This is a genomic window from Devosia sp. CAU 1758, from assembly GCF_054482695.1.
Window position 1 is genome coordinate 568,698 of sequence record NZ_JBTLRJ010000002.1, and the last position, 226,880, is coordinate 795,577.

The 226,880-nt window shown below is 61.0% G+C and carries 214 protein-coding genes, 3 tRNA genes, 1 other RNA gene, 2 pseudogenes and 1 riboswitch (1 of these 221 only partly in view); of the genes and pseudogenes, 93 read left to right on the plus strand and 127 right to left on the minus strand.

From position 1 onward, the window contains the following. Positions 1–163 precede the first annotated feature (163 nt). On the minus strand, positions 164–1,585 hold the full coding sequence (gene uxaC, locus ACXYMS_RS08795; protein ID WP_458905497.1) for a glucuronate isomerase: 1,422 nt from the start codon (positions 1,583–1,585) through the stop codon (positions 164–166). A gap of 223 nt (positions 1,586–1,808) precedes the next feature. Between uxaC and ACXYMS_RS08800 the strand changes: the two genes are divergently transcribed. Next, positions 1,809–1,976: a hypothetical protein gene (locus ACXYMS_RS08800; protein WP_458905499.1), complete on the plus strand. Its 168-nt coding sequence runs from the start codon at positions 1,809–1,811 to the stop codon at positions 1,974–1,976. A 216-nt stretch (positions 1,977–2,192) separates the two neighbouring features. Here the strand turns inward: ACXYMS_RS08800 and ACXYMS_RS08805 are convergent, their stop codons facing one another. Then, a complete protein-coding gene (locus tag ACXYMS_RS08805) occupies positions 2,193–4,004 on the minus strand; it encodes a bifunctional diguanylate cyclase/phosphodiesterase (RefSeq protein ID WP_458905500.1) in 1,812 nt (603 codons plus the stop codon). A gap of 382 nt (positions 4,005–4,386) precedes the next feature. On the opposite strand from ACXYMS_RS08805, the gene ACXYMS_RS08810 reads away from it, so the two are divergent. Beyond that, positions 4,387–4,599, plus strand: coding sequence for a cold-shock protein (locus ACXYMS_RS08810; RefSeq protein WP_458905501.1), 213 nt, complete (start codon positions 4,387–4,389; stop codon positions 4,597–4,599). A gap of 100 nt (positions 4,600–4,699) precedes the next feature. Beyond that, positions 4,700–4,867, plus strand: coding sequence for a hypothetical protein (locus ACXYMS_RS08815; protein WP_458905502.1), 168 nt, complete (start codon positions 4,700–4,702; stop codon positions 4,865–4,867). Positions 4,868–4,916: 49 nt separating this feature from the next. Here ACXYMS_RS08815 and ACXYMS_RS08820 read toward each other — a convergent pair whose 3' ends face one another. The 11 genes from ACXYMS_RS08820 to murA form a co-directional block, all read right to left on the minus strand. Beyond that, positions 4,917–6,368 carry a UdgX family uracil-DNA binding protein gene (locus ACXYMS_RS08820; RefSeq protein ID WP_458905504.1) on the minus strand — a complete coding sequence of 484 codons (1,452 nt, stop codon included), beginning with the start codon at positions 6,366–6,368 and terminating at the stop codon, positions 4,917–4,919. Beyond that, positions 6,368–7,603: a putative DNA modification/repair radical SAM protein gene (locus ACXYMS_RS08825; RefSeq protein WP_458905506.1), complete on the minus strand. Its 1,236-nt coding sequence runs from the start codon at positions 7,601–7,603 to the stop codon at positions 6,368–6,370. Before ACXYMS_RS08825 ends, ACXYMS_RS08820 begins: the two co-directional genes overlap by 1 nt. Before the next feature lie 129 nt (positions 7,604–7,732). Continuing rightward, a tRNA-Phe gene (locus ACXYMS_RS08830) sits at positions 7,733–7,808 on the minus strand. A 342-nt stretch (positions 7,809–8,150) separates the two neighbouring features. Continuing rightward, positions 8,151–8,333: a DNA gyrase inhibitor YacG gene (gene yacG / locus ACXYMS_RS08835; RefSeq protein WP_458905508.1), complete on the minus strand. Its 183-nt coding sequence runs from the start codon at positions 8,331–8,333 to the stop codon at positions 8,151–8,153. Continuing rightward, positions 8,333–8,971 (minus strand): Maf-like protein, encoded by a 639-nt coding sequence (locus ACXYMS_RS08840; protein ID WP_458905510.1) that lies wholly within the window; start codon positions 8,969–8,971, stop codon positions 8,333–8,335. The genes yacG and ACXYMS_RS08840 overlap by 1 nt, the downstream gene beginning before the upstream one ends. Before the next feature lie 107 nt (positions 8,972–9,078). Then, entirely contained in the window at positions 9,079–9,297 is a 219-nt protein-coding gene (infA, locus tag ACXYMS_RS08845; protein WP_035082742.1) for a translation initiation factor IF-1, read from the minus strand. 194 nt (positions 9,298–9,491) lie between these two features. After that, positions 9,492–10,433 (minus strand): UPF0262 family protein, encoded by a 942-nt coding sequence (locus ACXYMS_RS08850; RefSeq protein WP_458905513.1) that lies wholly within the window; start codon positions 10,431–10,433, stop codon positions 9,492–9,494. Between the two features lie 8 nt (positions 10,434–10,441). Further along, the gene (gene hisD / locus ACXYMS_RS08855) at positions 10,442–11,734 is read right to left on the minus strand and encodes a histidinol dehydrogenase (RefSeq protein WP_458905515.1); all 1,293 of its coding nucleotides are present in this window, start codon (positions 11,732–11,734) and stop codon (positions 10,442–10,444) included. 9 nt (positions 11,735–11,743) lie between these two features. Further along, positions 11,744–12,175, minus strand: coding sequence for a DUF2948 family protein (locus tag ACXYMS_RS08860; RefSeq protein WP_458905517.1), 432 nt, complete (start codon positions 12,173–12,175; stop codon positions 11,744–11,746). Positions 12,176–12,281: 106 nt separating this feature from the next. Further along, positions 12,282–12,656, minus strand: coding sequence for a VOC family protein (locus ACXYMS_RS08865; RefSeq protein ID WP_458905518.1), 375 nt, complete (start codon positions 12,654–12,656; stop codon positions 12,282–12,284). Between the two features lie 239 nt (positions 12,657–12,895). Continuing rightward, positions 12,896–14,188 carry a UDP-N-acetylglucosamine 1-carboxyvinyltransferase gene (gene murA, locus ACXYMS_RS08870; protein WP_458905520.1) on the minus strand — a complete coding sequence of 431 codons (1,293 nt, stop codon included), beginning with the start codon at positions 14,186–14,188 and terminating at the stop codon, positions 12,896–12,898. A 543-nt stretch (positions 14,189–14,731) separates the two neighbouring features. Between murA and ACXYMS_RS08875 the strand changes: the two genes are divergently transcribed. After that, positions 14,732–14,806: transfer RNA gene (locus ACXYMS_RS08875), tRNA-Thr, on the plus strand. Positions 14,807–14,992: 186 nt separating this feature from the next. Continuing rightward, positions 14,993–16,264 (plus strand): tyrosine-type recombinase/integrase, encoded by a 1,272-nt coding sequence (locus ACXYMS_RS08880; protein ID WP_458905522.1) that lies wholly within the window; start codon positions 14,993–14,995, stop codon positions 16,262–16,264. A 61-nt stretch (positions 16,265–16,325) separates the two neighbouring features. Here ACXYMS_RS08880 and ACXYMS_RS08885 read toward each other — a convergent pair whose 3' ends face one another. From ACXYMS_RS08885 to ACXYMS_RS08895, 3 genes are read right to left on the minus strand one after another with little or no spacing between them, the layout of a single operon-like run. Further along, on the minus strand, positions 16,326–19,640 hold the full coding sequence (locus ACXYMS_RS08885) for a DEAD/DEAH box helicase family protein (protein WP_458905524.1): 3,315 nt from the start codon (positions 19,638–19,640) through the stop codon (positions 16,326–16,328). Beyond that, positions 19,640–22,939: a site-specific DNA-methyltransferase gene (locus tag ACXYMS_RS08890; protein ID WP_458905525.1), complete on the minus strand. Its 3,300-nt coding sequence runs from the start codon at positions 22,937–22,939 to the stop codon at positions 19,640–19,642. The genes ACXYMS_RS08885 and ACXYMS_RS08890 overlap by 1 nt, the downstream gene beginning before the upstream one ends. Before the next feature lie 33 nt (positions 22,940–22,972). Next, on the minus strand, positions 22,973–25,846 hold the full coding sequence (locus ACXYMS_RS08895; protein WP_458905527.1) for an SNF2-related protein: 2,874 nt from the start codon (positions 25,844–25,846) through the stop codon (positions 22,973–22,975). A gap of 120 nt (positions 25,847–25,966) precedes the next feature. Here ACXYMS_RS08895 and ACXYMS_RS08900 point away from each other — a divergent pair, with 120 nt between their 5' ends. Next, the gene (locus ACXYMS_RS08900) at positions 25,967–26,626 is read left to right on the plus strand and encodes a hypothetical protein (RefSeq protein WP_458905529.1); all 660 of its coding nucleotides are present in this window, start codon (positions 25,967–25,969) and stop codon (positions 26,624–26,626) included. Positions 26,627–26,813: 187 nt separating this feature from the next. Next, complete coding sequence (locus ACXYMS_RS08905) at positions 26,814–27,359, plus strand: recombinase family protein (protein WP_458905530.1); 546 nt, start codon at positions 26,814–26,816, stop codon at positions 27,357–27,359. A 62-nt stretch (positions 27,360–27,421) separates the two neighbouring features. On the opposite strand, the gene ACXYMS_RS08910 is transcribed toward ACXYMS_RS08905, so the two are convergent. From ACXYMS_RS08910 to ACXYMS_RS08920, 3 genes are all read right to left on the minus strand, one after another. Then, positions 27,422–28,660: a hypothetical protein gene (locus ACXYMS_RS08910; protein WP_458905532.1), complete on the minus strand. Its 1,239-nt coding sequence runs from the start codon at positions 28,658–28,660 to the stop codon at positions 27,422–27,424. Between the two features lie 61 nt (positions 28,661–28,721). Continuing rightward, on the minus strand, positions 28,722–30,491 hold the full coding sequence (locus ACXYMS_RS08915; protein WP_458905534.1) for a hypothetical protein: 1,770 nt from the start codon (positions 30,489–30,491) through the stop codon (positions 28,722–28,724). A gap of 672 nt (positions 30,492–31,163) precedes the next feature. Then, on the minus strand, positions 31,164–31,652 hold the full coding sequence (locus ACXYMS_RS08920; protein WP_458905536.1) for a hypothetical protein: 489 nt from the start codon (positions 31,650–31,652) through the stop codon (positions 31,164–31,166). A gap of 99 nt (positions 31,653–31,751) precedes the next feature. Between ACXYMS_RS08920 and ACXYMS_RS08925 the strand changes: the two genes are divergently transcribed. Beyond that, positions 31,752–32,147, plus strand: coding sequence for a DUF6626 family protein (locus ACXYMS_RS08925; protein ID WP_458905538.1), 396 nt, complete (start codon positions 31,752–31,754; stop codon positions 32,145–32,147). Positions 32,148–32,429: 282 nt separating this feature from the next. Here the strand turns inward: ACXYMS_RS08925 and ACXYMS_RS08930 are convergent, their stop codons facing one another. Further along, entirely contained in the window at positions 32,430–33,305 is an 876-nt protein-coding gene (locus tag ACXYMS_RS08930; RefSeq protein WP_458905540.1) for a hypothetical protein, read from the minus strand. Between the two features lie 144 nt (positions 33,306–33,449). Between ACXYMS_RS08930 and ACXYMS_RS08935 the strand changes: the two genes are divergently transcribed. Next, positions 33,450–35,228 (plus strand): GmrSD restriction endonuclease domain-containing protein, encoded by a 1,779-nt coding sequence (locus ACXYMS_RS08935; RefSeq protein ID WP_458905541.1) that lies wholly within the window; start codon positions 33,450–33,452, stop codon positions 35,226–35,228. Between the two features lie 12 nt (positions 35,229–35,240). Here ACXYMS_RS08935 and ACXYMS_RS08940 read toward each other — a convergent pair whose 3' ends face one another. From ACXYMS_RS08940 to ACXYMS_RS08965, 6 genes are all read right to left on the minus strand, one after another. Beyond that, a complete protein-coding gene (locus tag ACXYMS_RS08940; protein ID WP_458905543.1) occupies positions 35,241–35,840 on the minus strand; it encodes a hypothetical protein in 600 nt (199 codons plus the stop codon). Next, on the minus strand, positions 35,840–36,193 hold the full coding sequence (locus ACXYMS_RS08945; RefSeq protein ID WP_458905545.1) for a Rap1a family protein: 354 nt from the start codon (positions 36,191–36,193) through the stop codon (positions 35,840–35,842). The genes ACXYMS_RS08940 and ACXYMS_RS08945 overlap by 1 nt, the downstream gene beginning before the upstream one ends. 20 nt (positions 36,194–36,213) lie before the next feature. After that, entirely contained in the window at positions 36,214–37,044 is an 831-nt protein-coding gene (locus ACXYMS_RS08950) for a GIY-YIG nuclease family protein (RefSeq protein WP_458905547.1), read from the minus strand. After that, positions 37,045–37,551 carry a hypothetical protein gene (locus tag ACXYMS_RS08955; RefSeq protein WP_458905548.1) on the minus strand — a complete coding sequence of 169 codons (507 nt, stop codon included), beginning with the start codon at positions 37,549–37,551 and terminating at the stop codon, positions 37,045–37,047. A gap of 642 nt (positions 37,552–38,193) precedes the next feature. Then, positions 38,194–38,424: a helix-turn-helix domain-containing protein gene (locus ACXYMS_RS08960; RefSeq protein ID WP_458905550.1), complete on the minus strand. Its 231-nt coding sequence runs from the start codon at positions 38,422–38,424 to the stop codon at positions 38,194–38,196. 11 nt (positions 38,425–38,435) lie between these two features. Continuing rightward, positions 38,436–38,672 (minus strand): hypothetical protein, encoded by a 237-nt coding sequence (locus tag ACXYMS_RS08965; RefSeq protein ID WP_458905551.1) that lies wholly within the window; start codon positions 38,670–38,672, stop codon positions 38,436–38,438. Positions 38,673–38,964: 292 nt separating this feature from the next. Between ACXYMS_RS08965 and ACXYMS_RS08970 the strand changes: the two genes are divergently transcribed. Further along, positions 38,965–39,675: an NYN domain-containing protein gene (locus ACXYMS_RS08970; protein WP_458905553.1), complete on the plus strand. Its 711-nt coding sequence runs from the start codon at positions 38,965–38,967 to the stop codon at positions 39,673–39,675. Between the two features lie 86 nt (positions 39,676–39,761). On the opposite strand, the gene ACXYMS_RS08975 is transcribed toward ACXYMS_RS08970, so the two are convergent. Beyond that, positions 39,762–40,133: a hypothetical protein gene (locus tag ACXYMS_RS08975; RefSeq protein ID WP_458905555.1), complete on the minus strand. Its 372-nt coding sequence runs from the start codon at positions 40,131–40,133 to the stop codon at positions 39,762–39,764. 35 nt (positions 40,134–40,168) lie between these two features. Next, entirely contained in the window at positions 40,169–40,615 is a 447-nt protein-coding gene (locus tag ACXYMS_RS08980) for a DUF6641 family protein (protein WP_458905557.1), read from the minus strand. 114 nt (positions 40,616–40,729) lie between these two features. Here ACXYMS_RS08980 and ACXYMS_RS08985 point away from each other — a divergent pair, with 114 nt between their 5' ends. From ACXYMS_RS08985 to ACXYMS_RS09000, 4 genes are all read left to right on the plus strand, one after another. Next, complete coding sequence (locus tag ACXYMS_RS08985; RefSeq protein ID WP_458905558.1) at positions 40,730–41,995, plus strand: hypothetical protein; 1,266 nt, start codon at positions 40,730–40,732, stop codon at positions 41,993–41,995. Between the two features lie 86 nt (positions 41,996–42,081). Continuing rightward, positions 42,082–42,831 carry a hypothetical protein gene (locus tag ACXYMS_RS08990; protein WP_458905560.1) on the plus strand — a complete coding sequence of 250 codons (750 nt, stop codon included), beginning with the start codon at positions 42,082–42,084 and terminating at the stop codon, positions 42,829–42,831. Then, positions 42,828–43,742: a hypothetical protein gene (locus ACXYMS_RS08995; protein WP_458905562.1), complete on the plus strand. Its 915-nt coding sequence runs from the start codon at positions 42,828–42,830 to the stop codon at positions 43,740–43,742. Before ACXYMS_RS08990 ends, ACXYMS_RS08995 begins: the two co-directional genes overlap by 4 nt. 3 nt (positions 43,743–43,745) lie before the next feature. Next, positions 43,746–44,858: a hypothetical protein gene (locus ACXYMS_RS09000; protein WP_458905563.1), complete on the plus strand. Its 1,113-nt coding sequence runs from the start codon at positions 43,746–43,748 to the stop codon at positions 44,856–44,858. On the opposite strand, the gene ACXYMS_RS09005 is transcribed toward ACXYMS_RS09000, so the two are convergent. Further along, positions 44,855–45,514, minus strand: a complete 660-nt coding sequence (locus ACXYMS_RS09005) for a hypothetical protein (RefSeq protein ID WP_458905565.1) — start codon at positions 45,512–45,514, stop codon at positions 44,855–44,857. The genes ACXYMS_RS09000 and ACXYMS_RS09005 overlap by 4 nt on opposite strands. Positions 45,515–45,854: 340 nt before the next feature. Between ACXYMS_RS09005 and ACXYMS_RS09010 the strand changes: the two genes are divergently transcribed. Further along, complete coding sequence (locus tag ACXYMS_RS09010; protein ID WP_458905567.1) at positions 45,855–46,466, plus strand: hypothetical protein; 612 nt, start codon at positions 45,855–45,857, stop codon at positions 46,464–46,466. Further along, on the plus strand, positions 46,400–47,485 hold the full coding sequence (locus ACXYMS_RS09015; protein WP_458905569.1) for a tyrosine-type recombinase/integrase: 1,086 nt from the start codon (positions 46,400–46,402) through the stop codon (positions 47,483–47,485). Before ACXYMS_RS09010 ends, ACXYMS_RS09015 begins: the two co-directional genes overlap by 67 nt. A 631-nt stretch (positions 47,486–48,116) precedes the next feature. On the opposite strand, the gene ACXYMS_RS09020 is transcribed toward ACXYMS_RS09015, so the two are convergent. Then, on the minus strand, positions 48,117–49,625 hold the full coding sequence (locus ACXYMS_RS09020) for a winged helix-turn-helix domain-containing protein (protein WP_458905571.1): 1,509 nt from the start codon (positions 49,623–49,625) through the stop codon (positions 48,117–48,119). Between the two features lie 101 nt (positions 49,626–49,726). Between ACXYMS_RS09020 and ACXYMS_RS09025 the strand changes: the two genes are divergently transcribed. The 10 genes and pseudogenes from ACXYMS_RS09025 (at position 49,727) to ACXYMS_RS09070 (ending at position 58,779) form a co-directional block, all read left to right on the plus strand. Then, positions 49,727–50,266, plus strand: a complete 540-nt coding sequence (locus ACXYMS_RS09025; protein WP_458905573.1) for a carboxymuconolactone decarboxylase family protein — start codon at positions 49,727–49,729, stop codon at positions 50,264–50,266. Between the two features lie 267 nt (positions 50,267–50,533). After that, positions 50,534–52,114 (plus strand): ABC transporter substrate-binding protein, encoded by a 1,581-nt coding sequence (locus ACXYMS_RS09030; RefSeq protein WP_458905574.1) that lies wholly within the window; start codon positions 50,534–50,536, stop codon positions 52,112–52,114. A gap of 20 nt (positions 52,115–52,134) precedes the next feature. Continuing rightward, positions 52,135–53,151, plus strand: coding sequence for an ABC transporter ATP-binding protein (locus tag ACXYMS_RS09035; protein ID WP_458905575.1), 1,017 nt, complete (start codon positions 52,135–52,137; stop codon positions 53,149–53,151). Then, a pseudogene (locus ACXYMS_RS09040) lies at positions 53,148–53,687 on the plus strand (ATP-binding cassette domain-containing protein); the annotation flags it as partial. The gene ACXYMS_RS09035 and the pseudogene ACXYMS_RS09040, both read left to right, overlap by 4 nt. Before the next feature lie 147 nt (positions 53,688–53,834). Further along, positions 53,835–54,014, plus strand: a complete 180-nt coding sequence (locus ACXYMS_RS09045) for an ABC transporter ATP-binding protein (protein ID WP_458905945.1) — start codon at positions 53,835–53,837, stop codon at positions 54,012–54,014. Then, on the plus strand, positions 54,011–54,733 hold the full coding sequence (locus ACXYMS_RS09050) for a glycerophosphodiester phosphodiesterase (RefSeq protein WP_458905576.1): 723 nt from the start codon (positions 54,011–54,013) through the stop codon (positions 54,731–54,733). The genes ACXYMS_RS09045 and ACXYMS_RS09050 overlap by 4 nt, the downstream gene beginning before the upstream one ends. Continuing rightward, positions 54,730–56,166: an alkaline phosphatase family protein gene (locus tag ACXYMS_RS09055; RefSeq protein WP_458905577.1), complete on the plus strand. Its 1,437-nt coding sequence runs from the start codon at positions 54,730–54,732 to the stop codon at positions 56,164–56,166. Before ACXYMS_RS09050 ends, ACXYMS_RS09055 begins: the two co-directional genes overlap by 4 nt. Beyond that, positions 56,163–57,101 carry an ABC transporter permease gene (locus tag ACXYMS_RS09060; protein ID WP_458905579.1) on the plus strand — a complete coding sequence of 313 codons (939 nt, stop codon included), beginning with the start codon at positions 56,163–56,165 and terminating at the stop codon, positions 57,099–57,101. Before ACXYMS_RS09055 ends, ACXYMS_RS09060 begins: the two co-directional genes overlap by 4 nt. Further along, positions 57,098–58,003 (plus strand): ABC transporter permease, encoded by a 906-nt coding sequence (locus ACXYMS_RS09065; protein ID WP_458905580.1) that lies wholly within the window; start codon positions 57,098–57,100, stop codon positions 58,001–58,003. Before ACXYMS_RS09060 ends, ACXYMS_RS09065 begins: the two co-directional genes overlap by 4 nt. After that, entirely contained in the window at positions 58,000–58,779 is a 780-nt protein-coding gene (locus ACXYMS_RS09070) for an HAD-IIA family hydrolase (RefSeq protein ID WP_458905582.1), read from the plus strand. The genes ACXYMS_RS09065 and ACXYMS_RS09070 overlap by 4 nt, the downstream gene beginning before the upstream one ends. Positions 58,780–58,901: 122 nt before the next feature. Here the strand turns inward: ACXYMS_RS09070 and ACXYMS_RS09075 are convergent, their stop codons facing one another. Together ACXYMS_RS09075 and ACXYMS_RS09080 are read right to left on the minus strand one after the other, a co-directional pair. Beyond that, complete coding sequence (locus tag ACXYMS_RS09075) at positions 58,902–59,309, minus strand: substrate-binding domain-containing protein (protein ID WP_458905584.1); 408 nt, start codon at positions 59,307–59,309, stop codon at positions 58,902–58,904. An 85-nt stretch (positions 59,310–59,394) separates the two neighbouring features. Then, positions 59,395–59,802, minus strand: coding sequence for a LacI family DNA-binding transcriptional regulator (locus ACXYMS_RS09080; protein ID WP_458905586.1), 408 nt, complete (start codon positions 59,800–59,802; stop codon positions 59,395–59,397). A 55-nt stretch (positions 59,803–59,857) separates the two neighbouring features. Here ACXYMS_RS09080 and ACXYMS_RS09085 point away from each other — a divergent pair, with 55 nt between their 5' ends. After that, a complete protein-coding gene (locus tag ACXYMS_RS09085; protein ID WP_458905588.1) occupies positions 59,858–60,247 on the plus strand; it encodes a TolB family protein in 390 nt (129 codons plus the stop codon). A 46-nt stretch (positions 60,248–60,293) separates the two neighbouring features. Here the strand turns inward: ACXYMS_RS09085 and ACXYMS_RS09090 are convergent, their stop codons facing one another. Genes ACXYMS_RS09090 through ACXYMS_RS09105 form a run of 4 tightly spaced genes read right to left on the minus strand, consistent with a single transcriptional unit; the run spans position 60,294 to position 63,926 of the window. After that, positions 60,294–61,223: an aldo/keto reductase gene (locus ACXYMS_RS09090; RefSeq protein WP_458905590.1), complete on the minus strand. Its 930-nt coding sequence runs from the start codon at positions 61,221–61,223 to the stop codon at positions 60,294–60,296. 9 nt (positions 61,224–61,232) lie between these two features. Next, positions 61,233–62,144: an NAD-dependent epimerase/dehydratase family protein gene (locus tag ACXYMS_RS09095; protein WP_458905591.1), complete on the minus strand. Its 912-nt coding sequence runs from the start codon at positions 62,142–62,144 to the stop codon at positions 61,233–61,235. An 11-nt stretch (positions 62,145–62,155) separates the two neighbouring features. Continuing rightward, on the minus strand, positions 62,156–62,932 hold the full coding sequence (locus ACXYMS_RS09100; RefSeq protein ID WP_458905593.1) for an SDR family NAD(P)-dependent oxidoreductase: 777 nt from the start codon (positions 62,930–62,932) through the stop codon (positions 62,156–62,158). Positions 62,933–62,951: 19 nt separating this feature from the next. Then, the gene (locus tag ACXYMS_RS09105) at positions 62,952–63,926 is read right to left on the minus strand and encodes an aldo/keto reductase (protein ID WP_458905595.1); all 975 of its coding nucleotides are present in this window, start codon (positions 63,924–63,926) and stop codon (positions 62,952–62,954) included. A 146-nt stretch (positions 63,927–64,072) separates the two neighbouring features. Here ACXYMS_RS09105 and ACXYMS_RS09110 point away from each other — a divergent pair, with 146 nt between their 5' ends. Beyond that, a complete protein-coding gene (locus tag ACXYMS_RS09110) occupies positions 64,073–64,951 on the plus strand; it encodes a LysR family transcriptional regulator (protein WP_183310435.1) in 879 nt (292 codons plus the stop codon). 953 nt (positions 64,952–65,904) lie between these two features. Here ACXYMS_RS09110 and ACXYMS_RS09115 read toward each other — a convergent pair. Continuing rightward, positions 65,905–66,852, minus strand: coding sequence for a LysR family transcriptional regulator (locus ACXYMS_RS09115; RefSeq protein ID WP_458905597.1), 948 nt, complete (start codon positions 66,850–66,852; stop codon positions 65,905–65,907). 155 nt (positions 66,853–67,007) lie between these two features. Here ACXYMS_RS09115 and ACXYMS_RS09120 point away from each other — a divergent pair, with 155 nt between their 5' ends. The 7 genes from ACXYMS_RS09120 to ACXYMS_RS09150 all read left to right on the plus strand — a co-directional run bounded on the left by ACXYMS_RS09120 (position 67,008) and on the right by ACXYMS_RS09150 (position 74,316). Then, entirely contained in the window at positions 67,008–67,520 is a 513-nt protein-coding gene (locus ACXYMS_RS09120; RefSeq protein WP_458905599.1) for a TRAP transporter small permease, read from the plus strand. Further along, positions 67,517–68,794, plus strand: coding sequence for a TRAP transporter large permease (locus tag ACXYMS_RS09125; protein WP_458905601.1), 1,278 nt, complete (start codon positions 67,517–67,519; stop codon positions 68,792–68,794). The genes ACXYMS_RS09120 and ACXYMS_RS09125 overlap by 4 nt, the downstream gene beginning before the upstream one ends. Before the next feature lie 25 nt (positions 68,795–68,819). Next, on the plus strand, positions 68,820–69,809 hold the full coding sequence (locus ACXYMS_RS09130) for a TRAP transporter substrate-binding protein (protein ID WP_458905602.1): 990 nt from the start codon (positions 68,820–68,822) through the stop codon (positions 69,807–69,809). An 88-nt stretch (positions 69,810–69,897) separates the two neighbouring features. Next, positions 69,898–70,893, plus strand: coding sequence for an AraD1 family protein (araD1, locus tag ACXYMS_RS09135; protein ID WP_458905604.1), 996 nt, complete (start codon positions 69,898–69,900; stop codon positions 70,891–70,893). A 180-nt stretch (positions 70,894–71,073) separates the two neighbouring features. Continuing rightward, positions 71,074–72,204, plus strand: coding sequence for an iron-containing alcohol dehydrogenase (locus tag ACXYMS_RS09140; protein WP_458905606.1), 1,131 nt, complete (start codon positions 71,074–71,076; stop codon positions 72,202–72,204). Between the two features lie 286 nt (positions 72,205–72,490). Beyond that, on the plus strand, positions 72,491–73,447 hold the full coding sequence (locus ACXYMS_RS09145) for a zinc-dependent alcohol dehydrogenase (RefSeq protein WP_458905947.1): 957 nt from the start codon (positions 72,491–72,493) through the stop codon (positions 73,445–73,447). Then, positions 73,444–74,316 (plus strand): sugar phosphate isomerase/epimerase family protein, encoded by an 873-nt coding sequence (locus ACXYMS_RS09150; protein ID WP_458905607.1) that lies wholly within the window; start codon positions 73,444–73,446, stop codon positions 74,314–74,316. The genes ACXYMS_RS09145 and ACXYMS_RS09150 overlap by 4 nt, the downstream gene beginning before the upstream one ends. Here the strand turns inward: ACXYMS_RS09150 and asnB are convergent. The 4 genes from asnB to ACXYMS_RS09170 are packed head-to-tail and all read right to left on the minus strand — an operon-like array spanning position 74,259 to position 78,619. Then, positions 74,259–75,635 carry an asparagine synthase B gene (asnB, locus tag ACXYMS_RS09155; RefSeq protein ID WP_458905608.1) on the minus strand — a complete coding sequence of 459 codons (1,377 nt, stop codon included), beginning with the start codon at positions 75,633–75,635 and terminating at the stop codon, positions 74,259–74,261. The two genes, ACXYMS_RS09150 and asnB, sit on opposite strands and share 58 nt — an antisense overlap. A gap of 7 nt (positions 75,636–75,642) precedes the next feature. Beyond that, positions 75,643–76,920: an MFS transporter gene (locus ACXYMS_RS09160; RefSeq protein WP_458905610.1), complete on the minus strand. Its 1,278-nt coding sequence runs from the start codon at positions 76,918–76,920 to the stop codon at positions 75,643–75,645. Beyond that, positions 76,917–77,606: a class I SAM-dependent methyltransferase gene (locus tag ACXYMS_RS09165; protein WP_458905612.1), complete on the minus strand. Its 690-nt coding sequence runs from the start codon at positions 77,604–77,606 to the stop codon at positions 76,917–76,919. The genes ACXYMS_RS09160 and ACXYMS_RS09165 overlap by 4 nt, the downstream gene beginning before the upstream one ends. Then, positions 77,603–78,619 (minus strand): diiron oxygenase, encoded by a 1,017-nt coding sequence (locus ACXYMS_RS09170; protein ID WP_458905613.1) that lies wholly within the window; start codon positions 78,617–78,619, stop codon positions 77,603–77,605. Before ACXYMS_RS09170 ends, ACXYMS_RS09165 begins: the two co-directional genes overlap by 4 nt. A 187-nt stretch (positions 78,620–78,806) precedes the next feature. Here ACXYMS_RS09170 and ACXYMS_RS09175 point away from each other — a divergent pair, with 187 nt between their 5' ends. Genes ACXYMS_RS09175 through ACXYMS_RS09190 form a run of 4 tightly spaced genes read left to right on the plus strand, consistent with a single transcriptional unit; the run spans position 78,807 to position 82,740 of the window. Next, positions 78,807–79,493 carry a 2OG-Fe dioxygenase family protein gene (locus tag ACXYMS_RS09175; RefSeq protein ID WP_458905615.1) on the plus strand — a complete coding sequence of 229 codons (687 nt, stop codon included), beginning with the start codon at positions 78,807–78,809 and terminating at the stop codon, positions 79,491–79,493. A gap of 2 nt (positions 79,494–79,495) precedes the next feature. Beyond that, positions 79,496–80,251 (plus strand): sulfotransferase-like domain-containing protein, encoded by a 756-nt coding sequence (locus ACXYMS_RS09180; protein ID WP_458905617.1) that lies wholly within the window; start codon positions 79,496–79,498, stop codon positions 80,249–80,251. Then, the gene (locus ACXYMS_RS09185) at positions 80,232–81,473 is read left to right on the plus strand and encodes an MFS transporter (protein ID WP_458905618.1); all 1,242 of its coding nucleotides are present in this window, start codon (positions 80,232–80,234) and stop codon (positions 81,471–81,473) included. The genes ACXYMS_RS09180 and ACXYMS_RS09185 overlap by 20 nt, the downstream gene beginning before the upstream one ends. A gap of 4 nt (positions 81,474–81,477) precedes the next feature. Further along, the gene (locus ACXYMS_RS09190) at positions 81,478–82,740 is read left to right on the plus strand and encodes an ATP-grasp domain-containing protein (protein WP_458905620.1); all 1,263 of its coding nucleotides are present in this window, start codon (positions 81,478–81,480) and stop codon (positions 82,738–82,740) included. Positions 82,741–82,933: 193 nt separating this feature from the next. Here the strand turns inward: ACXYMS_RS09190 and ACXYMS_RS09195 are convergent, their stop codons facing one another. The 4 genes from ACXYMS_RS09195 to ACXYMS_RS09210 all read right to left on the minus strand — a co-directional run bounded on the left by ACXYMS_RS09195 (position 82,934) and on the right by ACXYMS_RS09210 (position 87,766). Further along, positions 82,934–83,893: an ABC transporter permease gene (locus ACXYMS_RS09195; protein WP_458905622.1), complete on the minus strand. Its 960-nt coding sequence runs from the start codon at positions 83,891–83,893 to the stop codon at positions 82,934–82,936. Positions 83,894–83,901: 8 nt separating this feature from the next. After that, entirely contained in the window at positions 83,902–84,951 is a 1,050-nt protein-coding gene (locus tag ACXYMS_RS09200; protein ID WP_458905624.1) for an ABC transporter permease, read from the minus strand. After that, entirely contained in the window at positions 84,948–86,480 is a 1,533-nt protein-coding gene (locus tag ACXYMS_RS09205) for a sugar ABC transporter ATP-binding protein (RefSeq protein ID WP_458905626.1), read from the minus strand. The genes ACXYMS_RS09200 and ACXYMS_RS09205 overlap by 4 nt, the downstream gene beginning before the upstream one ends. Before the next feature lie 149 nt (positions 86,481–86,629). Beyond that, a complete protein-coding gene (locus ACXYMS_RS09210) occupies positions 86,630–87,766 on the minus strand; it encodes a sugar ABC transporter substrate-binding protein (protein ID WP_458905627.1) in 1,137 nt (378 codons plus the stop codon). Between the two features lie 507 nt (positions 87,767–88,273). On the opposite strand from ACXYMS_RS09210, the gene ACXYMS_RS09215 reads away from it, so the two are divergent. Further along, a complete protein-coding gene (locus ACXYMS_RS09215; protein ID WP_458905629.1) occupies positions 88,274–89,194 on the plus strand; it encodes an SMP-30/gluconolactonase/LRE family protein in 921 nt (306 codons plus the stop codon). On the opposite strand, the gene ACXYMS_RS09220 is transcribed toward ACXYMS_RS09215, so the two are convergent. From ACXYMS_RS09220 to ACXYMS_RS09245, 6 genes are all read right to left on the minus strand, one after another. Further along, positions 89,166–89,669, minus strand: a complete 504-nt coding sequence (locus tag ACXYMS_RS09220) for a DoxX family protein (protein WP_458905631.1) — start codon at positions 89,667–89,669, stop codon at positions 89,166–89,168. The genes ACXYMS_RS09215 and ACXYMS_RS09220 overlap by 29 nt on opposite strands. Then, positions 89,659–90,426, minus strand: a complete 768-nt coding sequence (locus ACXYMS_RS09225) for an HvfC/BufC family peptide modification chaperone (RefSeq protein WP_458905633.1) — start codon at positions 90,424–90,426, stop codon at positions 89,659–89,661. Before ACXYMS_RS09225 ends, ACXYMS_RS09220 begins: the two co-directional genes overlap by 11 nt. Continuing rightward, the gene (gene bufB, locus ACXYMS_RS09230; RefSeq protein WP_458905635.1) at positions 90,423–91,280 is read right to left on the minus strand and encodes an MNIO family bufferin maturase; all 858 of its coding nucleotides are present in this window, start codon (positions 91,278–91,280) and stop codon (positions 90,423–90,425) included. Before bufB ends, ACXYMS_RS09225 begins: the two co-directional genes overlap by 4 nt. A 56-nt stretch (positions 91,281–91,336) precedes the next feature. Continuing rightward, positions 91,337–91,630 carry a BufA1 family periplasmic bufferin-type metallophore gene (locus tag ACXYMS_RS09235; RefSeq protein ID WP_458905636.1) on the minus strand — a complete coding sequence of 98 codons (294 nt, stop codon included), beginning with the start codon at positions 91,628–91,630 and terminating at the stop codon, positions 91,337–91,339. Between the two features lie 180 nt (positions 91,631–91,810). Beyond that, positions 91,811–92,200, minus strand: coding sequence for a PRC-barrel domain-containing protein (locus tag ACXYMS_RS09240; protein ID WP_458905637.1), 390 nt, complete (start codon positions 92,198–92,200; stop codon positions 91,811–91,813). 75 nt (positions 92,201–92,275) lie between these two features. After that, a complete protein-coding gene (locus ACXYMS_RS09245; RefSeq protein ID WP_458905639.1) occupies positions 92,276–93,886 on the minus strand; it encodes an EAL domain-containing protein in 1,611 nt (536 codons plus the stop codon). 147 nt (positions 93,887–94,033) lie between these two features. Between ACXYMS_RS09245 and ACXYMS_RS09250 the strand changes: the two genes are divergently transcribed. Then, positions 94,034–94,291, plus strand: a complete 258-nt coding sequence (locus ACXYMS_RS09250; protein ID WP_458905641.1) for a hypothetical protein — start codon at positions 94,034–94,036, stop codon at positions 94,289–94,291. After that, the gene (locus ACXYMS_RS09255; protein WP_458905643.1) at positions 94,291–94,584 is read left to right on the plus strand and encodes a hypothetical protein; all 294 of its coding nucleotides are present in this window, start codon (positions 94,291–94,293) and stop codon (positions 94,582–94,584) included. Before ACXYMS_RS09250 ends, ACXYMS_RS09255 begins: the two co-directional genes overlap by 1 nt. 72 nt (positions 94,585–94,656) lie before the next feature. Here the strand turns inward: ACXYMS_RS09255 and ACXYMS_RS09260 are convergent, their stop codons facing one another. The 3 genes from ACXYMS_RS09260 to ACXYMS_RS09270 form a co-directional block, all read right to left on the minus strand. Beyond that, a complete protein-coding gene (locus ACXYMS_RS09260; RefSeq protein ID WP_458905645.1) occupies positions 94,657–95,322 on the minus strand; it encodes an OmpA family protein in 666 nt (221 codons plus the stop codon). A gap of 101 nt (positions 95,323–95,423) precedes the next feature. Further along, positions 95,424–96,194: an SDR family NAD(P)-dependent oxidoreductase gene (locus tag ACXYMS_RS09265; protein ID WP_458905647.1), complete on the minus strand. Its 771-nt coding sequence runs from the start codon at positions 96,192–96,194 to the stop codon at positions 95,424–95,426. Between the two features lie 147 nt (positions 96,195–96,341). Next, a complete protein-coding gene (locus ACXYMS_RS09270; RefSeq protein WP_458905649.1) occupies positions 96,342–97,667 on the minus strand; it encodes a hypothetical protein in 1,326 nt (441 codons plus the stop codon). Positions 97,668–98,012: 345 nt separating this feature from the next. On the opposite strand from ACXYMS_RS09270, the gene hemA reads away from it, so the two are divergent. Beyond that, on the plus strand, positions 98,013–99,293 hold the full coding sequence (gene hemA, locus ACXYMS_RS09275; RefSeq protein ID WP_458905650.1) for a 5-aminolevulinate synthase: 1,281 nt from the start codon (positions 98,013–98,015) through the stop codon (positions 99,291–99,293). A 17-nt stretch (positions 99,294–99,310) separates the two neighbouring features. On the opposite strand, the gene ACXYMS_RS09280 is transcribed toward hemA, so the two are convergent. The 4 genes from ACXYMS_RS09280 to ACXYMS_RS09295 all read right to left on the minus strand — a co-directional run bounded on the left by ACXYMS_RS09280 (position 99,311) and on the right by ACXYMS_RS09295 (position 103,432). Further along, on the minus strand, positions 99,311–100,342 hold the full coding sequence (locus ACXYMS_RS09280) for a LacI family DNA-binding transcriptional regulator (protein WP_458905652.1): 1,032 nt from the start codon (positions 100,340–100,342) through the stop codon (positions 99,311–99,313). Positions 100,343–100,381: 39 nt separating this feature from the next. After that, entirely contained in the window at positions 100,382–101,884 is a 1,503-nt protein-coding gene (locus tag ACXYMS_RS09285; protein ID WP_458905654.1) for a tripartite tricarboxylate transporter permease, read from the minus strand. A gap of 18 nt (positions 101,885–101,902) precedes the next feature. After that, on the minus strand, positions 101,903–102,322 hold the full coding sequence (locus ACXYMS_RS09290; protein ID WP_458905656.1) for a tripartite tricarboxylate transporter TctB family protein: 420 nt from the start codon (positions 102,320–102,322) through the stop codon (positions 101,903–101,905). A gap of 69 nt (positions 102,323–102,391) precedes the next feature. Further along, positions 102,392–103,432, minus strand: a complete 1,041-nt coding sequence (locus tag ACXYMS_RS09295; RefSeq protein WP_458905657.1) for a type 2 periplasmic-binding domain-containing protein — start codon at positions 103,430–103,432, stop codon at positions 102,392–102,394. Positions 103,433–103,659: 227 nt separating this feature from the next. Between ACXYMS_RS09295 and araD the strand changes: the two genes are divergently transcribed. Genes araD through ACXYMS_RS09310 form a run of 3 tightly spaced genes read left to right on the plus strand, consistent with a single transcriptional unit; the run spans position 103,660 to position 107,043 of the window. Beyond that, positions 103,660–105,402: an L-arabinonate dehydratase gene (gene araD / locus ACXYMS_RS09300; RefSeq protein ID WP_458905659.1), complete on the plus strand. Its 1,743-nt coding sequence runs from the start codon at positions 103,660–103,662 to the stop codon at positions 105,400–105,402. A 15-nt stretch (positions 105,403–105,417) separates the two neighbouring features. Then, positions 105,418–106,317: a dihydrodipicolinate synthase family protein gene (locus ACXYMS_RS09305; RefSeq protein ID WP_458905661.1), complete on the plus strand. Its 900-nt coding sequence runs from the start codon at positions 105,418–105,420 to the stop codon at positions 106,315–106,317. 15 nt (positions 106,318–106,332) lie between these two features. Then, positions 106,333–107,043 (plus strand): ribonuclease activity regulator RraA, encoded by a 711-nt coding sequence (locus ACXYMS_RS09310; protein WP_458905663.1) that lies wholly within the window; start codon positions 106,333–106,335, stop codon positions 107,041–107,043. A 258-nt stretch (positions 107,044–107,301) separates the two neighbouring features. Here ACXYMS_RS09310 and ACXYMS_RS09315 read toward each other — a convergent pair whose 3' ends face one another. Together ACXYMS_RS09315 and mscL are read right to left on the minus strand one after the other, a co-directional pair. After that, entirely contained in the window at positions 107,302–107,937 is a 636-nt protein-coding gene (locus ACXYMS_RS09315; protein WP_458905664.1) for a response regulator transcription factor, read from the minus strand. A gap of 282 nt (positions 107,938–108,219) precedes the next feature. Further along, positions 108,220–108,663, minus strand: coding sequence for a large conductance mechanosensitive channel protein MscL (gene mscL, locus ACXYMS_RS09320; RefSeq protein WP_458905666.1), 444 nt, complete (start codon positions 108,661–108,663; stop codon positions 108,220–108,222). Between the two features lie 176 nt (positions 108,664–108,839). Here mscL and ACXYMS_RS09325 point away from each other — a divergent pair, with 176 nt between their 5' ends. Further along, positions 108,840–110,459: an ATP-binding response regulator gene (locus ACXYMS_RS09325; protein ID WP_458905667.1), complete on the plus strand. Its 1,620-nt coding sequence runs from the start codon at positions 108,840–108,842 to the stop codon at positions 110,457–110,459. A gap of 5 nt (positions 110,460–110,464) precedes the next feature. Here ACXYMS_RS09325 and ACXYMS_RS09330 read toward each other — a convergent pair whose 3' ends face one another. Further along, complete coding sequence (locus ACXYMS_RS09330; RefSeq protein WP_458905669.1) at positions 110,465–111,343, minus strand: LOG family protein; 879 nt, start codon at positions 111,341–111,343, stop codon at positions 110,465–110,467. Positions 111,344–111,428: 85 nt separating this feature from the next. Here ACXYMS_RS09330 and ACXYMS_RS09335 point away from each other — a divergent pair, with 85 nt between their 5' ends. The 5 genes from ACXYMS_RS09335 to ffs all read left to right on the plus strand — a co-directional run bounded on the left by ACXYMS_RS09335 (position 111,429) and on the right by ffs (position 115,985). Beyond that, complete coding sequence (locus tag ACXYMS_RS09335; protein ID WP_458905671.1) at positions 111,429–112,313, plus strand: DUF817 domain-containing protein; 885 nt, start codon at positions 111,429–111,431, stop codon at positions 112,311–112,313. Positions 112,314–112,372: 59 nt separating this feature from the next. Continuing rightward, the gene (locus tag ACXYMS_RS09340; protein ID WP_458905673.1) at positions 112,373–113,944 is read left to right on the plus strand and encodes an EAL domain-containing protein; all 1,572 of its coding nucleotides are present in this window, start codon (positions 112,373–112,375) and stop codon (positions 113,942–113,944) included. A 131-nt stretch (positions 113,945–114,075) separates the two neighbouring features. Continuing rightward, on the plus strand, positions 114,076–115,002 hold the full coding sequence (locus ACXYMS_RS09345) for a diacylglycerol/lipid kinase family protein (RefSeq protein ID WP_458905674.1): 927 nt from the start codon (positions 114,076–114,078) through the stop codon (positions 115,000–115,002). Further along, a complete protein-coding gene (locus ACXYMS_RS09350) occupies positions 114,999–115,820 on the plus strand; it encodes a metallophosphoesterase family protein (protein ID WP_458905676.1) in 822 nt (273 codons plus the stop codon). Before ACXYMS_RS09345 ends, ACXYMS_RS09350 begins: the two co-directional genes overlap by 4 nt. A gap of 69 nt (positions 115,821–115,889) precedes the next feature. Beyond that, positions 115,890–115,985: signal recognition particle sRNA small type (gene ffs, locus ACXYMS_RS09355), an RNA gene on the plus strand. Positions 115,986–116,106: 121 nt separating this feature from the next. Here the strand turns inward: ffs and ACXYMS_RS09360 are convergent. Next, on the minus strand, positions 116,107–117,519 hold the full coding sequence (locus ACXYMS_RS09360; RefSeq protein WP_458905678.1) for an FAD-binding oxidoreductase: 1,413 nt from the start codon (positions 117,517–117,519) through the stop codon (positions 116,107–116,109). Positions 117,520–117,879: 360 nt separating this feature from the next. Here ACXYMS_RS09360 and ACXYMS_RS09365 point away from each other — a divergent pair, with 360 nt between their 5' ends. The 6 genes from ACXYMS_RS09365 (at position 117,880) to recR (ending at position 122,940) form a co-directional block, all read left to right on the plus strand. Then, entirely contained in the window at positions 117,880–118,431 is a 552-nt protein-coding gene (locus ACXYMS_RS09365) for a hypothetical protein (protein ID WP_458905680.1), read from the plus strand. Further along, entirely contained in the window at positions 118,428–119,756 is a 1,329-nt protein-coding gene (locus tag ACXYMS_RS09370; RefSeq protein ID WP_458905682.1) for a GAF domain-containing protein, read from the plus strand. Before ACXYMS_RS09365 ends, ACXYMS_RS09370 begins: the two co-directional genes overlap by 4 nt. 145 nt (positions 119,757–119,901) lie before the next feature. Then, the gene (locus ACXYMS_RS09375; RefSeq protein WP_458905684.1) at positions 119,902–121,659 is read left to right on the plus strand and encodes a DNA polymerase III subunit gamma/tau; all 1,758 of its coding nucleotides are present in this window, start codon (positions 119,902–119,904) and stop codon (positions 121,657–121,659) included. Continuing rightward, positions 121,656–121,979, plus strand: a complete 324-nt coding sequence (locus ACXYMS_RS09380) for a YbaB/EbfC family nucleoid-associated protein (protein WP_458905686.1) — start codon at positions 121,656–121,658, stop codon at positions 121,977–121,979. Before ACXYMS_RS09375 ends, ACXYMS_RS09380 begins: the two co-directional genes overlap by 4 nt. 1 nt (position 121,980) lies before the next feature. After that, on the plus strand, positions 121,981–122,340 hold the full coding sequence (locus tag ACXYMS_RS09385; protein WP_458905688.1) for a hypothetical protein: 360 nt from the start codon (positions 121,981–121,983) through the stop codon (positions 122,338–122,340). Between the two features lie 3 nt (positions 122,341–122,343). Further along, positions 122,344–122,940: a recombination mediator RecR gene (gene recR, locus ACXYMS_RS09390; RefSeq protein WP_458905689.1), complete on the plus strand. Its 597-nt coding sequence runs from the start codon at positions 122,344–122,346 to the stop codon at positions 122,938–122,940. 18 nt (positions 122,941–122,958) lie between these two features. On the opposite strand, the gene ACXYMS_RS09395 is transcribed toward recR, so the two are convergent. Then, positions 122,959–123,420, minus strand: coding sequence for a hypothetical protein (locus tag ACXYMS_RS09395; protein WP_458905691.1), 462 nt, complete (start codon positions 123,418–123,420; stop codon positions 122,959–122,961). A 98-nt stretch (positions 123,421–123,518) separates the two neighbouring features. Between ACXYMS_RS09395 and ACXYMS_RS09400 the strand changes: the two genes are divergently transcribed. After that, positions 123,519–123,737: a hypervirulence associated TUDOR domain-containing protein gene (locus ACXYMS_RS09400; protein WP_458905692.1), complete on the plus strand. Its 219-nt coding sequence runs from the start codon at positions 123,519–123,521 to the stop codon at positions 123,735–123,737. Here ACXYMS_RS09400 and ACXYMS_RS09405 read toward each other — a convergent pair. After that, positions 123,734–125,158 carry a DNA recombination protein RmuC gene (locus ACXYMS_RS09405; protein WP_458905693.1) on the minus strand — a complete coding sequence of 475 codons (1,425 nt, stop codon included), beginning with the start codon at positions 125,156–125,158 and terminating at the stop codon, positions 123,734–123,736. The genes ACXYMS_RS09400 and ACXYMS_RS09405 overlap by 4 nt on opposite strands. Before the next feature lie 133 nt (positions 125,159–125,291). On the opposite strand from ACXYMS_RS09405, the gene def reads away from it, so the two are divergent. The 3 genes from def to truA all read left to right on the plus strand — a co-directional run bounded on the left by def (position 125,292) and on the right by truA (position 127,581). Next, the gene (gene def / locus ACXYMS_RS09410; protein ID WP_458905949.1) at positions 125,292–125,807 is read left to right on the plus strand and encodes a peptide deformylase; all 516 of its coding nucleotides are present in this window, start codon (positions 125,292–125,294) and stop codon (positions 125,805–125,807) included. 110 nt (positions 125,808–125,917) lie between these two features. Further along, a complete protein-coding gene (gene fmt / locus ACXYMS_RS09415; protein WP_458905695.1) occupies positions 125,918–126,841 on the plus strand; it encodes a methionyl-tRNA formyltransferase in 924 nt (307 codons plus the stop codon). Next, complete coding sequence (truA, locus tag ACXYMS_RS09420) at positions 126,841–127,581, plus strand: tRNA pseudouridine(38-40) synthase TruA (RefSeq protein ID WP_458905697.1); 741 nt, start codon at positions 126,841–126,843, stop codon at positions 127,579–127,581. Before fmt ends, truA begins: the two co-directional genes overlap by 1 nt. 6 nt (positions 127,582–127,587) lie before the next feature. Here the strand turns inward: truA and ACXYMS_RS09425 are convergent, their stop codons facing one another. The 7 genes from ACXYMS_RS09425 to ACXYMS_RS09455 all read right to left on the minus strand — a co-directional run bounded on the left by ACXYMS_RS09425 (position 127,588) and on the right by ACXYMS_RS09455 (position 133,263). Then, a complete protein-coding gene (locus ACXYMS_RS09425; RefSeq protein WP_458905699.1) occupies positions 127,588–128,157 on the minus strand; it encodes a hypothetical protein in 570 nt (189 codons plus the stop codon). A 14-nt stretch (positions 128,158–128,171) separates the two neighbouring features. Further along, on the minus strand, positions 128,172–128,711 hold the full coding sequence (locus ACXYMS_RS09430) for a hypothetical protein (protein ID WP_458905700.1): 540 nt from the start codon (positions 128,709–128,711) through the stop codon (positions 128,172–128,174). After that, entirely contained in the window at positions 128,708–129,862 is a 1,155-nt protein-coding gene (gene dapE / locus ACXYMS_RS09435; protein ID WP_458905701.1) for a succinyl-diaminopimelate desuccinylase, read from the minus strand. The genes ACXYMS_RS09430 and dapE overlap by 4 nt, the downstream gene beginning before the upstream one ends. Positions 129,863–129,879: 17 nt before the next feature. After that, entirely contained in the window at positions 129,880–130,368 is a 489-nt protein-coding gene (locus ACXYMS_RS09440) for a DUF805 domain-containing protein (RefSeq protein WP_458905703.1), read from the minus strand. Positions 130,369–130,469: 101 nt separating this feature from the next. Then, a complete protein-coding gene (dapD, locus tag ACXYMS_RS09445; RefSeq protein WP_458905705.1) occupies positions 130,470–131,312 on the minus strand; it encodes a 2,3,4,5-tetrahydropyridine-2,6-dicarboxylate N-succinyltransferase in 843 nt (280 codons plus the stop codon). Positions 131,313–131,723: 411 nt separating this feature from the next. After that, positions 131,724–132,101: a septal ring lytic transglycosylase RlpA family protein gene (locus ACXYMS_RS09450; RefSeq protein ID WP_458905707.1), complete on the minus strand. Its 378-nt coding sequence runs from the start codon at positions 132,099–132,101 to the stop codon at positions 131,724–131,726. Positions 132,102–132,441: 340 nt separating this feature from the next. Beyond that, positions 132,442–133,263 carry a prephenate dehydratase gene (locus ACXYMS_RS09455; protein ID WP_458905708.1) on the minus strand — a complete coding sequence of 274 codons (822 nt, stop codon included), beginning with the start codon at positions 133,261–133,263 and terminating at the stop codon, positions 132,442–132,444. A gap of 284 nt (positions 133,264–133,547) precedes the next feature. On the opposite strand from ACXYMS_RS09455, the gene ACXYMS_RS09460 reads away from it, so the two are divergent. The 3 genes from ACXYMS_RS09460 to ACXYMS_RS09470 all read left to right on the plus strand — a co-directional run bounded on the left by ACXYMS_RS09460 (position 133,548) and on the right by ACXYMS_RS09470 (position 136,110). After that, a complete protein-coding gene (locus ACXYMS_RS09460) occupies positions 133,548–134,348 on the plus strand; it encodes a c-type cytochrome (RefSeq protein WP_458905710.1) in 801 nt (266 codons plus the stop codon). Positions 134,349–134,419: 71 nt separating this feature from the next. Beyond that, positions 134,420–135,358: a 2-hydroxyacid dehydrogenase gene (locus ACXYMS_RS09465; protein WP_458905712.1), complete on the plus strand. Its 939-nt coding sequence runs from the start codon at positions 134,420–134,422 to the stop codon at positions 135,356–135,358. Between the two features lie 74 nt (positions 135,359–135,432). Continuing rightward, positions 135,433–136,110, plus strand: coding sequence for a YqaA family protein (locus ACXYMS_RS09470; RefSeq protein WP_458905714.1), 678 nt, complete (start codon positions 135,433–135,435; stop codon positions 136,108–136,110). Positions 136,111–136,123: 13 nt separating this feature from the next. On the opposite strand, the gene ACXYMS_RS09475 is transcribed toward ACXYMS_RS09470, so the two are convergent. Then, positions 136,124–137,473: a leucyl aminopeptidase family protein gene (locus ACXYMS_RS09475; RefSeq protein WP_458905715.1), complete on the minus strand. Its 1,350-nt coding sequence runs from the start codon at positions 137,471–137,473 to the stop codon at positions 136,124–136,126. Positions 137,474–137,622: 149 nt separating this feature from the next. Between ACXYMS_RS09475 and ACXYMS_RS09480 the strand changes: the two genes are divergently transcribed. The 3 genes from ACXYMS_RS09480 to ACXYMS_RS09490 all read left to right on the plus strand — a co-directional run bounded on the left by ACXYMS_RS09480 (position 137,623) and on the right by ACXYMS_RS09490 (position 140,688). Further along, entirely contained in the window at positions 137,623–138,393 is a 771-nt protein-coding gene (locus ACXYMS_RS09480; protein ID WP_458905717.1) for a tetratricopeptide repeat protein, read from the plus strand. 610 nt (positions 138,394–139,003) lie between these two features. Continuing rightward, positions 139,004–139,870, plus strand: a complete 867-nt coding sequence (locus tag ACXYMS_RS09485) for a hypothetical protein (protein ID WP_458905719.1) — start codon at positions 139,004–139,006, stop codon at positions 139,868–139,870. Between the two features lie 92 nt (positions 139,871–139,962). Further along, on the plus strand, positions 139,963–140,688 hold the full coding sequence (locus ACXYMS_RS09490; protein WP_458905721.1) for a hypothetical protein: 726 nt from the start codon (positions 139,963–139,965) through the stop codon (positions 140,686–140,688). Between the two features lie 248 nt (positions 140,689–140,936). On the opposite strand, the gene ACXYMS_RS09495 is transcribed toward ACXYMS_RS09490, so the two are convergent. The 8 genes from ACXYMS_RS09495 to ACXYMS_RS09530 form a co-directional block, all read right to left on the minus strand. Then, the gene (locus tag ACXYMS_RS09495) at positions 140,937–141,950 is read right to left on the minus strand and encodes a type II secretion system F family protein (protein ID WP_458905722.1); all 1,014 of its coding nucleotides are present in this window, start codon (positions 141,948–141,950) and stop codon (positions 140,937–140,939) included. A 14-nt stretch (positions 141,951–141,964) separates the two neighbouring features. Beyond that, positions 141,965–142,939, minus strand: a complete 975-nt coding sequence (locus tag ACXYMS_RS09500) for a type II secretion system F family protein (RefSeq protein WP_458905723.1) — start codon at positions 142,937–142,939, stop codon at positions 141,965–141,967. 2 nt (positions 142,940–142,941) lie between these two features. Then, positions 142,942–144,294 carry a CpaF family protein gene (locus ACXYMS_RS09505; protein ID WP_458905724.1) on the minus strand — a complete coding sequence of 451 codons (1,353 nt, stop codon included), beginning with the start codon at positions 144,292–144,294 and terminating at the stop codon, positions 142,942–142,944. Positions 144,295–144,478: 184 nt separating this feature from the next. Then, positions 144,479–145,753, minus strand: a complete 1,275-nt coding sequence (locus tag ACXYMS_RS09510; protein ID WP_458905726.1) for an AAA family ATPase — start codon at positions 145,751–145,753, stop codon at positions 144,479–144,481. A gap of 25 nt (positions 145,754–145,778) precedes the next feature. Next, positions 145,779–147,194, minus strand: coding sequence for a type II and III secretion system protein family protein (locus ACXYMS_RS09515; protein ID WP_458905728.1), 1,416 nt, complete (start codon positions 147,192–147,194; stop codon positions 145,779–145,781). A gap of 19 nt (positions 147,195–147,213) precedes the next feature. Continuing rightward, positions 147,214–148,125 (minus strand): Flp pilus assembly protein CpaB, encoded by a 912-nt coding sequence (gene cpaB / locus ACXYMS_RS09520; protein ID WP_458905730.1) that lies wholly within the window; start codon positions 148,123–148,125, stop codon positions 147,214–147,216. A 304-nt stretch (positions 148,126–148,429) separates the two neighbouring features. Continuing rightward, positions 148,430–148,930, minus strand: coding sequence for an A24 family peptidase (locus ACXYMS_RS09525; protein ID WP_458905732.1), 501 nt, complete (start codon positions 148,928–148,930; stop codon positions 148,430–148,432). 149 nt (positions 148,931–149,079) lie between these two features. Next, positions 149,080–149,256 carry a Flp family type IVb pilin gene (locus tag ACXYMS_RS09530; protein WP_458905734.1) on the minus strand — a complete coding sequence of 59 codons (177 nt, stop codon included), beginning with the start codon at positions 149,254–149,256 and terminating at the stop codon, positions 149,080–149,082. Between the two features lie 381 nt (positions 149,257–149,637). Here ACXYMS_RS09530 and ACXYMS_RS09535 point away from each other — a divergent pair, with 381 nt between their 5' ends. The 4 genes from ACXYMS_RS09535 to ACXYMS_RS09550 all read left to right on the plus strand — a co-directional run bounded on the left by ACXYMS_RS09535 (position 149,638) and on the right by ACXYMS_RS09550 (position 152,059). Continuing rightward, entirely contained in the window at positions 149,638–150,084 is a 447-nt protein-coding gene (locus ACXYMS_RS09535; protein ID WP_458905736.1) for a pilus assembly protein N-terminal domain-containing protein, read from the plus strand. 129 nt (positions 150,085–150,213) lie between these two features. Next, positions 150,214–150,789 (plus strand): TadE/TadG family type IV pilus assembly protein, encoded by a 576-nt coding sequence (locus ACXYMS_RS09540; RefSeq protein WP_458905738.1) that lies wholly within the window; start codon positions 150,214–150,216, stop codon positions 150,787–150,789. Next, positions 150,786–151,361 carry a TadE/TadG family type IV pilus assembly protein gene (locus ACXYMS_RS09545; protein WP_458905740.1) on the plus strand — a complete coding sequence of 192 codons (576 nt, stop codon included), beginning with the start codon at positions 150,786–150,788 and terminating at the stop codon, positions 151,359–151,361. The genes ACXYMS_RS09540 and ACXYMS_RS09545 overlap by 4 nt, the downstream gene beginning before the upstream one ends. A gap of 71 nt (positions 151,362–151,432) precedes the next feature. Then, positions 151,433–152,059: an HAD family hydrolase gene (locus ACXYMS_RS09550; protein WP_458905742.1), complete on the plus strand. Its 627-nt coding sequence runs from the start codon at positions 151,433–151,435 to the stop codon at positions 152,057–152,059. Positions 152,060–152,162: 103 nt separating this feature from the next. On the opposite strand, the gene upp is transcribed toward ACXYMS_RS09550, so the two are convergent. From upp to ACXYMS_RS09620, 14 genes and pseudogenes are all read right to left on the minus strand, one after another. Next, the gene (gene upp, locus ACXYMS_RS09555; RefSeq protein WP_458905743.1) at positions 152,163–152,804 is read right to left on the minus strand and encodes a uracil phosphoribosyltransferase; all 642 of its coding nucleotides are present in this window, start codon (positions 152,802–152,804) and stop codon (positions 152,163–152,165) included. Positions 152,805–152,827: 23 nt separating this feature from the next. After that, complete coding sequence (locus ACXYMS_RS09560) at positions 152,828–154,045, minus strand: phosphopentomutase (protein ID WP_458905744.1); 1,218 nt, start codon at positions 154,043–154,045, stop codon at positions 152,828–152,830. Between the two features lie 5 nt (positions 154,046–154,050). After that, positions 154,051–155,373 (minus strand): thymidine phosphorylase, encoded by a 1,323-nt coding sequence (deoA, locus tag ACXYMS_RS09565; RefSeq protein ID WP_458905745.1) that lies wholly within the window; start codon positions 155,371–155,373, stop codon positions 154,051–154,053. 8 nt (positions 155,374–155,381) lie between these two features. After that, positions 155,382–155,672, minus strand: a complete 291-nt coding sequence (locus ACXYMS_RS09570; RefSeq protein ID WP_458905747.1) for a DUF6958 family protein — start codon at positions 155,670–155,672, stop codon at positions 155,382–155,384. A gap of 4 nt (positions 155,673–155,676) precedes the next feature. Continuing rightward, the gene (locus ACXYMS_RS09575) at positions 155,677–158,037 is read right to left on the minus strand and encodes an aldehyde dehydrogenase family protein (protein ID WP_458905749.1); all 2,361 of its coding nucleotides are present in this window, start codon (positions 158,035–158,037) and stop codon (positions 155,677–155,679) included. Between the two features lie 143 nt (positions 158,038–158,180). Beyond that, positions 158,181–159,170, minus strand: coding sequence for a deoxyribose-phosphate aldolase (deoC, locus tag ACXYMS_RS09580; protein ID WP_458905751.1), 990 nt, complete (start codon positions 159,168–159,170; stop codon positions 158,181–158,183). Then, positions 159,167–159,961 carry a purine-nucleoside phosphorylase gene (locus ACXYMS_RS09585; protein ID WP_458905752.1) on the minus strand — a complete coding sequence of 265 codons (795 nt, stop codon included), beginning with the start codon at positions 159,959–159,961 and terminating at the stop codon, positions 159,167–159,169. The genes deoC and ACXYMS_RS09585 overlap by 4 nt, the downstream gene beginning before the upstream one ends. After that, complete coding sequence (locus ACXYMS_RS09590) at positions 159,958–160,368, minus strand: cytidine deaminase (protein ID WP_458905754.1); 411 nt, start codon at positions 160,366–160,368, stop codon at positions 159,958–159,960. Before ACXYMS_RS09590 ends, ACXYMS_RS09585 begins: the two co-directional genes overlap by 4 nt. A 27-nt stretch (positions 160,369–160,395) precedes the next feature. Continuing rightward, positions 160,396–161,370: an ABC transporter permease gene (locus tag ACXYMS_RS09595; RefSeq protein ID WP_458905756.1), complete on the minus strand. Its 975-nt coding sequence runs from the start codon at positions 161,368–161,370 to the stop codon at positions 160,396–160,398. Beyond that, the gene (locus ACXYMS_RS09600; RefSeq protein WP_458905757.1) at positions 161,370–162,458 is read right to left on the minus strand and encodes an ABC transporter permease; all 1,089 of its coding nucleotides are present in this window, start codon (positions 162,456–162,458) and stop codon (positions 161,370–161,372) included. Before ACXYMS_RS09600 ends, ACXYMS_RS09595 begins: the two co-directional genes overlap by 1 nt. 116 nt (positions 162,459–162,574) lie before the next feature. Then, a pseudogene (locus ACXYMS_RS09605) lies at positions 162,575–164,125 on the minus strand (ABC transporter ATP-binding protein); the annotation flags it as partial. A gap of 25 nt (positions 164,126–164,150) precedes the next feature. Then, positions 164,151–165,152 carry a BMP family lipoprotein gene (locus ACXYMS_RS09610; protein ID WP_458905759.1) on the minus strand — a complete coding sequence of 334 codons (1,002 nt, stop codon included), beginning with the start codon at positions 165,150–165,152 and terminating at the stop codon, positions 164,151–164,153. A 197-nt stretch (positions 165,153–165,349) separates the two neighbouring features. Further along, positions 165,350–165,472: a hypothetical protein gene (locus tag ACXYMS_RS09615; protein ID WP_458905761.1), complete on the minus strand. Its 123-nt coding sequence runs from the start codon at positions 165,470–165,472 to the stop codon at positions 165,350–165,352. A gap of 118 nt (positions 165,473–165,590) precedes the next feature. Further along, the gene (locus tag ACXYMS_RS09620) at positions 165,591–166,055 is read right to left on the minus strand and encodes a CoxG family protein (RefSeq protein WP_458905763.1); all 465 of its coding nucleotides are present in this window, start codon (positions 166,053–166,055) and stop codon (positions 165,591–165,593) included. A 214-nt stretch (positions 166,056–166,269) separates the two neighbouring features. Between ACXYMS_RS09620 and ACXYMS_RS09625 the strand changes: the two genes are divergently transcribed. The 3 genes from ACXYMS_RS09625 to ACXYMS_RS09635 are packed head-to-tail and all read left to right on the plus strand — an operon-like array spanning position 166,270 to position 170,007. Further along, positions 166,270–167,490: a cell surface protein gene (locus ACXYMS_RS09625; RefSeq protein ID WP_458905765.1), complete on the plus strand. Its 1,221-nt coding sequence runs from the start codon at positions 166,270–166,272 to the stop codon at positions 167,488–167,490. A 29-nt stretch (positions 167,491–167,519) separates the two neighbouring features. Then, on the plus strand, positions 167,520–168,458 hold the full coding sequence (locus tag ACXYMS_RS09630) for a DUF6384 family protein (RefSeq protein WP_458905767.1): 939 nt from the start codon (positions 167,520–167,522) through the stop codon (positions 168,456–168,458). Positions 168,459–168,462: 4 nt separating this feature from the next. Next, positions 168,463–170,007 (plus strand): AAA family ATPase, encoded by a 1,545-nt coding sequence (locus ACXYMS_RS09635; protein WP_458905769.1) that lies wholly within the window; start codon positions 168,463–168,465, stop codon positions 170,005–170,007. Between the two features lie 75 nt (positions 170,008–170,082). Here the strand turns inward: ACXYMS_RS09635 and ACXYMS_RS09640 are convergent, their stop codons facing one another. The 3 genes from ACXYMS_RS09640 to ACXYMS_RS09650 all read right to left on the minus strand — a co-directional run bounded on the left by ACXYMS_RS09640 (position 170,083) and on the right by ACXYMS_RS09650 (position 172,423). Then, positions 170,083–171,216, minus strand: coding sequence for a GGDEF domain-containing protein (locus ACXYMS_RS09640; protein ID WP_458905770.1), 1,134 nt, complete (start codon positions 171,214–171,216; stop codon positions 170,083–170,085). A gap of 133 nt (positions 171,217–171,349) precedes the next feature. Beyond that, complete coding sequence (locus ACXYMS_RS09645; RefSeq protein WP_458905772.1) at positions 171,350–171,748, minus strand: VOC family protein; 399 nt, start codon at positions 171,746–171,748, stop codon at positions 171,350–171,352. Between the two features lie 3 nt (positions 171,749–171,751). After that, positions 171,752–172,423 carry a response regulator gene (locus ACXYMS_RS09650; RefSeq protein ID WP_458905774.1) on the minus strand — a complete coding sequence of 224 codons (672 nt, stop codon included), beginning with the start codon at positions 172,421–172,423 and terminating at the stop codon, positions 171,752–171,754. A gap of 176 nt (positions 172,424–172,599) precedes the next feature. On the opposite strand from ACXYMS_RS09650, the gene ACXYMS_RS09655 reads away from it, so the two are divergent. The 3 genes from ACXYMS_RS09655 (at position 172,600) to ACXYMS_RS09665 (ending at position 178,014) form a co-directional block, all read left to right on the plus strand. Beyond that, positions 172,600–176,190, plus strand: a complete 3,591-nt coding sequence (locus tag ACXYMS_RS09655; protein WP_458905776.1) for a peptidoglycan-binding protein — start codon at positions 172,600–172,602, stop codon at positions 176,188–176,190. Positions 176,191–176,329: 139 nt separating this feature from the next. Next, a complete protein-coding gene (locus ACXYMS_RS09660; RefSeq protein ID WP_458905778.1) occupies positions 176,330–177,256 on the plus strand; it encodes a sulfite exporter TauE/SafE family protein in 927 nt (308 codons plus the stop codon). Next, positions 177,253–178,014, plus strand: coding sequence for a TIGR02186 family protein (locus ACXYMS_RS09665; RefSeq protein WP_458905780.1), 762 nt, complete (start codon positions 177,253–177,255; stop codon positions 178,012–178,014). Before ACXYMS_RS09660 ends, ACXYMS_RS09665 begins: the two co-directional genes overlap by 4 nt. A gap of 102 nt (positions 178,015–178,116) precedes the next feature. Here ACXYMS_RS09665 and pdeM read toward each other — a convergent pair whose 3' ends face one another. Together pdeM and ACXYMS_RS09675 are read right to left on the minus strand one after the other, a co-directional pair. Continuing rightward, positions 178,117–178,824, minus strand: a complete 708-nt coding sequence (pdeM, locus tag ACXYMS_RS09670) for a ligase-associated DNA damage response endonuclease PdeM (RefSeq protein WP_458905781.1) — start codon at positions 178,822–178,824, stop codon at positions 178,117–178,119. A gap of 85 nt (positions 178,825–178,909) precedes the next feature. Next, complete coding sequence (locus ACXYMS_RS09675; RefSeq protein ID WP_458905783.1) at positions 178,910–181,396, minus strand: ligase-associated DNA damage response DEXH box helicase; 2,487 nt, start codon at positions 181,394–181,396, stop codon at positions 178,910–178,912. 91 nt (positions 181,397–181,487) lie between these two features. On the opposite strand from ACXYMS_RS09675, the gene ACXYMS_RS09680 reads away from it, so the two are divergent. From ACXYMS_RS09680 to ACXYMS_RS09690, 3 genes are read left to right on the plus strand one after another with little or no spacing between them, the layout of a single operon-like run. After that, entirely contained in the window at positions 181,488–181,775 is a 288-nt protein-coding gene (locus tag ACXYMS_RS09680) for a DUF6460 domain-containing protein (protein ID WP_458905785.1), read from the plus strand. A gap of 3 nt (positions 181,776–181,778) precedes the next feature. Continuing rightward, the gene (locus ACXYMS_RS09685; RefSeq protein ID WP_458905787.1) at positions 181,779–182,450 is read left to right on the plus strand and encodes a nucleoside/nucleotide kinase family protein; all 672 of its coding nucleotides are present in this window, start codon (positions 181,779–181,781) and stop codon (positions 182,448–182,450) included. Between the two features lie 44 nt (positions 182,451–182,494). After that, positions 182,495–182,647 (plus strand): hypothetical protein, encoded by a 153-nt coding sequence (locus ACXYMS_RS09690; protein WP_458905789.1) that lies wholly within the window; start codon positions 182,495–182,497, stop codon positions 182,645–182,647. A 14-nt stretch (positions 182,648–182,661) separates the two neighbouring features. On the opposite strand, the gene ACXYMS_RS09695 is transcribed toward ACXYMS_RS09690, so the two are convergent. Together ACXYMS_RS09695 and ACXYMS_RS09700 are read right to left on the minus strand one after the other, a co-directional pair. Next, a complete protein-coding gene (locus tag ACXYMS_RS09695) occupies positions 182,662–183,768 on the minus strand; it encodes a quinone-dependent dihydroorotate dehydrogenase (RefSeq protein ID WP_458905791.1) in 1,107 nt (368 codons plus the stop codon). After that, positions 183,765–184,115, minus strand: a complete 351-nt coding sequence (locus tag ACXYMS_RS09700) for a DUF952 domain-containing protein (protein ID WP_458905793.1) — start codon at positions 184,113–184,115, stop codon at positions 183,765–183,767. Before ACXYMS_RS09700 ends, ACXYMS_RS09695 begins: the two co-directional genes overlap by 4 nt. Before the next feature lie 134 nt (positions 184,116–184,249). Here ACXYMS_RS09700 and ACXYMS_RS09705 point away from each other — a divergent pair, with 134 nt between their 5' ends. From ACXYMS_RS09705 to ACXYMS_RS09725, 5 genes are all read left to right on the plus strand, one after another. Beyond that, positions 184,250–184,900: a S24 family peptidase gene (locus ACXYMS_RS09705; protein WP_458905795.1), complete on the plus strand. Its 651-nt coding sequence runs from the start codon at positions 184,250–184,252 to the stop codon at positions 184,898–184,900. Continuing rightward, positions 184,897–185,343: an aminoglycoside 6'-N-acetyltransferase gene (aac(6'), locus tag ACXYMS_RS09710; protein ID WP_458905797.1), complete on the plus strand. Its 447-nt coding sequence runs from the start codon at positions 184,897–184,899 to the stop codon at positions 185,341–185,343. Before ACXYMS_RS09705 ends, aac(6') begins: the two co-directional genes overlap by 4 nt. Positions 185,344–185,530: 187 nt before the next feature. Then, entirely contained in the window at positions 185,531–186,106 is a 576-nt protein-coding gene (locus ACXYMS_RS09715; protein ID WP_458905799.1) for a hypothetical protein, read from the plus strand. A 1-nt stretch (position 186,107) separates the two neighbouring features. Next, entirely contained in the window at positions 186,108–186,332 is a 225-nt protein-coding gene (locus ACXYMS_RS09720) for a helix-turn-helix domain-containing protein (protein WP_458905951.1), read from the plus strand. A 25-nt stretch (positions 186,333–186,357) separates the two neighbouring features. Next, a complete protein-coding gene (locus ACXYMS_RS09725; protein WP_458905801.1) occupies positions 186,358–187,257 on the plus strand; it encodes an alpha/beta hydrolase family protein in 900 nt (299 codons plus the stop codon). Between the two features lie 3 nt (positions 187,258–187,260). On the opposite strand, the gene ACXYMS_RS09730 is transcribed toward ACXYMS_RS09725, so the two are convergent. Next, positions 187,261–188,904 carry a lysine--tRNA ligase gene (locus ACXYMS_RS09730; protein ID WP_458905803.1) on the minus strand — a complete coding sequence of 548 codons (1,644 nt, stop codon included), beginning with the start codon at positions 188,902–188,904 and terminating at the stop codon, positions 187,261–187,263. Between the two features lie 143 nt (positions 188,905–189,047). On the opposite strand from ACXYMS_RS09730, the gene ACXYMS_RS09735 reads away from it, so the two are divergent. After that, complete coding sequence (locus tag ACXYMS_RS09735) at positions 189,048–189,458, plus strand: tellurite resistance TerB family protein (protein ID WP_458905805.1); 411 nt, start codon at positions 189,048–189,050, stop codon at positions 189,456–189,458. On the opposite strand, the gene ACXYMS_RS09740 is transcribed toward ACXYMS_RS09735, so the two are convergent. Then, positions 189,455–190,054, minus strand: a complete 600-nt coding sequence (locus ACXYMS_RS09740) for a TetR/AcrR family transcriptional regulator (RefSeq protein ID WP_458905807.1) — start codon at positions 190,052–190,054, stop codon at positions 189,455–189,457. The two genes, ACXYMS_RS09735 and ACXYMS_RS09740, sit on opposite strands and share 4 nt — an antisense overlap. A 78-nt stretch (positions 190,055–190,132) precedes the next feature. Between ACXYMS_RS09740 and ACXYMS_RS09745 the strand changes: the two genes are divergently transcribed. Beyond that, positions 190,133–190,756 (plus strand): DUF2306 domain-containing protein, encoded by a 624-nt coding sequence (locus tag ACXYMS_RS09745; RefSeq protein ID WP_458905809.1) that lies wholly within the window; start codon positions 190,133–190,135, stop codon positions 190,754–190,756. Here ACXYMS_RS09745 and ACXYMS_RS09750 read toward each other — a convergent pair. Then, a complete protein-coding gene (locus ACXYMS_RS09750; RefSeq protein ID WP_458905811.1) occupies positions 190,753–191,571 on the minus strand; it encodes a transporter substrate-binding domain-containing protein in 819 nt (272 codons plus the stop codon). The two genes, ACXYMS_RS09745 and ACXYMS_RS09750, sit on opposite strands and share 4 nt — an antisense overlap. Before the next feature lie 64 nt (positions 191,572–191,635). Beyond that, on the minus strand, positions 191,636–192,844 hold the full coding sequence (locus ACXYMS_RS09755) for an aminotransferase class I/II-fold pyridoxal phosphate-dependent enzyme (protein WP_458905813.1): 1,209 nt from the start codon (positions 192,842–192,844) through the stop codon (positions 191,636–191,638). A 40-nt stretch (positions 192,845–192,884) separates the two neighbouring features. Then, positions 192,885–192,960, minus strand: a riboswitch (SAM riboswitch). A gap of 77 nt (positions 192,961–193,037) precedes the next feature. Here ACXYMS_RS09755 and ACXYMS_RS09760 point away from each other — a divergent pair. Further along, the gene (locus ACXYMS_RS09760) at positions 193,038–194,144 is read left to right on the plus strand and encodes a 2'-deoxycytidine 5'-triphosphate deaminase (protein WP_458905815.1); all 1,107 of its coding nucleotides are present in this window, start codon (positions 193,038–193,040) and stop codon (positions 194,142–194,144) included. A 68-nt stretch (positions 194,145–194,212) separates the two neighbouring features. Here ACXYMS_RS09760 and ACXYMS_RS09765 read toward each other — a convergent pair whose 3' ends face one another. From ACXYMS_RS09765 to ACXYMS_RS09775, 3 genes are all read right to left on the minus strand, one after another. Beyond that, entirely contained in the window at positions 194,213–194,992 is a 780-nt protein-coding gene (locus ACXYMS_RS09765) for an ATP-binding cassette domain-containing protein (protein WP_458905817.1), read from the minus strand. Continuing rightward, entirely contained in the window at positions 194,992–196,050 is a 1,059-nt protein-coding gene (locus ACXYMS_RS09770) for an ABC transporter permease (RefSeq protein ID WP_458905819.1), read from the minus strand. Before ACXYMS_RS09770 ends, ACXYMS_RS09765 begins: the two co-directional genes overlap by 1 nt. Positions 196,051–196,124: 74 nt before the next feature. Continuing rightward, on the minus strand, positions 196,125–197,150 hold the full coding sequence (locus tag ACXYMS_RS09775; protein WP_458905820.1) for a substrate-binding domain-containing protein: 1,026 nt from the start codon (positions 197,148–197,150) through the stop codon (positions 196,125–196,127). 186 nt (positions 197,151–197,336) lie between these two features. Between ACXYMS_RS09775 and ACXYMS_RS09780 the strand changes: the two genes are divergently transcribed. Continuing rightward, entirely contained in the window at positions 197,337–198,533 is a 1,197-nt protein-coding gene (locus ACXYMS_RS09780) for an ROK family protein (RefSeq protein WP_458905821.1), read from the plus strand. Between the two features lie 81 nt (positions 198,534–198,614). Here ACXYMS_RS09780 and ACXYMS_RS09785 read toward each other — a convergent pair whose 3' ends face one another. The 7 genes from ACXYMS_RS09785 to ACXYMS_RS09815 form a co-directional block, all read right to left on the minus strand. After that, positions 198,615–199,673 carry an ABC transporter ATP-binding protein gene (locus tag ACXYMS_RS09785; protein WP_458905823.1) on the minus strand — a complete coding sequence of 353 codons (1,059 nt, stop codon included), beginning with the start codon at positions 199,671–199,673 and terminating at the stop codon, positions 198,615–198,617. Positions 199,674–199,684: 11 nt separating this feature from the next. Next, positions 199,685–201,886, minus strand: a complete 2,202-nt coding sequence (locus ACXYMS_RS09790) for a glycoside hydrolase family 2 protein (protein ID WP_458905825.1) — start codon at positions 201,884–201,886, stop codon at positions 199,685–199,687. 8 nt (positions 201,887–201,894) lie between these two features. After that, positions 201,895–202,713, minus strand: coding sequence for a carbohydrate ABC transporter permease (locus tag ACXYMS_RS09795; RefSeq protein WP_458905827.1), 819 nt, complete (start codon positions 202,711–202,713; stop codon positions 201,895–201,897). Continuing rightward, positions 202,710–203,540, minus strand: a complete 831-nt coding sequence (locus ACXYMS_RS09800) for a carbohydrate ABC transporter permease (RefSeq protein WP_458905953.1) — start codon at positions 203,538–203,540, stop codon at positions 202,710–202,712. Before ACXYMS_RS09800 ends, ACXYMS_RS09795 begins: the two co-directional genes overlap by 4 nt. A gap of 181 nt (positions 203,541–203,721) precedes the next feature. Further along, positions 203,722–204,996: an ABC transporter substrate-binding protein gene (locus tag ACXYMS_RS09805; protein WP_458905829.1), complete on the minus strand. Its 1,275-nt coding sequence runs from the start codon at positions 204,994–204,996 to the stop codon at positions 203,722–203,724. A gap of 103 nt (positions 204,997–205,099) precedes the next feature. Beyond that, positions 205,100–206,092 carry a LacI family DNA-binding transcriptional regulator gene (locus tag ACXYMS_RS09810; protein WP_458905831.1) on the minus strand — a complete coding sequence of 331 codons (993 nt, stop codon included), beginning with the start codon at positions 206,090–206,092 and terminating at the stop codon, positions 205,100–205,102. A gap of 56 nt (positions 206,093–206,148) precedes the next feature. Then, positions 206,149–208,584: a putative bifunctional diguanylate cyclase/phosphodiesterase gene (locus ACXYMS_RS09815; RefSeq protein WP_458905833.1), complete on the minus strand. Its 2,436-nt coding sequence runs from the start codon at positions 208,582–208,584 to the stop codon at positions 206,149–206,151. 159 nt (positions 208,585–208,743) lie between these two features. Here ACXYMS_RS09815 and ACXYMS_RS09820 point away from each other — a divergent pair, with 159 nt between their 5' ends. After that, positions 208,744–209,460, plus strand: a complete 717-nt coding sequence (locus ACXYMS_RS09820) for a class I SAM-dependent methyltransferase (protein ID WP_458905835.1) — start codon at positions 208,744–208,746, stop codon at positions 209,458–209,460. On the opposite strand, the gene ACXYMS_RS09825 is transcribed toward ACXYMS_RS09820, so the two are convergent. From ACXYMS_RS09825 to ACXYMS_RS09870, 10 genes are all read right to left on the minus strand, one after another. Then, positions 209,461–210,108: a ThuA domain-containing protein gene (locus ACXYMS_RS09825; RefSeq protein ID WP_458905837.1), complete on the minus strand. Its 648-nt coding sequence runs from the start codon at positions 210,106–210,108 to the stop codon at positions 209,461–209,463. A gap of 42 nt (positions 210,109–210,150) precedes the next feature. Next, a complete protein-coding gene (locus tag ACXYMS_RS09830; protein WP_458905838.1) occupies positions 210,151–211,914 on the minus strand; it encodes an acyltransferase in 1,764 nt (587 codons plus the stop codon). Continuing rightward, positions 211,914–212,924, minus strand: a complete 1,011-nt coding sequence (locus ACXYMS_RS09835) for a hydroxyacid dehydrogenase (RefSeq protein WP_458905955.1) — start codon at positions 212,922–212,924, stop codon at positions 211,914–211,916. The genes ACXYMS_RS09830 and ACXYMS_RS09835 overlap by 1 nt, the downstream gene beginning before the upstream one ends. Then, positions 212,921–214,774, minus strand: coding sequence for a DUF2264 domain-containing protein (locus tag ACXYMS_RS09840; RefSeq protein WP_458905840.1), 1,854 nt, complete (start codon positions 214,772–214,774; stop codon positions 212,921–212,923). Before ACXYMS_RS09840 ends, ACXYMS_RS09835 begins: the two co-directional genes overlap by 4 nt. After that, positions 214,774–215,805 carry an ABC transporter ATP-binding protein gene (locus ACXYMS_RS09845; RefSeq protein ID WP_458905841.1) on the minus strand — a complete coding sequence of 344 codons (1,032 nt, stop codon included), beginning with the start codon at positions 215,803–215,805 and terminating at the stop codon, positions 214,774–214,776. Before ACXYMS_RS09845 ends, ACXYMS_RS09840 begins: the two co-directional genes overlap by 1 nt. Beyond that, positions 215,802–216,827: an ABC transporter ATP-binding protein gene (locus tag ACXYMS_RS09850; protein ID WP_458905957.1), complete on the minus strand. Its 1,026-nt coding sequence runs from the start codon at positions 216,825–216,827 to the stop codon at positions 215,802–215,804. The genes ACXYMS_RS09845 and ACXYMS_RS09850 overlap by 4 nt, the downstream gene beginning before the upstream one ends. Continuing rightward, complete coding sequence (locus ACXYMS_RS09855; protein ID WP_458905842.1) at positions 216,811–217,947, minus strand: ABC transporter permease; 1,137 nt, start codon at positions 217,945–217,947, stop codon at positions 216,811–216,813. The genes ACXYMS_RS09850 and ACXYMS_RS09855 overlap by 17 nt, the downstream gene beginning before the upstream one ends. Before the next feature lies 1 nt (position 217,948). Beyond that, positions 217,949–218,941, minus strand: a complete 993-nt coding sequence (locus ACXYMS_RS09860; protein WP_458905844.1) for an ABC transporter permease — start codon at positions 218,939–218,941, stop codon at positions 217,949–217,951. A 128-nt stretch (positions 218,942–219,069) separates the two neighbouring features. Then, positions 219,070–220,977, minus strand: coding sequence for an ABC transporter substrate-binding protein (locus ACXYMS_RS09865; RefSeq protein WP_458905846.1), 1,908 nt, complete (start codon positions 220,975–220,977; stop codon positions 219,070–219,072). Between the two features lie 411 nt (positions 220,978–221,388). Continuing rightward, the gene (locus tag ACXYMS_RS09870; protein WP_458905848.1) at positions 221,389–222,396 is read right to left on the minus strand and encodes a LacI family DNA-binding transcriptional regulator; all 1,008 of its coding nucleotides are present in this window, start codon (positions 222,394–222,396) and stop codon (positions 221,389–221,391) included. Between the two features lie 161 nt (positions 222,397–222,557). On the opposite strand from ACXYMS_RS09870, the gene ACXYMS_RS09875 reads away from it, so the two are divergent. Then, positions 222,558–222,631 (plus strand) — tRNA-Gly (locus ACXYMS_RS09875). Positions 222,632–222,795: 164 nt separating this feature from the next. Next, positions 222,796–223,989 carry a tyrosine-type recombinase/integrase gene (locus ACXYMS_RS09880; RefSeq protein ID WP_458905850.1) on the plus strand — a complete coding sequence of 398 codons (1,194 nt, stop codon included), beginning with the start codon at positions 222,796–222,798 and terminating at the stop codon, positions 223,987–223,989. 445 nt (positions 223,990–224,434) lie between these two features. On the opposite strand, the gene ACXYMS_RS09885 is transcribed toward ACXYMS_RS09880, so the two are convergent. Both ACXYMS_RS09885 and ACXYMS_RS09890 read right to left on the minus strand, forming a co-directional pair. Next, complete coding sequence (locus tag ACXYMS_RS09885; protein ID WP_458905852.1) at positions 224,435–225,535, minus strand: FlgO family outer membrane protein; 1,101 nt, start codon at positions 225,533–225,535, stop codon at positions 224,435–224,437. Then, positions 225,532–226,880, minus strand: the 3' portion of a protein-coding gene (locus ACXYMS_RS09890; RefSeq protein WP_458905853.1) for a hypothetical protein. The gene runs 79 nt beyond the window's last position; only the last 1,349 of its 1,428 coding nucleotides appear in the window; the start codon falls outside the window, past its right edge; it ends in the stop codon at positions 225,532–225,534. Before ACXYMS_RS09890 ends, ACXYMS_RS09885 begins: the two co-directional genes overlap by 4 nt.

Sequence of the window (226,880 nt, forward strand, 5' to 3'; positions counted from 1 at the left end):
TCGTCCAGATGCGAACCCGGGTTCAACGGCACCCCCACCTAGCTGCGCTACGGCCTGACGGCCGAGCTTCGCTACCTCCCCCGTCAAGGGGAGGTGTCTGTGCGATTGGCCTAGCGGGGTGTTCGCCCACACTTTCAGCAGGAGGGTGTCTAGATAAGCAGGGCTACGACCTGATCCGATAAGCGTCCTTGGCGGCCTGGTAGCTCAGGTGGATGGCGATTTCCTGAGCGCTGGACTTGCTGAGGCGGTGCTCGGCAACCCAGTTGGCAAGGAAGCCGCAGATTTCGCGGCGCCAGACATCGTGGCGGGCTGGGATGGAAAGCAGGGCACGGGTGTCGTCGTTGAAACCGGCAAGGTTATAGAAGCCGGCGGTTTCCACCACCTGGTCGAGATAGCGGCGGATGCCCTGCGGGCTGTCGTGGAACCACCAGGGCGGGCCGATCATCAGGCTGGGCCAGTAACCGGCCATGGGCGCCAGTTCGCGCGCATAGGTGGTTTCGTCGAGGACGAACATGATGAGCCTAAGGTTCGGCTCATTGCCACAGCGGCTGAGCAGGGTCTTGAGGCCGCCCACATAGTCGGTGGGGCCGGGGATGTCGGCGCCAAGGTCGGTGCCGCGCTCGTCAAACAACAGCGGATCGGTATTGCGGCGCGAGCCGGCATGGATCTGCATGACCATGCCGTCCTCGACCGAGAGCAACGCCATTTCGGTCAGCATCTGGGCGCGGAACAGCTCGGCATCATGGGCGTCGTGACGGCCAGCCAGCACCTTGTCGAGCAGCGCCTGCTTTTCGGCGAGCGGCAAATCCGCAGTGTTAGCGGTGGGGACGCCGTGATCGGTGGCGACGGCACCGAAGCGGCGGAAATATTCGCGGCGCTTGCGATGAGCATTGATCAACCCATCCCATTTGCTGATGTCCTCGCCGGTGAGTTCGCCGAATTTTTGCAGGTTTTCGACAATGGCGGCGCGGCTGGGGTCGGTGACGTCATCGGGGCGATAGGTGGTGCGCACCTGACCGATGAGACCCTCATCGAGCATGGATTGGTGATGGGTCAGCGGGTCGAGGGCGAATTCGGTGGTGGCGATGACCTCAACCTTGAAGCGCCCAAGGATGGCGCGGGGCAAGAGGTCGGGCGTCGCCAGTTTTGCGTCGATGGCGTCATAGATGCTGTCGGCGGTGGCGGCGGAGAGTTCCTCGGTGATGCCGAAGACCGCATGCAGGGAGTGATCGACCCAGGTTTTCGACGGCGTGCCCATAAAGAGATGGTAGTTTTCGGCAAAGAGGCGCCAGGCCGTGCGGCCATCGGTTTCGACCGGCTTGCCGTCCCGGCGCGGGATGCCGAGCGCATCATAGGATATGCCGCGGCTCTTGAGCATGCGCAGCACATAATGGTCGGGTGTGAGAAAGAGCGCCGGGGGACTGGCAAAGCGGCCGTTTTGGGCGAACCAGGACGGGTCGGTGTGGCCATGCGGGCTGACGATAGGGAGATCGCGCACCGCAGGATAGAGATCGCGCGCGGTGGAACGGACCGGCTCGGACGCGGGAAAAAGACGATCGGGATGGAGATGGGATGGCTGGGTCATGGCAGCGGTTTTGCCATGTTCGCCCGCCGGATTCAATATCTTCCATACAAGATGCAAATAGGTGGCGTTTGAAACAAATTAACCGCGTTGCAAGGCTGTGGTTCGGCGCGGAGAAGAGGAGGCGTATTCTTTCTCCATCAGGGCGAGAAACAGTCCAGCAAGGCGGCTGCCCCGGCAAGGCAACAGGTGTTCAGGTGAACGCCATATGTAGCAGGGCGGACCCATGGCAAATCTCGATGCAGAGCAGTTTGGCACAGATCTGGCGGCAGTGCGGCGAGCGGTGCGCCGCAGCGCCCATAGCGAGCACCTGCGCACCATGCTGTTGGCGGCCACGCTGAGCGCCTTTGGCGTCATCGCGGTGGCGGCCACGCTGCTCACCAATCTCATCTGAGGGCGGTCCCCTTGAATGGGGACCAATTCCACCTATTTCGATAGCAAGGACGCAGCGTGCCCTCCAGCGCGCGTCTCATGTGCTCGGCGGTAGCATGTGCGTGGCGGAACCCCTTCCCCGGCTCGTTGCGCCGCTTATTCGCCAGAGCCAATAAGGGTCCGGACACTTCCCTCCGGTGTCCGGGCCCTCCTTATTTTCTGGCAAGCGTGGATTGCGTCAGGCGGAGGCGCGCAGGCGTTTGGACGCCGGCTGCTTCTGGCCGAAGAGGCGCAGCAGCCTTGTGACGTCGCTGGCCGGAACCGGACGGGAAAACAGGTAGCCCTGCCCCATCAGGCACCCGAACTGGCGCAGGACACCAACCTGCTGGGTGGTTTCGATGCCTTCTGCAATGACGCGCATATCCAGCCGGCGGGCGATATCGAGAATGGCGCGCACCACGACCTCGCTGGGCTGGTCGCCGCCCAGCTTTTCCACGAAGGAGCGATCGATCTTGATGATATCGACCGGAAAGCTGAGCAGGTGGGTGAGCGAGGCAAAGCCGGTGCCGAAATCATCGAGGGCCACCAGAATGCCCTGGGCGCGCAGAGCCTCGACAGCATGGGGCACGGCCTGATCGCTGCCGCCCATGAAGACCGCCTCATTGACCTCCAGCACGATGTGGCTGAGCGGAACATTGTGGGCCGCAAAAAGCTGTCCGACGCGCTCGGCGAGATCGCCGCGCTGGAAATCGCCGGTGGTGACATTGACGCCCACATGCTGGAACGGAATGCCCTCGTCGAGCCAGATGCGGATGTCGCGGGCAACCTGATCGAGCATCTTGCCGGTCAACTGGTAGGCGATGCGCGGATCATCGAGCCCGGCATGGAAGGCGCCGGCCGAGACGATGGTGCCATCGGGCATGACCAGGCGGGCCAGGGCTTCGAGGCCGACGATCTCGGCGGTTTCGAGCCGGACAATGGGCTGGTAATGCGGGATCAGCCGCCCTTCGGCCATGGCGGCGTCGAGCTGGCGCACCATGGCGATGCGATCGACAATGGCGGTGCGCAGATCGGGCCTGAACCCGACATAGCCGCCGCGGTGGGTCTGCTTGGCCTGATAAAGCGCGAAATCGGCATTCTGGCAGATGGTATCGGCGTCGGTGCCGTCCACGCCATAAAGCGCGCCGCCCAGGGTCACATGGGCGTCCACGCTCTGACCACCGACCGTGACCATGCCGGAAACGGCCGCCAAAACCCGGCTGGCTGCAGTCGCCAGGGTCGCGTGATCGGCGCAGTTCTCGACCAGCATGGCCATCTCGTCGCCACCCAGGCGGCAGGGCAGGATGTCCGGGCGGCACAGGGCGAGGCGCGCGGCAATGGCGCGGATGAGCGCGTCGCCCGCGGCATGGCCGATGCTGTCATTGACCAGCTTCAAATGATCGATGTCGAGCAGCAGCAGGCCGAAAGGCTCGGCGTCCAGCGTTTTCTCGGCCAGCGTGGCGTTGAAATGGGCACGATTGGGCAGGTCGGTCAGGGCGTCGAAATAGGCGAGGTGATGGTTCTTGGCATGCACCCGGTCATGCTCGATGGCCAGGGCGCACAGATGCAGGCAGGTGTCGACGATCTGGCGCTCGAAATCAGACGGGCCGCGCTTCGTGCCATAGTAGAAGGCGAAGGTGGCGACCACCTTGCCGTCAGCATTGCAGATGGGGCTGGACCAGCTGGCGCGCAGGCCCAGGGGCAGCGCCAGGCCCTTATAGTCCGTCCAGAGCGGGTCGGTTTCGATGTCGGTGACGATCACCGGCTCATTGCGCCAGGCGGCGGTCCCGCAGGATCCGGCTCTCGGACCAATGCCGGCGCCATCGATAGATTCGGAGAAAGCGGCCGGCAGGCTGGGGCCGGCCAGCGGACGCACCTTGCCATCGCCATCGATCAACAGGATCGAGCAGATGGCACCGGGCACGAAGCTCTCGACGCGGCGGCACAGGATGGCGCCGACTTCGCTCAGTTCCTCGCCGCGCGCGACGGCTTCCAAGACTTCCGTCTGCACGCGAAGCAATAGTTCCGTATCGCCCGCCAACATGGTCCGCCCTCAAGGTCAGGGGGACAATCTAGACTTGCCGGTGTAAAGGGAGCGTTTGCGGATAGATAAAAATTTGGGCAATCTGGCAGTAAACCCGTCGAAAAGTGGGTAGCTGGTATGCAAGAGGCGGCTTTTTGCATCAAATCTGGTCCGGCAACGCAACAACGCCTTGCTCTCGTCACGATCTGGAGTCATAAGGGCATCATACGTTTTCGGCCTCAGTCGGCTGCCTTTTGTCGGATCACTCCGACCTCTGGCTCTCGAGATCTGCAATGTGAACGTTGGAAGCACCAGCACCCCGTTGGGCTAACGCTCGTTCGCATCACGTCCGAGCCAAAGGAAAAGTAAAATGGCTATCAAAGGCACCGTCAAGTTCTTCAACACCACCAAGGGCTTTGGCTTCATCACCCCGGAAACCGGCGGCAAGGACCACTTCGTCCATATCTCCGCTGTCCAGCAGGCCGGCATCGACGGTCTCTACGAAAACGACAAGGTCACCTATGACGTCGAAAGCGGCCGCGATGGTCGTGAATCGGCCGTCAACCTGACGCTCGTTCAGTAGTCTTCGGTTTCAAACCGACGAAATTCGAAAGGTCGCCCTTTGTGGCGGCCTTTTTTGTTTTCGCGCGACGCCTCTGGTATGGTGGGGCATGATAGCCAATATGACAGCCCTCGAACGTGCCTTTGCTCTCGCCAATTCCGGGCGGTTCCACTCGGTCACGGACATCCGGAGCGCCCTCAAGGCAGAAGGCTACAGCCTGGAACAGATCACCGGCGGCGCGCTGCTCAAGCAATTGCGCCAGGCGATGGAAAGATCTGCCCAGCAGTAAGGTTACGCGGCCCGCTGGGCAAATCAGCATGACTGCGCTCGCGATCGCCTCAGTCCAAACCGGCCATCGCTTCCCGCACCAGCGTCAGATCAGCCTCGAACTTTTCGCGCTCGCGGCGTTTGCCCTCGGCGTCAGGAATGCGCAGGAGGTAGGAGGGGTGATTGGTGACAAAGAGCATGATGCCATCATCGAGCGGGATCGGTTCGCCCCGTAACTTGCCGATGGTTACGCTAGCCCGACCCAAGAGACTTTGTGCCGCCGTAGCGCCAAGGGCAACAATGACCTTGGGCTTGACGAAACCCATTTCCAGATTGAGCCAGAATTTGCAGGCCTGAACTTCCCCAGCATCCGGCCGCTGGTGAATGCGGCGCTTGCCGCGCGGTTCAAACTTGAAGTGCTTGACGGCATTGGTGACATAGACCCGGCTGCGGTCGATCCCCACCTTTTCGATCACCTCATCAAGCACCTTTCCGGCAGGACCGACAAAAGGCCTTCCCTGCAAGTCCTCCTGATCGCCGGGCTGCTCGCCAACGAACATAATGTCTGCCGAGGATGGACCTTCGCCGAAGACGGCCTGGGTGGCGTGTTCGTATAATGGGCAGCGCTGGCACCCCTCGACTGCCGCGCGGGCATCGACGAGGCTGCGTATGTCTTCGTGGTCCTGCGCGACCGGCGTGGGCCGACGCGCCTCCTGGCGCATGTGGCGGGCCGGCGGTTGGGTGGCAGCACGCTCGATCATCTCCTGCTCCATCGCCTTGGCATTGCGGATCAGCGGGGCAATGCGCTCCGCCTCGGGCAGGTTGCGCCAATATTTAACCGGCATCTCCGATTTCATCATCGCCACCTTCAACCGCGCCGGGTTGAAAATGGCGCCGTAATAGGTCTTCCAGTCGTCCTCCACAGCGTCTTCGGCAGGCACATCAGTGCGACTGCCGCCGGGCCCGAAACTCAAGACCTCACCATCCCACCAGGCGCTGGTATAAGGGGTGACGATTCCCCAGTTCATGCCCGCAAAGCGTCGCGCGAAAAATGGCGCGGTGGCCTCAAGGGTGAAATGCTCGGGCTCGAACCAGGCAATGAACCGCTCTTGGCTATTGGCATCGCGGACCGAGCGAAACCGTACGAAGGCTTTCATCTTGTGGCTATCGCGGTGGACCGCCGACGCCATGCGGGTCAGCAGGGCCACATCGCGATCTCCGGCATTGGCCAGCAGGTGCCGATCCGTCTGCAACCGCCAGAGCAGACTGAAGAGGATGGCAAAGCGCCCGGTATCACTGTGCTGGATTGCCGAGGCGGCAAGCTCCATGAACCCTGCCGGTACCGAGCCGACTGGCCCGTCGGGCCTGGGCAGCATGCCGTCGCCGGCCTCGAACAGGCCGTTCTCTTCCGCGCCGGTGCGCCAGACCACCTGCGAGGGCGCCATGCCGGCCATCAGCAGGCGCCGTGCCTTGCCCCGCCATTCATCGAGATCGTTGGGTGATTGCAACCTGACCGCGAGCATCAGAACAGGGCCAATTGTTCAGGCGGCGGCGCCAGCCGCTCGCGCAGGCGATGGTGGTCAAGGGACTGGCCGGGCGTCCAGTCGGCAGCGATGATGAAGGGGCGCACCTTGTCGATCGAGGCGGTCATGCGCGCCACATCCTCAAGCCTCAACCGATGATGCCGGCGCGCGGCGATGATGCGGTCCACGCTGCGCACACCCATCCCGGGCACGCGCAACAGCATTTCCCGGTCCGCCCGGTTGACGTCGACCGGGAAGCTCTGCCGCTGTTTGAGTGCCCAGGCCAGCTTGGGATCGATGGCCAGATCCAGGTCGCCCGCCTCGCCGCCGGAGACAATTTCTGGCACCTCGAAACCATAGAAGCGGATCAGCCAATCGGCCTGATAGAGCCGGTGCTCGCGCATCAAGGGCGGCGGCTTGAGCGGCAGTTTGGCGCTTGAATCGGGAATGGGCGAGAAGGCCGAATAATAGACGCGGCGCAATTGGTAGCCGGAGTAAAGCCCGGCCGCCCGCGTCAGTATCGCGGAATCATTGGCGGCGTCGGCGCCGATGATCATCTGCGTCGATTGCCCGGCAGGCGCAAATTTGGCTGGTTTCAGCGTGTCCTTGGCGTCGGGTTTCGACTCGTCAAGTTTTCCACGCAACCGAGCCATGGCCGTGCGAATTTCGGCCGGGCGCTTTTCCGGGGCGAATTGCTCAAGTGCGATATCGGTGGGCAGTTCGATATTGGTGGACAGGCGATCGGCCCAGCGGCCGGCTTCGAGAAGGAGTTCGGGCGCCGCGTTGGGAATGATTTTGAGATGGATATAGCCGGCGAAGAGATGGTCCTCGCGCAGGCTGCGCGCCACAAGGATCATCTGCTCCATGGTGTGGTCGGGCGATTTGATGATGCCCGAGGAAAGGAACAGACCCTCAATGTAGTTGCGGCGATAGAAGTTGAGCGTCAGTTGCACCACTTCGTCGACATCGAACCGCGCCCGCTGGACGTTGGAGGACGAGCGGTTGATGCAATAGGAGCAGTCGTAGATGCAGAAATTGGTCAGCAGCAGTTTGAGCAGGCTGATGCAGCGCCCGTCGGGCGCGTAGGAATGACAGATTCCGCTGCCTTCGGTCGATCCAATGCCTTTGGTGCCGGCGCTATTGCGTTTTTCGCTGCCGCTTGAAGCGCAGGAGGCGTCATATTTTGCAGCGTCGGCGAGGATTGCCAGTTTGCGGCTGAGAGTGAGTGCGGCCATTGTTCATCCTTTGTTCCATGCTTAGCGACTTTTTGGGTCATGCGCACTTCACAAAGACATGTGTGATCGCTTGATCAGGGACAGCGCAGGCGTTGCTGCTGCAGAGGACGTGCATCGGTTTTGAGGAAGTGGTGCCCAGAGCCGGAATCGAACCAGCGACACGCGGATTTTCAATCCGCTGCTCTACCAACTGAGCTATCTGGGCATCAGGGATTTTGCGACGTTGGCCGCAAGCCACGGGCCTTATAGGGGAACGGTTTTTGCCGCGCAAGCGTGAAAACGTGGTGTGGAAAAAGGGATTTGTGCCGTCGTGACGTGAGCGGGACGGACGCCTGGGCGCTTCCTGCGTGCGGAGGCCGTCCTTAGGGGTTACGCGGGGAGCATTGGTGATCTGAACCAGATCAGCGCCGTTTCGAGTGGCCCTCGGGTCAGGCCCGAGGGCGGCGCGGTGGCGATGAATGCCCCAGGCATTCCGTGCCCGTGGGCACCCCCACCCGGCCCCCGTCAAGGGGGAGGAGGCGCGGCGGTGTTTGCCGGGCTATTGTGGCTAGTTCTGGTCGTCGCCGTCCATGTCCGGAAGCGGTTCGTCGTCCCGGGCCGGGATGACGTAATTGCCGGTGAGCCAGCGGTTGAGATCGACATCGGCGCAGCGTTTCGAGCAGAAGGGCTTGAACTCTTCCACCATGGGCTTGCCGCAGATGGGGCATTTTTTCTGGCTCGACGCGGCCATCAGACCCCCGACAGGCTGGACTGGTTGAGCCAGTTGAAGTGCACCGGATAGCCCTCGCCGGCGAGGAGCTGGCTGGTTTCGTGCAGGGGCAGGCCGACGACGGCGGAATAGGAGCCGGAGAGCTTGACCACGAAGGCGCCGGCAATGCCCTGGATGGCGTAGCCACCCGCCTTGTCGCGCCATTCGGCGCTGGCGAGATAGGCTTCCATTTCCTTGGAGGACAGACGCTTGAAGCGGATGCGGGTCTCAACCAGGCGATGGCGGCGGGCACCCGAGGGGGTGATCAGGGTCATGCCGGTATAGACGCGATGGGCGCGGCCCGAGAGCAAGCGAAGGCAATCGGACGCCTCCTCCATGGTCTCGGCCTTGGGCAGGATGCGGCGCCCAACGGCGACCACCGTATCGGCCGCCAGCACCAGCGAATTGGCGCCAAAGCCGGCGACGCGCGCCTTGTGCTGGGCTGTGAGGGCCTTCAGGTCAGCCAGGCGCTGGGCCAGCTTGCGCGGCAATTCACCCTTTTCGGGGGTTTCATCGACATGGGCCGGCACCAGATGCTCCGGCTCGATGCCGATCTGGTTCAACAGGGCAAGCCGGCGCGGCGAGGCGGAGGCCAGGATAAGGTCCGGACGGCTGGCCATTCGTCAATCGAGCTCCGTGGATAGGCCGGGCCCTTCGCATGGCTCAGGGCGTTCGGTGCTCAAAACGATCCACCGGATCGTCTTGCCCGCCAAAGGGCGGTCGCGCCTCACTTAAAGCGATAAGTGATGCGACCCTTGGTGAGGTCGTAGGGGGTCATTTCGCACAGCACCTTATCGCCGGCGAGAACGCGGATGCGGTTCTTGCGCATGCGGCCGGCAGTGTGGGCGATGATCTCGTGTTCGTTTTCCAGCTTGACCCGAAAGGTCGCGTTGGGAAGCAATTCGGTGACCACGCCCGGGAATTCGAGCACTTCTTCCTTGGCCATACTTTCTCCTGAGAAGGTCCCGCGCGCCATCATGGCTAGCCGAGACCGCAAAATCGGGCGGAACCTACTTCAATTCATCGGTTTTGTGAACCACTTGCCCCCATCGGCGTTTCCGCCCGCCGATGAACAGGAGCAAATGGCGGATTTATCGTCCTTTCGGGCCGCAAAACAGCCGTCCGAACGGCGCCAAAGGGTCATGACACCAGGGGTTCGAGGCGGGTACGGACCCGCTTGCGGAGACTGTCACGCAGATTGCGATAGGCGTTGAGGACCAGTTCGCGGTTGCCCTCGACCAGGGAAGGATCTTCCACCTCCCACTCTTCCAGGGCACCCATTTCCAGCCCCTTGCGGCGCACCGCCCCAGGTGCATCATCGGACAGGGTGATGACGAGGTCGAAATGGTTGGCGACCAGTTCATCCAGGATATGGGGCGTGTGCACGCTCATATCAATGCCGACTTCTTCCATGACCTCATGCACGAACTGATCGGCCTTGCCGCCATTGACGCCCACCGAACGGGCAATGACGCGGCCAGGAAAGGACTGGCGAGCAAGCGCGGCGGCAATGGGGGAGCGCACCGAATTCATCGAGCAGACGAAAAGCACAGAGGGCAGTTCGCTGGTCGCCTCATCGATGCGGCTGGCATAGGGCTGAACGGCGCAGATGAGGGTGAAGAGGCGCCGCGCAGTATTGAGATCGATGATGATCTTGTTGGTGAGGCGGGAGCGCAGAAGCTCGGCAGCCTCGTTGTGCATGCCGCGCCGCGCCATGTCGACGGTTTCGATCTGGAAGGGTTGGGCGGAGCGGATGGCCTCGTAATAGGCGTCGCGGATGCGGAAATAGTCGCGGATCAGCCGACGGAACGGAGTCAGCGAGAGATAGTGTGCGGCGATGGGCTGGAAGGTTTCGGGGTGGCGCACATCGAGCAGGATGTAATTGCCGATGATCGAGATATGGAGCGCATAGGGCCCGATGGCGCTGACGCGGGCGGGACGGAACTCATTGTCCTCGAGCAGATCATAGATGGCGATGCGCCATTCATGCACCTCGTCGGGATTGATCGAGGTGATGGTATTGGGATCGAGGGTGACGGTGACCAGCCTGTCCTTTTCGGTCGCCGCCGGCTCTTTGCCCATGGATATGCTCACCGATTGAGCCGGATGGAGATGGACCGGCCATGGCCATCAAGATCCTCGACCCCGGCGATCGTGATGGCCGGCTGGGCCAGCGCCGACAGCGAGGACGGAGTGCACCCCAGCAGCGAGGTGCGTTTCATGAAATCGAGCACGCCAAGGCCCGAGGCGAATCGCGCCGAGCGGGCCGTGGGCAGCACATGGTTGGAGCCGCCGACATAGTCGCCAATGGCCTCGGGGGTGTGGTGGCCGAGAAAGATTGCGCCGGCGTGGCGGATGGCGGGCAGCAGGGATTGCGGATCGTCGATTGCCAGTTCGACATGTTCGGAGGCGATGCGATTGGCCAGGGTCGCCGCCTCATCGAGGGAGGCCACAGTGATGATGGCGCCCAGTTCGTCCCAGCCCTCGCGGGCAAGCGCCTGTTTGGGCAGAAGGGAGAGCTGGCGATCGATTTCGGCCTCGACCGCGTCGGCCAGCCTTGCGTCGGTGGTGACGAGGATGGACTGGGCCCCTGCCCCATGCTCGGCCTGGGCGATGAGATCGGCGGCGACCCAGGCGGGATTGGCGGAGCTATCGGCGATGACAAGAATTTCGGAGGGGCCGGCAATCATGTCGATGCCGACCTGGCCGAAGACCTGACGCTTGGCGGTGGCGACATAGGCATTGCCGGGGCCGGTGACCTTATCGACGCGGGGAACCGTCTCAGTGCCATAGGCAAGCGCCGCCACGGCCTGGGCGCCGCCAATGCGGTAAATCTCGGTGATGCCGGCAATCTGCGCGGCGGCAAGAACGGTGGGATTGATCTCGCCATCGGGCGTCGGCACGGCCATGGCAATGCGGGAAACGCCGGCAACGCGGGCGGGCACGGCGTTCATCAGCACCGAGGACGGATAGGAGGCAAGGCCCCCGGGGACATAGATGCCGACGGCATCAACGGGCGTCCAGCGCGAGCCGAGCGTGACGCCCAGCGCATCGGTGTAGACGTGGTCCTCGGGCTTCTGCTTTTCGTGATGAGACTTGATGCGATCATGCGCGGTCTGCAGCGCCGCCCGGACTTCGGGCGACACCTGCGCCGCCGCAGCGGCGATTTCGTCGGCGGTGAAGGCGATATCGGCGATAGTGAAGCTGGTACGATCAAATTTGTTGGTCAGTTCCACCACAGCCGCGTCGCCGCGGGCGCGCACATCGGCAATGATCCCGGCGACGGTATCGTTGACGTCCTGGCTGGACTCCCGCTTGGTGCCGAGCAGATCGGAGAAGCGCTGTTCGAAATCGGCTTCGGCGCTATCGAGGCGGATGGACATGGAAAGCTTTCAGTCGAGGTTGTGTACGGGCTTGGCCGAAGCTGCCCAAGCGGCACCAAGATCGGAGAGGCGGGCTTCGAGGTAATCGACGGCGAGGCGGACAGTGCCGCCACCGGCAAAGCGCAGTTCGACAACGCCGGAAGGGGCTTCGCCGGGCTCAAAGACGATGGCAAGCAGTTCCACCACGCCCTCGGGCGCGGCCGGATCGAAACCGGCAAAGGCCGCATGGGTGACGCCGCTGAAATGAAGGGCTGAGCGCTTGCGAATTCCCCTCGATCGCGGCTTGTCGCTTTCCCAGTCGAAGCGGTTCATCAAGAGCGCGAAACGCTGGTCGCGACGGGCATAACCCATGTCGTTGACGCGGATGATCGCATCCTGCGCATGGGCTGAAACAATTTCGAGGTCTTCGGTATCAAGCGCTATCAGCTTGAGATCGGTCATGAGCGAGGCCCTTTGGGATGGCGTTGACCCTATCTGGTCACGACGCTTCCGATCTACAAGTTTGCAGAGCAAGGGGCAATGCGCGTGTGGATAAGCGGGAGGCCGCCTATAGCGACTGCATCCAGCCGATGGCCGCGCCGGTGGGGTCCCGCAAGACACAGACCCGGCCGATATCGGGAATATCGTGCGGCGGCCTGATGGCGGTGGCGCCGGCTTCGAGGGCCAGCGCAAAACGCTCGTCGATATCGGACACTTCGATGAAGGCCAGCCAGTAGGAAAGAGTGGTTTCGACATCGCCCTGCTCGATGGCGCCCAGACCACCGACCATGGCTTCGCCCGAGCGGATGACGAAATAGGGAAGGCCCTCAAGGGAAAAGTCCTCATAGGTCCAGCCCAGAGTGCGAGCGAAGAAGACCCTGGCCTTCTCCACATCGGTGGTGAGCAGGTCGTTCCAGACAAAGGTGCCGTGGGGTCGCGTCATCTCATGCTCCCGCTAGTCAATCCATCGCTCGTGGCTTCGTGCCTTTTGCCGCTGCCACTTGGGCGTAGCCCCCATGGCTCGCGCACTCAAATCGACCCGGCGGATTGATTTGCCCTGCGGAACCTGCACAAGCCGGAGCGATTGGCCAGCGACATGGCTGCCCGCCATTCGAGCATAGCTCTCATGGCCTGATCCCCTAAAATCTCCCCACTGGGGAGATTTTGCCTGCGGCACGGCTCTCAGCCAGCAACTCGCTCGATCTCGGCGCCACACCGGCTGAGCTTGTCTTCCAACCGCTCGAAGCCGCGATCGAGGTGATAGATGCGGTTGACGACGGTTTCGCCCTTGGCGGCGAGCCCGGCGATGACCAGCGATACGGAGGCGCGCAGGTCGGTTGCCATGACCTGGGCGCCCCTCAGTTGAGGCTTGCCGGTGATGGTTGCGTGCTGGCCATTGACGGCGATGTCGGCGCCGAAACGCGCCAGTTCCGCCACATGCATGTAGCGGTTCTCGAAAATGGTCTCGCGAATTTGGCTGATGCCGCCGCTCATGGTCATGAGCGCCATGAACTGGGCCTGCAGATCGGTGGGGAAGCCGGGGAACGGGTCGGTCTCGACATCCACCGGCCTGATGCCATTGCCATTGCGGCGCACGCGCAGGCCATTGGCCTCGCTCGATATCTCGGTTCCTGTCTGGGCCAAGATGTCGAGCGCGGACTGCAGATGCTCGGGCCGGGCGCCCTTCAAGAGCACGTCGCCCCCGGTCATTGCCGCGGCCATGGCGAAGGTGCCGGTCTCGATACGGTCGGGGATCACTTCCACCGTGGCGCCATGGAGCTTTTCGACCCCCTCGATGGTCAGCGTCCGGGTGCCGATGCCGGAAATCCTGGCGCCCATGGCGACCAGGCATTCGGCGACATTGGTGATTTCGGGTTCCTGGGCGGCATTTTCGATCACCGTGGTGCCGCGCGCGAGCGTGGCCGCCATTAGGATCGTATGAGTCGCGCCCACCGAGACCTTGGGGAAATTCACCGTGGCACCGATGAGACCACCCTTGGGGGCGCGGGCAATGACATAGCCCTCGTCGATATCGATCTCGGCCCCCAATGCCTTCAAGCCATAAAGGAACAGATCAACAGGCCTCGTGCCGATGGCGCAACCGCCGGGCAGCGACACGCGGGCCTCGTGGCAGCGGGCCAGCAAAGGACCGATGACCCAGAAGCTGGCGCGCATCTTGGAGACCAGATCATAGGGAGCGGTGGTGTCGACGATATCGGCTGCATGGAAGGTCATACGCTGTCCCACGCCTTCTTCCTCGCCGCGCCGGCGGCCATGCACGGCGATATCGACGCCGTGATTTTCGAGAATGCGCTCGAGCTGCTTGACGTCGGCCAGACGCGGCACATTGTGCAGCACCAGCGGCTCATCGGTGAGCAGCGCGGCAATCATCAGCGGCAGAGCGGCGTTCTTGGCGCCCGAAATCGGGATCTCGCCAATGAGCTCATTGCCACCGACCAAACGAATACGATCCATAAAGAAGTCCTCAGAATTGACCCATGACGGGCCTGCTACCTGGTGGGAGGTAGGCGAGGTCTTCGTTGCCGCTTGGGCCAGACCAGCCACACTCTGGAAAGGGTGACGGGAACCTTGCGGCTCCCTTGCGCATCAGCCACAGGCAAAGCCGGGAGACGGCTTCCTGCACGATACCAATAGAATCTCCCGAAAAAGGTTTACGGTTTCTTGTCCGTGTCCGTTTCGGGAACCGAGGGATCAGATTGAGCGTCGCTCACTGTAGAGCGCGCCCTGGCCTGATCTTTCCGACGCCTGAGATTTTCCCGCAGCTTTGCGGCCAATCTTTGCTCACGCGCGGCACTCTGCTCCGCTTTGCCCATCGCCTTGCCGGCCCATCGATTCCATCCGGGCGCTTGATAGGCTGTTTTTGGCCTTGCGTCGAGGGAGGCACTATGGCAAAGGAGCCCCCGTCGCCGCGTCGGTTCCGACCGAGTGCAGCGGCCAGAGTGGTCGCGCCCTGTCACTGGAAAGTGGAACCTGCTTTTCCCTGGTGCGCCCCCAGATGCTGCCGTAGCTCAGTGGTAGAGCACTCCCTTGGTAAGGGAGAGGCCGACAGTTCAATCCTGTCCGGCAGCACCAGTTTTCCCAAAGATTTCAGTTAGTTAGCCCTTCGGTTGAAAGTGCAACCCATCGGCTTTACCGCTAGCACACGGGTAGCACGTCATTTGCCCGTTCATAAATTTCAAGGACTTAGCGGGTAGTTTGTGCCCGTGTTAGCACGGCCCTAGCACATCGACACACCGCATAAAGTCGAAGGGTGCCAGCATGAATGCCATCGACAAACGCCCCTATGAGCTGTTCCAGCGAAAGGACAGCCCAAACTGGTGGATGCGGTTTTCAATCACGGGCCACGGCCAAAAGCGGATCGGGTTGAAGACGCCCGACTTCGAGCTAGCGCGCGTGCTAGCCGAGCGAGAGTACCAGAAGGCGGTTTGGTCAGCTGAGGCAGGCGTTTTACAGGGGAAAACTTCCTTCAGCAAACTCGCCCAGCAATACCTTGATCGGCTCGATAGGCTCAGGGCTACCGACCCGAAGCAGGACACCAAGTACTTTCACGACAAGGGCATCATCGATCGATATCTAGTCCCATATTTCGGGAAGAAGACGATAACGTCGATCGGCCACGCCAAAGTGCAAGAGTACCTGGAATGGCGTCGTCAGTACTGGACCACCGGGCCGGGTAAGGACGAATACGCGATCAAATACGAGCGAGATGGAAAGCAGTTTTCTCGGCCGGTTCAGCATATCGAGCCGGCACTATCCACACTCCGGCGCGAGGCCGTAACTCTACGGAATGTGTTCAAACAGGCGGTCACGCTTGGCCACATTAAAGCGGCTGATATCCCTGCACCGGAATTGGCCATGGCTCCCAAGAACAAGCGTCCTTCGTTCACTGAGGCGGAAGTCGCCACTCTGCTGACCGAAGCGATGAACCGTATCGCGTTTGTCGGGAAACCCGACGAGCCCCAGCGGATGGTGGACGCAAAAACCCGTTTCGAGCGCGTGATGCTTTGGGGGTTTGTGCAGATAGCCATACATACAGGAATGCGACCGACGGAGTTGCACAATCTGTCCTGGGCCAATGTCGAGGGCCTTGAGGTTGCCCGAAAGACGGCGATCAAGGATGGTCGTATCCGTATTGTGGCCTACGGGAAGGGCAAAGCACCTCAACGGCTCGTTCCGAACGTCGAGGCGCTGGGAGGGTTCATTGCGCTCTGGGATGCATTCAAGTCCCAGTTTGGCCGCGATCCGGGCCCCACTGACGCCGTTTTTGTGAACCTCGATGGCGAGCGCGCCCAAAGTTACAAGAAGAGCCTCAACAGCCTTCTGGAGGCTACCGGCTTAAAGGCAGACGCCTTTGGTCGTGTGCGGACGGCATACAGCTTCCGGCACACCTATGCGACGAACCAGCTTCGCAAGGGCACGGACATCTACACGCTGGCCATCAACATGCGAACCTCGGTCAAAATGATCGAGATGTACTATTCGGATGTGGTGCCTGATGATGTAGCGAGCAGGCTGGAAGGCAGCTTCTAGCCTGGGCTTTGGATCTCAGGCGCAGACGTCAAGTCACGCACTTCATTTTGAGAGGTAAGTATCAAGCGAGTGCCTTGGCAATCAGCTTGTCAATGTACGTTGGCCCACCATCCTGCATGAAAAGGACATTCCGTCCCTCTAAATCTGATTTGGTTATGCCCATCGCGTTTACCAGGTCGCTCAACGGTGTAACCGAAAGAATGAAGGAATTGAGGACGATCATCCCATCGCCCAGTTGCTTCTCGATCTGCTTGATTTCTTTATACAAGCCGAACTTTGGGTCGGACAGGTTCAGGTTGCGGATGCCCTTTGGATCGATGAATGACAGCCATTGTTTGCCGCTCTTATCATCCACCAGCCACAGTAGGAAGTCAGGATAAAAATTCCCCGCCAAAGCAAAGCCAAGCCCCTTGGCACGATTGTCAGCATTACGCAGCAGGTAGAGGCTAAAGCCTTGCAGCTTCTCCTTCCCTGAAGGCGAGTCATAGAACGCCATTACGTCATCGACGAACTGCACCTCGCTGGGTTCACCGAGCGCTAGTGGTCGCATCTTGAGTGGAACGACTGCATCTTTAATGGGTGAAAGCAGAGGATAATACAGGTGCTGGCCGAAGCTGATGGCTACCATATGAGGAGCGTTCCACTTGCTGGCTTCGCCAAGGTTTCCCGACGCGACGAGGGCGGAGAGAGCGTCAAGTTTTGCCTTGTACTCAAGGCCGACATCAGTGTTTTCGATCTCGAACTGGTAGAGCTTGATGATTGAACCAGAGTCCTCTGTCACTGGTGCGACATCGTAGAACTCTCCCTCATAAGCCGCCTTCAGTCCTTGATAGAACCGATCAGTGTAGTCGATGAGCAACTGAAGCATGATGTCCTGCTGGCGCAGCACATCTGCAAAGGTGTCAACGCCAAGTTCTGCTTGGGGGATCAGCAGGGTGTACCAGCTGTCCGAGCCAAGGCAGAATTGCGAGAGTCGCTCATGGTCAACCTTCAGATTACTCCAGCTCTTCAGGAGCTTGTATTCTTGAATGGCGGTGAATAGCGTTTCCCAATCGAAGCAAGCGATTGCCGCTTTGCTAAGTTTGCCGCGATTTCGCTTATCCGGTGCGCTCGTTGCTGCATTTGCCGTGGTCGTAATCGCTTCGACCCGAGGATAGAGGTCGAGCACGACGTGCGGAGGCTTGATCTTGCCAGAGAACTCGATTGGAACATCGTACAGCGTCGGAAAGTGGACGCGCTTGAAGCCCCTGACCTGGTTGTCTTTATAGCCGTCTTTCAGCTTGAGCGTCTTGAGCCGAGTCCCGGACGGCAGGTTCGTCCTGGTCGGGAAGTCGAGCTGAATGATCTCGTCACTCGGCGTGATGCCCTCCTCCTTCAGGTAGTCCTTGAAGGTGGCCATATAGTTCGCGCGGACGCCGAAGATGTTCAGGGTCTCAAGGCGTTCCATGTGCGTGCCTTTGGGACGTTCGGCGGGAAGGGAGCGCTTCAGTGACATGCCGCGTCCTTTAAGGCGGACGCCGCGGCCGAACAACTGAATGATCTGCGACCCCTCGCCTTGCCCCATGTTGAGCAGGCCCATCGTCGACACCCTCCAGCTCGACCACCCTTCAGTGAATTTCCGCGACCCGATCAGGACATTCAGCTTGCTGTCCTTCTGGTTGATCGTTCCAAAAAGGCCGGTTCCGAAGTCGTCTGCTTCCGTGTCGAAATCGCCGTTGTCCTCAGCATTCTTGAAGAACCCAGAGTCGTCGCCAATGTTGATCAGGCCGAAGGGATCGAACGATCCTATCCTCAGTGCCAGCTCGCCTTTGCTGTTGCGCAGGTTCACCAGCTTTAGACGCTGACGGGCATCGGCATTGAAAAGCCGTTTCAGAATGTCGTCATAGATCGTCGTGGCATCCCGCTGCATCAGGGGCAGGAAACGTCCAGCGAAGATGTCGTTACCCTTCGGGTCCAGCAGCCGCGCCTTGTCAGCGACGAGGTCTGAGATCCACGTCGTAGCCTCGCTGGGATGGTTCAGGAACCATGCGAGGAATTTGATGACCTCAAGGATGTCGCTGTCCTCCCCGGCCACTGTGTTGCCTACGAAGACCCACAGGGGCTTTTCAATGTTGAAATCCCTAATCTTGTCGCGTTGCGTGTCCCAAAGCCAAATCTGCTGGTAGAAGCTGAGCAGGCAGGCCGTGAAATACAGGTCGCCGTGCTTGTCGTAACCCTTGTCGTCCAGGTTCAGGATCAGGGATTCCTTCCCGTACCCGTCGGCATAGAAGTACTTGTAGCTGTAGTCGATCAGCACGGCTTTGGCGTAGGCCTCGCGGATGCCTTCAATCCGGGCCCGGGCCCGATCTTCAGCCGTCAGCTGCAACTGCGCGCGTTCCGTGTCGTCCAACTGCTTCAGCGTCTTGTCGAACAGCCGCTTAGCCTTTGCCTTAAGGATGTCGTCCTCGGCCCTTGTGACGGTCGATCCTTTGGCGACCGACTGGCTGAAGGTCGCACTGTATTCGAATGCAAACCCGCCCTTCACCAGCGCCGCGCGCCGCGCCATCCAGACGCCGCCCGCGCTGCCGGTGCCGCGGTGGCCTTCGTCAACTAGAACCAGGTTGTTGCCCTCGAACGCGCCAGTGGCGACCGTCTTGTCGCCCATCTCGTCGGCCAGCTTCGTGACCTCGATCACGTCCACCCAGCCCTTGAACAGTGAACCGGTTTGGTTCTTGTCGAAGGCATGGGCGTTCATGCCGGACTCGTGGAATTCCTCCAAATGCTGGCGCGACAATCCTTCGTTTGGAGTTAGCAGAATGACCCGGTCAGGAAATACGTTGGCGTTGCCCGCCTGGAAGTAGTGGAGGTATTGAAGGATGTTGACATGCAGGATCAGCGTCTTGCCACTGCCGGTCGCGTTCCAGAAGGCGAGCTTGTTCAGATCGTCGGCGGTGTAGTCCTTGAAATCCTCCGCCCCATCTTCTGCCCGATACTCAGCCATCTGGGCATTCAGGCCGTCCAGCAGGTCCTGCCGCCGGCTGAAATACCAGTCGAGGTAGATCTCAGTGAACAAGAGCGACAGGTACTGGAAGTACTTCATCGTCAGCACTTCGCCGGTGGCGGCGTTGCGACGATGGGTGATCTTCTGCCAGTGGGCGACGATGTTCAGGTCATAGCGGCGCAACTCGACCCCGCTCACCTGGTCCATGTTGAACAGGTTGCGCGTCAGCTCGTGGAAGAACTTGGTCTGGCCGTCGTCGTCGATGCCCTGGTGCCGGTCCTCGCCCAACCGTGCCTTCAGCGTCATCAGGCCGTCGCCGTGGAAATGGCTGAGCATCCAGCGGTTCAGCACCAGCTCCTGATGGAACGTGCGCCTCTTCTTTGGTGTCCGCGCCATCAGACGTCATCCACGTTGAACATGGCGTCCAGGAAGGCGGGTTCGATCTGGCGCAGCATCAGCTTCTTGATGACGCTGCCCTCTTCCTCGGTCGTTTCCACCACCGAGGGGATGTTGTGATCGCCGTTGATGTAGACCACATCGTATTCGCTGTCGGCCGGGTTGATCGCTAGCTTGTCGCAGAGGCGCGTCAGCTCCTCGTAGCCGATCTTCTCGCAGTCTCGCCACAGGATCAGGGTCTTTTCACCCGTGGGCAGCCAGCCCTCGACCGTGACGAAGCCTTGGCGAAGCTGGATGTCGATGCTGCGGACGGTCAGGCCGATCAGGTAGTTGAAGGTCTCGACCAGATCGACCTCGCGTTCCTCCCAGGCCCCAGCGCTGTCGACAGCGACCTTGAGCGTGTAGTCGAAGGGATTGCGGAAATCCTGGACGGATAGGAGCGATCCCTTCGCCTCGACATCCAGCATGTAGTGCATCAGGTAATCGTCGCGCTTGTCGGCGCTGAAGCCTTCCAAAAGGCTGGCCTGCGCGGCCGACCGCTTCAGGTCAAGGTTGTTCAGCGTGTCCTCATAGCCCTCGATCTTGAGCACTTTCAAAGCATGGCTGATGCCGGTTTCGGGGGCGCTAGGTTTGCCGCCACGCCAGACGGACGAATATACAGTCTTCTTGAGCCGCGGGACTATCGTTGTTTCCAAATATGCATTTGTTTCGCATAGAAGGTAGCGTCGACTGCCGCCATCAAGCCGGTTTGAAGTAATTACCGCGCCACCCGTACTTCCCGAGCCGCCGAACGCGTCAACGATTAAGTCGCGCTTACTTGTTGTCATATTGACGAAGCGTGCTACGAAGTTTGTGTGCTTCGGGGCTAAGAAAACGCCCTTTGCTCCAAAGAGATTTGTGGTTTCCTTCTCTCCATCGGAGTAGTCTACGAAAATTGTCTTTGCAACATTCGTCTCAACTTCGTGCAGAAACCTCTTCTGTTGCGGAACCTTAGTCTCGTCTTCTCCAAATGCAATTCGGTGATCGGCAGTTAGCGACTCCCAGGAATTGCGCCCTGGATACTCTGGATCCACTTTGAATGTACCCTTCCATCCACGCGAAGGCATGGCAACCGGCTTTTCGGTGACCGGATGAATCGGCTGGTAATACCGATAGTTCGGGTGACTAGAGTCTTTAGTTGTGGAGGATTGCTTCTGGTCTGACTCCATGATGGTCCAATCGCTCTCACGATAGACCCAAAGTTTGGCCGCTATCTTCTCTGCCAGACTGTAATCGCAGTAATCTCCATCCGCGTCTCGATACTCACAAAATTTGTACTGGTACACTCCCTTCCAGGGGTCGTTGCGTTTTTCTTCCTCCCAATCGAGGCCATCAGCTTCGATCTCAGCTTTAAGCTTTTTTTGATGATCCCGATAAAGCTCCCGGATCTTTGCCTGGGCTTCGGCAGGGGAGGCGTATTCCGCGTTTAGCTGCTGAACCAATTCCATAACTTCAGTGAAGCCTGGCTTTGGTTCACGGAACATATTGAAATCAGACTCAGTGATTTGAAGTGATTTCGCATATACCTCAACATACTCGTGGTTGGTGGAGAAAGTCTTTGCCCTTCCATCATTTGTATTCTGAATCCAGATTAATTCAGAAACCCGATTCTCATCGCCAAAGACCGCATCCATAGCCGCAAGAAGGGTGTCTCTCTCTGTTTTGTCGATGCTGACAAAGCAGGCAGAGTTCTCTTTCATCAGATTACGAATTTTTCTTAGGCGGTTCTCCATCATGGATGCCCAAGATGAGTGCCTATAGTTGTTCTTGTAGGGAATTGCACTCACGTTTGTATTGTAAGGCGGGTCAAGATAAACGCATTTGACACTTTCGGCATATCGCCGCTCTAGCAAGGTTAGCGCCTGAAAATTGTCCCCATGCACCAGCAGCCCGTCTAGGCTGGCATCCAGATCGGGAATCGCTTTCAGCAGATCGGCCCGGAACTCCGCATCGAACAGCGCGGTGTCCACCATAAGGAAGGGCGCGGCCTTCAGATCCTCCACCGTCCCCGGCGCCGCAGAGCTCCGCATCCCCAGATCATGCCACTGCGCCCATTGCGCGGGGTTCGCCGCGATGGAAGGGTAAAGCTCCGCCGCCACCCGGTCGAGCGTCACGCAATACTGCGCCGCCACGACGAATTTCTTCTTCAGCCACAGCTTCTTCTGGAAAGACTCGATGCTGGCCAGAAAGGTGATCAGGTCCAGCGCGATGGCCCGCAGGCACTGGATCATCCGCAGGTTTTTCTCGATGGCGGCAAAGGCCTCGGCCCCCTGCACATCGTCGAGGTTCATCACCTCGTTCTTGATGAAGAAATCCAGTTCCCGCCGAAGGAAGCCGCCCAGATCCTTGTGGATGAAGTAATCGGCGGTGTTCTTCTGGGTGTAGGTCGTCAGGTGCTTTTCCAGCAGCGTGCGCTTGGGGTTCTTTTCCGTTGGTGCGCGGGTGGTTAGCGCCAACCAGCGCGCCTTGACCGCTTCATCGTCCAGGACCGCCGCCACGGCCTGATCGACCAAGACCTCTTGCTTGGTGCCCTTCGGCTGCGGGGTATAGTCGAAGCGGATCACCAGTGTGCCGTCTTCTTCGGCTACCGGCTGGATGGTTTCCTCGACCGTCTCGCCATCCTCATCCGTGCGGGTGACGGTGCGGGCAGTGGCCAGCACGAAGCGGCGTTCCTTGTCGTTTTCCTTGCGGTTGTCCTTGGCCGTGTCGGCAGCGACAAGTCGGAAGTGAACGGCGCGGCCATCATCCAGCTTGAAGCTGAAGTTCGAAAAGGACTCGCCAGACTTGGTGTAATACTGGTCGCGGTTAGCCCAGTGCAGCACGACCTCCTCCCCGGAATAGGGGATGGCATAGGTGTCGCCCTTGTAGCGGCGCTGGCTGATGAAATCGCCTTTATCATAATAGCGCGAGAAGAAGGTCAGCAGGTGCGAGAATACCTGGTTTTCATGCTCGGACGCGCCTGCGCTGGCGGCGGCGAGCTGGGCTCGGAGTTGTTGGACCTTAGGCGACTGGTCGGAGCTGATACCCGCTTCCACGGCTGCCTTTTCGGCCTTTGCGATGTCGGTGATGAGTGTTTCGATATTTGCCGCGGCCCCGGCGGCAAGCGCCTCGGCCACCCGTGCCTTCAGGCGCTGGGACAGGTAATCCTCAATCTCGCCCGCGCGGGCGTTGAGGATGCGATAGACGCCGAAATCAAGGTCAGGGCGGTCGATCTGGAAGATTTCGCGCAGCTTGGCAACGAGGGCGTCGAAATTGCTCATTGTTCTTATTTTCCTTGATGTTGCCGGGCTGGATTACACGACTGCCCATCTGATCGTAAACAGGGTCTCGACCGAATGACCGCGGCTAAGGCGCTTTTGCAGGTTGGCTATCAGCTCATCCCGCTTATCGGCCACCTCGTCCTCCTGGTTGAAGATTTCCTGCCGCTGCTTGCGCTGGCGGCGTTCCAGTTCCTGTAGCTTGGCCTGGATTGCGGCCTCTTCTTCAAGGGTGGTAGCCGCTCGCGCCTCGCGCCGCACCGCCTTGATCTGAGCCTTGGTGTCCTTCAGCGCCTTCTCGGCCGCGTAAATCTTGTCCTCGGCCCATCGCTCCAACCGCTCCCGAGCGGCGGCGAAATGTTTGTTGTTGGCATCGAGCGACCGGTTTAGCGCGGCCTTGGCATGCTGATCGGCCTCGGCCTGAAGCCGGTCGGCGATGGTGGAGGCGGGCATGCCGATGGAATGAACGCCAGCGCAGACCGAGAACAGCTTGGCGCAGGCTTCGTGATCGATGGAGCGACCATTGTCGTCGACGCCCGAAAACAGCAGGTATTCCTCGGTCTCGAATGTCGTCACCGCAAGCTTGCGCAGTGTCAGCCAGCCGCGACGCCCCTTCAGCGCCTCGACGATGGCCAAGCGTGTGGGGTGATTGGTCACATCGAACCGCAATTCGGCCACCGGCGTATCTGCGGCCTTGGCTGTAGCGATGACATGCTCGCCAAGGGGGTGTGACAGTCGATAGAGGAAGTAGCCGTGTTCGTTCGTCACCTGATCCGCCGCCGAGTTCCGCGAGATAAGGTGGTAACGCCCCGGCCGAAGGTCGTGGGTTGGTGGAGCCATAAGGTCGAAGGCCAGATTGGGCTCGTCAAACTGCGCCTGGTCCGTGAGGATGGCTGTCGTCAGATCCCAGAACCGTCGGCCAACACGGTCCAACTGCTCCCGTGCGTCAGCGAGGCGGAGCTTCAACCGTGCGTGGACATCCTCATCAAAATTTTCGAGGAGCGCGCGCCTGGTATCTTCCATCCGGCTTTGGATCTGTTCTTCCAGCTGGGTCTGCAGCTCGTCAAATGCGGCCGCGATGGCCTCTGGGGTGCGGCAGTCCTGATAGATCGCGAGAATGCGCTTCTCGAAGTCTACACCGGACTCGATGGTTCCCAAGACCTCGTCCGAAGCCCCAAAGACGCCGTCAAACAAGTTGAACTTCTCGGTGAGGAGCGCATGAACCCTCTTATCGGCAGCGTTGCGTTCGTTGAGGAAGTTCACGACGATCACGTCGTGGGTCTGGCCATAGCGATGGCAACGACCAATGCGCTGTTCGATCCTTTGTGGGTTCCAGGGGAGGTCGTAGTTGATGACCTGAGAGCAGAACTGAAGGTTTACCCCTTCGGCAGCCGCTTCCGTCGCGATCATGATCGAGGCATGGTCACGAAATTCCTCGATCAGTGCAGCGCGCACATCGATGGCGCGCGACCCGGTCCTCTGCTCAGCGCTCTTTGGATCGGCCAGCCAGCGCTCGTAGATATCCTGTGCCCTGCGGTCAGAATTGGTACCACTGAAAGTCACAACCTCATTGGCGTAACCGTTACGTTCAAGGAAGTCGCGGAGGTAGTCTTGGGTTCGCCGTGACTCAGTAAAAATCAAGGCTTTGCGCCGTGCGCCCGTGCGCCCCAGCTCCGAAAAGCCGATCTCAAGGGCCTTCAACAGTGCCTTCGATTTGGTGTCAGTTTGGATCGAGTGTGCAAGATATATCAGGGTGGAAATGTCGTCGATTTCTCGGCGGAGCTTCGCGAAGTCGATTTGCTCGGACCTGGTGGTGGCAGGCGAGTCCTCGTCACCCCACTCGTCGAGAATTTCTTCCTCGAGTTCGTTCTCGAAAGAAATCACCCCCGCCAGATCATCCTTTACCGGTTCCCCCTTCTGAAGTGCCATCAATCGGGCGCGGAGGGTCTCCAGCGTTCCTGCAATGGCCTGTGATGATGATGCGAGAAGTTTCCGAAGGATCAGGACGGTTAGATGGCGTTGTTGAGAGGGTATGGCATAGGTATCCTCTCTCTGAAGAAAACGGGTGATGCCGTCATAGAGAGCTTGCTCGTTCTCCGTAGGGAAAAAGGGCTGCGTGATAGCACGACGCTGGGTGTACCTGACATATTCGAGAACCTGCTTACGCAGAGTTCGCTTGCAAAAATCCGCCAATCTCGATCGGAGTTCGGGCAGGTCGCCGCCCGCATTGACGTATTTGGACCGAAAACTGTTAGCATCGCCGAAGATGTTTGGATCGATGAAGTTCGTGAGGCCGAAGATCTCCATCAGACTGTTCTGGAGAGGCGTGGCCGTTAGCATGAGCTTCTTCCGACCTTCTACGGACCATTGCAGCGCTTGCCCGATGCGGTTGCTTGGACGGTATGCGTTCCGGAGCTTGTGGGCTTCGTCGATGACAACCAGATCCCATTCGATCTGTCTCAGTTCGTCCTGCAGCTTGGCAGCATAATGATAGGACAGCACGACAATCCGCTTTTGTGAGAGCGGGAAGGGAATGCCGTCCGCCTTCATTTGGCGATAGGTGCGAGCATCAATGACAACCGCCGGCAGGTTGAACTTGTTGGTAAGTTCTGCGGCCCACTGCTGCCGAATTGCCGCCGGGCAGATAATGATAAGCTTCCGCTTTCGCTCGGCCCATTTCTGGCAAAGGACGATGCCCGCCTCGATTGTTTTTCCGAGGCCGACTTCATCTGCGAGGATAACACCTTCCGAAAGCGGAGATTGCAGCGCAAACATTGCTGCCTCAATCTGATGAGGATTGAGGTCGACCGAAGCGTCGAACAATGACATCGACAACTGATCATCTGACCCCGGTGGTGCCAGCTTCGTCAGATCATGCGCGATAAATTTTTGGTGGTACGGCGTCAACATGCCGTAGGAGTAACCGCTCTTGGCTGCAGCTTCGAGGAAATTTCTGCTTGTCTGAGAGGTTGGTGATTACCCAATCAACAGAAGCAACGTACAATCGATCACCTGCTCAGGGCAGAAACAATGCAAAATTTAGACGTGCTCGTTCGAAGGGCAGAGGTCGTACGCATCCACTTTGATAACCTCGAAGAACTCGTGAACACTCCTAAGCCGGGAGTGCGTGAGGCACTGCATGCCAGCCTTGCGCTACGTTTTCTATTTGACGGGGCGCTTGCAGCATTGGCTCGTCAACTAGACCATTCGATTTCCGTGCACGCACCCACATTGGAAAATGTTCCATTCGAAGAAGCAATCCTCTTTGCTTGTGGCGGCTACCGGTTGGGAGCTTCGATGGTCAAGCCGCACTTTACCTACCGGGAGCCAGGGCTGACCAGTCCCCACAGATCGCAGTTTGACAGACAAATCGCGAGCTCTCCAAGCACATATGTCTTTTCCAACTTGAAGCTTTCCAAATTCATGATGCAGCCCTGCCTGGCATTTGTTGGAAAAGCAGTCTCGCGCGAAGCGACTATCCGGTACGTAGCGAACAAATGTGGCGGGGCACACCACCATGACGACCTCGCCGGATTCGACGAACTGGATATGCGCCTTACCACTCTCGGGCACATTTTGCGCTTTAACGGTGATGAGCTCTCTGCTGTGTTTCTTGAAACCCTCGGGACTGCTTCGCTCTTGTTAGCCTCGGACGACATTGTTGCTCTGCGGAGAGACTTGGCAAAATAATTGCCAGTGACGGGGCAATAGATGGTTTGGTTGTCGGCTAATACTCACACGCCCTAAAGCTGCGCGTCTCCCGGCGGTGACCATCTCGTACGCTTCGCGTTGCGAAAGTTACAACTTGTGCAACGAACTTGCGAGCGCCAGAAATCAATGGCTTGCGCGTTGCACAAGTCCGTTGCAGAGCGATGGCATGATTTATGGTTATGCCCGCGTATCTACTGATGGACAAACGCTCGATGCCCAGCGCGAGGCGCTGACTTCCGCCGGTGCCGAAAAGATCTTCGCGGAAACCGCGAGCGGCGCAAAATCCGATCGCGCCGAACTGGCAAAGGTGCTGGCCCTTGTCAGCCAAGGGGACACCCTACTGGTTACAAGGCTCGACCGATTGGCACGGTCCACCATCAACCTGCTGACCACCTTAGACGGCCTCTCCCACAAGGGTGCCATGTTCCGTTCGCTCAGCGAGGGATGGGCCGATACCACTACCCCGCACGGTCGCCTGACCGTGACCATTGTTGGCGGGGTTGCCGAGTTCGAGCGTGAACTGATACGCGCCCGTACGGGTGAAGGCCGCGCCCGTGCCAAAGCGCGTGGACAGAGCTTGGGCAGACGCCCCACCCTCACCCGGCACCAACAGGACGAAGTCCGAACTCGCAAACTGGCAGGTGAATCCGTGCGGGAGATCGCCCGTAGCTACAACGTGAGCGCCAGCACCATTTCTCGCGTACCCGGATAGATTAGGCGAAGGCAGGGGTCGAATTGCTCTGGCCGCTGCCTCCATTTCTTCTTAGAAGAACATCAACGGTCGTCGTCGGCGCCGTTGAGTGGTCTGGCATAGTGGGTCAGGAACTGCCGATACTTTTTAAGGTGGACGTCTGGCTGGCTCGTGCCCCAGATCAAGTCAAATGCCTCCCACGACCGTTGAATATGCCATGGCGTACCCCCACCGACCGTGACCTCGGCCTCTGCCAGGCGGTTGGCCTCGGCAATGGCTTGCACCTCCTTGTAGACCTCATGGTTCGACAGCATATTTAGTCCGGTAGCGTCCCAGCCCCCGACGCTATTAGGATTGCCGGGGTTGAAATCCCCATAGGTGCAAAGATCGCCCAGCGGGCTAGGAAAGGGAAAACGCCTGGTCCTATCGAAGGCGCTAGCGCTCTTGGGAAATTGATACGTCCACAGCGAAATATCTCGGTCGGTCTCACGTAGTCCCCGCGTGATGATGTGGTTGGCCTGCACGTTCCGAAACCCCCGCGCGCTATCGTAGCTAATGCGAATTGGCCGCTTGAGGTGCTTGCTCATAGCCTTCTGCAAACCCGTGAGCATCACGCCGAACCCCGGCTGAGCGGTACCGAGGACGTGTATCCACTGGAGCTGATCCAACAGCCCGGCGTCGCGCATTTGGATAAAACCCTTGTTCCAGAACCACATGTCCTGCTTGGTATCGCCAGCCAGCGCGATACCCTCAAGATGCCGCTGATAGGGTGACATGCGCTGGAACCAGGCCTCGGCTTCGGCATGGTCGCGCCCCTGCATGACATTGCAGAGGATCAGGTCAGCGCGACTTCGGTTGTCGATGGCGTATCGGGTATTCTCCTCGGTTTGATCCAAACATTGGTCGAACCGTACGTAGCCGCTGCCCCGCACATTGAGGCTGCGGGTCGGTATGTCTACCACGATCCCGACATCCCCATATTGCTCCTGCCACTGCAGCACCTGCACCCGATAGGTTGGCAAGGGTGTAGTGATGCCCCCGTTAATGAGGGAATAGCCCCCACTGTCGATCACCACGGTTGTCATTAGTCTATCGCGGGTCGTTATCATGGTGGGGCTCAGCTGCCCCACGCCGAATGCCGCGCTGTATAGCACCGCCTCATAAGTGAATAGTTTGCTGGTCGGCTGCAGAAAGTTGAGGTCTGCCATAGTCAACCCGCCGGGCAGTGGCCTGGGTGCGGACTTTACAACGGCGTTCACGAAGTTCGGGTTCGGAGCAGGCAAAAAGAGAGCGTGCTCGGGACTTGCCGAGATGTTGAGCATGATCGTTTTTCTTAGAAAGAGAAAAGGGGAGGTGGTGGGCCGCGAAGGCCCACCAGTGGCGTCATCCCACCTTGATTGGTGTGAAATAGCGGTTCGAGAGCGTTTCATCGCCCTTCACCGCTGGGATGAAGACCGCATATGTGGCCCGCTTGGTGGCAAAGCTGATCCGAACAGCGCCCTCACGGTCGGCAGCAAAGGTAACGGGGTTCTTCGGGTCCTTGACCAAAGGCAGGTCAGCAATGGTGGTTAGCGCCGACCGCAAATGCCTTGCCATGACGCTCACCTTCCCCCTGGTTGGGGTGGCTGCGTCCAAGGTCTGAGAAGTCTTGCCGAAAACGAACTCGGCCTCCGACCCATCCATATTGATAGTGATGGTCTTGTGGCCGGGCGACCTGATGGCTGAAACGAAGCCCACAAGAAGCTGTCGGTCAGCCCCGCCCAATGGAAATTCCCAATCCGGCTTGAAATCCTCATGGCGCACGTCCAGCGGGTAATTTTCCTGCTTGGAACGCAGCGGCTCGACCAGAACCCCCACCTCGGCCTTGCCGTTCTTTGGCTCCACAGCAACCGCCGTAGCAAACACGAGGCGGCAATGCCCCAGGGTCTTGCCGGGCTCCTCCACATGCATCTTGAACAGTTTGCGGCGATGCGGGCTGGCAATATTCGCTTCCACCCGGCGACGGCTCTGCGCCTGCAAATGGCATGGCATCGTAGGCCAAACCGCAAGTACCGGCTGCGCTGTCTGCACCAGAACAACCGGACTATGAGGGTTCAAGATCGTAGAAACCCGCATAGTCCCATCGGGCATGAACACAATATGCCGGGATGCGAGCCGCTTGTCCGTGTTCTTGTCCGTCGGGTCCTCCAGCAGGTCCTTAGGAAGATCGGTTTCCACCTCCTCAATCATCGTACCGACCTGCAGGATTTCGCCCACGGCGTCCACGATGGGATCAACCGGCGCCTGCGCCTTTAGGGCCTGCTCAAGCACGGCATCTGCCAAACCGGCATCGGCTTCCATAACGACGGTCTGACCGTCCATCTTTGCCGCCAGAGCCAGCGTGACGGTGGCGCCTTTGTCAGTTACACCCTCAGCGTGGTCGAGCAACGCCCGCCGTCCGGCCTCAACCAAATATTCGCTGGCCTTAGCGGTATCGAGAGCGATCTGGTGATCGCGTTCCGCCGGGGTCTTGTTGTTCTCGGCCCTTGTGGACGCGGCGATCGCGTTGATGCCCCCGTGTTCGTCGATGAAATTGGCAACGTGATCAAAGCCACGATCATCCAGCGTGAACTTGCGCTGCTCATCCGGCAAAAGCGCCTTGATCCTGTTCTCCGCCCCCTCCACGGCCAGGCACCAACGTTCAGCGTTTCGACCAAGGTTCCGGCGATCCTCCGGCGTGCCCTTGTCGATGTCGACCACAAAGGTCGCATAAACGGACGGAGCAGCCTTGTGCTTGCTCTTGAACTTGGTGGTATCCACGCCGCGCTTCTTGGCTTCGTCTGCCCAATCTTTGTCGGGGAACACCAGCCGTTCCAGCACTAAGGCTGAGATAGCGCGCTTTAGGCTGGCATCTGTGCGGGACATCCCATTGAGCGCAGTGGCTCCGGCATCCGTGCGCACTTTGGAGAGGAACTCGCCGAGCTCAGCCTTCTTGGCGTCATCGAGACTGCCAAGGGCATCCACGCTGATTGCCTCGATAGTGACAGGCGTGGGCTCTGCGGAGTTGGAAGGCTCGAACTTCACCTGCTCGGTGACGGACACCATGCCTTCGTTGGCAACGACGGCGTTCGTGATTGCGGCGGTGGCTTCTGGGGTAGTGGTTTTGACAGTCATTTGGCGCTCCAAAAAAGGAGGGCCGGCAGGGCAATGTTCAACAAATAGCAGCCTACCGGCCCGAGGTTAGTCGGGTTGGTTAGGCTGCTCTTCCTGCCAAGAAGCAGCATCGTCGTTCGCGTTTTTTACCGAAGACAACAGGAGACCAGCGCGCTAGTGGCTCCCGGCGCTCGAAGCGCCAATGTCATCCCCGTCAGCTCCACTCAATCCGGATTGAGCGGCTGACGCCGAACTTGAGAGGCCTGCATTTCTACTGGCCTTCCTCTATTTCCAAGAGGGGTGCTGGATACAAGGGTATCACATACTCTCAAGGGATTTTGTCCCAAGCAAGCTTCCAATAAGCCCGGGCAGGAACGCTTTTTGCCTATCAAACGCGAATATAGAGGTCAACAAGAAATTAACGCGGAAGCAATTATGGTTAATTCGGTTTCTTCTTAGAAGAACGGAATGGGATGTAACTCAGTGCCTGCGGCTCTTGGTCTTTGTCGTTGTGTTGATGTCTGAGTGTCTTGGTGTGTCAGGCTGTGTGAGTGGGAGTGTTGTTCGTCTCTGTCATAACAATTCTATTGCGCGGCTCTGAAAGATCAAAGGCGCGCTCTTGGAACTGCTATGCCGGTCCCCGCAATGTCAGCCGCGCGTGGCACAGGCTGACCGCATCGGGACGGGATCGGCTCAACTGCCGATAAGGTCTCGAAACAGAATGGCTTGCCGGAGGTCGTCATACCCCCACAGCTTCATCTCCTTGGTGATGTAACCGGAGAGATTGCCGTCATACTGCTCTTGAAGATCGATGGTGCCACCGGGACAGAGCTTGGGCCATATCGTGGCGCAGAGTTCGCGAAGCGTGGCCGTCGTTTCATTGCCCGCAAACCGCACCATGGCGTGTCCGTGAATATGGGTGGTGATTTGCTCAAGGAACATGATGCCATCGGTGCGCTGCTCCAACGGCTTGAGATGTGGCGGGCGGCGCAACAGCTTGCGGTCGAGGTGATGATGGAACTCTCTCACGAGCCGAACGAACTCCGAGGACGGCATATTGCGCTTGCTGGCGAGGGTCAGGAAGTGGTCGGAGAACTGGTTCGCATAGGCCTCATATAGATCGCGTATTTTGGCCTCCCGCATGTAGCGATACATCTCCGCCTTCTCCTGTTCCTTGATCACCCCGAAATCCTCCATTGCGGCACTTGCCGCTAAATACGATTGCAGCAGCCGTTTACGGCCTGCTGCTCAATTGTATTTATGGCGGGAGGGTCAGCGGCGATGACGCAGGGGATCGAGTTTCTGGAAATTATCTACGGGCAGCTTCACGACGCCGGAATTGTCCGCTCGAAGGGCGAATTCTCGGAGCGGCTGCTCGACAAATCGCCGAGCTATCTGACCTCAATGCGCGCAAGGCAGCGGGTTGTTTCCAGTGCGGTGGTCATGGGTCTGGGTGACAACCTGATGGTTGAAATACGCAGGCTCGGCGTCGCAAACCATGATGCCGAACTGCAATCGAAATTGCGCCGCGCCATGGCCCAGGTGAATTTGTACCTTGCCGACAGCCACATGCCAGCGGGATTTGTAATGACCGATACTGCGGTGCCGTCACCCGCTCGGAAATTCAGCACGACCGTCATGAACTGGATCGGCGCAGTGCTCGCTGGCGTTATATAGCCGTTATTTCCCCGGCTTGCGCCCTGCCCGGAAAACGGTCTGGCGGGCCAGTAGGCTCCACCTCGCAGCGGCAAATCAGGGGTGGATTACTGCCCGACCGCTTCTCGCGCGCAAAAATGATTGGAACGTGGCCCTACCATATCGGGCGGTCGCCACAGGATCCGCTCATGCCTGACAACCGCTCCCCACGTGTCGCCGTCCTGATTGATGCCGACAACGCCTCGGCCCGGATTTGCCTGACTTGGATCTTCGGCGAAGGCGCAGAATTGAGGTGCCGTGGCGTTAAAAGGGGAGGTCGTCGACCGCTTTTCTCGCGCCTTTCTCGGCATTTTGGACGACGCTGTCTAAGGCCATAAAGACGTCAAGAATATAAGAAACAGGGAAGCGGTTGACGTTGTCGTCCTTGTCTCTGCCGTTGCGATGGACGCAATCGTGTCTTTGCATCACCGCAGTAGCAATTTTGTCTTTGACTGCATCATCAGGGAAAATGTCGACCTTCAACGCGATCTGATAAAGCCGCTTCACCTCATCTAGTTTGTGGTAAAGCTGGGACTGCAGGCGGCCCTTCATTGCCTTCATTCCGGCTTCGGGGTCATTGATTGCTTCGGACAGCGCAAGCTTCATCTCCTTAAACGCTCCAGCATTGTCCAGAAGGCGATCTCTGATTGTCTTCTCATCGATCACCAAGCGAACGAGCCGGTCCGCCAGATACGCTTCGAAGATTGCGATGAACTGGGAGAATATCATGCGGTACAGAATTCCGTCGTCCGACTCATCCGGATTTCGATGCAGCAGCATTTTCAGCTCTGCTACGGCTCTCTCGTAAAGGTCCTGAGCATTTGATGGCGGATCGTATTCGCTGAGATAAGCCAGGTAATCTTCGTATTCGACATCGCTATACGGTGTGCGTTTGATTTTAATATCAACATCCACATCATCATGGTCTTCAACAGAAGCTGTCACGTGGCCCATGCTGTTGACGATGGACACCATGAACTCTGCCTCGCATTCGGGGCACGTCAGGTATTCGTCCGACTTGTAATCGCCGTCGCTATGCACCTCCGCACTGTAGTCAGGCTCGCCGGCGTCGATCCATTCTTCCAAAACGCCGTCACAGCCCGGGGTTGGACAGGCGAAACTCAATTTGGCTTCAGGCATGAAGGTTGCTCATCCCATTGGATCTTCGCGTACACTGGGTCGACCGTTCGACGGTCAATGCGGAAATCAGCTTAGACCATCGGATGACGCACAATATTTCGTACTGTAATACGGATAAATTCTTTGCGTCGATCCGGAGTTACGATGACAGTCTCACCACAAGGCATGAGCATTCAGGCACTCTATCGGCTATATCGTGACGAGAGTTTGGTCGTAAACCGGCAGTATCAGCGGAAGCTTGTATGGACGGTTGCGGAGAAGCAAAGGCTGATCGACAGCCTGCTCAAGGATTATCCGCTGCCCTTGTTCCTGCTAGCAGAAATCACGAATTCCGACGGTAGGACCGTGATGGAAATCATCGACGGCATGCAGCGCCTGAACGCGATTTTCAGTTACATCGAGCACGGCTTCACTTGGGAAGACCAAGCATTCGATATTGATGAATTTGCCCGGGCCCGGCAGGCGGCAGAGGCAGGGCTTTTTGTGCCGCTGGGTGAAGACGTAAAGCGCCTCGACGCCAAGTCATGCGCCAATTTGCTCGACTATCAGCTCGCGGTGACAGTGTTCCCAGGCGAACAACCCGAGCGCATCACACAGGTTTTCGGCCGCATCAATTCAGGCGGCAAGCAGCTTAGTGACCAAGAGCGGCGCCAGGCAGGCGTCCTTACTCCGTTTGCCGAGACCATCAGAACTCTTGCCGCTGAGATTCGCGGTGACGTCTCGCGAGAGACTCTACTTCTCAGCCAAATGCCCGAAATCAGCATCGAGACCAGCCGAAACCCCCACGGCTACAAGTTGAAAGCTGAAGACATTTTCTGGTGCTATCAGGGCATCCTTCGTACCGGCGACCTTCGTGACAGCGACGATGAACAGGTGCTCGCTGACATCTGCGCCTCGATCCTTTTCGATGAACCTGTAGAGGCGTCCGGTGACTTTATGGACAAGCTCTATACCTCCGGAACCACAGAACACACCGACGTCAACACCCGGCTCAATGCGCACGGTCGCGAAACCCTGATCCTCCAGGTCAAGACGGTGTTCTCCATCATCCGCAAGACGTTGGAAGACGCGTCGACAGACCGGTTTTTCTTCCGGACGACCGTTTATCCTAAACCGACCTCCAACGCACAGAAGAGCCCATTCTTTGCGGTCTTCATGGCGTTCTACGATCTCATCTTCAAAGAGGGGATGACCCCGTCAAATAGCGAAGCGATCATAAAATCGCTCAATGACCTGACTGATCGAATCAAGGTCGGGCAGAAGCACATCAAGTCTGAGGATCGGAAAGAGAATGTGGCCGTCGTAAACGGCCTGATCCGAGGTTCGTTTGTGAAAGCCGATGTGGCTGCCCTCACGCACGGTCCTGGAATGCTGTTCGACTTCGAAAACTCAATTCGTCGGTCGAAGACCGAAACGCCTCGCTATGAGTTCAAGCAGGGAATTCTACGGCTGGATGACAAGCGCGAGGTGGACGAAGCGCTGCTTGTGTCGCTGGTTGAGACAATGTGTGCCATCGCGAATGTCGGGCCCGGTGCTGACGGATTCCTGTTTGTTGGAATAGCCGACAAGCCAAAGGACGCGGCAAGAGTGAAAGAACTAGATGGCATCGAGCCTGCCAATTTCGAGCACGTCCAGATCGTCGGTATTGACCGAGAGGCGAAAGTATTGGGACTTCAGCTCGATCGCTACATCCGCAAACTGGAGGACGCCGTGTCCAACTCGGGGATGCAAGATCCTCTTAAGACGCAGATCATGAGTTCAATGGATGTCGTGACGTTCAAGGGGCAGTCAGTGCTTCGGGTTCGAATACCCAAGCAAACTGGCGTTTCGTTTATTGGGGACGCCTGCTTTATCCGAAATGGCACCGGCACCCACACTGCGACTGGCCCGCAGATCGCGGCAGTGACGAAACTTTTTCTGTAACACTCCGATCGCTCAGTCCGCGGTGACGTCGATGACCTCGCCGCGGCTGCCCACTAGTGCCAATTCAATGCCGGCTAGGGCGCAACGTGGCGCCATTCGCTTGGCTAGGCGCAGGGTGCTCTCAGTGTATGGCACCACCGCCACCTGCCGCCCTGGACTTTCCGACGCCATCAGCAGCCCTACGGTTTCGCACAGCCCCTTGTAGAGGCGCGAGACCTGACCAGAGTGCCGGGTGTTGATAATGCCGCCCTTGCACTCGGCCGAGATGACGTGGTTGCCGATATCAGCAACGACATCGCCCTTGCCGGATGACGGATTGATAGTGATGTGCCAACCGTTCTCATGCCGGTATTCCCCGCCATAGGTGGTGGTGCCGGTTGAAGTGATTTTCTCAAAACCGCGACGGGACAACCAGCCGACGAAATCGAACCGTTTGCCGTGCTCGCCATCTGGATGGATTCGGACATGGCCGGCTTCCGTGGTGCGCAACAGGTGCATGGCATATGCGACCATCACTGCACCCTCATGCAGTTTGTGCTCGATGCCACCGACGACCTTGCCGGCTCGCTTTTCTGGCGCAGCGACTTCTTCTACGAGATCATCGAAGTCCATCAGTTCTCGCTCTGGCACTTGTACGCCAAACCCAGCCCGAATAGCAGGCCCTGGGCTTCTGGCATGCCTCCGAAGTCTGGTACTGCATCGAGGATTTCGAATGGATCCAAGGCAAGGTCATCGATACGGACATTGTCAGGAGGGCAAAGGGTTCCTGGTTTGAGCATCTCCAGCATCGTCATCGCGCCCACGACGACGCCCACGCAATACTGCTTGATCGGATCGTAGGGGGAACGGCACTGCTCGCGCAGCTCGCCGAATGTGTTGATTGAAAGTGTTGGTCGCCCATTGCCTTGAGCGTTCGCTGAAACGACCGTAAAGACCACGACTGCCGCCGCCAAAGCTATTGTCACTGAGCGTGTCCTATCTTTGTTCAATTTCGATTCAGTCCCATCTCACGGCTTTGCAGCTTGTGTTTCCAACGAATCTCAGCAGCGATCAGATCGGCGATTGTGGCGCCCGAACCTACAGTTTCTAGTATTGAGACTTGGTAGTCGCTGGGCTCCCGTGATTTCAGTCCAACGTTACCGCCATGACCCGATGCGAAATACTCCCGCCAACGCCCGAGAAAACCTTCAGCACCAGATGCCATGCCAATGTATTGCTCCCTCGTGCGTGGGCACGTGAGCAGGTATATGCCCCTCGTTGAAGCCAGGGCAGCAGCCCATGTTGATGGTATCGTCCCGACTTCCGAGAGCTGCATGATCAGTGCTTGGAAGCCTGGGAATGGCGGCTCGCCGAGATCACGGCGAAGCTCGACGATCGGCTTGGACTTCCGGTCACCTCGCTGAATCCATGCTCGATAGCCGTCGCCCCATTGTATCAACAGCCGGCCAGCGTATTCCTGCAGGGCCGGCAGGATTTGGGTACTATAGAGATTGCAGGAGTTGGCTTGCATGATGCCGCCGGTAACTGGATGAACATCGTCTGCAGGCAGCGGCCCGATCAGCTCGGATGAATACATACCAACGAACAAGGTTTCCCGACCGGGCACACCCACAAACGAGGCCCAATAAGGCGCTCGCAAATGTGCTTCATCGGCGAAGGCTTGTGTAGATTGATATGCCTCGAACCGATCTCGGTTGTCGCGCCACAATGTGTAAGGCGAGTGAAATCCGGTGTGACGATTATCTTGATGTCGAAGGAGCCTGACCGAGCTGCGGTCGATGCCCGCGAGGTCAAGCAGATTTGCGAACTCAAGCATCTACGTCGGCTGCCCTTGGCGCACCCAGCGCAATGCCCATGCAACAGCGGCAACGGCCCCGATGACGGTCAACAGGGTGACCAGGCGCTGCCCAATCAGCCACTCCCACTCGAAATAATATCGACCCCAGATCGAATCCACCTCTGCTTGAAACATTCGCCGAGCCGCCGCGAATTGGACTTCATCCAGGCCGGCCGCGTTGCAGAGCATCACCTCCCTGTAGTCAAAGGCGAAAATCGACGAGCCAGCCTTAGTGGGATCGCAACGGTCAGTCTGACGCTGCTGCTCTGCTTGGGTCGCTCCGGCGCCAAGCCACACATCCATCTGATATTGGACCGGTTCGCCGTCATTGAACGTGAGGACTTGGTCTCTGCTGATCGTGTAGCCGTGCCACTCAGAAGGGTAGAAGGGGCGGTCCAGGAGCCATACCCACAGAGGAGCGGCGACTAAAGCCAGGAGCAAACCAAGCGTCAGAAGACGACCGATGCGCGTTTTCGGCGATGTCATCGAATGGCTCCCCAGCACCCCTAGGTTAACAATATCAGCCAAGTGCCCAGAAATTGTCCACCCGCAGTGCCCGGAAATCCGGGGCAAAATGCCTAGCTTGGTATATTTTCGTTGGGAGAGCTCGAAAATCTACCATCGCTTCGGCATTGCGGAGTTTGCCGCTACAATCGAGATCGACGGTTGTAGCCAAGGATTGCGTTGTGATTCCAGCACAGCAGCGATCTCGATTTCAAGTAGGCTGTCCCAATGCTGTCCTTGTCTCAGCAATGTTGATAACTGGAACAGGCAAAAAGGCCCGGAATGCTGGAGAAAAAATGATGCCAGCAACAGGGTTTGAACCCGTGCCCCCCGATTACACATCAGGTGCTTAAGACCGAGAACGAATGCTCGCCCATGGAATAGGCTAAAAAATCTCAGTCCGTAACGCTGAAGGTGGTTAGACCGCTGTCGACGGCATTTCGCTAAAAGCCGTCAGTCCCCTTTCTGCCCCGATTAGGCTTTAGTCGAGCCCGCTGGTAACGACCGCTTTCGGGAAGAGGTCCGTGATCTCGGATCGACTGAGATGGGGTCGGAAACTGCCATCACCAAACCAGCAATGTGGTGCCCAAGTCTAGATTGCAGATCCGCGCCCAACCCGCAGGATCAGTGGCTGAGAATTCTTTTTAGAAGATCGGAGGGCTCGACGTGAAGGGCCAGCGAAAGCCTTTCGAGTTCATCTAGGCTTAGATCGAATTTGTCACCGTTCTCGATCTTGTCGATCTCCACTAATGGCCAATCCAGCTTTTCTGCCAATGCGTCGGCGGTGAGCCTGCGCTGTTCTCGGAACCGCCAGACGTTGCGGGCTAGCAGCCGCGGCGTCTCAGGGTGTTTCATACGAGGCCGCATCAGCGCTGCCTCTCCGGAACGAATAGCTCAAATGGATAAACCGCCAAGGCGTCACAGAGCTGGTCAATATCGTTGAGGGTGAGGTCGAACTGTTTGGCGGCCTCTATGTCCTCGATCATCGCCAAAGGCCAACCTACGGCCCTCGCCAGCACGTCAGTGCCGATCCCACGCAATCCTCGCCAGCGCCCGACGTTGTGCGCGAGCAGTTTGTGCCCCTCGGTGATCCTTGGCCGCAATCAGCATCTCCGTTTCCGTTTCGATGCCGCGATAAAGCCAGAATGATGAGAAGCCAAGGATAGACCAGAGACCCCGTTTTTCAGGAGAAAGACTTAGCAGAAACAAGGCGTTAGGAAGGCGCTTTGCGCGTCCGGGCACTTTGGCTAAGGCCAGAGAGCTATAGCCGATGGCTATAGCTCTCTGGGTGCCACGCGCACTGGTTAAAACCCGCTTTACTGCCACAGCAACACAAGACCAAAGCCCGATAACCTCCTGCTATAGTGTTGCTGGTTTCAAGGGAATTGCCGTTACATGGATCACAGCACACCCAAACTTGCCGTGCTAATTGACGCCGACAATGCGTCCGACAAGATCGCAGCGGGTCTGTTCGAGGAAATCGCCAAGATTGGCGAGGCCAGCGTTCGGCGCATCTATGGTGATTTCTCCAGCACGCGCCTTCGGGGATGGACGGATGTTCTGCCGAAATACGGCCTTCTCCCGCACCAGCAGTTTGCCTACACCACTGGCAAAAATGCCGCAGACATTGCATTGGTCATCGACGCTATGGACCTGCTCCATAGCGGGCGTTTCGATGGTTTTTGTCTCGTATCGTCGGATAGCGATTTCACCCGGCTCGCCGCGCGTATCCGAGAGCAGGGCATTGATGTCTATGGGTTTGGAGAACAGAAGACGCCCGAGAGTTTCAGGCAGGCCTGCCATCGTTTCATCTACACCGAAAACTTGCTCGAACTGCCTAATCAGGAACAGGTCGAAGCGACCAAGCCAGGAGCGAAAATGAAGCCGAAGGAAGCCGTCCCGCTGTTGCTGCGGGCATTAGGGCAGCTTGAGGACGATCAGGGCTGGACACCTTTGAGTGCGCTTGGCAGTCGTCTCGCAATCATGGCACCGGATTTCGACCCAAGATCGTTCGGGTTTCGCAAGCTCAGCGATTTGGTGCGCGGCACAAACAAGTTCGAGGTCGAGCAGGCCAACGGCGGACCATTGCGTCTCCGATCCCGTTAAAACGCGCCGACCTGCATTCTTGCCGCCCCTACCGTGCTCGCTGGCGGGGCTTGAGGCGGCCCGGCAAGCCGTGCTGCCCCGTAGGGCTACCAACACGCTATGCCCGGCGCTGGGCGCGTGCCGATCGTCATGATCTCTTCGATATAGCTGCCGACTTTCATGCCGAACCGGAATGCGAGATCACGACAAGCTTTACGGATTTTCGGCATGGCCTCATAGGCATAGTCGAAATGCATCACGGCAATCTGCACATCCTTGAAGGCCGCGTTTGCCACGTTGGCGTCGAGCCAACCGTTCCGGTCCATGTCACGGCCCGCGAACAACATGGTCTTGGACCAATCACCGATCAACTGCAGTACCGTTGCCCGGAGGTTGGCGCAATCGCGTTGTCCCTGCTGGTCAACGGCATGGACAGGAGCGACCAAACACAGAAAAGCCGGGAGCAGCACAATGGCCATTCCCGGCGTGCGGAGGTATTTCGTGATGGCCGGGATCAGCCGACCTTGCGCAGCATGTGCCCGCGTTCGGCAGCAGCAGCGGCAAGCTGTGTGTCGAGTTCACCCGCGCGAACAGCTTCGGTCAGGGTGTCGAGGATCGCAGGGAGTGCGGAAAGCTCGCCAACGGCGATGGCATTCTTGTCCTTGGCAAATTCGATAGGCTTTCCGGCGTATCGCAGCCCGAAGAAGCTCTGGCCACTTGCGTCCATAAACCAACCTGGAGAAAGCTTGCGGGGCTTAGAAACCTGCACGCGCTGGCCATCTTCATTCTTGCGCCAGACCATGTGGGTCGGCGCATAGTGCTGCCCAGCAAGTTTGGCTTCGGCCATGGCCTTCTGTTCAGCTAGCGCCGCGATCACCTTATTGCGGGCACGTTCCACCGGGTCATTGCTGGTGCGAACCGGCTGGGCCGTGGTCAGTTTCAGGGTCTTCAGGATGCTCATGCTGCGTTTTCTCCATGTGGTTTGCTTTCCACATGGCCTAGCGCCAATGGCCAAAAGAGCGACCAAAAAGTCTGATAGGACCGCTTGGTCGATCACGAGACCACGAGCCTGACCTTGACCAAAACCTATTCCCGTCAAGAGCTTCTGGACATCATCTGGAGCAAGCCCACCCGCGAAGTCGCGGAAGATATCGGTGTATCAACCGCCGCGATCTCTACCTACTGCAAGGACAACGACATCCCTGCACCGCCTCGTGGGCACTGGCTGAGGGCTGAAGGCAAACGGGTGAAAAAGCCCAGCTTGCCAGCAAGGGGAATAGGGAAGCGAGACACCATCAGGGTCGCTGGCAGCAACGGTTACTACTATTCCTACCCCGAACCCTCGGGCCTTATGACGATGGAAATCGGTCCAGCGCCGAGCTTTCAACCCAGCATCGACAAGGTCATGGAAACGGTGCGTCAGCAGGTTGGCAAAGTCGCGGTTCCACGCGACTTTGCCAAGGCACATCATCTAACTCGCAGGCTCTTGGAACACGACGAGGAACGCAGGATCAAATACCTGTCGGCTTCGTATCACTCCTATTGGGACGCCCCGTATTTCGATGCCCCATACGAGAAACGACGGTTACGCCTGATGAACGCCCTGATGCTCAACCTGCATCGGCTCGGCGGCAAAGCGACGATGCGCGATAAGAACCCCTCTGGATTTTCGTACAAGGTCGGCCACCAGAACCTTTATGTCACCGTGGATCATCCCGAGAGCCGCCGTTCAAGCTGGATGAGTGAAGAACTCGCCACGAGGTCGGCGTCGGAACCGATCGTGATTTCCATTGGACAAGGCGACAAAGACAAGCAGCCACAGCGCCGGTGGATCGACAACGGCAGCGACAAGGTCGAGGCCCATCTTCAGGACATCCTTGTGTCCATGATCGTTACGGCAGAAGTCGAATTTCGTGACGATGAACTCCGTCGGCACAATTGGCTGATCTCCCGAAAAGAGCAGCTGATCGAGAACGAGCGCAAGCGCATCGAGGAAGAGCAAAGACGCGAACGCGAACAGCTCGAAGCTGACAGGAAGGCAAGATATGACGGCCTTTTGCTGGACGCTGCCGCCCACAGACAAGCAGAGGACATTCGCGCCTATGCACGGTCCGTCGGTGCGGCCAAGGGTGCCTTGGACAATTCCGCCGAGGTTGACGAATGGGTCGCTTGGGCTCTGGGACAAGCGGACGCAATCGATCCGATAGTGCGAATGCAAACCGAAGGCGTTATCGCGCGGCCACCCGAGGAAATCCGGCAGTCGCAGGCCGAAGATCAGCGCCGAAAGGTGGAGGCCCTTAAACCGCTGCTGGAAAGACCGCGGGGAAACGGGGGATACTAGTGCCGTTCGCGGCGCCGCCATTCCTTGATCCCTTCGTAGTTCCAGATATGCTTGAAAACTGCAGGCTTGGTTTTGGGGGGGTGAGAATGCAACGCCGATTTTTCCGAGGTGCGGCAGTTGTTTTTGGCCTTCTTTTCGTCAACGCTGCTTTCGCACAAACTTATGTTGACGCCTTGCCGCCTGACAATTTCTACGAGGAGTTCGATGAGGTCCCCAATGTTTCTGGGGGGCAGCTGTTGGGATTGCGCCTTGAAGGTGGAAGTAAATGGCCCAGCGTAACCTCGCCGATTTTCCTAAAGCCACCGTCGGATACGAGTGCGATTTGCATTCGTGTGGCAACGCAGGATGGTCGGTATCGGGCCAGCAATCCTTTCGTAGTTCCCGAAGCGGATGAGCTCGCCAACATTCGTCTGGCGACACTGACCAGGTCATACCTCACGATACTTTCCCGCTATGTTACGGACGAAATTGCTGTTCGCGCCTACGTACCGGAACAGCCCGATTGCAGTGCGCAATCTGCAATAAACCTCCCCTTCGTTTCTGAAATTGGCGCAGACCTGAATACGCTTGTGCTCTACGTCAATTCCGGGGGGCTAGACGTACGGGCTTCACTGTTTTTGTCGGAGGCTGAAGAAGCGATGGGTGGCGTACCGATTGCGAGTGCCGTCTGCAAGGGCCTAGGTACTAGCGGTCGCATCGCCTACAATAACCAGTGCCGTATTGAGCTCGATGCCGCGCCGGCCCGTGTCGCACTATTGCGTATTGATTTCGATGATGGCTTCTCAGAAAGCTACTTGCGCGCGTTGGTTGCCTTGCCTGAAATTGTCAGCAAGTGAAGATGCCCCCGTACATTCAACGCTACGCGCTGCATTTTCTTGCGATTTCGTTCGGCGCAACACTGGTGGCAATTTTGTGCCTGTTCCTATTGCTGGGGCGTGTCCAATCGCCACTCTTGGTCTTCAATGTCACGAGCGAACAATTCTCACAGATAGTGGTGCGGCCCGAGCTAACGGCCTTTGCTGTGACGCAGTCTGAAATCGAGGGCACTTCGACATGTGCCCTCACCGGGCCTTATAGCGGCATCATTGAGCCACCTTCTGGCTCTCGACTGACCTATCGCTGGCGACCAGACCAAATCGCCATTTCTATCGAGGTGCCCGAGGGCAAGTCCGCCAGGTTCGTCATGGATGACGAACGAGAATGTCGAGACCAAGCCGAGCGCATCACGATACGAACCGCAGCTATCGGCCAAACCGATCCAAGCTGGCGTCTGCCGATTGCGGGACCTGCACAGGTGGGCTCCGAAACACTTGCTAATGTGCCAAGCGAAGATGGTTGGCGGCGTCTTGATATTCTGCGCTCAGGTTCCTTCGAGGTCTTTGGTCGGTCGTTGAGTTTCGGAAATCTAGGGACGCTATTCCCGATTTCTTCATCGCCCATTGCGATCCCCTCAGGCAGCAGGATTGGCTCTCTAGATGGGGCAGAGGAGGCTAGGTCTACATGGTTCGGCTCCGCCTTCCATAGCGTCGATGGGTTTACTATCTCGGCAACAGCCGAAGCAAACTCGGTCGTGTTTTTCCGCCCAGGCATGGTCGACCAGCAAGAGCGCTTTGAATTTGGTGTCTTTGCCTCCATTGCCGGTGATCCCAATCTAGGAATGATCTTCCTGATACTTTTTATCGCGATCACCACGATCCAAGTGGCAGCGAGCTGGGTGGGTCTCTGGAAGCCGAAAGGGGACAATTAGCCAATGACGAAACCGGCTTCTCGACTGGTGTGCCTTGTCATCGTTTGGGCAATGCTTGCCTCTGCCGCTCACGCGGAGCGCGTGCACGTTAGGGCTGCGTCAGGTGACATTGGCCATGCCTGGTTGTTTGGCAGCGAGTGGGCGGGGCAGGTGGCGTGTTGGCTGGCTTTGCCGCGGCACGTGGTATTGAGCTCCGACCGAACAAAGGTTGAGCCCTTCACTTTTGTCGATACCAAGGGTCGGGCTGGGCAATCCGAACAACCCATATGGGTTGGCGATGTCGATGGCGCGGTTGAAGCCGCAGGTGGGGCGGATGATTTGGCATTTGCCAGGGTCTTTGCCGGCCCCACCCAATGCTTGTCGCGTCTGGGGCCACCAGCCTATGTCTATGGCTCCCTGCTCAATTCGCTGGACCAGCTTGATGTCTGGAGTATGTCCGAAGGGAGCTACGGACAGTTCAAGGTCTCTCCGATACGCATCCAAACGTCTGGCGGCGGTGGTCTATTGCGGCTGAAACCCGAAGCGGCAGGCCAAGTCTATATTGCACAGGGGCTGAGTGGCGCAGTTGCGACGGCAATGCACGCAGGTGCAGTGGTCCCATTTGCCATGATTACGGAGGTCGATGATTTGGCAACGGAGGCCCGTGCAGTGCGATTTGATAGGGTGCGTGCTGCGTTCGAAAAGGTTCAAGCGTTTGCCAAGGTGAATGAGCTCGCCCAGCAGATAGAAACTGGCGGGGTGCCATTCGAATTTGGGGATCTTTCTGCCATGAACATTTCCGGTGGACCATTGTCTCTCGGTGCAGCCGGAGAATGTTGGACATTGGCCCCTTTGGGTGGAAAGCGCTCTGTAGATTTGACACTGAGTGTCAACGTCGATGTGGTATTGAGAGGTGCCACGCTTAGCGTCGAAAGCTGCGGCATCGGCGGCGCCCGGTATGTCGTTGAACAAAAAGCTCGCGACGCCAGCTCCTGGACACCGGTTTCGGACTGTGTGACAGCTTCGGAAGTGGAGGAAGCGCCCACATGTCTGTTCGACTTGAGAGCGCCCCGCCAGCTTCGCTTTAAAATAATCGGCGACGGTGAAGTCTCGCTCGCCGATCTGAGGATTTATTAGAGCAGCTCTGCTCTGACCTTAAAGGGCTCACCCCGAGCGCAAAGCCATTCCCCTTCCAACGCGGGGCCTGGAACCAGTTTAACGCTTAAAGAGCATTCACTAGTCGAAAGTGCCGCGCTGCCGACCCATGTGGCGGCGTCGCCCAACACTGTTAGCTTTCCCGTGTGTCGTTCATTGAATTTTGTCTGATTGACTAGTGGCAGCCATGTTGCAGTTCCAGCGACAAAATCTGGCTTTTGCACCGCGAAGACAAGGCCGTTCTTCAGGCTGCGCCAGTCCCGGGAGATGTACCAATCGTAGATGTCTTCCAGCCGGTCTTCATTGTCCTTGGCCTCTTCAAGGGAGGTCAACAACAGCTCCGGGGGCTCCACTGTAAAGGCGAGTTGTTCAACATCTGCCAGGGCGGCTCTAAGGCCCAAATTGCGAATGTCCGTATTGTCGCTCTCTAGCGACTGCCGAATACAGATCCTTGTCACGGCTGTGTCGTTTGTTTCCAGGGCAGCCTCGATATAAGCCATCCGCAAATCGCTGTCGGGATCGCTGCATTGCTCGCGCCACGCTTTTAGTTCTCCCGCTCTTTCGGCTGCCGTTTGTGCAAAAGCAGCCGTTGTCGACAGCAGCGCCAAAGCGACAGTGCAGAAAAATACCCTCTTCAAAATAGCCCCCTTGTCTCTTTTAATCAGACTGCAATTTCCAAGTCTGAGGTTAACACTTCACCACGCCAAGAGTATTTTAATTGTGCTTTGCATGGCTGAGGAGTTAGTTACCGCCCTCAAAGGGCGCGCATATGGCTCAGGAGCGCGACTAGCACGCTGCTAGCACGCATTTTCATAATCCCTTTCAAATGTTGGTTTTTCTGAGCCTACCCATAATTGGTAAGGGAGAGGCCGACAGTTCAATCCTGTCCGGCAGCACCATTTCATCCCATTGATAGCGTTGGAACTCTTGATTTTTCGAGGGCATCGCCCATTTTGTCGTTACAAGTCACGTTACAAAATGGTCGGCGCCTTGGCTCGAAAGATACCTTATCTACTTCTCCGTGACGGGCGGTATTTCGCGCGTCGTACGGTTCCGAAGGAGCTCCAATCCTATATCGGACTGCGAGAGCCTCTAGGCCCGGATCGAAAGATCGCGCTGGAGAAATTGCACCCTGCACTGGTGAAGATCAACGCCCGGCTAGACCATGCCCGACGCGCGCTTGCTGCCCAGCAAGGCGCCGACGCCGCCCAGGCTGCCGCTCGAGCCGCACCGATGACACCCGCCGAACTGGCGCGAACGCATTACAACGATCAACTAGCCTTGGACGAGGCATTGCGCGACTCCGGGCCGAGCTGGGCCTCCGTGGGGATCGATGACGCCTATGTCGCCGATCTTCGCGCTGCGTCATCGGGCTCGCTGCAGGACGATCAGTTCGAAACTCTGCTCGGCAGCTTCCTGAAGCGCTACGCGCTGAGAGGAATCTCAACGCCGCGCGCGGCACACCGGAATGGCGTAAGGCTGCCCGCGCAATCGCGGAAGCGGAGTTGCAGGTTCTCGCTCGAATGTATGAACGCGACGATGGCATGCCGACCCATGAAATCATCCATCCTCCTCATCTGGTCCCGGTGATCGAGGAAGTCATCAACGAACCATTTGTTGAACCACTGTCACTTAGCCAGCTACTGGAACAACACCTCAAGCGCCTCGAAGCTAACGGCGGCGGCCGGTCAGCCCGAAAGGGGTGGACGCGCGTCTTTGAGGATCTCTTGGAGTTCCTGAGGTTCTCGAGGGGGCTAAAGGGTACTTCAATCCAGCAGGCTGATGACGCCCGGCGCCTGACCGCCGAGGAGGTCATCGCATGGCGTGACGCGAAGCTCGAGACCTTGAGCCCCAAAACGGTGAAGGACGTCTGGCTGGCCTCCTTGAAATCGGTGCTGTCTGATGCGGTCTCCGACCGGCTGCTGCCGACCAACGTCGCGAAGGGCGTCAGGGTGCGGATGTATGCTGCGCCCGTTCTGCGCGAGAAGGGCTTCACGGACGCCGAGGCCCTGGCAATCCTCAAGCGGTGTCGGGATTACGAGCCAGCCCGGCGTGACAATCCTGCAACTCGAGAGTCCGAGCACGTGACCGTGGCGAAACGCTGGGGACCCTGGCTTTGCGCTTTCACCGGTGCACGTGTCACCAAAATCCTGCAGATGCGCAAGTCGGACGTGCGAATGGTCGACGACATTCGTTACTTGCACATCACGCCCGAAGCTGGGAGCGTTAAGAGCAAGAAGTACCGGGACGTGCCGCTGCACCAACAACTGATCGACATCGGATTCCTCAAATTCGTCGAACAGGCGCCTGATGCGCCGCTGTTTCATTCGGCCGACGCCGATCCCAAGAAACTGCCCGCGCAAGCCGTGTTGGCCCGGGTGGGCAAATGGCTACAGTCCGAGAAACTCATCCCGGACGGCATGCAACCTAGTCACGGCTGGCGGCACCGCTTCAAGACGCTATCGCGAGAAGCCGGACTTGATCCACATGTGGTCGACAGCATCCAAGGCCATACCGGTAGGACGGCGTCGGATGGTTATGGCGACGTGACACTTCGGACTAAGAAGGCGGCGATCGATAAGCTGCTGGCTTATGACGTGATCGCTTAGGCTAAGTGTCAGCTTAACCCACCGCCCCATTCCGGCCGTTCAGCGCCATTGAGAAAAATCTCAAAAGGGACCTGTCGAACAGCCAGCGGGCCGACCTTTGGGGATCGGTAATGGTGCCGGCATATTGTTACTGGGTGAGCGAGCTAGGACCAGCAGTTGCAGATTTTCACGCTGAAATAGGTAGGACCCTAATTGTATGGGGCTGGCTTGAAGGTGAAACGATCGACGCCGGAATCAATTGGCGGCACATCTCCCCCAATTCCGCTGCGGACCCTTTGAAGGCATTTCTGATCGAACTTGTCGAACCACGATCGATACGCAACGCTCTAGCGCACGGGCTAGCGTCTGCCCACAGCGACCCGTGGAATCCGCACTTCGAGCCCTACGTTACCTGCAGAAACCGAGATGCCGGCATCAGGATAATCACGCTAAATGAGATGCGCCGGGCGCAATCTCAGCTCCAGCGCCTTCGCAATGTGTTGCGCGGCTTCGCGCAGGCGAGCCCCGCATATCCTTCGACATGATTGGCGGTTTGGCGCCCCATTCCCGCCGCTGATAGACTGAACTAGTAATCCTGTAAGCCGACATTCTTCGCACGGCGGAGAAATGGTGCGATGCTTGTACGATTTGACTAACGCTCGGGAAGCCCGGCGGCCCTGAGGCTGGGGATAACCGCGAGGCCGTAGGCGTCATCACACCGGTCAACGCCTTCTTCTAACGCTGCCAGGGTGAGTGTCGGATTCAGTTCGCGAAGTCGCCGGACCATAGCTCGGGCGTCGTCCATCTGACCGAGGCGGTCGTAGCAGGTAGCCAATGTCATGTAGGTGAAGGGCCATTCGTTGAAGGTCGCCATCGACCTGAGGCACCACTGAACCGCGTTCTTAAGATTGCCGCGCATCAACTCGGCCGCACCCATGCCGTGCAAGCTCACATAGGCGTCCGGGGCACCGGGGCTGAGCTCATAGGCGCGTCTCCGGCACCGCAATGCCTCGTCCGCGTCACCGCTCATCTGATGGCCGATACCGCTGAGATTGAGAATGACAACGTTGTTGGGATTTTCTCGCACCGCTTCACGCAAACCTTCAAGCATGGCGGCATTGCGTTCCACCCGGTAGAGCACGAAGCTGCAAATGGCCCGCAGGAGGGGATCGCTGTGCCCGACCTTAAGAGCCGCATGGGCAAGCGCGATGCAATTTTCGCGATCGCTGTTTCCCAGGGAAGGCAGGCGGGCCGAGATGCGCTTCTCATAGATCCAGGCCGCATAGGCCGATGCCGGGCCAAAATTCGGGTTGAGTTCGGCCGATTTCTGCAACAGCGCCAACGCCTCCTCATGCCTCTGCGGCGTGGGCGCATAGATTATGGGCAGGGCCTTGAGGAAGAGTTCATAGGCATCGAGGCTCTCTGCGGGCTTGCGGCGCACCCGCTCGATCTCGGCCATTCGAATTGTAGGTTCGATCAGGCCAGCCACGGTTTCGGTTATGCGATCCTGAAAGGCGAAGACCTCCGAGGTGCTGCCATCATAGTTCTCAGCCCATAGGGTCTTTCCAGATTCCGCACCAAGCAGCTGAGCCGTGACTCGTAGCCGAGCCGCCTGACGTCGAACGCCCATTTCCAGAACATAGCGTACGCCGAGTTCGCACGCTGCAGTCACGGGGTTCGCGCTCCGATCGCGCAGGGCAAAGCTTGCGCTGCGAGACAGCACGGCAAACGTCTTGAAGCGTGACAGCGCGGTGATGACGTCGTCGACAGTGCCGTCAACGAAATCGTCTCCCTCGACGGCGGCGCCGTGATTGGCGACGGGTATAACGGCAATCAGCGGCGGGCCGCTCAAGGTTTCGGACGGTTGAGGTCGGACGACCAAACGATAGCCGATGCGTGGCACGGTGATGATGATGCTGTCACCATCGGCGCCCAAAGCGCGGCGCAGCGCCGAGATCTGCACGCTGAGATTGCTTTCCTCAACGACCAGCCCAGGCCATGCCCGCTCCATTAGCGTGTCCTTGCTGACGGCTTCGCCCCTTGCCTCGACCAGGGTTTCGAACAGTACATATCCCCGCTGACCGAGCGGCAGCGTTCGTCCACCGCGCATCAGCAGACGGCGTTCATGGTCCAGCGTGAATGGTCCCAAGGTCGTGCCCATGGCGCAGAGCATAGCCGGTTTTCGGAAGTTTTCGACTCTTTCAAAGGACCCGAAAGGCTCAACTCTGGGAAGCTCTTGCATCGACAACAGGAGAGTTTCCGATGACCAGTTATGCCCATCTAATCAATGCGCTAGTCGCCGTGTTCGCACTTGCGGCAATGCCGATGTTGGCGTTGGCCGACGATGCCGACACAACCTATCAGAATATCAGCGAAACCTATGGCACTGTGCCCACCTTCTTCTGGCAGTTTCCGCGCGATGAGGTCGCCGATGCCTGGAAGGCCTTCTCGGCCCACCAGATGAACCCCGACTTGGCGCTGGAGGGCGGCATGCGGGAGCTGATCGGTGTCGCGGTCGCTGCGAAAGGTTCATGCCAGTCCTGTCTCTACTTCCACACCGCAGCGGCGCTCGCCAATGGCGCTTCCGAAGCCGATATTCTGGCGGCCCTTCGTGTTGGCCAGGCTACAGGACGTCTTGATGCAATAATCGCTAAAGTCGATGCGACGCCCAGAGACTTCCGGCGGGCAACGGATTTTGTTCTTTGGGGCGACATGACAACGGTCGCGGTGCGAAGTCCATCCGCCGAATTCTGCAGGCGGCTTCTTGCGGCCAGTGATCTGGCCGGGTTCTGCGAGGAGTAGGCGTTCCGTTCAGGTGGCTGTCCTCCTCCGGAGTCGGAGGGCAGTCGTCAGGCAGCGGCCCAACCTCGCTGGCTAGGCCGCTGCTGAAATGCGCCCCATTTCGGACACTCGTGTGGTATCCGGAGTTTCCCAAAAGCTGCCGCAACACGAGGCGCGTTGTCACAGGTCCTCATCGTGACTTTAGTGAAACTGACACATTTATGTCGTCCAGCTGTCAGACACCTGCCTTAGCTACCCCGCCATTCAAATCGCAGCCGGGGCCGCTCAATGAACAAATTCTCCATTTTCCAAAAGACGCTTGTGAGCGCAACTACGGCGCTTCTACTCGTCACCACATCCACGCTTGCCATTGCTCAGGAACGGCCCGACCTCGTTGTCGGCGTTGCCGATTTGCCGGCAACCCTTGAGCCCGGCAAGGAGCTTTCAAATGTCGGCACGCGCGTCAACTACAGCGTCTTCGACACGCTGATCCGTCGCGATTTCCTCTCGGCTGAAGGCGGTGGCGGTTCCACACTGGTTCCTGGCCTTGCCACCGAATGGAAGCGCATCGACGACCTGACCCTTGAGGTCAAGCTGCGCGACGACGTCACCTTCCACAATGGTGCCCCACTCACTGCCGAAGACGTTGTCTTCACCTTCTCTCCCGAGCGTCTCAGCGGCGAAAACGCCTTGCTGCCCGAAGGCCCGGCCTATTTCTCGGTCCTCGCCGAGGTAAAGGCCATCGACGAGCACACCGTCCACTTCATCACCAAGGCAACCGATCCACTGCTTGAGCACCGCCTGTCGTCTTGGGCCTCCTGGATCGTCAATAAGGCCGACTGGGAAGCCAAGGCAGCCGCTGATGGCGGCCTGCCAATGTTCCCGGTCGGCACCGGTCCCTTCATGCTCGAAGAATACAAGGCAGACGAATCCATCCGTCTCGTTGCTTTCGACGACTATTTCGGCGGCACCCCGACTGCGGCTTCCATAACCTTCCGCGAAATTCCCGAACCCTCGACCCGCGTCGCCGGTCTCGTCTCGGGCGAATTTGACATCATCACCAATGTCGCGCCTGACCAGATCCCGCAGATCAACGGCTATGACGATATCGAGACCCGCTCGGTCGTCCTCGCCAACTCGCATGTGCTGGCCTATGGCACGCAGGACCCGGTGATCAAGGATGCCCGCATCCGCCAGGCGATGAACCTTGCCATCGATCGCCAGCTGCTCAACGAAGCCCTCTGGGGCGGCCAGGCCGTGGTGCCCAATGGCCACCAGTATCCCGAGTTCGGCGATATGTATAATCCGGACCACAAAGGTCTCGAGTATAATCCCGAGCGCGCCAAGGAACTGCTGGCTGAAGCCGGCTATGATGGCGGCCTCATCAAGTACACGACCCAGCCCAACTACTACCTCAATGCCCTGCCGGCCGCGCAGGCCATCGTCGAGATGTGGAAGGACGTCGGCATCAATGCCGAGCTGAACGTCGTCGAAAGCCTTTCGGGCCTCGACATGGCCGCTCTGCAGGTACGCACCTGGTCCAACTCTACCCGCTATCCCGATCCGGTCGGTGGTCTGTGGAACCTCTGGGGTCCCTTCGGTGGCCCACAGCGCGGCGCGGGCAACTGGGCCGGCACGGAAAACATCGAGCGCTTCAACGAGCTGGGCAAGATCATCGAGAGCAATGTCGATCTCGAAACCCGCCAGCCCGCAGCTTTTGAAATGCTTGAAATCTGGGAGACGGACGCCCCCGGCACCATTCTCTATCAACCGCTCGAAACCTATGGCGTGTCCAAGGACATCAACTGGCAGCCCTATACCTTCTACTACATGGACCTGCGTCCCTATAACCTCAGCTTCGCCGAGTAATGGGCACGCTCTCCAATTCCATGAGAGGCGGCAAGCTTGTCGCCTCTCAGCCACTTTCATCGCCCGCAGGCACAGCGCCGACCCTCGAAGTCTCGCGGCTCAGCGTCCATGCCGGGCCGAATGTCCTGGTCGAGGACGTAAGCCTCTTCCTGCGCCCAGGCGAAACGCTTTGCCTTGTGGGCGAAAGCGGCTGCGGCAAGAGCCTCACTTGCATGTCCATGCTAGGCCTGCTCGAGGATAATCTGTCCATGGCCGGCTCGATCCGGCTCTTCGGCACCGAGACCATCGGCGCGCCCGAACGCGTGTTCAATGCATTGCGTGGCCGCGACGTCGCCATGATCTTCCAGAATCCCATGGTCTCGCTCAATCCGGTGCAGCGCGTCGGCGCCCAGATTGCCGAAGCCATAATTGAACATACCGATCTGCGCGGTCCCGCCGTCGACCGGCGCGTCACCGAACTGCTCGAACAGGTCGGCATTCCCAATGTCGCGCGCAACAAGACCTATTTTCCGCACCAGCTGTCGGGCGGCATGTGCCAGCGCGTCATGATCGCCATGGCTCTCGCCTGCAAGCCGAAGCTCTTGATCGCCGACGAGCCCACCACGGCCCTCGATGTTACCATCCAGGCCCAGATCCTGCGCCTGCTGCGGGATCTCCAGACCGAGCTTGGCCTTGGCATCGTGCTGGTCACCCACGACCTTGGCGTCGTGGCCGAGATCGCCGACCATGTCGCCGTCATGTATGCCGGCCGCGTTGTCGAGGCAGCGCCGGTCGATGACCTCTTCGAGGATCCCCGCCATCCCTATACCCGCGCCCTGATGGCCAGCCGCATCGGCTTTGGCCGCCGGCCGGGCACGCCGCTCGATGCCATTTCCGGCACCGTGCCCTCCCCATCGGCGCGTCCCACCGGCTGCAATTTCGCCCCGCGCTGCGCCATGGCCACCGACGCCTGCGCCATTGATCCGCAGCTCGTTCGTCATGGTCAGCGCGCTGTTGCCTGCCACTATTCTGGCCTTGAAGGCAGTGCCGTCGTATGATCGAGGCAGCAGGCACCGGCATTATCGCCACCAATCTCGTCCAGTCCTATGCCTCGGGCAGCAGGCTCTGGGGCAGGGCGGAAGAATTCCGCGCCGTCGATCGCGTAAGCCTCACCATTGCCGAGGGTGAAACCCTGGGCATTGTGGGGGAAAGCGGCAGCGGCAAGTCCACGCTCGGCCGCATGATCGCCGGCATCGAGGCACCCACCAGCGGCAGCGTGACCTTCTGGGGTCAGCATTATGCCAGGGTCGGCGCGCCCGAATGGCGTCGCCAGCGTCGCCACGTGCAGGTGGTGTTCCAGAACCCCGCCGCCGTAGTCGATCCGCGTTGGCCGATCCACGCCCAGGTGCGCGAAGCCCTGACGACACATGAACAGCTCGCGCCCTCCGAAGCCGATGATCGCGCCCAGGCCATGCTGGCCATGGTCGGCCTCGGCGCCATGGGCAAGCGACTGCCGCACCAGCTTTCGGGCGGACAATTGCAGCGCGCCGTCATCGCCCGGGCACTAGTGCTCAATCCGCGCCTCGTCGTCTGCGACGAAGCGGTCAGCGCGCTCGACGTCTCGGTCCAGGCCCAGATCATCAACCTGCTGATCGAACTGCGCGAAAAGCTCAATCTCGCCCTGATGTTCATCAGCCACGATCTTTCGGTCGTCCGCCATATCAGCCATCGCGTCGGCGTCATGCATGCCGGCGCGCTGCTCGAAATCGGCGATAGCAATACGCTGTTCGACAATCCGCAACATGCCTATACGCAGCGCCTGCTCGCCGCCATTCCGGCCGATACGCCGCGCCAGCGCCGCCAGCGCGACCTCACTGCCTTCAGCGGCAATGCAGCTGCACAACCTTCGGTCCCGTCATGAAGATCATTGCCCATCGCGGCTATAGCGCCAGCTTCCCCGAAAACACGCCCGAAGGCTGGGCCGCCGCCTATGCCCATGGCGCCTTTGCAATCGAGGCCGATGTCCGGCTCTCCAGCGACGGCGTCTGCATCTGCGCCCATGATCCCGATCTCAACCGCCTGTTCGCACGCCCCGAGCGGCCCGAGGACCTGAGCCTCGACGAATTGCTGGCCCTGCGCAATGCCGCTGGCGGCCGCATCGTCGCGGTAGTCGAGGTGCTCCAACATGCCGCCGAAGGCCGGGCCGTCCTGCTCGACATCAAGGATGAAACGCCGCGCGCACTCGAAGCCATCTGGCAGGACATAATTGATACCGTCCCCGGAGCGCATCGCCCTCTGGTGATTGCCGGCTGCCATACGCCTGAAGCCGTGCGCTTCTTTGCCGAACAGGGTGAAACCGGCATCCTTGGCTTCATTCCGGCCGCCGAACAGGCCGAGGCCTTTCTTGCAGATGGCGCCAGCCTGATCCGCTTCTGGGAGCGTGACGCATCCCCGGAGCGCATCGCCCGGCTGCAGCATCTTGGCGCCGAAGTCTGGATCACCAGCGGTGGGACCGGAACCCCGTTCCGCGGCGGCGAGACTTCGGCCGAAAATCTCGCCCGTCTCCAGGCCACCGGCGCCGAAGGCGTCCTCGTCGACGACGTATCCCTTGCCAAATCCATGCTGGAGCGCATGCCATGACCACAGGTTCGACCCTGCTCATCACGTTTGACGGCCTCCGCCGCGACCGCGTCAGCGCCGAGCTCATGCCAAACCTCTTCCGCTTCATGGCGGAGGGCAGCAATTTCCTCAATTCGCGCTCGATCTTCCCGAGCGAAACGCGCGTTGCCGTCACCTCGACCATAACCGGCTCCCCGCCCGGCGCCCATGGCGTCGTCGCCAATCAGTTCATCCATCCGGTGCGTCCCGACGATCTCTTCCGCACTTCCGAATGGGAAGACCTGGACCTCGCCGCTACGGCCGGGCAATTGCTCGATCGCCAGACCATGGGCGAGCGCATGGCGGCAGCCGGCAGGACCATGGCCGTGGTCAGCACCGCCACCAAGGGCGCCTCGCGCATGATGAATTCCAGCGCCCATGCGTTGGGCCAGCCGGTGTTTTCCACCCATGGCACGCCGGTCTCGACGCCGCACGTCCACGACGCCGTGACTGCCCTTCTCGGCGACATTCCGCCGGCCGATGCGCCTAACAGCGCCCGCATCACCTATGCGACGGACGCCCTGATGCAGGTGATCTACCCGCAATATCGGCCCGACTTCTGTATCTTCTGGATGAACGAACCCGATACCAGCTCGCACAAGTTCGGCGTGCTCGGCGCCGAGACTGAAGCCGCCATGCGCATGGCCGACGACAATTTCGGCCGGATCCTGGGCTGGTGGCATGCCGGCAACGGCCCCGAAAACATCGTCGTCATGTCCGACCACGGCCAGATCACCGGCCATGCCCAGCTCGAAACGCTCGACATCGTCCCGGCCGAATTCGGCCGCGCCTCGATCGGCTCATTCAGCGGCGTCTATCTCGACGACGCCTCCGATGCCCGCAAGGCCGAGCTCGTCGACTGGCTGGTGCAGCAGGACTTCTGCGGCCTGGTCTTTGCCAGTGATGCCCAAGGCAATGCCATTGCCGGGGCTCTGCCCTGGTCTGCCGTGCGCAATGACCACCCCCGCGGCGCCGATGTCGGCTTCACACTCAAGGCGACCAACAGCTCGGAACACTACAGTCCCGACCTGGACGGCTGCATCTTCGCAGCCTGGATCACCCCCGGCGGTGGGATGCATGGCGGCCTCAATCGCGGCGAACTCTCGACCGTGCTGGCTGCCCAGGGCCGCGCCTATCGCACAGACTATGCGTCGGACGTGCCCTGCTGGCTGCCCGACATCACCCCCACCATCTTGACCACCATGGGCCTGTCCACCGAAGGCAGCGAAGGCCGCCCGCTGGTCGAAGCCCTGGTGGGCGACGATCCGCGCTTTGGCATCGCCCCGGTCGTCGAGACGCGTACGCTGAGCGCAAGCCTTCACGGCCATGAGCAGCACCTGCGCCAGTGGGTGATCGAGGGCAGGACCATCGTCGATTGCGGCTGGACCTCCGGCAGCGGGGCCTTGGCCAAGTGAACCTGCAATTTGTCCTCACCAAGCTGTTTCGCGGCGCGATGACGCTGCTCCTGGCGGTGACCTTCGTCTTCATCGTCCTGCGGGCCTCGGGCGATCCGGCACAGATGATGCTGTCTGACGAAGCCTCGCCTGAAGCGCTAGCAGCCTTCCGCGCCCGCTGGGGTCTCGATGGCTCCTATATCGAACAGTATTTCACCTATCTATCGGCCATCCTGCAGGGTGATTTCGGCGACAGTTTCCGCGATGGCCGACCGGCCATTCAGGTGGTGATGGAGCGCGTGCCCGTCACCCTGCAACTCGGTACTACCGCCCTGCTCATCACCCTGCTGCTGGGCATTCCCGCCGGCATCCTCGCCGCGCTCCATCGCGGCAAACTGCTCGACCACGCGGCCATGAGCTTCACCATTTTCGGCCAGAGCGTGCCCAATTTCTTCCTCGGCATCATCCTGATCCTCGTCTTCTCGATGACCCTGCGCTGGCTACCAAGCTCGGGCACCGGCAGCTTCTGGCACCTCGTCATGCCGGCGGCCACGCTCGCCACGGCAACGGCGGCAACGGTCGCCCGCTTCACCCGCTCGTCCATGCTCGATGTGCTGCACCAGCCCTTCATGCGCACAGCCAAGGCCAAGGGCATTCCCCATGATCGCCGCGTGCTGCGCCACGCCCTGCCCAATGCCGCCATTCCGGTGGTCACCGTGGTTGGCATGCGCATCGGCGGGCTGATCGGCGGCGCCGTCACCATCGAGACCGTTTTTGCCTGGCCCGGCGTCGGCATGCTGCTGGTCAATTCGGTCAACCAGCGCGACCTCGCCGTCGTTCAGGCCGTGGTCCTGCTGATCGCCCTCACCATGGTGGTGGTCAATCTCGTGGTCGATCTCACCTATGGCTGGCTCGATCCGCGCATCGACCTCCATTCCAAAAAGGCCACGGCATGAGTTCCGCCGATCTCTCCTCCGCCTTGCCGGCCCTGCGCCGCCAGTCCTGGCTGACCCGCATCTGGAAGGCGCGGCCGCCGCTGGTCATCGGGCTCTGCATCGCCTGGCTGGTTGTCGTCATCCTCGCCGCGCTGTTCGCCGAATATCTCGCCCCCTTCGGCTTTGCCGAACAGAGCCTGCTCAAGCGTCTCAAGCCGCCCGCAGCTTTGGGCGGCCCGGCTGAAAACCTCCTCGGGACCGATGATCTGGGCCGCGACGTCTTCAGCCGCGTCATCTATGCCATGCGCACCAGCATTCTCATCGCCGTCATGGCGACGGTGATCGGCGCCACGGTCGGCACGACGCTGGGCATCGTCGCCGCCCATTTCCGCGGCTGGGTCGATGATGTCATCATGGTGCTGGTCGATTTCCAGGCCTCGGTGCCCTTCCTCATCGTCGCTCTCGCCGTCCTCGCCTTCTTCGGCAACAATTTCGTCCTCTTGATCATCCTCATCGGCCTCTTCGGCTGGGATGGTTATGCCCGCATCGCCCGCGGCCTCGTGCTCTCGACCAATGGGCAGGGCTATGCCTTTGCTATCCGCACGCTGGGCGTCCATCCCGCAAAGGTCTATATCCGCCACGTCCTGCCCAATATGCTGGGCGTGATCATGGTGCAGATCACCCTCAATTTTCCCGAGATCATCCTGCTCGAAACCTCGCTCTCCTTCCTCGGTCTTGGCGTGCAGCCGCCCGGCACCAGTCTTGGTCTCCTGCTCGGCGAAGGCCGCAACTACTTGACCACGGCTTGGTGGATGGGCATTCCAGCGGGCGTCGTCATCTTCCTCACCACCCTGACCATCAGCCTCCTCGGTGACTGGCTGCGCGACATGCTCGACCCCAATCTCGGAGCCAAGGGCGAATGACCATCACAACACGCCGCCTCGGCTCGATCGACGACCTCGGCTTCTCCGCCGTCCTCTCCGACCTCGATGGCGTGGTTTATCGCGGGGAGGTGGCGGTGCCCGGTGCCGTGGAGCGGTTCCAGCGCTGGCACCGCGATGGCATGCCCTATTGCTTTGTCACCAACAATGCCGAGAAATCCGCCACGGCCTTTGCCGACAAGATCACGGCGCTGGGCATTGCCTGCACAGCCGAGCAGGTAGTGACCTCTGGCGATGTGGCACTCGAATTCATCGCCGCCAGATATGCGACGGGCGCCGGCCTGTATGTCATTGGCACCAAGGCCTTCAAGGCGCGCGTTGCCAAATGCGGCTTTACCCTCGTGGAAAAGGACGCCGCTGCCGTCCTCGTCGCCCTCGACCGCACCTTCGACTATTCGATGATGTCGACCGCTCTTGCGAATATCCTGGGCGGGGCAGACCTCATCGGCACCAATCCCGATCTGATCCGCCCGCTGGCCGATGGCTTCGAGCCCGGCGCCGGGGCCATCACCGCTTCCATCGCGGCCGCTTCTGGTGCCACGCCGATGTTCATGGGCAAGCCCGATCCCACGATCATCCGCAACGCCATGGCACGGCTCGGCGTTGATGCCGCAGATGCCATCATGATCGGCGACAAGCTCGATACCGATATCCTCGCCGGCCAGCGCGCAGGCGTCACCTCGATCTTCGTGGAAACCGGAGTTCCTATCGATGCGCACAGCACCGTCCTGCCAGACTATTTGTTAGCTCGCCTTTGACACCGTCAACTCGGTTTAAATGCCGTCGCTGAAGCGCCCCAAATCGGTCATTCCTTGGCCAGGGGCTCTTTCTAAAAAGCGGACGCGAACCATAGCGTTTTGGAGCAGAAGCCGACGGGAAACTAAGTTCGGCGATGCGTGGTTTCCCGGACAATCAATTCAGGGTCAATGAGCGTGACCCTGGGTTCGGGCAGAGCGTCTTTGGAGCCTATGAGTTCGATCAGGCGCGCCACTGCAAGGTCGGTCACCAGCTTTATCTGATAGTTGACACTGGTCAGGGGAGTGGCTGCGTGTTCAGCGAATTCGATATTGTCGAAGCCCACGATGGCCACATCTTCGGGCACCTGCATCCCGTTCTTCTGCGTCCAGCGTAGGGCCCCAATGGCCAGAGAATCGTTGGCCGCGAAGACGGCGGAGGGACGGTCTTTCAGGCGCATGAGTTTGTCCATCGCCCAATAGCCGCGAATGACCGAGTGCCCCTGAGGATCGGCCGACAATGCAGGGTCGAGCCCTATGCCAGCTTCTGTCATCGCGAGACATATCCATCACGCTTTTCATGATTGCCCAGGAGATTGGCGCTGTCGATGATGCCAATCCGCTTGTGCCCGATATCGATCAGGTGGCGGACGGCCCGGTAGGCGCCCGCCGCTCGTCGATCGAGACTGCATCGACCCCGGCATCGGGGTCGGCCACCAGCAGGACCACGGGGTAGTTGGCCCGGCGCAACTGGCGGATATGACCGAATTCCCGGTGGCTGCGCGGGTAGATAAGCATGCCGTCCACCTGGCGCGACTGGAATATGGCGATGACCTGCTTTTCTTCGTCCAGATCATTGTTGGACGTGGCAAACAAGGTGGAATAGCCCAGCTCGGCCAAGGCCAGCTCGATGGACTGGGCGGCCTGGGTCAAGGCCGGGTTGGTGATGTCGGTCAAAACCAGCCCGATCTTGGTCTCGCGGCTGACCAGGGACTTGGCCACCTGACTGGGCATGTAGTTGAGGGCACGCGCCGCGCGGATGGTCAATGTCTTCACCATTCCCGCGGCAGGTGGTCCGGACCAGCGTTTAACGAATGTGAGTGTGCCGAACGACGGCCCCGAATATTCGCCGGATGGTGTCTGGCTTTACTTCAATTCCGAATTGCCGGCCTCCCAGCCCGGGCATGCGCAGATCTTCCGCATGAGGGCTTCCGATGGCAGCGAAGTTCAACAATTGACGTTTGATAGCCGCGTCAACTGGTTCCCGCATATCTCGCCGGACGGCCAGTGGTTGGTCTATCTGAGCTATCCCGAAGGCATTATTGGGCATCCGCCCGACAAGGATGTGGAATTGCGCCTGATGGCTCCGGATGGCGGCGATTACAGCGTGCTGACGCGCTTCTTTGGCGGGCAGGGGACAATCAATGTCAACTCCTGGGCGCCAGACAGCAAGCGCCTGGCCTATGTGACCTATCCGGTCGCTACGTCGTAATAGCGCCTCGGCAGATCGTCAGCGACGACCTGCCGAGCCTTTTTGATCAGGGTACGATGTGGCCGGCCGCGCGGAACAGGCTGTACCATTCTTCGCGCGTTAGGTTGATGTCTGACCCGGCCGCACATTCGCGTACGCGCTGCGGCTTGGTGGTGCCTAAGACGACCTGGATATTGGCGGGGTGGCGGGTAATCCAGGCGACGGCGACACCGGTTGGTGTCACGCCATAGGCCTTGGCCAGACGATCGAGTTCGTCATTGAGTTCGGCATGGCTCTCGCGATCACCGACAAACACCCCGTCAAAGAACCCCTTCTGGAAGGGAGACCAGGCCTGCAGCATCATGCCGTTAAGGCGGGAATAGTCGAGCAATCCAATATCGCGAGAAATCGACTGATCGCTGCCATCCATGTTGGCCGCCACACCCTGCGCGATCAGATTGGCGTGAGTGATGCTCAACTGGACCTGGTTGTAGCGCAGCGGCTGTTTGACGGCACTCTTGAGCAGTTCGATCTGGCCCGGCGTGTGATTGGAAACACCGAACTGGCGCACCTTTCCAGACGCTTCAAGCGTGTCGAACGCCTTGGCAACCTCTTCAGGTTCAACCAGAGCGTCGGGGCGGTGCAGCAGCAGGACGTCGAGATAATTCGTCTTCAGCGCGGCCAGAGACTCATCGACGGTCTTCAGGATGTGGTCGCGGGAAAAGTCGAACCAGCCATGCCGAATGCCGACTTTGCTCTGAATAACGATCGACTCGCGTTCGGAAGGCGTGAGGGTCACCGCTTCCCCGAAGCGCTCCTCACAGCGATGGCGTGCGCCACCATATATGTCGGCATGGTCGAAGACCGTGATGCCGGCCTCGCGGGCGGTATCAAACAGGGCGCGGATTTCGGAATTGTCCATTTGCGCGATACGCATAAGGCCCAGTACGACACTGGACACTTCACTATCGCTATGGGGGGCTTTGTAGGTTTTCATCAGTGAGCCTTACTGCCTCTTTCGCTCGGCGCCGGGGACATGTTGGCGCCAGTTGTGGTTTTCCTTGAACCCGAGAACGTCCCGGATCTTTCGATTTGAAATGGGGGCCTCGAACGCCTCAATGGGCCGCGCAATGGGTGTGTTGGGAGCCCACCTAGCCAGGAAAGCCTCGCTCGGCTCGTTCGCTGTGATCTCGTCATTGACAGCGTTGAACACCTGGAAACCCAAGCCATCTTTGGCGATACAGAGAGCGACAATCTGACCCAGATCGCGCGCGTCGATATAGCTCCAGGCGTTGCGTTTGCGGGACGGCGGATCAGCCAGGAAGGTCGGGAAGCGGGCATAGTCTTCCGGTTCGATCACATTGCCGATCCGCAAAGCGTAAATGTCCGCACCCGTGCGCATGGCAAAGGCCCGGGCGGTCTTTTCATTGACCAGTTTGGACAGGCCATAGCTGTCCATCGGGTCGACGTCATAGTCTTCTTCGAGCGGAAACTTCTGGTAGTCCTTATCGCCTTCGGCAAAACAGACGCCATAGGTGGTTTCGCTCGACGCAATGACAATCTTGCGGATCCCGAGTTTGGTCGCCGCCTCGATCACATTGTAGGTCGAGGTCACATTGGCCTTGAAGGTCTCATTGTCGGGGTGGATCAGCACGCGGGGAATGGCCGCGAAATGGACCACTGCGTCGACCGGGGCCGGGCCCTTGCCGGTTTCAAAGCCCTCAAAACCAAAGTGTATGGAGAGCGCATTGAACACCTGGCCGCTATCGGTCAGGTCGGTGATCAGGGTGTTGACGCCCTCGATGTCGAGCGGCTTCAGATCAAGATTGAGCACCGTGTGCCCTTGCGCCACCAGATAGGCGACGGCGTGGCGACCGGCCTTGCCGCTGCCGCCGGTAAAGATAATACGTTTGCCCATGTCCGGTCTCCTTAAGTCATCAATTGGCCGCCATTGACCTCGATCTCCTGCCCGATGATGTAGGGTGAGAGCAAATTGGAGGCGAGGAACAGGTAGACGCCCACGCAATCCTCGGGTGTGCCGTGGCGGCCTTGCGGAATGGCGGTGAGCGCGGCCTGCATCTGTTCGGCGGTGGAATAGCGTTCGTGGAAGGGTGTGGTGATCACGCCCGGCGCCACGGCATTGACGCGAATGCCAAAGGGGATGAGCTCCTTGGCCATGCCCCGCGTGACGTTGGCAATGAACGCCTTTGATGAACCATAGATGCCGGCCCCATTGCTCGCTCCGTTGCGCGCGGCGATGGAGGTGGTGTTGATGATGAAGCCACCGCCCGCGGCCTTCAAGTTTGGGATTGCGGCACGGCTGGCGGCCAGAACCGAGCGGCCGTTGAGGTCCATGACCGCGTCATAATGCTCGTCGGTCATCTCGCTATAGGCCAGTCTGGCAACCATGCCCCCGGCATTGTTGATCAGTCCGTCGAGGCGGCCAAACGCAGCCACGGTCTCCTCGACCGCGCGCTCCATTTCGTCTGACTTGGTTGCATCGGCCTTTACCAGTGCAGCCCTGCCGCCACCAGCTGCGATTTTGGCTGCGAGAGTCTCGGCCGCTGCGCTGCTGGAATTGAAATGTAGCCCTACCAACGCACCCTGCGCGGCAAATGCGGTGGCTAGTGCCGCGCCGATGCCGGTTGATGCGCCCGTGATCAACACGCTCTTGCCGGCAAGATCCGGGACAACGAGTGAAGTCATGGTCTTCTCTCCTAACACCTTAAAAGCCGGTCACGGCGATGGGGCGATAGGGTGCTTCGAGCCGGGCGATTTCGTCGTCGCTCAAAGTCAGTTCTTCCGCAGCAATGGCGTCTTTCAGATGCGAGAGCTTGCTGACGCCGACAATTGGTGCGGTCACACCTTGCTTTTGCAGGACCCAGGCCAAGGCGACCTGCGCCATGGACACCCCGCGCGCCTTGGCCACGGTTTCAACGGCTTCGACAACGGCCTTTGCGTTGCCGTCGGTCTGCTCATACATGGTCTTGTTGTACCGATCGGTGGTGGCTCGCTTGGTTTGTGTGCCCCAGGGACGGGTCAGTTTGCCGCCACCCAGGGGGCTCCAGGGCAGAAGAGCGATGCCCTGATCGAGGCAAAGCGGGATCATTTCCCGCTCTTCCTCGCGGTAGGCGAGACTGATCTGGTCCTGCATCGAAACGAAGGGCGTCCATTCATTTGATCGCGCCGCGTTTTGCAGCTTGGCGAATTGCCAGGCCCACATAGAAGACGCGCCGATATAGCGGGCCTTGCCGGCGCGCACGACATCATGGAGAGCCTCCATGGTTTCTTCGACCGGCGTGAACGGGTCGAAACGGTGGATCTGATAGAGGTCGATATAGTCAGTGCCAAGACGGCGCAGGCTATTGTCAATCTCGTCCAGAATAGCTTTGCGCGACAGGCCCTGACCATTGGGGCCGGGGCGCATGCGGCCAAACACTTTGGTCGCCAGCACAATTTCCTCGCGCGGCGCCAGTTCCTTTATCAACGCTCCGGTAATTTCCTCACTTGTGCCTTGTGCGTAAACATTTGCTGTATCGAAGAAATTGATGCCCGCGTCCCAGGCCGCCCGGAACATGGGGCGCGCCTCTTCCAGGCCAAGAACCCAGGGGCGTTCATCAGTGACTTTGCCAAAGGACATGCAGCCAAAACAAATACGGCTGACTTCCAGCCCCGTACGACCAAGCCTGTTGGTGCGCATAGCAATCTCCTCAATGTCATGATGCCGCCGTTGCACGCCCAGGGCAGTGCCCGACGAAAGTGTGGCGTACCTTGAGCAGCTTTCGTCAATCATGCAAATAGATTATAACGATACAATTATTCAGAATCTGAGATGAATGGTCCGTCATGGAACTGCGACAACTGCACCACTTTGTCGCTGCGGCGCGGATGGAACACTTCACCCGCGCGGCCAGAAAGCTCAATATCGCCCAATCTGCGCTGTCTGCCTCTATCCGGTCCCTGGAGGAAGAGCTGTCGGCACAACTATTCCTTCGGACAACCCGCAGGGTTCGGCTGACCGCTGCAGGGCGTACCTTGTTGTCCAAGGCCGAAAAAGTTCTCTTCTCGGTCGAGGAGGCGCGAGAAGCTGTGCATGCCGTCGAACAAGGAGAGGCGGGGAGACTGACGATCGGCTCCGTTCAGAGCCTGCCAGCATTTTTGCAGCTGCCAAGCATCCTAGCCAAATTTCATGCGCTATATTCCAAGGTCGAGATCAGTCTTTTGCAAGCGAGCGCTCTGAACCTGCTTGATAAACTGGAACGGGGCGACCTCGATATTGCATTTCTTCCCGCATTTGAGGCGCGGCGGGGTGTCGAAACTAAAATGATAGCGTGCGAGGAGCTTGTACTGGTCTGTTCACGGTCGGCTGTTCTTTTTTCGGGCCACGACGTGCGCCTGCATGATCTTTGCGCTGTGCCATTCGTTGACTTCGAGACCGATCTTGGCACTCGCACACTGATCGACAGAGTCTTTGCCCGGGCGTTGATGGATCGCCGGGTCATCTTCGAGGTGAGCGATCTGGAGACGTTGCTTAATTTGGTCGAGCAGGGCCTCGGCGTTGCCTTGGTTCCGTACTCGGTCGCACACAGCCGAAGGGACACGCTCAAAAGTTACGCCGTCTCCAATGTTGATCTGTGTTGGGAGATCGTCGTGGCCACCCGTGCAAACACTTCTCGCACAGCATCAATCGCTCGGTTTCTCGATCAAATGCCAACGGACCGTTAGACCAAGGTTTCAAGGTGATGCTGCCGATACATTATCTTCAATCTTCGGCATGACATCGGCATGGGCCATCGAGACCAGTTTGGGCACCTTATTCCCCTGTACGATCGATACTGCAGCGCAGATGGCCGCCACGTGAACGGCTGAATTTGGTCATGTCCTCGTCAAAACCAGACTGTCCGCCTCAGGCCCCCTATCCGTCACCCGAGAAGCTGTCGAAGAGGGCAGTGGGCTTCCATTTCCCGCTGGGCAGCTGCGCACCCTATGTACTAACCCGCTCCGCGTGAGGGTGCGCGCGGTCAGTTCAGCGTGGTCGCTTAAGCCTGTGAGCGGCTGAGGTCACAGCCGGACCATGGGGTTTCTTTTAACGAGAGGAACTCTCATCGACAGACGCTCCCACTCCGTCAGCGCATGCAGCAGGAAATGCCGATACGCGGCTGGGCGTCCACACCCAGCACGTACGCCAAACAGCGCCCGAAACCCTTCACCATTTCAGTCGTTAGAAGCTCCCCAACAATATCCTGTTAGCCGCCAGTCCGAATTGGCTCAAACTTTGGAGGTCCGCCAGATTCCCGGCGTCCCGAGCTCGACTAGATGCTTATCGGGGTCGCGGAACTAGAGACTTCGGCCGCTCTGATTCCGAGCCATTCGCGCCTCGACCGGGATGTGGTGGGCCAAAAGGTAGTTGTTCGGCGATGGCAAAGCAGAAGCGGCTCGGCCGGCCCCGTCATGGGGCGAATCGTCCCAACCGACAGTACGACTTCGACCTGCTACTATCCTCTCGAAGAGGAGGAGAACGGTCGAAGCCCCTGCGTCATAGGCCCCAACACGGTCGTCATGTGCTGGGGGCGGAAAGCCAAAACAAGGAGGGTGGAGTATGGCACGCAGTTCGTGGTCGCGGTATCCAGTGGTCGCTACAGGATTCTAGCGAAGCGCGCCAATGTCCGGCTATCGCATCATACAAGCATCGTTTGAGACATGCTCGACTGCTCTTGTGAGGTAGCGCCTACGCCAGCTAGTTCCTCCATGATCATGCGCATGACCGGCGACTCCGTGCGGTCCAGGCGTGTCACCAGCATGTAGGGTTCGGAGCGGGTGCGCAGGGTTATTGGCAACACGCGGATGGCAGCTGACTGCGAGAAGAAGTTCCCCACATCGGTGGACAGCAGCGCTACCATTTGGTGACTGTGCCTCATGAGCGACATGGTGGCAAAGGCCGAGGTGGTCTCAACCAGGTTGGTCGGAAACTGTAGCCCGTATTCGTTGAACTCACGCTCCAGCAACCGGCGCATTGGCATATTGGCCGAACAGACCACCCAAGGATGATCAGCCACGTGATCAAGGGTCACGGACTCAAGATTGGCACAAGGATGTTCGACGCTCACCGCGATGCACAATCGTTCGTCTTTTACCTTGACTGTGCGGTACTGTTCGGGGCGGTGGCTCACGCTGGTGCGGCAGATGGCGACATCGAGCCGCCCGTCATCAATGAGATGGAGCAGCCGCGCGCTGGTATCCTCGTACACTTGAACGGAGAGTTGTGGCTGTTTTTGCAGCAAGCGAGACAGACTCTCCATGGCCAGCGGCACCGCCCCCATGATCATACCGATGGAAAGCCTACCGCCCACCCCTTCGAGTACCGCCTTCATCTCCTCGCGCAGGTGCCGCATGTCCGTCATTACCAGCCGAGCATAGCGGATCACACAGTGCCCTAATTCGTTCGGCTCTAGGCCGCGATGATTGCGAACGAATAGCTGCTCGCCCATGGCAGCCTCAATTTCCTGAAGTGACTTGGTCGCGCCAGGCTGCGTCAGCGCCACGGCTTCGGCCGCTTTCTGCACCGAGCCGTGTTCGTCAATGGCGATGAGAAGACGGAAATGGCGCAACCGCAACCGGGCGGCCATGGAATCTAGGCTCGGGAGCACGGGTATAACTCTTCCTCATATCTTTATCAGAACAGATCATTATACAGCCTCCCCCTGCGCCGCTAGAAAAACTACGCACGGAAGCTGAGACCCGCCAGATAAGGCGTACCTCTTTGTGCATGAGGAGGCTGTTGGTGGAGAAGCGCAAATTCTTCGTTTTTCGCTGGATGGAGCATCTGCTCGTCCTGGGTATGACCGTGATGTGCCTGCTCGTGTTCTTAAACGTGGTGTTACGCTACGGGCTGCGTTCGGGCATCCCTATCTCAGTGGAAATATCGCGCCTGATCTTCGTCTGGATCATCATGCTTGGCAGCGTCGTCGCGCTGCGTGAAGGCATGCACATTTCTGTTGATGCCATGCTCAACCGGCTGTCGCCCCGGGTTCGGGTGATGTCGCTTTGGCTAGCACACGGGCTGATGCTGTGGTGCTGCTGGCTGGTTTTTCAGGGCAGCCTGCGCCAGGCCCAGGTCAACTGGAGCAACAACATGCCGCTGTCCGGAGTCTCGGTCGGCTGGATGTATGCTGCAGGAATTGCTGCCGCGGTCTTATGGGCCGGAATTCTGGTCTTCAATCTCTACCGCTCCGCACGCGGCGATCACAGTCAACTGCAGCCCAACAGCCTGCCAGGCGAAGGATCTGGTCCATGAGTGCCCTTGTTTTTATCGGCTCTCTCGGCGCGGCCATGGCAATTGGTGTACCAGTCGCATTTGCGCTGATGGTCTGCGCCATTGCCATGATGTGGATGCTGGGCATGATGGATGCGCAGATCCTAGCCCAGAAGATGATCGACGGGGCCGACAGCTATCCTCTGATGGCTATTCCATTCTTCATGCTGGCGGGCGAACTGATGACAGCCGGCGGACTGTCGCGCCGCATTGTCGAGGTGGCCATGGCGCTATTCGTTCACCTGCGCGGTGGCCTGGGCTATGTGGTGATCGGCACAGGGGTGGTGTTGGCCACTCTTTCTGGCTCCGCTATTGCTGACACAGCGACTCTTGCCATCATGCTGCTGCCCATCATGCTCAAGGCGGGATATCCCGTGGGCCGGACCAGTGGTCTGATGGCGGCAACGGGCATCATTGCCCCTGTCATTCCGCCTTCCATCGGCTTTGTCGTTCTGGGCGTCACCGCCAACCTCTCGATTGTTCAACTCTTCCTTGCGGGAATTGTGCCGGGGCTGCTCATGGCCCTTAGCTTGGTCGTCGCCTGGTGGTTGATCTCGCGCCGCGATCAGACGCCTACCATGCCGCGCAAGCCCATGAAGGACGTCCTCAAGGCGATGCGCGATGCGGTGTGGGCGCTCTTCCTGCCCGTCATCATCATTGTCGGGCTGCGCATGGGCGTGTTTACCCCGACAGAAGCCGGTATCGTCGCTGCCGCATATGCCCTCTTCGTTAGCATGGTCGTCTACCGCGAGATGACGCTCAAGGATCTCTATGGCTGCCTGCTCGGGTCGGCCAAGCTGACCGCCATCATCATGCTGTTAGTTGCGGCTTCGAGTGTGACAGCATTTCTAATTACCATAGCCAGTGTACCCGCGCAGGTGATTGGCTTCTTGGGGCCGTTCATCGACCAGCCTATTTTGCTCATGGCGCTCATGATGCTGGGCGTCTTCATCATCGGCAGCGTGCTCGATTTCACGCCGGCGATCACCATTCTGGTGCCTGTGCTCATGCCAGTGGTCAAAGCAGCTGGCATCAGTCCGATCTATTTTGGTGTGCTTTTCCTCATGGCTGCGGCCATTGGGATGATCACGCCGCCGGTCGGCGCCGTGTTGAACACCGTCAGCGGCATCGCCCGGATACCCTTGGAAAAGGCGGTGGTGGGAGTGATGCCCTTCCTGCTTGCAGAAATCGCTGTGCTGATCCTGCTGATCCTGTTTCCAGGCCTCGTTACCGGCCCGCTTGAACTCTTCTACTGAACCGACAATTAACCGGAGGAAATCAATGAAACTCGCCCAACTGCTCACCGCCACCGCCCTGGTGCTGGCCTCAGCCACCCTGCCTGCCGCAGCTCAGACAGCCCGCATCGGCTATGTGCCGGTCGAGGAGCATCCCGTCGGCCAAGGCGTCAACAAGTTCGTCGAACTGGTCGCCGAAAAGACTGACGGCCGCATCGAACTGCAGAAGTTTGGTAATGGTACGCTCGGTAACGAGCCGCAGATGCAGTCGTCCATCCAGGGCGAAATCCTCGAGGTGATGGTCGGCCCGACCTCCAACCTCGTCGGCTCAATCCCCGAATTCTTGATCTTTGATCTGCCCTTCTTCTACCCCGATTTCGAAGCGGTGGATAAGGTCATGGACGGTCGCGTCGGCGACGCGCTGTTCGAAAAGCTCGACGCGCTCAACATGGTTGGCCTCGCCTATTGGGATAATGGCTTCCGCCACATGACCAATGCAATTCGCCCGATCAACTCGGTGGATGATGTCGCCGGGCTCAACATCCGCGTGATCCCCAACCCGCTGTTCATCTCGACCTTTACGGCGCTCGGTGCCAATCCCGTGCCGCTGCCATACCCGGAGCTCTTCACTGCGCTTGAAACGGGCGCCGTGGATGCTCAGGAAACTCCGGTCGGCCTGATCCATTCCAGCCGCTTCTATGAAGTTCAGGACCATCTCGCCCTCACCGGCCACGTCTACACACCGTATCTGTTGATCGCTAACAAAACTTGGTTCGAGGGCCTCTCGGAAGAAGACCAGGGGCTCGTGATGGAAGCTGCCCACGAGTCTGCGGTCTATCAGCGCGAACTGTCGCGCAGCGACGCTGACCGACTGGTCGGGCTGCTCGAGGAAGAGGGCATGGAAGTGACCCGTCTGTCGGATGAGGAAATGGCTCGTATGCGCGAGACCGTTGCGCCAGTCGTCGAAGAATTCAGCGAAACCATCGGTGCTGATTTGATCGCCCAGGCGCGCGAAGACATGAGCACTGCCGACTAAAGCAGGCCAGACAGGAGGCGTTAAAGCGCTTCCCACTTGGGCGGCCCGCTCCGGGCCGCCACCCTTTCCCAAAACCGGAGTACTTTTCATGCGGCTGATCCAGTTCGAGCCCAGCGATGGCACACGCGCCGTAGGCGTTGTTGACGGTAATGCCATTCTCACCCTCAACGGGACGGCGACAGTCCGCCAACTGGCGCTCGACGCTATCGCAGCGGGACGTTCGCTCTCTGAAGAGGTCAAGGACCGCGGCACGGGCGAAGCGCATGACTACGATGCACTCATGGCTGCCGGTCGTGTCCTGCCACCGCTCGATCATGAAGACCCTGCTCACACCGTGATCGCCGGCACCGGCTTGACCCATACCGGCAGCGCCGCAGCACGCAGCCAGATGCACGCCAAGATCGCCGGTGCCGAAGCCGAGCTCAACGATTCCATGCGCATCTTCAAATGGGGCGTCGAAGGTGGGAAGCCGGGGGCCGGCAAGGCCGGGGTACAGCCGGAATGGTTCTACAAGGGCGACGGCTCGATTGTGTCCCGCCCGGGTCAGCCTCTGCCCATGCCCGACTTTGCCGAAGATTCTGGCGAAGAGCCCGAAGTTGTTGGCCTGTACGTCATTGCCCCGGACGGTACGCCCTGGCGCGTCGGCTTTGCGGTCGGCAACGAGACTACCGACCACGTTACAGAAAAAAAGAATTATCTCTATCTGGCTCACGCCAAGCTGCGCTTCTGCGCCTATGGCCCAGAGTTGTTCATCGGCGACTTGCCTTCCAACCTTGTCGGCAATGTGCGTATCCTGCGCGATGGCCAAACCCTTTGGGAAAAGTCATTTCCCACAGGCGAGGATAACATGTGCCACTCCCTCGCAAACCTTGAATATCACCACTTCAAGTACGACCAGTTCCTGCGCCCCGGCGATGTGCATGTGCAGTTCATGGGCACCTCGGTCGCCTCGTTCGGCGACGGCATCAAGACCCGGGTTGGCGACGTTTTCGAGATCAGCATTCCCGAATTTGGTCGTCCGCTGACCAACGCCATTTCCCTGGTGCCCTCCAAGAACGGCCTCAATCCCGTCAAGTCGCTTTGATGATACTGCCCCGCATCCAGTCGTGGTGCGGGGTCCACTCGCCGCTGGGTTGCAGCCCTTGTTCGACCCGCCATACAGGGCACAGCACCTGCTACGACGTTTGTTGGCGATGACTGCTGAGCCGGGTTCCGCAGCAATTGCAGAGGGTCTAAACCTTCCTCGACTGACAGGAGAACGCTAATGGCCCTGATCCAATACCTCACGCGTATTCAGTTCGAAGCGGGAGCCGTCTCCCTGCTTGCGGGTGAACTGAAGCTTCTGGGCGTGTCGCGACCCCTGGTGGTTACGGACAAGGGGATTGTTGCCGCAGGTCTGCTCGCAACCGTGCTGGCCAAATCCGGCCTTCAGCCAGACACGGCCGTGTTCGACGATACGCCGGAGAACCCGACCGAAGCCGCGGCCCATGGGGCAGTCGAGCTGTTCAGGACGGCCGGCTGCGACAGCATCGTGGCAATTGGCGGCGGCTCGGCCATTGATTTAGGCAAGGCGGTCTCGCTGCTAACAACTCACTCCGGCCCGTTGGAACGCTATGCTGCTATTTTGGGCGGGGTGGACCGGATTAGTGCGGACAAGCCACCGGTGATTGCGGTGCCGACCACCGCGGGCACCGGCAGCGAGGTCGGACGCGCGGCCCTGCTGACCCTTGAGGACGGACGCAAGTTGGGGTTCATTTCGCCTCACATGATCCCGAGCGTTGCAATCTGTGATCCTGAGCTGACGCTTGGCCTCCCGCCTTGCCTGACGGCGGCCACGGGGATGGATGCGATCACCCATTGTATCGAGACCTTTCTCAGCCCGCGATTTAACCCAGTGGCCGATGCGATCGCCCTCGATGGGCTCGCCCGCGCGGCGAAATGGCTCGAGATCGCCACAAGCAACGGCTCTGATGTCAGGGCGCGGCGTGAAATGATGATGGCTGCCCTACAAGGCGGCCTGACCTTTCAAAAAGGGCTTGGCGCCGTACATTCGCTGTCTCATCCGCTCGGGGGACTGAAGTCGGTCAAACTTCACCATGGGACACTCAACGCCGTGCTGCTGCCAGCCGTGCTGCGCTACAATGCGGTGGGCAGCGAAGAGAAGTATGCGCGCATCCGGGCAGCCGTGGGTTTGCCGGAGCATGCGGATGTGGCTTCGGAAATGGCCGCGCTCTCGCAACGTTTGGGCCTGCCGGCGACTCTCGGTCAGATGGGGGTAAGCGCCGACTGCTTCGAACAGATAGCCCAACATGCTGTCCAAGACCACTCGACCGCTTCCAATCCGCGGCCCGTCAGCGCACAGGACTTTCGCCAAATTCTTGAGGACAGCCTGTAGGGCAGCGACTCGACATGTCGGCATGGGTCAAACCATCTTGCCCGTGGCACATGCTCGCTGAAGCCTCCGGTGGCCCCAAAAACCAGCGTCCACCGAGTTCGTGTCACTGATTACGTACCTCAGCGCGCTACCTTTTGAGTGACTCACCGGGAGAGCGAGTTGGCATTGTGAGGAGGAAGCAATTCAAAGCGTAGAGATCAAGGGTGCCCATGAAGCCGTAGTGTCGGAGCGACCAGACCCGCAGGCGGCAGGAGACATCGTCAAGGTCCAGGTATTCGTTGCGCCGATGTGCACGGAGTGGCAGTCCTGGCGAGAGGGCAAGCACTCCTGCGAGCTCGGTCATGAGGCTGTCGGAGTTGTGGTCGATGCTGCTCAATCCAAGCGCCTCAAGAACGGTGATCGCGTTGTGGTAATGCCGCATGCCGGCTGTGGAACTTGCCCGGCATGTCTTGCGGGTGAGCACATTCACTGCACGGATCAACGGGACCTTTTGGCTGAGACTGGATCTTCCAGCGGGATCGGCTGCTATGCAGAATACCTGCTCAAGCCCGACTATCTGCTCCATCCCGTGCCTGACGACATCGAGACCGATCACGCTGCCATGGCGGTGTGCGCACTGGGGCCGAGTTTCACGGCGATGGAGCGCATGCAGGTAAGCTCATCTGACACGGTTCTCGTGTCGGGATGCGGTGCAGTGGGGCTCGGAGCCATCATCAATGCCCGCACCATCGGCGCTCGGGTGATTGCACTGGAGCTCCATCCTTATCGCACCGACCTCGCCCGCGCTCTTGGTGCCGAACATGTTCTCGATCCGCGGGCACCCGACCTCATCGAGCAGGTGAGGGCACTCACGGGAGGCTATGGTGTCGATGCGGCCATCGAAACCAGCAACAACCCGGCGGCCCCGCCCGTAGTCCTCGAACTGCTGCGGGCGCGGGGACGGTTGGCATTCGTCACCTGGTCGGGCGAACTCCCCGTCAAGCGCATTACGGGCAAGGGCGTTGAGATCTTCGGTAGCTGGCACTGGAACCACGAACAATTCGGCGATCGCATGATGCAGCGGGTGCGGGATGCCCGCCCGATGCTGGACAATCTCACCACTCACCGTTTCGCCCTTGCTGATGTTGCGGATGCCTTCGCGCTGCAGGAGACCGGCAGATGTGGCAAGGTGCTGCTCTATCCCGGGGGCGTGCCCGACCTAGTCCCAGCGAAGCACACAGCCGCAGTGGAGCCAGCCCTATGACGTTCAGGATCGGCGGATATGGCATCGACTACACCGGTGACCCGGAGGCTTATGCGAGGGCGCATGTAGAGTTCGGCTACAACGCGGGCTACATGCCCAACATCAGCATCGAAAACCGTGACGAGATCGCTGCCATCGTCAAGGCGATGGCCGATGCGGACGTGGTGATCGCGGAGGGCGGGGCGTGGCGCAACCTCATCGCCCATGATGAGAAGGTGCGAAAGGCCAATCTGGACTATGCCGTTCATCAGCTTGCACTGGCTGATGAGATGGGTGCACGGGCCTGTGTTGCGTTCCACGGCACGGTCGGCCATGCGGGTGACCCCTGGCAGCTCAGCGAAAATTACGACTATGGTCCCCATCCGGACAACCAGACGGAAGCCGGCTTCGAGCGGGCCGTCGAAACGGCCCGGTACGTGATTGATGCCGTCAAGCCGACACGAGCCAAGTTCTCGCTCGAAATGGTCCCGTGGCTCGTGACAGACACGCCTGAGAACTACCTCAAGCTCCTTAGGGCGATCGATCGGCCACAGTTCGGTGCTCATATCGATGCGGTGAACATGGTCATCACGCCGCGGCTCTATTTTAACACCGGACGAATGATCCGGGAGGCGTTCGAGCTGTTGGGACCGTGGGTGGTTTCCTGCCACGCTAAGGACATTGTCATGCAGGGCGGGCCAGGAACGATCTCGTTCCATTTCGATGAGGTGCCGCCCGGCGAAGGCAATCTCGACTATGCCGCCTATGTTACCGAAATCTCTCGGCTCGGGCGCGAGGTGCCGCTGATGCTGGAGCACTTCGACGTGCCGGCCTACAGACGCGGTCTTGCCCGCATCAAGTCGGTGGCGCAGGCGGAGGGGATTGCTTGAGGCGAGCCGGGCAAAGGAGGGGTGTGATCCGGCAGATAGGTCCTGAAGGCCGCGCGCAAGACATGCTTCTCCATTCGGTCGCTGCTGCACCGCTTGAGGTGCGGGGCGATGCCCATGGCAAATTCGAGGAAGTCACGATCAAGGAATGGCACGCGGGGTTCGACGCCCCATGCCAGCATGGTCTTGTTGGCGCGCAGGCAGTCATAGAGATGCATCATCTCAAGCTTGCGCGTGCATTCCTGGGGGATGCTGTCGTCATCGGGGGCGAAATGGAAGTAGAGATAACCCGCAAATGACTCATCGGCGCCGTCGCCGGTGAGCACCACCTTGGTCCCGTCACCGCGGATGCGCCTGGACAGCATATACATCGGCACCGAGGCGCGCACGGAGGTCACATCGCATGATTCAAGATGGTAGATGGTCTGTTCAAGGGCATCGAGTCCCTCCTCGACGGTAAATATCTGCTGGTTGTGGCGCAGGCCCAGGAAATCGGCCACTTCCCGCGCCGCATCGAGATCGGGAGAGTCCGCCAGGCCGATGGAATAGGAGGCTATGTCGGCTGAGGGCGCCTGCTCGCGCAACAACCGCGCCCCGATACTGGCGATGAGCGATGAGTCCAGGCCGCCCGAAAGCAGGAACCCGACATTTACGTCGGCCATCAGATGTCGCCTGACCGAGGTGGTGAGCGCCTGGCGCAGGTCGTCACTATCGGGCGAAAGCGTCGGGGTCGCACCCGACCAGGGCGGGAAATAGTAGCGCACGGGTGCCGGGTCGGTTTCGGTCAGGTAATGACCCGGTGGAAATACCGAATAGGATACGCACACCCCCTCGAGCGCCTTCAACTCCGAGGAGACATGCAGCGCGCCCTCCTGATCGTAGCCATAGTAGAGCGAAAGAATGCCGATATGGTCGCGGCCGATGACGAAGCGTTCACCGCCATCGAAGACAGCGACAAAGGCGAACATCCCCCGAAGCCGATCGATGCCCCTGGCTCCCTCGCGTTCCAGGACCGGCAGGATGACTTCACAGTCCGAAGCGGTCCTGAATGGAAAGGCCGAACAGGACTGGCGCAACGCGGCATGATTGTAGATTTCGGCGTTGGCGATGACGGCCGCGCGACCATCCCGGCTCCGGATGGGCTGACCTCCATTGAAGACATCCACCACGGCAATGCGGTTGTGGCACAGGACAGTGTTGCCGATCTCGCAGATCCCCGATGAATCGGGTCCGCGATGGTGCAGCAGGTGAGACTGGCGGGCCGCGAGATTTCGCCGCTCCCGCGGCTGGGCTCCGGAATTCAGGATCGCATATATCGACACACGGTAGCTACCTTGCCTCCTGTTCTGCAGTTCTTGTTGCAAGCCTGGTGCCTCCCAGCAGGAACCAGGCAATCACGGTCGATCCAGCGAGCGAGAGGGCGGCAGCAAGACCGACCATGCGCAGGGCATCGACCGCCGCCTCCGACAGTGCCGAAGCGCCCTGGGGTATCCAGAACGGGGCTGTTGCATAGGCAAAAGGCACGAGCAGCCAGCTCGATGTGCGCTCGAGGCCAGATAGAATGCCCTGGCGCTGCCGTGATGCCCCGCCGAGCCACACATATTGGGCGGCAACGAGCGAGGCCGGCATGATGAAAAAGCCCGCGGCCAGCGCCATGGTATAGACAACGACAGAGTGGGTTTGAGACTCGATGGCGATCAAGATTCCACCGGCAAATTCGATGGCGAGGAAGAGCCTCATTGCGAAGGTCCTCGACCAGAAGGGTTGCAGCCACCGCACGGCGATGCTGCCGCAGACAGCGCTGATATTGGCTATGGTCATCGACAGGCCAAACATGGCCTCGCCGGCGAAGGATACGACGACCGGGGCCAGGGCGATTGCGGCCACTTCCACGCAGGCCGTCGACACCGCCAGATAGGGGGCGAATATTCTGATCGCCCTGTCCTGGCGAAGGATGGCCAGCATGCCCTGGGCGGACACGCGCGATGCCTTTTCGGCAGGACTGGATTCCACCCGCCGTTCCAGGCTGGAGATCAGGCGCCATCGCCTGAGCCCCAGAAGCAATGTCCATGCCCCCAGCAATTGCAGGATGACCGCGATCTGGATCAGGTTGAGCGGCACAAAGACGACCAGCAGCAGAGGCGATAATACCCTGGCCGATTGTTCCGCCAACTGGATACGGGCCAGGCCGCCGGAAAGGTCGATACCACGTTCCTCCAGCAGCCTTGGCAGGCTGATGGACATTACGGCCATGGCCGAGCACTGAATGCTGCAGGCCAGGGTCAGCAACAGTGACCAGGGGAGGACATCGGCGCCGCTCGTTGCGGCCAGGAGCGTCGCCGTAGCGGCCAGCAAGACGCCGGCAGACACGGCGATGGTCAACATCGCCCGGCCGATACGCTGGATCAGCAGTCCGGCCAGGGGTCCGAACAGCGCAGTGCCTGCCGCCGCGATGACGACGTTACCGCCATAGGCCGAGAACGAGCCGGTTTCCCTCAGGATGAGGATGCTCAGGGCAATGGTGCACACGCCGTACATCGAGGTGCCCACGAACTGCCCCGCCTGCGCGAAGCGCAGGATGGCGGTCTGCTCGCCGGGAACGGTCACGCCGTTCCCCTGGAACCGTGCACGATCCCTATCAGGTCGCAGACGGACTCGCTTTGCACTGTTGCGCCCATATCGTCGAAAAGGTCGGCAAGAAAGCCAAGCGCACAGGTGTATTCGGCCTGACTAGAGGTGCGGCTCCGCGCCTCCTGGGGATCGACATGGGGAAAGAAGGTGCGGATCATCATCTCTTTGAGTTCGACCGCGTCCAGCTCCCTGCCGGTGCAGTTCATCTGGTCTGCAATGACGAACTGCCCACCGGGTTTGAGAACGCGGATGATCTCCCGCGCCACGCGCTGCTTGTCGGCATCAGACACATGGTGCAGGGCCAGGCTCGAAAGGACGCAATCCACCGAGCCGGACGGTAAGGGGATGTCGAGGAAGCTGCCGGCAAGCGCCTTGAACCGGTGCAGTCTACAGGCGCTGGTGTGCATCTTGGCTCTGGCCAACATTTCTGCCGAGAAATCCAGTCCGATCAGCTGCGCCGCCATGGCAAACTTCTCCGCGCGTTCGCGCAATACCCGGGCCGTGCCCGTTCCCAGGTCGAGTACAACCGCCCCGGGAGCCACGCGCGCCAGTTCGCCCACCCGGCGGACTGTCTGGCGGCGTACCGGCAAGACGTCGAAATGATCGTCGAAGTCCACGGCCCGGCCGTTCCAATAGGTGCGAGACGCCTCGATGTCGGTCAAGCCACCCGCTCCATCTCGAGCAGTCCCTGGCGCTGCAAGGCGTGCTGCAGGCGGTCCGCCTGCGAAGAGTTGACGAGGGCGAACAGGATGGCGACGAGACTGCGGCTGGTGCCAATGGCAAATTCGGCGATGGCGGACTCGGCATAGGTTTCGGCCAGGATGCCGCGGGTCGCGGCGCCCCCGATGCCGATGCCGATGCTCTCAAGCTCGCGAGCCATCGTGGACATGTCGGGACGGCAATAGGCCCGGATCATTTCGGGAACCGAATCGAGGACCATGCCCTGGTCCGGATCGGACAATTGCTCCCAGATGACATGCAGGAACGACTTGTAGAAGGCATGATGCCGGGACTCGTCCACCGCATGGTCGTGCAAAAGCGCCCCGACCGATGACCCCATGTCATGATGCCGGTGGGCATCTTTGAGGGTCGTAGTGATCAGCATTTCGCTCACGATCACGAAGAAGACCTGCAGCAAGGCTGCTCTGCGGTCCTTCCCGTCCGCCTCTATCGAAAGGAAATAGGACAGGAAAGGCGGGCGATCCTGCTGCACCGCCTTTCCTTCGAGGCGTTTTGCGGCTTCGGCCATGGCATTGTAAGCCACGAGCGCGTGATAGGCCTCGTCGACATAGATGCGGTGGGCGTCCAGAACCAGTGCTTCGGGCAGACGAAACCCATAATTCTCCAGGGCAATGTTCGCCGTCACCGTGTTGACCACCACCAGTTCGAGCTTGTGGGTGAAGTTCATGAACCGCTGGAATGCCATGCGTCGCAACGCCATCCGCGCCTCCGGGGCGAGGCCGACCAGAAGACGATGGCGCAGCACGGGAACATGCCTTTCGGACAGGGCCGTTTCGTCGTCCGCGGCAATCCGATAGGGCCGGCTGCGAACAGAAGCCTTCTGGTCCCATGCACCAAAGGCGCTTCTCGGTTGCTTAGGGCAGACTTGCTGAAGACGCTTGGGACAGGCCAGCGCGAAGTCGCAACCAACAAAGAAGCCAATCAATCCACACATGCATCCGCCCTCTATGGCGGGGGCATTACAATGATTTCCCAGGCTGTTTCATATAGGTATAAACATCAGGATGTGAGCAGGATTTCAATTTGCTAACACTACCGTCCACTGCGTCGATGAAGTCAATTTATTGTTTTAGCTGACGCACTTAACGCTCAATAAAGGACGGATTCAAAACATGCGATTTATGGGTAAGGCGCTTGGGCCGACCGGCTATGACGTTATACAGATGCCGCAAAACGATGAGGTTATCCGCAAGAGTTTTGCCAGTCTTCCCCAGGACCCATACTATGATGGCAGGCTGAGGCGATTTTCTCAATTCATGCTTTTCTTCGAGCATGACCAGTGGCGTTCGGTTAAACTGCAGAAGCGTCCATTCATTCAGTCAAAGAAGTATAATCAGAAGATCGGGGGCGTCGAGCGCCACTTCGAACCGATCGAAGAGTTCGATCCCAACCCCTATTTCGCGACGATCGCCGAGCGGCTGAATCTGGACAAGAATGACTGCTTTCAGGTGAACTTCCACAACTGGCGCACGCTGGTGGGCGGTGGGTTCAAGGGCAGCCTGGTGCCGGAAGGCGCCCACCGGGACGGCCACCACATTACTTCCGTGACCATCTGGGATCGCCACAATATCAAGGGCGGGGACAGCCAGATCCTTTCCATCGCCAGCCGCGAGTTGCAATTCCAGACGCTTCTCGAAAACGGCAAGTGCCTGGTCATGAGTGATCCGGACGTCATCCATGGCGCGACCGACATCGAAGTCGTCGATGACCAGCAGCAGGGGTACCGGGACACCTGGGTGATCTCCATGAATCCCTGGGAAGATCGTCGATACGGCGTCGAATTCGAAGCAATGGCGAAGGGCGCCTGAGCATGAGCGGCGACACAGCATTTCTCTGGGCTGTACCGCGATCCCGGTCAACCGTCTTTGAGAAGGCGGTGTCGCAGCAGTCAGGCTTTCAGGTTCTACATGAGCCCTTTACGTACCACTACTATTTCGGCCCCAACAAAAGGTCCGCGCGGTATGGCGAAGTTAATAGTGAGCGCTCGGACACGACATTGTCCTGCCCGGTCGCCGAGGCCCCGAGAGACGAAGGACGCTGTCTCCTTGTAAAAGAGCTTGCCTTTCAGGGCGAACCATTCGTGCAAGACGAGACTCTTCTTGCAGCAAAGCATGTGCTCCTGGTGAGGAACCCTCTTGCGACCTATCGTTCCTTGGTGAAATTGAAGCCGGATTTTACTGAAGAAGAGTTCGGATTCATTTCCCTGCAGCGCGTCATTGACCGCCTGGACGATCTAAATATTCGCCCAGTGGCGATTTTCGACGGCGACCGCTTCGCCGAAGACCCCGATCGGCAAATCCGATTGCTCTGCCGTCACATGGATGTCGAGTTTGAGCCGGGCAAGCTCGAATGGGAAAGCGGCAAGATCCGGGACTGGACGTCGGAAGAGGAGCAATCCCAACAGAAGTGGCACAGGACGCTGGAAAACTCCGGCAAGGTTCTTCCCGAAACGGAATCCGATACCGAATCCTTTAACATAAATCCGAGCCACATCGACATAATAACAGACGCGATACGAATATACCTGGGCTTTAGAAAGGCCAATTGTGTCTGCAAGAAAATATAAGAGCCCGCTGGCGTCCATATTTTCCACTCGTCCGTTCAGCATAGTCTGGCTATCGACGTTTCTAACGACGGTTGCGTCTTTTTCCCTGCTGCTCTCGCTGACAAGTTTCGCATTCGATCGCACGCAATCCGTTCTTGTTTCATCGCTGGTCTTTGTGAGCCAGTGGGTTCTGGCCGCTGTCAGCCCCTCCCTGATTTCGTATCTGTCCGCTCGCAGGCCGGTCATATCCCTGCTGGCAGTGGCTGAACTGATCTCGGCGGTTATAATTGGAATACTGGCAATTCTTCACGCCTACCTGCCCGAAGACCTCTTCGTTGTCCTGATTGTCATTCTGCTCGTACCGCGGGGATTTCTGGAATCCCTGAACAAGTCGTTGCGGGTCGTGCCCATCAAAAGCGTTGTCCTCCACGAATATATCCGACCCGCCGTCGCCTATCTTGGGATGGCGCAATTCATCGCAACGGCATGCGGCTCCCTGGTTGGTCTCTATCTTTACCAGACCGTTGGACTCGCGGGCGTTCTGCTGTCCACCTGCCTGGTGTTCCTATTGTCGGCGGCACTGTTCAGCACATTGTCCGGCGTTGAGGTGACGCGGCAAAATCGGGACACGGCCAGCCTTGGCCTGAGTCGGTACTGGGGTTCGGTCGTCAAGGTCCTCCAGCGCGAGACCGGCCTTCTTGAGGCATTTGTCTATCTTGGCGCCTGCACGGCGCTGTATCAGGGCTACCATACGGCAGGCCGGAGCGCCTATGCCTCACAATATCTCGCCCTGCCCGAAACCGGCCCGATGCTGGTTCAGTTTGCCGCCAGCACAGCAATCATCGCCGGAGCAGGCTTTTACGCTGCCTTTCATGCGCGATTGCGGGACAAATCCATATCCAGCCTGCTGTTCATGGCGACTGCGGCGGCAATTTTCGTCACCTATATTCCCGGCATGCCGATCCAGATGCTCGCGCAATATGCGCTTTTCATATTCATCTGGGAGATCGGTTTCATGCATTTTCAGACAAGCATGATTGCCAGATGCGATGGTGATGAGGTTGCCTTGATCAACTCCGCCAGCGTGGCAACCATGAATACCGGCATGGCGATTGTCGCCCTGGCCGCTGCTTACCTGGCAGATGTTGTCTCATTGTTCTCGGTCGGGGTGGCAATACTTGTTCTTGCGACAATGGTGGTTCTTGCCATCAGGTTTTCAGGCGTAAATTCGCAGCGGAGATAAGTAAATGACCCATATTCACTTTGGCTGCATCAATAAAGGTGGGCTCACGCCTGTCCGGGAGGCATTGGCGCTTGGCTATGACGTCTCCATGGTGGTGACCGATGAGCTCGAGAAAAACTTGGAGGATGGAAAGGCCCCTGTTGCCGGTCTGATCCACACAAGAAAGGTGTCCAACTATAGCGACGTGGATGAACTGACCGATGCGCTTTCTGCGTTGCATGCAGAGCGCCCCATAGACGCGGCAATTCCGATCTTTGAAGTTTCGTCCCTGCCATTAACCACAGCGGCCGACAGACTCGGTATCGCCTCCACCTCGGCCGAGGCCGTAAGAATTTGCCGGGATAAAGCCCTGGTCAGAAAGGTGCTCGCTGAACGAGGGATAAGGACGGTCAACTCGTCCGTGGTGGAAAGCGCAGAGGCCGCCAGGGCGTCTAATTATCCCTTCATTCTCAAGCCCAACCGTGGCCTGGGCAGCGTCTCCGTGACCAGGATAGAAAGCCCCGACGATGTAAGCGATTTCTTTGCTCATGCGACCAACGAACGGGCAGACTTGGCGCGTGCGACGCAGGATGAACTTCAATCCGATACGCGTATCGTTGCTGAAGAGTATATTCCAGGTACGCTCTACTCGGCCGAGATTGGCATGTCTGGCGGACGGTTCATACCGTTCGCGATATCACGCCGGAAGAAGGTTCCTGAAAACGAAACCCTCGAACTTGGATCTACGATTCCCGGCGAGGATGACGAACAGCAGCAGGCCATTGATCTTTCATATATCGAGCAGGTAGCGCGAGCAGTTGGCCTCGACCGAGGCATATTCCACATCGAATACATTCGATCTGGGAATGGACTCCCCAATCTTGTGGAAATAAATCCCAGAATTATGGGCGGTACAATTCCTAGACTTTATGAATACGCCACGGGCGTCAGTATTTTTCCAATATTGTTCGATATTTTTCTGAACAGGAGCGAAATTGTTGCTCCAGTCATCTGCAAGAAAGCCGTATCACGGGTCGTCGGTGCAGTCAGTGCAGGGGTGGCGTCGCAAGACCTTCCTTCGGGCTGGTTGTCAGAGTTTGAAAGCAGGCTGCTCTATGCGAACCTCGACGTTGCCGCGGGCAGGAGCTACCCCAAATTCAAAAGCAACTTCTCTTCCCTGGGGCAGATACATGCTGCCTTTGGCCTCGACGAAGCTGCCGACCAAAAGATCGATGACATTCTGGGAGAGATTTCCAAATCCGTTGGGATAGACTTTCTTGGCGTATGAAGCATGCAATGTGTTCGGCACGAACGCCAAAGCCCAGCTATAGCCGCCGCAGAGTTTCGCCTCGTCGCTTGACTTTGTAACAGTACTGCTGCTTCTGACCTTCATCCCCGAGCATCCCCGAGTTGATCATGTGGTTGCCGACGCTGCTCTACCGATAGTGCCGGTGATTTCCGTTGTTCCGTTCCGCGAGGCGCTAGGAAACGACCTTCTGGCCGCGGCCATAGACCAGCAGCATGCCGACGATGACCGTGCCATAGATGACCTGCCGTCCTGCTTCCGGCATCTGCATGATCGAGAGCACCGAATTGAGCAGCACGATCAGGACGACGCCAATGATGGTGCCGGTGTAGCGGCCCTGTCCGCCCAGGATGCGCGTGCCGCCGAGCACGACCGCAGCGATAGAAGGCAGGAGAAAGGCGTTGCCCATGCCCTGATAGGCCTTGGCCGAATAGCCAGCCAGCAGCACGCCCGCCAGCGCCGCGCAGACGCCTGAGATGACGAAGGCGCCGATGATCACCCAGCGCGTATTGATGCCGGAGAGATAGGCCGCCGCCTCACGATTGCCCGTGGCATAGACCGATCGCCCGAAGCCGGTGCGCTTGAGGATGATGGCGATCGCCACCGACACCAGCGCCCAGACGAAAATGGCCACGGGGATGCCCAGCACCTTGTCGGCAGCCAGGAACCGCATCAGCGGCGTTGCCTGATCGGGCGGGGCAAAGCCGCCGGTATGGACAACCATGAGACCGCGCAGGACCGAGTCGATGCCCAGGGTGAAGATCATGGAGGGAATGCGCAAATAGGCCACGCCCATGCCATTGGCGAGGCCAACCACGATGCCAACGCCGATGGCGGTGGGAATGGCCAAGTCGCCGCCCACGGTGGTCGCCATCATGGCAGCGGCGGTCAGTGTCCAGGGGATGGAGAGATCGATATGGCCGAGCAGGATGACCATCATCATCCCGGCGGCCACAATGCCGAGGAAAGCCCCGGTCTGGAGTTGCTGGAGCATGTAATTGGGCGAGAGGAGCGGCGCGGCGCCCTGGGTCACGAGCGTATAGACCGTGCCCACCAGGAGGATGACGAGAATGAAACCGGAGGCGATGAAAGACGGCCGGGTCTCGGGATTTATGCGCGCGAGGAGAGAGTGCAAGATATCACCTATCGGAAGAGGTCGAGCCGGTTCTTGATCCGCAGCGTCCTGATGGCGCCAAGGCTGACAGCGACGAGCAGGACGATGCCCTCGACCAGCGGCTGCAGGAGCGGGTCGATGGAAACGATGCGGAAATAGAACGAGATTACGCGCAGGATGAGCGCCCCGACCAGCGAGCCAATGGCGCTGCCGACGCCGCCCATGAGCGAGGTTCCGCCCAGCACGACGGCGGCGATGGAGTTGAGCGTATAGGTGCCGGCCTGGGTAATATCGGCATTGCCCGAGGAGGTCTGGATGGCCAGATAGAGCCCGCCACAGGCGGCAAAGAAGCCGCTGAGGGTAAAGGCGGCGATCTTGGCGCGGTTGATGGGCAGGCCGGACATGAAGGCCGCGCCTTCCGAGGACCCGATGGCATAGACAGTTCGTCCGGTCACCGAGCGGCGAAACGGAATCCAGGTCAGCGCGGCAATGCCGAACAGGAAGATCAGCGGCACCGGGATCCAGGCGAAGGGTCGGAACCAGGCCGCGTCGGGATCGAACAATTGATAGGTATCGACGAAATCCCACAGGGCATTGGTCATGGCCCAGTTGAGATCGCCATCGACATTGCCGCCGGGATTGGGCCGGATGAACAGGGCCAGCCCCATGGCAATGGCGCCGGTTGCAAGGGTGGCGATGATCGGCTGCAAGCGGCCATAGACGATGATCAGCCCGTTCATCAGGCCGAAGGCGGCGCCTGAAAGCAGGGTGATGATCATGCCGAGGACGATCTGCGCTGGCGAACCATTGACCAGTTCGGAGGCAATGCAGGCCGAGAGGGTCATGACGGCGCCGACAGACAGGTCCAGCCCGCCGAGCAGGACAGGCAGGGTCTGCGCCATGGCCACGAAGGCGATGGCGACCACTTCATTGGCGTTCTGCACGAGGACCGCGGTGGAAAAGCCACGGGGGTGAATGAAATTGTAGGTGATATAGAGCACCGCCAGCAGCACGAGGGCGCCATAGAAGCCCCGGTTCTGGCGGATGCTGGCAGACAGGACGCGGGTATATTCGCTCATGCCGCTGCTCCCGTGTCGATATTGAGCGCTGCCGCCACGATGGCTTCTTCGGTGATCGCGTCCCCGCGCAATTCGGTCAGGATCCGGCCGTCATACATGACCGCCACGCGGTCGCAGCAGCCGATCAATTCGGCATAGTCAGTCGAATAGAAGAGGATCGCCTTGCCCTCATCGGCCAGGTCGCGCATCAGCCGGTAGATTTCCTGCTTGGTGCCGACATCGATGCCCCGCGTCGGGTCGTTGAGCAGGATGATGTCGGGCCGGGTCATCAACCATTTGGCGATGACCACTTTCTGCTGATTGCCGCCCGAGAGCGTGGCGACAGCATCCTCAGACCTGCCGATCTTGATCTGCAGCTTGGCGACGCCATCGGAAACGGCCTGACGCTCCAGGACACCATCGATGAACGGGCCGCGCGATATCCTGTCGTAGGAGGCGGCAATGAGATTGTCGGCAATCGACATGGGCAGCATCAGGCCCTCGGTCTTGCGATCTTCCGGGACCAGGGCAATCCGCGCCCTGCCCGATTTCGACATGGCGGGGGAAGCAGGAATGCCACGCGTTCCGCCGGCGGACATGGTGCCCTCCACGTCCCGCAACACGCCGAACAGGGCAAGCAGCAATTCCTTCTGCCCCTGGCCATCAAGGCCGCCGAGCCCGACGATTTCTCCAGCGCCCACCTCCAGGTCGACGCCCTTGAGGCGGTTTTCCCAGCGCAGGTTTTCGATGCCGAGGCGGGCCGCATAGGTCCCCGGCGCCGGTTTGGGCGGGAACTGCGCTTCGACATCACGCCCGATCATCATGCGGACGATGTCACGATCAGACCGTGTTCCCTTGGCAAAGGTCTCGACATGACTGCCATTGCGGAACACCGAGAGCGTATCGCACAGCGCCTCCACCTCGTTCATCCGGTGGGAGATAAAGAGGCTCGCGACACTGTCGGCCTTGAGCTCGGCCAGGAGGTCATAGACGGTTTGGACGTCGCGGCTGGTCAGCGCCGACGTGGCTTCGTCCAGGATCAGCACCTGGGGCTGTTTGCCCAGTGCCTTGGCGATCTCCACCATCTGTCGCCGCGACAGGCTCAGATCGCGCACCAGCGCATTAGGGTCGACATCCTCGCACTTGATGCGGGCGAGGAGCGCTTCGGCGCGGCGCCGCTGGGCGCGCGCATCGATCATGCCAAAGCGCCGGGGCGGATCGGCGATGGAGATATTGTCCGCCACGGTCAGATCAGGCAGAAGCGACAATTCCTGAAAAATGCAGACAACACGGGCCCTGGCTGCGTCGGACGGGGAGGTGAAATGGACCGACTGGCCATTGACCTGCACTTCGCCCCGGTCGGGCCGCAACACGCCGGAAATGATCTTGATCAGGGTCGACTTGCCCGCGCCGTTCTCGCCCAGAATGGCGTGCGTGCTGCCTTTGCGGCATGCAAAGTCGACATTTTCGAGCGCCCGTGCGCCCGAGAAGTATTTCGACACGCCGCTCAACTGGACGATGGGCGGGTCGATCTGTGGGCTGGACGTCAAGGCGCGGCTCCCATTTCCCCGCCATCTGGCGGGCACCTGTGGGGTGATGAGGGTAAGACTGGACGGCGGGAACGGGCTCGCCGTCGGCAATGGAACACGAAGGCGACGCGCCGCGCCGCCTTCGCCCTGTTCATGTGCCGGATCGCGCTTTAAGTCGCGTCGGCTTCGTTCTGGGCCATGATGGCCGGACCGGTGATGTTGACGCCACAGGCCGGGAACTCGTTCACGGTGAAAAAATTGTCCGGAAGATCGGACCAATAGTTCACGCCGTCCTCGAGCTGGTCATAGGTTACCATGGGCAATGGAACTGAGATCAGCTGGGGCATGACATTGCCTTCCAGCGCTGACACGGCTGCCTTCATGGCGATGGCGACTAGGCCGGGCGACTGACCGATGGAGATGCTCTTGAGACCTGCATCGGCGTGTTCGGCGACCAGCTTGCGGAAGCCGTTCTCGGACTCGCCGGCGACAGGCACCATCGGGTGGCCGGCGTCGAGCATGGCCTGAACCACCCCGGTCGTGCCGCCTTGCGCCAGGATGGCGTCGAACTGACCATGCACCGCAATGGCGTCGGCCACGACCTTCTGCGCCGTGCCATCATCCCAGTTGCCAACGACCGAGATGCGTTCCCAGTCCCCGCCGGATTCATCGAGCACGGCATGGATGCCGATCGAGCGGTCACGATCGACCGAGTTACCGGCGAGGCCGCGCACTTCGAGCAGCTTGCCCGAGGTCTTGCCCTGGCTGGCGAGCTCATCGACCACGAACTGGGCCCAGGAGCGGCCCATGGCCAGCTGGTCCTCGTTGACCTGCATGACGGCATCGGTATCAAGCACGTTGTCGAACGGCACGAGCACGACATTTTCCCGATCCGCCAGCCTGATCACACGATCAAAGCCTTCAGGGGACACGGCGATGGTGACGATGGCGTCAAAACCCTGATTGATGAAGTCTTCTATGGCACCCAGCTGGGTTGCTGCATCCGTGCCGGTAGAGACCACCTTGAACTCGGCAATCTTGTCCTTCATGGCCGGGTCTTCGGCAAAGGCCTTGGCGGTCTTGATCATCTGGATGCGCCAGCCATTGCCCACGAAGCCATTGACCACGGCAACCTTGTAGGGACCCTCCTGAGCCGGCCACTGGAAGTATTTCGTCTCTGCGTCCCAAGGCGCAAAGCAGCCTGGATCAACACCGGGACCGGCGACGATTTCCGGCCCTGCAACGGCAAGGCTCGTCGATGCCATCAGACCGGCCATGCTGCCGGCAATAAAAGTGTTAAGTTTCATTTTCCCTCCCTTGGTGCGCGAATGCACCCTCTTGTTGATGCCACCTGCTGTGGTCATCAATCCTGCCCAACCGCCTTGCCTCCCAACAAAGCGGTAGATCGTTTGGCGCCATCAGGCGCTCCCCAACTTCAGTCCTTCGATCGAAGTCCGGTGGCCGCTGGGGCGCTATCACCAGCACTGAGTCCAGTCCCGGAGACACTCACGCAGCTTTCTCCTATTTGTGGGACATTTGGATAGGGGAAAGCCGTCATAGAGTCAAATTCAACGATATTAGCGGCGAAAATTACTTGTTAAGAGCGAATTGGACCAACGAATGGGCGTGATTTTCTGATGATGTGCGGGTAGAACGGCAAGAGGGTGGTCCCGAAAACACGGCAATTCCGGGCGCTTGCGAGAAAAGACACGGGCCGTCAGGCCGGTCCAAGCCTGGGTCCATTCTCGCGTGACATAGACATTGCCCGGCGCATCGGGGCGCATTATGGCTCTGGTGCGCATGGGGAGGAAAACATGGCTGCCGAACCGCTTTATAAGGTGATTGACCCCCGCTTCGCGCGCAAGATCCTGGGCAATGCCCGGCTTGACCTGCTCTATTCCGACTGCCGCTGGGCGGAAGGGCCGGTGTGGTTCTCCGACCATGACTGCCTCTATTTTTCGGACATCCCAAACCAGCGCGTGCTGCGCTATCTGCCAGCTGACGGATCGACGTCGGTCTATCTAGCGCCGTCCAATTTTGCCAATGGCCACACCCGCGATCGGCAGGGCCGGCTGGTTTCTTGCGAGCATGGCACGCGGCGCGTGACGCGGACGGAGACCGATGGCTCGATCACGGTGTTGGCGGACAACTTCGAGGGCAGGAAACTCAATTCGCCCAATGATGTCGTGGTCAAGTCGGATGGCTCGATCTGGTTTACCGACCCGAGTTACGGCATACTTTCGGATTATGAGGGCTACGCATCTCCGCCGGAGCAGCCGGTGCACGGCGTTTATCGCATCGACGGCGAGACTGGCATGGTCTCGCTGATGGTGGGCAATTTCGTGCAGCCCAATGGCCTGGCTTTCTCGCCTGACGAGGGGCGGCTCTATGTAGCCGATTCAGGGGCCAGCCATGACCCCGAAGTGCCCCGGCACATTCGCGCATTTGATCTGGTCGACAATGGCAAAGTGCTGCGGGACGCAGGGCCGTTCGCATGGGTCGACAAGGGCATCCCCGACGGGTTTCGTGTCGACAGCGAGGGCTGGGTCTGGTGCTCGGCGGCCGATGGGGTGCAGGTGTTCGACGACACGGGCAAGCTCTGCGGCAAGATCCTGGTGCCGCAGACTGTTGCCAATCTCGCCTTTGGCGGTCCGCAACGAAACCGTCTGTTCATCACCGCAACGACCGGGCTTTACGCCATCTATGTCAATGCGCGGGGTGTGCAGACCCCTTGAGGCGCCGCGACGCCCAACCCGTGAGCAGGCGATCCACCGAGATTGCGCCGCCGCCATAGGCGGTGAGCGCAAGGGCCATGGCGAACCAGGGCAGGTGGAAATTGTAAAGGCCATCGGGGATTGTGAGCTGGATGATCATTGTCATGCCCAGAATACCCAAAGCGGCAAAGCGGGTGCCAAGGCCGAGCACCAGCAGCACCGGCAGCACGATCTCGCCCAGGCCGGCGAGAAAGGCCATGGCCAGCGGTGCCGGATAGGCGAAAGCCTGGCCAAGGATATGCAGCCGGAATTCCTGCTCAAAGAGATAGCGGGCGCCCGATGAGAGGCTGAGAAAGCCATCCCATTTGGTGAGGCCCGAACGCCAGAACGGAATGGCCAGCGCCACGCGCAGGGCCAGCAGCGGCAAGGCCGGTGGAATGGCGGCAAGGGTCCGGTCGGTGCGAGCAACAAGGCCGGTCAAGCGCTCAAAAAACATGGTGAGGCTCCTGTTGCGGAGTGGCAAAGGCCCCGAGCCCCGCGAGGCCAACAAGGGCCGAACCGGGATCGAAATCGGGATGGGTGGCCAGCACGGTTTCTGCCGCCGTGCCCAGGGCGTGTCCCATGGCCAGCGCCGACAGCAACAGCGCGGCAGCCGGCGGCACGATGGTGAGCCGCATATCTGCCTGAGGGCGCGTCAGGAGGACCCGCTCGGGACCTGTATTGACGGGCGGAACAAAGGGCGTGACCTGATGGGCGGACCAGATGGAGCCGACGGGAAAGGCGGAACTGACCAGGCGCGTTGGGGGCGCGAGGCGGAGGCGCAGATTGCCCAAACTGTCGGGGGCCATCGCGCCGAGATCGGCCGGGGTCAGTACTGCCGTGTCGAAGGCGTTGTAGGCCTCCGTCCACATGGCCTCCAGCCGGGCCAGGTCAGGCAGGAAGGGCAGGCCGGATGCCGGGGCGAAGGTGGCGATGAATTGGGGGAAGCTGTCGCCATAGTGGAGCAGCACCGGAGAGGATGGCTTGTTGTCGCCGACATAGAGCCGGGCCATGCCGGAAAAGAAGTCCGCGCCCACCACAAGCCGTATCACCGGAAAGCGCGCGGCAATGGCACCGAGAAGGCCAACATGGACATTGTTGCGATAGACCGCGAAACGCCTGGTGTCTGACGTGCCGCGAGGTGAGAGCAGACCTGCCGGCACCGGGCGGGACGGATCGGTGAGGGCGGAGGTGAAGTGGTCCTGACTGGTCACGACGCACGCCTTTGCGCGATGGTTCCATCGAGAACCGCATCGACCAGGCGCACCTCGTCCATGAGCACATCGAATGCGGGTACATCATTGTCCCATTCGATGAGGGTCGGCAGTGCCCCGGTGCGAGCGATGGTGTGAGAGAATAGCGCAAAGACATCGGGACCGACGCGGCTGCCATGGGCATCGATCAGCAGGCGTTCGCCGGCATCGTCGGTGGTTTCATCATAACCGGCGAGGTGAATCTCACCCACATGCTGGATTGGAAAGCGGTCGATATAGGCGAATGGGTCGAGCCGGTGATTGACCGCAGAGACCATGACATTGTTGACGTCGAGCAGCAGGCCGCAGCCGGTGCGGGTGGCGATGGCGGCGAGGAAATCCACCTCGTCGATGGTGCTCTCTTCAAAGAGCACGTAGGTCGAGGGATTTTCGAGCAGCATGGGGTGCCCGAGCGCTTGCTGCACTTGATCGACATGAGACGCGACACGGTCCAGCGTCCGGGGCGTATAGGGGACAGGCAAGAGATCGTTGAGATAGGCCCCGTCGTGGCTGGACCAGGCCAGGTGCTCGGAAAAGGAGGCCGGCTTATAACGCTCGACAAGGGCGCGCAGACGCGCGAGATGGTCCAGGTCGAGAGGCGCCTCGCCGCCGATTGAAAGGCCCACGCCGTGGAGCGATAAGGCGTAATGGTCGCAGATGGCGCCCAGGTAGCGATGTGGCGGGCCGCCCTCACCCATGTAATTTTCAGCATGCACTTCAAAAAAGCCGAGATCGGGCCGCTCGGCGATTATCTGCGCATAATGCTGGGGCTTGAGACCGAGGCCCGGGCGGGCCGGCAGGCTATCGAATGGCATGGAAACCTCCCTGGTGGCAAAAAGGCGGGAGGCCCTTGAGCCCCCCGCCTGGACAATCAGCTCGCCATGGGAAGGTCGCGGTCCAGCGGCTCTAGCGAGCCCATGCGATCGCCGTCGATCATCATGGCGATGCAGGTGCCGGCAGGAACGGCTTTCCAGGCATTGCCCTGATAATCGATGGTGGAGGTGCCGGCACAGGTGGTGCCGGGACCGGCGGCACAATCATTGGCACCGGCAAGGGCCACGCCGTAGCACTTTTCGGTCGTGGCCATGGCATCCTGGGCAACGGCAGAGCCGCCAAGGGCGGCTGTCAGTGAAGCGGCCAAGGCAAATGTGGACAGGCGGTTCATCGAAATTCTCCTCGTTTCAGGAACCCTCCAGGTTCCGACACGAAGACATTCGTCGCTGAGTGCCCTGCGTTACAGACGCCACGATTGTTCACGGCATCGTGATCGCGAGTCCTGAAAAGGCCGACACCCTTACGAGTGTCGGCCGGCAATGCTCAGGTCATTGAAATGGCTTGAACCGGATCAAATCCAGTAGGGCGTCACGCCATAATAGTCGTGGACGCGACGACCGTTCTCGGCGGTCCAGAAATCATCGTCCTCGCGCTCATATCGAGGCGCGCCTTCGAGCTGATCCTTCGTGATATCGACGCGATAGCCACCCAGTTCCTGGTCATAGTCGAGCTTGGACCAGGGGAGCGGATAGTGATCGTGACCGATGCCGAGGAAACCGCCGAAGCTGAGAACGGCATAGGAAACCTTGCCGCCGCGCTTTTCGACCAGAATGCGCTCAATCGAGCCGATATGCTCGCCATTGGGGTCATAGACCTTGGTGCCCTCGACCTTGTCGGAAGCGATCAGGTCATGGGTTTCCTTGACGTCGGCAGTGTCGACACGCTTGTCATCATAGGCCATTTGGTCCTCCTTGCTTGGGGTGTGCAAGGGCAACGCGGCGACCTCGGACAGGTTTCGGGAAAACTGAAAATGTGATCAGGCCACGAGGCGTGGGCGAGAGGCAGGCCGCGGGCCGTGTGCAGCCAGATAGGCCACGAAGCCCTCGATCAACAGCGGCCGAGAAATACAATAGCCTTGGGCAAAGTCCACGACGCCTGTGGCCTTGAGCGCCTCGAGACGTTCATTGGTTTCGACGCCTTCGACAACCAGCGAGCGCCCGGACGCCCGGACCAGATCGATGGCATGATCGAGCATGCGGGCCATGACCGAGTGATTGGGAGCCATGGCGAAGGAGCGGTCGAGCTTGACCCCGTCGATGGAAAGGGCGGCCAAGTTGTGCATGGACGAATATCCCGCGCCGAAGTCGTCGATATAGACCTTGAGCCCGGCAGCCCTGAGCCGTTCGATTTCCACCTGCGCCGTTTCCGGGCTGATCTCGGCAGTCTCCACGATTTCGACCACGACGTCGAACGGGGAGTCGACGAGAAAAGGCGCAAAGACGGGTACGAGGCGACCGGCATCGAGATCTTGCGGGAAGATGTTGAAATTGACTTGCAGCCGAATCCCGGCCGGCACGCGCGAGACCAGATCGGCATAGGCATAGGCGACAACCATGGCGGTGAAGCGCTCGGTCAGGCCGTGCTTTTCAATGATGGGCAGGAAGCGGTCCGGGGCCACGATGGTGCCATCGACATCCTGCCAACGGGCCAGGACTTCGCAGCCGGTGGCAATGCCGCTCTTGAGGTCGAGCAGAGGCTGATAGGCGCAAACGATTGATCCCTTTTCCAGGCGCCGCAGGAAGCGGGCCTCAAAGGACCAATAGCGTTCGATCAAGGCAAGTGCCTGCTGCGACACCCATGCGGACAGAACCGCCACGACCAGGAGGATGACGCTAATGCTGGCCCAACCCAGCGAGAACAGATTGACCAGGATGGCCCTGCCGGCGAGGCAATGCACGCCGGCTGTATCGCAGGCGACCTGATAGAAGGCCCCACCAATCAAGTTAGACAGCGGCGAGCCATTGTGAAGAATGGCTTCGGTGTAGATGCCCGGTACGCCGGAGCGATGCCACCAACGCCTGTCGACCGCCCTGAAGACAAGCTCGTGATCCATCCAGCGCGGGCCCGTGGCAGGCAGCGGCTGGGCGGGGATCACCATCGCGTGCTGACCGCGCCGGGCGATGGTTCCGGTGACCCCGGCGAGGTCGAGGAAGGTCAAATCCCGGTCGAGCCAGAAAGAAACGCTGAATGGATTGGCGCCATCAATATCAGGGGCGCCCAATTGGGAGGGGCGCGGGAAGACCCCTGAATTGACGGAGCAGATCACCGCTCCGCCATCAACATAAAGAAGTTCGTTGATGCCATCAGGCAGAAAAGCGATGCGACGCATTTCATCGAGAAAGCCCGGCGAACAGGGATCGGTAGTCAGGCGCTGTTCCATGATATCGAAGGTGGACATCACATTGGAGCGCAGCCTTTCGTACGGCTGCAACCCCTGGCCGATTTCGGTGCGCATGTTTTGCGCCACCTGTTCGACCACGATCCAAGTGGCTCCGGAGAGCATGACCACAAATGAGGCAAGCCAGAGCACCAGCCGCAGGCTGCGCCGGTGTGTTCCGGAAATGAAGAAGCCGATAAAACGGCTCATAAAATGCTCTCCTAGCGCCCTTATTTCACCCTCAACTTCTCAAGACGAAGTTAAACCTTTCCCTCGGTTGCAGTGGGTGGAACTCCATTAGCGCCCCGGGCATTGAACTCCATAAGCCCTGAATTCCGGCCACAGGAGGATATTGTAATGGTGTTCGACACCCTCAAGCAGCGAATGGGCGGAGGCGACCAGCTGAACCCGATGCAGATCGCCCACCACACCCTGTTCACTGCTCGCGAAAAAATCGAACTGCTCAACCAACTCAAGGCCGAAGCCACTGGAGCGCAGACCGAAGGTAAGCCCGTGGCCTTCGAGCCGGAGGAAATCGATCAGGCCATTGCCGAAGTGCGCGAAGGCGTCGAGAGCGGTGTCGGCACCGAGACGGTGCTGAAAGGGGATTTCTGATGGCCGAACCCAAGGAAGAACATTCGCCGCAGGTGGCTGAAGTCGATCATTTGGTGGATGAAAACGGCGCGAAGCTGGATGTGCCCGATGGTTCAGGCCTGAAGGTGGCGGGAGAACACGACACTACAGTCGGCTCGACCGGTCCGACCAATTGGTGGCTCTACGGACTGGGCGCTCTGGCCATTCTCATCGCGATTCTGCTGGTGATGCAGATTTTCTCCGGTGCGCCGGGCACCGACATGCAGCCGGGCACGCCGACTTCCGAACCGGTGGTAGAAACGCCCGAGCAGTAGACCAGACTGTTCTTCAAAGCAAAAGGCGCGACCCGTGCGGATCGCGCCTTTTGCATTTCGTGCAGACCAAACTCAGCCGCGAATGGGCGAGAGCTGGATTTCGACGCGACGGTTCTGGGCGCGACCGGCTTCGGTGGCATTGGATGCGATGGGAGAGGTTTCGCCCTTACCTTCGATGTAGAAGCGGCGCTGGTCGATGCCCTGATTGGCCAGGATAGTCGCGACGGAAACGGCGCGGCGCTGGCTGAGCGAGAGATTGTAGGCGTCGTCGCCCTGGCTGTCGGTGTGGCCATAGACATCGACAATGGTCTTGTCGAACTTCTTGAGCACCAGCGCCACGGAGACCAGGGTCTGGTTGAACTGGGGCTGCACTGTCGACTGATCAGTGGCGAAGGTGATGTTGGAGGGCATGTTGAGGATAATCTGGTCGCCCACGCGGGTGACCGAGACGCCGGTGCCCTGCAGCTGGGCACGCAGCTCGGCTTCCTGCTGGTCCATATAGTTGCCGATAGCAGCACCGGTGAGGCCGCCAACGCCGGCACCGATCAAGGCGCCGACGCGCGGATCACCACCTACGGCCGCACCAACAATGGCACCCGCGATGGCACCGCCGCCAGCACCGATCAAACCGCCGCCCGCTGTGTTGGAGAGCTGCGACTGGCCGGTATAGGGATTGGTGGTAGTGCAGGCGCTCAGTGCCAGGGTCGCGGCAAGGGCGACGAGGACCTTCGACTTCATAAGTTTCCCCCATAGGATTCGGTAACAGGTGGCCTTGTGTTGCCCTTGAATAAGGCAGGAGCGTGATGAGGGGAAGAGCCTGAACCGGGGATGAACGAAGATCAGCTATTGGCCCAGCCCGCATCGACGAGGAATTGCTGCCCTGTGATCATGGCGCTGTCCTGGGCGGCGAGGAACAAAGCCATGCGGGCGCAATCCTCGGGCGAAAGTGCTTCAGGGATGGCCTGGGCCTTTTTGACCTCGGCCAGGGTCTCGGCATTGACCCAGAGTTCGAGCTGGCGTTGGGTTATAACGGCGCCGGGAACCAGCGAATTGACGCGAATACCGGACGGGCCCAGCTCGCGCGCCATGGCACGGGTGAGGCCATGCATAGCGGCCTTGGCGGTTTCATAGACCGGAATGTCGGGGGTCATGATCATCCAGCTGATCGAGCCGTAATTGATGATCGAGCCCCTGCCCGCCCTTGTCATGCCCGGCGCCACGGCCTGGATGGCAAAGAAGGCGTGCTTGAGATTGACCGCCATGCGCTGGTCCCACTCGTCCGGCGACACCTCCGCCCATTGATGGCGCTCATCATGGGCGGCATTGTTGACCAGCACCAACGCATCACCATGCAGACGTGCCAATTCGGCTATGGCGGACTGGTAGGCGGCAATGTCGGTGACATCGCAGCGGATAAAATGGACAGCCCGGCCAGCACGGCGCAGTTCGGAGGCCAGTGCCTCCCCGGCGTCGACCGCAATATCGACAAAGCCGACCTTGGCGCCCTGTTCGGCGAAGGCGCGAACCATGAACTCGCCGATACCGGACGCGCCCCCCGAAATGACGACGGGACAATCCTTGAGACTGGGATAGGCGGCAAAGTGGGTCATAGGTTCGGATTCGCAAATCAGGGGCTGTCGTCACAGATAAGCGCACCTGCACGAACCGGGCAAGTCCCGCTTGGTGTACGTACCTCAGACTTTCGTCGTGATGGACGAATCCGGGCCGGACACGAAGCATCTCGCCCGCGGATAGCTTTAGTGCAGGCGCTCGACCGCAGGTGCCATGGTGTGAGGCGTGACGTCGCGGCGCTCGATCTCTTCGAGCAGGGACATCACCTTGTCCACATTTTCCAGATGGCGCTGTTCCATGGAGAAATTGAAGGTCACGTAATCGCGGCCCGGACAGAAGGTGCAGATATTGACCTCGGTGTGCCAGGCGCCACAGTAGAGCGGCTCGACCATGCCATGGGTCAGGGGGCCATAGGTGCGGTGCGGCGGCACCAGGGTCAGCACGATATGGGTGCCACCATTGAAGCGCCAGAAGCGCTTGTTGGGCAGGAAGGGGAAGACCCGATTGACTGCCCGCATGGCCTTGAACATGGAATTGATGACCATCTGGAACGAGGTGATGTCTTTCTGTTCGATGCCGGCCACGGTGTTGTCCACGGCGCGCACGTAATCGACGAAATCGTCCATGACGGTGAACTTGGCCTCAAGGGCACGGACGCGGAAGAAGTCGTCGTCGCTGGTGTTCCGCCTGGTGTCGAGCATGGTGTAATTGGCGCCGATCACCTTCTTGCTCATGTGCTTTTCGGCGCCTTCGCCATTGAGCGCATGGGTCACCAGGGCGAACATCAGAGAGCGCTGGCGGACGCCCAGCTTATTGGCCAACTGGCGCAGGCGGTGGCGCTCGATGGCCAGAGTGCGGAAGCCCCAGGGCTTCTCTTTGGGGGCCAGGATATTGGCCAGGATCAGGTAGATGAACGTGGTCAGGCCGCCCCGGAAAGCGCTTTTGAAGCGATCGCGCCAAGGCAGCTTGTTTGACTTGTCGGACTGCACGCCGTGTCCGGCAGAGGCCGAGCGCGTCAGCAGGGCCGAGTCGGACCCTTCCAGAAGCGCGTGGCTGGAGCGCACCTGGAGGATGGCCGCGCGCCCCTGGGCGTCGGGACCGCCCCGGCGCACCGCCGCCATGACGCGGAACAGCGGCAGATCCTTGCGCTCGAAAATATCGGACGACTTGCCCAGCCACTTGTCGGGATAGCCATCGAAATCGTCGACCATCTCCACCGAGGTGATGGCGTCGAGCATGTGCTTGGGAAAGGGCTGGCCGGGCTGGGCACCGACATAGCCATGGGTGAGCTGGGGCGCCAGGGCGATCATTTCGGCCACCATGTTGGCCATGCCGTCCTTGTCGTAGCTCTGGGTGGAAAAGGCGGTGAAGAACACCGTGTCCCGCCCCTCGTAGAGAAACCACTGGAAATCGGTGAACAGGGCCTGCGGATTGCGCTCGACCGCTGCACGCGCCAGGGCCAGCGCATCGGTCTGCTGGCCGGCGAAACTCGAAGACGAAAAACTCTTCACGCTAAAACTCCCCCCACATCCCTCCCAGGACGCGTTGATCTAAGCGCAGTCCGTTCAATCTATCAACAAGGACTAAAAGGTCCGGTTAACCAGCACTGCTCTTGTCACCTGGGACGCGTGCCATAAGTTCCGAGCATGGAGCCCACAAGCCGCAGTTGGCAGACAGGGCGGCTTACCCTAGAATAGTTCTCAAGTTTGCTGGCTGCCCCCTGTGCGCATAAGGGGTTAGCTGCGCCAGCGCGTCGAATTGACCTATGTCAATGCGGCGTGTCGGGGATTAGGTAGGGCATAAGGAGCATGGTTCGGCTGCCCCGCCGTCCCAGCGCTCGCAAAGGATTGGCTCTCATGGACTATCGCGGTATTTTCGAGGATGCAGTGGATACGCTGCGGGCAGAGAAGCGCTATCGCGTCTTCGCAGACCTCGAAAGAATTGCCGGCCGCTTTCCCCGCGCCCTCTATCGCGACGATGCCGACAATGCGCGCGAAATCACCATCTGGTGCTCCAACGATTATCTGGGCATGGGCCAGCACGACAAGGTCGTCAAGGCCATGCAGGACACCGCCGGCGCGATGGGCGTCGGCGCCGGGGGCACGCGCAATATCTCGGGCACCAACCGCCCGCTGATCGAGCTGGAGCGCTCGCTGGCCGACCTGCACCGCAAGGAAACGGCGCTGGTGTTCACATCGGGCTTTGTATCCAACGAGGCCTCGATCTCGACCATTGCCCGGCTGCTGCCCGATTGCGTGATCTTCTCGGACCAGCTCAACCACGCCTCGATGATCCAGGGCGTGCGCCAGAGCGGCATGGAAAAGCGGATCTTCCGGCACAATGACGTGGCGCATCTGCGCGAACTCTTGAGCCAGGTCGATCGCAAGCGGCCTAAGCTCATCACTTTCGAGAGCGTCTATTCGATGGATGGCGATGTTGCCCCCATCAAGGAAATCTGCGACCTGGCCGAGGAATTCGGGGCGCTGACCTATATCGACGAAGTCCATGCGGTGGGCATGTATGGTCCGCGCGGCGGCGGCATTGCCGAGCGCGACGGGCTGATGGACCGTATCGACATCATCGAGGGCACGCTGGCCAAGGGCTTTGGCGTGATGGGCGGTTATATTGCGGCCAATCGCTCGATCGTGGACGCGGTGCGCTCCTATGCGCCCGAGTTCATCTTCACCACCGCCCTGCCCCCGGCGCTCTGCGCCGCTGCCCGCGCCTCCATCGAGCATTTGAAAGGCAATGGACAGGAGCGGATGATGCAGCAGCGCCAGGCGCGGCTGACCAAGGCGATCCTGGCCGATGCCGGCCTGCCGGTGATGGAGACCGAGACCCATATCGTGCCGCTGATCGTGGGCGATGCCCGCGCCGTCAAGGCCGCCAGCGACATGCTGCTCGACAAGCACAATATCTATATCCAGCCGATCAACTACCCCACCGTGCCCAAGGGCACAGAGCGGTTGCGCATCACCCCAACGCCGCTGCATACCGACGAGATGATCTTCGAGTTGCGGCATGCGCTGGTAAGCGTGTGGACGAGCCTGGAGTTGCCGCGCGAGCGTGCCAATCCGGCCATCACAGCCAGCAAGCTGACCAGCGGCGACCTGACGCTGCCCAATCTGGGCGGCTAAACTCACGCCTTCGCGCGTCAGGCCGATTTTCTGCGGATCAGTTCAAACCCCAAATCGTGCACCGGGCCCAAGGCCTCGTCGCTGCCGAAACGGCTCAGGATCGCATTGGCCGCGACCTGCCCCAGCCTGTGCCGGTCGATACGGATGCTGGTCAGGGCCGGCTCAGTGTCGGCGGCAAAGTCCTGGTCACCGAAACCGATGACGGCGAGATCCCCCGGCACGGAAAGACCTCGAGAAGCGGCTTCCAGCAGCACTCCTTGGGCGAACTGATCGGAACTGCAGAACAGCACTGTCCGGGGACGCAGGGCTTGGTTCAGCAGCTGTGCCAGTGCCTGCCTGCCAAGGCCGAGCGAGGCCGAAATACCAAAATCGACGCTGGTGACATCTGTGCTCGTCGATGCAGCAAAGCGGGTGGCGAAGGCGTCGCGCCGACGCTGCGCGCGATCATCTCCTGCGGTGATGGTGGCGGCATGGAGATAGCCCGCCCCGACAGCGAAGTCGGCTGCTGCGGTCCCGGCAGCGGTATGGGAAAAGCCGACGCAGCAATCAATGGGCGTGTCGGAAATGTCCCATACCTCGACAACGGGTATTCCGGCATTGAGCAGCATCCGGCGAGCGCCGGGACCATGGCGCACCCCGGTGAGCAGGATTGCGTCAGGCCGCCGCGACAGATGGGTGGCAATCGCCTTTTCCTCACGCTCGAGATCGAAAGCGGTTTCGGAGAGCATGATCTGGTAGCCGTGCCCCCACATGATGCCGGAGAAGGCATGCAGCATGCTCGAATAGACAATGTTGGTTACCGAGGGGACCAGCGCAGCAATCAGGTTGGATTTGTTCGACGCCAGCGCTCCCGCCACAGCATTGGGCACATAGCCGGTGCGAGCAATGGCATCGTGGATACGCTTGAGGGCTTCGGGCGAGACCTTGTCGGGCGAGGACAGGGCACGCGACACCGTCACTTGCGAGACGCCGGCGAGCCGCCCTATCTCGGCCATGGTAACGCCGCTGCTGCGGCGGTTCTGCGCTGGGTCTCGGGTACGGCCTGCCATGGCTAGGTCTTACAGATTGCTCGCTGGGCCGCCAAGGGGTCACTCGACAGCGCCCCCCGGTATGCGGTTCCTGCGCGCCATGAGGATGGACAGCGCCACCGACCCGATGATGAGGACCCACATCAGCACGGCGATCCAGCTCTTGGTGAAGAAGATGGTGAGGTCTCCGAACGATTCGAGGCTCTTGACGAAGTAAATCTCCGCCGAGGGCCCGAGAATGAAGCCTATGATGAAGGGAGCAACCTCGAGCCGGAGCTTGGTGGCCAGCCAGCCGAACACGCCAAAAATCAGCAGCGTCCAGACATCGAACATGATGCCGTAATTGATGGTGTAGGCGCCGATGACGCACATCATCAGGATGACCGGATAAAGAATGTGCTTGGGCACCGCCACGACGAGAGCAAACCAGCGGATGGCGAAATACATCATGACGAACATGGCGAGGTTGGCGATGACCATGGCCAGGATCATGGCGTTCCAGGTATCGCCGTTATTGCCGATGAAGAGTGGTCCGACCTGAATGCCTTGCAGGGCAAAGGCGCCGATCAGAAGCGCGGTAGTGCTGTCGCCGGGAATGCCGAGCGAGAGCAGCGGCACCAGCGCGCCACCGGTGAGCCCGTTATTACCTGCTTCCGAGGCCATGATGCCGGCCGGTTCACCCTTGCCAAAGCGCTCGGGATGCCGGGAGGTGGTCTTGGCTGCCGTATAGGAAAGGATCGACGCGGCCGAGCCGCCGACCCCGGGCAAGATTCCGACAAAGGTGCCGATGCCCGAGGAGCGGACGAGGTTGACGATCTGCCCCTTGAATACCGAAAAGGAAAAGCGCGATCGCGTGCCCACTTCGATCCGCCTGATCGACATGCCCTTGGGCATGCCCTTTTCGGCCTCCTCCAGAATGGCGGCCAGCCCGAACAGGGCAATCAGAACCGGCAGTAACGAGAAGCCGCCTTCGAGCCAGTAGTCGGTGCCGGGCGGGATGAGCCGAAAATGGCCATTGCCCCCATCGGTCACGTCATAGACGCCGATGAGGCTGACGAAAATGCCCAGGAAGCCCGAGAAGATGCCGAGCAGCATATTGCTCGACAGCGCAGCCATGACGGTGAGGGCAAAGAGGATGATCAGGAATTTCTCGACATAGGAGAAACGGATGGCGAAATCGGCCAGGGCCGGTGCGAAGAAATAGAGCGCAGCCAGCGAAATCAGCCCGCCCACGAGTGAAGCGACGATGCCGATGCGCAAGGCCTTTTCGCCCTCGCCGCGCTGGGCCATGGGAAAGCCGTCAAAGCAGGTGGTGATCGAAGATGGCGTGCCCGGGATTCCTAGAAGAATGGCAGGCACCAGTCCGCCAGAAATGCCGCCGACATAGAGTCCGAGCAAAAGCGCCAGTCCATTTTCAAGACCCAGTGAATAGGTAAGCGGCAGGCAGATGGCGACGGCCATGGTGGCGGTCATGCCCGGAATGGCGCCAAAGATGATGCCGACCAGCGTGCCGCCGATAGCGAGGAGCACAAAGAGCGGCGAGATAAGCCCGAGAAAGTCCATTTGGTCGTCGCCTCCCGCTCAGGGCAGAGTGAGAAAGAAGATGTCGCTGAACAGCCACCAGACCAATATGGGTCCGGCGAGAGCGACGATGAACACTGGCACCAATCCGCGCAGGGTCCGCTCATGCATGAATAGCATGCCGGTCAGCGCCACGAAGGGGATGGAGCAGAGCAGGAAGCCCATCCCGGTATTGGGCCAGATATTGCCCACAGGCACCATCAGGGTGAAATAAAGGACGGTCAGAACCAGTGCGCCAAAGAAGCGTAGCTTGTCCATGCGGGCAAAGGTTTCGCGCCACATGGTGCGCGACCCCAGGACTTCACGGCGCTGGGTGACAAGAATGGCCGCCCCCAGAACCAGCAGGATGATGCCGATAAGGGTGGGGAAGACAAGATGGGAGGTCGCGAAGTCGATCTCCACGCGCGTGAGGTCGCTCATTGACCGATCTCCGAAGGTGAGGTGAGACGGCCCGGCCGGTGGTCCAGTCGGGCCGCGGAGAGGAAGAGGTTAGTCGGCTTTGAGTTCTTCGATAATGCCGCCGATGCGCTCGCTCTTGGCGCTCAGGTGCTCAAGCGCCTCGGCCCGCGGGAGATAGTTGGGGATGAAGAAGGCTTCGGCCTGACGCTTCTGAATTTCGCCTGCGGCATAGATTTCCTCGAGCGCGGTGTCGATAGCATCCATCAAGGCGGGATCCATGTCCTTGTTGTAGAGCAGGAAAAACTCCTTATCGAAGGCGAAGTCCTCGGTGCCGTCCAGCGTCACGCTGGTGGCGGGGCTGGCATATTGCAGGAAGTCAGCGCGGGTGGTGGCCCCCATGCCTGCCTCGGGCGCCTGTTCCAGCGTGGCCGGGCGGGCGGTAATCCACACAAAGCGCATGGCCTTCGGATCGTCAGGGGGAAGCTGGGTGAACTGCTCATTGGCCTGGATCGAGCCATTGATCACGTCCGCCAGATCGTCCCACATGGCCTGGTTCTTGTCGGCCTGCGAACCGGTGTTGACGGGCACGATATTGGCTTCCGAACCAGGGGCGCGGACCTTGGCGGCATTGCGCATGGCGGTAAAGCCGATCTCGGAAACGCCGCCGGGCTGGATGGCGACGCGGATCTCGGTGCCGCTCTCGGCTGCGGTCAGAATGTCTTCCATGCTTTTATAGGGCGAATCTGCAGGGACCAGGAAACTGTCGCCCGGATTGATGGCGACGGTCGGTCCGACCACGAAATTGGCAAAGGGATCGTCATTACCTGGCACGCCGTAGAGGTAGGACAGGTAGATCTGGTCGTGATGCAGCATGATGGTGGTGCCGCGCGCGTCTCGCTCAAGCGCCTTGAGGCCTTCGCTGGTGCCGACCGGATCAACCTTGATATTGACGCCCAGATGCTGCGAGAGGGCTTCGGCCACGATCGCGGAATTCTGATAGGTGTCGCCGCCTGTCGAGGTCGAGCCGATCACCATGCGGATGTTTCCAGGCAGGTTCTGAGCCTGTGCCGCGAGCGGCGTCGACACCAGCAGGGCAGCCCCAAGGGCAGCAAGAATCGTACGACGGTTCATCGTCATGTGGTCCTCCCAAGCCGCCACGGGCGGCATTTTCATTGAACGGCGGGCAATCCTCCTGCCCGAACCGCCTCGTCTACGCAATGTATGCGCATACATGACTTTGCGATATTGGCGGCGCATTTGTCAAGTTGTGGCTGCTAATGTGATGATATGCCCGCCTCGGCATATTGACACTGCGAACTGAATACGCATACACAAAGCGGGACTTGGTGGAGGAGTAAATGGCCAACAGCACGCGCAAGACCGCCGCTGATCTGCGCTCGGCCCGATGGTTTGCGCCGGACGATTTGCGCAGTTTCGGGCATCGCTCGCGGCTGATGCAACTTGGCTATTCCGAGGATGACTTCATGGGAAAGCCGGTGATCGGCATTCTCAATACCTGGTCCGAGCTCAATTCCTGTCACAGCCATTTTCCGGAGCGCGTCGAGGCGGTCAAACGCGGCGTATTGCAAGCGGGCGGCTTCCCGGTGGAATTGCCGACGCTGTCGGTGGATGAGAGCTTCACCAAGCCCACCTCAATGCTCTATCGCAACATGCTGGCGATGGAAGCCGAGGAGATGATCCGCTCGCACCCGCTCGACGGCGTGGTGCTGATGGGAGGCTGCGACAAGACCACTCCAGGCCTGGTGATGGGCGGTATCACCGCCGGGGTGCCGATGATCTTCCTGCCGGCTGGGCCGATGCTGCGCGGCAATTATGCCGGAGGGACACTGGGCTCGGGCTCGGACGCCTGGAAATATTGGGACGAGCGGCGCGCCGGCAATGTCAGCGATGCGCAGTGGCGCGGTTTGCAGGGCGGCATTGCCCGCTCGGCCGGCGTCTGCATGACCATGGGCACGGCCTCCACCATGACCGCGATTGCCGATGCGCTGGGACTGACGCTGCCGGGCGCTTCATCGATACCGGCGGTGGACGCGGGCCATAGCCGCATGGCGGCAGATTGCGGAAGGCGGATCGTCGACATGGTCTGGGAGGACCTAACGCCCGACAGGATTGTCACCGACGCCGCGCTGCGCAATGCCGCGATCATCGCCATGGCCACAGGATGTTCGACCAATGCAGTGGTGCATCTGATCGCCATGGCGCGGCGGGCCGGGGTGAAGTTTACGCTCGATGATCTGGATGCGCTCGGGCGGGTGACCCCGCTGATCGCCAATGTCCGGCCCTCGGGCAAGGACTTTCTAATGGAGGATTTCTACTATGCCGGGGGGCTGCTGGCGCTGATGAGCCAGATTAGCGAGCGGCTCGACACCAGCTGCATAACGGTCAATGGCCGGACAGTCGGCGAGAACCTCAAGGGTGCGGTGGTCTATAATGACGATGTCATCCGGCCCCTTTCCAACCCGGTCTATCATGAAGGATCGCTGGCAGTGCTGCGCGGCAATCTCTGTCCGGATGGCGCGGTAATCAAGCCAGCGGCCTGCGACCCGAAATATTGGGTGCATGAAGGACCGGCGCTGGTGTTCGACAGCTATCCGGAGATGAAGAAGGCCATTGACGACGAGCATCTGGAGGTGACGCCGAACCATGTGCTGGTGCTGCGCAATGCGGGACCGCAGGGTGGGCCCGGCATGCCCGAATGGGGCATGCTGCCCATCCCCAAGGCGCTGATCAAACAGGGGCATCGCGACATGCTGCGCATCTCGGACGCGCGAATGTCGGGCACCTCCTATGGCGCCTGCGTGCTCCATGTGGCTCCCGAAAGCTTCATCGGCGGGCCGCTCGGCTTGCTCAGGACGGGCGACACCATCCGCCTCGACCTGCCCAATCGCCGGCTCGACATGCTGGTGGCCGAGAATGAGTTGGAGCGCCGCCGCGCCGCATGGATGCCACCGGCGCCGCATTTCGAGCGTGGCTGGGGATGGATGTATTCCCGGCATGTCACCCAGGCCGACAAGGGTTGCGATTTCGATTTTCTCGAACGCGATTTCGGCCCGGCCGCCGGCGAACCGGATATATTCTAGGATGAGGCTCAAGCAATGCCCCTAACCCTCGACCAGGCCCTGACCGGCATTTCCGGCATCCTGGTGACCCCCTATGACGAACAGGGCGATGTCGCGCCGGGCAGGCTCGCGCCTATTGTGGACCGGGCGCTGGGCGCGGGGCTGCATATGCCCGTGGTCAATGGCAATACCGGGGAATTCTATGCGCTGACCAGCGAGGAAGCGTCCACCATGGTGCGGGCGGTGGTGGAACTGGTGGATGGACGGGCGCCGGTGCTGGCCGGGATTGGCCGCGGCATTCGTGATGCCTGTCAGCTGGCACGGATTTCGGCCAAGGCGGGCGCGACGGCGCTCATGGTGCATCAGCCGCCCGACCCCTTTGTTTCGCCGCGCGGCATAGTGGATTATCTCAAGGCCGTTGGCGACGCCTCCGACGGACTGCCGATGATGCTCTATCTGCGCAATGACGCCATCGGCACCAAGGCTGTTGCAGAGCTTTGCGCCCTGCCCCAGGTCAAGGGCGTCAAATGGGCAACGCCCAATCCCCTCAAACTCGCCGAAGCCAAGGCCGCATGCGATCCGTCCATTGTCTGGGTCGGCGGGCTGGCGGAGGTCTGGGCGCCGACCTTTTATGCGGTTGGAGCACGCGGCTTCACCTCAGGCCTGATCAATGTCTGGCCGGAGCGGTCGCTGGCCATCCATGCCGCGCTCGAGGCAGGCGACTATGCTGGCGCCAACGGTCTGATCGCCGGCATGCGGGCCTTCGAGGACATCAGGGCCGAAGAAATGAACGGGACCAATGTTACCGGGGTCAAAGCTGCGCTCAAGGCGCTTGATCGGGATTGCGGGCCGACCCGCCCGCCCTCGGCCTGGCCGTTGACCAGCAGTCAGCAGGCCAAGCTCAACGCCTTCATTGCCGATAACCAGCTCACCTGACCAAGGAGGTCCGCCATGGACGAGGCCCTGCGCAACAAATTCATGGCCGTTTCGGTCGCTACGCTGGCAACAGCCCTATTCAAGCGCGGTCTGCGCAACCAGGTGATCCAGGGCGTCCACCCGATCAGGGGCAAGGGTGTCAACATGGTGGGTCCGGCCTACACCCTGCGCTATATCCCGGCGCGCGAAGACCGCAACCAGCTTAGCGAGTTCCGCAATCCCGAACATCCGCAGCGCGTGGCCGTGGAAAGCTGCCCAGCGGGGCATGTGCTGGTGATGGACAGCCGCAAGGATGCGCGGGCGGCCTCGGCCGGCGATATCCTCGTCACTAGGCTGATGGTGCGCGGCGTGGCCGGGGTGGTGACCGATGGCGGCTTCCGCGACGCGGCGACCATCAGCCAGCTCGACATTCCCGCCTATCACACTAGGCCGTCCAGCCCGACCAATCTCACCCTGCACGAGGCGCTGGATCTCAATGTGCCAATCGGCTGCGGCGATGCGGCGGTGTTTCCGGGCGACATCGTGGTGGGCGACGACGACTGCGTCATCGTGGTGCCGCAGGGCATTGCCCGGGAGATTGCCGACGAGGCGGTCGAAATGACGGCCTACGAGGATTTCGTGGTCGACAAGGTCAAGGCCGGGACCCCGATCATCGGGCTCTATCCCAGGACCAAGGACGGGTTCGTCGAGGAGTTCGCGGCCTGGCGCCAGCGTGAGAACCGATAGGCTGCTCACCAAGCACCATTGTTCCCATCCCCAATGAGGGACCGGGTGGGCCAATGTCCATCGCTTCCCAGTGGGGTTCGCACCCCTCTGCCCTGAGGGGCGAGGGGGCGATGGAGCGGATGGCGCAATCGCAACGGAAAATGATCCGGTTCCGCCCCAGCGAGCGGCGCTGGGCACGCTACCTCGCCACTCGACCGTAGGTCTCGCGGCCTTCTTGCCTTCAATCGCTCCACTAGAGCGATTGATCCTACGGACCGGCTACGAAGTAAGCACAATCCGCATCAGATCGGCGGTGTTGCGGGCGCCGAGCTTTTCCATGACCCGGGCCCGATGCACTTCGATGGTGCGCGGGGAAATACCCAGTTCGCGGCCCGCCTCCTTGTTGGACTGGCCATTGGTGATCAATTGCAAAACTTCGCGTTCGCGCGGGGTGAGCTGGGAAAAGCCCCGCACCTCGACCGGGCGGCTGCCGGCATGCATGGCGCCCAGATGCACGTCCTTGCGCAAGGCATCGCGGATGACCGTGAGCAATAGCTCGCTGTCGATGGGCCGCGACAGCACATCGGTGGCGCCCAATTTCATGGCCGTGACCGCGGCTTCGAGCTGCGGCGTATTGGCCAGCATCACCACCGGGGTGCCGATGCGCAGAGCCTTGACTCGCCGCAAGATCCCGAGGCCGCTTTCTTCGCCCTGTTCAAGGTTGGCGACCACGACATCGGGTCGGCGCCGCTCCAAGGCGGCGGTGAAATGCGCCGGCTCCAGTGAAAAAGTGGTCTGGAAACCTTCAAGGCGAAACAGCACGCTGAGCGCCTCGCAGGTTCCCGGATCGGGATCGATGACGTGGACCAAACGGTCTCGATTGAGGAATGCGTGGTAATAGGTGTGCGTATTCATGCCATCGCCCCTTCCGGCAGGTTCAACTGAACCGGACAAGCCTGAGCACGCAACGTTCCGCTCAGCGGGACACAAAGCCTCGCCGCCGCTGCACCTCTGCCCAGGTGTCTCGCAAGTGTAGTTTGCTCTAAGTGGTCGCTCTGTCCGATACGCAGGACTACGCGGATTGCGTAGGATCGACTACCTACACAATAGGTATATTTTCTTCTTCACTAAACGTCAATGACCATTTTCCTACCATCGCGGGGAGAATAAGATCAGCATAGATGCCGGCTTTCCGCGTCAGCTCTTGCTGCCGGCCCGGAGGGCGTCGCGGATCTCGGTCAGCAAGACCTCTTCCCTGGATGGGGCGGGTGAGGATTCCACCGGTTCCTTGGCCGCTTCGCGCTTCATGGAATTTATACCCTTGACCACCATGAACAGCACCAGGGCAATTATGGTGAACTTGACCACGGCATTAATGAAGAGTCCGATATTGAGCGTGGCAATACCGGCTTCATTGGCCGCGGCAACCGATGCGACCGGGATGTTGTCAGGATTGGAGAGCACGACGAACAGGTTGGAGAAGTCGATGCCACCAATGACAAGGCCAATGAGCGGCATGAAGATGTCGTCAACAATGGAGGAAACGATCGCTCCGAAGGCGGCGCCGATGATAACGCCGATGGCCAGATCGATCATGTTGCCCTTGACGGCAAAATCCCGGAATTCCTTGAACACGCTCATGTTTTCCCTCTCGTATTTTCCCCATGACCAAGCCCTGGCCGCAGGCACAGTTAACCCGATTTAACGAATGCCGGGCTTTGGGTGCAATTGCAATGGGTCCAATGGCGGTCTTGCACGGCGCGGGCGGCGGGCCGATAAGGACCAGACGCCCAAGCAGAACCCAGGCGCATTTCGCCATGACCTTGCTCGACCACGATCCCGTCCGGTCCATTACCCTGGCCATGGACCACATACCGCAGGGCGTCGCCGTGTTCGATGCCGGGCTGCGGCTGGTCGCGTCCAACCAGCGCTATGACGGCCTGCTGGCCCTGCCTAACGATCTCGTGCGCCCTGGCTCGGCACTGTTCGACATCGCTTTCTATATGGCCGAGCGCGGCGACCTGGGTGCGGGCGATGCAGCGCAATTGGCCATCGAGCGGATAAAGGTGCTGACAGGCGCGCCCACAAGCGTGACGCAGCGCATGGGCGATGCCGGCCAGACACTGGAATTCCATTCGAGCCGCCTGCCCGATGGCGGGCTGGTCGTCAGCATTTCGGACGTAACGGCGCGGGTGCGGGCGGAGCAGCAACTCGAACAGGTCAACCAGACGCTGGAACACCGCGTCGAGGAGCGCACCGCAGCTCTCAAGCAGGTCAATTCGGAACTAGAGGTGGCGCGCGCCAAGGCCGACGCTTCCAACCACGACAAGACACGGTTCCTGGCCGCTGCCAGCCACGATCTGCTACAGCCGCTGAATGCGGCGCGGCTCTATACCTCGACGCTGATCGAGCGAGCGAAATCGACGACCTTTGCCGAACTGGCCAATTCCATCGAGGCCTCGCTGACGGCTGTGGAGGACATCATGTCGGCGCTGCTCGATATTTCGCGCATCGACAGCGGCGCCCTGAAGCCGGCCCCGGCGCCGATCCAGGCGCAGGACCTGCTCAAGAAGACCGAGGTGGAGTTCGGCCCCATGGCGCGCGAGCGCTCCATCGCCCTGCGCATCGTGCGGACCAGGGCCAATGTGCTGGCGGACCGGTCGCTGGTGGGCCGCATCGTGCAGAACCTGGTGTCGAACGCGATCAAATATACGCCGGTGGGCGGCAAGGTACTGGTGGGGCTGCGCCGGCGCGGCAATCGCTGGCGGCTCGACGTGATCGATACTGGCATCGGCTTCAACAAGGACCAGCACAAGCTGGTGTTTGCTGAATTTTCGCGGCTCGAACGCGGCGCCCGCATGGCTCAGGGGCTGGGATTGGGGCTGTCCATCGTGCAGCGCCTTGTGACGGCGCTGGGACTGACGCTGGAGCTGGACAGCCGGGAAGGATCAGGTTCGCGGTTTTCGCTCTATCTGCCGGCGGTGCGCAATGTGCGACCGGCGAGCGAAACCACTGTGAGCCCTGCCGAGCCCGGCTTTGGCACGCTGAGCCTCAAGGTGCTGTGCGTGGACAATGAACGGGCCATTCTCGAAGCCATGGAAGGGTTGCTGAGCCATTGGGGATGCGATGTGCGCACGGCTTTGTCGCTTAAGCAGATCGACCGCGAGCGGCTGCTCGAAGGGTGGTATCCGGACCTGGTGCTGATGGACTACCACCTCGACCAGACATCGGGGCTCGATGCCATCGAGTGGTTGCGGCACAATCTGGGCGGGCATCTCCCTGCGGCGCTGGTCACGGCCGACCGCAGCCCCGCCGTGCGGGCGCTGGCCGAGGATCGGGGCATTGCCGTGGTCACCAAACCGGTTAAGCCCGCAGCCCTCCGCGCCACGATCAGCGGTCTCGCCAACCAGAGCGCCGGCGGCAAGCGGGCCGGCTAGCCGGTTCAGCCTGGAGCTTCGCCCCCCGGCACTGCTGGATCGCCGGTTTCGGGCAGGTTGTAGAATTGGCGAACCACGCTCCAGCCTTCCTCCGCAGTATCCACCACGGTGAACAAGTCAGGATCGTCCGGAGAAATGGTGCCCGCTTCGGCCAGTGCCTCCAGATTGATCACCTTGGTCCAAAATTCCTGGCCGAATAGCAGGATGGGAATGCGGTCCATGCGGCCGGTCTGGATCAGAGTCAGGCTCTCGAAGAATTCGTCGAGCGTGCCGAAGCCGCCCGGGAACACCGCCACCGCCTTGGCGCGCATGAGGAAATGGATTTTCCGAGTGGCGAAATAGTGGAAGTTGAAGGAGAGCTCTGGGGTGACATAGAGGTTGGGCGCCTGCTCGTGCGGCAAGACGATGTTGAGGCCGATAGAGGGCGCGCCCATGTCCGCGGCACCGCGATTGCCGGCCTCCATGACGCCCGGTCCGCCGCCGGTGGTTACGACGAATTCCTTGAAATCGAGCGAGGCAGAAGTCTGCGAGGCAAGCTGCGCGAACTTACGTGCCTCGTCATAGTAGCGCGAGGCTGCCTCGAGATTGCGACGCTGGGTTTCGTTCTTGGCCGCCCAGGCCGGCTTGCCGGGTTCGGGAATGCGGGCCCCGCCGAACAGCACCACGGTGGAGTTAATGCCATGCTCGCGCAGGCGGTACTCGGGCTTGAGATATTCGAGTTGGAAGCGGACGCCGCGCGTGTCCTCCGAGGTCATGAATTCATCGTCGGCAAAAGCCAGGCGATAGGCGGCGCTGCGCGTCTGCGGCGTATCTGGCGCCTTGCGCGATACGGCGACGTCCTCGCCCGAGGTGCGCAGCGATGTCGGATGGCGACGTTTGGCCAAGTCGAGCTCCGTGTTAGACGTGCGCCACAATTCGGCGCGCTTCCAAAGGGCATAAACAGCCGGGGTGGTTCGGGCAAGGGTGGGCATGGCCAATCGGTTCACGAGTGTAGAAGCCGCGATCGACCGGGGGGCGCATGATGTGTTGGCCCGGATACCGCGCGGGCGGGTCGCGGACGGGCTGATCGAGTTCCTGGTGTTCGGGCTCAAACAGGCCTGGGCGTGCCTGTTTGGCGGGTTGATGCTGGGGATGATCCTGGTCACGCGCCTGTGGTGGCCCGAAATCGGCCTGCATCGCTATGACTTCTGGTTTGTCGCCGCGTTGCTGATCCAGACCGGGATGATCCTCACGCGGCTTGAAACGCTCGAAGAAGCGCGGGTGATCCTGATTTTCCATCTCGTCGGCACCGGGATGGAATTGTTCAAGACCACAATGGGCTCGTGGATCTATCCCGAGGAGGCGCTCTTCCGGCTGGGCGGCGTGCCGTTGTTTTCGGGCTTCATGTATGCCTGCGTGGGCAGCTATATGGCGCGCATCCAGCGCATATTCGACATCAGCTTCACGCGCTATCCGCCCGTGTGGATGACCGCCCTTCTGGCCCTCGCGATCTATGTAAATTTCTTCACCCATCATTATGTCTTCGATTTCCGCTGGGTGTTGCTTAGCGTCATTGCCCTGCTCTATGGCCGCAGCTGGCTGCACTACCGGGTGTCCCGCTTTTCCCACCGCATGCCGATGCTGCTCGCCTTCCTGCTGGTGGCGCTGTTCATCTGGGTCGCGGAAAATATCGGCACTTGGAGCCGGGCTTGGATATACCCCGATCAGGCCAATGGCTGGTCGTTAGTCAGCCTTCAAAAGCTTGTCTCATGGTACCTCCTGATGCTGATCTCGGTGGTGCTGGTGACGCTGGTGCACCCGCCCAGGGCGCTTGCTCCCGACCCGGTTGCGGGAATACGATTTCCTTCGACATAGGAAGTTATCAATATTGTTGCTGTAGTTGACTGGGTATTCGCCACCGGGGGACGAACACCTTGCCGGCTGTCAGAAAACACATCGTCTTGATCGGCACACTGGTTGCGGCGCTCGCCGCGATCCTCGTGCCGGTTGTGCTATCGGTCTATATTGCCGGGCGCGAGGCGACCAATGCAGAATTCGGTCGCGCAATGGGCTATGCTCAGGAAGTACTGCGCCGTTCCGAGGGCACCTCGGACCAGATCCTGATCGGTATCAGCCGGCTGGCGAGGCTGGGCGATGTGGATGGATGCGGGCCCGAGAGCATGGCGCTGATGCGCCATATCGATCTGTCGTCGAGCTATATCCAGGCCGTGGGGCGCATCGAGGGCGAAGAACTCATCTGCTCCTCGCTGGGGCTCAGCGGCGCCGACCTGCCCATGGGGCCGGTGGACGCGCTGCAGTCGTCCGGCGTCAAGATCCGGCTCAATGTCACCCTGCCATTCGCGGAGGGCTCGAGCTTTCTGGTAGTTGAGTCTCTTGGATATGCAGCCATCATCCACAAGGACTTGCCCATCGATACGGCAGTGGATGTGCCCGATGTGTCGCTGGCCACCTATTCGCAGACGACCGGCGATATCCTGACGCAACGCGGCCCGATCGACCCCGCCTGGATCACGGCCAGCGCCGATGGCGTCGTGCAGCAATTCATCGAGGGGGATAGTCTGGTGGTGGTTGCGCCCTCGACCAATTATCTCATCGGGGCGGTCGTGGCGCTGCCCGTTGCTCACCTCAATCAACGCATCCAGGGCGTTGCGCTGGTCGCCTTGCCCGTCGGCATCGTGGCCGGCACAATCTTGGCGCTGGCCATTGTCTATCTGGTGCGCCAGCAGCGCGCGCTGCCCAATGTGATAAAGGCCGGCCTGCGCCGCAACGAATTTTTCGTGGTCTATCAGCCCATCGTCGCGCTCGAAACCGGCCGCTGGGTGGGCGCCGAAACCCTGCTGCGGTGGCGGCGGGGCGGAGAAATGGTGCGACCGGACCTGTTCATTCCCGCCGCCGAGGAGTCCGGCCTTATCGGTAGCATCACCGAGCGGGTGGTTGAACTGGTGTCGCGCGATGCCGCCAATCTGTTCCAGCGCCACTCGAATTTTCACATCGGTATCAACCTGTCCCCATCGGACCTGGAAAACGAGGGTACGCTGCGCCTGCTTGACCAGTTGACCGAGCGTACCGGGGCCGGATCCCGCAATCTTCTGGTTGAAGCGACCGAACGCGGCTTTACCGATCCAGACAAGGCCGGCCCAGTCATCCGGCAATTGCGCGCCAATGGCGTCCTGGTCGCCATCGACGATTTCGGGACCGGCTATTCGAGCCTGTCATCGCTGGAGGCGTTCGATCTCGACTATCTCAAGATCGACAAATCCTTTGTGGACTCGTTGGGCACGGGCGCCGCCACCAGCAGCGTGATCATGCATATCATTGACATGGCAAAATCGCTCAACCTGCAGATGATTGCCGAAGGCGTAGAGACCGAGCAACAGGCCAGAATGCTGCGGGAACTGGGCGTGCAATTCGCGCAGGGCTGGCTCTTTGCCCGCCCCATGGTTTTCCGGGAACTGCTCGAAACGCTAGAGGGTTATCAGGCCTGAGGGCATGACGCGCGGTCCGGTTCGGGTTTTAATACTCCCCAGAGCAGCAGTTTGATCCCAGGGAACGCAACGACCGCGGCGCAGGTGCGTTGCGCAAGGGCCCGTTCCCGTGATTTTGGACCCGCCCCGACATGACCGAACCGCTCTATCATGTGATCCTCAATGCCAATTCGGGGACCGCTCATGCCCTCGGCGTCACCGCCGAAACGCTCGGCGCGCTGTTCGAGGCGCATGGCATGAGCGCCAGAATCGACGCCAATAGCGAGCGTGACCTGATGGAGCGGATCGCCGATGCCGTAGCCGGCCCGGCGCAGATCATCGTGGCTGCCGGTGGCGACGGCACCATCACAGCCCTGGCGGGGGCGTTGCTCGATACCGATAAGGACCTTGCCATCCTGCCTCTTGGCACGTTCAACGCCGTGGCCAAGGACCTGCACCTTCCGCTCGACCTGGCGGGCGCGGTGGCGGCGCTCGCGACCGGAGCCAGCCAGAGGATCGATGTGGCCGAAGTCAATGGAAGGGTGTTTCTGCAGAAGGTTGTCATAGGACTCATCCCCGGCCTTGCGGCAGGACGCGAGCATCTGCGCGGCCACGAAACGGCAGCCGCCAAGCTTGGGTTTCTGCGCTATTTTTTCCGGCGGCTGGCCCGCACAAGACGGCTGGCGGTCGCCATTGACCCAGGTGACGGCAAACAGCGCGTCGAACGGGTGCAGGCCATGGCTGTCGCCTGCAACGCCTATGACGAGGGCCTCGGCAAGTTCTTTTCGCGCCAATGCCTGGATCGGGGTACGCTGACCCTCTACATCCTCAAGCACTTCACCGCAGGCGACTTCATCCGCCTGGTGAGTGGCATGTTTCTGGGACACTGGAGGGACGACGAGGCGCTGTCGGTGGAAAGCATTACTTCGGTGACGATCAATACGCGCAAGTCGCTGATCAAGGTGATGTTCGATGGGGAAGTGGAAACATTTCAGACCCCTCTCAGATTCACGATCAGGCCTAGGGCATTGTCGGTGATCGTCCCGGCCGAAGCGGAAGCGTCTGTGGAGGCGGCATGAAAATCCTCCACATCTCCGACCTGCATTTCGGTCATCATGACCCGATTTTGGCCGAGGGCTTTGCCGACGACATCAATGCGCAGCATCCGGACCTGATCGTCGCCAGCGGCGATTTTACCCAGATCGGTACCAAGGAAGAGTTCGAGCAGGCGCGGGAATTCCTCGACACTTTGAGGGCGCCGGTCTTTGCCGTGCCCGGCAATCACGACGTACCGGCGGTCAATATATTCCGCCGCTTCTTCAATCCCTATGGGCTCTACAAGCGCTACATTTCGCCTGACCTGGAGCCGTTCCTCGAAATGGGCGGCGTGGCGCTGGTGGGCATGCGTACATCGCGCCGCGCCCGGCTAGAGTGGAACTGGGGACATGGGACGATCTCGCGGGGACAGCTTGAAGACCTTGCCGAACGATTCAGTCATGCCTCCCCAGATGCAGTGCGGGTGATCGTTGCGCATCATCCGCTGCTATTCCCCACTGAGCCAATGATGCAAAAGACCAAGCGCGTGAAGCGGGCCGATGACGCGCTGGAGACCTTCGCTGGTCTTGGCGTCAGGCTCGTCCTTTCCGGCCACTTTCACCTTTCCTATGTGCGCAAGCATGGCCAGCAGGCGGCCAGCGAAGGGGAACCCACAGGACTAAGCAAATCCACCGTGGCCCCCATCCTTATTGCGCAGGCTTCTTCGGCCATTTCCACGCGCCTGCGTGGCGAGTCCAATGCCTATAACCTCATCGACATTGGCGAGAAGATCACCGTGACAGTGCGCGAATGGACTGACGGGGCCTGGCAGACAAGGGACAAGGCGAGCGAGCCGGTGTAGCCCCAGCAAGGCGCACCAGACAGATCGGGCCCCCTTGCATCGTGGCTCATAAATTCGCATATAGGCGCCGGGAGGTTGGCGCGGACGTGTTCCTCGCCAACCGGGTCAGGTCCGGAAGGAAGCAGCCCCGACGAGATCCTCACGGGTCGATGCCAACCTCCTACTCTCCTCACATATCTCCACCGGAAACCCCGTGGCCAACTGCCCTTTTAGCGGTTGCCGGCTACGAATGCCCAGGGGCGGGAATACGGCGCCGGAGGTTACCCTCCGACGCCAAGATTAGGCCTCAAGCATCGCCAGCACCGGCAGGCGTGACATTCTGGTTGAGGCGCAGGATGTTTGCCGGATCGTAACGCCGCTTGACCTGCTTCAGACGCAGCAAGGTTGCCTCCGGATAGGCGTCGCCGAGGCGCGCGGCGCCGTCCCCGGCCAGGAAGTTGACATAAGCCCCCCTTCCCTCCGGACACAGGGTGCGCATGCAGGTATCCACCCAGGCCTCGTTTTGAGGAAGCGCGGCGGGGTGATCCAAGGCCAGGAAGGCCATCATGATCGGCGCGTCACGATGCGCGAATGCCGTGGCATCAGCCGGGACCCGCGCGGCGGCACCTCCGAGTACGCGAATCTGGGCCATATGCATGGGCGCCTGATTTTGCTCGACCAGGTCAATCAGGTCACGGGCTGCTGCGAACGTTATACCGTCTACGAAACTCGTGCGAACCGACACTGCTGGCTTCATGCCGGGATCCTCCGGGATATACATCGAGCTCATCGTGGCGGGCCCAACCAAATCGGCTATGGGTGTGGCCAGAGCCCTGAAGGGCGCCAGGGCTTCGGCAGCCTGGGTCGCAGGTCCGGCGAAGGCCATCATTGCCATAATGATGGTTTTGCCGACAAGTTCGGCAGGAATGAATGGCAATGGCGGGGCCGGCATAACCATAACGATGGTCGAAAGTTCATCTGGAGCTGCCTCGGCCGCGGCGATGAAGCCGGTCAGCACCTCGGGCGTGGCCGGGAGCAGTAGCGGCCCACCGGTAAACTCGGGAAGCGGGTGCAGCCGGTACTGGAACCGGGTCACAACCCCAAAGTTGCCGCCGCCGCCGCGCAGGGCCCAGAACAAGTCAGGATGGTTGTTCACATCTGCAATCAAAATGTCGCCAGAAGGCGTCACCACCTCAATGGCGAGAAGGGAATCGATTGTCAGTCCGTGCTTGCGCACCAGATAGCCTATCCCGCCACCTAATGTCAGGCCACCAATGCCAACGGTTGCAGCATCTCCGAAGCCGATGATTCGCTGATGGGCTTCGAGTGCAGTGGTCACCTCTCCGGCCGTCAAGCCGGCTCCGGCCCAAGCCCAGCTCCGGTCCTCGGCAATGTCGAGCGCATTAATATCCCGGAGATCGATGACGAGACCATTGTCGCTGGAGCCAAACCCACAGGTGGAATGGCCGCCGCTTCGCACGGCGATTTCCAATCCATGCTGGCGGGCGAAGTCTAGCGTGATGGCCACATCCTTGGCGTCTGCGACGCGAACGATCAATGCCGGCCGGGTGTCCCAGTTGCCCAAAGCAATGGCGCGCACCTGGTCATAGTCTTCATGGTCTGGCGGAATGATCCGGCCTTTCAACTGACGCATGAGCGGGCGCAGGGGAACCGTGGCCCCACTTGGCAGATCGAGTACAGGCTGAAGAATATCGTCCATGGAAACAGTCCTTGTCTGGTTCATCGAGCCGGATGGCCAGGCCATCGGCCAAAAAATGTCTGTGCGGCTCCGGCGGCATCCAGGCAGGCAGCATGACCGTCCGCATCCCAATTGGCATGCAGAACGAGGCGCCCTGGTGGGGCGCGACTGGTCTAGACGTTCCTGGTGACGCTTCCGCACATCACTGCTGCCGCAAGATCGCGGGTCGGGCAGCGACTGGGCGGTGAGATAGATCATGCGCTTTGCTTTGGCTCGCTAAATCTAGCTGCAAGAATTCATAAAAGAATGCTAAATGACGCGGTTGAATGCCGGGCGCTGACTAGTCGCGCACGGCGCGATGTTTGGAGAGCCAGGTCAAGCATGCCACGCGCCGCACACCCCAACACCCCGCAAGACGAACTTGCTGCGCTGAACACATCTGCGGCCAGCCGGGCCAGCACCGACATCCTCACCGACGATATTGCAGCGTTTTGCCAGAGCGGGGTCAGCGTGATCGTAGCACTTGGCGGAGCCGGGGCGGTTCCACAGGTGGGCAATGCCTGTGGCTGCCGACTGTTCGAGGACGGACTAATGCGGGTGCTTCTGCACCGGTCGGGCAATCAGGCACTGCTGGATGCCGCAATTGAAGGCGCACCGTTGGCAGTGACCTTCAGCCGGCCAATCACACATCGCTCCATCCAGGTTAAGGGTCCTGTTGCGGCAGTGGCGACGCTGTCCGAGACGGACCGGCAGGCGGGGATCGATCAGGCGGCCGGCCTGGACCGAGAACTCCGGGACACGGACTACCCGGCCCGGTTCACCACCGCCTTCTGCCATGTAGATGCGGCGGATCTGGCTGGAATAGACTTCCGACCCCAATCAGTGTTTGTCCAGACTCCCGGCCCCGGCGCTGGCGCGGAACTCAAGACATGATGCTGCATCTGCCGGAAATCCGAAACTGCCTTGAAGGCATCGTCCCTTCGATCCTTGCAACGGCCGATGATGAGGGCATTCCCAATGTCTCGCTGATTTCGCATGTGCAGTATGTGGATCCCGAGCATGTGGCGCTATCCTATCAGTTCTTCAACAAGACGCGCCGCAACCTGCTTTCGACGCGGCAGGCCAGCGTGATGGTGACGGACCCCGGCACAAACAGGCAATACAGGCTCGTGCTGGACTATATCGAGACACAGACCAGCGGACCGCTGTTTGAGGCTATGCGTGCAAAGCTCGCTGGCATTGCCTCCCATAGTGGCATGCAGGGTGTGTTTCGCCTGCTGGGGTCCGACCTGTTCCGCGTGCGGTCAATCGAGCCAGCGGCCAGCAAGACCGTTGACCGTCCCATTCGGCGCAATCTGCTGGTAGCAGCGCGGCGCAGTTGCGACCAGATCTGCAACGCCAGCGAAACCGGCGAGATGCTGGACATGCTTCTTGCGGGCCTGCAGCAGCATTTCGGGATCGAGTATTCCATGATCCTGATGCTGGATAGGGCAACGAACAGCCTCTACACCGTTACGTCGCGAGGCTACCCCGTCTCGGGCATTGGTTCGGAAGTCCGGCTGGGCGATGGCGTCATCGGTGTCTGTGCGGCGCAGCGCGTGCCCATCCGCATTGGCCACATGTCCTCTGAATATTCCTATGGAGCCGCGGTTTTCGATACGGCGCGCGCTGCAGGGCTGGAATGGGAGCGGTCTGCGGTCATCGCCTATCCCGGCCTGCAAACGCCGCAAAGCCAGATTGCCATCCCGATCCCCGGTGATGGCGGCATTATCGGCGTTCTGTTTGCCGAAAGCCCGGAACCCAATCAATTCGGCTATGATGAAGAGGATGCACTGTCCCTCGTCGCTCACCTGCTTGCCGCCAGGATCGGTCTGTTGCAGCGCGAAGAGGTGACCGAACGCCCGGCCGCGCCGCCAGAGGTGCCCTGCCCCACGGACAAGACGATCCGTCTTCGCCACTATGCGGTCAACGACACGGTATTTTTGGATGACACCTATCTGATCAAAGGCGTGGCCGGCGCGATCATGTGGAAGCTGGCGCGTGAACACGCCGCGACTGGACGCATTGAATTCACCAATCGGGAACTTCGGCTGGACCAATCGCTGCGCCTGCCCGATTTCATCGACAACCTCGAGGCCCGGTTGGTACTGCTGCAGCGCCGCCTGCGCGAACGCAATGCCGGCATCTCGATTGACAAGTGCGGGCGTGGGCGCTTCCGCTTTCTGGTCGGCGGGAAGCTGTCACTGGAAGAAGCGTGAGCGGACGGTTCGGACGTTCTTCTGTTCAAATGTGGTCTTTTGGCTCCGTATTGGCGCTTGATGGCTTTTGCGGTCGGCGCACCATTGCCCTATGGTCGGGCCATGAACGAAGGCAGATTCCCATTGAGAGGCAAGGACCGGCAGGATGGCTGAAAGCCAGACATCACCCTATCTGGTCCTGGCGCGCAAATATCGCCCGCGCGACTTCTCGACCCTGGTCGGGCAAGACGCGATGGTGCAGACGCTGGGCAATGCCTTTGCGCAGAACCGCATCCACCACGCGTTCATCCTCACCGGGGTGCGCGGCGTCGGCAAGACCACGACCGCCCGCATCCTGGCCCGCGCCTTCAACTATGAAGACGAAACCGGCCGCCACCCGACGCTCGACCTCGAAAAAGAGGGCAACCATTGCCGCGCCATCATCGAGGGGCGGCATGTGGATGTGGTGGAAATGGACGCCGCCAGCAATACCGGTATTGGCGACATTCGCGAGATCATTGACTCGGTCAAATACGGACCGGTCTCGGCGCCATACAAGGTCTATGTGATCGACGAGGTACACATGCTCTCGACGGCGGCCTTCAACGGGCTGCTGAAGACGCTGGAAGAGCCGCCGCCCTATGTGAAGTTCATCTTCGCGACTACGGAGATCCGCAAGGTTCCGATCACCATCCTGTCGCGCTGCCAGCGGTTCGACCTCAGGCGCATTCCGGCCGAGGTGATGAGTGCCTATCTCGAAAAGATCCTCGGGCAGGAAGGCATCGGCTTCGAGCCCGATGCGCTCGCCATGATCGTGCGGGCCGGTGAAGGCTCGGCCCGTGATAGCCTCTCCCTGCTCGACCAGGCGATTGCCCATGGCAATGGTTCGGTTACCGCCGCGACGGTCAAGGCCATGCTGGGGCTCGGCGACCGGGCGCGGATCATCGACCTGTTCGAAGACCTGATGGCCGGGCGGATCGCCGAGGCGCTGACGGCGCTTCGCGAACTCTACGACCTCGGTGCCGACCCGCAGACGCTATTGGCGGACCTGGCCGAATTCACCCATCTCGTCACCCGGATCAAGGTTGTGCCGGCCGCGGCGGATGACGCGGCGCTGACACCCGACGAGCGGGTGCGCGGTGCAGACCTTGCGGGCCGCCTGCCGATGCGGGCGCTAACCCGGGCCTGGCAAATCCTGTTCAAGGGCAATGAGGAAACCGCGCGGGCAGGCAATGGCTTGCAGACAGCGGAAATGACACTCATTCGCCTCGCCTATGCCGCCGACCTGCCGAGCCCGGACGAGGTCATTTCGCGACTGACCCAACAGGGCACGCTGCCGACGGGTTCAACCAATACGCCGCTGCCGCCGCGCGGACCCTCTGGCGGCAATTCCGGTGGCGCATCGGCCATGCGGGTGGAGGCGGTGCAGCCAGCACCGACAGAGGCGCTGGACACCGTGCCGGTTGCCGCCACGCGGCCGCAGGCGGTAGTGCAGCCGGCACTGGCGAGCGTTGCCACCTACAAGGACCTGATTGCCCTCGCCGCGGCCAAGCGCGACGTGCTCGTGAAGCTGGCGCTGGAAAGCCAGATGCGGCCGGTCTCGTTCGAGCAGGGCCGCATCGAGGTGGCCTTGGCCGATGGCGTCGATCCGGGGATCATCGCGACGCTGTCGGCGCGGCTGCAGGTATGGACCGGTGCGCGCTGGCTGGTGATGGTGTCGACCAAACCGCCCGAAGGGCTGACGCTGCGCCAGGAAGCCGAGCAGCGCAAGGAAGCGGCCACTGCGGCGGCGCATGACGACCCGCTGGTGAAGGCCATAATGGAAACATTTCCGGGGGCCAAGCTGGTCAATGTGACGGTGCGCGACGAAGCGACCGCACTGCCCGAGCTGGCTGCACCCCCGCTAGAGGAGGACGACGAATGAAAGACATCATGAACATGATGAAGGCCGCCGGCGAGATGAAGGCCAAGATGGAAACCATGCAGGCCGAACTGGCCGAACTGGTGGTCGAGGGCCGCTCGGGCGGCGGCATGGTTGTCGTTTCGCTTTCGGGCAAGGGCGACATGCGCGGCATCAAGATCGACCCTTCCCTGGCCAATCCGGCAGAGGTCGAGGTGCTCGAAGACCTGATCATCGCCGCCTATAATGATGCCAAGGGCAAGAGCGAGGCCGAAGCCCAGCGCAAGATGGCCGACGTGACCGCCGGCCTTCCCCTGCCGCCGGGCATGAAGTTTCCGTTCTGACGTGGCGGAGCGCGTCAGGCCGATTCGCTATGCCCTTGAGGTTCTGTCGACCCTCGTCTTGGTTTTGGCGCTAGCCGGTCTGACGGGATCCGCAATGGGGATCGGCGGCGGCGGAGGGGCCGCCGTTTTTATTGCGCTCTACCTGATGTTTGGAATGCCTTGGTGGGCGGTGTTCGCTGGCTTCAAGATCACCGGATACTTTGTGATAGTGATCCTGGCGGCTCTCGTGAATGTCGTCCTCTTGGCCGGATTCGCCATACCGGGAAACATCGGACGAATCGTCTATCTCTTTCTCACATGGGGCAGCTATCTTGCCTTGCTTGGCGCTACACTATCTATCCTCCCACCCCTTATCGCGTGAACAATGCCCTCTGGCGGACCTGAAATCGAACAATTGATCCAGCTGCTGGCGCGCTTGCCGGGGCTTGGCCCGCGCTCGGCGCGCCGAGCGGTGTTGCACCTTATCAAGAAGAAGGAGCAACTGATGCTACCGCTGTCGGCGGCGCTGGACCGTGCCGTGGTGGCAGTGCGCAGCTGTGAAGTGTGCGGCAATGTCGACACAATGAGCCCCTGCTCGATCTGCGCCGATCCGCGGCGCGGGGAGACAGGAATTCTGATCGTCGTGGAAGACGTGGCCGACCTCTGGGCGCTGGAGCGCGCCGGGGTGGGACAGGTGCGCTACCATGTGCTGGGGGGCGTGCTGTCGCCGCTCGATGGGGTGGGGCCGGACGATATCAATCTCGACGGGCTGATCGGCCGAGCGCAGGATCATTCGGAAATCGTGCTAGCCATGAACGCCACCGTGGAGGGCCAGACAACGGCCCACTATATCACTGACCGGCTGGCCGGATCGGGGATCAAGGTCACGCGCCTGGCCCATGGGGTGCCGGTGGGTGGCGAACTGGATTACCTGGATGAAGGCACGTTGAGCCAGGCGCTCAAGGCCCGGACGGAGATCTGATCCGAGCCTTGCCTCAGATCAACCCAGATCCAGATTTTCCCGGGCTTCATCATCTTCCAGTTCGGCATCAAAGTTCTCATCCGCATCGTCCTCCTGACCGGTCAATGCGGCGCGCGCTTCAACGTCGTCGGGAGATAGCGCGTCGAGATGGTCGGCAGGATCGACCATCATGACGGCCGCTGCGTCCCCAGTCTCATCGAGGTTCTCGGCATCCCCACCCAATTCCGCGATGGCTCGGTCCAGCTCCACGAGCAAAGCGGCCGGATCCTCACCGCCGAAATCGCCGCTTTCGCGTGCCGCGAGCTCTTCGCGGATTTCACGCAACCGCGCCACTCTATCTGCAACGGGACGGTCATCGCCATAAAGCAGATCATCTATTTCGGTTTGGCTATAGGGCTGGGCGATGCCCGGCTGATCGGCATTTTCGAGGTTGGTTTCCTGCGGCACCAAAGTACCGGGATGATCATGTTGCTGGGCCATTCGCTCGTCTTCCGTTCACATTGATGCTGACTCGGGAACGCTGCTTGACCCGGCAGAGTTCGCTGCTGAATGCAAATTGATCGACAAGAGAGGCCACCATGGTTCTGCGCAAAGGATCCAAGGTCAGCTGGAGCTGGGGACCGAGCACGGCTTCTGGCAAGATCGTCGAGCGGTTTACCGGCAGAGTGACTCGTACGATCAAGGGGACCAAAGTAACGCGGGACGCGAGCAGAGAAGAGCCGGCCTATCTTATTGAACAGGAGGATGGGGACAGGGTTCTCAAGAGCCGGAGCGAGATCAATCACGCCGAAGATTAATTCAGATCTCCGGGCTCGTCCTTCACCAACCGAAGGGCCGGCGTCTCCTCGCTGCCACCATTCCAGCCCGCCGGAAGGGGCTTGCTGGACTTGGCGCCGAGTTCGCGCAGCATTTCGACCTGGCGCACGACATTGCCGCGGCCGGAGGACAATTGGCTGCGCGCCTCGTCGAAACTCGAGCGCGCCTTGTCCAGGTGCCCGTCCAGCTTGTCCATGGTGCTGAGAAACCCCGCCACCTTGTCGTAGAGCGCGCCAGCACGTTCGGCAATTTCCTCGGCATTCTGGTGGCGCTTCTCGATGTCCCACACGTTGCGCACAGTGCGCAAGACGGTCATCAAGGTCGTCGGGGTGGTCAGCATGACCCCCTTGCCCATGCCATATTCAACCAGCTTGGCATCGTGCTGGATGGCGGTGGCCAGCGCGGATTCGATGGGGACGAACATCATCACGTAATCAAGACTCGACCTGGCGGCACGCTGATAGGTCTTGTCGCCCAGCGTAGCGATATGACCGCGCACCGAGGTGATATGGGCCCGCAAGTGCTGGTCGCGATCGTCCTCGTGGCTGTTGACGAAGGCCTCGAATGCGGTCAGCGACACCTTGGAATCGATGACCAACCGATCGCCATTGGGCATGAGGATTTCAACATCGGTGCGCAGGCGCTGGCCGTCCTCGCCAGTATGGCTCTGCTGAGTAAAATATTGCTCGCCCTCGCGCAGGCCAGACTGTTCGAGAATGGTCGAAAGGATCATTTCGCCCCAGGCGCCCTGGGTCTGCGAAGACCCCTTGAGGGCGCGGGTCAGGTTCTGTGCCTCGGTGGTGATCTGCAGATTGCTTTCGGCCAAAGCGCGGATGCGCTCGCCCATGGCCGAGCGGTCTTCCACCAGGTTCTTGTGGAATTCGGTGATCTTGTCCTGCAGGGGCTTCAACAGCGTATCGACCTGCTCGCGGTTCTGCTTGGTAAAGGTCTCGCTATGGCTACGGAGCACATCGCCGGCAATGGCCTTGAACTCGTCGGTCATCTGCTGGCGCGCTTCCAAGAAACGCTTAAGGTTCGCCTCGTTCTGCCGAGACTGCTCGTCGAGCCGCGTGCGCATGGCGGCCAGTTCGGATTGCAGTTCGGCGCTTTTGTCGCGCTCGGTAGTGAGTTGATCGGCGGCGCGGTCGCGATCGCGGTCCAATTGCGCTTCGAGATCACGAATGCGGGTGTCGCGCCCGGCGATCTGTTCTAGGAAATTGGCCCTGAGCCCTTCGGTGGCTTCCCGGGCGGCCAGTTCGGCGCGCCCGGCATTGGCGCGGGCGGAAACCACCAGCCAGACCACAAGGACGACGAGCAGCAATGCGCCTCCGGTCAGCAGGGCCGTTGCAAGGGAGACCGGGATATCACCCAGGGTGAAGAGGATGGTGTCGAGTTCGCGCATGTGCCCAGTCTAGTCCGATTCTTCTGTTCGCAAAATGTTCCGCATGGATGGCGGATTGACCGGGCTTGCTGTTGACCGCAAGGCCGGAAATGGCCATATCGGGGGCAATCCATTCATCGCCGGACTTTCTGACATGGCCATCCGCCCAATCCTCGTCATTCCCGATGCGCGCCTGCGCGCTGTTGCCGACCCGATCATCGATATCGATGACGAGATCAAGGCACTGGCCAAGGACATGCTGGACACCATGTATGACGCGCCCGGCATTGGCCTGGCCGCGCCCCAGATTGGGGTGATGAAGCGCATCGTGGTGATGGACCTAGCAGGCGAGGGAGAACCCCCGGCCCCGCTGGTGATGATCAACCCCGAGATCACCGGTTTTGGCGACCAAATGCAGGTGACCGAAGAGGGGTGCCTTTCCATCCCCGAGCTCTATTACGAGGTCGAGCGGCCCAATGACGTGACGGTCAGCTATACCGATCTTGAGGGCAAGCTGGTATCCAAGGAAGCCGAAGGAAAGCTGGCCGTGTGCATCCAGCACGAACTCGATCACCTCGATGGCGTGCTCTATATCGATTATCTCAGCCGCTTGAAGCGCGACAGGGTGATCAAAAAATTCGAGAAGCAGGCGAAGCGGGCGGCGAGCTGATAATCGGTGGCCGCTACCTCGCCCTTCGACAGGCCCAGGATGAGGTCTATGGGAGCGCTGCGTTCGCGTAGAGCTCATGGTGAACTTGTCGAACCACGAGGTCGCTGACCATGCGCGTCGTCTTCATGGGTACGCCCGAATTTTCCGTGCCGACCCTGACCGAGATTGTCTCGGCCGGGCATGAGGTGGTAGCGGTCTATACGCGGGAGCCCAAGCCGGCGGGGCGCGGGCAGGCGGAGCGCAAGAGTCCGGTACACGAGACTGCCGAGGCTTTCGGCATTCCCGTCTTCACCCCAAGATCCCTCAGGGGCGAGGCCGAACAGGCGCAGTTCGCCTCGCTGGGGGCCGAAGTGGCCGTGGTAGTGGCCTATGGGCTGATCCTGCCAACGCCGGTGCTTGAAGCCCCCGAATACGGCTGTTTGAACCTGCATGGCTCGCTGCTGCCGCGCTGGCGCGGCGCGGCGCCGATCCAGCGCGCCATCATGGCGGGCGACAGTCAGACCGGCATTGTTGTCATGAAAATGGATGAAGGGCTCGATACCGGCGCCATGGGCCCGACCGAGATCATCCCCATTGCATCCGACATGACGGCGGGCGAATTGCACGACCAGATGATGCGGCTGGGCGCGGACCTGATGGGACGGGCACTGGCGGCGCTGGAACGCGGCAGCCTCGATTTCACCGCACAGCCCGGCGAGGGCGCAACTTATGCGGCCAAGATCGACAAGGCCGAGGCCCGGATCGATTTTTCCAGACCGGCGAGCGAAGTGCACAATTTGATCCGGGGCCTGTCGCCTTTTCCGGGTGCCTGGTTCGAGCTGGAGCTGGGTGGCAAGCCGGTGCGGGTCAAGGCCCTGCGTTCGGCGCTGGTGGATGGCGCGGGCGCGCCCGGCACGCTGATGGGCGGCGACCTGGTCATTGCCTGTGGAAGCGGTGCGGTGCGCCTTATTCAGGTGCAGCGCGAGGGCAAGGGCGCCATGGATGCGGCGACGTTCCTGCGTGGTGCCGGGCCGCTGCCTGATACAGTCAGCTGATGCCGCGCTACAAGCTCACCGTGGAATATGATGGGACCCCGTTCTGCGGCTGGCAGCGGCAGGCGGACCGGATGAGTGTGCAGCAGGCGCTGGAAGAGGCGGTGGAGCGCTTTTCAGGCGAGATTGTCACCAGCCAGGCGGCGGGGCGCACGGATGCGGGCGTGCATGCGCTGGGCCAGGTGGCCCATATCGACCTTTCAAAGGACTGGGATCCGTTCCGCATTCGCGAGGCGATGAACTATCACCTTCGGGACTTTCCGGTGGTGATCGTCGAATGCGACGCGGTGGGCGATGAATTCGAGGCGCGGTTTTCGGCCCTGGCCCGGCATTATGAATATCGCATTCTCAATCGGCGGGCGCCGGCGGCGCTGGAGCGCAACCAGGTCTGGCATGTGCCCAAGCCGCTCGACGTGAAAAAGATGCACGAGGCAGCCCAGATGATCCTGGGGCTGCATGACTTCACCACTTTTCGGTCATCGGAATGCCAGGCCAAGTCGCCCATGCGTACGCTGGACCGGCTGGATGTGACCGGGGATGGTGAGATGATCGCCATCACGGCCAGCGCCCGCAGCTTCCTGCACCATCAGGTGCGTTCGATGGTGGGGTGCCTCAAGCTGGTGGGCATGGGCAAATGGAGCCCGGCCGACTTTCGCGCGGCGCTCGATGCGGCGGACCGCAGCCGCTGCGCGGCCATGGCTCCCCCAACCGGGCTCTATCTCACGGGCGTCGACTATCCCTGAGTGAGCTTAGGTCGCCGGCCCCATGGTCTGGAGCAGGATGCCGCCCAGGATCAGCAGCCCGAGGAAATTTGCGGCCAGTTGAGCAACGATGAATATGACGATCTGCATCGGTGCTAGGGTCACAATGCGGCGGGCAATGTTGACTTCGATAACGATGGCCAACAGACCCATGGCCAGCAGCATAATCTCGCTGCCGCCGAGCAGCACTATGCTGAGTGCACCCGCCAACGACACATAGAAATTCACCCAGTTGTCGGCAACAAGATAAGGCATGAAGCCATCGAGGCGACCCATCATCTGCAAGACAATGTAGGCGGCGCCGATCTGCAAGACGAAAAGCAGCGCTGATAACAGCGTCATGCTGGCGGCGGCGCCGGGCGATGAAGGCACCCCGAACAATGGCGGGACAAATACGCTGACGCCCACGGCCAGGACCAGGACGATGAAGCTGCCGACGACGCCGCGCAGGGAAAAATCGAAATACCGGGCCGCATCGGGACGCCCCAGAACCAGCGCCCAGGCGCCGCGCGCGGCATCAAGGGCTTCTTCTAAAAACGTCTGGGAAGGCTGGGCCAAGGGTCTGTCTCGTCTCAGGCGGGGGGATTGGACGCTGTAAGGATGTAGAGCGAGATGGGGGTGCCGACAAGGAGTACCACGGTCAAGACCGCGAATGCCGCCGAGACGCCAATGGTCCACGCGCCCGCCAGCCGGCCGAGCCGGAACAGCAGCCAGACCAGGGCCAACCAGAGCAGGGGCAGCAGGAAGCCCATGGCGAGAGAAACCAATGCTCCCAGAACCAGGTAGAACACCAGCGCATAGACGCCCGGAACCAACAGGGGAAGGATCGGCACCGGATCACGCAGGGCGGCGCGGGTGCCGTAAATGCCAGTGAAGAGGGCGACCAGCCAAAGCGACTGGATGACCATGATATCGGCAAAGCCCTGCAGGGTGGGCACGCCGACATCGAGCGAGGCCAGCACCACGGCGAGGAAGGCGAAGAGGTAGAACAGCACCAGCGCGGTGAAGAGGCCAGCCGGGGTGAAGCGGAAGCGCTCGCGCCATCCCTCCTCGCCGCGCAGGATCATGATCCAGCCATAGACGGCCTGGCGCAGCGGGGAGACGATCTTCATGCCGGGGCCTCCGCGAAATAGCGGCGCATGAAGGCGGCGTAGATTTCTGTGAGGCCGGTCAGGTCCGAGAGGGCGATATGCTCGTCGGCCTTGTGCATGGACAGGCCGACCAGGCCACATTCGACCACCGGGCCATATTGGGCGATGAAACGCGCGTCGGAGGTGCCACCGCCGGTGGAATATTCGGGGGCCTTGCCGGTGATGGCAGAAATGGTGGCCGAGAGCGTTTCGATATCGGGGCCGAGCGGGGAGAGGAAGGCGCGGGAGGGGGCGCCGGAAATCTCGAAGGCTATGTCAGTACCCTTGGCGTCAACGCTGGCAATGCGGGCACGGACCCAGTCGGTCAGGGCCTCGGGGGTCCAGCGATCATTGTAGCGGATGTTGAAGCGCAGGGCGCCGCTCATGGGGATGACGTTGGAGATCGGATTGCCGACATCCATGGTGGTCAATTCGAGATTGCTAGCCGGGAAATGCTCGGTGCCGGTATCAAGGCGCTCCGACGAGAGCGCGGTCGCTACGGCGGCCAGAACCGGCAGGGGATTGTTGGCCTTTGCCGGATAGGCGACGTGGCCCTGGGTGCCGGTGACGGTGACCTTGCCCGAGAAAGAGCCGCGCCGGCCGATCTTAATGCTGTCGCCAAGAGCTTCGGCGGAACTGGGTTCGCCCACGATGGCGAAGTCGAAATGATGGCCCTGGTCTGCCATCCAGCGCACGAGCTTTTCGGTGCCGTTGATGGCGTCGGCTTCCTCGTCATTGGTGATCGCGAACTGGATGGTACCGGCCTCTGGCGGGATTTCCGCGCAGGCGGCGACGAAGGCGGCGATGCCGGACTTCATGTCGGCGGCACCTCGGCCATAGAGCCTACCGTCGGCCACGCGGGGCGTGAACGGATCGCTGGTCCAGTGGGCGGTGTCGCCGGGTGGCACCACATCGGTGTGGCCGGCAAATAGTAGCCGGCGGCCGCCCTGCCCCCGTGTGGCAAAGAGATTATCGACTGGATAGGAGCCGTCGCCCTCGAAACGCAGGCGGGTGACGGCGAAGCCCATGGTACTGAGTTCGGTTTCGAGCAGGTCGAGAGCGCCAGCTTCTTGAGGGGTCACCGAGGGGCAGGCAATGAGGCGGCTGAGCAGGTCAGCAGGGTCTATGATCACGACGGCTTCCCCTTGGTTCAGGTGGCTGCGTTCAAAGGATCGGGGCCATAGCTGTTGTCGCCTATGGTGCCCTTGAGGAAACCGAGCTGGACAAAGAGGTACACGCCCAGAACCGACAGCAGCATCCCCGGGACCTGCAGCCAAATCGTTGGCCTGGAGACCACCTTGCCGGAGAAATTGGTGAGTTCCACACCAATCCCCAATGCCTGCAAAAGAGAGAGCAACAGGCCGCCGACAACAAAGACGACTACATCCGTACCCTTACTGTCCCGATCATGCCGACGCTTGATACCAAGACAATAGTACGGCCAGAGAAACGCAAGATTGATGGCGCCAAACAACCAAACGGCGAACATGGTGTCGCTCTGCCCGATTGCCAGCACCATCGCCAAGGCCACGATCCCAAGAATCAGGCCGATGACCAACAAAGCAAGGGCACCCGTCCACCACTGCTGGCGAGTAATGCGACCGCCTCTCGTCGTCAGGAGCATTACGGTGTCGCTCATCGCTTGGTCCTCGACATCATATTCTCACTCCCCGGCTGGATTGGCCGCGAGGCCCCGACAACATGATGCGGGCATGTTCGCGCCCTAGCCATACACGATCATCAATCCCGCAGCAGATCGTTGATGGCGGTCTTGGAGCGGGTCTGGGCGTCGACGGTCTTGGCGATGACGGCGCAGTAGAGGCCCGGGCCGGGGGAACCGTCGGGGAGGTTCTTGCCGGGGAGGGTGCCGGAGACGACCACCGAATAAGGCGGTACCTTGCCCAAGTAGATTTCGCCGGTCTGGCGATTGATGACCTTGGTGGAGGCGCCGATGAAGACGCCCATGGAAATGACAGAGCCCTCGCCGACGATAACGCCTTCGACGATTTCGGAGCGGGCGCCGATGAAGCAATTGTCTTCGATGATGGTGGGATTGGCCTGCATGGGCTCGAGCACACCACCAATGCCGACGCCGCCCGAGAGATGCACATTCTTGCCGATCTGAGCGCAGGAGCCGACGCCGACCCAGGTATCAACCATGGTGCCTTCGTCGACATAGGCGCCGAGGTTGACGAAGCTGGGCATTAGGATGGCGCCCTTTCCGACAAAGGCCGACTTGCGGACAATGGCGCCGGGAACGGCGCGGAAGCCGGCCTCGCGCCAGGTGTTCTCGCTCCAGCCCTCGAACTTGGTCGGCACCTTGTCCCACCAGGTAGAATTGTCGGCGCCGCCGGTCATTGGCTGATTGTCATTGAGGCGGAAGGAGAGCAGCACGGCCTTCTTGAGCCATTGATTGACCTGCCAGGAGCCATCGATCTTTTCGGCGACGCGGGCCTTGCCGCTGTCAAGCAGGTTCAGCGCTTCGTTCACCGCATCGCGGATTTCGCCCTGTGTATCGAGATTGACCTCGGCCCGGTTGTCGAAGGCGGTTTCGATGATCTGGGCGAGTTGAGCGTGCGACATGAGTAGTCCTGAGCGTCTGGATGTGTTTTGCGGACCATAGTCAGGGCGGTTGGGGAGTCAACGGATATGACACGCGTCGGGCGTGACGACGCGCCGGGCAGCCTTGTAACCTCCGGGGAGCAAGAGAGCGGGGTCCCGAGACAACTGCCGCAGAAACGAAACGAAGCCGTTTTGGGACGCTGGCCATTCGCACACAGCGCTCATGACCCTCTCCCCCAAATCTCTCCACCGGAGAGATTTGCCCTATGGGACGGATCAATGTTTCTCGTCAGGGGGAGGAATTAGTGCCGGGGATTACTTTGTTGCGGGCGGCGGGAAGCGAACCAGAACGTGCTGTGCAAAGATGCTGTAGAGATTCCAGTAAGCTGTCCAACCTTTCCCTAAACCCTGCCACTCGATCAGAGGGAGCCGCTAGGCAAGCACCTCGATGGTCACGTTGGCGGTTCCGGGTCCGATCATGTCGATCGCGTCAGCGGCACTGCGGGACAAATCGATGACCCGCTTGCCGATGTAAGGACCGCGATCATTGATCCGAACGACTACCGATTTGCCATTGGTATTGTTGGTCACTTTCACCTTTGTGCCAAACTTCAATGTCTTATGAGCTGCGGTCATTGCGTTCATGTTGTAGCGTTCGCCGTTCGCAGTGGTCCGGCCATGGAAACCGGGACCATACCATGATGCGATGCCGCTACTGGTGGAGGTATGTGCATGGACCTGCAGGTTGGGGGCAAGGGTGAGAGACAGAGCGAAGAGCCCACAGATTGCGGACTTGAAAAATTTGCTCATGAGGATGGAACTAAAACCTAGCTGTTGCGTTGCAGCGCGGCTTTGACCCGGCTCATGTGTCCTCAAGGCGCAGATCTGTTGGCAAATTCGGGGTCATTTCGCGACACCATCTCATTTGCTCCGCATTCTAGCGCCTCACTGCCCAAGATGTGTTCGGAAGGTGGAGAACAAGTTGCAGCGAGCGTGGCGCATTGTCACCCGTCGCTTCCGGAACCGATTTAGTTGACAGCCGTTAACCTGCCAGCAGATTTGCCTCTGCGACCTCCAAAGTCCCATTAGAGCGCCCCGGCCCATGCACCCCTGGCCGGGGCTTCTTTTTGCGCCTAGCCAGGTGGAGCGCCTAACCCGCTGCGGGATAGACCCCCAAAATCCGGAAGTAATCCGTGAAGAAGCCAAGTTCTTCGAAGGCGAGTTGAACGCTGGTGTCGTCGGGGTGGCCTTCGATGTCGGCGTAGAACTGGGTGGCGGTGAAGGCGCCGCCAACCATGTAGCTTTCGAGCTTGGTCATGTTGACGCCATTGGTGGCAAAGCCGCCCATGGCCTTGTAGAGCGCGGCCGGAACGTTGCGGACGCGGAAGACGAAGGTGGTCTTGACCTTGCCGTACTGAGGCGCGTGCTTCTCAGAGGGAGAGAGTACGAGAAAGCGGGTGGTGTTGTGGTCGGCGTCCTCGATATTGGAGGCGAGGACCTCAAGGCCGTAGATGTCACCGGCAAAGCGCGAAGCGATGGCGGCCACCGACTTGTCGGCCTTTTGCGCGATCTCGCGGGCCGAGCCGGCGGTATCGACCGCATTGATGGTGCGCAGTCCATGCTGGGTGATGAACTTGCGGCACTGGCCAAGGGCGACGGACAGCGACTGGACCGACTTGATGTCTTCGAGCCTGGCGCCGGGCACGCCAAGCAACGTCATTTCCACGCGGAGAAAGGTCTCGCCAATGATGTGGAGACCACTTTCGGGTAACAGGTGGTGAATGTCGGTTATGCGGCCATAGAGCGAATTTTCGACCGGAACCACCGCCAGGTCGGCCTTGCCGGACTGCACGGCATTAAGCGTTTCCTCGAAGGTGACGCAGCCCAGATATTGCTCCCCAGGGAAGACATTGGCAGATGCCGCGTGGCTGAAAGCGCCGGGTTCACCCTGGAAGGCGATTTTCTTGGTCATGGCAGGCATCCGTGAAGAAACTTGAGGCTGGCGGGTTGTGGCTTGCGTGGCAGGCAGAGTCAATCTGGGCACGGGGGCCAGGCATTCGGGCAAAATCATACTGCCGGACGATTTTCCACTGCACCGGCAGCGCCGCGGCGGTTTGACCGGTTGCACCACGGGGGGCTTGATACTATCTTCCGCGCGCGTTGAACCGGCCGGTTGAGGCGGATTACCCTATTGGGTATCCAATGTTGGGCCGGTACAGGTAAATGTCCACGGGGATGGACGGGCAGAGAGACCAAATGGATTCGTTTGAGCTAAACAAGATCATCGGCGCCGTGCTCGGCACCCTGTTGTTCGTGATGGGTGTCGGCTTTTTGGCCGAAGCCATTTATCACCCGATTGAAAATCGTGGTCCGGGCTACGCGCTGCCGGAGCCGGAAGTGGCCGAAGGTGGTGCCGTGGTCGAAGAGGCACCTGCCGTGCCGCTCGGAGTCCTGCTGGCCAGTGCCAGCGTTGATCGCGGCGCGTCAGCTGTGCGCAAGTGCCAGAGCTGCCACAATTTCGGCGAGGGCGAACCCAACAAGCAGGGTCCTGCGCTCTACGGCATTGTCGGCGCAGAGAAGGCTCATGCCGAAGGCTTTGCCTATTCCGACATCCTGCTGCAGCAAAAGGCCGAGGGCCAAGTCTGGAGCTATGAGAACCTCGACGCCTTTCTGACCAATCCGCGTGGTTATGCCCCAGGCACCAAGATGAGCTTTGCCGGCGTCCGCTCCCCCGAAGAGCGCGCCGATATCCTGGCCTATCTCCAGACGCTGTCGTCGAGCCCGGTGCCCTTCCCCGCCGCCGAGGAAGCGTCGCCTGCCGAGGAGCAACCTGCGACCGGCGACGAACCAGCCGCCACGCCGGGCGAAGCCTCGCCTGACGATACTATTCCGGATGAATTGACGACGCCCGCAGAGGGCGGCAGCGAGATCACCGAACCGACAGCACCTGCCGGAGCCGTGGAAACGCCGACGGAAACGCAGTCGGACACTCCAGTTGAAGGTACCCCGGTTCAGGAAACCACGCCGGCCGCGCCGGCGACGACCACCAGCCAGTAAGGATCGGTGCGGGCCATCCAGAATTGACAGGCCGCGCTTTCGGGCGCGGCCTTTTTGTTGAGAGAGAATCGATGCTGCTCCTCCACCTCTCCGATGTTGATGAAGCCAGCTGGGCGAAGTCCTTTCGCGACGCCCTGGCACCCTACCCCGTGGTGCGACGGGGCGATGATTTCGATCCGGCGGATATCCGCTATATCTTTGTGTGGAAGCCCAAGCCGGAGGCGTTTGACGGGCTCAGCAACCTCAAAGCGGTGCTGTCGCTGGGCGCCGGCGTCGATGCCCTGCTCAAGCATCCGCACCTGCCCGTTGCGCCAATCGTGCGGTTCGTGGACGAGGACCTCAGCCAGCGCATGAGCGATTATGTGGTGGCGCATGTGACCATGCATCATCGCCAGTTCAGCCGCTTCCGCGATGACCAGGAGGCGCGGCGCTGGGACCAGTATTATCCACCTGCCGCCGGGGAAACCACGGTCGGGATCATGGGTATGGGCGTGCTCGGGCAGGATGCTGTCCGGCGTCTGAAACCGTTGGGCTTTGATCTCAGGAGCTGGAGCCGCACGCCCAAGGCGATCGATGGGGTCGAGGGCTTTTCCGGCGACGGGGAATTCGAGGCTTTCCTTTCGGGGACCGATATCCTGGTCAACCTGTTGCCACTGACGCCGGCAACCACGGGCATCCTCAACCGCGATACCTTTGGCAAACTGCGCCGGGACCGGCTGGCGGGTGGGCCGGTGATCATCAATGCGGCGCGGGGCGGGCACCAGCGGGAGGCCGACATCGTCGCGGCGCTGAGCGACGGGACGCTAGGCGCGGCCAGCCTTGATGTGTTCGAAGTGGAGCCCCTGCCCCAGGACAGTCCGCTCTGGGCGCTGAAAAATTGCTACATCACCCCCCATATTGCCGCCATTTCCAATGAGCAGAGCGGGGTGCGCTATTTTTCGCGGGCGATCATAAGCCATGATGCGGGCGAAGCACTGCCCAATGTGGTAGACCGGAGCCGCGGCTACTGACACGCAATATTCACTGGTCTGGCGTCAATCTGGCGGTCAAATGGTGGAGCAGTGATGAGAGACGGTTCAAAGGCATGACCGATACAGCGCAAACTGGAAAGCCGGGGCTCTACGAGCGGCTGAAAGCGGCGACCGGCCACCCGCTGGCCGAACCCATTCTGGCGCTTATCTGCTTTCTCGAAGCCATGATCGTGCCAGTGTTTCCCGAGGTGATGCTGGCGCCGATGATCCTGGCGGATCGCCGTCGTGCCTGGCGGCTGGCGACGATCTGCACGGTTTCCTCGGTTGTGGGCGGCATTTTCGGCTATGCCATCGGCTTCTACCTGTTCGACCTGATTGGCAAAGGTATAGTCGAGTTCTACGGTGCCGGCGGAAGCTTCGAGGAGCTGCGCCAGAGCTTCGTGGCCAATGGTCCCTTCATGATCATGATCGGCGCGGTCACCCCCATCCCCTACAAGATCATCACCATTACCAGCGGCGTGGCCGGGGTGGATATCTGGACCTTCATTCTGTTCGGGGTGATCGGGCGGGGCCTCAGGTTCTTCGTGCCCTGCGGTCTGTTCTACTTCTTCGGGCCAATGGCCAGCCGGTTCATCGAAAGGCACAAGAAATGGGCCGGCTGGGTGATGCTGGCCGCGGTAATCGGCGGCTTTGCCGCGGCGCCGATGCTGTTCCCCAAGCATGGCACCGAAGTCACCGACACGGTGATCGAGCAGACCACCGGTACGGATGTCATTCCGGGACAGCTCTAGGGTCAACTTCTGATCATCCCTTGTAGCGGTCGCGCAGCAGGCCATAGACGGCGCGAATACCCTGATCGGTGGCGCCGACGGGGCGACCGGGGCGGGCTTCGGGGGCCCAGCCGAAAATATCCAGATGCACCCAGGCGCCTGCATTTTTGACGAAGCGCCTGAGGAAGAGTGTCGCCGTCACCGAACCGGCATAGCCACCAGCGCCGGCATTGTTGATATCGGCGATTTTTGAGGCCAGTTGGGATTCGTAATTGGACCAGAGCGGCATGCGCCAGAGCGGATCTTCGGCTGCTAGGCCAGCCGCCATGAGCCCGGTCGCGACGCTGTCATTGGTCGAATAGAGAGCCGGCAGATCGGGCCCGAGCGCCACGCGCGCGGCGCCGGTCAGGGTCGCCATATCGACCAGCAGGTCCGGCGTTTCCTCATCGGCCAGCGCCAGCGCATCGGCGAGGATCAGCCGGCCTTCGGCATCGGTATTGCCAATCTCGACGGAGAGACCAGCGCGTGAGCGCAACACATCGCCCGGACGGAAGGCGTTGGCGGCAATCGCATTTTCGACCACCGGGAGCAGCACGCGCAGGCGCACGGGCAGATTGGCCGACATGATGACATGGGCCAGGCCCAGCACATTGGCGGCGCCGCCCATGTCCTTCTTCATGGTCAGCATGCCGGCGGCGGACTTGATGTCGAGCCCGCCGGTATCGAAGGTGACGCCCTTGCCTACCAGGGTCACCTTGGGCGCATTGGCCTCGCCCCATCCGAGATCGATGAGGCGCGGGGCCTGGGCACTGGCGCGGCCCACGGCATGGATCATGGGGAAATTGGCGCTGAGCAGATCATCGCCCAGGGTGACCGAGACGCTCATGCCATGGCGGCGGGCGAAATCCCGGACGGTGTTTTCCAGGGCATCGGGACCAAGGTCATTGGCCGGGGTATTGATGAGGTCACGAGCGAGCGTTGCCGCCTCGACCTGGCGCTCGACTTCGGCACTATCGGCAGCCTCGGGGAGAATGAGCGTGGGCGATTGCTGGCCATCGCGATAGCGGTCGAAGCGATAGGCGCCGAGGCGGAAGGCGATGGAGGCCAGGGTCGGATCGCCCAGATCGCCGGCCAGGGAATAGGTTGCGGCGGGGAGCGCGGCGGCGGCCAGTCCGGCGATGAAGGGCGAGCGGCCCGCCGGCTTGCCGGTGCCAAAGAGCACGGCGGCGATGCTGCCCTCGGCATCGGGCAGGGAGAGCAGCCGCCCCCGCTGGCCGGAAAAGCCGTTGGCCGTGCTCCAGGCCTTTTGCGGCGCGGAGATCGACACATCATCCAGCCCGCCCTCGGGCACGAAATGGAGCGGGATGGTGTTCGAGCTGGACATGACGGGCCTCCGTGGAAAATCTCCCCCTTCTAGACGGCGCGGCCGGTGCGGGCAATGTCGGCGGGAGCCCGTTTAACCGGGTGTTAGGGTTAATGATCTATTGCTCGGGGCATGGTTTTGACGGCCCGAACAGCGGCCGGGAGTGCGACGTGCTTGATCCCAAATTGATCGCCAAGGCTTTGCGTCCCCTGCTGCTGGCCGGACTGGCCGCGCTGGCGCTTTCGGCCTGTGCGTCCAACCGCGGACAATTGGGCGCGACCGATTATTCGGGCATGAGCGCCGGGCAGAGCCAGGCGAGCCTGGGTGAATTGACCGAGCGCTATCGACGCAATCCGGCCGACAGAGGCGTGGTCATCCGTTATGCCGCGGCCCTGCGCGCTGCCGGACAGCCACAGCAGGCCGTGGCGGCGCTGGAACAGGCGATCACCCACAATCCGGGCGATGTGGCCATTTCGATTGCCTATGCCAAGGCGCTGACGGCCTCGGGCCGGTTCGAGCAATCGCTCGAAGTGCTCCGCAACGTGATCCGCCCCGATGCACCGGACTGGAATGCGCTCCTGGTCATGGGCGCCACGCTGGACCAGATGGGACGGCATGACCAGGCCCGGCAGATCTATCAACAGGCATCGGTGATCGCACCGGGCGAGGCCTCGATCGAGACCAATCTGGGCCTTTCCTATGCCATGACCAATGAATTGACGACCGCCGAGGGCCATTTGCGGCGGGCCGTGCAGATGCGCGGCGCGACGACCCAGACCCGACAGAACCTGGCGCTGGTGGTGGGCCTGCAAGGCCGGTTCCAGGAGGCACGGGCCATCTATGCGGCGGAACTTCCGCCCCAGCAGGTCGAAAGCAACATGGCCTATGTCCGCGCGCTGCTCACCCAGCAGAACCGCTGGGACATGATCGAAAACGGCTGACATCCTGTTCAGGCCCTCCGCCCGGTCAAGCCAGTTCACGCATGCCTAAGCGCCGGGCGGCTTTCGCCTCCGGTTCTCTTAAGTGTGGACGTGTCCCGAGGCGCGTGCGTCTCAGTAAAACTAAGTGAATAGAGACGTCGCCGCCTCGGGACACCGGTTTTTCGCATAGGTCTCGGACCCCATTGAACGCTCGTCGCAGGGTGACCGCTTCCTAATCGCGCAACTGGAGCGACCCAGTTCCGCCCGGCTCCCCCCGCAAAGTTCGCTGCAGTCCGTCCGCGCGGGAGTGATTGGGGGATTATGGGGGATGGTTGAGGGGGCGGGGATTACTTTTTTGTTTGGCAGAGTTCACGGATGGACGCCCTCGCACTTCGAGGCCGCTGCGCGGCACCTCAGGATGAGGGCTGATGAGAATGCGATGTATCGTGAGCCCTCATGGTGAGGTGCGCAGCGGAGCGGAGCCTCGAACCACGAGGGTGACTACTCTTGACCCCGTTGTGGTCGTTCAGACCCCTTGTTGCCAGTTCCCAAAAGCAGAGAAGACAGACATGCCTTGCCGTTGGCGCCTTCCTCGGCTTAATTCTGAGCGTTAGTGGCTGGGCGATCCGGAATGGCGAAAAGGCACAAGGTTGTTGGTAGGTGCTTACTGACGGGCCACGAAGGCCCTTTGGCGCAATCGCATATCATTCCAAGGTTTCTTGCTGACAAGGCCCTTGGCCAGGCTCACAGAATCCAATCTGGATTTGGCAGCAAACCTCAACTGAAATTCAACAGCTGGGTAGACGACCAAATTTGTACTGCGGCTGGCGAATCTCGCCTGCGCGACATCGACACTGACGCTGCGAAGATTATCAGGCAACATGGCCTCACTTGGCGTCACTTTCCTTTGTCCAACCATGCAGAGAGGTACAAATTTGGGGATGAATTTGAGCTCATCACAATTCCAGATTTGGATACGAAATCTCTGCGCCTGTTTTTCCTAAGTCTTCTTTGGCGGAGCGCAGTCAGCACTCGATTTGAGTTCTCGGAAATCTTTCTGGGGGCCGAGTCGATTGAGCACCTCCGGAAGATTGTAGCGGGCGAGGAGGAGCCGGCAGTTGCTGATTGGCCCGCCGTCTTGACCTTATTGACGGATGCCGGAGAACCACAAGTTCACACACCTTTGGCGCAGGTGATTCAAACGCCCGAATATGAAGGTGTGAAATATCCAGACGTCCCGATCTTTCGGTTTTTCCTAGATGGATTGATCGTTCACATGGGTCGGAGATTTGGGGATGACGAACTGTTGGACGCTTGGTCTCCAAAGCGAGTGGTGGGACTGAATAGTTCTTTGATGATGATCGGCCGGCCCTACGAGGGATCGACTCAGGAAGAGAATCTAACGTACTTGCAGGACCAAATGCACCGAGATTACCCCGAGGACGCTGCACGTATCTACTCCACGCTTTGGAAGATTGACAGCAAGGGAAAGTCCTAGTTGGACCTATTCCGCCTCAACAAAGAGCGGCGTCTTGAAGCGCGTCGCATGGCTGCTGATAAGTCCGCTACAAATTAGAATGCGAGGACGGAATGGACAGCATCTGGGAGGTAGTTACTTCAGCCGCAGCTACGCTAGCCCAAGCTTTTGAGCGATCGATCATTCTACGAGAGGTGACAGCTCAGGAAGGCACAGTGTACTGGGCTCAGATGGCGACCATAATTAGCGCAGTCCAAGCATTAATTGCACTATTTGGGACGGTCGCGCTTGTGGTGACCATACGCCAGGGTCGAAGGGCCAATAAGATCGCCAGCGATGCCATTGTGGCCAATCAGAGGGCATGGATAAAAACCGACCTCCGAGTTGATGGCCCAGTCCATTTCTCCGAGTACGGAGCCTCGCTGAACGTCGGTATCGTCATAAAGAATATAGGCCAGACCCCAGCCTTGGACTGTCAGACCGACGTCTCAATGATCCACGAAGTTCTCAACACGAAAACCATGGTTCGGACGATCGCGGCCCGCAATCGTCAGATCAACGAAAACTTTGGGCGTACCTGCCTCCCGGGCGAAGAGTACGTTCGAGAATGGACTGCCCACTCCGACGCCAAGGACGTAACCGAAGCAATACTAGGCGGAGGCGTCACTATCCTGATTGTTGGCTGCGTCACGTATCGGGTCCCCAACGATACAGAACCCCACCAGACTTGGTTTTCATACCTTTTAGAGCCTCGAAATCGAGAACGATTCGATCCTGACGGCCCAGCTAAGCAGGACGTGAGTGGTTACCAAACCTGGACCGGTGGACACGCAGATTAGTTGTGATGCTGCTAAGTGGTAGGCTGGGTTGCGCATCGGCTTGATATTTGGAAGTTTCCAGGGTTCGCTGTACACATGCATGCTAAATAAGACTGGCAGGATAACAGCCCGCTCTCAAACTTCTGTTCTGTTCCCGCTCTGTCTCGGCCGCCAATTTGTATGCTTTTGCAAGAGGCTCATCCGAAGCCGCCATTCCCCTTGCCACCCCGTAGTTGCCGTCCCGGGGCGAGCCCCCTGCCCTCGCCGCCTCAGCCGCCACCCATAGTCCTGGACACCGACCCAGTAAACACCTGGATCATGGCGGGGGAGAGGATGACGATGAAGAGGACCGGCAGGAAGAAGATGATCAGCGGGACGGTGAGCTTGGGCGGCAGGGCGGCGGCTTTCTTTTCGGCTTCCATCATGCGGCTTTCGCGGCCTTCCTCGGCCATGACGCGCAGGGCCTGGCCGACAGAGGTGCCGTAGCGATCGGCCTGGATCAGGGCCGTCATCACCGACTTGACGTTGTCCAGCCCGGTGCGGCGCCCGAGATTGTCATAGGCGCGGGTGCGATCCTCGAGGAAGGAGAGTTCGGCGGTGGTCAGGGTCAGTTCCTCGGCCAGTTCCACCGACTGGGCGCCGATTTCCTTGGCGACGCGCTTGAAGGCGTGTTCCATGGACATGCCCGCCTCGACGCAGAGCAGCAGCAGATCGAGCACATCGGGCCAGGCGCGGCGGATGGACAATTGGCGCTTCTGCGTCTTGTTGCGCAGCAGAATGACCGGCAGATAAGCGCCGAGCAGGCCAGCGCCAATGGCATAGACCAGGTTGAGATAGGTGGGGCGATCCCCGGGCGAGAGGATCAGCAGATAGATGGCGGCCACCGCAAAGATGGCGAGCGGATAGACGAGGCGCTGGAACAGGAATCTGGTCAGCTCCCCCTGCCCGCGCAGACCCGCCATGGCCAGCTTGTCGACGGTTGAATCGTCCTGGAAGGCCTTCTTGAGGTCGAAGCGCTCCACGGCCTTTTTCATATAGGACTTGGCCTCGGTGCCGCGCCGCATCGAGGTGCGGCCATCGGCATTGAGATTGCCACCACGCAGGCGGGCCATTTCCTCGGCCCGCATCTTGTCGCGCTCGACGGCCACGCGTCTGATGCGGCCCTTCATCTCGCGCCGGACAATCAGCGAGGAGCCGAAGGTGAAGACCACGGCTGCCGCCGAGACGGCGGCCAGGACGGCGATGAGAAAATCGCGCTGGGTGAGCAGTTCGACAATGTTCATGGAACCGACCTCCCCTAAACCTCGAACTGAACCATGCGGTTCATGACAAAGATGCCGGTGGCCAGCATGACGACGCCGACACCCAGGCAGAGATTGCCGATGGGCGTGGTGAAGAGCGGCACCAGATAGCTGGGCGAGACCAGCGATACGAGAATGGCCACGACAATGGGCAGCGAGCCGATGATGCCGGCGGAGGCCTTGGCCTCGGACGACATGGCCTTGACCTTCTGCTTCATCTTCTTGCGATTGCGCAGCACGCGGGCGAGGTTGCCCAATGCCTCGGAGAGATTGCCGCCAGCCTGCTGCTGCACGGAAATCACCACGACGAAGAAATTGACTTCCGGCAGCGGGACCCGCTCAAGCAGGACCTGCACCGCCTCGGTCATGGAGAAGCCGAAGCTCTGCTGGTCGAGAATGCGGGCGAATTCGGACTTCACCGGTTCCTTGGTGTCCTTGGCGACGACACGCATGGAATCATTGAGCGGCAGACCGGTCTTGACGCCGCGCACGATGGCTTCGATGGCGTTGGGCAGTTCGTCGAGGAACTTGTTCTGATAGCGCTTGCGCTTGTGCGAGACATACATGCGCGGCAGCAGGTAGGCGCCGGCCAGTGCGAAAATGGCGGCGAAATAGAACGGGACCTGGGCCAGGAACAGGATGATGAACAGGCCGACGCCGAAGATGACGGAATTGCGGATGAAGGTCGCCGGTTTGATGGTCATGCCGGCCTGGAAGATCAGGTCGGAGAGCTTGAGGCGCTTTTTGGCATTGAGCTCATCGGTCTGGGACTTGAGTGCCTGCTGCACATTCTTGCGGCGGCTTTCGCGTGTGCGGCTGGCGTCGGCTTCGAGCCGGTTGACGCGAATATTGCCCTGAAACGCCTTCATGCGCTGCTGGGCTCGCTTATTGCCCAGCGCCGAGGGCACCAGGGCAAAGCCGGCGGCGCCGATGGTGATGACGAAGAGGGCGAGAAGCAGGAGCATTGTCATGGTCAGCGTCCCATGATCTCGTGCTGCTCGACATTGGCCTTTTCAAGCGCCTCGACCAGATTGGCCTCTTCGTTGAAATAGCGCGCCCGCTCGGTGAATTGCGGCTTGGTGATGCCGGTGGAGCGGTGCTTGCCGATCAGCATGCCGTTCGAATCCTCACCCAGGATGTCATAGACGAAGACGTCCTGGGTGACGATGACGTCGCCTTCCATGCCCAGGACTTCGGTGATGTGGGTGATGCGGCGCGACCCGTCGCGGAGGCGCGCGGCCTGGACAATGACGTCGATCGAGGAGACGACCATTTCGCGAATGGTGCGGCTGGGGAGAGCATAGCCGCCCATGGTGATCATGGATTCGAGACGGCTGAGAGCTTCGCGCGGCGAGTTGGCGTGGAGCGTGCCCATGGAGCCGTCATGGCCGGTGTTCATGGCCTGGAGCAGGTCGAAGCTCTCGGGGCCACGGACTTCGCCGACGATGATGCGTTCAGGACGCATGCGCAGGCAGTTCTTGATGAGATCGCGCATGGTGATCTCGCCCTCGCCCTCCAGATTGGGCGGGCGGGTTTCGAGACGCACGACATGGGGCTGCTGGAGCTGAAGTTCCGCCGAATCCTCGCAGGTGATGACGCGCTCATCCTTTTCGATGAAAGCGGTGAGGCAATTGAGCAGCGTCGTCTTGCCTGAACCGGTACCGCCCGAGATCAGCACATTGGCGCGGACGCGCCCGAGGATGCGCAGCACCTCGGCGCCTTCGGGGGAGATGGAGTTGTATTTGACCAGCTGCTGGAGGGTCAGCTTGTCCTTCTTGAACTTACGAATGGTGAGCGCGGCGCCGTCGATGGCCAATGGGGGCGCGATGACGTTGACGCGGGAGCCGTCGGGGAGACGGGCGTCGCAGATGGGCGAGCCTTCATCAACGCGGCGGCCGACCTGGGACACGATGCGCTGGCAGACATTCATCAGATGGGCGTCGTCGCGGAAGCGCACATTGGTCAGGCGCACCTTGCCGGCCACTTCGATATAGCATTTCTGCGACCCGTTCACCATGATGTCGGCGATGTCGTCGCGGGCCAGCAGCGGTTCCAGCGGGCCGTAGCCGAGCACGTCGTTACAGATGTCCTCAAGCAGGTCTTCCTGCTCGGAAATGGACATGACGATGGACTTGAGCGCGATGATCTCGGCGACGATGTCGCGGATTTCCTCGCGAGCCGCCTGCGTCTCCATGGTCGCAAGCTGGCTGAGATCGATCGAGTCGATCAGCGCGTTGAATATGGCCGACTTGGTCTGGAAATATTCCTTGGCGCGCTGCGCATCGGCGGGTGCCCGCACATCGAGCACCTCGTCGGTGGTGCGCATGCGGGCCGCCATGGCGTCCCCATCGCTGGAGCGGCGCTGCTGTGGTGCGGGAACGGGAGCAGGCGGGGGGCTGGCAACCGGACGCGGTGCCTCGCTCAATCCCGGTGTATTGCCTCCGAATGTGGTGCGCTTACCGAACATCTATTCCCTGCCGTCCTTGGTCGTTTCCCTGCACGCGTCCGCTCTAGGCCCGCTTCTTGAAGAGGGATGGGAGCCTGAGCAGGCCGCCGGACTTGCCGGCGCCGTGGCTGGCCTGCCGGCCGGTGACCTGCATGCCAATCGAAGAGAAGGTCTCGTTGACTTTGTTGTTGGCCGATACCTCGGCGATCATCTGGCCGTTATTGGCGGCCGTGCCAAACAGCGCCGCATCAAAGCCGATCTGGCCGATCAGGCTGCACTCCACGGAGCTCGCAAATTCCCCGGCGCCGATTTCGGGCCGGCGCGGAACGCCCTGCTTGTTGATGACCAGCTTGGGGGCGCTGTCGGTGGGGCGCAGCGCCTTGATGGCATCGGCCAGGTTCTTGGCATTGCGCAGATTGGCCAGATCCGGCTCGGCCACGATGACCACGTCATCGATAGAGGCTAGGGTCTGGCGGGTCCAGGCATTCCAGGCATGGGGAATGTCGAGCATGATGACCGGCACGCTTTTCTGGCACATCTCGATGACCTGCTCGAATTCGCGTTCCTCGAAGTCCCAGGTGCGGTCGAGCGTGGCCGGGGCGGTCAGCAGATTGATGTGATTGGCCGCCTTGCTCATCAGGCGGTCCAGCATGGTCTGGTCGACCTTCTGGTTGGCCAACACCGCATCGGCGAGGCCATGCGGCGGATCCTGATTGAAGTTGAGGCCAGCGGTACCGAAGGCCAGATCCATGTCGACGATCAGGCAATCCTGGCGAAGGCCCGTGGCGACGGACCAACCGACATTGTGGGCGATGGTGGACGATCCAGCACCGCCCTTGGCCGAAATGAAGCCGATGGTGCGCCCGATGGGTGCAGCGCCTTCGGCAGCATAAAGCTCGGTGATGGCGGTGACGATCTCGGCCGAGGTGGCGGGGAGCACGACATATTCGGAGATGCCCGAGCGGATCAGTTCGCGATAGAGCAGCACATCGTTCACGTGGCCGAGCACGATGACCCGAGTGGAGGCATCGCAGACTTCGGCCAGACGGCCGAGGCTCTGGGGAATATCCTCAGGCGACAGTGTCGTCTCAACGACGATAAGATTGGGCGTGGGGTTGGACTTGTAGGTCTCGACCGCGCCGTCGATGCCGCCATTGTGGGTGGTCAGCGCCACCTTGGACATGCGCCGGTCATGCATGGCGCTTTCCACCAGCTGGGCGGTCTGGGAATGCTCGCAGAAGGCCTGGATGGTGATACGCGGCACCAGCCGCGCGCCAGAGGCGATCTCGGCCGCCGGCTCTTCGATCTGGGCGGGCTGCTCAGGGGTGAGGAAACTCATGGGAAACGCTGCTCCTGATCCGCAATCAATCCAGCACGAAGCCGACCGAGCCGGAGAACCCAGCCCGGAACTCGCCCGTCGCGCCGACGCCATACATATGTTCCAACCGTCCGAGGAAAACGCCTTCAGCATCGCTGGCCATGCGCGAAGTATCCGTGGGCACGGCGATGGAATTGGCGGGGCTCGGGGCCACGAGATAGGGGGTGACCAGGATCACCAGCTCGGTCTGCTGGGTCTGGTATTCGCGCGAACGGAACAGCGCGCCCAGGATGGGAATGTCACCCAGAACAGGAAATTGCTGGATGTTCTGGCTCGACGTTTCCTGCAGGAGGCCACCAATGGCCAGGGTGGTGCCGCTGGGCAGCTCGACCGAGGTCGAGGCCTCGCGCTTGGAGATGGACATGTCCGACTGCGGCTCAGAGACCGAAGTCTCGACCTTGAGGCCAATATTGCCATTGGACTTGACCACAGGGGTAAAGGCCAGCTCGACGCCATAGGGCTTGAAGGTGACAGTCCGGGTGAAACGGTTGTCCTCGTCTTCGGGATCGAAGGTGTAATAGGGCAATTCGCCACCGGCCAGGAAAGTGGCTTCCTCGCCCGAAATGGCAGTGAGCGTAGGTTGAGCCAGGATGCGCAGAGCGCCGCGGCCCTCAAGAGCGCGCAGGGCGCCGGCCACGCCCTCGGTGGTGCCGAACACAGCGTCGATACCGTGTGGAATGTCGCCATCCACAACGGCATTGGTGAACTGCACCAGGTTGGTCAGTCCCACGCTGAAGGCAGCGCCCAGATTGATGCCGAACTGCTTGGCGACATCGCGCTTCACCTCCGAAACCGTGACCTGCAGCATGACCTGCTGGGCCCCGGAGACGTCCAGAATACTGGCAACGTTATCGGCGCTGCCGGCAAACTGCACGGCGACGGCCAAGGCCCGATCCCGATCTTCGGCCGAGAGCACGGTACCGGTCAGGACGACGCGATTGGTGTCCCCGGCAAGGGTGACCGATTCCACATTGATGCGCGATCCGGGGATGACGCGGGCCAGCGCGGATTCCAGCGCATTGCCCACCTGGGAGGGCTGCTCGATGACCTTGAGGTCGAGCACCTGAATGGTGCGTCCATGGTCGTCAAGGAAGAAGACATTGGTATCGCCGCCCGCGATGCCTTGAATGATGGCCCGGGTGCGGGTGCGCATGATGGCAGCAGCGATATCGGGCTGCGAGACGATGACCTCGGCGACGCCGGCAGGCAGATCGAGGATTATGGACTTGTTCAGCTCGACATCGAGCTTGCGCACGGCGCCATAAGCGCTGCCGGAAATGGTGACCTGGGCCTGTGCCTGGGCCAAGGCCGGTGTCGCGCAGGCCGTGGCCAGCAGCAGCGCCGTGAGGCCGGTGGCCAGGGTGACGCGGGGTGTGGAGCGGGGTCTGAATGCGCTTGTCATATCCATCGTCTTCTCGCCCCTATTGTGGCAGGACCTGGGGCGCATCGGGCGCCGCCTGGATCTGGGTGTATTCGGGCTGGGTCATGGCATCGGCCGAGGAATAGTCAGAGGCAGCGGCGCTGCTGCCAGCCATCACGCTCTGTTCCTTGCCGTAGCGGATGAGGCGGACGGCCTGGTTGGTGCTGGCCGTATCGGCGTCGACGCCGTTGAAATCGGCCACCGAACGCAGCGTCAGACTGAGCTGGCCGCGTGTGGAGGCATTGACCAGGGTTTCGGCCTGGGCCGGATCGAGTTCGAGCGTGGCGATGGTGGCATTGTCAAAAGTCACCGGGGTGGGGCTGGTCTCCGCACCGCCCTCGTCGCCGCCGCTAACACCCATTTCGCCAAGGCGCTTGCCGATGGCGAGAACGCGCACATTGGAGAGGATGACTTCGGAGCGCTGGCCCATTGCCGAAGAGGTGGTGAGCAGCACATCGACATGATCATTGGGTATGACGAAGCCGCCGGCGCTGGAGGCTGCCGTAACGGTCGCGGAGACACCGCGCTTGCCCGGCGCCAGTACAGCGGAGAGATAGCCCTGATCGGCGCGCACCAGCTTGGCTTCGCGGATCGGCTCGCCGGGAAAAAATTCGAAACGCGCCACCGCGCCGGTCAGCTGGGCCGGGGCGTCTGGCATGGCGGCGATGGTGACATATTCCGGGCGCAGCGCGCCCTGCGGCCAATCCTGCCATTCGACGCGTTCGGTATTGAGCCGCTCGCCCACACCGATCGGAGCCTTGGCCACCAGGATCTGGGTCTTGGCTTCCTCGACCACCTGGGTCACGACCTGGGTGTCGGGCGCCGGGGGACGGCCGCCGCGCGTCACCAGGAAAGCGGCGAGCGAACCGGCCACAAGGGCTACCAACAACAGGACAATACGCGCCGGTCTCATGACCTACTCCGGTTGTTCCAGAGCAGCAGGCGTCGGTTGACGCGCCACGCCGCTCTATCCATTTTCTCGCATCGCTGGCGCCAAGACCGGCGTCCGGTCTTTGGCACGATGCGCGGGAGGGGCAAGAAAAGCCCATTTCCACCGGCTGGACTATGAAACCAAAGGGTCAAGGTTTAGTTAATCAGAACTTTGCAAAAGGCGTTAACGAGTTATGAATGCTTGCTTTTTGCGAGTGGTGGGCACAAACGGCTATGGCACCAGCGACAGGATCGCTGGTGCAGGGCAAGATTGCAGGGCGTGGATTTCAGGCCGCGAGGCGTTCGAAGATGACCGTATTGGAATAGGTCAGCAGCCCCGCCAGCGCCATCGCTACGCCATAGGGTATGCCCCGCTTGCGATCGAGCAGGCGGGTCAACCAGGGCATGGAGGAAGCGATGCGGGGCATGGGCGCGCGGCGCAGCAGCAGGATGGCGAGGGTCAGCACGCCGCCCAGGATAGCGGTATAGGCCAGGTAAGGCAGGGTCATGCCAAAGCCGAGCCAGAGCGTGGTGGCAGCTGCCAGCTTGGCATCGCCGCCCCCGATCCAGCGCAACGCGAACATGGCAAAGGCCACGACCAGCACCACGAAGGCGCACAAAACATGCATGGCGAACTGCTGCAGGGGCATTTCGATGATCAGCGCCATGACCACGAAACCGGCCGCCAGGAGCAGCACCAGCTTGTTGGAGATGCGCATGGTCAACAAATCGGACGACGCCGCAAAGGCCATGGCCAGAGGAAAGAACAGAAGGGCAATGGTGGACATGTCGCGTACCCCGGAGGACGTCAAGCGTGATGCCAGCGTGACAGAGGGGACTTAACAAAGCGCAAAGGGAAGGCCCGAGGACCTTCCCTTCCCAAACGCGATTTCTCCGGGGCAGCCGGTGCCGTGCGACACCGGAGGCCCGTAGAAACTTAGGTTGGCATATTGTTGGTAAGCGTATTGGAGATACCGTTGAAGAGGTTACCAAGGCTATCACCGAGGGCGGTGGCAGCGAGGATGATACCAACGGAGATGAGCGCGGCGATCAGGCCGTACTCGATTGCAGTCGCGCCCGACTCGTCCTGCGCGAAACGTGCGAAAATGTTCATTCCCAGGCTCCTTTTACACGTCCTCAGTGACGGCAGTGTCGGACCACGTCACACATCGAACATGGCCAAACGCTACCGTCCACAGGTTGAAATAGCGTTAACCCGCGCGTTGTCCACTGAACTTGGGGACGGCGCATTTATCTTGCTGATCAACAAGTTACCCAAATATTTAAATGTTTATCCATTGGATTTTGCGTAGGGCAAGGTCCGAAGCCTGCATCTGCACTATCCCTTCATTGGAACAGCGCCCGCATATGCGAGAGAAATAGTGCAGGGCGGGGATGAGCCGCGGGCCCGGGCGCTTTTGCAGCCACGTTTGCCAAGTATTTACCATTCGGGGGGATCGTAGGGGACAGCGTATCAGTACCCCGGATTTCCGCCATGTCCCGCCTTGCCATCATTGCCCTGTTGCTTGCCGCGACCCTTGCCGGGCCAATGCCCGCCCAGGCCCAGGACGGCGCGCCGATCAGCGTCAATGTCAACATGGCGCGGGTGTTGCGCATCAGCGCCCCGGCGGCGACCGTAATCGTGGGCAATCCCGGCATTGCCGATGTCACCATCCAGGACCCGCAGACGCTGATCCTGACGGGCAAGAGCTATGGCCAGACCAATCTGATCGTGCTCGACAGCCGCGGCGAGCCGGTGGCCGACACGCTAATCGAAGTGGTGCAGATGACGGCGGGCGTGATGACCGTCTATCAGGGCCAGAGCCGCACCACCCTCTCCTGTGCGCCGGTGTGCCAGCCGGTGGTGATGATGGGTGACGATGCCGGTTTCTCAGGCCAGACGCTGGCTTCCTCGCAGCTGGTGCAGTCGGCGGCCAACTAGAGCAGCGTCCCGTCCACGCCGATCATCGGCGATTAGGACTTTGTTTACCGCATCTGCGCCCAGTGGTGCCCGAGGCGACGATCCTAACCTTTGGGTTAGGGTATAACCGTAGTCTCTGCCGACACTTCAATGGGCAGAGGCCGGGTGGCTGTGTTCGGCATTTCGAGGAAAGACCTGCACGAAACCTTGCGGCGGCTGATGCGCGACGAGCGAGCCGTCACGGCGGTCGAATTCGGCATGCTGGCCTTGCCCTTTTTCGCCATTGTCGGAGCAATCCTGCAGACCTCCGTTGTCTTCCTCGCCGCGCAGGTGCTGGAAAGCGCCGTCAATGACGCGTCGCGCGCCATTCGCACCGGGCAGGTACAGACCGGCAGCGTTACGCTGGAGCAGTTTCGCGCAGATGTCTGCGGACGGCTGTTCGGCCTGTTCGCCGACTGCGACGGACTGCATGTGCGGGTCAATGTGGTCACCAATTTCCAGTCGGCCAGCGTGGCGCCGCCGCTAGCGGCCGATTGCACCGCGCCCTGCGACTGGAGCGAGGCGGAAACCTGGACCCCGGGCGTGGGCAAATCCGTGGTGCTGGTGCAGGTCTATTACCGCTACCCCGTCGTGGTGCAGCTAGGGCCGCTGGGCATGTCGAACATGGGAGACGGACGCCGCCTGATCGGCTCGGCCACCGTATTCCAGAACGAGCCGTTCTCATGATGGCGGCAATTCGCCACAGCCTGTCCCGGCTTGCCAGGCTGCGCCGCGCCGAAGGCGGAACGGCGGCAGTGGAATTCGCCCTCATCCTGCCAGTCATGCTGATGGTCTATCTCGGTACGCTGGAGGCCGGCACGCTGATTACCATGGATCGCAAGGTGCAGTCGGTGGCAGGGGCGGTCGGGGACCTGGTGGCGCGGGCGGACGAGGTTATCACCGAAACGCAGATCCAGGATTATTTCCGCGCCGCCAGCGGCATCATGACCCCCTATTCGCCCGCTGCGGTGCGCCAGGTGGTGACTGCGGTGGAGGTTCGGGCCGATCGCACCACCGAGGTGATATGGACACGGCAATATCAGAACGGGACCTATTCCAGCAGCACGCCGCATATCGTGGGTGACGAATTTCCCCTGCCGGCGGAGATGATCGACATCTCGCTTGATCGCATGATCATTGCTGCGGAGGCCTCCTATTCTTATACGCCGCTGCTGGGCATCGTCATCGATACGCCAATCAATCTCTACCGCTCCAGTTTCTTCATGCCGCGCTTCGGGGACGATATCGAACTGAACTGAGGCCCGCTTGCCCGGCCCGCCGCGCCATGCCACAAGCCGGGCACCTTGTCCCGACTGGCCCGGAAGAGAACATGCAAGAGCACGACACCATCATCCCCGTCTTCGATCTGGGCGGCGTCTTCGTCGACTGGAACCCGATGTATCTGTTCCGCACGCTGTTCGAGAGCGAAGAGGACGCGCTGTGGTTCCACCAGAATATCTGCACCGGGGACTGGAACCTGGAATTCGATGCGGGCGAAATCTATGCCGAGGGCGTGGCCAAGCTGATCACCCGCTTTCCCAAATACTGGAGGGAAATCCAGGCCTTCGACACACGCTGGAAAGAGACCGTGGGCGGGTTCATCGAGGGCACGATCGATATACACAATGAACTGATCGAACAGGATATCCCCACCTTCGCCATCACCAATTTCTCCTGGGAGAAATGGGTGAGTTGCCTGGGCGAATGGCCGTTTCTCGAAAAATTCGACGGTGTAGTCGTGTCAGGGCTGGAAGGCCTGGTGAAGCCCGATCCGCGACTCTACCGCGTGTTCTGCGAGCGCTATGGGCTGGCGCCGGATTCATGCGTCTTCATCGATGACAGCGAGCCCAATATCGTGGCCGCCCGCAAGTTCGGCATGCATGGCATCTGGTTCAAGGATCCTGTGCATCTGCGGGCGGATTTGATTGCGCTGGGGCTGCCGCTCAAAGCGAAGTAAGGAAAGGCAACGCACAGATCGTTCCATCCGCACACTCCTCGCCCTCGGGCCTGACCCGGGAGTGACGATCGGTGGTTTGGAGAGGATCGGAAATCCTTTCCGCTTACCGCGTCCCGTACATGCGGTCGCCGGCGTCGCCCAGGCCGGGGACGATATAGCCCTTTTCGTTGAGGTGGCTGTCGATCGATGCGGTGAAGACCGGTACGTCGGGATGGGCCTTGGAGAAATTGGCGATGCCCTCCGGCGCGGCGAGGAGGCAGAGGAAGCGGATGTTGTTGGCGCCGCGCTCCTTGAGCTTTTCGATGGCTGCCGTTGCCGAATTGCCGGTGGCCAGCATGGGGTCAACCACGATGATCAGGCGATTTTCCAGGTGGCTGGGCGCCTTGAAATAATATTCGACCGGCTCCAGCGTTTCGTGATCGCGATAGATGCCGATATGGGCGACGCGGGCGGCCGGGACCAGGTCGAGCATGCCATCGAGCAGGCCATTGCCGGCGCGCAGGATGGAGGCGAAGACCAGCTTCTTGCCCTTGATGGCCGGCGAGTCCATCTGCGACATCGGCGTCTCGATGGGGATCATTTCCAGCTCGAGATCGCGGGTAACCTCGTAGCACATCAGATGCGCGATCTCGCGCAGCAGGCGCCGGAACCCCGCAATGGAGGTCTCCTTGTTGCGCATGATGGTCAGCTTATGCTGGATCAGCGGGTGATCGATGACCGTCACATTGCCTTCGGTTCTGCTCATCGACACACCTCTTGTCTGTTGGTTCAGAGAAAACTCTTGCCGTGGCGGCCGGGGGCCAGTCCCAGCCACGCAGCTATGCTTTCACCTATATCAGCCATGGTCGGGCGAATGCCAATCTCTCCCATGGGCAGGGCTGGGGAAAAGACGAGGATCGGCACCTGTTCGCGGGTGTGATCGGTGCCCGGCCAGGTCGGATCATTGCCATGGTCGGCGGTGAGGACCAGCAGGTCATCGTGGCGCAGCTTTGAAATCAGCTCGGGCAGACGAGAGTCGAACAGTTCGAGCGCCGCCGCATAGCCGGGCACGTCGCGGCGGTGGCCATATTCGCTATCGAAATCGACGAAATTGGTCATGATGAAGGCCCGATCGGCAGCCATTTCCATGGCATCGAGGGTCTTTTCGAAGAGCTGATGAATGCCGGTGCCCTTCATCTTGTGGGTGACGCCGGAGCCGGCATAGATGTCGGAAATCTTGCCGATGGCATAGACCTGATTGCCGGCGGCCTGGTTGCGATCAAGCAAGGTCGGCTCGGGCGGGGCAATGGCGAAATCGCGGCGATTGCCGGTGCGCTTGAAGGTTTCGGCACTCTCGCCCACGAAGGGGCGGGCGATGACGCGGCCGATTTTCAGCGGCTCGGTCAATTCGAAGGCAATGCGGCAGATGTCGTAGAGGCGTTCGAGGCCGAAATGGCTTTCGTGGGCGGCGATCTGGAAGACGCTATCGATGGAGGTGTAGCAGATCGGCTTGCCGCTACGGATACTCTCCTCGCCCAACTCGGCGATGACCGTGGTGCCCGAGGCATGCCTGTCGCCCAGAATACCGGGCAGATCGGCGCGTCGGACGAATTCGGCGATCAGATCGGGCGGAAATGTCGGCTGGGTTTGCGGGAAATAGCCCCATTCGAAGGGCACCGGGACGCCGGCGATTTCCCAGTGGCCCGAAGGGGTATCCTTGCCTTTGGAGATTTCGCGGCCGACACCGAAGCGACCGCCTCTCGGGGTATCGGACAGGTTGGGCGGCAAGGAGCCGGTGGAGAGCTTGACGGCCGCGCCAAGGCCCATGGCGTCCATATTGGGGACGTTGAGGGGGCCGGTCCGCAAGCCGGCGCGGTCGGCCTTGCCCGCGGCAGCCCATTCGGCGATGTGGCCGACAGTGTTCGCGCCTTCATCGCCATATGCATTGGCATCGGGTGCGCCGCCGATACCGACGCTGTCGAGGAGGCAGACAATGGCGCGGGGCATGGACGTTACTCCTGGGGCACGATGCGATCCGCTATCAGCGGAAAGGCGTGCGCAATTTCGCCAAATCCATAGGCGCGCTTGATTCGCGCCTCGGCGTCGCTGGCGCTGGCCTCGTCGGCAGCATGAATGCGGGCGATGGGTGTGGCGTTGTCGGCAATGGCGCCGAGCGGAGCCAGCCGGTCGAAACCGACGCGGTGGTCAATTGCGTCGGTGGGGGTGGCGCGGCCACCGCCCAGCGCGACCACCGCCATGCCGACACCGCTTGTGTCGATGGTGTTGATGGTCCCCTGCTCGTGTGCAAAAACGTCGCGGATGATGGGAGCGGGTGCGAGGTGAGTGTCCATGTGATCGATGAAATCCACGGGACCACCCAGGGCCGCGACCATTTTGGCGAAATGTTCGGTGGCGCGTCCAGAATCGAGGGCCTTTTCGACCTGGAGGCGGGCGTCGTGCAGCGAGGTGGCCTTGCCTGTCATCAGGACGAGTTCCGCACAAAGCGCCAGGGCGACCTCGCGCAGGCGCGGGTCCTGATGCTTGCCGGTGAGGAAATCGACGGCATTGCGGACTTCGAGGCCGTTGCCGGCGGCGGAGGCCAGCGGCTCGTTCATATCGGTGATGAGCGCCCCAGTTTTCAAGCCCGCGCCATTGGCGACGGTGACGAGGCTCTGCGCCAGATCGCGTGACTTTTCCAGCGTCGGCATGAAAGCGCCGGAGCCGGTTTTCACGTCGAGGATCAGTGCGTGGAGGCCGGCAGCGAGCTTTTTTGACAAGATTGACGCAGTGATCAAAGCGATGGATTCGACCGTGCCGGTGACGTCGCGGATGGCATAGAGGGTCTTGTCGGCTGGCGCGAGATCGGCGGTCTGGCCGATGATGGCGCAACCGGCCTCCTTCACAACCTTGCGGAACAGGGTGTTATCGGGGCTGGTGGTATAGCCGGGGATGGCGTCGAACTTGTCGAGCGTGCCGCCGGTATGGCCAAGGCCGCGCCCGGAAATCATCGGCACATAGACGCCGATGGCGGCCAGGATTGGCGCCAGCATGAGCGAAACATTGTCGCCGACGCCGCCCGTCGAATGCTTATCGGCTACCGGGCCATCAAGATCGGACCAGTCGAGCACGGCGCCAGAATCGCGCATGGCCAGGGTCAGCGCGACGCGCTCTTCCATCGACATGTCTTGGAAATAGACCGCCATGGCGAAGGCCGCGGCCTGAGCTTGGGACACCGAACCACCGGCAAAGCCGGCTATGAACTGAGCGATGTCATCCTGCGTCAGGGCCTCGCCATTGCGCTTTTTCAGGATGACTTCCTGGGGAAGAAAAACCATGGAAGGGCCTAGAGCCTGTAGAGCCGGACAGGCGGCTTGTCAGCCCGCGCGATGACCTTTTTGGCCTCAAGATCGAGTTGAACCGCCTTGACCCACCAGCCGGCCTTTTCACCGCCGGGGAACAGGTCCTGCGGCAGTTTTGGCCGGACGGCGCCAATGAGATCGGTGACCGACATGCCGGGCGCCTCATCGGGCAAGGCGGCCAGAACAGCCGCCTTCATGGCAGTGAACTTGTCAGCGTCGACCCGATAGATCTTGCCGGGCTGGCCGACATTTTCGATTTCGATTTTCTCGGCCATTGGTTCAGACTCCGTATGGGATCCAGACGTTTTTGACCTGCGTAGCCCGGCTGAGGAAATACTCGCCGGCAAAGCGCGGGTCAGCGAGATCGTAGTAGAGACCGCGGCTGGTCCAGGTCTGCTTGAGATTGCCCACCGAGGCCTTTTCGACCATGGCGGAGGTTTCGGCATTGCCGGCGCACCAGAGGGCATCGACGCCGTCGTGTTCGGCCAAGGTTTTCGCCAGAGCGACGCTGTCGCCGGTGACGATATTGACGACGCCCGAGGGCATGTCGGAGGTTTCGAGCACCTGGTAGAAGTCGGTCATCGACAGCGGCGACCGGTCGGAGGGGACCAGCACCACTGTATTCCCCATGGCGATGGCCGGGGCCAGCAGGGCGACCGAGCCGAGCAGCGGACGCGACGGGGGCGCGACTATGCCGAGAACGCCGAGAGGCTCGACCATGGCCGCAGCGACCATGCGCTGTGGCGGGTTATGAATGGCGCCATCATATTTGTCGGCCCAGCCCGCAAAGCCGAAGAGACGCTCGATGGAGGCCTGAACCTCCCCTGCACCGTCCTCGCCGGTCTGCGCCTTGATGCGAGCGGCGAATTCGTCGCGGCGATAGTCGAGGTTTTCGGCGAGGAAGTAGAGGATTTGCGCGCGGGTGTGCGCTGCGGTTGTGCCCCAGCCGAGGGCGGTACGGGCGGCTTCAATGGCGTTGCGAATATCCTTGCGATTGCCTTCGCCGACTTCGCCCACTTCCGTGCCGTTGGGAGCAAAGACCGGACGATTGTAACCAGAGTCAGGGCGAGCCTGCTTGCCGCCGATATACATTTTGGCGGTCTGGTCGATGGCGCCGGAACCCAGCACATCGCCGGGCTTGACCGGGGCCAGAGCGGGGGCGGGCTTCAGGTCCTTTTCCCAGTTGTGCTTGAGATAGGCACCCATGCCCTCGCGGCCACCTTCGCGGCCATAGCCAGATTCCTTGTAGCCGCCGAAGCCGACGGCGGCGTCGAAATTGTTGGTGCCGTTGATCCAGACGACGCCCGCCTTGATCTTGGGGGCAATGTCGAGCGCCAGGTTGATGTTTTCGCTCCAGAGCGTCGCGGCTAGGCCGTATTTGGTGTTGTTGGCCAGCGCCACGGCTTCCTCGGGGGTGCGGAAGCTCATGGCCACCAGCACCGGCCCGAAAATCTCTTCAGCGACCAAGGTATTGGCGGGCGAGACATTGGTGACAAGGGCGGGTTTCAGGAAACAGCCCTTGGCCGGGACCTGCCCATCGGGCTCATAGACCACGGCGCCTTCGGCGACGCCCTTTTTCATCAGGTCCTTGATGCGCTCGACCTGCACCGGGGCGACCAGCGCGCCGATGTCGATGGATTTATCCAATGGATCGCCAACGCGAAGCTTGGCCATGCGGGTCTTCACCTTGGCGATGAAGCGCTCCTCGATGCTTTCCTGCACCAGAAGGCGCGAGCCGGCGCAGCAGACCTGGCCCTGATTGAACCAGATGGCTTCGACGAGGCCTTCGACGGCGCTATCGAGATCGGCGTCCTCGAAGACAATGTAGGGCGACTTGCCGCCCAGTTCGAGGCTGAGGCCCTTGCCCGAGCCGGCGGTGGCGGCACGGATAATCTTGCCCACTTCGGTGGAGCCGGTGAAGGCGATCTTGTCGATATCGGGGTGATTGACGATGGCGGCGCCGGTGTCGCCCTCGCCGGTGACGATATTGACGACGCCCTTGGGCAGGCCGACGCGCTCGCAAATCTCGGCGAAGAGGAGCGCGGTCAGCGAGGTGAATTCGGCAGGCTTCAGCACCACCGTGTTGCCGGCGGCAAGCGCCGGGGCGATTTTCCAGGCGAGCATCAGCAGCGGGAAATTCCACGGGATAATCTGGCCGCAGACGCCATAAGGCACCATGCCGGGGAACTGGTTCGACAGATGGGTGGCCCAGCCGGCGTGGTGGTAGAAGTGGCGCGCGACCAGCGGAATATCCGCGTCGCGGCTTTCGCGGATCGGCTTGCCATTGTCCATGCTTTCGAGCACGGCAAAGAGGCGCGCGTGCTTCTGCACGGCGCGGGCGATGGCATAGAGATATTTGCCGCGCTCGTAGCCGGAAAGGGCGCCCCAGGTCTTGAAGGCGGTACGAGCGGCCTTCACCGCCGCATCGACATCGGCGGCACTGCCATCGGTAATGTCGGCCAGCTTGTCGCCGCTGGCGGGATTGTCGCTGGCAAAGGTCTTGCCGGGCTTGGTCCATTTGCCATTGATGAAATGGCCGAATTTGCGGCCATGGCTGTCGAGCCAGGCATTGGCCTGATCGGGCGTTTCGGGCGCCGGGCCATATTCAAGGCTATCGAAGATTTGCGCGATCTTGTTCATTTCGGGTCCTCCCGGCCAAGCTCCGTCTTAGCGGACGTAAGGCCGTGTGAGCGTTTAGTCCGGGCCCTGCGAGCGTAGCTCTCCGGGCGTTCTTCGTTCAAAACGGTCCACTGGACCGTTTTGCGGGCTTCGCCCGACACTCATCACACCATCGGCTGGCGATAATCGGCGGCGTAGTGCCCGGTCAGCCCGTGCTCCAATTGCCGTTCGATGTCGGTCAGCAGCGAGCTTGCACCGAAGCGAAAGAGGTGCGGCTGCAGCCAGGTATTGCCCAGTTCTTCCTTCATCAGCGCCATATATTTCAGCGCGTCGCCGGCCGTGGCGATGCCGCCGGCGGGCTTGTAGCCGATCTCGATGCCGGTTTCCTCGGCGAACCAACGGATCATGCGGATCATGGTCAGCGAGGTGACGAGGTTGGCGTTGACCTTTTCCTTGCCGGTGGAGGTCTTGATGAAATCGGCGCCGGCCAGCATGCAGACCAGCGAGGCCTTGGCGATGTTGGTTTGGGTGGCGAGTTCGCCGGTGCCGAGGATGGTCTTGATATGGGCGTCGCCGCAGGCTTTTCGGAAGGCTTTAACCTGATCGTAGAGCGCTTGCCAGTCGCCTCTGAGGACCATGCCGCGTTCGATGACGATGTCGATTTCCTTGGCGCCGTCCTTCACCGATGCCTCGATTTCGGCGATCTTGGTCTCGACCGGGGCGAGGCCATGGGGGAAGGCGGTGGAGACAGCGGCGACGGGAATGCCTGTGCCTTCAAGGGCTTGGACGGCTGTGTGGACGAAGGTGTGATAGACGCAGACGGCGCCGGGGAGGATGCGGAGATCCTGAACGCCGAGTTTTTCGCGGATTTCGGCGCGCAGCGGATTGCGGGCCTTGGCGCAGAGGCGCTCTACCCTCCCATCGGTGTCGTCGGCGTTGAGCGTGGTCAGGTCGATCATGGTTATGGCCTTGAGAAGCCACGCCAATTGATAGTCCTTCTTGACCGTGCGGCGGGCGCCGATGGAGCCGGCGCGGCGTTCGAGGGCCGAGCGGTTCATGCGGACACGTTCGACCCAATCGAGGTCCAAGGGGTAGCCTGGATTGCGCTTATGAACGGCTTCTGAACGCGCGGTGTCGACGACCTTGAGACTCATAGCTCCTCCACCAGCGCGGGAATGAGCTTTTTCAGCTTCTCCGCGCCTTCAACGGCCATGTGCTTGGTATGCTCATGGCTGATATTTTCACCCGAGAGGCCGGCGCCCATATTGGTGATGGACGAGCAGGCCCAGACTTTCATGCCCAGGAAACGCCCGAGAATGACTTCGGGAGCCGTGGACATGCCGACCGCATTGGCGCCGAGGCGCATGGCCATCTGGATTTCGGCGACCGTTTCAAAGCTCGGGCCGGAATACCAGAGATAGACCCCCTCCCCGAGGCGGTAGTCGAAGTCGCTTGCCAGCCGGGTCGCCCTGGCGCGCAGGTCGAGGTCGTAGCAATTGACCATGTTCACAAAGCGGCGGTCGGTGGGCTCACCGATCAGCGGGTTCATGCCGGCATAATTGATGTGATCGGCAATCAGCATCAGGTCGCCGGGCTGGAAGCGCTCATCGACCGAACCGGCCGAATTGGTCAGCAGCAGCGTCTCGGCGCCCAGATCGGCCAGGGTTTCCAGCGCCGGGCGCATGGCGGCGGCATTGCCGTGTTCGTAGTAATGTTCGCGGCCGGTGAGGACGGCGATGCGCTTGCCGCCCATGTGGCCGATGATGAGATCGCGGCCATGGCCGGACACGCCACCACCCGGAAAGCCCTTCAGTTCCGAATAGGGAATAAGGACCTTGTCATCCATCAAGTCGCCAATGGCGGAGAGACCCGAGCCGAGCACCAGGGCTGCGGCGATGGGCTCGCTACCGGCAATCTTGCGGATGGTCTTGGCGGGCTTGGTCACTTCCCCAAGAACTCCGGGCCGAATGAATGCGGCAGCAATTGCTCGACTGTCTGCACCAGCGGGGTGCCGTCGACGCCGTGGGAGACGATTTCCACGTCGAGATCGGCGAATTCGCGGATGCGCTGGCGGCAGCCGCCGCAGGGGGTGACCGGGGTGGCGCCGGGGCCGGTGACATAGACGCGGCGGATGCGCTTGCCCCCGCCGGCCAGCATGGCGGCGATGGCGCTCGGTTCGGCGCAATTGCCCACCGGATAGGCGGCATTCTCGACATTGCAACCGGCGTAGATCTTGCCGTCATCGGCGAGAATGGCGGCGCCGACCTGAAACTTCGAATAGGGCGCGTAGGCGTATTTGCGAACGGCCTCGGCGGCCTCATACAGGGCCTTGTCCATCTCGTGCATGATCATCGTATCTCCGGCGCCAGGCCCGCGGGCCTAGCGCTCCTTGGTATAGGGCGCGCCGGCGGCCTTGGGGGCTACGGCGCGGCCGATGAAGCCGGCCAGCAGCACCACGGTCAGGATATAGGGCAGTGCCTGAATGGCCTGGACCGGCACTTCGCCAATGATGGGGAAGACCTGGCCCTGGACGCGGAACTGAACTGCGTCGAGGAAGCCGAACATGAGGCAGACCAGCAGCGCCGGGCCGGGACGCCACTTGGCAAAGATCAGTGCCGCCAGCGCGATATAGCCGCGCCCGGCCGACATGTTGTTGTTGAAGCCGGCAGACTGGGCGATCGAGAGATAGGCGCCCCCGATCCCGACCAGCACAGCGGTGATGATCAGAGCAGAGTAGCGCAGGCGCGTCACCGAAATGCCGGCGGTGTCGATGGCCTTGGGGTTTTCGCCCACGGCACGCAAGCGGAGACCGAAGCGGGTGCGAAACAGCACCCAAGCCGTGACCGGCACGGCGGCGAAGGCGAAATAGGTGATGATGTTATGGCCCGAGATCAACTCGCCATAAATCTGTCCGATGACCGGCACATCGCGCAGCTGTTCGGCAAAGGGCAGCGAGATCGGGTTGAAGCGCTGGTCACCCGAAAGCTGAGGCGTATAGCCGCCGCGCTTGAACCAGGACTGGCCCAGAAAGGTGGTGAGACCGGCGGCGAGAAAATTGAGCGCCACACCCGAAATGGTCTGGTTGCCCTTGAAATTGATCGAGGCAAGGCCGTGAATGCCGGAGAACATCAGCGCCGCGCCAATACCAGCCAGAAGGCCAAGCCAGGCGGAGCCGGAGACCGCAGACATGGCCGCCGCGGCGAAGGCAGCCGCGAGCAGCTTGCCTTCAAGACCGATGTCGATGATGCCGGAGCGCTCAGAATAAAGTCCGGCCAGCGACGCGAGGATCAGCGGTACGGCGAGGCGCGTCGTGGAGTCGAGAATGAGGGTAATATCGACGAGGTATTGTTCCATCATCTGCCTCCCGCTGCCGGATCAGGCTGGGCGAGGATACGCCCCAGCGGTCCGCGCATCATATCGCCCATGGCTCCGGTAAAGAGGATGACCAGCGCCTGAATGGTGACGATCATTTCGCGGGTAATGCCCGGCATCTGGAACGCGAGCTCCTGGCCGCCCTGATAGAGCATGCCGAACAGCAGCGCGGACAGGCCCACGCCGATGGGATGGCCCTTGCCCATGAAGGCCACCGCAATGCCCACAAACCCGGCGCCGTTGACGAAATTGAGGATCAATCGACCCTGCACGCCGCCGACATTGTTGACCGCGACCATGGCCGCAAAGGCACCGGCGAGGGCCATGATGACCATGATGGTCTTCTGGTTGGAAATACCGGCATAGTTGGCCGCCACGGGATTGTTGCCCTGAGCCCGCACAGCATAGCCAAACTTGGTGCGCCAGATCAGCCAGTAGACGAAAAACAGCGCCGCGATGGCGAGGAAGAAGGTGAGATTGACCGGCGAATTCCGGAACAGTTCGATAAAGCCACGCAGTTGCGGCACGCGCGTGATGGCCTCGAGCGGCGCACTCTCGTCGGAATTGACGCCTTCAGGCTTCAGGATGCGGCTGATGATGTATCCCATCAACGAGACCGCGATGAAGTTGAACATGATGGTGGTGATCACCACGTGGCTGCCGCGCTTGGCCTGCAGGTAGCCGGGGACAAAGGCCCAGGCAGCGCCGAACAAGGCGCCGCAGATGATCATGAGCGGAAAGACCAGCGCCCAGTGCATGCCATTGAGCGCCAGGCCAATCAGAATGACGCCCAGACCGCCCACATAGGCCTGGCCCTCGGGGCCGATATTGAAGAGGCCCGCATGATAGGCCAGCGAGACGGCAAGGCCCGCAAAGATAAAATCGGTGGTGTAATAGAGGGTATAGCCGAAGCCCGAGCCATAACCGAAGGCGCCATAGAGCATGATGCCCACGGCCTGGAGCGGGTTCTGCCCGACGGCCAGGACGATGAGGCCGCCAACAAGGAAGGCCAGGGTGACATTGAGCAGAGGCAGGAGAACGACATCGGCCCAGCGTGGCAATTGGGTCATCAGTTGGTATCCCTGCCGGAATTATCTTTGGGGCTCATTTCCACCAGCGTCTGCTGCACAGGCGTTTCGTGCTCGGGCAAGGTACCCGGTTCGGTGACTTCACGATCAGGATGTGAACCGGTCATGAGGAGACCCAGTTCGGTCTCGTCGGCGGTGGCCGGATCGGCTTCGCCGACCAGATGCCCGTCGAAGAGCACCAGGATCCGATCCGAGAGCGAGCGAATTTCGTCCAGCTCCACCGAGACCAGCAGGATGGCCTTGCCGGCATCACGCATCTTGATGATCTGGTTGTGGATGAACTCGATGGCGCCGATATCGACGCCACGGGTCGGCTGGCCGACGATCAATACATCGGGGTCGCGTTCCATTTCACGCGCCAGCACCAGTTTCTGCTGATTGCCGCCCGAGAAATTGGACGTCTTGAGATCGAGATTGGCCGGGCGCACATCGAATTTCTTCATGTACTCCTCGGCGGTTGCCCGGGCCTGGCCGATATCGAGCGCCGGGCCTTCGCCATATTTGCCCTGATAGCCGAGGATGGCGTTTTCCCAGGCCAGGAAATTGGTGACAAGGCCCATGCGCAGACGATCCTCGGGCACATGGGCAAGGCCGGCCAGCCGCGCCCGGGAGGCGCCGTCGTCACCGTCGAGCGAGAGCGCCTTGCCATTGACGCTGATGGAGCCGCCAAGCTGGTCGCGCATGCCGGCAATGGATTCGAGCAATTCGGACTGGCCATTGCCGGCCACACCGGCAATGCCGACGATCTCGCCAGCGCGGACCTGGAAACTGATGTTCTTGACCCGCGGAACCTTGAAATCGTCGGTGACGATGAGGTTCTGGACGTCGAGCATGACCTTGCCGGGATTGGCCGGGCCCTTTTCGACCCGCAGCAGCACACGGCGGCCGACCATGAGTTCGGCAAGCTGTTCGGGGCTGGTGGAGGCCGTATCCAGGGTTGCCACCATCTCGCCCTGGCGCATGACCGATACTTCATCGGTGATCGCCATGATCTCGCGCAGCTTGTGGGTGATCAGGATGATGGTCTTGCCTTCGGACCGCAGCTTGCCCAGCACGCGGAACAGATGGTTGGCTTCTGCCGGCGTCAGCACGCCGGTAGGCTCGTCCAGGATGAGGGTCTCGGCGCCGCGATAGAGCGCCTTGAGGATTTCGACGCGCTGCTGCTGGCCAACCGAAAGGTTTTCCACAATGGCGTCGGGATCGATCTCGAGCCCGTAGTCACGGGCGAGTTGCTTCAAGTGGTCGCGCGCCCGATCAAGCGTGGGCTTGAGCAGAGCAGAATCCTCGGCCCCCAGAACCACGTTTTCAAGCACGGTGAAATTGTCGACCAGCATGAAATGCTGGTGCACCATGCCGATGCCCAGCGCCAGCGCATGGCGGCTGTCGGTGATCTTGTGCACCGTGCCATCAACATGAATGGTGCCGCTGTCGGCCGTGTAGAAGCCGTAAAGGATCGACATCAACGTCGATTTTCCGGCGCCGTTTTCACCCACAATGCCATGCACCGTGCCACGCTTGACGGCCAGGTGGATGTCCTTGTTGGCGTGAACCGGACCGAAATGCTTATTGATGCCGACAAGCTCGATAGCGAGCGCTGAGGCAGCGGCCCCGGAGGACCGCTGCTCGTTTGCCGGGTTAAGACCTGTCATCGCAGTCCAACCCCTTTAAAGGACTTTAGAGAGACGGGCAGGTCTTGTCGGTGCGGAAGTCGTGCACGGTGACAGCGCCCGAAATGATGTCGGCGGAAGCCTGATCGACGGCCGCCTTCATTTCGTCGGTGATCAAATCTGCATTGTTTTCGTCAAAAGCGGCACCAACGCCGTCTTCGGCGAGGCCGAGCACGATGGTGCCGGGCGCCCAGGTGCCGTCCTCAACACCCTTCATGGCGTTATAGGTGGCGACGTCAACGCGCTTGATCATCGAGGTCAGAACCGAACCGGGATGCAGATGGTTCTGGTTGCTGTCGACGCCAATGCCGTATTTGCCAGCGTCAGCAGCGGCCTGCAGCACGCCAGCACCGGCACCGCCGGCTACCTGGAAGATGACGTCCACGCCCTGATCGAGCTGGGACTTGGCAACTTCGGTGGCCTTGACCGGATCGTTGAAGGCATCAAAGCCGGTGCCGACATAGGTCTCGAGCACTTCGATGTCGGCATTCACCGACTTGGCGCCCTGGGCATAGCCGCAGGCGAAGGCTTCGAGAAGATCGAAATTGAAGGCCGGCACGACACCGATCTTGCCGCTTTCGGACTGCATAGCAGCCAAAACGCCGACGAGATACGAGCCTTCCTGTTCCTTGAACACAACCGACTGCACGTTCGGCAGGTCGACAACCGAGTCGATGATGGTGAACTTGGTATCGGGGAACTCAGGAGCGACGGCGCGCAGGGCGGTTTCCCAGGAGAAGCCCGGCATCACGATCGGGTTGTTGCCGCGCGAAGCGAACTGGCGGATGGCCTGCTCGCGCATGGCATCGCCCGAGATTTCCAGATCCTGATAAGCACCGCCTTCGGCCTTAAACATCTCGGCGCCGTTATAGGCAGCTTCGTTGAACGACTTGTCGAATTTACCGCCGCCGTCATAAACCAGCGCGGCATCGGCGAAAGCGGCACTTGCCATGATGGCGCTCAGTGCAACACCGCCAGCGATGGCCTTGGTAAGGGTCGAAATTTTCATTGATTCAGTCTCCCTGTCTCGCACCAGCATTGGGACCAGAGCCCGTAGGTCTATCTAGGTGCGCTAACAGGGGATAAAATCGTGCAATGGCCTCTGCCGCAAGAGGGAAGGTACGATATTTTTCCGAATGGTCAAAATTCGCGCAAGCGTTGGCGCTGCCAGTGGCCTGCGGGCGCGCCGGTATGGGTTTTTCGGCCCTAGAAGCGGGACAGCAGCGCCTGAAACATCCCGGCCAGATCAAGATCGGCATACATGGTCACCACCACCGCCAGGGCGGCGATGAGATAGAGGGCGATGCTGTCGCGGGACTGAGAGGACATGATTGGATTTGAAACAATTTGCGTTGAACCGCTCCCTGTCTAGCGGATCACCGGCGGCGGAATAATGGCCTTTGTACGCGCAATTGTGGCGTGGTTGATTTTTGGTGAACAGAACCCGTCAGGCCGGACCGAGGGGCTCGATCCCGGCGCCCATGGCGGTGGCGAAACGCTCGAAGAAACCATCGATGAGCTTCTGGGCCGAGTTGCCGACAATGGCCTTGCCCAGTTTCATGATCTGCCCCGAGGCACCGCCTTCAGCCGAGAAGGCCAGGAGGGTCGCCGCGCCGTCATCGAGGAGGGTGATGCGGGCGGCGCCTTCGGCGAGGCCCATCAGGCCACCCTTGCCCTTGCCCGAGAGGGTGTAGCTTTGTGCCGGAACGACATCGGAAAGCACCAGTTGGCCTTTGAAGCCGGGCTTGACGACGCCTAGATTGACGGTGATCTCGAGGTCGAGGCTCTGCGGGCCCGACCAGGCGATATGGCTGCATCCGGGAATGGCCGCCTTGAGCTTTTCAGGGTCATTGAGCGCCTCCCAGACGGCCATGCGGCCGGCGTGGATGCGATAGCGTCCGCCAAAATCCATCAGCCTCGCAGTCCCCGGCGGTGTCGCGAAAATACAAGGCAGCGCGGCTTTGGCAGCATGGCGGGGGTCCCACTCTTTACGTGCGGCTTTTTCGCACCAATATGGACTAAATAGTTGCCCCGACCCGCAGTTGCAATTGTCAGGCGGGGCAGCAGACGCAATCTAGGGCAGACAGGCAGTTTCGCCAGATCGGCCTATTCCAAGGGAGCCCAGGATGACCGACCAAGTGACGACCACTGCGCCCACCGACACTGTTTTGGTGCTGGCCGAAAAGCCGTTGCAGTATCTGGACAAGGCGGTCAATGCCATCCGTGACCTCGGCATCTGGCCCGAGAGCCAAGGCGAGCAGCCCATCACGGGTCTGTTGCAGCAGATTACCGAGCTCGACGAAACCCGCGTCATCCTGATCGGCCGGACCCTTTCGCAGGCCAGCGCCTTCAACGAGGTGGTGCGCGAGCAGGTCGCCGCCATGAAGATCGGTGAGCGCTACGAGGACATCACCAAAGGCTTCGATTCGATCCGCGACGATGCCAAGGGCATGGTCGACCAGCTGGCCGACAACAAGATCGACTTGTTCGAGCGCACCTCCAATGTGTGGATGAAAGTGAGCCGGGGCGATATCGCCACCCGTTTCAACAAGATCCGCGACACTTATCTCGCCGTCACCGCAGACACCAAGGACCAGATCGACCGCGAGCACACCATTCTCGAGGCCTATCGGGACTTCCGTGGGGCGCTGAAGCAGTCCGAAGTGATGGCGCTCGAAGTGCTGCAGACGGCCGAGCAGCGGCTCTCCGAGAAGAAAAACATGCTCCAGAAGGCTGCCGATGACCTGGCCGCCTATGCCGGTGACGTGCCGGCCGATCGGGCAAGGCTGGAAATGGCACGCGACGAGCGGCTGCGCGAAATGCAGAACGAGGAAAAGCGATACCAGATCGCCAAGGACCTCTCGGACAATCTCACCATTTCCTACAATACCTCGGAAGTGGTGATGGCGCGGCTGATGCAGACCACCAATGCCAAGGAGCGCGTCTACCAGCAGTCGATCTCGTTCTTTTCGACCAATGAGACGGTTCTCACCGCACTTTCCGCCTCGTTCACCGGCATGTTTGGCCTGCACGAGAGCACCGAGACGCTGAACGCGATGAAGGAAGGCATGTCCAAGAGCCTCGAAACGCTCAGCGAGATCGGCGACAGGGTGCAGGAAGAGGCGATCAAGGCCGGTTACGGCCCGACAGTGCGCGCCGACGCGGTCAAGAAGCTGGTCGACAGCGTGGTCAACTTCCAGGAGAAGAGCCGCACCATCATCAATGAGATGCGGGTGGCCTCGACCAAGAATTCGGCCGAAATCCGCGACGCCGTGGAAGACGGCAAGAAGCGCCTGGCGACGCTGGCGGCCGAGGGCAATGCCCTGCTGCTCGAAACCCGCAACTGAGGCCACGGGATTATTGGTGAAGGCACGGCATGAGTGACGCGACGGCAAAACCCGCTGCCCCGCTGGATGAAGTCATGCTGGCGATGGATGTGGTCGACACGCTCCGCCACCGGCAGGATCTGGTGACGCGCGAACTCGATGGCGTCGCCCGCGAAAAACAGCTGATCGAAAGGCTGCGCTCGGTCTATCACCAGCAAGGCATCGAGGTGCCCGACCATATCCTGCGCGAAGGCGTGGCGGCGCTGGCCGAAAGCCGGTTTACCTATACGCCCCCTGCCCCCGGGCTCAACACGACGCTCGCCCGGCTCTATGTGGGCCGCAAGCAATGGGGACGGCCGGTGCTGGCCGGCCTTCTGGCCCTCCTGGCGCTGAGCGTGGGCTATTTCGGTATATGGCAGCCTTATCAGGCCGGCCAGGCCGAACAGGCTCGGCTGGAATTGGCCGAGGGCCTGCCGGCCCAAATGGATGCGCTCTACCAGACCATTTATGACGAAACCAAGGTGCAGCAGGCTGCAACCGAGGCAGAGGCGCTGGTGGCCCGCGGCAAGGCCTTTGCCGCCGAGGGCAACCGCACGGGCGCCGAGGATGTGGTGACTCGCCTGACCGAGTTGCGCGATCAGCTGCGGCTCGAATATGCGCTTCGGGTGGTCAATCGCGAAGGCGTGCAATCGGGGTTTTGGACTTTCCCTGAGGTCAACACCGACGCCACCAATTACTATGTGGTGGTCGAGGCCGTGGACATTAATGGCACGGCCTTGTCCCTGCCCATTCTCAACGAAGAAAACGGCGAGACCGAAACGGTGGCGATGTGGGGCGTGCGCGTGCCGGAAAGCGTCTATAATGCGGTTTCAGCCGACAAGCAGGACGATGGCATCATCCAGGCCAATCTGGTGGGCCGCAAATCCGATGGTTTCCTCGATGTCCAATATGCCATGCCCGTCCTGGGCGGCGCCGTGACCCAATGGTAGCACCATGAGCATCCGCGGACCCCAGGCCCTGGCCAGCCTCGAAGAAGCCATGCGCGACATTCGCCGCGAGGAGGACGAACTCTCCCGCCGGGTGGCGCGGGCGGCCGAGCGGCTGAGCAAGACGCGCGAGCATGAGGCAGAACTGTTCCGACAATTGGCGCGGCTGCGGCTCGACCCGGCATTGCAGGCGGAATTGGACGGACGCATTTCCAGCGCCGAGGTCAAGGCCCGCGACATGCTCAAGGCCCATGCCAAGGATGTCAGCAAGGCCGAAAAGGCGATCAATGCGCTTGACGCCAGCCGGGCAGAGCTCGCCGACAGGCGCGCGGCCGCCCTCAAGCGGCTGGACGAGGCGCAATCCCGGCTCGCGGAACTGGCCCGAGTGCAGGCGGGCAGGCTGGCCACCGACCCCCACTATATTGCCGTCAGGGCCGAAACCGAGGAACTGGACCGCATTGCCGAGCAGTCGATGCGCAAGACCGAGCAGGCCGATACCGACCGCGAGGAGAAGGGCCGGCCCTACCGGGAAGACCCGCTGTTCATGTATCTATGGGACGCCGGCTATGGCACGTCCGGCTACAAGGCCGGGAACCTGACGCGCTATCTCGACGGGCTGGTGGCCAACCTGGTTGGTTTTGCCAAGGCACGGCCCAATTATGCCATGCTCAACGACTTGCCGATGCGACTGCGCGAGCATGCGCAATTGCAGGAAGCCAATGTCGCGGCGGCGGAGGCGCGGCTGGCGGACATGGAAACCGAGGCGGTCGACGCCGCCGGCGGCAAGCCGATACGGCAGGCCATGGAAGAGGCCCAGGCCGAGATCGACAGGATCGACGGGGAAATCACTGCCATCGAGGACCAGCGCGATGCCGCCGCGGGCGCATTGCAGGCCTTGGCCGAAGGGCGTGATCCGGCGTTTGAAACCGCCGCCGTGGACCTGGCGGCAGCGCTGGGGCGCGAGGATATCCAGACGCTGCTGGCCGAGGCGCGCCTGACCCGCACCGGACAGGACGACACCATCGTCGCGCAGATCGACGATGCACGATCGCGCATGCGCGAAGAGGAAGAGGAGAGCCGCGAGCAGAAGGAGCGCCTGAAGACGCTGGCGGCGCGGCGGCGCGAACTGGAGGACATCCAGTGGGAGTTCAAGAAGCAGCGCTTCGATGACCCCGGTTCCAGCTTCAAGGAAGACCGGCTGGTCGGCGACCTGCTCAACGACTTCCTGCGCGGCGGTATTTCGGCGGCCAGCTATTGGGACCAGTGGCGGCGCAGTCAGAACTGGACGAAGGGCAGCGAATGGGGCGCCGGCTACAAACCGACCCGCCGTAGTGGCGCCGGCAATCCCTGGCAGCCCAGCGGTGGCGGGGGCAGCGGCTTCCAATGGCCGGAGGGCAGCTTTGGCGGCGCGGGCGGCAGCAAGAGCAAGCCGAGAGGGGGCTTTGGTGGCGGATTTGGCGGTGGATCGTCCGGCGGCGGATTTTCGCGGCCCCGCACGGGGTCATCGGGGACGCGCAAGCATGGCGGGTTCAAGACGGGTGGCGGGTTTTAGGGGCGGCGCCCCTGGGGTCTGAGTTGAGGCGGAGACGGTCAAGCAGCTATCTGCGAGAGCAAGCTGTCCTCGTGTTTAGCTTGCAAGTGCAATTTCGTTGATCGAGACACGGTTGCGCCCCGATCCTTTCGCCAAGTAGAGCGCTTGATCTGCGCGCTTGAAGGTTTCAGTAAACGTCTCGCCCCCTTCATAGTAGGCTAAGCCAATGGAGGCAGTAACTTGCTGTGGACCGTCTACGTGCCCAAAGCCGAGCTCTGCTATTACGCTGCGTATGTGCTCTGCGCAGCTTACTGCAGCTGAGCTTTGTCTGCCTCTGAGCAGCACCAGAAATTCCTCCCCACCATAGCGCCCGCAGAAGTCATGTTCGTCTATCGCGGACTGGATTTCAGTTGCGACATCCTTGAGAACAATGTCTCCCGTTACGTGTCCAAACGTGTCGTTGATCACCTTGAAACGATCAATGTCGACCAACAGTATCGAAAAGCTTTCCCCCAATTGTTGCGCGCGGGCCTCCTCGTGCGCGAGGGTCTCCCAGACGTAGCGCCGGTTGTACAGGCCCGTCAGAGAGTCGCGACGAGCAAGCTCGGTAACCGCTATATTCGCATTCTCGAGGTTCAACAAAGCGCGTCGGCGGGCCCCGTCGATCATGAGTACGAACAGGAAGATCGAAATGATCATTCCCGACAAGCTCAAAGCGTACAGGTGAGGCGGCAAGTGTGTAAGGGACGAACCATCCGTCAAACTCGAATGAGCTAGGAGAAACGACAGAGCAAGCGCCAGCCAAATAGTGCCTGCTCGAGTACCGCCGAGGAGAACACCAACTACTGGAAAAGTGGTGAACCAAAAGCTAGTGGGTGACACCACAGTACCAAAAAAATATCCGCAATAGACTAGGTAGCAGAAGAAGGCGAGCAGGAAGTAATCCCGAGCCAGAGCGAGAACTCCGCTCACCTTGTACACGACGAGCGCAGACAGCATTACCAAACAGGTGAGAGTCAACGCGATTGCCAGCTCGGGCAGCCCAACCACCGCGTAATACAGAGCGAACGACGGCCCGATGACAACGGCGACCCCCACCAAACTGATGAGCTTTTGTATGTCGGACTCAGAAGTTGGATCGTCGGCGCCGGTGTTGCCGCGAAGATAGGCGAGCAATCTGAAGCGCAGGGCTTGCAGATAATCAGCTGGTGAGCGGGAAACCTTTGACATCAGGACCATCCGAGAACTCCAGGGACAATACCGAAGCTTCCTTACCAAACGCTGATCCTTCGCCTGAAAATACGACGGTCCCGGCGTCGTCGTCCGAAACTGGCTAGAAGTTGAACACTCGCCCTGCGGCGCATCAATTCTGCGTCGGCGCGGCCATCAGTTCCCAGACATTGCCTTCGCTGTCCTCGAAATAGGCGGAATAGCCCCATTCGGACTCGGTGCCGGGGGTGATGACGGCGCCGCCGGCGACGAGGACGCGTTCGAGGATGGCATCGACCGCCTCAGGGCTTTCGGCGCGGTGGCTGAGGACGAAGCCGGGGGTGCCTTCGAGGCTTTCGGGCTTGCCGGCGGTCTGGGCGATCTGTTCGCGCGGGAACAGCACGAAGGAAAATTTCTCGTCGAAGAAGAAGGCGACATGGTCTTCGCCGGCGCCGATCTGTTCGTCGGCAATATCGAACAGGGCGCGATAGAAGGCGAAGGCGCGGTCGAGGTCATCGACGCCGATGGTGATGATGGAGATCTCGGGCTTCATGGTTCAGACCTTGTCGGCGCCAGTGGAAAAGAGAGCTTCGAACTGGCCGTCCTCGATGCGGGCAGCGGCGATCACGGCCTGGGTGCGGCTGTCGACATCGAGCTTTTGCAGGATGGCCGAGACATGCGCCTTGACCGTGGCCTCGGAGATGGAGAGCTCATAGGCGATCTGCTTGTTCATCAGCCCGTCGCTGAGCATCATCAGCACCCGCACCTGCTGCGGGGTGAGGGTGGAGAGGCGCTTCATCAGCGCCGTATGATCATCCTCGCCGCCCAGGGTCGTGCCGACCGGCACGAAGACCTCGCCCGAGAGCACGGTTTCAATGGCCCGGCGGATCTCGGTGGGACCAACGGATTTATGCAGATAGCCGGCGGCGCCCAGCTCAAAGGCGCGGCGCACGACGGTGGCGTCCTCGACGGCGGAAATGATCATCACCGGGATATCGGGATATTGCGCGCGCAGCAGCAGGAGCCCGGAAAAGCCCCGCACGCCGGGCATGTTGAGGTCGAGCAGGACCAGATCGCAATCGCGGTCGGCATCGAGCGCGGCGCTGAGGCTGGCGAGGTCACCGGCCTCCTCCACGCTCACCGTAGCGTCGCCGCCGGCCAGGGTCTGGCGCAAGGCCGCCCGGAACAGGGGATGATCGTCAACGATGATGATGCGGCGGCGCGTCATGAAACTGAACCTGTATTTGTGATCGCTCGGCGACCTGAATCGCACGGATTCCCGGTACTTGCCCTTGCATATTGCGACAATGCTTAACGGGTTCTTTACCATGTTTTCCCAAGAGTGACCGTCATACCTTCGTGTTGAATCGCGAGGGGTCCGTCTATTGTGACGAAGGACTTGTCATGCCCCGCGCCCATACCCACCCGGATTATGCTGAACCGGCCCACGATAGCGGTGCCGGCGAGTGGCAGGCTTTGCGCGGGGAACTGGTTGCCCTGCTCGACAAGGTGGAAAGCCATTACGGCCAGGCGGAGGAAGAACCCGCCGCCCCGGCCATGAACGGGCTGGCGCAGCGTGTGCGGCATCTGCGCGACCAGGTTGGCATGCCTGAACCGGGCAATCGCCGCCGCGAAGCGCTGCGGACGGTCAAGCGCGCCGTCGACCGGTTCAGCGAGCGAGATGCGCCCCACGCCGACATGGACGAGCAGGACGACCTCAACGCCGCCATTGCGGAAATCCGCAGCCGCCAGGGCGCGGCACCAATGCCGGCGCGCCGCTCCTCCGAGATGCCCGAAATCCGCGAACTGGGATCGCTGGTCGGCGGCATGAGCCAGCGGCTCGAACGGCTCGAGGGCGAACTGAAATCACAACGCTCGGGCTCGACGCAGGTACGCGACGTGGCCAGCCAGATCGAACAGCTGACCCAGGTTGTGGAATTGCTGGCGGGCGCCGTGGGCGAGACCGGACAGGTCAAGCGCCTCGAAGCCCAGATTGCTGCGCTCGGCGCGATGATCGAGGAAGGTCCGCGCAATAATCTGAGCGTGCTGAATGCACGGCTCGACGATGTGTCGACCACGGTGGGCAAGCTGGCCGAACTCCAGGCCCAGCAGATGGAACGCGAGATTGCGCGCGACCAGCGCCGCAATGCCGAGGGCAAGTCGGACGCAGTGGCAAAGCTGGCGCCAGCCATGCAATCGATCGAAGCCAGTGTGCGCAATGTCTATGACCGGATCGACGCCATCGAGCGTTCGGTAGCGCTGTCCTCGGGCGATTTCGAACGCCTGACCAGCGATATGGCGGCCTTCACCCAGGCCATGCAGGACAATGGCGGCTCGCCGGGCGTGCTTGCGGAACGGCTCGAAACGCTGCTGGCGCGCCTCGAGGGCGCCGACAGTGGCAACCGCGACGTCGCGGCGCTGAAGGCCGAGATGGGCACGCTGCGCAATGCCGTGATGCAGGGCATGGAGCCGCACTTTACCCGGCTGGAGGGGCAGATCGAGGCTCTGAGCGAGCGGATGAACCCGGTCGATACCGGCGTGGTGGAAAGCCAGCTCAAGACATTGATGGCGCGCATGGACGATGCCGGCGCCCAGCTCGACGGATTGGCGCGGCTCTACAATTCCGAAGAGCGCCCGGACCTGGAATCGTTGGCCAATATGGTAGCCGAGCGCACCAGCGAGGCCTTCAGCCGCAAGGCCCCTGCCCCGGTTGCCGTGTTCGGGCCGGAGAGCCTCAAAAGCATCGAGGACCGACTGACCGGCCTGATCAAATCGGCCGGCAAGACGCCCGACTACGAGCAACTGGCCGAAATGGTTGCCAGCCGCACATCCGAGGCGGTGCGGGCGCCAATTTCCGGGGAGATGAGCGAAGAGAGCATGAATGCGCTGGAGAAGCGCATGTCGGCCCTGCTCAATACCGCCGGCAAGGACACCGCCGAACGACTCACGCGGCTCGAAGCGGTCCTGGCCGGCAAAACGGCAACCGATGCTCCATCGCGGCCCGCGAGCCAGCCCGTCGCACAGGCCGCGCCCAGGACCAGCGCGGCGAGCCCCGCCGCTAGTGCGCCCAATGAGACGGTGGAAGATCAGTTCGTGCAGGCGCTGCTGGCGAGCGAACCGGACAATGGCAAGCTCGACACGATCCTCGCAGGCCTGACGAAGGACCGGCGTGACGCCATGCCCGCCAACCCGGCGCATGAGGCGCCGCTGGTTGACCCGGGATTTGGCAACAAGGGACCGGTTCGCGCGGCACTTGACGACAAGAGCCGTGTGCCCAAGGCTGCTCCGCCGCGCCCCGAGCACACTGCCAAGCCGCAGGACGCGCCCGGGTTTGACCCGAGCCAAGCCGAGCGCCCACCGCGGCCGCGCTCCAGCTTTGCCGAGCTGGACACTGATCCCTTCGCCAAGCCGGCTCGCCCGGCGGCCGAAGTGGCAACGGAAGCTGCAGCGACCAATTCAAGCACCAGCACCTTCGTGGCCGCAGCCCGTCGCGCCCAGCGCGCCAAGCAGGAAGAAGTCCAAGGGCCGAGCGGCAATTCCATCATTGCCCGTGCGCTGGCCCGCGTCCGCACGCGCAAAGATGCCGAGGCAGACCGGGCCGAAGCCCGGCCCGCCGCCGCCCCGACCGAGCCGCGACCGGCGCGCAAGGCGAGCAAGCCCGCACGCGAGGCGGTTGCTGCGCCAGTGGCCCCTGCCCTGCCCGTGGATCATGATGACAAACCGAGTTTCCTCAGCCGCAATCGTCGCCCGCTGCTGCTGGCGGCGACGCTTCTGGCCGTATCGATGCTGGCGCTGAATCTCGTGATGCAGCGCATGGACAGTTCAGCGGAGCCGGTAGCGAGCAGTGCCGTCAGCGCGCCGGTGAACACGGACAATCCGGCACCATCCGAGGATCAATCCGCAATCGCGCCGCCCCGCGTTATCGACATGGTTGATGTGACGGCAACCGGATCGATCAATCCGGGCGAACCGATGAGTTTCGGGCGCTCGACCACGCTGGCGCCATCGACCCCGATGCCGCCGACGTTGACGGCCCAGAATGGTCGGATCGCCTTTTCCATTCCCCAGGACGAGGTCGTGCCCGAGGTTACCGGCTCGATCTCGGCGCCGGTGCCCGGTGCCGACACCATTCGCGAAACCTTCGACCTGCCCGCCGAAGCGGTCGGACCGTTGGAACTGCGCGAGGCGGCGGCCAATGGCAATGCCCAGGCGCAGTTCGAAGTCGCCGCAATTCTTGGCGAGGGCCGCGTGCTGGAGAAGGATCTGGCGGAATCAGCGCGCTGGTATGAGCGCTCCGCCGCGCAGGGATTCATTCCGGCACAGTACCGGCTGGGCAATCTCTATGAGGTGGGTACGGGTGTCGAGAAGGACCTCGAACAGGCGCGGCTTTGGTACCAGCGCAGCGCCGAGGCCGGTAATCGCATGGCCATGCACAACCTGGCGGCGCTCCATGCCGGTGGCGAACTGGGCGAACAGCAATTCGAACTGGCCGCTGAATGGTTTGCCCAGGCTGCTGCGCGCGGCATGACCGACAGCCAGTTCAATCTGGGCATGCTGTATGCCCGGGGCCTGGGCGTGGAGCAGGATTTCGAACAGTCCTTCAAGTGGTTCTCGCTGGCCGCGACCAATGGTGACGCGGACGCCGCCAAGGCCCGCGACGACATTGCCAAGTCCCTTTCGGCCGAGGCCGTCAACCGGATCAAAGACGAGATTGCCGGCTGGAGCCTACAGTCCATCGACCTGGCCGCCAATTTTGCGCCCATCGGAACCTGGTCCGAGACATTCGATCCGGGTGCGCCCATCGGCAATGCCGAGGTGATCACCAAGGTGCAGCAGGCGCTGGTCAAGCTCGGCTTCGACGTGGGCAATCCCGACGGGGTGGCCGGCCCCAAGACCAGCGACGCCATCAAGGCGTTCGAGCGGGCCACCGGGATGAGCGAGACCGGCATCATCAACCCGCGCCTGCTGGCGGTGCTGGGCAGTCAGCCCGTTTAGTGTGCCCCGAGGTTTGACAGCGTCGTGACCCGGACGCAAGTTTGGGCATAGAAATGCTGCCCGTATCTACGGGCCTTACCACTTGTTGACGGACCATCCTTTAGGGTGGGCCGCGAAACGTTGTTACGGGACCAAGATCTTGCAGATCTATCTGCCGATCGCCGAGCTTTCCGTGAACCTCTTCTTTCTCGTGGGGATCGGAGGGGCGGTCGGATTTCTGTCGGGTCTGTTCGGGGTGGGCGGGGGCTTCCTCCTGACCCCGCTGCTGATCTTCTCGGGCGTGCCGACGGCCGTTGCCGTCGCCTCGGTGACCGGACAGGTGGTGGCAGCTTCGACCTCGGGCGCACTGAGCCATTACCGTCGTGGCGGCATCGACCTGCACCTGGCCATGTATCTGGTGCTCTCGGGCATCATGGGCGCCTTTGGCGGCGTGGCCGCCTTCGACCTCTTGCGCGATGCCGGCCAACTGGATCTCGTGATTTCACTGGGCTTTCTGGTGTTGCTTGGCTTTGTCGGCATCTTGATGCTGCATGAATCGGTGCGGGCGCTGCTCAAGCGCCGGCAGGGGATCGTGGTGCGCGAGCGCCTGCCCAGCCAGCACAGCTGGATTCACGGGTTGCCGTTGCGGGTGCGGTTCAAGAAGAGCCGACTCTATATCAGCGTGCTGCCGGTGCTCATCATCGGCCTGTTCATCGGCTTTGTCGGCTCCCTTTTGGGTATTGGCGGCGGCTTCATCATGGTGCCGGCGCTAGTTTACATGCTGCGGGTCCCCGGCAATGTGGTGATCGGCACCTCGCTGGCGCAGGTGGTGGCGATGATGGCCGCAACCACGATTCTGCATGCCGTGCAAAGCCAGAGCGTCGATATACTGCTGGCCTTCTGCCTGATGGTGGGTGGCGTGGCCGGGGCGCAGTTCGGCGCGGCGGCGGGCAAGCATCTACGCGGCGAACAATTGCGCGGGTTGCTGGCGCTGCTGGTGCTGGCCGTCGCCGTCCGCTTCGGCCTGTCCCTGGTGCTGACCCCGTCGGACATCTTCTCCATGGCGGTGGGGGGCGTGGCGCAATGATGCGACTGGTGCTGGCCCTGTTGGTGCTGATGTGTGCGGTCCTGCCGGCCAAGGCCGAGCGGCTGTTTTCGAGTGTATCCACCGAAACGGTGCAGATCACATCCAGCTATGATGGCGAACGCATGACCTTTTTCGGCACCATCGCCCCCGATGCCGGATCGGACCGGCGCTTTGTCGAAGGGCCTTTTCATGTGGTGGTGGTGGTTCTGGGCCCCACCCAGGACCGGGTCGCGCGCAAGAAGACCAATAATTTCGGCGTCTGGCTCAATACCGAGCAGGTCGCGTTCCGCGGTTTCCCGAGCTATTTCCACGTGCTGTCCAGCAGCAGGCTACGCGACATCACCGACGTCAACACGCTGACCACCAATTTCATCCTGCCCGAGGCCCATGCGATATCGCCCAATCCCGCGGGCTGGTGGCAGACCCTGACATTCGGCCGGGAGCTGATCCGCCTCATGTCTGAAGAGGGGTTGTTCGGCGTGCAGGACAATGGCGTGCTATTCCTGCATGAGAATTTCTACACCGCGCAATTGACCCTGCCCAGCAACGCACCGCCCGGCCCCTATATCGCCCAGACCTATGTTTTCAAGGATGGCGAGATCATTGCCCGCAAATCCGACGGCTTTGCCGTGCGCAAGATCGGCTTCGAGCGGTTCCTGGCGCAGTCGGCGACCCAGTCGCCCTTCTTCTATGGCCTGGCCTGCGTGGCGCTGGCCCTGTTCACCGGCTGGCTGGGCGGGGTCGTTTTCAGACGGTAAGTCGTCGCACGGGTCCCAGGGAGAGGACATTGTGCGACGTCTTCGTGGTTCGAGGCTGGGCTGGGCTGCGCTTCGCACCTCGCCGTGAGGACTTCCGAGTGACTATCCGCCCACCAGCCTTTTGACCGGCACCGGATAGGTGCGGTCGCGGCCGAGCATGACCACTTCCAAGGCAGGCCAGTGGAACAGGCCGAAAAAGGCCGGCGAGAGAATGTTGAGCGCGCCGGTGGAGCTGCCGTAGGCAGGCAGGATCAGCAGGCGATTATCGTGCACAAAGCAGGGCTTTCGCGTGGTTCGGCCCTCCATGGCGAGGCGCGCCGCCGGATGCAGATGGCCGGCAACGAGGCCGGTGTGTCCTTTGCGCGGTTCGTGGGTGAACAACAGCCCGTCCAGCTCCAATTCCGGCAAGCAGGCGCCGCCAATGGCGTGGGGGATCGGGTCGTGATTGCCGGATAGCCAGATGCAATCCACCATTTCGGTGATGGAATCGAGGCGCATGCGGTCGGCCGGGGTGAGCAGGTCGCTGGAATCGGGACGGTGAAAACTGTCGCCCAGGGAGATCAGTCGCGTGGCGCCGGATCGCCGGAGATCGGTTTCGAGCCGGGTCAGCGTCATGGCGGTATCATAGGGCGGCAGCATCTGGCCGCGCCGGGCAAAGCTCGCCATTTTCTCGAAATGGAGATCGGCCACGAGCAGGGTGGATTGCGCGCGCCAATAGAGGGCGCCGGAGGCGAGAGGCTCGAAATTATGGCCGGCGAAACGCAGCACGGGAGTATCCGGAATGGGGAGCGAGAGAGCGGCGTTGTTCATATAGGCTGTCGTATCCGGTCGTAAGGCCCCTTCAACCGCCCTTCGGGCGACTGCCACTCGAGCACAGCTCTCGTGCAAGGACGGCTCAGCGTTCACCCATTGCCTCGCGAATGAGTTCATCGGCTGCATCAGCCATAGCTGATTCCCGGGCTTCACCGAAAATGGGTTCCTTGCCGATATCGAGCAGGATCGGCACCGCGAGGGGGGAGATCTGGTGCAGGGGCTTGTGGACGATGTGGTGGCGGATGCGCGAGAGCATCTGGCCGAGGCGCTCGATGTCGAGCAGGCCGCGGGCGGCGTCGCGCCGCGTGGCCTCGATGAGGATATGGTCGGGCTCGTGCTGGTAGAGCACGTCGTAGATGATGTCGGAACTCATGGTGATCTGGCGGCCGGACTTCTCCTTGCCGGGGTGTCGGCGTTCGATCAGCCCGGCGATGATGGCGCAATTGCGGAAGGTGCGTTTCATCAGTGCCGATTCATCGAGCCAGGCTTCGAGATCATCGCCCAGCATGTCCTCGGAAAAAAGTTCGTCGAGGCTGAGCCGGTCGGTACGGATGAGGGCTGAAAGATCGCCCAGCCCCCAGATGGCCAGGGCATATTCGGACGCGACAAAGCCGAGCGGGCGGGCGCGCATGCGCTCGAGACGGCGGGTCAGCAACATGCCCAGGGTCTGGTGCGCCAGACGCCCCTCGAAGGGGTAGCAGACGAGGAAATTGTTGGAGCCGCGGGGGAAGGTTTCGACAAGTAGGCTATCGCGGCGCGGCATGACGGAGAGATCGCGCTGCAGGCTTAGCCAGTCGCTGACCTGGTCGGGGAGTTTGTGCCAGGTGTCGGGGCTGTCCATGATGCGGCGGACGCGCTCGGCCAGATAGGTCGAGAGCGGGAATTTGCCGCCCATATAGGAGGGGATTTTCGGGTCCTTTGAAAAAGCACGGGAGACGAAGGCCTCATTGTCCTTCATGCCCTCGAAGGCGACGATTTCGCCACCGAACATGAAGGTGTCGCCCAAAGACAGGGTGCCGAAGAAATATTCCTCCATCTCGCCCAGAACCCGCCCGCCCATGCCGATGGGGCCGGTGGTGCGCCCGGTCTTCTGTCCCCTCGCCCGCACCAGGCGGACACGCACCATAGGCTCCTCAATGATGGTGCCGATGTTGAGCCGATATTGCTGGGCAACCTGTGGATGGGACAGGCGCCATCTGCCATCCGGATTCTGCCTGAGGCGGGCATAGCGTTCATAGGCTCTGAGCGCATAGCCGCCGGTGGCGACGAAATCGAGCACCTTGTCGAACTTGTCGCGTGCGAGGTCCCGATAGGGCCAGGCACGGGCTACTTCGGCATAGAGATCATCGGCAAGGAAGGGATCGGCGCAGGCCATGCCCAGCACATGCTGGGCGAGGACGTCATAGCCGCCAGGATGGGGATCCTCGCTGTCCTGATGGCCTTCGGCAACGGCCTCCACCGCCGCCTCGCATTCGAGAACCTCGAAGCGGTTAGAAGGCACCAGCAAGGCGCGCGAGGGGTCGTCGAGCCGGTGATTGGCGCGGCCGATGCGCTGGAGCATGCGCGAGGAGCCCTTGGGCGCGCCGACCTGTACCACGAGATCGACATCGCCCCAGTCGATGCCCAGATCGAGCGTCGAGGTGCAGACCACGGCTTTGAGCTTGCCGGTGGTCATGGCCGCCTCGACCTTGCGGCGCTGCTCGACCGAGAGCGAACCATGGTGAAGCGCAATGGGCAGCATTGCCTCGTTGATGTCCCACAGGCCCTGGAACAGCATTTCGGCCTGGGAGCGGGTATTGACGAACAGGAGCGTGGTCTTGTGCTTCTGGATGGTGTCGTAGAGCTCGCGGTGGGCATAGACCGCCGAATGGCCGGCCCAGGGCAGGCGCTCCGCGGTTTCGAGGATGGACAATTCGGGAGGGGCGCCGCCCTGCATGTGCAGCAGGTCGGTGCGGCGCGCCGGATGGGGTTGGGCTATCCAGTCGCGCAGCAGGTCCGGTCGCGCTACGGTGGCCGAAAGGGCGGTGACCTGCATATCCGGGGCCAAAGCTGCCAGCCGGGCGAGGCCAAGCGCCAGCAGGTCGCCGCGCTTGGAGGTCACCAGGGCGTGGAGTTCATCGAGCACCACCCGCTTGAGACTGCCGAACATGAGGTCGGCATGGGGATGGGAAATGAGTAGGGCGAGTTGTTCAGGCGTGGTGAGCAGCACGTGGGGCGGCTTGACACGCTGGCGGGCACGCTTTGAGGCGGGAGTATCGCCAGTGCGTGCCTCGACGCGGATGGGGAGCCCCATTTCGGCAATGGGGGTGGAAAGATTGCGCTCGACATCTACCGCGAGGGCCTTGAGCGGAGAGATGTAGAGGGTGTGCAGGCCCTCGAACCTTCCATCGACGAGGTCGGACAGGGTGGGCAGGAAGCCGGCCAGGGTCTTGCCGGCCCCGGTGGGGGCAATGAGCAATTGGCTCGCGCCGGCCTGGTAGGAGGTGAGGACGTCAAGCTGGTGCTGGCGGGGGGACCAGTTGCGGGTGGTGAACCACGATTGGATGATGGAAGGAAGTTGGGCGGGCATCGGTCCGATCACTACGCCCGGGCTAGCATTGGGCAAATCACATTGACGACTATATGATCAGGACACGACCCCACCAAGCCGGAGCGGCACGATGAGCCAAGACACCCAATCCCAGACCCGGTCCGGACTTGAACGCGTGCTGGGCGGGCGGCCGGGGGCGGTGATCATCAAGTTGATCCTGATTTCCCTGTTTGTGGGCTTCGTCATGTCCGTCTTCGGCTTCAATGCCAGGGACCTAGTGCGTGGCGTGGTGGATATGGTGCGTGACACTATACGGGACGGCTCCGGCGTGTTCCGCCAGCTTGGCGGCTATATCCTGGCCGGGGCTGCCGTGGTGGTGCCGGTGTGGTTGCTGCTGCGCCTGACGCGGGGCCGCTGAGCCATGACCAAGGCAATCCACCTGCGCCCGCAGGACGTGCTGTCGCGGCTGGTGCCGCATATCCTGGAAATGGAGAGCGCGGCCCATGGCAAGCGCATTGCCATTGGGCTGGCGGGAGGGCCGGGCACCGGCAAATCGACGCTGGCCGCAGAACTGGTCACCATGCTCAATGCCGTCAAGCCCGGCAGCACAGCTCTGGTGCCGATGGACGGCTTCCACATGAAGCATGCCAAGATTGAGGCGATGGGCCAGGCCGACTACAAGGGGGCGCCACACACATTCGAGGGCGAAGCCTTTGTCAGCTTTCTCGAGCATCTCAAGCAGGTGCATGAGGCGGTGAGCGGGCCGGGCTATAGTCGCAAGATCGAGGACACGGTCGGAAATGCCTTTACCGTGCAGGGCGACGTAAGGGTGCTGGTGGTGGAAGGCAATTACTTGCTGCTGGACGACGGACCCTGGGCCGGGGTGCGGCCGCTGCTCGACTATGCGGTCTTCATCCATGTGCCGCGCGACCTGGTCGAGGCGCGGCTGCTCAGGCGCCATGGCGAAGAGGGGCTGTTCACCGAGGAGCGCAACCGCGCGCATATCGCGCGCAACGACCTGCCGAATTATGACCTGGTCGAAGCCTCGCGCGGGCGGGCCGATGTGGTGTTCGATCTGGATGTGCAGAGGTGAGGCACGGGATGATCGCCCTCGCAATCCTGGCAGGAGCTGGGATGATGGCCGGCGCAGTTGCGCTCAGGCCCAGTCCCTTCATGGAATGCGTGAGTATTCTCTCGGCCGATATCGTGCGCCAGAACAGGCATGCGACGCTCGACCCGCGCGATGTCGAGGCCGAGGCGGCGCGGGCCTGTTCGGGCATCATGCAGTAGCAGGAAAAGCGGGGCTATTCGGCCCGGCCTGAACTCCAGTCGTCCACCCTCGTGCCGACCAGTTTGGCAATATCGGTCTTGCCCGCCGACCGGACGCCAGCCACCAGTCCGCGCTTGATGCGGTCGAGCAGGTCGAGGCCGCCAAAGACCAGCGCCGAATAGAGCTGGATGACGTCAGCGCCAGCCTCGAACTTGGCCAACGCCGATTGCGGGGAATGAATGCCCCCCACCCCGACAATGGGCAGAGTGCCGACGCGCTGGCGCATCTGGGCGAGGCGCCGGGTGGAGAGGGTGAACAGCGGCTTGCCGGAGAGACCGCCAGTTTCACCGGCATTTTCGAGGCCCGCGACGGGGTCGCGCGAAATAGTGGTGTTGGAGACGATCAAGCCGTCGAGATCGGTATCGAGGATAACGCGGGCAACGGCATCCATGCCGGCCTCGTCGAGATCGGGCGCGATCTTCAAAAGCATCGGCACGCGGGTCTTCGCCTTGGCGCGGGCGGAAAGCACTTCGCCAAGGAGGCGCCGCAGGGCTTCGTCCGCCTGGAGATTGCGCAGGCCCGGCGTATTGGGCGAGGAGATATTGACCGTGAGGTAATCGGCCAAATCGGCAAAGCGGATCACGCCCAGCACATAATCGGCCACGAAATCCTCGCTGTCCTTATTGGCGCCGATATTGACCCCGAGCGCGGCCGGCACGCGGAGGCCCTTGAGCCGGGCAAAGGCGGCCTCATGCCCCTCATTGTTGAAGCCCATGCGATTGACGACGCCATCGGCGTCGGCGATGCGGAACAGGCGCGGCTTTGGATTGCCGCTCTGGGGGCGGGGCGTGACAGTGCCAATTTCGACCATGCCGAAACCCATCAGCGCCAGCGGACGGGGCACTTCGGCATTCTTGTCGAAGCCAGCGGCCATGCCGATGGGATTTTGGAGGGCGAGACCGCAAAAGCTGGTGGCCAGTTCGGGTGGGTCGGCATGTTCCTGTTGCGGGGCGAGACCCAGGCGCAAGGCGGCTATGGTCGCACCATGGGCCGTTTCGGGGTCCATGCGCAGCAATGCGTCGCGTGTCAGATTGGCGAGACCGGCATTGCGCAGCAGCGGAGAGAAGGCTGAAAAGATCATTTTACGGCCTCCGGCAGATCACAATGCCCGTCCAAGTCGACGCTGATCGGCTCCTGCCATTCAATGGCCGACAGCGGCAAAGGCCCGGAGTAAAGGTGGGGGAAAAGCTGACCATTGCGGGATGGTTCCCAGACCAGATCGCGCTCGATATCGGCAGTACGCACGGCCAGGAGCACCAGGTCGGCCTGGCCCTTGAAATGCAGGCGCAGGGTCTCGCCCAGTTGCGCGGCGGTGGAGAAATGCATGTAGCCGTCTGCGGCGTCGATGGGCATGCCTGAATAATGTCCGGACATCCGGGCCGGGGCGAAACTGGTACCGGAGGCAATTTTGTAGATGAGGTCGGGCATGGCGGGAACCCTGAAGCGGAGAAGCACTGGCGGTCGGGGTAATGCGGAAAGGGCCGCTTTACAAGGCGAATGCGAAGGCCTACACTAGGATTGTTTTCCGATCTGAGACATCATTCCTTTTTTGCGGCGCAATCATGCTTTCACATCGATCCATCTGGGAAGGCATTGACGCGCTGGCGCGACGCCAGGGTGTGTCGGTGTCGGCGCTGGCCAAGCTGGCCGGACTCGACGCGACGGCATTCAATGTCTCAAAACGAGTGAGCAAGGACGGTCGCGAGCGCTGGCCCTCGACGGAGAGCATCTCCAAAATTCTCGATGCCACGGGCGAGAACTTTGACAATTTCCTGGCGGGAACCGGCGTCTTCATGACGATGCCGCGCGGCTTTTCCGAACCCGATTTGCGCAATATTCCCCTGCTTGGCCTCGCCCAGGCGGGCAGCGGCGGGTTTTTCGACAGCGCGGGCCATCCGGCAGGGCATGGCTGGGACGAGGTGGCGCTGCCGACACCGGATGAGAGTGGCATCTATGCGCTTGAAATTTCAGGCGACAGCATGGAGCCGCTCTATCGCGAGGGCGACCGGATCGTCGTTTCCCCGACCGAACAGGTGCGGCGCGGCGACCGCGTGGTGGTCAAGACCGGCGATGGCGAGGTGATGGCCAAGATCCTTTACCGCCAGACCGCCAAGCAGATCGAACTGCATTCAATCAATCCGGCGCATGAACCGCGCATTTTTGATGTTGCCGATATCGAATGGATGGCCCGGATCATCTGGGCGAGCCAGTGAATATCTTTGTTGCCGGAACTGCGGATGCTGAGGACTGGGTTGCCATGCGCACTGCGCTATGGCCGGATAGTAGCGACGAGCACGCGACCGAGATTGCAGGCCTGCTGGTCGATTCCGGCCACACGCTCAACCTGATCGCGCGGAGCGATGATGGCGCGGCGCTCGGCTTTCTCGAAGCCAGCCTCCGGTATGACTATGTCGAGGGCTGCAAAAGCTCACCAGTGGCTTTTCTCGAAGGCATTTTCGTGCGGCCGGATGCGCGCGGCAATGGCGTGGCCCGGGCCATGGTGGCCCGCGCGGAGCATTGGGGGCGAGGATGCGGATGCACGGAGTTTGCCTCCGATGCGGCACTCGACAACCTTGCCAGCCACGGCATGCATGCCGCGCTGGGCTTTGGGGAAACCCGGCGCGTGGTGTTTTTCCGGAAGGTCTTGTCCGCCTGATACGCCGCAGTGGTGCGGCGCGGCGGCCGTGTGGTGGTCAGGAATTCAATGGCGAGGTAGTGGCTAGCAACCGGCCGAAGAAAAAACTATGATTATCGTCTCTCAATAATTTTTTTGCCTAACGCTCGTTTTATTATTGTTTCACGATAATTTTTGTGGCAAGCCATATCCCATATGGAGACACCCAATGATGATTATCCCATCAGCAAGCCACAATGATCGCCAACGCATAAATGTTACGCCGCGGATGGCATTGCTTTTCAATGCCCTGGCGCTCGGAAGCGTGACATTGGCCAGTTTATTGCCGCTCATGGCGGTGGTTCATTGGCTCTCGATTGATGCTGACGAGGTTCGAAGCGCGACCGGGCTGGCAAGCGGCCTCCTGCCCAACATCAGCATGGGGCAGCGCATTGCGGCTGCAGGTCTGGCACTGGTCGCCTCGCTGCCGCTTGCCTGGGCATTGGCACGGCTGAAATCCTGTCTCAACAGTTTTGCTGCTGGTCGCCCGTTTGCGCCGGCGGGAATAGCGGGCCTGCGTGACTTCGCATTTGGCAGCATGCTGGCAGCACTGGCACAATTGTTCAGCCACACAGCCGTGGCGCTTGTGCTGACCTGGAATGCAGCACCCGGCCACAGGCAATTGGTGGTGCAAATCAACAGTGAGCTATTGCTGCTCGCCTTGTTCGCAGGCGTCATAGCCGCGTTGACCTGGGCACTCGAGAGGGCCGCCGAGGTCCTCGATGAAAACAACCAGTTCGTCTAGCATGCCGATCAAGGTCAATCTTGCCGTGGTGCTGGCGCAACGCAGCGTCAAATCCAAGGATCTGGCACAAGCGATCGGCATCACAGAAGCCAATCTCAGCCTGCTCAAGCAGGGCAAGGTGAAGGGCATGCGCTTCGAGACACTCGACGCCATCTGCCGCTACCTTGAGTGCCAGCCCGGTGACCTCTTGTCCTTCCACCCAGGCTCCGACGAGCCGTCGAACTAAATCCCCACATATTCTGGAGACTATGATGCGGCACCTCACCGGCCCGATCATCACGGCCCTTGCATGCCTGCCCGCCTTCGCTGCGGCAGAACCCCACACGCTGGCCCGCGCCGATGGCACCCTGATCCATTACACGATCGATCGTCCCGACGGCGACGCGGCCGGCCTCGTCCTTATTGCCCAGGGCTCGGGTTGCCTGCCTGGCGCTACCAATCCTGCCCTTGCAACGGTCCGCGCTGCGTTCCCGCTGCATGCGGCGCTGATCGTCGAAAAAATCGGCGTCACTCCCGACTCCAACATCGTCGATGGCAGCATCGATTGCCCGGCGGCCTTCCTCGAAAGCTACACGGCAAGCCAGCGCGTTGAGGACTATCTTGCGGTGGTCGAGCATCTGGAGCCCGATGCAAGCCTCCGCTTCGACCGGCTGGTGCTCTATGGCGGCTCGGAGGGCGGATTGGCGGTCGCCAGGCTGGCAACGCAGTTGAACCCAGCTGCGACAATCATCATGTCCTCCGGCACCGGCCTTACGCTGGCGGACCTTATCAAGACCACTGTTCCGCCCGAAGGCCATGCCATGCTTGAAGCCGGATTTGCAGCTGCGCGGGCCGCACCCGACAGCAGCGAAATATTTGCTGGATCCTCTTACAAATTCTGGGCCGACATCATCGACCAGCGCCCCTTGGACTACATGCTTGAAAGCAGGGGAGCTCTCTTGCTGATACAGGGCGGCCGTGACCTTTCGAACCCGGCTGCCGCGGCCCGGACCACCGTCGACGCCTTTTCCGAAGCAGGCGACTGCCGATTGACCTATTGGGAATTCCCAACGCTGGACCATGGCATGCTCATGCCCAGTCGCGCATCGCGGTTAGCCGTGATCGCAAAGCGGGCAGCGGAATGGACTAGAAACCCGATGCCAGCCTGCTAGCGCCTAGGCGGCAAGCCTGCCGGCCAGTGCATCAGCAATGAGCCGGCGTGTATTGTCGATCCCATAGAGTGCGGCAAAGGAGCCGAAGCGGGGACCGCGTTCCTGGCCGATCAGCACCTGGTAGAGCATCTGGAAGAAGTCGCCGGATACGCCGGGGCCGCCATTGGGACCGGTGCGCGAATGGTCCTGATAGCGCTCGATGCCGCGCGCCACGTCGAGCGCCGCATTCTGGATGGTTTCATTGTCCGCATCGGCCGGCAGGGTGGCAAAAGCGGCCGACAGAGCCTCGAGCGCGGCCCGTTCAACTTCATCGGGGGCACGATAGGATTTCTGCACGAAATCGCGGAAGTAGCGCATGGCATAGCCGACCAGCGTGTCCAGATGCGGATGCGTGCTCGCCGAGACGCCCGGCGCGTAGGCCGAGATATAGCCCCACATGACTTCGGGCGTTTCCGGGTTGGAGGCCGTGGCCAGGTTCAGCAGCAGGCCAAAGGTGACGGGCATGTCGACCTTGGGCACATTGCCATAGTGGACATGGAAGGCCGGGTTTTCGAGGCGCTGGGCGGCATCCTGGCGCTCATAGGCGGCGACGAAATTGAAATACTCGTCCACGGCGCGCGGGATGACATCGAAATGCAGGCGCTTGGCGACGCGCGGCTTCTGGAACATGTAGAGGCCAAGGCTCTCGGTCTGTGCATAGGTCAGCCATTCGTCGATGGTCAGGCCATTGCCCTTGGACTTGGAGATCTTCTGGCCCTCGGCGTCGAGAAACAGCTCGAACACATAATGCTCGGGCGGGGTGCCGCCGAGAATGGTGCAGATCTTGTCGTAGATGTGCTGGTTGGTCTGGTGATCCTTGCCGAACATCTCGAAATCGACGTCGAGCGCGGCCCAGCGCATACCGAAATCGGGCTTCCACTGCATCTTCACATGCCCGCCGGTAATGGGCAGGGTGGTGTCGCTCCCGTCTTCATCAGCGAAGGTAACGGTGCCGTCGGCGGCGTTCACCTCCTTCATCGGCACATAGAGCACGCGACCCGAAATCGGCGAGATCGGCAGGAAGGGCGAATATGTTGCCTGGCGCTCGGCACCGAGCGTGGGCAACATGACCTTCATGATGTCGTCATAGCGCTCGGCGGCGCGCAGCAGCACGGCATCGAACCGGCCGGACCTGTAATAGTCGGTGGCGCTGGCGAATTCATAATCAAAGCCAAAGGTGTCAAGGAAGCGGCGCAGCATGGCGTTGTTGTGGTCGCCAAAGCTCGCATATTCATTAGTCCAAGGGTCCGGCACCGATGTCAGCGGCTTTTGCAGATGAATCTCCATCGCCTCCTTGGAGGGCACGGTGTCGGGGATCTTGCGCATGCCGTCGAGATCGTCGGAAAAGCAGATCAGCCGTGTCGGCACCTGGTCGCGTGTCAGCAGGCGGAAAGCCGTGCGCACCATGGTGGTACGGGCTACTTCGCCGAAGGTGCCGATATGAGGCAGGCCCGACGGTCCATAGCCGGTCTCGAACACGGCCTCGCCCTTGCCCGACTTTTCCAGCCGTTTGACGATCTTGCGCGCTTCTTCAAAAGGCCAGGCGCGCGCGGTCTGCGCGGGCTCGAAAAAGGACGGGTCAAGAACGGGCAAGGCGGCGGGCGACACTGGGGCAAAGCCTCTTGGAAAAGACGGGATGAGACGAAGCCCGGTCAATGCACCGGAACCGAACGAACGTCAATGTCGCAGGTGGTTGCGAAGGCGGATGCAAGCACCTAGTTCTTGAACAGTCCGCAATCGGGAACCGCCTTATGACCAGTGCTCATGACGCCCTTATCCATCTGATGATCGTTGCCGCCTCGTCCGACAGCGCCATGAGCGAAAAGGAACTGACCCGGATTACCGCCCTGATCGGCAGGTTGCCGGTGTTCGAGGGGTTCGACATGGACCGGCTCGAAGCGGTGGCCAATGAATGCGCCGACATCCTGAACGGGCCCGTGGGGCTGGACAGGGTGATCGAACAGGCGGTGGCCGCCCTGCCCGTCAAGCTGCAGGACACGGCCTATGCGCTGGCCGTGGAAGTGACGGCAGTCGACCTGCATCTCGAGCAGGAAGAACTGCGTTTCCTAGAAATGCTGCGCGACCATCTGAGTCTTGACCGGTTGACCACGGCAGCCATCGAAGTAGCGGCGCGGGCCCGGCACCGGCGGATGCCGAGCTAGGTCTGCAATTCCAGCCTTCGAAGCAGGCTGAGCAGTTCCTTGACTGAGGCGATGGGCCGGTTTCGACCCAATTTGCCGACGAGGACCAGCGTGGCATAGCCATGGATGAGGCTCCAGACCTGGGTTTCAATGATCCCCGGCTCTTCTCCCTCGGGCACAAAGGGGGCGCAGGCCTCGGCCAGGACGGCATAGGCGCGGGAACCGGCCAGCCGCAATTCCTCACCCGACCCGGCCAGGGCCCAGATCTGGCGGAACATCAGATCGTAGAGCGCGGGATTGGTGCGGGCGAAATCGAAATAGGCAAGGCAGATGGCTTCGAGCCGCGCCCGCGGCTCGTTCGGGCCCGCCGCCGCCTGAGCCTCCATCGCGTCGGCAAATTTTGTGTAGCCACGCGCTGCAATGGCGTCGAGCAGGCCCGGCAATCCCTGAAAATGGTGGGCAGGCGCGGCATGGGACACCCCGGCCAGGGCCGCACATTTGCGCAGCGTCATGCCAGCCGTGCCTTCCCGGGCGAGCAGGGTCAGGCCGGCATTGATCAGGCCTTCGCGCAGATCGCCATGGGCGTGCGACTTTTGCTTATCAAGGATGCGGTTCATGCCGCCACTAAGCAATGTAGCTTGACAGTGTCAAGGAAAACTGGCTTTACAGTGTCAAGCTAAACGGGAGGCTTGGCGATGATCGCGACGGGACTGGGGTGGGGGCGCAACGCGCTGCTGTGGATATTATGCCTGGGGGTGGCGCTAGTGTCGTGGCGCTTCATGGCCGGCGGGGTCGAGGCGACAATGGCATTCGTGGCCTATCATGCCCAATTCCGGCCCGTCGCCTTCTTTGCCCATGTGGTTTTGGCGCCGGTGGCGCTGGCGCTGGTGCCGTTCCAGTTGTGGCAGGGCCTGCGCAATCGCCGCCCGATGATCCATCGGGTGATTGGTCGCATCTATGGCGCAGCCGTGCTGCTCTCCGGCGCAGGCGGATTGTGGTTGGCGATCAATACCGAGGCGGGACCTATGGCCGCCTGGGGTTTCGGGCTATTGGCCGCCGCCTGGCTGGGCACGACTGGATGGGGCATTGCCCTGGCCATGCGCGGCGACCGCGTGGCGCATCGGCGCTGGATGGTCCGCTCTATTGCCCTGACGCTGTCAGCGGTGACGCTGCGCATCTATCTGGGCATGACGTTCGGCTTCGGGCTGGACTTCGACACGGCCTATCCGGCCATTGCGTGGCTCTGCTGGGTGCCTAACCTGATCGTGGCGGAACTGGTGCTGCGCTGGCCGCAGCCGCGCCTGATGCCTGCGGTCTAGTAAAATCCCACTGGGAACCAGCGCAGGTAAAGCTCGTCCAGTGCGCCATTGTCCTTGAGACGGACCAGGGCCCAGTCGATGGCGTGCCGCACCGGGTCGTGCCCAGCCGGCACGGCGATGGTGAAGCCCTCCCCAAACAGATGCGGCCGGAAATAGGCCTCGCCGGCAAAGCCGCAACAACCAAGGTTCTCGTTGATCCAGAAGGAGGCGCGCATGGCATCGCCGAACCAGGCTTCGACCTCGCCATCCCTGAGGGCTTCGAGCGCGGCGATCTCGCTATCAAAGCCGACCTGCTCGACCTCGGGCAGATAGCGGGTGAGGAAGGCCTCATGCGCGCTGCCAGCGCGCACCGCAACCGGCTCACCGGCAAGGCTCTCCGGGCGAAACCCCTCCACCGCATCCGCCAGGGTGACAAACCGCCCGGGCAGCGCCAGATAGGTGGAAGAATAGTCGAACAGAGCGCCATTTGCTTCCGTCATCGCCAGCCCGGCGATCAGGGCGTCGCCCTGACTGTCACTGAGGGCATTGGCCGCTTGGTCCCAGGGCCAGGCCTGCATGGTACAGGCGACATTGACCTCGGCACAGATGCGCTTGGCCAGATCGATATTGAAGCCGACCAGTTCACCGGTCTGATCCCGGAAGTTGAAGGGCGGAAAATCTGCCGTGGTGAGAAATCGGATAGCCGGGATCGGGGTGAGGCTAGGCAGCATTTCCCGGGCGTCCGGATCGGCATGATAGGGCAGAGGCTGGGCAAGCGCGGGGGCGGCGAGGAAGACGCATGCGACAATCACCGCATAGTGCTTGTGTCCGAGCATCCCGAAACCCCTCATCCGGCCTTCGGCCACCTTCTCCCACAGGCGGAGAAGGGAAGCCAGAGCGCTAAACCTGATCCAGCCCATACATCAGGTCGGCGATCAGATCGTCGGCATCCTCGAGGCCAATGGAGAGCCGCAGCAGGCCGGGGGTGACGCCAGTTTCGAGCCGCACCTCCTCGGTCAAGCGCGCGTGGGTCGTGGTGCGCGGATGGGTGATCAATGACTTAGCATCGCCCAGATTGTTGGAGATGAGGACTACCGCGAGATTGTCCGAAAGGGCGAAGGCGCCTTCCTGGCCATTCTTGACGTCAATGGCGAGGAGGGTCGAGCCCCGCTTCATCTGGCGCTTGGCCAGGTCGTATTGCGGGTGGCTTTCATGGTGCGGATAGATGATCCGATTGACCTTGGGGTGGCCGGCAAGCGCCGTCGCGACCTTTTCGGCGCTATTGGTCATCTGTTCGACGCGCAGGGCGAAGGATTCCAAGCCTTTGGTGAGCACCCAGGCATTGAAGGGCGACAGTGTCGGCCCGGTATGGCGCAGGAAGGTGTGGATGTCGCCCTCGATGAGCGCCTTCGAGCCCAGGACGATGCCGCCCATCACCCGGCCCTGGCCGTCGATATGCTTGGTGGCCGAATAGGTCACGAGATCGGCGCCCATTTCCAGCGGCTTCTGGTAGAGCGCGGTGGCAAAGACATTGTCGACGATGAGCTTTGCGCCATGGGCATGGGCGATTTCGGCGACAGCCGCGATATCGACCAGTTCCAGCGTCGGATTGGTCGGCGTCTCGATGAAGACCACCTTGGTATTGGGCCGCATAGCGGCGGCGAAACTGGCCGTGTCGGTGCCATCGACCAGGGTCGAGGCAACGCCGAAGCGCGGCGCGAAATCTTCCACGACATAGCGACAGCCGCCGAACAGCGCCTGGGAGGCAACGATATGGTCCCCTGCCCGCACCTGGCTCATCACCGCATTGGTGACCGCTGCCATGCCGGTGGCAAAGCAGCGTGCCGCCTCGGCGCCCTCGATCAGCGCCATGCGGTCCTGGAACATGTCGTAATTGGGATTGGCGAAGCGCGAATAATTGTGTCCGCCGGGGACCTTGCCCTGAAACAGCAGTTCGGCGTGTTCGGAGGAGGGATAAGCATAGCCGGAATTGAGAAACAGCGCTTCGCTGGTCTCGAGGAAATCCGAGCGCTTGCCCCCGCCATGGACCATCTGGGTGGCCGCCGAGAGCTTTTTCGGATCGGCAAGAGGGTTGTTCTTCCTGGACATGGTCTGCGCCTTCAAACAAAAAACCGGCACGCAAATGGCGGCCGGTTCCACAACGGTCTTTAGCTATATGTTTAAAGTGGCTGCAAGCGACCGGCCAAATCACCACTGGGCTGTGATCTAAGTCCAATTGCCGGTTGGCGTCAATTGCTGGCGTTGATAGGGATATGCGGTCTTTACGCTGGGTGGGCATGATATGGTTGAGGTTTGGCCCAAGGGCGTCTTTCCGGCGCGGCTGATCGAGACACTGCATGACGAGGGCGCCATCATCGCGTCCCGGCCCTTCGACGCCGACCAGGTCCAGCCAGCGAGCCTCGACCTCAGGCTGGGCAGGACCGCCTTTCGCGTCCGCTCGAGTTTCCTGCCCGGCCCGTCCCATTCGGTGGCCGAGCGCATCGAGGCGCTGAAGCTGCATGAAATCGACCTGGCGCAGGGCGCGGTGCTGGAGCGCGGCTGCGTCTATCTCGTGCCGCTCGAAGAAAGCCTTGCCCTGCCCCCCACGGTCAGTGCCTCAGCCAATCCGAAAAGCTCGACCGGGCGGCTGGACGTCTTCACCCGGGTCATTGGCGACCGGGCGCGTGGCTTTGACCAGCTGCCCGCCGGCTATAATGGCCCGCTCTATCTCGAAATCAGCCCGCGCACTTTCCCGGTTTTGGTGCGCACCGGTTCGCGCCTCAGCCAGATGCGGTTCCGCAGTGGCGACAGCCGGCTTTCGGTAGCGCAGCATCAGGCGCTGCACGCTTCGGACACACTGGTCATCGGTGGCGACCAGCCGGTGGGCGAAGGCATTGCGCTCTCGATCGACCTGTTGGGGCAGGGTCGCAATGGGTTGATCGGTTTCCGCTCCAAGCGGCACACCGCCGTGATCGACGTGGACAAGAAGGCCGCGCTCGACGTGCTCGATTTCTGGGAACCGCTCTATGCGCGGGGGCGAAGCGAACTAATCCTCGACCCGGATGAATTCTATATTCTGGTGAGCCTCGAGGCGGTGCATGTACCGCCCAGCCATGCTGCCGAAATGGTGCCCTTCGATCCGCTGGTGGGTGAATTCCGGGTGCATTATGCGGGGTTCTTCGATCCCGGTTTCGGCCATTCACCGGCGGGAGGCACGGGCAGCCGAGCGGTGCTGGAAGTCAGGAGCCGCGAAGTGCCTTTCCTGCTCGGGCATGGGCAGATCATCGGGCGGCTGATCTATGAGGAACTGGCCGAAAAGCCGGAGCGGCTCTATGGCACAGACCTCGGGTCGAACTACCAGGCTCAGACGCTCAAGCTGTCCAAGCATTTCAAGGCGTTTGAAGGCTGAAGCCGGCACATCCGATGGACATGCCGGCTCCGGGAGGACCCGACGGAGAACCCTAGTCGGGTTGAACGCTACGCCGCGCTGGCTACGGCACCCGGCGCCGTCTTGGCGCCGGTCATGAAGGCCACCGCATCGGACATGGTGTAGTCCTTGGGGTCGATGACGCAGAGGCGTCGGCCCAGACGGTGTACATGGATGCGGTCGGCCACTTCGAAGACATGGGGCATGTTGTGGCTGATCAGGATGATCGGGATGCCGCGCGCCCGCACGTCCAGGATGAGATCGAGCACGCGGCGGGATTCCTTGACGCCCAGCGCGGCGGTGGGTTCATCGAGAATGATGACCCTCGAGCCAAAGGCGGCGGCGCGCGCCACGGCCACGCCCTGGCGCTGCCCGCCCGAGAGGGTTTCCACCGCCTGGTTGATGTTCTGGATGGTCATCAGACCCAGGTCGGACAGTTTCTGGCGCGCGATGCGCTCCATGGCCGGGCGATCGAGCTGGCGCATGACCTTGCCCATGAAGCCCGGCTTGCGGATCTCGCGGCCCATGAACATGTTGTCGGCAATGGAGAGGGCCGGCGACATGGCCAGGGTCTGGTAGACCGTTTCCACCCCCGCATTGCGGGCGTCGATGGGCGAAGAAAAGGCGACTTTCTGCCCATCGAGAAAGATGTCGCCGCTGTCCACCTTGATGGCGCCCGAGAGGGCCTTGATGAGCGAGGACTTGCCGGCGCCATTGTCGCCGATAACGGCGAGGATTTCGCCGGGCATGAGATCGAAGTCACAATTGTCGAGCGCCGTGACCCGGCCATAGCGCTTGTCGAGATTGCGGGCGGAAAGAATGGGTTCCATCAGGCAGAGACCTTTCTGATCCACTGGTCCACAGCCACGGCGCCGATGATGAGCGCGCCGATGAGCAGGTAAGTCCATTGTGCGTCGGCGCCGAGCAGGCGCAGGCCGAGCGAAAAAACACCCACGATCAGCGCGCCGAAGAACATGCCCAGGATCGAGCCGCGGCCGCCAAACAGCGAGATGCCGCCGATCACTACGGCAGTGATGCTTTCGATATTGGCCGACTGCCCGGAGGTGGGTGACACCGAGCCGATGCGGCCGATGAGAACCCAGCCGGCAAAGGCGCAGATGAGACCGGACAGCGCATAAACCGAGATGAGAATGCGTTTGGTGTTGACGCCAGAGAGCTCGGCCGCCTCGGGGTCATCGCCTACGGCATAGACGTGACGGCCCCAGGCAGTGTGGCGCAACACATAGGCCAATAGCAGCACCAGGAGGATGAAGAAGATCACCCCATAGGTGAACACCGCGCCGCCAAACGAGAAGGATTGGCCGAAGAATTGCAGCAGGGGCGCATTGGCCTCGATGTCCTGGGCGCGGATGGTTTCATTGCCCGAATAGAGAAAGTTGGACGCCAGGGCGATCTGCCACATGCCCAAGGTGACGATGAACGGGGGCAGCTTGATACGGGCAATCAGCCAGCCATTGATGAAGCCGATGAAGGTCCCGATGGCCAGCCCACAGGCCACCGCCACTGCGGGCGGCAAGCCTAGCCGGAAGGTGAACTGGCCCATAATCACCGAACTCAGCACCATGATGGCGCCGACCGAGAGATCAATGCCCGCGGTCAGGATGACCAGAGACTGGGCCGCGCCCACAATGCCGACAATGGCGACCTGCTGAAGGATCAGGGTCAGGGCAAAGGACGAGAAGAACTTGGTGCCGAGCAGGGCACCAAAGACCAGAATGGAGACGACCAGGACGATCAGCGGCACCAGCGCCGGATTGGAATGCAGCGCATGCTGGATACGCGAAAGCAAGGTGTGCTGATGTTCGAAGCTGGCTATGGCCTCGGCGCGGGCGACGGGACCCGTCTCGGCCTCGGTGTGGTTCGACATGGGTGTCCTCCAAGGTTCCCAATCGACGGCAGGGCCAGACTGACCCTACCGCCGTTCTTGTGCAAGCTCGAGGATCAGCCCCAGCAGAGCGCTTCGCCTTCGGTGGTGTCGATGGATTCAACGCCGTCCACAGGTTCATCGGTCACCAGCCTGACGCCGGTATCGAAGAAATCCTTGCCTTCGGAGGGCTCGGGCTTCACGCCGCTATCAGCCCAGGCCTTGATGGCCTCGACGCCGAGAGCCGCCATCTGCAAGGGATATTGCTGGGAGGTTGCGCCGATGACGCCATCACGCACGTTGGCAACGCCCGGGCAGCCGCCATCGACCGAGACGATCAGAACATCGTTCTCGCGGCCAAAGGACTTGAGTGCCTCATAGGCGCCAGCGGCTGAGGGCTCGTTAATCGTGTGGACCACATTGATCATGGGGTCCTTGATCAAGAGGTTTTCCATGGCCTCGCGGCCACCCTCTTCATTGCCGGCCGTCACATCATGGCCAACGATACGCGGATCGGTTTCGTCGCCCCATTTATTGGGATCGGCCAGATCGATGCCGAAGCCCTGAAGGAAGCCCTGATTGCGTAGGACGTCCACGGTAGGCTGGCTAATGCCCAGATTGAGCAGGGCGATCCTGGCATTGGCCGCTTCGGCACCCAGCCTGCCGGCAGCCCATTTGCCGATCAGTTCGCCAGCCAGGAAATTGTCGGTGGCGAAGGTAGCGTCGGCCGCGTCGATGGGGTTGAGCGGGGTGTCGAGCGCTATGACCAAAAGGCCGGCATCGCGCGCCTGCTGGACCGACTGGACAATGGCGGAGGTATCCGAAGCGGTCAGCAGAATACCGCTCGCACCATCAGCGATGCAGGTCTCGATGGCTGCGACCTGGGTTTCGTGATCGCCATCGACGCGGCCCGCGAAGGACTTGAGCGTCACGCCCAGTTCGGCCGCCTTGGCCTCGGCGCCCTCCTTCATCTTGACGAAGAACGGGTTGGTGTCGGTCTTGGTAATGAGACAGGCCGAAACCTCCTGCGCCAGTGCGGCGGGGGTCATGGCCGGGGCCATGGCGGCGAGGCACAGGGCTGTGCCGATAAGCAGCTTGTTCACGTTCTCTCTCCCTTGGCGGACGCGACGCGACGAGGCTCCTCCCAGCCGCCAATCGCCCACCTGCTTGTCTTGACGTCCCCATGGTGGCGAGGATTTACAGCATCGTCAATATATAAATCTTATTTATTTATTTATTCGCCGCCGACGATCTTCCGCTTCTCAGAAGCTGTCTCTATGGTGCCGCTCATGGGAGAACCGATTATCAGAACTGTCAGCCGCGGCGTGAACCAGAGTGGGGTTCGCGACCACAATGAGCGCCTGCTGCTGACCCTGCTGCAACGGCACGGGCCGATGGCCGGCAGTGACCTGGCGCGGCTGGCAAACCTTTCTCCGCAAACGGTTTCCATCATCCTGAGGGAGATGGAGGCCGAAGGGCTATTGGCGCGCGGGGCGCCGGTCAAAGGCAAGGTCGGCAAGCCCTCGGTGCCGATGAGCCTGGCCGAAGGCGGGGTCCTGTCGCTGGGCTGCAAGATCGGCCGGCGCAGCGCGGTGCTGCTGCTGGCAGATTTCCGCGGCACGGTGCGACACGAGCTGCGCCTGACCTATAAATATCCCATGCCCGCTCCGATCTTCGCATTCCTGCGGGAGGGTATTGAAACCATCATGGCTCAATGCAGCCCCGCCGAACGCGCCCGCATCTGCGGCATCGGCATCGGAACGCCGTTTGAATTGTGGAAGTGGAGCGAACTGGTTGGGGCGCCGGCCGAACAGTTTGCTTCCTGGCGCGATGTGGATTTTACCGCCGAACTGGCCGGGTTCACCGACCTGTCGGTGCAGGTGGTCAATGACGCAACCGCCGGGTGCCAGGCCGAGCACATCTATGGACGCGGCAAGGAATTTCGTGATTATGCCTACTTCTTCATCGGCGCCTTTATCGGGGGCGGCATCGTGCTCAACCACTCGGTCTATCAGGGCCATCAAGGCAATGCAGGGGCGCTGGGATCATTGCGCAGCTTCGGGCCGCAGGGGGAGAGCCAGCAACTGATAGACACCGCTTCCATCCACCTGCTCGAAGCGCGGTTGGGCGAGAATGGCCATGATCCGCAGGAGCTGTGGACGCAGCCGCAGGACTGGAGCCAGTTTGGGCGCTTTGTCGAGCCCTGGATCGGCCGGACGGCACAGGAGCTGGCCAAGGCGAGCCTATCGGTCTGTGCCGTCATCGACTTCGAGGCTATCCTGATCGACGGGGCCTTTCCCGACGAGATCAAGCATGAACTGGTCGAGCGCACCCGGCGCTACCTCGTCAACCAGGACATGCGCGGGCTGGTCGCGCCGCGGATCGAAGCGGGCATGGTGGGATTCAACGCCCGCGCCATCGGCGCCGCGGCCAGTCCGCTGTTCGAGCGCTACTTCATGAATGGCAATCTGCGTCTGGCCGGATAGTGACCTAGCCTTGTCGCGGTTCGCTGGCGCGGCCCTTCGGGTCCGAGACGCAAAACCGTTGCCACTTTTGCTGGAAACGCTCTAGCGGATCCGCTGGCCGTCTTCTTCGAACATCTGCAACACCGCCGGATCGAAGCGGGCCGCATAGCGGTCGCCGGTCTTGAGGGTGCGATTGTTGGCAGTAGCGATGGTGATCAGCTCGGTGCCTTTGTCGCGGGCATAGGCATAAGTCTCGCCGCCCAGATGCTCGATGATCTCGACGGTCACCTCAAGGGTGGCGCTACCCTGTGTGGTAAAGTGCTCGGGGCGGATGCCCACAGTGACCGCGGTGCCGTCGGCCAGGGCAACTGGCGAGGGAATGACCTGGCCGGGGAAATCGGCGAGGCGAATGCCACCGGCTTCCGAGACGCCCTTCAGGAAGTTCATCTTGGGCGAGCCGATGAAGCCGGCCACGAAGAGATTGTCAGGGTCGTCATAGAGTTCGAGCGGAGAGCCGACCTGCTCGACGCGCCCGTCGCGCAGCACCACGATCTTGTCGGCTAATGTCATGGCCTCGACCTGGTCATGGGTCACATAAATGATGGTGGTGTTGAGCTCCTTGTGGAGCCGCGCCAGTTCGATGCGCATGTGCACGCGCAATTCGGCATCGAGATTGGATAGCGGCTCATCGAAGAGGAACACGTCCGGATGCCGCACGATGGCGCGGCCGATGGCAACGCGCTGGCGCTGGCCGCCCGAAAGCTGCCCGGGGCGACGCTCCAAAAGTGGCTCAAGCTCGAGAATGCGGGCAGCCTCGGCGACGCGCTGGGCGATTTCGGCCTTGGGGGCACCGGCGAATTTGAGCGCAAAGCCCATATTCTCGCGCACGCTCATATGGGGGTAAAGCGCATAGGTCTGGAACACCATGGCGATGCCGCGCCGCGACGGGTCAACTTCGTTCATCCGCGCATCGCCAATGAAGAGGTCACCGCCGGAAATCTGCTCGAGCCCGGCGATCATGCGCAGCAGGGTGGACTTGCCGCAGCCCGAGGGGCCGACAAAGACCACGAACTCCTTGTCGGCTATATCGAGATTGACGCCCCGGATCACCTCTACGGCCCCGAACGACTTCTTGACATTGGCCAGCTTCAATCCGGACATGGGAGCGTTCCTCAGCTTGCGGATAGGGTTGCGACAGCGCGGCCAAGCCGTTCGCTGGTGACGGTGACGGTGATCTGGCCCCTGCCCGTGGACTTGAGCCAGAAACCGGTGGAGCCGGCGCGGAGCGGCACCAGGCCGGGCCCGATGCGCTCGGCGGCGCCAGAGACTTCGATGGACACCGGTTCGGGGAAGAATGGCAGCTTCCTGCCCGACTGATCGAGCGCCCGGATCATGACGCGGGTGGTGTCACCCTGGGCATGAATGTCGGACGCATCGGGCACTACTTCTAGCGAATGGGCCACGGGGTCGGAAATAAAGCTGGTGGTCTTTGCCGGCTTGCCGTTCACAAAGCCGGTGATGGTGGCGTCTTCCCAGCTCATGCCCCAGAGGCCCTGTTCCTCGTCAGTCAGGTGCTCGCGTTTGATGACGACGGGAGCGTGAGGCAGATGTGGAAAGGCCTCGCGATCCGGCGTGAAGCGCTTGGGCGCATTCCTGCCATATGTCAGTTCGACCTCGTCGCAATTGGTGAGGATGATCAGCGGCAGCACGCCGCCGATATTGCGCTCGCCACGGGCCCAGAAGGTCACCGGCTTGAGGATCACCTCGTCGTCCGCCTCGCACTGACTGATATAGGCATAGGCGGCGAATTTGGGCTCGCGGAACATGTCCATCACGCCGTGATGACAGATGCGGTCACCGGAGCCGAAGTCCTTGTGGGTGTTGTAGTCGAAGGCGCACCAGCCGATGCAGCCGGCAATCTGTGGATCGCCATAGGCGGCGTTGAGCACTTCGAGATGGCGCAGCACATGTTCGGCCTGGCGCTGCTCCTGATCCCAGGACTTTGTCGGGTACATGTGCCCGCCATATTCGGTGATCATGTAGGGTACGACGCGATCAAGGCCGGTGACTTCCTGCTGCGGCCTGAGCGGGGTACGCGGACGATTGCCGCCCCATTCCTCATTGCCCAGGATGAAGTCGTTCATGGTGTAAACGTCTTCGAGCATTTCGCTATCTGTGATGTAGCGCACACCGCCGGTGGAGCGGGTGGAGTCCAATTCGCGCGCCAGGGCGTTGGTACGAAGATAGAAATCGTGATCGTCGCCGCTTTCGTTGACGCGCACGCCCCAGATGACGATGGAGGGATGGTTCCAGTCGCGGGTGATCATGCGCCGCACGTTTTCGACGCTCTCATCCTTCCAGGCCTCGCCGCCGATATGCTGCCAGCCGGGGATTTCCTCGAAGACCAGCAGGCCCAGTTCGTCACAACGATCAAGGAAGTAGTGGCTCTGCGGGTAATGCGAGGTGCGCACCATGTTGAGCTTGAGCTCGCGCTTTAAAATCTCGGCGTCGCGCTCCTGCGCCGATTTGCCCAGCGCATAGCCGATATAAGGGAAGGACTGGTGGCGATTGAGGCCACGCAGCTTGAGCACCCGGCCATTGAGCTTGAAGCCATCAGTGGTGAACTCGGCCGTGCGGAAGCCGAAGCGGAAACTTGCTTCGTCCTGCCCCTGCTCGGTGTCGATGGCGACGGTGAGGGTGTAAAGCGCCGGATTGTCGATGTCCCAGAGCGCGATGCCAGAAAGATCGTCGAAGCCGAACTCGGCGGAGGGGCCGGCAATGGCGGCTTCCGTGGTGGCAATTGTAGCGCCCGCGCTGTCCCGGAGCGTCGCGATCAGCGTGCCCGAGAGCGGCAGGCCCTGCGGGTTGGCGAGATCGATGCGGGCCCGCACCGACTTCTGTTCTGCCAGCGCATCCGGCGTTTCGACCTTGCCGTTACCAATGTAGATGGGCCCGCTCACCCGCAGCCAGGCCTCGCGATAAATGCCGGCATAAGTGAGGTAATCGATCTGGCCGCCAAAGGGTGGGATTTCCGGGTTCTCGGAGCCGTCGATGGAGACGGTCAGCACGTTCGCCCCATCGCGGAGCTTGCCGGTAAGGCGCGCCTCGAAGGGGGTATAGCCATCCTTGTGGGCGGCGATTTCCGTACCGTTGAGGCAGACTTTCGCATTGGCCATGGCGCCATCGAACACCACCGAAACCTCCCTGCCCTGCCAGGACGGGTCGGCGGTGAAGCGCTTTTCATAGGTGAAGACGCGCTGATACTGCTTCTCGTCAAAATAGGAGAAGGGCAGGTCGAGCGCATTGTGCGGCAGGCGGACGCTGTCCTTGCCCTCGAACAGCCAGCCGGTGTTGAAGTCGATCAGGGGACGCATAAAATACTCTATTTAACGGCACCCAGCATGCCCTGGACGAACTGGCGCTGGAGCAGGAAGAAGATGACGAGCGTGGGCAGGGTGGCAACGATGGCGCCGACCATGATCACGCCGAAATCGGGCGTATAACCGGCGTTGAGCGCCGCGACGGCGAGCGTCAGGGTGAACATGTCATTGGTCTGCAGCACGATCAGCGGCCAGAGGTAATTGTTCCAATTGGCCATGAAGACGATGATCGTCGCCGCCGCATAAGTGGAGCGCATGACCGGCATATAGACCCAGAAGAAGATCTGCCATTCCTTGAGCCCGTCGATCCTGGCTGCATCGCGCAGCTCATGCGGGAAGGCCTTGGTCGCCTGCCGGAAGTAGAAGATGATGAAGATCGAGGCGACCGAAGGCAGGATGATCGCCTGATAGGTGTTAATCATCTTGAGGTTGGCCATCATGATGAAGAGCGGAATCATCAGGGCGGCGAAGGGTATGGACAGCATCAGCAGCAGCACGCTGAAGACCCGCTCCCGAGAGCGCGAGCGGAACATCTCGAAGCCGTAGCCGGCCATGGATGCGACGATCAGCGTCAGAACCGATCCAACGCCGGCGATGAACAGTGAATTGAACAGAATGCGCGGCAGTTCCACCTGGGCCGCGAAGCTGGCGATGTTGTCGAAAAGGGACGAGCCGAGCGTAGCCTTGCCCCGAATGATGTCGGCCGAGGTATTGGTGGCACCCAGGACCATCCAGATGAACGGAAAGATGGAGATAAAGGCCGCAATCGAGAGCAGCACGTATTGGGCTACGCGGCCGATCAGGTCTAGAGGATTGCTCATGCCTTGCGCTCCCGGGCAGCGAAGAACTGCAGCACGCTGAGCAAGGCCACCAGGATCACGATCACGTAGCTGACCGTCGCGGCATAGCCGAAGCTGGGCATGAACTTGAAACTCAAATTGTAGATGTACATCGACAGTGTCAGCGTTGAATCCGAGGGACCGCCCAGGGTGATGAGGTTTGGTTCGTCGAACAATTGCAGGGTGCCGATGGTGGAGATGACGCTGGTGAACAGGATAACCGGCTTCAGCATGGGTATGGTGATGTACCAGAACCGGGCCCAGGCGGGGACGCCATCGATCCTGGCGGCTTCATAGATCGAGCGGTCGATGTTCTGCATCGCGGCCAGGTAGAAGATCATATTGTAGCCGGTCCAGCGCCAGGTGATGGCGGTGATGATGACGAATTTGGCCCAGAAGGGATCGGCCAGCCAGGCGATGGGGGCATCAATGATATTGAGGCTGAGCAGCGTCTGGTTGACCACGCCGTCGCCGGCAAACATCGACTTGAAGATCACCGAATAGGCGACAAGCGAGGTGACGCAGGGCAGAAAGATTGCCGTTCGAAAGATGCCGCGACCCCAAAGCTGAGAATTGTTGAGTGCATTGGCGAAGAGCAGCGCCAGAACCAGCATGACCGGAACCTGGACGGCCAGGAAGATCAGCGTATTGGTAAGCGCCCGCATAAAGATCGGATCCTGAGCCAGGCGACTGATGTTCGCCAGCCCACCGAAGCTGAGTTGCATGCCGCGCCCGGTCTGGAAGCTCATCCAGAGCGACCACAGGATCGGATAGATCATGAAAATGCCGATCAGTACCAAGGCGGGCATAACAAAAGCCCAGCCATTGATCTGTTCGCTGCGTGCAATACGTGAGTTCGCCACGCCACAACCCTCTTCTCTTGCAATCGACCATGAGGCCGGGCTGTAGCCGGCCAATCGCCGACGACCTCCACCTTACGGCGGAGGTCACCGGAGGCCGGAGGCGCCGGAGCGCCTCCGGGATAGTCGCTTACTGGGTCATCTGGCGGACCTGAGCGTCAATGGTGGCGATGATCTCGTCGATATTGCCACCGCTGGTGATGGCCGGGATCTGGGCAACCACAGCCGAGTCGGCTTCTTCGGTGAAGATGCCGTATTTGACGCCCGGGATTTCGCCCAGCCAGTCAGACCAGTTCTGCCACACCGGGGTGCCACCGAAGAACTCGTCGCTGGCCTGGTAGGCCTCGCCTTCGCGGGCCGCGAGCAGCGAGCCGACGGCGCCCTGGTTGATGAGGATGTCCTGGTAGAAGTCCACGTCCTGGCCCCAGATGGTGGCCAGGAAATCGATGGCCTTTTCCTTCTCGGGCGCCGACGAGAGCACATACCAGCTCGAACCGCCCAGATTGGTGGCGTTGACCGATTCGGGGATATCGCCGAGGCGCGGCGGCGGAGCCACAGCCCACTGCCCGGACTGATCGGGATTGGCCTTGATCGTGGCCGTCATCCACACGCCCGTAGTGGTGGCGAGCGTGTCGCCCGAGGTGAAGCTGCCGGTATATTCGGTCCAGCCGTTCTTGGGCTTGCTGATGCCGGCAGCGAGCAGGCGCTGATAGGTCTCGAGCGCGCTCTTGAAGACCGGGTTGTCGGCAATGGTGACATTGCCGTCAGCGTCAAAATACCACGAGCCGGCAGACTGCAGCATCATGCGGAAGGTGTCTGAAGCGTTGGGATCGATCGGCAGCAGGATTTCGCCGGTCTTTTCCTTGACGTCCTGGCCAATCTCGATCAGCCGATCCCAAGTGATGTCTTCGAGGTCTTCGGCGCCATAGCCGGCTTCAGCCAGCACGTCGGAGCGATAGAACAGCCCGGCCACGCCGGAGTCGAATGGGACCGAATAGATCTCGCCGTCAACGGTGGACACTTCGACCTTGTAAGGCGCGAAGGCCGAGTAATCGAGACGGTCGGTCAAGGGCTCGAAGGCGCCCGGGAACGAGAGCAGATATTTCTGCGCGCGATAGTCTTCCACCAGCACGATGTCCGGCAGGCCAGTGGTCTGGCCCGATGCGAGCTGCGCCTGCAGCTTCTGCTCCATTGCGGCCTTGTCGAAGATCTGGATGTCGATGGTGTCGTCAGGATTGTTGGCCTGGTAGCGGTCAAACGCCTGCTGCATCGTAGCGCCATTGAAATTGGCGTCCCAGGCCCAGACGGTGATGTTGGCAGCGGCGGCGCTTGTGATGCCGAATATGCTGGTGCCGGCCAGCGCCACAGCGAGTGCGCGCTTCCAGCCCGAAGTTAGACGGGTCATTGCAATTTCTCCCTAGCGGGTGTTTCCTCTTCACCCAAGGGACAGACTAATATGACTTTTGACCCGCGCGCAAGAATTTCAGTAAATTTTTACCGCGGAGATTTCAACACGTCCCGGAAGGCGTTGGTGCCCGTGTACTTTCGCGCCAGACAATGCTGGTCGCCAGCGTAATCTGTTTGGCCAAATCGCGGCCGCCAACCCGTTCGAGCAATAGTTCCACGGCGGTTTCGCCAATCTCCTCGGCCGGCAGATGGACAGTCGTCAGCGGCGGATTGAGAAACTGCGCCACCGAATTGTCGTTGAAGCTGGCGATACTGATATCGGTCGGGATCGACAGCCCCAGTTCGGCGGCTGCACGATAGACGCCGATGGCCATGGAATCGTTGAAGGTGACAATGATATCGGGCGGCCGCTTTTCCTGGAGAAGTTCGCGGGCGAGACGATAGCCGCCCTCTTCAGTCTTGTCGCCGGAGCGCAGAAGCCGGTCATCGAACCAGCCTGCCTTGGTCAGCCATTCCACAAAGGTCTGGGCGCGCCGGTCAAACAGGCCGATATAGGCCATTCGCCTGTAGCCGAGACTGGCCAGGGATTGCAGAAGCCTCTCCGTGGCAAGGCGCAGATCGGCCTGGACGCTGTCGATCTGCTCGTCGAAGGCGACGAAATCGGCCATGACCAGTTGCCGCGCATGGCGCTTCAACCATTCAATCTCGTCTTCGTCCTGCCGGCCGATAGCAATGACGCCGGACGCGTTCTGCAATAGGGCGGCGTCCGGCTTGGCGTCGGTGTGGTAAACTTTTACCGTTTCGATCTTGAGCGCGGCGCAGCGGCTTTCGATGCCGAGGCGCAGGGCGACATAATAGGGATCAGCCAGTTCCTGTTCGGGCCGCAGGAAATGCACCAGCGCCACCTTGGACAATCCCTGCTGGATGGCCCGGTTGCGATTGCGCGGCGTGGCATAGTTCAGCGCCTCGGCCGTCTCGATGATCGCCTGGCGCTTGCGCGTGGAAATCGAAAGGGTGGAATCGTAGTTGAGGACACGCGACACAGTGGCGCTGGAGACGCCGACCGCAGCGGCAATTTCTTTGATCGTAACCATGGCCGGCACGCTACTTCCCGGCCCATGGCGGGGTCAATCAAAATGGCCGACGTGCCTCAGGCGCGCAGACCTGGCTCCAGCCGGTCCTTCCAATCGATGGCGCCGGGACGCCCCAAAAGGAAACCCTGCGCCTCGGTGCAACCTTCAATGCGCAGCACGTCGAGCTGGGCATAGGTTTCCACGCCCTCGGCCAGTACCGGCACGGAAAGGCTGCGGCCCAGGGCCAGGATGGCGCGCACAATGGCCTTGGACTGCTCGTTGCTTTCCACCTCGCTCATGAAGGAGCGGTCGAGCTTGATCTTGTCGAAGGGGAAGCTGCGCAGGGTTTCGAGGGAGGAATAGCCAGTGCCGAAATCGTCGATGGCGATCGACACGCCCATGGCCTTGATCTGGCGCAGGATATGCAGCGCCCGCTGCTTGTCGCCGATGATCGAGGTTTCGGTGACTTCCAGTTCCAGGCGTTCGGGAGCCAGTCCCGACATGAACAGCGCGTTGCGCACCGTGTCGATCAGCTCGACCTGCGCCAGCTGCACGCCCGAGACATTGACGGCGATTTTGTAGGGCTCGGGCCAGGACGCGGCATCGAGGCAAGCCATTTTGAGCACCCAAATGCCAATGGCACCGATGGCGCCGCATTCTTCGGCGACCGGGATGAACTCGGCCGGCGAGACATTGCCATGGCCCGGCCGGTTCCAGCGCAGCAGCACCTCGTAGCCGGTGATGTCGCCCGAGGCGACGGATTTCTGCACCTGGTAGGCAAGGTAGAATCCGTTCTGGTCCAGCGCCGTCCACAGGTCGCGCGCCATGTCGCGGCGCTGGCGCGCCTGCTCGTCCATGTCGTGCTCATAGTAGCAGATGCGACGGTCGAACTCGGCCTTGGCGCGATACATCGCAAGGTCGGCATTGCTCATCAGCTTGGAGAGGTCCCGCCCGTCATCGGGATAGACGGCCACGCCGATGCTGCCACCGGCATTGACGGTCAGCTCATCGGTCTCGATCCGGCGGGTGAGCGCATCCTCGATGCGGGCCAGAAATTCGCGCAGGGCCTCCATCCCTGAAAAGACCTTGATAGCGGCAAACTCGTCGCCGCCCAGGCGCGCGACCACCTCGCCCTCACGCAGCAGGGCGTTGAAGCGGCTCGCCAAGGTCTTGAGCACCAGATCGCCGGCAGCGTGGCCATGATTGTCGTTGACCTCCTTGAAGTGATCGAGGTCGATGGCGATGACGGCGAGCTGGCTGTCGCTTTCATGCGCCTTGGCAAGGGCCCAATCGAAAGACTCATTGAAGCGGGCGCGATTGGGCAGCCCCGTCAGCCCATCGTGCCGGGCCAGATGGGCGATGGCGCGCTGCGAGCGATGCCGTTCGGTGATGTCGTCAATGGTGGTGACCCAGGAGCCGTCGCCAATTGGGCTGTGGCTGACCTGCAGCACGCGGTCCTCGGAGAAATTATGCACGATCTCCCCGCCCTGCTCAATCAGCGGCGTATGGCTGGTAACGACAGTGCTGGTGCGTTCTTCGAGATCGTCGGGGACTTCGCCGGAGCCGATGATTGACAGGCGGCAGGTCTGCTCAAAGCTGATGCCGGTGAGGTCGCGGGTGGGGTCTATATGGAGAAGGGTCGGGAAGCGCTGGTTATAGAGTTGCAGGTTTCCGCTGGCGTCATAAAGGCCCAGTCCCTGGGCCATGTGGGTCATGGCCACTTCGAGCCTGGTCGTCGCTGCAGTAATCTTTGCAGCATCGCGCAGTTCACGCTGCTGTTCGCGTTCGGTGCGGCGGCGGTCGGCTTCGTCGAGCACGGTGCTGCCCAACGCCAATGCCAGCAGCAATAGTGAAATGAAGGCAAGGGCCACGGAGAGCCAGAAACCGTTCAGGCCGCCATCGGCGGATAGCGGGAAGCACAGCGAGAAATCGGCCGAGGCCATGGCGGTGAAATGCATGGCGCAGATGGCGAGGGTCAGCAGCGATGCACCGCCGAGCAGGCGACGAATATCGCCTTGCATGCCGGTGGCGAAGGCCAATCCGCCAAGCACGATACCGGCAATGATGGAGACGGCCACCAGGGCCGAGTTCCAGACGAGGCTACCGCCCATGACCAGGGCTGCGATGCCGGCATAGTGCATGGACGAGATGGCAATACCGACTATTGCGCCGCCGAGGAAACGGTCCATGGCGCTGGTGCCGCGGATGGCCATGGCAATGCCGGCACCACACACCAGGATCGCAATCAGCAGGGACAGCGCGGTCAGCCAGAGGTCATAGCCCAGGGTGAAGCCGGGCCGGAAAGCCAGCACCGCCACGAAATGGGTGGCCCAGATGCCAAAGCCCACCGCCAGCGCCGCCACCACAGTCCAGACCGTGCGCATGCGGCCAGTGGCGCGGTGAGCGTGGCGCAGCAAGCCAATGCAGGCATAGGATGAAATCAGGCAGATCACCGCCGCGAGGACGATGAGCGCCGGCTCGTGGGCCGTGAAGAAGAAGTTAATAATCGGCACCGGCGGCCTATGGATTTAACCGTATCTGCTTATAGTTCTGCCGGAACATGCCTTACCGAACCGTCACCTCTGCCGGCCAAATGCGCAAATGTGATCGAAAACTGGGCATGTTCCCGCTTCGTCTATAGCATCGCATGCAATGACGGCCCCGGATGCAGCATGACCAACACTCTCTATCCGCCTGATTTCTATACCAACCGGGGCCAATACACGCGGCACGCAGCACGCCGTATATTGGAAGCCCTGCCCAAGGGGCTGGCCTCCGCGCGTCTGGCCGATGTCGGTTGCGGGACGGGCACATTTCTTGCCATGGCGCTGGAAATGGGGGCCGAGGCAGCCTTTGGCATGGAGGGGAATTGGGTCAAGCCGGACATGCTCGATGATCCGCGCATCGCGTTCGAGGCCCGCGACCTGGAACAGAGCTTCGAGGGACCAGGGGTGGACCTGGTGCTGTCGCTGGAGGTGGCGGAACACCTCTCCACAGGGCGGGCGGGCGGCTTCGTGCGCGACCTAGTCGCAATGGCCCCAGCGGTGCTGTTCAGCGCAGCGATACCGGGCCAGGGCGGCGTCGGGCACGTCAATGAGCAGTGGCAGAGCTATTGGGCCGGACTGTTCGCGACCCGTGGCTATGGAGCCTATGACGTCGTGCGCCCGAAAATCTGGACCGACGAGGCGGTACCGGCTTGGTATCGACAGAACGCCGTTCTCTACCTAGATGATGCTACCGCATCGGCTTTGGCGCTCACCCCGACTGAACCCGCCCTCCTCGACCGGGTGCATCCGGCCTTCTGGGCGCGGGCCAATCGCGAGCTGAAATATGCCGATGCGCTGCCCGAAAGTGAAGTGCTGCGCCAGCAGGCGCAACAGCAACAGTGATCATCGAGCCGCCCACAACAGTCCCCGTTTGAGGATGGTGCGCACCTGCGGGATTTCCAGTTCGTCGGCGGTGTGGCCAAGCGAGGAATAAAACACTCGGCCCCGGTCGTGATTGGTGGTGAAGACCACGGGCATCACCACATCCTTGCGCCACGGATGGTGCTCGCCCGAAAACGTGGTGGTCGCCAGCACCTCCACCGCCGGATCGTAGTTGAGGTAATACTGCTCGGACGTGTGCTCGAAGCTTTCGATGCCGGCCATGATCGGGTGGTCGGAGCGGGTCACGTCGACCCTGTAGGTCATGATATTGCCAGGATGCTGCACCCAATAGACGCTGGCTGCATAGCGGAAGGGGACGCTCGACCGGAAGGTCGTCGCCAGCCCCATATGGTAGCCGGCAAGGCCGGTCCCGGCCCGGATGGCGGCGATGAGGTTGCTCATCTTTTCGGGCGCCAGGGTGCCATCGGTGATGACCGGCACGACAAGATCATTGCTTCCGACATCCTCGGCGCCGAGGACGTCATAGTCGGAGGTCATGGTGACGGAAAAGTCCTCTTCCTCGAGCAGCTCCCGCACCACATGGGCGCCGCGCTCGGGAGTATGCAGTTCCATGCCGCCCCATACGACGAGGGCTTTCTTGCTGGTCATCTCAGAGTTCCTTCCTGTTCTTCTCCCCGATGGGGAGAAGAATCACAGTCCCAGCCCCACGGCCCCGGTCCGGTGCACACCCTTGGGCACGAAGCAGAACGCATGGTCTTTGCCCAGCAGCTTTGCCGCCAGATGCACCACTGAGAGCCACATCTCTGTGCCCTGCAATCCGGGCACCTGCCCATCTGCGAAGGCAAACCCTTCATCGTCGATCCAGCGCTCCCCGGCCCGGGCGATGATGCTGCGCGCAATCTCCTCAGCCTCCGCGCGGCGGTAGTCTGTCTGCGACAGGCAGAGCCAGAGCGGGTGGATGGTGTCAAGGAGATTGCAGGCGGTATGAGTGCGGCCAGAGAAGCCGCTATAATTGCGATAGTTGAGCAGCACGCTGTCGATTGCCGCCTCCGGGCGCGGCACGGCCAGGCCGAACTGAGCATAGGTGCCGCGCGTCAGACGGTAGAAGCCGTTGATGGGTTGCAGCAGGCCCTCGTCCTTCGTGGGTAAACCCCAAAGGCCAGAGGCGCGGTCCTGATTGAGAGCGAGCCAGCCAAACAGCGTCTCGCGCGAGGTGCCGGTAGAAAAGTAGCGGGCATTGAAATAGAGCGCCGTGCCGATGGCGTCGACACCGGCCCCTGCCCCCCATGCCCGGTCGCGCCAGGGGAGGCTTTCGAGCCATTGGCAAAGCTCGGGGGCCGGCAATTCTACCGCCGAAACCGGATACCGAGGCTTGGCACCTAGCGTTTCGAGCGCATAGCCAATGGCCAGAATATTGTAGAGCGCCAGCCCATCGTCGCGCTGCGCCACTCCCTGTCGAGGAGGCTGGTAAGGATCGGGGAATAGGCCCGTTTCCGGGTCCTGCACCGCCTGCAAGCGGGCAGTGGAGGCGGCAATGTCGAGACCATCGGGAACACTGCCCAAGCCGATGGCGATCTCGATGGCGTCGCAGAGATGGCGGATGCTCATGCGGGCATTGCCGTGACTCTCGCGCGAAAGATAGTCGCCATCGACCATGTTGCGTTTGAGAATATGCGAAAACTGCGATGCGGCGCGGTCACCCAAGGCCTGCAATTGCGTGCGAGTCTCGTCGCGCCGCCCCCGCCCACGATAGCGCAACACCTTTGCCGGCACGCCGCCGACAATGGCCATGGGCGGCACATCCTTGCTGACCACGGCGCCGGCGGCAATCACCGCGCCACGACCGATGGTGACGCCATCGACCACGACCGCATTGGCGCCGATCCACACATCGTCCTCGATAATGATGCCCCGGGTGTCGTGCTTCTGCCGATAGATTGGCAGGTCCGGGTCGTCAAAGCCGTGATTGAAGCCGATCAGCGAAACATGGCTGGCGATGCGCACACCGTGGCCGCAGACCACCTTGCCCGAAATCATGGCATAGGGATTGACCGTGCAGTGAGCGCCGAAGCTCGCTTCGCCGCGTACCAGCGCGTGGCCGGCGATCCAGCTGTGTTCGCCCAGTTCCAGCCGGGTGGTGAAGATGGCGGCGTCGGCAGCGACATAGGCACTGGGATGGAAAATGGCGCCAGCCCGCGCGACCAGCTCGGCCTGACGGGCGCGATGCTCGGGCGCGTCGATGTCTTCGGGTGTGCGATCCCAGGTGAGGAATTGCAGGCGGGCCCGGTGCCAGGCGTTCCTCTCATCCGACCCCCGGACCCCTTCCCCCACGAGGGGAGAAAGGGACGCTGAAATCGGGTGAGGGGTTCCTGGCTGTCCCGCGGGGTCAATCGCTCCAGTGGTGCGATTGGAGTCCTGGAGGCCATGAGAGCTATGCTCGAATGGATCGCGCATCACGCCAGCCGCTCCAGCAGTTCCGGTTCTATCTCGTAAAGCATGGGCTCACCGCGCACGAAGCGCTCGACTTCCGCGACCGCCATTAGACCCAGCCTGGCCCGCTCGGTGCCGATGGCGCCGGCGACATGGGGGGTGAGGAAGACATTGGGCAGGTCGAACAGGGGCGAGTCGGCGGGAGGAATCTCGGGATCGGTGACGTCAATAATGCCCTGGATGCGGCCAGTCTGCAGTTCGGCAATCAGGGCTGCCTCGTCCACCAGTGCCCCGCGTGCGGTGTTGATGAAGGCCGCCCCGTCCTGCATCAATTTCAATTGCCGCGCCCCGATCATCCCCCGCGTATCGGGCAGGGAGGGGGCATGGATGGAGACCACAGCCGAGCGGGCCATCAGGGTATCGAGGTCGACCAGGGTGACCTGGTCGACAATGGGGTCGTCGGCGGCCACGAAGGGATCATACAGCAGCACGTCGAACTCGAACCCGGACAACATGGCGGCAACCTTGCGGCCGATGCGCGAGGCCCCGACCAGGCCCACAGTGCGGCGGAAATTGCCGATGGGACGGTCCATCAAATCATAGCTGGAGCGGCGAGTGGGATCGGCGCGATAGAGATCGCGCAGCTCGAAAATGCGCTTATTGGCAAACAGGATTGCCGCCAGTGTGAATTCAGCCACCGGCACGGCATTGGCCTCGGCCGCATGGGTGACGCGAATGCCGCTGGCATAGGCGGCGGGGTCGACGGTGAACTTCACCGTGCCGGCGGCATGGGCCACCAGTTGCAAATTGGGCGCCGCGCGCAGCACGTCCTGGGTCAGCATGGGACAGCCCCAGCCGGTGACCAGAATTTCCGTATCGGCCAGCACGGCCCGTGCCTCGGGCGTGGAAAGGCTCGTCAGCGGCTGGGGCGAGAGAAACTCGCAACAGGATGCGAGCCGCTCCATGGCGCCTTGGTCGAACACATGCCGAGTCTTGTGCGGATCAAATGCAAAGGCGAGCTTGGGCCGCATCAGAAGCGCTCCGGAACCAATATGGCGCTGACGTCGATCCCCTCGCGGGCGAAGAGGGCTTCGAGCGCCGCAAGCTCCGGCGCATGCGGCGGGGTGGCAAGGGCCGTTTCCGCATCTGCGCCAGCAGGCAGGGCCATGGCCGCCGTCATAAGCACGCTAGTGCCGACAGGAATATCACCGCGCAATTGCGGGACGATGGTCTTGGAGGCAATGAGATTGGAATTGGGCAGGGCACGGAAGGCACGCCCCTCGCGCCGGCCATTGAGATCGAGGATGGCGCTGATATCGGCTTTCGATTTCGCGACGGCGCGGCCGGCCTCGTCGATATAGGTATCGGCGTTGAGGTCGGCTCGGTCGATGGCGAAGCCCCCCTCGGTGCCGTGCAGGGCGCGGGGCGTAGTGATCCGGTGCACGCGGATATGCCAATGGTGTGCCGGAACCAGCCAGGTTTCGACCGTGACGTCGTTCCAGGGCTTCCAGCGGGCAAAGAGGCAATTCTCGGCGATCTGCGCGCTCTCATTGGTCTCGCGAACGCGGTAGTGGCGGCCATCATCGCTGAGCGCCAAGGCGCCGTCGAAGGCGCCGGAATGGTAGGCGCGTTCGTCCACTTCCACCGAAAAGCCATATCGGCTCGAATAGACGAACTTGGCGTATTTTTCGGTGCCGTGCCGCATCTGCCAGTTCTGCTGGCCGCTCGCGAGCGCTACCACATTGCCGGGGGAATGCTGCATGATCATGCCCGGATGCCGGAGCGGCACGGGCTTGTGGTCGAAGCCTGCCTCCTCTTCCTCGGCGGCCCAGAAGGGGTGATCGGCCGGAAGCGCCAGCGGCAGGAAGGCCTTGAGCGCCCAATAGGGCGAGCCGGCAGAATTGTAGCTCTCGGACATGAAGAGGTTGGGATAGGCATAACCGATGGAGAGCACGCCATTGCCATGGGCGATGGGCTTGTCGGCCCACCAGCGCAGGTGGCGCATGAAATGGCCCTTGATCTTGCCCCAGGGCAGACCTTCCACATCGGCAAAGGCCAGAGCGCCCCAGAAGCCGCCACAGGCAAAGCGGTAGGTCAGCGAACGCCCGAAGGCGAGAGTGCCTCCGTCTTCGTCGAACCAGTGCTGGATGTCCTTAGCAAAGAGCCTGGCCCGTTCCTTATAGGCGGCCACGCGCTTGTCGTCGCCCCGTGCCAGCCTGGCGTAGATCAGACCATAGAAATGCATGGCGAAGGGAATGTAATGGTCGATGCGCCGGATATTCCCGTCGCGATACCAGCCATCGCCGAGATAGAAGCCGTCGAGTTCCTCGAGGTATTTCTCCGTCAGCGATCGATCGAAGGTGACGCCGCATTCCTCAAGCCCGAGATCGACCAGGATGCGGAAGAACTTCCAGTTGTTGTCGGCGTAGTCGAATTTGCGGGCGTGCTTCAAATAGTCGGCCAGATTGTCCTTGGCCTTCTGCGGTAGCGGCTCCCAGACCAGGTGCGGCACCATGCGCATGGTGAAGCCAATGGCGGCCAGTTCGACCATGCGTTGGTCGGTAGCATTGACCTGACCCCAATATTCGGGGTGATCGGGATCGGTGCCATTGGCCAGACCCTGGCGGTAGAGTTCCCAATGGGCAAAATCGGCGCCCCCGGCGGCCAGCGGGGTCAGGCCCCAGAGCGGGCGCGCAAAGCCTTCGAGATCGGCGGCCGCACGGTCAAAATGGGCTGCAGCCCCATCGAGCCGCACGCGGGCGCCGCCCTCGGAAAAGTAAGGCAGGAGCGGATTGAAGAGGTTGCGGAGACCCTTTTCCACATCGGCACGGGAATGGAGCGGATTGCCAAACAGCGGATTGGCGGTGGCCGGATCATAGGTCATTACGCAAAAGCCTTTTGCGGCGCGTCATAGGCGCCGGTCAGATCAAGTGTTTCGGCAAAGTGGCAAGCGGCAGTCTGCGCCGTGTCGTTGACGGCCCGCAATTGGGGCTTTTCGGCCCGGCAGAGGTCCTCTGCATATTTGCAGCGTGTGTGGAACGGACAGCCCTGCGGGCGGTTGCCGAGATAGGGAATTTCGCCCCTGAGCTCGGCGCGGCGCCCCTTGCGCCGAGTGGGATCGGCAATTGGGAGGGCCTTGAGCAACATCTCCGTATAGGGATGGCGCGGCCGATCGAACAGCAACTCGGTGGGCGCATTTTCCACCACATGGCCCAGATACATCACTACCACCCGGTCAGCGATGTAATTGACCACGCCAAGGTCATGGCTGATGAAGATATAGGTGAGGCCGAATTCGCTCTTAAGATCGTCGAGGAGATTCAGCACCTGGGCCTGGATGGAGACGTCCAGTGCCGAGACCGCCTCGTCGGCAATCACCAGCTTGGGCTGGAGCACTAGGGCGCGGGCAATGCCGATGCGCTGGCGCTGGCCGCCGGAAAAGGCATGCGGGTAGCGTCCAGCCGCGTCGGGCGCAATACCGACCTTCGCCAGTGTGTCATAGACCCGCGCTTCCAGTTCCTTGCCACTCATCAGTCGGTGCACGCGCAGCGGCTCGGCGACGATGTCGAAGACACGCATATTGGGATTGAGCGAACTCATCGGGTCCTGGAAGATCATGCGGATGTCGCGGCGATAGGGTTTGATCTCGCGCTTGTTAAGCGAGGTGAGATCGACCCTCTGGCCGCCCTGGGCATGGTAGAAGACACGACCGGACGAGACCGGCTGGGCCTTGATGATGCAGCGTCCGAGCGTGGTCTTGCCGCAGCCGCTCTCGCCGACAATGGCGAGGGTTTCGCCCTGTTCCACGGTGAGGTTGATGTCGTTGAGCGCCACAAGTTCGCGACCCTGCTTGAACAGGCCACTTCCGAGGTGGAAGACTTTTGAGAGGTTTTCGACGGTGAGAAGCGTGGTCATACGAGTGCCTCCGCTTTTTCATGGGTCAGCAGGTGGCAGCGGGCGACATGGCCGGTGCTGACCAGGGTGCGTTCGGGCCGGATGCCCGGGCATGGCCCAAAGGCGTGGGGGCATCGGCTGGTAAAGGCACAGCCTTGTGGCCGGTCGCGGGGCGAGGGCACGGTGCCCTTGATGGGCGAGAGGCGCTGCCGGTCAGCCTTGCGCGCCAGGCGCGGCACCGAGTTCATCAGCGCCTGCGTATAGGGATGCTGGGGAGCCTTGAAGACCTCGAACACGTCCCCCTGCTCGACCACGTCGCCCAGATACATGACCGCGATCTCGTCGGCGATTTCGGCAACCACGCCTAGGTCATGAGTGATGAACAGCATGGCCATGCCGTAATCGTCCTGGAGCTGGCGCAGCAGGTCGAGGATCTGGGCTTGAGTGGTGACGTCGAGCGCAGTGGTCGGCTCGTCGGCAATGAGCAGTTTGGGGGTACAGGCCAGCGCCATGGCAATCATGGCGCGTTGCCTCAGACCACCCGAAAGCTCGAAGGGATAGGCATTGGCGCGGTCGCGGGCGCCGGGCACCCCGACCTGATCGAGCAGCGCGATGGTGCGTTCGCGTGCCTGCTTTTGCGTCAGCCGGTCATGCAGCACGATGATCTCGTCGATCTGGTCGCCAATGGTGTGGACCGGGGAAAGCGAAGACATCGGCTCCTGGAAAATCATCGAGATTTCGGCGCCCCGGATCGAGCGCATGGCCAGGCTGTCGGGTTTGAGTTTTGCGATGTCCACCGCGCCATTACCGGTATCGAAAAGGATCTGGCCGCTGGGGATTTTGGCATTGCGGTCCAGCAGGCGGAGCACGGCACGGGCCGTGACGGATTTGCCGCAGCCGCTTTCGCCGACCAGCGCCAGTGTCTTGCCGGGGGTGAGGGTCAGGTCGACCTGCCGCACCGCCTCGATATCTGCCTCGTCGGGCGAGGAGAAGGTGATGGACATGTCTCTGACAGCGAGAATGGGTTCACCGGCCATGGGGATCTGCGGCATCGCGAAGGCCGTCTCCGAAGAAATTGAGGGCAAGGATCATGATCACAACACAGAGCCCGGGGGCGAGAAGCCAGGGGGCCGTGGCGAGAGTGCGAATGTTCTGGGCCTCCTGAAGCAGCGTGCCCCAGCTGACGATGGGCGCCTGCAGGCCGAGGCCGAGAAAGCTCAGCGCCGTTTCGGCCAGGATCATACCGGGAATGGCGAGGGTTGCCGCCGCGATGATGTGACTGGTGAAGCTGGGCACCATGTGGCGGGTGATAATGCGCCAGTCGCTGGCGCCATCGAGCTGGGCCGCTGTGACGAAATCCTCGGTCCGCAGGCTGAGGAAGCGACCGCGCACCACTCGGGCCAGTTCGGTCCAGCCGATCAGCGAGAGTATGATCGTGATGGCGAAATAGGTTTGGAGGGCGTTCCAGTCCTTGGGCATGGCCGCTGCCAGCCCGAGCCAGAGTGGAATGGTGGGCATGGAACGAATGAACTCGACTATGCGCATGACGGCACTGTCGAACCAGCCGCCGTAAAATCCGGCGAAGCCACCGATGACGATGCCAAAGAAGAGGCTCAGCGTGACACCCGCAAGGCCGATGCTGAGCGAGATGCGGGTGCCGTGGATCAATCGGCTCAGCATGTCGCGACCCAGCCGGTCGGCGCCAATGATGTAGAAGGGGTCGCGGGGGTTTTCGACTCCGATGAACTTGATCGACATCGGAATGAACCCGGCCAGCAGATAGGGCTCGGCGGGCGCGAAGAAGCGGACAGGGATGATTTCTTCCTCGTCCACCACAAAGGTGCGCCGCATCGCCTTTGGGTCGATTTCGGAGGCATAGCCGTTGACATGCGGCATGAAGGACAAGCCACCATCGGCGTTTTCGATGATGAAGTTGAGACCCTGGGGCGGGGCGTAAGTGTACCTCGCGCTGTAGTCCGAAGGATCGGCGGGCGCCAGAAATTCGGCGAGGGCCGCTATCAGGTAGAATGCGACCACTATCCACAGGCTGACAACGGCCAGCTGGTGCTGGCGGAAACGCCTCCACATGAGCCCCAGCTGGGATTCGCGCTGGTGCACCGGGCGAACCGTTTCCTCCAGGGGAGCGATGGTTTCAACAGTCATCTCACTTGCTCCCATAGCGAATGCGTGGGTCGATCCAGGCGAGGAGCAAATCTGAAACCAAGGTTCCAACAATGGTCAGGATGCCAAGCAGCATGATGATGGCTCCTGCCAGGAACATGTCCTGACTTGTCAGCGACCGCAGCAGAAGGGGTCCGGCGGTTGGCAGGTTGAGCACCACTGATACAATCACCGAGCTTGAGACCAGGGCAGGCAGCAACCAGCCAATGGTGGAAACCAGTGGATTGAGCGCCACACGAACCGGGTATTTGAGGATCACCTTCCACTCGGGCAGGCCTTTGGCCCGGGCAGTGGTGACGTAGGGTTTCTTGAGTTCGTCGAGCAGGTTGGCGCGAAGGATGCGGATCAGCTCAGCAGTGCCGGCCGTCGCCAGCACGAGTACGGGCGCCCAGGCATGGCTGAGGAAATCCCATAGCTTGGGCAGGCTCCAGCGCGCCGCTTCATATTCAGGCGAGAACAACCCGCCAATGGTGCTGCCGAAATAAACGAAGCTGAGATACATCAGCACCAGCGCCAGCAGGAAATTCGGAATGGCAAGGCCGACGAACCCGGCAATGGTTGCCAGGTAATCGCCGAGCGAATATTTGCGGACCGCCACATAAACGCCGATGGGAAGGGCGACCAGCCACATGACGATGACGGCAAGGCCCTCGACGAGGATGGAATTGCCAAGCCGTCCCCAGATCAGGGTCGTCACCGGTGCTTTCCATTCGAAGCTCTGCCCGAAATCGCCGCGCGTCAGAATGCCGGAAATCCATTTCCAGTACTGGACGATATAGGGTTCGCCGAAGCCATATTGCTGACGCAGCGCCTCAATGGCGCGCGGATCGACGCGCTCGCCTTGGGCAGCAAGGGTCGCCATATAGGTTGTCAGGTAGTCGCCCGGCGGCAGCTGGATGATGGCGAAAGCCACGAAACTGACGGCCCAAAGCGTCAGGAACATTGCGACCAGCCGCTTTCCAATAAAGCCCAGCATGGGGCGTCTCCTCATGAGTGCTGGCGAGTTGAGCAAGGCTTTCCGCCAGCCGGCGGAAGCGGGTGCTTGACGTGAGAACGGTCAGCCCTCCCGCGGCCCTTGCGAGCCGCGGGAGGCCGGGAGGGATCCTATTCCTGGGCGAAATACCACTGGAATGGATCATAGGGACCCGGAGTCGGGAACAGGTAGGCATGCAGCATCGGCTCGGCGACATTGCGCAGATTGTTCTTGGCGATGTAGTAGCCATTGCCCGGCAGACTGATGCCGATCACCGGGAAGTTCTCCTTGGCTAGTGCCAGGATCTGCTTCATCAGTGCATCTCTAGCGGCCGGTTCACCTTCGCTGCGCAGCTGGGTGTAGAGATCCATCTGCTCCTGTGCCCAGGCTGCAGGTTCCTCTGCAATCTCGGGACGCGAACCCTGGAAGTGTTGTGCCCAGCGATAGGCCCATACCGATTCATCACCAGACGGCATGTAATAGCGCGGCTCCTGCACCACATCGAGGCCGCCGTCTCCAGCCCAGATCTGCGCGTCATAGTCACCTGCCGGACGCTTCTCGTAATAGAGCGTACGATCGATATTGTTGAGCTCGATATCGAGCCCGCCCGCCTGCAATTGCAATTGCAGCAGCTCCATCATGTCGACCCATTCCGAACGAAATGTGGAGATCATGTCGATGGTGATGGTGAGCGGCGTGCCGTCGGCAAAGGCGTAGAGGTCGCCATTGCGGACCAGACCTGCGGCCTCGAAAGCAGCATCCGCGGCTTCCTGGTCCAGCTCAGTATATTGCTTGGCCATTTCTTCGTCATAGAACGGGGATTCCGGACGCGGTGCGGCCTGGAACGGCTCGCCCTGGCCGGTAAAGACGACGTCGATCATCTCTTCGCGGTCGATGAGGTGGCTAACGCCGATGCGGAAATTCTTGTCCTGGAACAGCTCGCGACGTTTCTCGTCCACATGGTTGAGATTGAACTGCAAAACGAGTGTGTTCATGCTGGATGGAATGTTCTCGCCCAGCCGATAATCACCCTGCTCCTGCCCGTCGAAGAAAATAGGCTGGTTGATGACAGTGGCGATGTGACGGTCCTGGAAATCGATCTCGCCGTTCAGCGCCATCAGCGTGATCTCTTCGACAGAGTCCGAGACACGCATGGTGAGTTCATCGATATAGGGCAGCTGGTTCCCTTCGGTATCGACTTTCCAATAGTATGGATTGCGGACGAATGTGGCGCGGGTTGCGTCGCCAGTCAGAGGCTCGTCGATCATCCACGCGTTCATGAACGGCAAGTCGGGATTGGCCCAGCGGATTGTTTCCGTCGCCCAGCCGCAGCGGTCCTCCATCCGCATTTCCCATGTTCCGAAACCGGCCGCTTCAGCCTCCGAGGCCGCGTTTTCGTTATATTTGGGATAGAACTGGCTGCAATATTCCTTGGAGAGCGAAACTAACGTCAGGCCGCCGACGCCAGCCAACTCATCCATGATGACGCCATTGGGCTTTTCAAAGACGAGGCTGAAGGTCGTTTCGTCGATGACTTCGACGGTGACCGGGTTCTGCGGGTTCTTGATGAAGCTGCCAACACCGTAGCCGGGCTCGGAAAAAAGCTCGACCGCGAAGGCGATGTCGGCGCTGGTGAACGGCGTGCCGTTATTCCACTTCAGCCCCTCGCGCAGCTTGAAGGTATAGGTGCGCGAATCCTCGCTGACTTCCCAGCTTTCGGCCAGGTTGGGGACGATTTCGTCCCAATCGCGGTTGTAGCGCACCAGGCCATCATAGGCGACGGTGCGCGCGATCCAGGCATTGTCGAGACCGCCGCGCAAGGCGCTGCGCCAGGTGCCGCCATAGGTGCCGATACTGTCGACCGGCTCGACCACCAGCGGATTGGCCGGCAGTCGCTCCTCGACCGGCGGCAATTCTCCGCTTTCCACCAGTGCGTCGAGCATCGGCGCCTGTTGCTGCGCCCAGGCCGGCCCGGCTGCCGCCAATATGGCCGTCAGAGCCACTGCCCCAGCCAAACCAAAAACTTGGTCTTTTTTCATTCTTGTCCTCCCTTTTCCGGGTCCTGCAGCCCGAAAATCCTGTTGAGCCCGGACGCATTCATGCGCCGGACCATCGTAGGGCCTGCGGCCGGAAATCACTTCCGCTCCGCCGGTTGCTTATGTGGCGTGGCGTGACGCCATCCTCCGATTTGGCCCTACGGTCCTCCCGTCCACCGCCTCAATCCGCGATTGCTGGCGTTCAGACTCCGTTCATCAAGGCAGTCCAGGCCATATCAGCAGCGCAAGTTACGCACGTCCTTGCGCAATATTCAAGAATTTTGCGCCTTTCACGCAATTATCGCAATTTTGCGTAATTTGCGTCATCAACGCAGCCGGATACGGATCGGCGATGCGCGGGCAGGAAGGCTGTTTTCAACAGACGCTAGAAATAAAATTTGCGCCCGGCTGTGCTCAGACTAGACTGTGAACGGTTTCACCATCGACCAGCGAGACACCGATTTCGAGCTGCTGTACGGCCCGTTCGCCATCAAGCTGATTGGCCAAGAGGCGGATGACACCGCGCCCGATGGCCTCGCGATCCACCCGCACTGTCGACAGGCGCGGATTGGCCATGCCGGCGATTGGCAGGTCGTCGAAACCGACAATGGAAAATCCGTCGGACATGGGGGAATCCTGCCCCAGCAAAGCCTCGACCATGCTGACGGCGACGCTGTCATTCCAGCAGAAAACGGCCGTCACGTCATATTCACCGGCCAGAAACGAGACCAGCAAGTCCTTGCTGGAATGCTCGTTGGAAATCACCACGGTGCCGGTAACGCCGCGGTTTGCCGCGATGGCCGCTTCGAAGCCGCGACGGCGCTGGAGGATGGTGGGACGGTGCCGGTAGGTGTAGTGCAGGATCCGGCGATGGCCCGCGTCAATCAGGCGCTGGGTCGCCCGATAGGCGCCATAGAAATTGGCCGGTGAAACCGAGTTGAACCGCATCTGCGGGTCACTCCCATTGGCCAGCACCAGAGCGGTTTCGGTCTCCTGCGCCCACAGGGCGATCTCCTCATCGGGGTCGATGCCTGCCAGGACGACGCCATTGGCGCCGGTCTTGGAGACCTGCCTGCGAATGAAGTCGAGAGTCACCATGTCCTCGTTGACCAGCCGGACATCGAGCACGATGCCGGCCTCCCCCGCCTGAGCCCGCATGGCCTCGACAATGCCGTGGTAAAAACTGGCGAGGCTCCCCATGGCACTGTTGAGCGGCACCAGGGCCAAGGCTCGTTTATCGAGCTTGCCCATGGAAGGCGGATGCTTGCTTTTATATCCGAGCACCCGCGCCATGCGCTGCACATCGGCCCTGACCACGTCGCTGATGCCGATTTCATTGGCCAGGGCCCGCGACACCGTGGAGACGGAAACGCCCAGTTTCTCAGCGATATCGGCCTGACTGGCGCGCTTGCCCGGTGCCAAAGATGCCCCCTGTCTACGCTATACGCAATATTTGCGTTTCTTGAGTAAATCAAGGCCCATTGTCGCACCTGGCTCCCATTTATAACGCAATATGAACAGAGTCGCGGACACAGATGGCACAGCTTGACGCTTGTCGCGATTTCCAGCATCTAGGGGGTGCTGCGGGTGTAGCTCAATGGTAGAGCAGAAGCTTCCCAAGCTTACGACGAGGGTTCGATTCCCTTCACCCGCTCCATCTTTCAGTCTCCATTTAGCACACAAGGTCTCAAAAAGCCCCGCAAACTGAGGATTTGAGCAGATCCGTCGTTTCGTAGCATCTCACTGCGTATCTAGACTTCTCCAGTTTTTGTTGGTCTTTCTGTTGGCATCAAACGAGCCGATCGAAGGAGCATACCAACAATGCCTCTCAGCGACACCGCGCTTCGAGCGCTGAAGCCAACGAATGCTGAGTTTAAGAAGGCTGACGGCGGCGGCCTCTTCGTGGTGGTCAGGCCCACCGGTGCCCGCATTTGGCGGTTGGCCTATCGGTTCTTCGGCAAGCAAAAGACACTCACCATTGGACACTATCCTGCGGTGTCGTTGGCCGATGCGAGGGCTGCCCGCGAGGATGCAAAGAAGCTTCTGTCCCAAGACATCGATCCTGGTGTTCAAAAGCAGGTCGCCAAAGCGGCTGCGGAGAAAAGCAACGCTGAGACCTTCGAGGCACTGGCCGACGAGTTCCTTGCGAACATGGTGACGCTTGGGCGATCTCAAGCCACCATCGACAAGAACAAGTGGATGCTGAAGGAGGTCGCGCGGCCACTCGCAAAGCGACCGATGAAGCAGATCACCTCTCCCGAGACGTTCGCCCTGCTCAACGCTATCGAGAAGAGCGGGCGCCGAGACACAGCCATTGCCACTCGGGCGGCAATCAGTCGAGTGTTCAGATTGGCGATCCTGAGTGGACGCGCAGAGACGGACCCGACGTATGCCTTGCGCGGCGCGCTGACCCCGCCAACTGTGGTCAGCCACCCAGCCATTGTCGAGGTCGACCAAGTCGGGGGGCTTGTTCGCGCGATCCGTGGTTACACTGGCTGGCCGACGCTTCGAGGCGTGTTGATGATGCAAGCCGTAGCTTTCGCTCGACCGAGCGAAACGCGAACAATGAACATTGCGGAGATTGACTTCAAAAAGGCGATTTGGACCATCCCAAAGGAGAAGACGAAGATGCGCCGGCCGCAGGGCGTCCCGTTGTCGCGACAGGCACTCACCATCATCGAGGAAATGAAGCCTCACATGAGCGGCGATGGCGACGTCTTCCCGTCAATGATGTCGGGCAAGCGTTTTTTGTCAGAGAACGCCATGAATTCGGCGCTGAGAAGGATGGGCTTCACCAGCAATGAGCACACCGCGCACGGCTTTAGGTCGACCGCAAGCACGCTCCTGAACGGGTCAGGGCTATTCAACTCGGACGCGATAGAGGCTCAGCTTGCACACCTGGACAAGGACAAGATGCGGCGCATCTATAATCGATGGGAATATTGGGATGAGCGAGTCACCATCATGCAATGGTGGGCAGATTATCTCGACGAGCGCGCTAACGACAGGCCCTAATGAAGGCGCCACCTGGCTCATGGCGAACAAGATGAATCCGCGCAGCCTATAACGCAGCCGAATGGCTCCAAGGAAGATAGGAGATGGTGATCTGGTGGGCTGATCACATTGCTGCTCTAGCACGCAAGCAACGACCGGATGGCAAAATCTAGACGTCCGAGGAAAAGGGCCGGGCAGTCTTGCGGGCTCAATTTGGCTGCTCTCTGCACGACGCCAGATCACGACACATAGAATAGGCGGTTAACGTCATCTACTCGGCAACCACCATTGCAACGCGCGGCCGGAAACTACATCGTAGAGCTAGCGCTTGCTCAACTGCGGATGCCTAAGGATCGTTGGTAGTCAGGCACCAGCTGAGAGCGCTTGGCCAAACAGTTTTGCGACATTTATAGCGTTCACATTCGACTATAGCGTTCACATTCGACGCCCGCCTTGATCTTCCCGACTATTCATCGCCGAATGGAACATCGAGCATCGAGTAACGAGCCATGTTAACGACACTCGACCCCTCAACTGCATATGATATTCCGACATCAATCGACCCAGAGGGGGAGAAGTTTCTGGACTCGCAACCAAGCTCAGTAATGCTGAACTGTATGACTTCATTGGGCTGTATTGAACTATAATCTTTCAGTGCAATTCCATTTGAATCGTACGGTATTCCAGCGACCTTCGTGTACCAATTACCCGGATTGCTGCATAGATTCCCGGTATTGTCTGTGAATGTGAAGTGTGACATTGAGATCATTTTCTCGGCGTCCCCAAGGTTCTCTAGTCGAAGAACTGCATTTATTCTACTTGTGTGAGTAGGATTCAAATTGATAGAGCGAAGTTCGACACGTATGCCATCTCTGATCTGCTCCAATGCACTGTTTCCATTTGCCTGCTGGCTCGGTCCTTGCTGGGTGCCCCCGTCTGATGATTTCTTGGAGCGTTGGCCAACCGTCGTCGTGCAAGCGGCCGACTGCCCCATAAGAGTGCTCAAATCACTAGTATTAGGGACTGTCACAGCGGCCGCTGAGAATATCCTACCCGTATCGGTTGCAACCAGTCGTGCATTGAGCCGCACTCGGTTACCGATAACCGTGATGGTTCCAATCGTCAGAGCGCTCACCCCTGACAGATTTCCGAGTCGCACCGTTGTTGCCGGATTCAGGAGACCGCCCTCCCCAATTGAGAGCTCGGCGATAATTGCCTCAAGTTGGGATCGTTCGACGATGTCGATTTCAGTATCGGCAAGCGAAAACAGTGACAGGATCAGTTCATCGACCACATAGGTGCTCAGGACCGAACAGGTCCCATCCGCATGGAGAAAAGGGAGCACAGCGATTGTTGTTCTCTCAGCGGCTTTGGATCGTTCTGCAATGTCATACGCAAGTTGCACTAAGCCGTCTTCGACCGTTCCAGCAACCTGTTGTGCATTGGCCATGCCGGACGCGCCAATCGAAACAGTGACGGCTGCGAAGATCGGTAGCATCCTGCGGATCAACATCCGGCCCCATGCACGGATAGTGCTTTGCAACTTCAGTCGTTCCAGCAGTGTCATTCCTGTCCTCCCAAATTCATAAGAAATCCACGTCCCCACCGCTCGGACAAAAGTTCTGCGCCCCGCGCGGCAGCGTTCTCATCGCTGAATCCGGGCCCAATTTCTGAAACCGTTTCTGCGGCGAGAAGTCTGCCGTCACGGTAAACCCGGGTACTGACAGAAACGACACAACTACGAAGGCCGGCCGTTCCTGGGCGGCAGTCCGCGCGCACGCTGCCGAGCATCAGGTAGTCCACGAAGGAAAAGACTTTGCTGTCTTCGAGAAACCCTAACTCGCCGGCGACGATGTCGTGGAAGTGCCCATCGGCGACGAATCCTTGCCCAAAAACCTCACGCACAACGGTTAGGCTCGCAGGAGCTACAGGGTCCATGGTCGATTTCAGACGATCGGCCGCGACCCGATCCAGATGTTGGTCGTTTCTTTCAGGCACCAAAGCAAGGCCCAGGTTCATCGATCCAGGGGCCGCGACGATAGGAAGAACAAGCGCACGCAATGATGCGAGGCGCTCAGCTTCAAGCGCCACCTGCCGCTGCTGAGCGCGAGCTTCATCCTCCTGCTGTCTAACCAGCGCCAGCCGATCCGACTCTGCCTGTTCGGCTGCTTCGCGCTCGGCCGCGATCTGCGCCTGTCGTTCCGCCTCGGCCAAGTCGGCAGCCCGCCGGGCTGTGGCGGCACGATATTGCTCTTCACGATAGTCATTCCATTGCTGCACCATCTCAGACGTGGCTGGATTGAGGCGCTCACCGGAACTTGGATGGTATCCCGGTGTACCAAAGAACTCGAAACCACCGTCCGGCTTGCGGGCATACCAGATGACGGGTTCCCCGATCGCGGAAAAGAACTGCTCCCGCGGATCGATCGGCGTCAGCCTTCCGCCCTCGCGCAATAGCGCATCGAGTCGCGACAAGATCGGTAGGAGGTACGGTTCTGCCGGTTCGCAAGGGCGACCCGTAACAGGATCTAGACCCTGGTATCGCATATCGCGCCACGTCACCCTGTCTTCATTTACCACGTAGCATTTCAGTGGCTCGCCCGTCCGAGTTATCTTCTGATCTGCGGTGACAAACCAAAGTGCCCCGAAGTAGAGCACAGAAAACAGCGCCATCGCGTAGCTGCCCATTCGCCGCTTCGAGGGCGAGAACGAGAATACCCATATCAAGGCGGTTCCGAATGGTATGACTAGGAGGAACCCAATCGTCTTTGCAAGGAACGGATCTAGTCCGGCTCGCTCGGCAACTTCGTCTACATAACCGCTGATTACGCTTTCGAGTGCAAAATGATTCAGTGCCGATGCGAGCACTATTGCACACAAGACCAGCATGACAGCGACTAGACCAATGGTTC

Coding starts and splice junctions, on each gene's coding strand:
- uxaC (WP_458905497.1), bottom strand. CDS start 1,585: ATGACCCAGCCATCCCATCTCCATCCCGATCGTCTTTTTCCCGCGTCC.
- ACXYMS_RS08800 (WP_458905499.1), top strand. CDS start 1,809: ATGGCAAATCTCGATGCAGAGCAGTTTGGCACAGATCTGGCGGCAGTG.
- ACXYMS_RS08810 (WP_458905501.1), top strand. CDS start 4,387: ATGGCTATCAAAGGCACCGTCAAGTTCTTCAACACCACCAAGGGCTTT.
- ACXYMS_RS08815 (WP_458905502.1), top strand. CDS start 4,700: ATGACAGCCCTCGAACGTGCCTTTGCTCTCGCCAATTCCGGGCGGTTC.
- ACXYMS_RS08820 (WP_458905504.1), bottom strand. CDS start 6,368: ATGCTCGCGGTCAGGTTGCAATCACCCAACGATCTCGATGAATGGCGG.
- ACXYMS_RS08825 (WP_458905506.1), bottom strand. CDS start 7,603: ATGGCCGCACTCACTCTCAGCCGCAAACTGGCAATCCTCGCCGACGCT.
- yacG (WP_458905508.1), bottom strand. CDS start 8,333: ATGGCCGCGTCGAGCCAGAAAAAATGCCCCATCTGCGGCAAGCCCATG.
- ACXYMS_RS08840 (WP_458905510.1), bottom strand. CDS start 8,971: ATGGCCAGCCGTCCGGACCTTATCCTGGCCTCCGCCTCGCCGCGCCGG.
- infA (WP_035082742.1), bottom strand. CDS start 9,297: ATGGCCAAGGAAGAAGTGCTCGAATTCCCGGGCGTGGTCACCGAATTG.
- ACXYMS_RS08850 (WP_458905513.1), bottom strand. CDS start 10,433: ATGGGCAAAGAGCCGGCGGCGACCGAAAAGGACAGGCTGGTCACCGTC.
- hisD (WP_458905515.1), bottom strand. CDS start 11,734: ATGTCCATCCGCCTCGATAGCGCCGAAGCCGATTTCGAACAGCGCTTC.
- ACXYMS_RS08860 (WP_458905517.1), bottom strand. CDS start 12,175: ATGACCGATCTCAAGCTGATAGCGCTTGATACCGAAGACCTCGAAATT.
- ACXYMS_RS08865 (WP_458905518.1), bottom strand. CDS start 12,656: ATGACGCGACCCCACGGCACCTTTGTCTGGAACGACCTGCTCACCACC.
- murA (WP_458905520.1), bottom strand. CDS start 14,188: ATGGATCGTATTCGTTTGGTCGGTGGCAATGAGCTCATTGGCGAGATC.
- ACXYMS_RS08880 (WP_458905522.1), top strand. CDS start 14,993: ATGAATGCCATCGACAAACGCCCCTATGAGCTGTTCCAGCGAAAGGAC.
- ACXYMS_RS08885 (WP_458905524.1), bottom strand. CDS start 19,640: ATGGCGCGGACACCAAAGAAGAGGCGCACGTTCCATCAGGAGCTGGTG.
- ACXYMS_RS08890 (WP_458905525.1), bottom strand. CDS start 22,939: ATGAGCAATTTCGACGCCCTCGTTGCCAAGCTGCGCGAAATCTTCCAG.
- ACXYMS_RS08895 (WP_458905527.1), bottom strand. CDS start 25,846: ATGTTGACGCCGTACCACCAAAAATTTATCGCGCATGATCTGACGAAG.
- ACXYMS_RS08900 (WP_458905529.1), top strand. CDS start 25,967: ATGCAAAATTTAGACGTGCTCGTTCGAAGGGCAGAGGTCGTACGCATC.
- ACXYMS_RS08905 (WP_458905530.1), top strand. CDS start 26,814: ATGATTTATGGTTATGCCCGCGTATCTACTGATGGACAAACGCTCGAT.
- ACXYMS_RS08910 (WP_458905532.1), bottom strand. CDS start 28,660: ATGCTCAACATCTCGGCAAGTCCCGAGCACGCTCTCTTTTTGCCTGCT.
- ACXYMS_RS08915 (WP_458905534.1), bottom strand. CDS start 30,491: ATGACTGTCAAAACCACTACCCCAGAAGCCACCGCCGCAATCACGAAC.
- ACXYMS_RS08925 (WP_458905538.1), top strand. CDS start 31,752: ATGACGCAGGGGATCGAGTTTCTGGAAATTATCTACGGGCAGCTTCAC.
- ACXYMS_RS08930 (WP_458905540.1), bottom strand. CDS start 33,305: ATGCCTGAAGCCAAATTGAGTTTCGCCTGTCCAACCCCGGGCTGTGAC.
- ACXYMS_RS08935 (WP_458905541.1), top strand. CDS start 33,450: ATGACAGTCTCACCACAAGGCATGAGCATTCAGGCACTCTATCGGCTA.
- ACXYMS_RS08940 (WP_458905543.1), bottom strand. CDS start 35,840: ATGGACTTCGATGATCTCGTAGAAGAAGTCGCTGCGCCAGAAAAGCGA.
- ACXYMS_RS08950 (WP_458905547.1), bottom strand. CDS start 37,044: ATGCTTGAGTTCGCAAATCTGCTTGACCTCGCGGGCATCGACCGCAGC.
- ACXYMS_RS08955 (WP_458905548.1), bottom strand. CDS start 37,551: ATGACATCGCCGAAAACGCGCATCGGTCGTCTTCTGACGCTTGGTTTG.
- ACXYMS_RS08960 (WP_458905550.1), bottom strand. CDS start 38,424: ATGAAACACCCTGAGACGCCGCGGCTGCTAGCCCGCAACGTCTGGCGG.
- ACXYMS_RS08970 (WP_458905553.1), top strand. CDS start 38,965: ATGGATCACAGCACACCCAAACTTGCCGTGCTAATTGACGCCGACAAT.
- ACXYMS_RS08975 (WP_458905555.1), bottom strand. CDS start 40,133: ATGGCCATTGTGCTGCTCCCGGCTTTTCTGTGTTTGGTCGCTCCTGTC.
- ACXYMS_RS08980 (WP_458905557.1), bottom strand. CDS start 40,615: ATGAGCATCCTGAAGACCCTGAAACTGACCACGGCCCAGCCGGTTCGC.
- ACXYMS_RS08990 (WP_458905560.1), top strand. CDS start 42,082: ATGCAACGCCGATTTTTCCGAGGTGCGGCAGTTGTTTTTGGCCTTCTT.
- ACXYMS_RS09000 (WP_458905563.1), top strand. CDS start 43,746: ATGACGAAACCGGCTTCTCGACTGGTGTGCCTTGTCATCGTTTGGGCA.
- ACXYMS_RS09010 (WP_458905567.1), top strand. CDS start 45,855: ATGGTCGGCGCCTTGGCTCGAAAGATACCTTATCTACTTCTCCGTGAC.
- ACXYMS_RS09015 (WP_458905569.1), top strand. CDS start 46,400: ATGTATGAACGCGACGATGGCATGCCGACCCATGAAATCATCCATCCT.
- ACXYMS_RS09020 (WP_458905571.1), bottom strand. CDS start 49,625: ATGGGCACGACCTTGGGACCATTCACGCTGGACCATGAACGCCGTCTG.
- ACXYMS_RS09025 (WP_458905573.1), top strand. CDS start 49,727: ATGACCAGTTATGCCCATCTAATCAATGCGCTAGTCGCCGTGTTCGCA.
- ACXYMS_RS09030 (WP_458905574.1), top strand. CDS start 50,534: ATGAACAAATTCTCCATTTTCCAAAAGACGCTTGTGAGCGCAACTACG.
- ACXYMS_RS09035 (WP_458905575.1), top strand. CDS start 52,135: ATGAGAGGCGGCAAGCTTGTCGCCTCTCAGCCACTTTCATCGCCCGCA.
- ACXYMS_RS09045 (WP_458905945.1), top strand. CDS start 53,835: ATGCATGCCGGCGCGCTGCTCGAAATCGGCGATAGCAATACGCTGTTC.
- ACXYMS_RS09050 (WP_458905576.1), top strand. CDS start 54,011: ATGAAGATCATTGCCCATCGCGGCTATAGCGCCAGCTTCCCCGAAAAC.
- ACXYMS_RS09055 (WP_458905577.1), top strand. CDS start 54,730: ATGACCACAGGTTCGACCCTGCTCATCACGTTTGACGGCCTCCGCCGC.
- ACXYMS_RS09065 (WP_458905580.1), top strand. CDS start 57,098: ATGAGTTCCGCCGATCTCTCCTCCGCCTTGCCGGCCCTGCGCCGCCAG.
- ACXYMS_RS09070 (WP_458905582.1), top strand. CDS start 58,000: ATGACCATCACAACACGCCGCCTCGGCTCGATCGACGACCTCGGCTTC.
- ACXYMS_RS09075 (WP_458905584.1), bottom strand. CDS start 59,309: ATGACAGAAGCTGGCATAGGGCTCGACCCTGCATTGTCGGCCGATCCT.
- ACXYMS_RS09090 (WP_458905590.1), bottom strand. CDS start 61,223: ATGAAAACCTACAAAGCCCCCCATAGCGATAGTGAAGTGTCCAGTGTC.
- ACXYMS_RS09095 (WP_458905591.1), bottom strand. CDS start 62,144: ATGGGCAAACGTATTATCTTTACCGGCGGCAGCGGCAAGGCCGGTCGC.
- ACXYMS_RS09100 (WP_458905593.1), bottom strand. CDS start 62,932: ATGACTTCACTCGTTGTCCCGGATCTTGCCGGCAAGAGCGTGTTGATC.
- ACXYMS_RS09105 (WP_458905595.1), bottom strand. CDS start 63,926: ATGCGCACCAACAGGCTTGGTCGTACGGGGCTGGAAGTCAGCCGTATT.
- ACXYMS_RS09110 (WP_183310435.1), top strand. CDS start 64,073: ATGGAACTGCGACAACTGCACCACTTTGTCGCTGCGGCGCGGATGGAA.
- ACXYMS_RS09115 (WP_458905597.1), bottom strand. CDS start 66,852: ATGGCCGCCCGGTTGCGGTTGCGCCATTTCCGTCTTCTCATCGCCATT.
- ACXYMS_RS09125 (WP_458905601.1), top strand. CDS start 67,517: ATGAGTGCCCTTGTTTTTATCGGCTCTCTCGGCGCGGCCATGGCAATT.
- ACXYMS_RS09130 (WP_458905602.1), top strand. CDS start 68,820: ATGAAACTCGCCCAACTGCTCACCGCCACCGCCCTGGTGCTGGCCTCA.
- araD1 (WP_458905604.1), top strand. CDS start 69,898: ATGCGGCTGATCCAGTTCGAGCCCAGCGATGGCACACGCGCCGTAGGC.
- ACXYMS_RS09140 (WP_458905606.1), top strand. CDS start 71,074: ATGGCCCTGATCCAATACCTCACGCGTATTCAGTTCGAAGCGGGAGCC.
- ACXYMS_RS09145 (WP_458905947.1), top strand. CDS start 72,491: ATGTGCACGGAGTGGCAGTCCTGGCGAGAGGGCAAGCACTCCTGCGAG.
- ACXYMS_RS09150 (WP_458905607.1), top strand. CDS start 73,444: ATGACGTTCAGGATCGGCGGATATGGCATCGACTACACCGGTGACCCG.
- ACXYMS_RS09170 (WP_458905613.1), bottom strand. CDS start 78,619: ATGTGTGGATTGATTGGCTTCTTTGTTGGTTGCGACTTCGCGCTGGCC.
- ACXYMS_RS09175 (WP_458905615.1), top strand. CDS start 78,807: ATGGGTAAGGCGCTTGGGCCGACCGGCTATGACGTTATACAGATGCCG.
- ACXYMS_RS09180 (WP_458905617.1), top strand. CDS start 79,496: ATGAGCGGCGACACAGCATTTCTCTGGGCTGTACCGCGATCCCGGTCA.
- ACXYMS_RS09190 (WP_458905620.1), top strand. CDS start 81,478: ATGACCCATATTCACTTTGGCTGCATCAATAAAGGTGGGCTCACGCCT.
- ACXYMS_RS09200 (WP_458905624.1), bottom strand. CDS start 84,951: ATGAGCGAATATACCCGCGTCCTGTCTGCCAGCATCCGCCAGAACCGG.
- ACXYMS_RS09210 (WP_458905627.1), bottom strand. CDS start 87,766: ATGAAACTTAACACTTTTATTGCCGGCAGCATGGCCGGTCTGATGGCA.
- ACXYMS_RS09215 (WP_458905629.1), top strand. CDS start 88,274: ATGGCTGCCGAACCGCTTTATAAGGTGATTGACCCCCGCTTCGCGCGC.
- ACXYMS_RS09220 (WP_458905631.1), bottom strand. CDS start 89,669: ATGTTTTTTGAGCGCTTGACCGGCCTTGTTGCTCGCACCGACCGGACC.
- bufB (WP_458905635.1), bottom strand. CDS start 91,280: ATGCCATTCGATAGCCTGCCGGCCCGCCCGGGCCTCGGTCTCAAGCCC.
- ACXYMS_RS09235 (WP_458905636.1), bottom strand. CDS start 91,630: ATGAACCGCCTGTCCACATTTGCCTTGGCCGCTTCACTGACAGCCGCC.
- ACXYMS_RS09240 (WP_458905637.1), bottom strand. CDS start 92,200: ATGGCCTATGATGACAAGCGTGTCGACACTGCCGACGTCAAGGAAACC.
- ACXYMS_RS09245 (WP_458905639.1), bottom strand. CDS start 93,886: ATGAGCCGTTTTATCGGCTTCTTCATTTCCGGAACACACCGGCGCAGC.
- ACXYMS_RS09250 (WP_458905641.1), top strand. CDS start 94,034: ATGGTGTTCGACACCCTCAAGCAGCGAATGGGCGGAGGCGACCAGCTG.
- ACXYMS_RS09255 (WP_458905643.1), top strand. CDS start 94,291: ATGGCCGAACCCAAGGAAGAACATTCGCCGCAGGTGGCTGAAGTCGAT.
- ACXYMS_RS09260 (WP_458905645.1), bottom strand. CDS start 95,322: ATGAAGTCGAAGGTCCTCGTCGCCCTTGCCGCGACCCTGGCACTGAGC.
- ACXYMS_RS09265 (WP_458905647.1), bottom strand. CDS start 96,194: ATGACCCACTTTGCCGCCTATCCCAGTCTCAAGGATTGTCCCGTCGTC.
- hemA (WP_458905650.1), top strand. CDS start 98,013: ATGGACTATCGCGGTATTTTCGAGGATGCAGTGGATACGCTGCGGGCA.
- ACXYMS_RS09280 (WP_458905652.1), bottom strand. CDS start 100,342: ATGGCAGGCCGTACCCGAGACCCAGCGCAGAACCGCCGCAGCAGCGGC.
- ACXYMS_RS09285 (WP_458905654.1), bottom strand. CDS start 101,884: ATGGACTTTCTCGGGCTTATCTCGCCGCTCTTTGTGCTCCTCGCTATC.
- ACXYMS_RS09290 (WP_458905656.1), bottom strand. CDS start 102,322: ATGAGCGACCTCACGCGCGTGGAGATCGACTTCGCGACCTCCCATCTT.
- ACXYMS_RS09295 (WP_458905657.1), bottom strand. CDS start 103,432: ATGAACCGTCGTACGATTCTTGCTGCCCTTGGGGCTGCCCTGCTGGTG.
- araD (WP_458905659.1), top strand. CDS start 103,660: ATGGCCAACAGCACGCGCAAGACCGCCGCTGATCTGCGCTCGGCCCGA.
- ACXYMS_RS09305 (WP_458905661.1), top strand. CDS start 105,418: ATGCCCCTAACCCTCGACCAGGCCCTGACCGGCATTTCCGGCATCCTG.
- ACXYMS_RS09310 (WP_458905663.1), top strand. CDS start 106,333: ATGGACGAGGCCCTGCGCAACAAATTCATGGCCGTTTCGGTCGCTACG.
- ACXYMS_RS09315 (WP_458905664.1), bottom strand. CDS start 107,937: ATGAATACGCACACCTATTACCACGCATTCCTCAATCGAGACCGTTTG.
- mscL (WP_458905666.1), bottom strand. CDS start 108,663: ATGAGCGTGTTCAAGGAATTCCGGGATTTTGCCGTCAAGGGCAACATG.
- ACXYMS_RS09325 (WP_458905667.1), top strand. CDS start 108,840: ATGACCTTGCTCGACCACGATCCCGTCCGGTCCATTACCCTGGCCATG.
- ACXYMS_RS09335 (WP_458905671.1), top strand. CDS start 111,429: ATGGCCAATCGGTTCACGAGTGTAGAAGCCGCGATCGACCGGGGGGCG.
- ACXYMS_RS09345 (WP_458905674.1), top strand. CDS start 114,076: ATGACCGAACCGCTCTATCATGTGATCCTCAATGCCAATTCGGGGACC.
- ACXYMS_RS09350 (WP_458905676.1), top strand. CDS start 114,999: ATGAAAATCCTCCACATCTCCGACCTGCATTTCGGTCATCATGACCCG.
- ACXYMS_RS09360 (WP_458905678.1), bottom strand. CDS start 117,519: ATGGACGATATTCTTCAGCCTGTACTCGATCTGCCAAGTGGGGCCACG.
- ACXYMS_RS09365 (WP_458905680.1), top strand. CDS start 117,880: ATGCCACGCGCCGCACACCCCAACACCCCGCAAGACGAACTTGCTGCG.
- ACXYMS_RS09370 (WP_458905682.1), top strand. CDS start 118,428: ATGATGCTGCATCTGCCGGAAATCCGAAACTGCCTTGAAGGCATCGTC.
- ACXYMS_RS09375 (WP_458905684.1), top strand. CDS start 119,902: ATGGCTGAAAGCCAGACATCACCCTATCTGGTCCTGGCGCGCAAATAT.
- ACXYMS_RS09380 (WP_458905686.1), top strand. CDS start 121,656: ATGAAAGACATCATGAACATGATGAAGGCCGCCGGCGAGATGAAGGCC.
- recR (WP_458905689.1), top strand. CDS start 122,344: ATGCCCTCTGGCGGACCTGAAATCGAACAATTGATCCAGCTGCTGGCG.
- ACXYMS_RS09395 (WP_458905691.1), bottom strand. CDS start 123,420: ATGGCCCAGCAACATGATCATCCCGGTACTTTGGTGCCGCAGGAAACC.
- ACXYMS_RS09400 (WP_458905692.1), top strand. CDS start 123,519: ATGGTTCTGCGCAAAGGATCCAAGGTCAGCTGGAGCTGGGGACCGAGC.
- ACXYMS_RS09405 (WP_458905693.1), bottom strand. CDS start 125,158: ATGCGCGAACTCGACACCATCCTCTTCACCCTGGGTGATATCCCGGTC.
- def (WP_458905949.1), top strand. CDS start 125,292: ATGGCCATCCGCCCAATCCTCGTCATTCCCGATGCGCGCCTGCGCGCT.
- fmt (WP_458905695.1), top strand. CDS start 125,918: ATGCGCGTCGTCTTCATGGGTACGCCCGAATTTTCCGTGCCGACCCTG.
- truA (WP_458905697.1), top strand. CDS start 126,841: ATGCCGCGCTACAAGCTCACCGTGGAATATGATGGGACCCCGTTCTGC.
- ACXYMS_RS09430 (WP_458905700.1), bottom strand. CDS start 128,711: ATGAAGATCGTCTCCCCGCTGCGCCAGGCCGTCTATGGCTGGATCATG.
- ACXYMS_RS09440 (WP_458905703.1), bottom strand. CDS start 130,368: ATGAGCGACACCGTAATGCTCCTGACGACGAGAGGCGGTCGCATTACT.
- dapD (WP_458905705.1), bottom strand. CDS start 131,312: ATGTCGCACGCTCAACTCGCCCAGATCATCGAAACCGCCTTCGACAAC.
- ACXYMS_RS09450 (WP_458905707.1), bottom strand. CDS start 132,101: ATGAGCAAATTTTTCAAGTCCGCAATCTGTGGGCTCTTCGCTCTGTCT.
- ACXYMS_RS09455 (WP_458905708.1), bottom strand. CDS start 133,263: ATGACCAAGAAAATCGCCTTCCAGGGTGAACCCGGCGCTTTCAGCCAC.
- ACXYMS_RS09460 (WP_458905710.1), top strand. CDS start 133,548: ATGGATTCGTTTGAGCTAAACAAGATCATCGGCGCCGTGCTCGGCACC.
- ACXYMS_RS09465 (WP_458905712.1), top strand. CDS start 134,420: ATGCTGCTCCTCCACCTCTCCGATGTTGATGAAGCCAGCTGGGCGAAG.
- ACXYMS_RS09470 (WP_458905714.1), top strand. CDS start 135,433: ATGACCGATACAGCGCAAACTGGAAAGCCGGGGCTCTACGAGCGGCTG.
- ACXYMS_RS09475 (WP_458905715.1), bottom strand. CDS start 137,473: ATGTCCAGCTCGAACACCATCCCGCTCCATTTCGTGCCCGAGGGCGGG.
- ACXYMS_RS09485 (WP_458905719.1), top strand. CDS start 139,004: ATGGCGAAAAGGCACAAGGTTGTTGGTAGGTGCTTACTGACGGGCCAC.
- ACXYMS_RS09490 (WP_458905721.1), top strand. CDS start 139,963: ATGGACAGCATCTGGGAGGTAGTTACTTCAGCCGCAGCTACGCTAGCC.
- ACXYMS_RS09495 (WP_458905722.1), bottom strand. CDS start 141,950: ATGAACATTGTCGAACTGCTCACCCAGCGCGATTTTCTCATCGCCGTC.
- ACXYMS_RS09500 (WP_458905723.1), bottom strand. CDS start 142,939: ATGACAATGCTCCTGCTTCTCGCCCTCTTCGTCATCACCATCGGCGCC.
- ACXYMS_RS09505 (WP_458905724.1), bottom strand. CDS start 144,294: ATGCGCACCACCGACGAGGTGCTCGATGTGCGGGCACCCGCCGATGCG.
- ACXYMS_RS09510 (WP_458905726.1), bottom strand. CDS start 145,753: ATGAGTTTCCTCACCCCTGAGCAGCCCGCCCAGATCGAAGAGCCGGCG.
- ACXYMS_RS09515 (WP_458905728.1), bottom strand. CDS start 147,194: ATGACAAGCGCATTCAGACCCCGCTCCACACCCCGCGTCACCCTGGCC.
- cpaB (WP_458905730.1), bottom strand. CDS start 148,125: ATGAGACCGGCGCGTATTGTCCTGTTGTTGGTAGCCCTTGTGGCCGGT.
- ACXYMS_RS09525 (WP_458905732.1), bottom strand. CDS start 148,930: ATGTCCACCATTGCCCTTCTGTTCTTTCCTCTGGCCATGGCCTTTGCG.
- ACXYMS_RS09530 (WP_458905734.1), bottom strand. CDS start 149,256: ATGAACATTTTCGCACGTTTCGCGCAGGACGAGTCGGGCGCGACTGCA.
- ACXYMS_RS09535 (WP_458905736.1), top strand. CDS start 149,638: ATGTCCCGCCTTGCCATCATTGCCCTGTTGCTTGCCGCGACCCTTGCC.
- ACXYMS_RS09540 (WP_458905738.1), top strand. CDS start 150,214: ATGGGCAGAGGCCGGGTGGCTGTGTTCGGCATTTCGAGGAAAGACCTG.
- ACXYMS_RS09545 (WP_458905740.1), top strand. CDS start 150,786: ATGATGGCGGCAATTCGCCACAGCCTGTCCCGGCTTGCCAGGCTGCGC.
- ACXYMS_RS09550 (WP_458905742.1), top strand. CDS start 151,433: ATGCAAGAGCACGACACCATCATCCCCGTCTTCGATCTGGGCGGCGTC.
- upp (WP_458905743.1), bottom strand. CDS start 152,804: ATGAGCAGAACCGAAGGCAATGTGACGGTCATCGATCACCCGCTGATC.
- ACXYMS_RS09560 (WP_458905744.1), bottom strand. CDS start 154,045: ATGCCCCGCGCCATTGTCTGCCTCCTCGACAGCGTCGGTATCGGCGGC.
- deoA (WP_458905745.1), bottom strand. CDS start 155,373: ATGGTTTTTCTTCCCCAGGAAGTCATCCTGAAAAAGCGCAATGGCGAG.
- ACXYMS_RS09570 (WP_458905747.1), bottom strand. CDS start 155,672: ATGGCCGAGAAAATCGAAATCGAAAATGTCGGCCAGCCCGGCAAGATC.
- ACXYMS_RS09575 (WP_458905749.1), bottom strand. CDS start 158,037: ATGAACAAGATCGCGCAAATCTTCGATAGCCTTGAATATGGCCCGGCG.
- deoC (WP_458905751.1), bottom strand. CDS start 159,170: ATGAGTCTCAAGGTCGTCGACACCGCGCGTTCAGAAGCCGTTCATAAG.
- ACXYMS_RS09590 (WP_458905754.1), bottom strand. CDS start 160,368: ATGATCATGCACGAGATGGACAAGGCCCTGTATGAGGCCGCCGAGGCC.
- ACXYMS_RS09595 (WP_458905756.1), bottom strand. CDS start 161,370: ATGGAACAATACCTCGTCGATATTACCCTCATTCTCGACTCCACGACG.
- ACXYMS_RS09600 (WP_458905757.1), bottom strand. CDS start 162,458: ATGACCCAATTGCCACGCTGGGCCGATGTCGTTCTCCTGCCTCTGCTC.
- ACXYMS_RS09610 (WP_458905759.1), bottom strand. CDS start 165,152: ATGAAAATTTCGACCCTTACCAAGGCCATCGCTGGCGGTGTTGCACTG.
- ACXYMS_RS09615 (WP_458905761.1), bottom strand. CDS start 165,472: ATGTCCTCTCAGTCCCGCGACAGCATCGCCCTCTATCTCATCGCCGCC.
- ACXYMS_RS09620 (WP_458905763.1), bottom strand. CDS start 166,055: ATGGATTTTGGCGGACGCTATCGCATCCACGCCGGCCGCATGGCCGTC.
- ACXYMS_RS09625 (WP_458905765.1), top strand. CDS start 166,270: ATGACCGACCAAGTGACGACCACTGCGCCCACCGACACTGTTTTGGTG.
- ACXYMS_RS09630 (WP_458905767.1), top strand. CDS start 167,520: ATGAGTGACGCGACGGCAAAACCCGCTGCCCCGCTGGATGAAGTCATG.
- ACXYMS_RS09635 (WP_458905769.1), top strand. CDS start 168,463: ATGAGCATCCGCGGACCCCAGGCCCTGGCCAGCCTCGAAGAAGCCATG.
- ACXYMS_RS09640 (WP_458905770.1), bottom strand. CDS start 171,216: ATGTCAAAGGTTTCCCGCTCACCAGCTGATTATCTGCAAGCCCTGCGC.
- ACXYMS_RS09645 (WP_458905772.1), bottom strand. CDS start 171,748: ATGAAGCCCGAGATCTCCATCATCACCATCGGCGTCGATGACCTCGAC.
- ACXYMS_RS09650 (WP_458905774.1), bottom strand. CDS start 172,423: ATGACGCGCCGCCGCATCATCATCGTTGACGATCATCCCCTGTTCCGG.
- ACXYMS_RS09655 (WP_458905776.1), top strand. CDS start 172,600: ATGCCCCGCGCCCATACCCACCCGGATTATGCTGAACCGGCCCACGAT.
- ACXYMS_RS09665 (WP_458905780.1), top strand. CDS start 177,253: ATGATGCGACTGGTGCTGGCCCTGTTGGTGCTGATGTGTGCGGTCCTG.
- pdeM (WP_458905781.1), bottom strand. CDS start 178,824: ATGAACAACGCCGCTCTCTCGCTCCCCATTCCGGATACTCCCGTGCTG.
- ACXYMS_RS09675 (WP_458905783.1), bottom strand. CDS start 181,396: ATGCCCGCCCAACTTCCTTCCATCATCCAATCGTGGTTCACCACCCGC.
- ACXYMS_RS09680 (WP_458905785.1), top strand. CDS start 181,488: ATGAGCCAAGACACCCAATCCCAGACCCGGTCCGGACTTGAACGCGTG.
- ACXYMS_RS09685 (WP_458905787.1), top strand. CDS start 181,779: ATGACCAAGGCAATCCACCTGCGCCCGCAGGACGTGCTGTCGCGGCTG.
- ACXYMS_RS09690 (WP_458905789.1), top strand. CDS start 182,495: ATGGCCGGCGCAGTTGCGCTCAGGCCCAGTCCCTTCATGGAATGCGTG.
- ACXYMS_RS09695 (WP_458905791.1), bottom strand. CDS start 183,768: ATGATCTTTTCAGCCTTCTCTCCGCTGCTGCGCAATGCCGGTCTCGCC.
- ACXYMS_RS09700 (WP_458905793.1), bottom strand. CDS start 184,115: ATGCCCGACCTCATCTACAAAATTGCCTCCGGTACCAGTTTCGCCCCG.
- ACXYMS_RS09705 (WP_458905795.1), top strand. CDS start 184,250: ATGCTTTCACATCGATCCATCTGGGAAGGCATTGACGCGCTGGCGCGA.
- ACXYMS_RS09715 (WP_458905799.1), top strand. CDS start 185,531: ATGATGATTATCCCATCAGCAAGCCACAATGATCGCCAACGCATAAAT.
- ACXYMS_RS09720 (WP_458905951.1), top strand. CDS start 186,108: ATGCCGATCAAGGTCAATCTTGCCGTGGTGCTGGCGCAACGCAGCGTC.
- ACXYMS_RS09725 (WP_458905801.1), top strand. CDS start 186,358: ATGCGGCACCTCACCGGCCCGATCATCACGGCCCTTGCATGCCTGCCC.
- ACXYMS_RS09735 (WP_458905805.1), top strand. CDS start 189,048: ATGACCAGTGCTCATGACGCCCTTATCCATCTGATGATCGTTGCCGCC.
- ACXYMS_RS09740 (WP_458905807.1), bottom strand. CDS start 190,054: ATGAACCGCATCCTTGATAAGCAAAAGTCGCACGCCCATGGCGATCTG.
- ACXYMS_RS09745 (WP_458905809.1), top strand. CDS start 190,133: ATGATCGCGACGGGACTGGGGTGGGGGCGCAACGCGCTGCTGTGGATA.
- ACXYMS_RS09750 (WP_458905811.1), bottom strand. CDS start 191,571: ATGCTCGGACACAAGCACTATGCGGTGATTGTCGCATGCGTCTTCCTC.
- ACXYMS_RS09755 (WP_458905813.1), bottom strand. CDS start 192,844: ATGTCCAGGAAGAACAACCCTCTTGCCGATCCGAAAAAGCTCTCGGCG.
- ACXYMS_RS09760 (WP_458905815.1), top strand. CDS start 193,038: ATGGTTGAGGTTTGGCCCAAGGGCGTCTTTCCGGCGCGGCTGATCGAG.
- ACXYMS_RS09765 (WP_458905817.1), bottom strand. CDS start 194,992: ATGGAACCCATTCTTTCCGCCCGCAATCTCGACAAGCGCTATGGCCGG.
- ACXYMS_RS09770 (WP_458905819.1), bottom strand. CDS start 196,050: ATGTCGAACCACACCGAGGCCGAGACGGGTCCCGTCGCCCGCGCCGAG.
- ACXYMS_RS09780 (WP_458905821.1), top strand. CDS start 197,337: ATGGGAGAACCGATTATCAGAACTGTCAGCCGCGGCGTGAACCAGAGT.
- ACXYMS_RS09785 (WP_458905823.1), bottom strand. CDS start 199,673: ATGTCCGGATTGAAGCTGGCCAATGTCAAGAAGTCGTTCGGGGCCGTA.
- ACXYMS_RS09790 (WP_458905825.1), bottom strand. CDS start 201,886: ATGCGTCCCCTGATCGACTTCAACACCGGCTGGCTGTTCGAGGGCAAG.
- ACXYMS_RS09795 (WP_458905827.1), bottom strand. CDS start 202,713: ATGAGCAATCCTCTAGACCTGATCGGCCGCGTAGCCCAATACGTGCTG.
- ACXYMS_RS09800 (WP_458905953.1), bottom strand. CDS start 203,540: ATGCCCGCCTTGGTACTGATCGGCATTTTCATGATCTATCCGATCCTG.
- ACXYMS_RS09805 (WP_458905829.1), bottom strand. CDS start 204,996: ATGACCCGTCTAACTTCGGGCTGGAAGCGCGCACTCGCTGTGGCGCTG.
- ACXYMS_RS09810 (WP_458905831.1), bottom strand. CDS start 206,092: ATGGTTACGATCAAAGAAATTGCCGCTGCGGTCGGCGTCTCCAGCGCC.
- ACXYMS_RS09820 (WP_458905835.1), top strand. CDS start 208,744: ATGACCAACACTCTCTATCCGCCTGATTTCTATACCAACCGGGGCCAA.
- ACXYMS_RS09825 (WP_458905837.1), bottom strand. CDS start 210,108: ATGACCAGCAAGAAAGCCCTCGTCGTATGGGGCGGCATGGAACTGCAT.
- ACXYMS_RS09830 (WP_458905838.1), bottom strand. CDS start 211,914: ATGCGCGATCCATTCGAGCATAGCTCTCATGGCCTCCAGGACTCCAAT.
- ACXYMS_RS09840 (WP_458905840.1), bottom strand. CDS start 214,774: ATGACCTATGATCCGGCCACCGCCAATCCGCTGTTTGGCAATCCGCTC.
- ACXYMS_RS09845 (WP_458905841.1), bottom strand. CDS start 215,805: ATGACCACGCTTCTCACCGTCGAAAACCTCTCAAAAGTCTTCCACCTC.
- ACXYMS_RS09855 (WP_458905842.1), bottom strand. CDS start 217,947: ATGACTGTTGAAACCATCGCTCCCCTGGAGGAAACGGTTCGCCCGGTG.
- ACXYMS_RS09860 (WP_458905844.1), bottom strand. CDS start 218,941: ATGCTGGGCTTTATTGGAAAGCGGCTGGTCGCAATGTTCCTGACGCTT.
- ACXYMS_RS09865 (WP_458905846.1), bottom strand. CDS start 220,977: ATGAAAAAAGACCAAGTTTTTGGTTTGGCTGGGGCAGTGGCTCTGACG.
- ACXYMS_RS09880 (WP_458905850.1), top strand. CDS start 222,796: ATGCCTCTCAGCGACACCGCGCTTCGAGCGCTGAAGCCAACGAATGCT.
- ACXYMS_RS09885 (WP_458905852.1), bottom strand. CDS start 225,535: ATGACACTGCTGGAACGACTGAAGTTGCAAAGCACTATCCGTGCATGG.